At 68.5% G+C, this 198,616-nt stretch carries 179 protein-coding genes, 2 tRNA genes and 3 pseudogenes; 98 read left to right on the top strand and 86 right to left on the bottom strand.

Going from position 1 to position 198,616, the window contains the following annotated elements; translation table 11 throughout:
* Positions 1-643: 643 nt before the first annotated feature.
* Positions 644-910 (bottom strand): 30S ribosomal protein S20, encoded by a 267-nt coding sequence (rpsT, locus tag MPPM_RS26535; protein ID WP_096487638.1) that lies wholly within the window; start codon positions 908-910, stop codon positions 644-646.
* Positions 911-1,193: 283 nt separating this feature from the next.
* Here rpsT and MPPM_RS26530 point away from each other — a divergent pair.
* Positions 1,194-1,268: transfer RNA gene (locus tag MPPM_RS26530), tRNA-Thr, on the top strand.
* A gap of 356 nt (positions 1,269-1,624) precedes the next feature.
* Positions 1,625-2,527: a response regulator transcription factor gene (locus MPPM_RS26525; protein WP_096487637.1), complete on the top strand. Its 903-nt coding sequence runs from the start codon at positions 1,625-1,627 to the stop codon at positions 2,525-2,527.
* Here MPPM_RS26525 and MPPM_RS26520 read toward each other — a convergent pair.
* Positions 2,504-3,295 carry a Crp/Fnr family transcriptional regulator gene (locus MPPM_RS26520; RefSeq protein ID WP_096487636.1) on the bottom strand — a complete coding sequence of 264 codons (792 nt, stop codon included), beginning with the start codon at positions 3,293-3,295 and terminating at the stop codon, positions 2,504-2,506. The genes MPPM_RS26525 and MPPM_RS26520 overlap by 24 nt on opposite strands.
* Before the next feature lie 421 nt (positions 3,296-3,716).
* Between MPPM_RS26520 and MPPM_RS26515 the strand changes: the two genes are divergently transcribed.
* From MPPM_RS26515 to MPPM_RS26505, 3 genes are read left to right on the top strand one after another with little or no spacing between them, the layout of a single operon-like run.
* Positions 3,717-5,612: a sensor histidine kinase gene (locus MPPM_RS26515; protein ID WP_096487635.1), complete on the top strand. Its 1,896-nt coding sequence runs from the start codon at positions 3,717-3,719 to the stop codon at positions 5,610-5,612.
* Positions 5,613-5,614: 2 nt separating this feature from the next.
* The gene (locus MPPM_RS26510; RefSeq protein WP_096487634.1) at positions 5,615-6,061 is read left to right on the top strand and encodes a response regulator; all 447 of its coding nucleotides are present in this window, start codon (positions 5,615-5,617) and stop codon (positions 6,059-6,061) included.
* Positions 6,058-7,104 carry a response regulator gene (locus MPPM_RS26505; RefSeq protein ID WP_096487633.1) on the top strand — a complete coding sequence of 349 codons (1,047 nt, stop codon included), beginning with the start codon at positions 6,058-6,060 and terminating at the stop codon, positions 7,102-7,104. The genes MPPM_RS26510 and MPPM_RS26505 overlap by 4 nt, the downstream gene beginning before the upstream one ends.
* 395 nt (positions 7,105-7,499) lie before the next feature.
* On the opposite strand, the gene MPPM_RS26500 is transcribed toward MPPM_RS26505, so the two are convergent.
* Both MPPM_RS26500 and MPPM_RS26495 read right to left on the bottom strand, forming a co-directional pair.
* A complete protein-coding gene (locus tag MPPM_RS26500) occupies positions 7,500-7,766 on the bottom strand; it encodes a hypothetical protein (RefSeq protein WP_096487632.1) in 267 nt (88 codons plus the stop codon).
* 131 nt (positions 7,767-7,897) lie between these two features.
* The gene (locus MPPM_RS26495) at positions 7,898-9,859 is read right to left on the bottom strand and encodes a cytochrome C oxidase Cbb3 (protein ID WP_096487631.1); all 1,962 of its coding nucleotides are present in this window, start codon (positions 9,857-9,859) and stop codon (positions 7,898-7,900) included.
* Positions 9,860-10,145: 286 nt separating this feature from the next.
* On the opposite strand from MPPM_RS26495, the gene MPPM_RS26490 reads away from it, so the two are divergent.
* Complete coding sequence (locus MPPM_RS26490; protein WP_096487630.1) at positions 10,146-10,892, top strand: sigma-70 family RNA polymerase sigma factor; 747 nt, start codon at positions 10,146-10,148, stop codon at positions 10,890-10,892.
* A gap of 48 nt (positions 10,893-10,940) precedes the next feature.
* Here MPPM_RS26490 and MPPM_RS26485 read toward each other — a convergent pair whose 3' ends face one another.
* The 4 genes from MPPM_RS26485 to ilvN form a co-directional block, all read right to left on the bottom strand.
* Complete coding sequence (locus MPPM_RS26485; protein ID WP_096487629.1) at positions 10,941-11,780, bottom strand: class II glutamine amidotransferase; 840 nt, start codon at positions 11,778-11,780, stop codon at positions 10,941-10,943.
* A gap of 144 nt (positions 11,781-11,924) precedes the next feature.
* Positions 11,925-13,694: an N-acetylglutaminylglutamine amidotransferase gene (locus MPPM_RS26480; protein WP_096487628.1), complete on the bottom strand. Its 1,770-nt coding sequence runs from the start codon at positions 13,692-13,694 to the stop codon at positions 11,925-11,927.
* A gap of 214 nt (positions 13,695-13,908) precedes the next feature.
* Positions 13,909-14,553 (bottom strand): glutathione S-transferase family protein, encoded by a 645-nt coding sequence (locus MPPM_RS26475; RefSeq protein ID WP_096487627.1) that lies wholly within the window; start codon positions 14,551-14,553, stop codon positions 13,909-13,911.
* A 63-nt stretch (positions 14,554-14,616) separates the two neighbouring features.
* Positions 14,617-15,159 (bottom strand): acetolactate synthase small subunit, encoded by a 543-nt coding sequence (gene ilvN, locus MPPM_RS26470; protein ID WP_096487626.1) that lies wholly within the window; start codon positions 15,157-15,159, stop codon positions 14,617-14,619.
* A 106-nt stretch (positions 15,160-15,265) separates the two neighbouring features.
* Here ilvN and MPPM_RS26465 point away from each other — a divergent pair, with 106 nt between their 5' ends.
* Positions 15,266-16,171, top strand: coding sequence for a methyltransferase domain-containing protein (locus MPPM_RS26465; RefSeq protein WP_096487625.1), 906 nt, complete (start codon positions 15,266-15,268; stop codon positions 16,169-16,171).
* Positions 16,172-16,237: 66 nt separating this feature from the next.
* Here the strand turns inward: MPPM_RS26465 and MPPM_RS26460 are convergent, their stop codons facing one another.
* The 4 genes from MPPM_RS26460 to MPPM_RS26445 all read right to left on the bottom strand — a co-directional run bounded on the left by MPPM_RS26460 (position 16,238) and on the right by MPPM_RS26445 (position 22,635).
* Positions 16,238-18,013 (bottom strand): acetolactate synthase 3 large subunit, encoded by a 1,776-nt coding sequence (locus MPPM_RS26460; RefSeq protein ID WP_096488048.1) that lies wholly within the window; start codon positions 18,011-18,013, stop codon positions 16,238-16,240.
* A 334-nt stretch (positions 18,014-18,347) separates the two neighbouring features.
* The gene (locus MPPM_RS26455) at positions 18,348-20,003 is read right to left on the bottom strand and encodes a methyl-accepting chemotaxis protein (protein ID WP_244573425.1); all 1,656 of its coding nucleotides are present in this window, start codon (positions 20,001-20,003) and stop codon (positions 18,348-18,350) included.
* Positions 20,004-20,182: 179 nt separating this feature from the next.
* Positions 20,183-21,679 (bottom strand): protein adenylyltransferase SelO, encoded by a 1,497-nt coding sequence (locus MPPM_RS26450; protein WP_096487624.1) that lies wholly within the window; start codon positions 21,677-21,679, stop codon positions 20,183-20,185.
* A 452-nt stretch (positions 21,680-22,131) separates the two neighbouring features.
* Entirely contained in the window at positions 22,132-22,635 is a 504-nt protein-coding gene (locus MPPM_RS26445; protein ID WP_096487623.1) for a YciE/YciF ferroxidase family protein, read from the bottom strand.
* A gap of 302 nt (positions 22,636-22,937) precedes the next feature.
* Here MPPM_RS26445 and MPPM_RS26440 point away from each other — a divergent pair, with 302 nt between their 5' ends.
* Positions 22,938-24,200, top strand: coding sequence for an MFS transporter (locus tag MPPM_RS26440; protein WP_096487622.1), 1,263 nt, complete (start codon positions 22,938-22,940; stop codon positions 24,198-24,200).
* A 171-nt stretch (positions 24,201-24,371) separates the two neighbouring features.
* Here MPPM_RS26440 and MPPM_RS26435 read toward each other — a convergent pair whose 3' ends face one another.
* Positions 24,372-24,794 (bottom strand): hypothetical protein, encoded by a 423-nt coding sequence (locus MPPM_RS26435; protein WP_244573424.1) that lies wholly within the window; start codon positions 24,792-24,794, stop codon positions 24,372-24,374.
* Positions 24,795-25,725: 931 nt separating this feature from the next.
* Here MPPM_RS26435 and MPPM_RS26425 point away from each other — a divergent pair.
* From MPPM_RS26425 to MPPM_RS26410, 5 genes are all read left to right on the top strand, one after another.
* Entirely contained in the window at positions 25,726-26,100 is a 375-nt protein-coding gene (locus MPPM_RS26425) for a hypothetical protein (RefSeq protein WP_244573423.1), read from the top strand.
* On the top strand, positions 26,100-26,324 hold the full coding sequence (locus MPPM_RS28435) for a hypothetical protein (protein WP_162296239.1): 225 nt from the start codon (positions 26,100-26,102) through the stop codon (positions 26,322-26,324). The genes MPPM_RS26425 and MPPM_RS28435 overlap by 1 nt, the downstream gene beginning before the upstream one ends.
* Positions 26,325-26,338: 14 nt before the next feature.
* Complete coding sequence (locus MPPM_RS28430) at positions 26,339-26,671, top strand: hypothetical protein (RefSeq protein ID WP_244573422.1); 333 nt, start codon at positions 26,339-26,341, stop codon at positions 26,669-26,671.
* Positions 26,672-26,753: 82 nt separating this feature from the next.
* Complete coding sequence (locus MPPM_RS26415) at positions 26,754-28,487, top strand: efflux RND transporter periplasmic adaptor subunit (protein ID WP_096487618.1); 1,734 nt, start codon at positions 26,754-26,756, stop codon at positions 28,485-28,487.
* Between the two features lie 12 nt (positions 28,488-28,499).
* Positions 28,500-31,718 carry an efflux RND transporter permease subunit gene (locus MPPM_RS26410; protein WP_096487617.1) on the top strand — a complete coding sequence of 1,073 codons (3,219 nt, stop codon included), beginning with the start codon at positions 28,500-28,502 and terminating at the stop codon, positions 31,716-31,718.
* A 951-nt stretch (positions 31,719-32,669) separates the two neighbouring features.
* Here the strand turns inward: MPPM_RS26410 and MPPM_RS28305 are convergent.
* Complete coding sequence (locus tag MPPM_RS28305) at positions 32,670-32,975, bottom strand: hypothetical protein (RefSeq protein ID WP_157914302.1); 306 nt, start codon at positions 32,973-32,975, stop codon at positions 32,670-32,672.
* Positions 32,976-33,276: 301 nt separating this feature from the next.
* Between MPPM_RS28305 and MPPM_RS28300 the strand changes: the two genes are divergently transcribed.
* Positions 33,277-33,414, top strand: coding sequence for a hypothetical protein (locus MPPM_RS28300; protein WP_157914300.1), 138 nt, complete (start codon positions 33,277-33,279; stop codon positions 33,412-33,414).
* 430 nt (positions 33,415-33,844) lie between these two features.
* On the opposite strand, the gene MPPM_RS26405 is transcribed toward MPPM_RS28300, so the two are convergent.
* Positions 33,845-33,920: transfer RNA gene (locus MPPM_RS26405), tRNA-Lys, on the bottom strand.
* A gap of 232 nt (positions 33,921-34,152) precedes the next feature.
* Here MPPM_RS26405 and hemC point away from each other — a divergent pair.
* Positions 34,153-35,082 carry a hydroxymethylbilane synthase gene (hemC, locus tag MPPM_RS26400; RefSeq protein WP_096487616.1) on the top strand — a complete coding sequence of 310 codons (930 nt, stop codon included), beginning with the start codon at positions 34,153-34,155 and terminating at the stop codon, positions 35,080-35,082.
* Between the two features lie 55 nt (positions 35,083-35,137).
* Here the strand turns inward: hemC and MPPM_RS26395 are convergent, their stop codons facing one another.
* Positions 35,138-36,199, bottom strand: coding sequence for a GSCFA domain-containing protein (locus MPPM_RS26395; RefSeq protein WP_096487615.1), 1,062 nt, complete (start codon positions 36,197-36,199; stop codon positions 35,138-35,140).
* A gap of 47 nt (positions 36,200-36,246) precedes the next feature.
* On the opposite strand from MPPM_RS26395, the gene MPPM_RS26390 reads away from it, so the two are divergent.
* Entirely contained in the window at positions 36,247-37,272 is a 1,026-nt protein-coding gene (locus MPPM_RS26390; RefSeq protein ID WP_096487614.1) for a WcbI family polysaccharide biosynthesis putative acetyltransferase, read from the top strand.
* A 21-nt stretch (positions 37,273-37,293) separates the two neighbouring features.
* On the opposite strand, the gene MPPM_RS26385 is transcribed toward MPPM_RS26390, so the two are convergent.
* Positions 37,294-37,689, bottom strand: a complete 396-nt coding sequence (locus MPPM_RS26385; protein WP_096487613.1) for a response regulator — start codon at positions 37,687-37,689, stop codon at positions 37,294-37,296.
* A 103-nt stretch (positions 37,690-37,792) separates the two neighbouring features.
* Here MPPM_RS26385 and MPPM_RS26380 point away from each other — a divergent pair, with 103 nt between their 5' ends.
* The 11 genes from MPPM_RS26380 (at position 37,793) to MPPM_RS26330 (ending at position 49,398) form a co-directional block, all read left to right on the top strand.
* Positions 37,793-38,152, top strand: coding sequence for a hypothetical protein (locus tag MPPM_RS26380; protein WP_096487612.1), 360 nt, complete (start codon positions 37,793-37,795; stop codon positions 38,150-38,152).
* A 397-nt stretch (positions 38,153-38,549) separates the two neighbouring features.
* Positions 38,550-39,062 carry a peptidoglycan-associated lipoprotein Pal gene (gene pal, locus MPPM_RS26375; protein WP_096487611.1) on the top strand — a complete coding sequence of 171 codons (513 nt, stop codon included), beginning with the start codon at positions 38,550-38,552 and terminating at the stop codon, positions 39,060-39,062.
* Between the two features lie 171 nt (positions 39,063-39,233).
* Positions 39,234-40,259 (top strand): tol-pal system protein YbgF, encoded by a 1,026-nt coding sequence (ybgF, locus tag MPPM_RS26370; RefSeq protein ID WP_096487610.1) that lies wholly within the window; start codon positions 39,234-39,236, stop codon positions 40,257-40,259.
* Positions 40,256-41,281 (top strand): tRNA lysidine(34) synthetase TilS, encoded by a 1,026-nt coding sequence (tilS, locus tag MPPM_RS26365; RefSeq protein ID WP_096487609.1) that lies wholly within the window; start codon positions 40,256-40,258, stop codon positions 41,279-41,281. Before ybgF ends, tilS begins: the two co-directional genes overlap by 4 nt.
* Before the next feature lie 137 nt (positions 41,282-41,418).
* Positions 41,419-43,347 carry an ATP-dependent zinc metalloprotease FtsH gene (gene ftsH / locus MPPM_RS26360; RefSeq protein WP_096487608.1) on the top strand — a complete coding sequence of 643 codons (1,929 nt, stop codon included), beginning with the start codon at positions 41,419-41,421 and terminating at the stop codon, positions 43,345-43,347.
* Between the two features lie 118 nt (positions 43,348-43,465).
* Positions 43,466-44,215: a sulfite exporter TauE/SafE family protein gene (locus MPPM_RS26355; protein ID WP_096488045.1), complete on the top strand. Its 750-nt coding sequence runs from the start codon at positions 43,466-43,468 to the stop codon at positions 44,213-44,215.
* 143 nt (positions 44,216-44,358) lie between these two features.
* Positions 44,359-45,699 carry a phosphoglucosamine mutase gene (gene glmM / locus MPPM_RS26350; RefSeq protein ID WP_096487607.1) on the top strand — a complete coding sequence of 447 codons (1,341 nt, stop codon included), beginning with the start codon at positions 44,359-44,361 and terminating at the stop codon, positions 45,697-45,699.
* 323 nt (positions 45,700-46,022) lie between these two features.
* A complete protein-coding gene (locus MPPM_RS26345) occupies positions 46,023-46,889 on the top strand; it encodes an outer membrane protein (RefSeq protein WP_096487606.1) in 867 nt (288 codons plus the stop codon).
* A 176-nt stretch (positions 46,890-47,065) separates the two neighbouring features.
* Positions 47,066-47,929, top strand: a complete 864-nt coding sequence (locus MPPM_RS26340) for an outer membrane protein (RefSeq protein ID WP_096487605.1) — start codon at positions 47,066-47,068, stop codon at positions 47,927-47,929.
* A 292-nt stretch (positions 47,930-48,221) separates the two neighbouring features.
* A complete protein-coding gene (locus MPPM_RS26335) occupies positions 48,222-49,121 on the top strand; it encodes an outer membrane protein (protein WP_096487604.1) in 900 nt (299 codons plus the stop codon).
* Positions 49,122-49,143: 22 nt separating this feature from the next.
* Positions 49,144-49,398, top strand: coding sequence for a hypothetical protein (locus tag MPPM_RS26330; RefSeq protein WP_096487603.1), 255 nt, complete (start codon positions 49,144-49,146; stop codon positions 49,396-49,398).
* A gap of 7 nt (positions 49,399-49,405) precedes the next feature.
* On the opposite strand, the gene MPPM_RS26325 is transcribed toward MPPM_RS26330, so the two are convergent.
* On the bottom strand, positions 49,406-49,954 hold the full coding sequence (locus MPPM_RS26325; RefSeq protein WP_012457067.1) for an HNH endonuclease: 549 nt from the start codon (positions 49,952-49,954) through the stop codon (positions 49,406-49,408).
* Between the two features lie 709 nt (positions 49,955-50,663).
* On the opposite strand from MPPM_RS26325, the gene MPPM_RS26320 reads away from it, so the two are divergent.
* Positions 50,664-53,375, top strand: coding sequence for a DUF3772 domain-containing protein (locus tag MPPM_RS26320; RefSeq protein ID WP_096487602.1), 2,712 nt, complete (start codon positions 50,664-50,666; stop codon positions 53,373-53,375).
* 123 nt (positions 53,376-53,498) lie between these two features.
* On the top strand, positions 53,499-54,005 hold the full coding sequence (locus MPPM_RS26315; RefSeq protein WP_096487601.1) for a CAP domain-containing protein: 507 nt from the start codon (positions 53,499-53,501) through the stop codon (positions 54,003-54,005).
* Positions 54,006-54,060: 55 nt separating this feature from the next.
* On the opposite strand, the gene MPPM_RS26310 is transcribed toward MPPM_RS26315, so the two are convergent.
* Together MPPM_RS26310 and MPPM_RS26305 are read right to left on the bottom strand one after the other, a co-directional pair.
* The gene (locus tag MPPM_RS26310; RefSeq protein WP_096487600.1) at positions 54,061-54,894 is read right to left on the bottom strand and encodes an OmpA/MotB family protein; all 834 of its coding nucleotides are present in this window, start codon (positions 54,892-54,894) and stop codon (positions 54,061-54,063) included.
* A 14-nt stretch (positions 54,895-54,908) separates the two neighbouring features.
* Entirely contained in the window at positions 54,909-55,682 is a 774-nt protein-coding gene (locus tag MPPM_RS26305; RefSeq protein WP_026105343.1) for a motility protein A, read from the bottom strand.
* 270 nt (positions 55,683-55,952) lie between these two features.
* On the opposite strand from MPPM_RS26305, the gene MPPM_RS26300 reads away from it, so the two are divergent.
* Positions 55,953-57,725 carry a glucan ABC transporter ATP-binding protein/ permease gene (locus tag MPPM_RS26300; RefSeq protein ID WP_096487599.1) on the top strand — a complete coding sequence of 591 codons (1,773 nt, stop codon included), beginning with the start codon at positions 55,953-55,955 and terminating at the stop codon, positions 57,723-57,725.
* Positions 57,726-58,605: 880 nt separating this feature from the next.
* Here MPPM_RS26300 and pgl read toward each other — a convergent pair.
* The 10 genes from pgl to MPPM_RS26245 all read right to left on the bottom strand — a co-directional run bounded on the left by pgl (position 58,606) and on the right by MPPM_RS26245 (position 68,907).
* The gene (pgl, locus tag MPPM_RS26290) at positions 58,606-59,337 is read right to left on the bottom strand and encodes a 6-phosphogluconolactonase (RefSeq protein WP_096487597.1); all 732 of its coding nucleotides are present in this window, start codon (positions 59,335-59,337) and stop codon (positions 58,606-58,608) included.
* Positions 59,334-60,326, bottom strand: a complete 993-nt coding sequence (gnd, locus tag MPPM_RS26285) for a phosphogluconate dehydrogenase (NAD(+)-dependent, decarboxylating) (RefSeq protein ID WP_096487596.1) — start codon at positions 60,324-60,326, stop codon at positions 59,334-59,336. The genes pgl and gnd overlap by 4 nt, the downstream gene beginning before the upstream one ends.
* 115 nt (positions 60,327-60,441) lie before the next feature.
* Complete coding sequence (locus MPPM_RS26280) at positions 60,442-62,037, bottom strand: c-type cytochrome (protein ID WP_096487595.1); 1,596 nt, start codon at positions 62,035-62,037, stop codon at positions 60,442-60,444.
* Positions 62,038-62,079: 42 nt separating this feature from the next.
* Entirely contained in the window at positions 62,080-62,445 is a 366-nt protein-coding gene (locus MPPM_RS26275) for a hypothetical protein (RefSeq protein ID WP_096487594.1), read from the bottom strand.
* A 3-nt stretch (positions 62,446-62,448) separates the two neighbouring features.
* Entirely contained in the window at positions 62,449-62,958 is a 510-nt protein-coding gene (locus tag MPPM_RS26270; RefSeq protein WP_096488044.1) for a TspO/MBR family protein, read from the bottom strand.
* A complete protein-coding gene (locus MPPM_RS26265; protein WP_096487593.1) occupies positions 62,955-64,148 on the bottom strand; it encodes a geranylgeranyl diphosphate reductase in 1,194 nt (397 codons plus the stop codon). Before MPPM_RS26265 ends, MPPM_RS26270 begins: the two co-directional genes overlap by 4 nt.
* Positions 64,149-64,152: 4 nt before the next feature.
* Positions 64,153-65,520, bottom strand: a complete 1,368-nt coding sequence (locus MPPM_RS26260) for a BCD family MFS transporter (protein WP_096487592.1) — start codon at positions 65,518-65,520, stop codon at positions 64,153-64,155.
* On the bottom strand, positions 65,517-66,404 hold the full coding sequence (gene chlG, locus MPPM_RS26255) for a chlorophyll synthase ChlG (RefSeq protein WP_096487591.1): 888 nt from the start codon (positions 66,402-66,404) through the stop codon (positions 65,517-65,519). Before chlG ends, MPPM_RS26260 begins: the two co-directional genes overlap by 4 nt.
* A 124-nt stretch (positions 66,405-66,528) precedes the next feature.
* The gene (gene ppsR / locus MPPM_RS26250) at positions 66,529-67,974 is read right to left on the bottom strand and encodes a transcriptional regulator PpsR (RefSeq protein ID WP_096488043.1); all 1,446 of its coding nucleotides are present in this window, start codon (positions 67,972-67,974) and stop codon (positions 66,529-66,531) included.
* Positions 67,975-68,019: 45 nt separating this feature from the next.
* Entirely contained in the window at positions 68,020-68,907 is an 888-nt protein-coding gene (locus MPPM_RS26245) for a cobalamin B12-binding domain-containing protein (RefSeq protein WP_096488042.1), read from the bottom strand.
* A gap of 259 nt (positions 68,908-69,166) precedes the next feature.
* Between MPPM_RS26245 and bchF the strand changes: the two genes are divergently transcribed.
* From bchF to hemA, 17 genes and pseudogenes are all read left to right on the top strand, one after another.
* Positions 69,167-69,670 (top strand): 2-vinyl bacteriochlorophyllide hydratase, encoded by a 504-nt coding sequence (gene bchF, locus MPPM_RS26240; protein WP_096487590.1) that lies wholly within the window; start codon positions 69,167-69,169, stop codon positions 69,668-69,670.
* Positions 69,667-70,239, top strand: a pseudogene (locus MPPM_RS26235) (nitrogenase component 1); the annotation flags it as partial. The gene bchF and the pseudogene MPPM_RS26235, both read left to right, overlap by 4 nt.
* Before the next feature lie 64 nt (positions 70,240-70,303).
* The gene (locus MPPM_RS28730; protein WP_083461089.1) at positions 70,304-70,732 is read left to right on the top strand and encodes an IS1/IS1595 family N-terminal zinc-binding domain-containing protein; all 429 of its coding nucleotides are present in this window, start codon (positions 70,304-70,306) and stop codon (positions 70,730-70,732) included.
* Positions 70,684-71,007, top strand: coding sequence for an IS1 family transposase (locus MPPM_RS28725; RefSeq protein ID WP_053622179.1), 324 nt, complete (start codon positions 70,684-70,686; stop codon positions 71,005-71,007). The genes MPPM_RS28730 and MPPM_RS28725 overlap by 49 nt, the downstream gene beginning before the upstream one ends.
* Before the next feature lie 7 nt (positions 71,008-71,014).
* Positions 71,015-71,719, top strand: a pseudogene (locus MPPM_RS26225) (nitrogenase component 1); the annotation flags it as partial.
* Between the two features lie 5 nt (positions 71,720-71,724).
* Complete coding sequence (gene bchB, locus MPPM_RS26220) at positions 71,725-73,317, top strand: ferredoxin:protochlorophyllide reductase (ATP-dependent) subunit B (protein WP_096487589.1); 1,593 nt, start codon at positions 71,725-71,727, stop codon at positions 73,315-73,317.
* Positions 73,292-77,008, top strand: coding sequence for a magnesium chelatase subunit H (locus MPPM_RS26215; protein ID WP_096487588.1), 3,717 nt, complete (start codon positions 73,292-73,294; stop codon positions 77,006-77,008). Before bchB ends, MPPM_RS26215 begins: the two co-directional genes overlap by 26 nt.
* A complete protein-coding gene (bchL, locus tag MPPM_RS26210; RefSeq protein WP_096487587.1) occupies positions 77,005-77,898 on the top strand; it encodes a ferredoxin:protochlorophyllide reductase (ATP-dependent) iron-sulfur ATP-binding protein in 894 nt (297 codons plus the stop codon). The genes MPPM_RS26215 and bchL overlap by 4 nt, the downstream gene beginning before the upstream one ends.
* A 14-nt stretch (positions 77,899-77,912) precedes the next feature.
* Complete coding sequence (bchM, locus tag MPPM_RS26205) at positions 77,913-78,761, top strand: magnesium protoporphyrin IX methyltransferase (protein WP_096487586.1); 849 nt, start codon at positions 77,913-77,915, stop codon at positions 78,759-78,761.
* Complete coding sequence (locus tag MPPM_RS26200) at positions 78,758-80,203, top strand: BCD family MFS transporter (protein ID WP_096487585.1); 1,446 nt, start codon at positions 78,758-78,760, stop codon at positions 80,201-80,203. Before bchM ends, MPPM_RS26200 begins: the two co-directional genes overlap by 4 nt.
* A 14-nt stretch (positions 80,204-80,217) precedes the next feature.
* Positions 80,218-80,991, top strand: a complete 774-nt coding sequence (puhA, locus tag MPPM_RS26195; RefSeq protein WP_096487584.1) for a photosynthetic reaction center subunit H — start codon at positions 80,218-80,220, stop codon at positions 80,989-80,991.
* Between the two features lie 10 nt (positions 80,992-81,001).
* Positions 81,002-81,673 carry a photosynthetic complex putative assembly protein PuhB gene (gene puhB / locus MPPM_RS26190; protein ID WP_096487583.1) on the top strand — a complete coding sequence of 224 codons (672 nt, stop codon included), beginning with the start codon at positions 81,002-81,004 and terminating at the stop codon, positions 81,671-81,673.
* A 15-nt stretch (positions 81,674-81,688) separates the two neighbouring features.
* Positions 81,689-82,159: a photosynthetic complex assembly protein PuhC gene (puhC, locus tag MPPM_RS26185; protein WP_096487582.1), complete on the top strand. Its 471-nt coding sequence runs from the start codon at positions 81,689-81,691 to the stop codon at positions 82,157-82,159.
* Between the two features lie 17 nt (positions 82,160-82,176).
* Complete coding sequence (locus MPPM_RS26180; RefSeq protein WP_041929137.1) at positions 82,177-82,473, top strand: O2-dependent cyclase accessory protein; 297 nt, start codon at positions 82,177-82,179, stop codon at positions 82,471-82,473.
* The gene (gene acsF, locus MPPM_RS26175; protein ID WP_096487581.1) at positions 82,470-83,570 is read left to right on the top strand and encodes a magnesium-protoporphyrin IX monomethyl ester (oxidative) cyclase; all 1,101 of its coding nucleotides are present in this window, start codon (positions 82,470-82,472) and stop codon (positions 83,568-83,570) included. Before MPPM_RS26180 ends, acsF begins: the two co-directional genes overlap by 4 nt.
* Before the next feature lies 1 nt (position 83,571).
* Positions 83,572-84,381, top strand: a complete 810-nt coding sequence (gene puhE / locus MPPM_RS26170; protein WP_096487580.1) for a putative photosynthetic complex assembly protein PuhE — start codon at positions 83,572-83,574, stop codon at positions 84,379-84,381.
* A 56-nt stretch (positions 84,382-84,437) separates the two neighbouring features.
* A complete protein-coding gene (hemA, locus tag MPPM_RS26165; RefSeq protein WP_096487579.1) occupies positions 84,438-85,655 on the top strand; it encodes a 5-aminolevulinate synthase in 1,218 nt (405 codons plus the stop codon).
* Positions 85,656-85,670: 15 nt separating this feature from the next.
* Here the strand turns inward: hemA and MPPM_RS26160 are convergent, their stop codons facing one another.
* From MPPM_RS26160 to clpS, 3 genes are all read right to left on the bottom strand, one after another.
* Positions 85,671-85,943 (bottom strand): hypothetical protein, encoded by a 273-nt coding sequence (locus tag MPPM_RS26160; protein WP_096487578.1) that lies wholly within the window; start codon positions 85,941-85,943, stop codon positions 85,671-85,673.
* A gap of 135 nt (positions 85,944-86,078) precedes the next feature.
* Positions 86,079-88,577, bottom strand: coding sequence for an ATP-dependent Clp protease ATP-binding subunit ClpA (gene clpA, locus MPPM_RS26155; protein ID WP_096487577.1), 2,499 nt, complete (start codon positions 88,575-88,577; stop codon positions 86,079-86,081).
* A gap of 22 nt (positions 88,578-88,599) precedes the next feature.
* Complete coding sequence (gene clpS, locus MPPM_RS26150; RefSeq protein ID WP_096488041.1) at positions 88,600-88,995, bottom strand: ATP-dependent Clp protease adapter ClpS; 396 nt, start codon at positions 88,993-88,995, stop codon at positions 88,600-88,602.
* 423 nt (positions 88,996-89,418) lie between these two features.
* Between clpS and MPPM_RS26145 the strand changes: the two genes are divergently transcribed.
* Complete coding sequence (locus MPPM_RS26145) at positions 89,419-90,903, top strand: serine hydrolase (RefSeq protein ID WP_096487576.1); 1,485 nt, start codon at positions 89,419-89,421, stop codon at positions 90,901-90,903.
* 126 nt (positions 90,904-91,029) lie between these two features.
* On the opposite strand, the gene MPPM_RS26140 is transcribed toward MPPM_RS26145, so the two are convergent.
* Together MPPM_RS26140 and MPPM_RS26135 are read right to left on the bottom strand one after the other, a co-directional pair.
* Positions 91,030-91,725, bottom strand: a complete 696-nt coding sequence (locus MPPM_RS26140; RefSeq protein WP_096487575.1) for a J domain-containing protein — start codon at positions 91,723-91,725, stop codon at positions 91,030-91,032.
* Positions 91,726-91,794: 69 nt separating this feature from the next.
* Entirely contained in the window at positions 91,795-92,940 is a 1,146-nt protein-coding gene (locus tag MPPM_RS26135; RefSeq protein WP_096488040.1) for a S1C family serine protease, read from the bottom strand.
* Between the two features lie 195 nt (positions 92,941-93,135).
* Between MPPM_RS26135 and MPPM_RS26130 the strand changes: the two genes are divergently transcribed.
* Together MPPM_RS26130 and MPPM_RS26125 are read left to right on the top strand one after the other, a co-directional pair.
* Positions 93,136-94,575, top strand: a complete 1,440-nt coding sequence (locus MPPM_RS26130; RefSeq protein WP_096486419.1) for an IS1182 family transposase — start codon at positions 93,136-93,138, stop codon at positions 94,573-94,575.
* A 600-nt stretch (positions 94,576-95,175) separates the two neighbouring features.
* On the top strand, positions 95,176-95,391 hold the full coding sequence (locus MPPM_RS26125; protein ID WP_009862952.1) for a hypothetical protein: 216 nt from the start codon (positions 95,176-95,178) through the stop codon (positions 95,389-95,391).
* An 8-nt stretch (positions 95,392-95,399) separates the two neighbouring features.
* On the opposite strand, the gene MPPM_RS26120 is transcribed toward MPPM_RS26125, so the two are convergent.
* A complete protein-coding gene (locus tag MPPM_RS26120; protein ID WP_096487574.1) occupies positions 95,400-96,335 on the bottom strand; it encodes a DUF817 domain-containing protein in 936 nt (311 codons plus the stop codon).
* A gap of 174 nt (positions 96,336-96,509) precedes the next feature.
* Here MPPM_RS26120 and MPPM_RS26115 point away from each other — a divergent pair, with 174 nt between their 5' ends.
* The 3 genes from MPPM_RS26115 (at position 96,510) to MPPM_RS26105 (ending at position 100,842) form a co-directional block, all read left to right on the top strand.
* Positions 96,510-96,953: a hypothetical protein gene (locus MPPM_RS26115; protein ID WP_244573421.1), complete on the top strand. Its 444-nt coding sequence runs from the start codon at positions 96,510-96,512 to the stop codon at positions 96,951-96,953.
* Positions 96,954-97,059: 106 nt separating this feature from the next.
* The gene (gene scpA / locus MPPM_RS26110; RefSeq protein ID WP_096487572.1) at positions 97,060-99,225 is read left to right on the top strand and encodes a methylmalonyl-CoA mutase; all 2,166 of its coding nucleotides are present in this window, start codon (positions 97,060-97,062) and stop codon (positions 99,223-99,225) included.
* A gap of 183 nt (positions 99,226-99,408) precedes the next feature.
* Positions 99,409-100,842, top strand: coding sequence for a mannose-1-phosphate guanylyltransferase/mannose-6-phosphate isomerase (locus tag MPPM_RS26105; RefSeq protein ID WP_096487571.1), 1,434 nt, complete (start codon positions 99,409-99,411; stop codon positions 100,840-100,842).
* On the opposite strand, the gene glpD is transcribed toward MPPM_RS26105, so the two are convergent.
* The 4 genes from glpD to MPPM_RS26085 form a co-directional block, all read right to left on the bottom strand.
* Positions 100,830-102,344, bottom strand: coding sequence for a glycerol-3-phosphate dehydrogenase (gene glpD, locus MPPM_RS26100; RefSeq protein WP_096487570.1), 1,515 nt, complete (start codon positions 102,342-102,344; stop codon positions 100,830-100,832). The two genes, MPPM_RS26105 and glpD, sit on opposite strands and share 13 nt — an antisense overlap.
* Positions 102,341-102,649 carry a hypothetical protein gene (locus MPPM_RS26095; protein WP_096487569.1) on the bottom strand — a complete coding sequence of 103 codons (309 nt, stop codon included), beginning with the start codon at positions 102,647-102,649 and terminating at the stop codon, positions 102,341-102,343. Before MPPM_RS26095 ends, glpD begins: the two co-directional genes overlap by 4 nt.
* An 8-nt stretch (positions 102,650-102,657) precedes the next feature.
* The gene (locus tag MPPM_RS26090; protein ID WP_096487568.1) at positions 102,658-102,843 is read right to left on the bottom strand and encodes a hypothetical protein; all 186 of its coding nucleotides are present in this window, start codon (positions 102,841-102,843) and stop codon (positions 102,658-102,660) included.
* Between the two features lie 101 nt (positions 102,844-102,944).
* Positions 102,945-103,157 carry a hypothetical protein gene (locus MPPM_RS26085; protein ID WP_096487567.1) on the bottom strand — a complete coding sequence of 71 codons (213 nt, stop codon included), beginning with the start codon at positions 103,155-103,157 and terminating at the stop codon, positions 102,945-102,947.
* Positions 103,158-103,491: 334 nt separating this feature from the next.
* Here MPPM_RS26085 and MPPM_RS26080 point away from each other — a divergent pair, with 334 nt between their 5' ends.
* Positions 103,492-105,135: an inorganic phosphate transporter gene (locus MPPM_RS26080; RefSeq protein ID WP_096487566.1), complete on the top strand. Its 1,644-nt coding sequence runs from the start codon at positions 103,492-103,494 to the stop codon at positions 105,133-105,135.
* A 12-nt stretch (positions 105,136-105,147) separates the two neighbouring features.
* On the opposite strand, the gene glcE is transcribed toward MPPM_RS26080, so the two are convergent.
* A complete protein-coding gene (glcE, locus tag MPPM_RS26075; RefSeq protein ID WP_096487565.1) occupies positions 105,148-106,338 on the bottom strand; it encodes a glycolate oxidase subunit GlcE in 1,191 nt (396 codons plus the stop codon).
* 98 nt (positions 106,339-106,436) lie between these two features.
* Positions 106,437-107,897: a lipopolysaccharide biosynthesis protein gene (locus tag MPPM_RS26070; RefSeq protein WP_096487564.1), complete on the bottom strand. Its 1,461-nt coding sequence runs from the start codon at positions 107,895-107,897 to the stop codon at positions 106,437-106,439.
* Positions 107,898-108,109: 212 nt separating this feature from the next.
* Here MPPM_RS26070 and MPPM_RS26065 point away from each other — a divergent pair, with 212 nt between their 5' ends.
* Positions 108,110-108,751, top strand: a complete 642-nt coding sequence (locus MPPM_RS26065; RefSeq protein WP_096487563.1) for a MarC family protein — start codon at positions 108,110-108,112, stop codon at positions 108,749-108,751.
* Positions 108,752-108,794: 43 nt separating this feature from the next.
* On the opposite strand, the gene MPPM_RS26060 is transcribed toward MPPM_RS26065, so the two are convergent.
* Positions 108,795-109,799 carry a magnesium transporter CorA family protein gene (locus MPPM_RS26060; protein WP_096487562.1) on the bottom strand — a complete coding sequence of 335 codons (1,005 nt, stop codon included), beginning with the start codon at positions 109,797-109,799 and terminating at the stop codon, positions 108,795-108,797.
* A gap of 214 nt (positions 109,800-110,013) precedes the next feature.
* Here MPPM_RS26060 and groES point away from each other — a divergent pair, with 214 nt between their 5' ends.
* Together groES and groL are read left to right on the top strand one after the other, a co-directional pair.
* Positions 110,014-110,304 (top strand): co-chaperone GroES, encoded by a 291-nt coding sequence (gene groES / locus MPPM_RS26055; RefSeq protein WP_012457015.1) that lies wholly within the window; start codon positions 110,014-110,016, stop codon positions 110,302-110,304.
* A gap of 87 nt (positions 110,305-110,391) precedes the next feature.
* Positions 110,392-112,032, top strand: coding sequence for a chaperonin GroEL (gene groL / locus MPPM_RS26050; protein WP_012457014.1), 1,641 nt, complete (start codon positions 110,392-110,394; stop codon positions 112,030-112,032).
* A 599-nt stretch (positions 112,033-112,631) separates the two neighbouring features.
* On the opposite strand, the gene MPPM_RS26040 is transcribed toward groL, so the two are convergent.
* Both MPPM_RS26040 and MPPM_RS26035 read right to left on the bottom strand, forming a co-directional pair.
* Positions 112,632-113,165 carry a hypothetical protein gene (locus MPPM_RS26040; RefSeq protein WP_096487561.1) on the bottom strand — a complete coding sequence of 178 codons (534 nt, stop codon included), beginning with the start codon at positions 113,163-113,165 and terminating at the stop codon, positions 112,632-112,634.
* Positions 113,155-114,054 (bottom strand): AAA family ATPase, encoded by a 900-nt coding sequence (locus MPPM_RS26035; RefSeq protein WP_096487560.1) that lies wholly within the window; start codon positions 114,052-114,054, stop codon positions 113,155-113,157. Before MPPM_RS26035 ends, MPPM_RS26040 begins: the two co-directional genes overlap by 11 nt.
* 305 nt (positions 114,055-114,359) lie before the next feature.
* Here MPPM_RS26035 and MPPM_RS26030 point away from each other — a divergent pair, with 305 nt between their 5' ends.
* A complete protein-coding gene (locus tag MPPM_RS26030) occupies positions 114,360-114,758 on the top strand; it encodes an MAPEG family protein (RefSeq protein ID WP_096487559.1) in 399 nt (132 codons plus the stop codon).
* A gap of 6 nt (positions 114,759-114,764) precedes the next feature.
* Here the strand turns inward: MPPM_RS26030 and MPPM_RS26025 are convergent, their stop codons facing one another.
* Together MPPM_RS26025 and MPPM_RS26020 are read right to left on the bottom strand one after the other, a co-directional pair.
* The gene (locus MPPM_RS26025; protein ID WP_096487558.1) at positions 114,765-115,832 is read right to left on the bottom strand and encodes an adenylate/guanylate cyclase domain-containing protein; all 1,068 of its coding nucleotides are present in this window, start codon (positions 115,830-115,832) and stop codon (positions 114,765-114,767) included.
* Between the two features lie 287 nt (positions 115,833-116,119).
* Complete coding sequence (locus tag MPPM_RS26020) at positions 116,120-118,300, bottom strand: transglycosylase domain-containing protein (RefSeq protein WP_096488038.1); 2,181 nt, start codon at positions 118,298-118,300, stop codon at positions 116,120-116,122.
* Between the two features lie 472 nt (positions 118,301-118,772).
* On the opposite strand from MPPM_RS26020, the gene MPPM_RS26015 reads away from it, so the two are divergent.
* A complete protein-coding gene (locus MPPM_RS26015) occupies positions 118,773-120,065 on the top strand; it encodes a PepSY-associated TM helix domain-containing protein (protein ID WP_096487557.1) in 1,293 nt (430 codons plus the stop codon).
* 2 nt (positions 120,066-120,067) lie between these two features.
* Here the strand turns inward: MPPM_RS26015 and MPPM_RS26010 are convergent, their stop codons facing one another.
* The 3 genes from MPPM_RS26010 to MPPM_RS26000 all read right to left on the bottom strand — a co-directional run bounded on the left by MPPM_RS26010 (position 120,068) and on the right by MPPM_RS26000 (position 122,941).
* Positions 120,068-120,850: a restriction endonuclease gene (locus MPPM_RS26010; protein WP_096487556.1), complete on the bottom strand. Its 783-nt coding sequence runs from the start codon at positions 120,848-120,850 to the stop codon at positions 120,068-120,070.
* A gap of 203 nt (positions 120,851-121,053) precedes the next feature.
* Positions 121,054-121,569 (bottom strand): Ros/MucR family transcriptional regulator, encoded by a 516-nt coding sequence (locus MPPM_RS26005; protein ID WP_096487555.1) that lies wholly within the window; start codon positions 121,567-121,569, stop codon positions 121,054-121,056.
* Between the two features lie 721 nt (positions 121,570-122,290).
* Positions 122,291-122,941: a class II aldolase/adducin family protein gene (locus tag MPPM_RS26000; RefSeq protein ID WP_096487554.1), complete on the bottom strand. Its 651-nt coding sequence runs from the start codon at positions 122,939-122,941 to the stop codon at positions 122,291-122,293.
* A 350-nt stretch (positions 122,942-123,291) separates the two neighbouring features.
* Here MPPM_RS26000 and MPPM_RS25995 point away from each other — a divergent pair, with 350 nt between their 5' ends.
* Complete coding sequence (locus MPPM_RS25995; RefSeq protein WP_096487553.1) at positions 123,292-125,994, top strand: bifunctional acetate--CoA ligase family protein/GNAT family N-acetyltransferase; 2,703 nt, start codon at positions 123,292-123,294, stop codon at positions 125,992-125,994.
* A 161-nt stretch (positions 125,995-126,155) separates the two neighbouring features.
* Here the strand turns inward: MPPM_RS25995 and MPPM_RS25990 are convergent, their stop codons facing one another.
* Together MPPM_RS25990 and MPPM_RS25985 are read right to left on the bottom strand one after the other, a co-directional pair.
* Positions 126,156-126,683: a Dps family protein gene (locus MPPM_RS25990; protein WP_096487552.1), complete on the bottom strand. Its 528-nt coding sequence runs from the start codon at positions 126,681-126,683 to the stop codon at positions 126,156-126,158.
* Positions 126,684-126,829: 146 nt separating this feature from the next.
* Positions 126,830-128,623 (bottom strand): L,D-transpeptidase family protein, encoded by a 1,794-nt coding sequence (locus MPPM_RS25985; protein WP_096487551.1) that lies wholly within the window; start codon positions 128,621-128,623, stop codon positions 126,830-126,832.
* Positions 128,624-128,805: 182 nt separating this feature from the next.
* On the opposite strand from MPPM_RS25985, the gene ruvB reads away from it, so the two are divergent.
* From ruvB to ybgC, 4 genes are all read left to right on the top strand, one after another.
* Positions 128,806-129,876 carry a Holliday junction branch migration DNA helicase RuvB gene (gene ruvB, locus MPPM_RS25980; protein ID WP_096487550.1) on the top strand — a complete coding sequence of 357 codons (1,071 nt, stop codon included), beginning with the start codon at positions 128,806-128,808 and terminating at the stop codon, positions 129,874-129,876.
* Positions 129,869-130,837, top strand: coding sequence for a metallophosphoesterase (locus MPPM_RS25975; protein WP_096487549.1), 969 nt, complete (start codon positions 129,869-129,871; stop codon positions 130,835-130,837). The genes ruvB and MPPM_RS25975 overlap by 8 nt, the downstream gene beginning before the upstream one ends.
* A gap of 305 nt (positions 130,838-131,142) precedes the next feature.
* The gene (locus tag MPPM_RS25970) at positions 131,143-131,856 is read left to right on the top strand and encodes a DUF4142 domain-containing protein (RefSeq protein ID WP_096487548.1); all 714 of its coding nucleotides are present in this window, start codon (positions 131,143-131,145) and stop codon (positions 131,854-131,856) included.
* A gap of 159 nt (positions 131,857-132,015) precedes the next feature.
* A complete protein-coding gene (ybgC, locus tag MPPM_RS25965; protein ID WP_096487547.1) occupies positions 132,016-132,447 on the top strand; it encodes a tol-pal system-associated acyl-CoA thioesterase in 432 nt (143 codons plus the stop codon).
* On the opposite strand, the gene MPPM_RS25960 is transcribed toward ybgC, so the two are convergent.
* Positions 132,434-133,690 (bottom strand): methyl-accepting chemotaxis protein, encoded by a 1,257-nt coding sequence (locus tag MPPM_RS25960; RefSeq protein WP_096487546.1) that lies wholly within the window; start codon positions 133,688-133,690, stop codon positions 132,434-132,436. The genes ybgC and MPPM_RS25960 overlap by 14 nt on opposite strands.
* 423 nt (positions 133,691-134,113) lie before the next feature.
* On the opposite strand from MPPM_RS25960, the gene tolQ reads away from it, so the two are divergent.
* The 4 genes from tolQ (at position 134,114) to tolB (ending at position 138,127) form a co-directional block, all read left to right on the top strand.
* On the top strand, positions 134,114-134,830 hold the full coding sequence (gene tolQ / locus MPPM_RS25955) for a protein TolQ (RefSeq protein ID WP_096487545.1): 717 nt from the start codon (positions 134,114-134,116) through the stop codon (positions 134,828-134,830).
* A gap of 38 nt (positions 134,831-134,868) precedes the next feature.
* Entirely contained in the window at positions 134,869-135,318 is a 450-nt protein-coding gene (locus MPPM_RS25950; protein WP_012456993.1) for an ExbD/TolR family protein, read from the top strand.
* Positions 135,319-135,331: 13 nt separating this feature from the next.
* A complete protein-coding gene (tolA, locus tag MPPM_RS25945; RefSeq protein ID WP_096487544.1) occupies positions 135,332-136,708 on the top strand; it encodes a cell envelope integrity protein TolA in 1,377 nt (458 codons plus the stop codon).
* 78 nt (positions 136,709-136,786) lie between these two features.
* A complete protein-coding gene (gene tolB, locus MPPM_RS25940; protein WP_096487543.1) occupies positions 136,787-138,127 on the top strand; it encodes a Tol-Pal system beta propeller repeat protein TolB in 1,341 nt (446 codons plus the stop codon).
* Positions 138,128-138,878: 751 nt separating this feature from the next.
* Here the strand turns inward: tolB and MPPM_RS25935 are convergent.
* Positions 138,879-139,388 (bottom strand): DUF3280 domain-containing protein, encoded by a 510-nt coding sequence (locus MPPM_RS25935; RefSeq protein ID WP_157914315.1) that lies wholly within the window; start codon positions 139,386-139,388, stop codon positions 138,879-138,881.
* A gap of 312 nt (positions 139,389-139,700) precedes the next feature.
* Positions 139,701-140,336, bottom strand: a pseudogene (locus MPPM_RS25930) (glutathione S-transferase N-terminal domain-containing protein).
* A 301-nt stretch (positions 140,337-140,637) separates the two neighbouring features.
* Here MPPM_RS25930 and MPPM_RS25925 point away from each other — a divergent pair.
* The 6 genes from MPPM_RS25925 to gltX all read left to right on the top strand — a co-directional run bounded on the left by MPPM_RS25925 (position 140,638) and on the right by gltX (position 146,216).
* On the top strand, positions 140,638-140,904 hold the full coding sequence (locus MPPM_RS25925) for a hypothetical protein (protein ID WP_096487542.1): 267 nt from the start codon (positions 140,638-140,640) through the stop codon (positions 140,902-140,904).
* A gap of 165 nt (positions 140,905-141,069) precedes the next feature.
* Entirely contained in the window at positions 141,070-141,504 is a 435-nt protein-coding gene (locus tag MPPM_RS25920; protein WP_096487541.1) for a DUF4345 domain-containing protein, read from the top strand.
* Positions 141,501-143,537, top strand: coding sequence for an FUSC family protein (locus MPPM_RS25915; RefSeq protein ID WP_096487540.1), 2,037 nt, complete (start codon positions 141,501-141,503; stop codon positions 143,535-143,537). Before MPPM_RS25920 ends, MPPM_RS25915 begins: the two co-directional genes overlap by 4 nt.
* An 8-nt stretch (positions 143,538-143,545) precedes the next feature.
* Positions 143,546-143,740 (top strand): DUF1656 domain-containing protein, encoded by a 195-nt coding sequence (locus MPPM_RS25910; RefSeq protein ID WP_096487539.1) that lies wholly within the window; start codon positions 143,546-143,548, stop codon positions 143,738-143,740.
* Complete coding sequence (locus tag MPPM_RS25905; RefSeq protein WP_096487538.1) at positions 143,737-144,810, top strand: efflux RND transporter periplasmic adaptor subunit; 1,074 nt, start codon at positions 143,737-143,739, stop codon at positions 144,808-144,810. The genes MPPM_RS25910 and MPPM_RS25905 overlap by 4 nt, the downstream gene beginning before the upstream one ends.
* 56 nt (positions 144,811-144,866) lie before the next feature.
* Positions 144,867-146,216: a glutamate--tRNA ligase gene (gltX, locus tag MPPM_RS25900; protein WP_096487537.1), complete on the top strand. Its 1,350-nt coding sequence runs from the start codon at positions 144,867-144,869 to the stop codon at positions 146,214-146,216.
* Here the strand turns inward: gltX and MPPM_RS25895 are convergent.
* The 5 genes from MPPM_RS25895 to MPPM_RS25875 form a co-directional block, all read right to left on the bottom strand.
* A complete protein-coding gene (locus tag MPPM_RS25895) occupies positions 146,213-146,992 on the bottom strand; it encodes a class I SAM-dependent methyltransferase (RefSeq protein ID WP_096487536.1) in 780 nt (259 codons plus the stop codon). The two genes, gltX and MPPM_RS25895, sit on opposite strands and share 4 nt — an antisense overlap.
* Positions 146,989-147,477 carry a VOC family protein gene (locus MPPM_RS25890; RefSeq protein ID WP_096487535.1) on the bottom strand — a complete coding sequence of 163 codons (489 nt, stop codon included), beginning with the start codon at positions 147,475-147,477 and terminating at the stop codon, positions 146,989-146,991. Before MPPM_RS25890 ends, MPPM_RS25895 begins: the two co-directional genes overlap by 4 nt.
* Before the next feature lie 85 nt (positions 147,478-147,562).
* Positions 147,563-148,777 (bottom strand): MFS transporter, encoded by a 1,215-nt coding sequence (locus MPPM_RS25885; protein ID WP_096487534.1) that lies wholly within the window; start codon positions 148,775-148,777, stop codon positions 147,563-147,565.
* Positions 148,778-148,853: 76 nt separating this feature from the next.
* Complete coding sequence (locus MPPM_RS25880; protein WP_096487533.1) at positions 148,854-151,013, bottom strand: OmpA family protein; 2,160 nt, start codon at positions 151,011-151,013, stop codon at positions 148,854-148,856.
* A gap of 159 nt (positions 151,014-151,172) precedes the next feature.
* Positions 151,173-152,177: a DUF2865 domain-containing protein gene (locus tag MPPM_RS25875; RefSeq protein WP_096487532.1), complete on the bottom strand. Its 1,005-nt coding sequence runs from the start codon at positions 152,175-152,177 to the stop codon at positions 151,173-151,175.
* A 164-nt stretch (positions 152,178-152,341) separates the two neighbouring features.
* Here MPPM_RS25875 and MPPM_RS25870 point away from each other — a divergent pair, with 164 nt between their 5' ends.
* Positions 152,342-152,887 (top strand): CreA family protein, encoded by a 546-nt coding sequence (locus MPPM_RS25870; RefSeq protein ID WP_096487531.1) that lies wholly within the window; start codon positions 152,342-152,344, stop codon positions 152,885-152,887.
* A 27-nt stretch (positions 152,888-152,914) separates the two neighbouring features.
* Here MPPM_RS25870 and MPPM_RS25865 read toward each other — a convergent pair whose 3' ends face one another.
* Entirely contained in the window at positions 152,915-153,241 is a 327-nt protein-coding gene (locus MPPM_RS25865; RefSeq protein ID WP_096487530.1) for a hypothetical protein, read from the bottom strand.
* 329 nt (positions 153,242-153,570) lie between these two features.
* On the opposite strand from MPPM_RS25865, the gene cysS reads away from it, so the two are divergent.
* Positions 153,571-154,959, top strand: a complete 1,389-nt coding sequence (cysS, locus tag MPPM_RS25860) for a cysteine--tRNA ligase (protein ID WP_096487529.1) — start codon at positions 153,571-153,573, stop codon at positions 154,957-154,959.
* Positions 154,960-154,963: 4 nt separating this feature from the next.
* Here the strand turns inward: cysS and MPPM_RS25855 are convergent, their stop codons facing one another.
* Both MPPM_RS25855 and MPPM_RS25850 read right to left on the bottom strand, forming a co-directional pair.
* Positions 154,964-155,755, bottom strand: coding sequence for a class I SAM-dependent methyltransferase (locus MPPM_RS25855; RefSeq protein ID WP_096487528.1), 792 nt, complete (start codon positions 155,753-155,755; stop codon positions 154,964-154,966).
* Entirely contained in the window at positions 155,755-156,357 is a 603-nt protein-coding gene (locus MPPM_RS25850; protein ID WP_096487527.1) for an LOG family protein, read from the bottom strand. Before MPPM_RS25850 ends, MPPM_RS25855 begins: the two co-directional genes overlap by 1 nt.
* A 228-nt stretch (positions 156,358-156,585) precedes the next feature.
* Here MPPM_RS25850 and MPPM_RS25845 point away from each other — a divergent pair, with 228 nt between their 5' ends.
* The 5 genes from MPPM_RS25845 (at position 156,586) to MPPM_RS25825 (ending at position 163,260) form a co-directional block, all read left to right on the top strand.
* Positions 156,586-158,214 (top strand): LysM peptidoglycan-binding domain-containing protein, encoded by a 1,629-nt coding sequence (locus MPPM_RS25845; RefSeq protein ID WP_096487526.1) that lies wholly within the window; start codon positions 156,586-156,588, stop codon positions 158,212-158,214.
* Between the two features lie 265 nt (positions 158,215-158,479).
* Complete coding sequence (locus MPPM_RS25840; protein ID WP_096488037.1) at positions 158,480-160,402, top strand: ABCB family ABC transporter ATP-binding protein/permease; 1,923 nt, start codon at positions 158,480-158,482, stop codon at positions 160,400-160,402.
* A gap of 76 nt (positions 160,403-160,478) precedes the next feature.
* Entirely contained in the window at positions 160,479-161,189 is a 711-nt protein-coding gene (locus MPPM_RS25835; RefSeq protein ID WP_096487525.1) for a phosphatidylserine decarboxylase, read from the top strand.
* A 74-nt stretch (positions 161,190-161,263) separates the two neighbouring features.
* Complete coding sequence (locus tag MPPM_RS25830) at positions 161,264-162,106, top strand: CDP-alcohol phosphatidyltransferase family protein (protein ID WP_096487524.1); 843 nt, start codon at positions 161,264-161,266, stop codon at positions 162,104-162,106.
* 101 nt (positions 162,107-162,207) lie between these two features.
* Positions 162,208-163,260: an NAD(P)H-dependent flavin oxidoreductase gene (locus tag MPPM_RS25825; RefSeq protein WP_096487523.1), complete on the top strand. Its 1,053-nt coding sequence runs from the start codon at positions 162,208-162,210 to the stop codon at positions 163,258-163,260.
* Between the two features lie 66 nt (positions 163,261-163,326).
* On the opposite strand, the gene rpsD is transcribed toward MPPM_RS25825, so the two are convergent.
* Positions 163,327-163,944, bottom strand: a complete 618-nt coding sequence (gene rpsD, locus MPPM_RS25820; protein WP_017483343.1) for a 30S ribosomal protein S4 — start codon at positions 163,942-163,944, stop codon at positions 163,327-163,329.
* A 286-nt stretch (positions 163,945-164,230) separates the two neighbouring features.
* On the opposite strand from rpsD, the gene MPPM_RS25815 reads away from it, so the two are divergent.
* Entirely contained in the window at positions 164,231-165,427 is a 1,197-nt protein-coding gene (locus MPPM_RS25815; RefSeq protein ID WP_096487522.1) for a lytic murein transglycosylase, read from the top strand.
* A 254-nt stretch (positions 165,428-165,681) separates the two neighbouring features.
* On the opposite strand, the gene rplS is transcribed toward MPPM_RS25815, so the two are convergent.
* From rplS to MPPM_RS25790, 5 genes are all read right to left on the bottom strand, one after another.
* Complete coding sequence (gene rplS, locus MPPM_RS25810; RefSeq protein ID WP_096487521.1) at positions 165,682-166,074, bottom strand: 50S ribosomal protein L19; 393 nt, start codon at positions 166,072-166,074, stop codon at positions 165,682-165,684.
* Between the two features lie 142 nt (positions 166,075-166,216).
* Positions 166,217-167,107 (bottom strand): polyphosphate kinase 2, encoded by an 891-nt coding sequence (gene ppk2 / locus MPPM_RS25805; RefSeq protein WP_096487520.1) that lies wholly within the window; start codon positions 167,105-167,107, stop codon positions 166,217-166,219.
* A 153-nt stretch (positions 167,108-167,260) separates the two neighbouring features.
* A complete protein-coding gene (locus tag MPPM_RS25800) occupies positions 167,261-168,679 on the bottom strand; it encodes a L,D-transpeptidase family protein (protein ID WP_096487519.1) in 1,419 nt (472 codons plus the stop codon).
* Positions 168,680-168,827: 148 nt separating this feature from the next.
* The gene (locus tag MPPM_RS25795; protein WP_096487518.1) at positions 168,828-169,547 is read right to left on the bottom strand and encodes a DUF1796 family putative cysteine peptidase; all 720 of its coding nucleotides are present in this window, start codon (positions 169,545-169,547) and stop codon (positions 168,828-168,830) included.
* Entirely contained in the window at positions 169,544-170,497 is a 954-nt protein-coding gene (locus MPPM_RS25790; protein WP_173808022.1) for an acetyl-CoA carboxylase carboxyltransferase subunit alpha, read from the bottom strand. The genes MPPM_RS25795 and MPPM_RS25790 overlap by 4 nt, the downstream gene beginning before the upstream one ends.
* Positions 170,498-170,689: 192 nt before the next feature.
* On the opposite strand from MPPM_RS25790, the gene MPPM_RS25785 reads away from it, so the two are divergent.
* The 3 genes from MPPM_RS25785 (at position 170,690) to MPPM_RS25775 (ending at position 173,448) form a co-directional block, all read left to right on the top strand.
* The gene (locus tag MPPM_RS25785) at positions 170,690-171,814 is read left to right on the top strand and encodes a patatin-like phospholipase family protein (protein ID WP_244573417.1); all 1,125 of its coding nucleotides are present in this window, start codon (positions 170,690-170,692) and stop codon (positions 171,812-171,814) included.
* 76 nt (positions 171,815-171,890) lie between these two features.
* Entirely contained in the window at positions 171,891-172,634 is a 744-nt protein-coding gene (locus MPPM_RS25780; RefSeq protein WP_096487515.1) for an acetoacetate decarboxylase, read from the top strand.
* Between the two features lie 28 nt (positions 172,635-172,662).
* Positions 172,663-173,448, top strand: coding sequence for a 3-hydroxybutyrate dehydrogenase (locus tag MPPM_RS25775; RefSeq protein ID WP_096487514.1), 786 nt, complete (start codon positions 172,663-172,665; stop codon positions 173,446-173,448).
* A gap of 48 nt (positions 173,449-173,496) precedes the next feature.
* Here the strand turns inward: MPPM_RS25775 and MPPM_RS25770 are convergent, their stop codons facing one another.
* The 3 genes from MPPM_RS25770 to MPPM_RS25760 all read right to left on the bottom strand — a co-directional run bounded on the left by MPPM_RS25770 (position 173,497) and on the right by MPPM_RS25760 (position 175,788).
* Positions 173,497-173,853 carry a CsbD family protein gene (locus tag MPPM_RS25770; RefSeq protein WP_096487513.1) on the bottom strand — a complete coding sequence of 119 codons (357 nt, stop codon included), beginning with the start codon at positions 173,851-173,853 and terminating at the stop codon, positions 173,497-173,499.
* 136 nt (positions 173,854-173,989) lie between these two features.
* Complete coding sequence (locus tag MPPM_RS25765) at positions 173,990-175,399, bottom strand: malonyl-CoA decarboxylase (RefSeq protein ID WP_096487512.1); 1,410 nt, start codon at positions 175,397-175,399, stop codon at positions 173,990-173,992.
* Positions 175,400-175,584: 185 nt separating this feature from the next.
* Positions 175,585-175,788, bottom strand: coding sequence for a hypothetical protein (locus MPPM_RS25760; protein WP_096487511.1), 204 nt, complete (start codon positions 175,786-175,788; stop codon positions 175,585-175,587).
* Positions 175,789-176,116: 328 nt separating this feature from the next.
* On the opposite strand from MPPM_RS25760, the gene MPPM_RS25755 reads away from it, so the two are divergent.
* The gene (locus tag MPPM_RS25755; protein WP_096487510.1) at positions 176,117-177,301 is read left to right on the top strand and encodes an MFS transporter; all 1,185 of its coding nucleotides are present in this window, start codon (positions 176,117-176,119) and stop codon (positions 177,299-177,301) included.
* Here MPPM_RS25755 and cobD read toward each other — a convergent pair.
* A complete protein-coding gene (cobD, locus tag MPPM_RS25750; protein ID WP_096487509.1) occupies positions 177,294-178,283 on the bottom strand; it encodes a threonine-phosphate decarboxylase CobD in 990 nt (329 codons plus the stop codon). The two genes, MPPM_RS25755 and cobD, sit on opposite strands and share 8 nt — an antisense overlap.
* Before the next feature lie 26 nt (positions 178,284-178,309).
* Between cobD and cbiB the strand changes: the two genes are divergently transcribed.
* Positions 178,310-179,308 carry an adenosylcobinamide-phosphate synthase CbiB gene (gene cbiB, locus MPPM_RS25745; protein WP_096487508.1) on the top strand — a complete coding sequence of 333 codons (999 nt, stop codon included), beginning with the start codon at positions 178,310-178,312 and terminating at the stop codon, positions 179,306-179,308.
* A 75-nt stretch (positions 179,309-179,383) separates the two neighbouring features.
* Complete coding sequence (locus MPPM_RS25740; RefSeq protein WP_096487507.1) at positions 179,384-180,490, top strand: DUF3616 domain-containing protein; 1,107 nt, start codon at positions 179,384-179,386, stop codon at positions 180,488-180,490.
* A 22-nt stretch (positions 180,491-180,512) separates the two neighbouring features.
* On the opposite strand, the gene MPPM_RS25735 is transcribed toward MPPM_RS25740, so the two are convergent.
* Positions 180,513-181,970, bottom strand: coding sequence for a cobyric acid synthase (locus tag MPPM_RS25735; RefSeq protein WP_096487506.1), 1,458 nt, complete (start codon positions 181,968-181,970; stop codon positions 180,513-180,515).
* Positions 181,971-182,144: 174 nt separating this feature from the next.
* Complete coding sequence (locus MPPM_RS25730) at positions 182,145-182,966, bottom strand: cobalt-precorrin-6A reductase (protein ID WP_096487505.1); 822 nt, start codon at positions 182,964-182,966, stop codon at positions 182,145-182,147.
* 54 nt (positions 182,967-183,020) lie between these two features.
* Here MPPM_RS25730 and MPPM_RS25725 point away from each other — a divergent pair, with 54 nt between their 5' ends.
* Entirely contained in the window at positions 183,021-184,301 is a 1,281-nt protein-coding gene (locus MPPM_RS25725) for a DNA polymerase IV (protein WP_096487504.1), read from the top strand.
* A gap of 157 nt (positions 184,302-184,458) precedes the next feature.
* Here MPPM_RS25725 and MPPM_RS25720 read toward each other — a convergent pair whose 3' ends face one another.
* Positions 184,459-185,325 (bottom strand): cell envelope integrity EipB family protein, encoded by an 867-nt coding sequence (locus MPPM_RS25720; RefSeq protein WP_096487503.1) that lies wholly within the window; start codon positions 185,323-185,325, stop codon positions 184,459-184,461.
* Between the two features lie 513 nt (positions 185,326-185,838).
* Here MPPM_RS25720 and MPPM_RS25715 point away from each other — a divergent pair.
* Positions 185,839-186,381 carry a GcrA family cell cycle regulator gene (locus MPPM_RS25715; protein ID WP_096487502.1) on the top strand — a complete coding sequence of 181 codons (543 nt, stop codon included), beginning with the start codon at positions 185,839-185,841 and terminating at the stop codon, positions 186,379-186,381.
* A gap of 249 nt (positions 186,382-186,630) precedes the next feature.
* Here the strand turns inward: MPPM_RS25715 and phoB are convergent, their stop codons facing one another.
* The 6 genes from phoB to pstS form a co-directional block, all read right to left on the bottom strand.
* Positions 186,631-187,335, bottom strand: a complete 705-nt coding sequence (phoB, locus tag MPPM_RS25710; RefSeq protein WP_096487501.1) for a phosphate regulon transcriptional regulator PhoB — start codon at positions 187,333-187,335, stop codon at positions 186,631-186,633.
* Positions 187,336-187,431: 96 nt separating this feature from the next.
* Positions 187,432-188,145 carry a phosphate signaling complex protein PhoU gene (gene phoU, locus MPPM_RS25705; RefSeq protein WP_096487500.1) on the bottom strand — a complete coding sequence of 238 codons (714 nt, stop codon included), beginning with the start codon at positions 188,143-188,145 and terminating at the stop codon, positions 187,432-187,434.
* Positions 188,146-188,277: 132 nt separating this feature from the next.
* Positions 188,278-189,093, bottom strand: a complete 816-nt coding sequence (gene pstB, locus MPPM_RS25700) for a phosphate ABC transporter ATP-binding protein PstB (protein ID WP_096487499.1) — start codon at positions 189,091-189,093, stop codon at positions 188,278-188,280.
* 37 nt (positions 189,094-189,130) lie between these two features.
* Positions 189,131-190,024 carry a phosphate ABC transporter permease PstA gene (gene pstA, locus MPPM_RS25695; protein ID WP_096487498.1) on the bottom strand — a complete coding sequence of 298 codons (894 nt, stop codon included), beginning with the start codon at positions 190,022-190,024 and terminating at the stop codon, positions 189,131-189,133.
* 56 nt (positions 190,025-190,080) lie between these two features.
* On the bottom strand, positions 190,081-191,055 hold the full coding sequence (gene pstC / locus MPPM_RS25690) for a phosphate ABC transporter permease subunit PstC (RefSeq protein WP_017483370.1): 975 nt from the start codon (positions 191,053-191,055) through the stop codon (positions 190,081-190,083).
* A gap of 109 nt (positions 191,056-191,164) precedes the next feature.
* Positions 191,165-192,205: a phosphate ABC transporter substrate-binding protein PstS gene (gene pstS / locus MPPM_RS25685; protein ID WP_096488036.1), complete on the bottom strand. Its 1,041-nt coding sequence runs from the start codon at positions 192,203-192,205 to the stop codon at positions 191,165-191,167.
* Positions 192,206-192,517: 312 nt separating this feature from the next.
* Here pstS and MPPM_RS25680 point away from each other — a divergent pair, with 312 nt between their 5' ends.
* Entirely contained in the window at positions 192,518-192,793 is a 276-nt protein-coding gene (locus tag MPPM_RS25680; protein ID WP_096488035.1) for a hypothetical protein, read from the top strand.
* Positions 192,794-192,840: 47 nt separating this feature from the next.
* On the opposite strand, the gene MPPM_RS25675 is transcribed toward MPPM_RS25680, so the two are convergent.
* The 4 genes from MPPM_RS25675 to MPPM_RS25660 all read right to left on the bottom strand — a co-directional run bounded on the left by MPPM_RS25675 (position 192,841) and on the right by MPPM_RS25660 (position 195,073).
* On the bottom strand, positions 192,841-193,047 hold the full coding sequence (locus MPPM_RS25675) for a hypothetical protein (protein ID WP_096487497.1): 207 nt from the start codon (positions 193,045-193,047) through the stop codon (positions 192,841-192,843).
* 522 nt (positions 193,048-193,569) lie between these two features.
* Positions 193,570-193,743, bottom strand: coding sequence for a hypothetical protein (locus MPPM_RS28630; protein ID WP_173807963.1), 174 nt, complete (start codon positions 193,741-193,743; stop codon positions 193,570-193,572).
* 581 nt (positions 193,744-194,324) lie between these two features.
* Positions 194,325-194,687, bottom strand: a complete 363-nt coding sequence (locus MPPM_RS25665) for a hypothetical protein (RefSeq protein WP_096487496.1) — start codon at positions 194,685-194,687, stop codon at positions 194,325-194,327.
* 95 nt (positions 194,688-194,782) lie between these two features.
* Positions 194,783-195,073 (bottom strand): hypothetical protein, encoded by a 291-nt coding sequence (locus MPPM_RS25660; protein ID WP_096487495.1) that lies wholly within the window; start codon positions 195,071-195,073, stop codon positions 194,783-194,785.
* An 80-nt stretch (positions 195,074-195,153) separates the two neighbouring features.
* Here MPPM_RS25660 and MPPM_RS28295 point away from each other — a divergent pair, with 80 nt between their 5' ends.
* The 7 genes from MPPM_RS28295 (at position 195,154) to MPPM_RS25635 (ending at position 198,258) form a co-directional block, all read left to right on the top strand.
* The gene (locus MPPM_RS28295; RefSeq protein WP_157914298.1) at positions 195,154-195,318 is read left to right on the top strand and encodes a hypothetical protein; all 165 of its coding nucleotides are present in this window, start codon (positions 195,154-195,156) and stop codon (positions 195,316-195,318) included.
* Positions 195,315-196,193: an NAD(P)H-hydrate dehydratase gene (locus tag MPPM_RS25655; RefSeq protein WP_096487494.1), complete on the top strand. Its 879-nt coding sequence runs from the start codon at positions 195,315-195,317 to the stop codon at positions 196,191-196,193. Before MPPM_RS28295 ends, MPPM_RS25655 begins: the two co-directional genes overlap by 4 nt.
* 97 nt (positions 196,194-196,290) lie before the next feature.
* Positions 196,291-196,458 carry a hypothetical protein gene (locus MPPM_RS28625; protein WP_173807961.1) on the top strand — a complete coding sequence of 56 codons (168 nt, stop codon included), beginning with the start codon at positions 196,291-196,293 and terminating at the stop codon, positions 196,456-196,458.
* 490 nt (positions 196,459-196,948) lie between these two features.
* Complete coding sequence (locus tag MPPM_RS25650; protein WP_026105362.1) at positions 196,949-197,203, top strand: hypothetical protein; 255 nt, start codon at positions 196,949-196,951, stop codon at positions 197,201-197,203.
* Positions 197,204-197,230: 27 nt separating this feature from the next.
* The gene (locus MPPM_RS25645; RefSeq protein ID WP_096487493.1) at positions 197,231-197,506 is read left to right on the top strand and encodes an adenylosuccinate synthase; all 276 of its coding nucleotides are present in this window, start codon (positions 197,231-197,233) and stop codon (positions 197,504-197,506) included.
* Positions 197,507-197,533: 27 nt separating this feature from the next.
* On the top strand, positions 197,534-197,776 hold the full coding sequence (locus MPPM_RS25640; RefSeq protein WP_096487492.1) for a hypothetical protein: 243 nt from the start codon (positions 197,534-197,536) through the stop codon (positions 197,774-197,776).
* 107 nt (positions 197,777-197,883) lie between these two features.
* The gene (locus MPPM_RS25635; protein ID WP_096487491.1) at positions 197,884-198,258 is read left to right on the top strand and encodes a DUF4440 domain-containing protein; all 375 of its coding nucleotides are present in this window, start codon (positions 197,884-197,886) and stop codon (positions 198,256-198,258) included.
* The last annotated feature ends 358 nt before the right edge of the window (positions 198,259-198,616 follow it).

Below are 198,616 nucleotides of genomic sequence, written 5' to 3'. Positions count from 1 at the left end.
GCCGCGACGTTGTCAAGACCGACGCCGCGTGCCACCGCTAAAGATGGCTGTGTATCAACAATCCTCTATCGTTCTCCTAACAGCGGGACGATCGGGGAAAACATCTGCGCATCGACCGAGTCGTCGGCAGGGGGTCGAAGAGTCGAAGGCCTGCCCGCAACTTGGGGACGACTCCGGACCGGCCGGCACTCATCTTGCCGGACGTCCCTGCCGGCAACGTTTTGTTAAGCTACACGGTCGGCTCGGCCGTGCGCAACGAAGACCATTTCGCGCATGGTTAACGAGCCCCTGCCGGACCGCTCGCGGGCGCGATGCAAGAGACGATTCGGGAAAACGTGGCGTGATCTGTGGAGAAGGGCTGCGCGCCGGTGCACAACCGGGAACAGACAGATCGGCCGACGGGCGCTCCGTTCGCCTCAAGCTTCGATCGAGCCAGCCTTGTGGCGGGCGATCGGAAGCGCGATGGAGAGCGCCATCGGGCGCATCGGCGATTGCTGAGTGATTTGTGACGCCCCCTCGATCCTGAGGCGCGGGCAAACACGAAAAAGCCCGGTCCGAAGAGACCGGGCTCAATCTGTTACTCTATCGATCGGCTCCCCTGACTTCCCTCTTTGAGCAGGGGCGGGGAGCCATCAGGAACCGCTCAGGCGGCGATCGCCTTCACGCGGGCGGCGAGACGAGAGACCTTCCGCGAGGCGTTGTTCTTGTGAACGATGCCGTGCTGGGCAGCGCGCATGATCTCCGGCTCGGCGGAGCGGAGGGCGGCAAGGGCCTGGCTCTGATCACCAGTGGCGATCGCCTCCTCGACCTTGCGGACGAAGGTGCGCATCCGGGAACGGCGCGAGCGGTTGATCGCCGTACGCTTGGCGATCTTTCGGGTCATCTTCTTGGCCGACACGGTGTTGGCCATGGGCATCCTCGTCTGGTCGTGGCGGCAGCGACCCAGCCCGGGAGCATCCGGTGTCGGTCAGCGCAGCCTGATGATAAGCAAAGGCGAAACGACCGGGCGCAGTGCTGCGGCCGGACGTGGAGGCTGCTCTATAGCGATGCCCCCATGATCCGTCAACAAATCGTCACGCCACGCGTCGCTCTTGCCCTTCCTGCATTTTGTTCGAAGGAAGAGCGTTGCCAAGCGGAATTCGATCGGCTAATGCCGCGTCCAGTTCGGCGGCGGCACCGCCCCCCGACACCGCGCTGCGGTAGCTCAGTGGTAGAGCACCTCATTGGTAATGAGGAGGTCGAGAGTTCAATCCTCTCTCGCAGCACCATTCTTCCCCTAACGATATCAGCAGGTTAGGGCGAACGACACGCTGAGAACGACCGCACTCCCACACGGCGGTCTCACACATTGTCACTCAGAATAGCGCGACCGTGGAAGAACCCCAGGACGGGCGTTTTCCATCTACCGCAGCGAACGCCCCTCGATCTTGCCGGACGCTGGCGAGGACGGCCCGTCCCCTTCCCTTTAGCCATATGTGAGCGTTCATCGCTATCGATCCTATCGCTCAAGCGGTATTGCGGACCGAAGAACAGAGGGTTAGCCCATCATCATTCGATTGTGGATGATAATCTCGGGCGAGACTGACAGGATAACGCGTCGGCTTTTATTTGAAATCCGACAGCGATGACGATCACGTCGCTGGAACCGAGCATGATCGGAGGGCGCAGCCATAACCGATCGTCCCATGTGGCGAACACGAGCCAATCTCGAAAGTATTTGCTTCATGCGCAAACCTCTCGGGCGGCTTCGGCATCACGGGCCGACACGGTTAAGATCGTCTGGCACAACGTCTGCCGCAGACAGCAAGCGGTCGCCCTCCTCGTTCGTCACTGGCCGCTTGCTGCGCCGATCAAGCTGTTCAGAGGATGGGTCGGTTTGGCTCTCACCCTCGATATCGTCCGACCATGCTGTTGTGTGATCGAGTCGACATACGAGGGCTTGCCCAATGCCGCAGGCTTACCCGTCATCCTCGACATTGAGGCAGCGGGTCCGGAGAGCCTGACGGTGGTGAAGGCAATCAAAGCCGATGGGCTCGCCCTGCCGGTGCTGGCGATCGGGCACAGTTACGGCGATGTCGGCTACAGTGTGCGCGCCATGAAGGCCGGCGCCGTCGATTACATCGAGAAGCCGTGGCAACCCGATGCCCTGCTGACCGCCGTGTCATCGGCCCTCGCCGAACTGCGCCACGACGCCGATCGAAGCCGGGCGCGCACCGATGAGAAGCTTCGCATCGGCGTCCTCTCGAACCGGGAGAGGGAGGTGCTGGAGGGCCTCCTGGCGGGTGGCACCAAAAAGTCGATCGGCCGGGCGCTCGGCCTCAGTCCGCGCACTGTCGAGATCCACCGGGCCCATGTCATGGAAGCGCTCGGGGTCCGGACCCTCCCGGAAGCCGTGCTGATGGCGGCGAGAGTCGGTGTTCAGCCGACTGACGGTCTCGGACCGCTCAGCGCCGGCGCAAGGCCCATCCCGACAACGCCATCGGACGTCTCTCGAATTGTGATGCTACGCCGCGGGCCGAGCGCTTGAGTTGGGTCGCAGCGGCGTCGCATCGACCTTCAGATAGGAAGCATCGAATTCGGCCAGGGACTTGAGCCCGTCCGGTTTGAGGATCGTGAGCTTGCGGCCGGACAACTCGATCAGCCCGTCACGACGCAGCTTCTGCAGGACGCGATTGACGTGGACGCACGACATCCCGAGCGTGTCGGCCAAATCCGCCTGCGTGATGGGGAAGCTGAACTGGTTCTCGGAAGCGAAACCGGTTGCGCGCAAGCGAAACAGGATCTCGCACAGGAAGTGCGCCAGCCGCTCGGGGCCGGATCGGGAACCCAGATTGGTGATCCACTCGCGCAGGGTCGCAGCCTCCGTCAGCCGCGCCATCTGGAGGGCCAGGGCGATCCGAGGACGTCGGCGGATCAGATCCTCGTAGTCGGACCGTGGAATGAGCGTGAGCCGACAGGCCGTGAGCGTTCCGAGCGCGCAATCGAGGGGCAGCCGGAAATCGAGTTCGGGCTCGAAGATGTCGCCGGGCAGAAGATAAGCCGTGATCTGGCGGCGCCCATTCGTCAGGAATTTGTAGCGGCAGGCAAAGCCATCGAGAACAAGGACGGCGCTCTCGGGAACGTCGGATTGATGGAGAAGGGGCGTTTGCGCCGGGAAACGACGACCGTTCGTCGTCAGACTTTCGAGCTCGCGGATATCGCTCGAACTCAGTTCCACGTAGGCGCCGAGCCTTCGCCGGAGAGGATCACCCACCTCGTGATCGGCGGATCCCGCACATGGCACGATCTTCTGCAAATCCTGAGGATTCTCAGCCTGTTGAGCCCCAACCTGCGCCTCACCGGACGGGGATCCAAGGTGCGAGGGGACGGGGCGTTCGGGTTGAACCTGCCGCATGCGCATTCGATACTCGTCCGCCCAGGTTGAGGGAACATGAAGTTACACCCCTAGCACCGCATCCGGCACTTACCTAAGGTAGTCGCGCATCGCGAGAGAGTTGTAAACGATTTCCGGCCTGCGCCTGCGTAATACGCAAAGAAATAAGCGGTCCATGCTCACGCTTAGTTCGGCCTGCCATGGTGTCGGACGTACAAGCGATGTAACTTATGCCAATCTCGGGCGGTCGTGCCACGCCCGGCCCGCATTGACTCGGATCGCCGCCTCGATCTGGCGATGCCCGCGGGGCGCGGTCCGACGGGTTTCGAGGCGCGACACGACGATGATGACCACCGGCTACAACCCGGCTCTCGTGGCGCTGTCCCTCGCCATCGCGGTGCTCGCCTCCTACACGGCCCTCGACCTCGGCGCACGGGTGCGCAGCGCCGGCTCCCGCCTGGGGTGGGCCTGGCTCCTCGGCGCCGCCCTCGCGATGGGCGGCGGCATCTGGTCGATGCACTTCGTCGGGATGCTGGCCTTCGAGATGGGTCTGCCCGCGGCCTACGACCTTGGCAGCACGCTGCTGTCGCTGCTGATCGCCGTCGTTGTGACCGGCGCGGCTTTAGCCTGGGTCGGACGCCGGCAGGCCGCGCGCTGGGATGTCCTCGTCGCCGGCCCCGTCATGGGGATCGGCGTGGCGGCGATGCATTACACCGGGATGGCCGCGATGCGGATGCCCGGCAATCTCGCCTACAGCCTGCCGATCGTGGCGTTGTCCGTCGCGATCGCCGTCCTGGCCGCGACCGTCGCCCTTTGGCTGACCTTCCGGCCGACGGGCATCTGGCAGCGGTTCATCGCGGCGCTGGTGATGGGCGTGGCGGTCGCAGGGATGCACTACACGGGCATGGCGGCGGCGACGATCACCGCGGAGGAGGGGGGCGCCCATGCGGCGCATCTCGCGGCGACGAGCGTCGATCAGCAGAATCTCGCCCTCTACGTCGCGGGTGTCACCTTCGTCATCCTGTTCCTCGCGATGCTCGCCTCCGCATTCGACCAGCAGCGGATTCAGGGCGAGTTGCGGGCGAGCGAGGAGCGGTTCCGCGCCGCCGTGCAGGCCGTGCGCGGCGTGCTGTGGACCAACGATCCGCAGGGCCGGATGACCGGCGAGCAGCCCGGATGGGCCGCACTGACCGGGCAAACGCGCGCCGAATACGAGGGGTTCGGCTGGGCCGAAGCCGTTCATCCGGACGATCGGCAGCCGAGCGTCGAGGCTTGGAACGTCACGGTCGCCACCCGCAGCACCTTCGTCCACGAGCATCGGGTGCGCGCCCGCGACGGGTTGTGGCGACACTTCTCCATCCGCGCGGTGCCGGTGTTGGACGGGCATGGCGCCATCCGCGAATGGGTCGGCGTTCACACCGATATCACGGAGCAGCGCGAGGCCGAGGCCGAACTGCGGGAATCGAATGAGGAGATTCAGCGCTACGCCTACATCGTCAGCCACGACCTGCGGGCGCCGCTCGTCAACGTGATGGGCTTCACGAGCGAGTTGGAGGCGGTGCGCGAGGAATTGCACGCCCTTCTGCGCGACCATCCGCAGGGTGCGCGGATCAACGACGACATTGCCGAGTCGCTGGGGTTCATCCAGGCGGCGATCATCAAGATGGAACGGTTGATCGCCGCGATCCTGAAGCTGTCGCGCGAAGGACGGCGCCGGTTCCATCCCGAGCCGCTCGCGATGACACAGCTCGTGCGTGGCATCGCCGATGCCCAGCGCCATCAGGCGGACCGCAAGGGCGCGACGGTGACGGTCGCGGACGATCTCCCCGAGATCGTGGCCGACCGCCTCGCCGTCGAGCAGGTGTTCGGCAATCTCATCGACAACGCCCTCAAATATCTCGATCCGGCCCGGCCCGGGACGATCGCGGTCAGGGCCAGTTCCGCGCCCGGCAACCGGATCCGTTTTGCCGTGTCGGATAACGGCCGGGGCATCGCGCCCCAGGATCACGGCCGAATCTTCGAGCTGTTCCGGCGCTCAGGTGCGCAGGATCAACCGGGGGAGGGCATCGGCCTCGCCAGCGTGAAGGCCCTCGTGCGCGCGCTCGGCGGACGCGTCGAGGTTTCCTCGCAGCCGGGCAGCGGCACAACCTTTATCGTGACGCTGCCCCGCGGGCCGGCTACAGGCCGAAGCGCGGCGATATCGAATTCGTCCGACACGATGTCCCTGGCCGCGGAGTGACCATGCAGCCGCCCTTCCATGCCGTCAGCATCGTGATGATCGAGGATGACGAGGGTCACGCCCGGCTGATCGAGCGCAACATCCGTCGCGCTGGCGTGAACAACGAGATCGTCCCCTTCCGCGACGGAACCTCAGCGCTCGAATTCCTGTTCGGTGCCGACGGCAGCGGGGAGGTGAGCGGCCGACGCCATCTTCTCATCCTGCTCGACCTCAACCTGCCGGACATGACGGGCATCGACATCCTGGAGCGGATCAAGGCCAATCCGCACACCAAGCGCTCCCCGGTCGTCGTCCTGACGACCACCGACGACAGCCGCGAGATCCAGCGCTGCTACGACCTCGGGGCGAACGTCTACATCACCAAGCCGGTCAACTACGAAGGCTTCTCGAACGCGATTCGTCAGCTCGGGCTGTTCTTCTCGGTCATCCAGGTTCCCGAGAACTCATGAGCGACGCGAGCGCGGCCCCGGCCCTCATCCTCTACATCGACGACGATCCCGGCCTCGGACGCCTCGTTCAGCGATCGCTCCAGGCGCGGGGATATCACGTCGAGCTCGCCGCGAGTGGCGAGGAGGGGCTGGCGCGGGCGCGGAGCGGCGGCGTCAATCTGATCGCTCTCGACCACCACATGCCCGATCGGACGGGGCTCGATCTGCTGCCGCTACTCCGCGCTCTGCCGGACGCACCGCCAGTCATTTACGTCACCGGCTCCGAGGACAGCCGGGTCGCGGTGGCGGCCCTCAAGGCGGGAGCGGTCGACTATGTCTGGAAGGACCTCCAAGGACAGTTCCGCGAGCTGCTCGGGGAATCGGTCGATACCGCCCTGCGCCAGGAGGCGATGCGGCGCGACAAGGAGCGGGCCGAGGCCGCCGTGCGCGAGGCGCGGGACCGGGCGGAACTCCTGTTGCGCGAAGTGAACCATCGGGTTGCGAACTCGCTGACGCTGGTCGCCGCGCTCGCCCGGATGCAGACCAACGCAGTGGCGGACCCGGCCGCGAAGCAGGCTTTGGAGGAGATGCAGGCCCGCATCTCGGCCATCGCCGGCATCCATCGCCGCCTTTACACCTCGCAGGACGTGGAGGCGGTGGAACTCGACGCCTATCTGGCGGGGCTCGTCGAAGAATTGCAGTTGGCGATGAAGGCGTCCGGCCGCGATCATGCCATTCGCCTCCAGGCGGAGCCGATCCGGCTGGCGACCGACAAGGCGGTCTCCCTCGGCGTGGTCGTCACCGAACTGGTCACCAACGCCTACAAATACGCATACCCATCCGAGACGCAGGGCGAGATTCGTGTGCGCGTCATGCGCGAGGGGCCCGATATGCTCTCGCTCGCCGTGGAGGATGACGGCATCGGCTGGACGGGGGAGGGCGAAGCGAGGGGGACCGGCCTCGGTTCGCGCATCATCAGGGCGATGGCCTCTAACCTGCGCTCGGCGCTGACTTACGCCCCTGGCCGGATCGGAACGCGGGCCGTGCTGTCATTCCAGACGTGACGCATGACGAGTCCTTTGGCGGACGGCTGCCGGCCCTGAACGAATCGTAGCTCGCGCCGAGTTGAAACGATCCCGTCGGAAAATCGAGTGCGAACATCGCTCGCTTGCGGCGCGGATGTCTCACGACAGTCTCCGCTACGATCAGGCTGACATTTTTCGATCCGGATATGCCTGCGGGCTGGGTCAATTCCAGGGCTTTTACTCCCGACGAAATGTTCAGTGCGAAGCTTTGGCCGAGATTTTCTCGATCGAGGCGATGAACCGGGCCAGCCGGGGCCGGTTATCGAGACGGCAGGTCAGCTGCCTGTTTCTCCCAAGACTTCGACCCGCCCGACCCTGTCGGCGCGGGCTTCTTTTCGTCGGGTGGGTGGATTCGAAGACTGAAGGACAACCCATCAGAAGCGGCGGCAGCGAACCGCCTCGTCGGCGAGCGAAGCGTGGACAACCTGTCCGCCCGCCGCCTCGCAGGTCGAGCGGAACGACCGTTCGGACCGGTGAAACCCCCAAATTGCGATCATCGGCGCGACCATGATGAACACGGTCATGCCCATGATGAAGGCGGGAAACCATTCCGGCATCGGCCGGGAGGAGGGCGGCTCCGGGCGGATTGGCGGCATGGGTGCCAGGAAGGCCAGGAGCGGGAGCAGGTGCAGGACGCTCAAGGTTCGGGCTCTCCCGCGAGGGCGGCGCAGGCCGCCGAGACAGGTCGATTGGAGAATAACGCATCGCAGCGGCCTCCGGTCACCCGAGGGACGGAAGGCGATGCGTCGCAGGAGTCGCTCACCTGCCGGCGTCAGGGTACCGGGACCTGCTCGGTCAGGGCATTGATCGACAGCAGATAGGCGACAAGATCCGTCTGCTCACCAGCGCTCACCCCGGCGGCCGGATCTGCCCAGTAGGCATGGCCCTCACCCGTGACGCGGGCCGTGCGCGCCTTCTGCGAGGCGGCATTGGCCGCGACAACCTTTGCGCGCAGGCCGCGATCGACCAGGGCTCGCAGACTGTTGGCCGGATCGGGCGCAATGCCCGCGTCGAGCGTGCCCGGAACGCCGAGCTGTTTCTCGGCGTCAGGTCCGACGGCGACACCGGAATCGTGGAGGTAGGGTGCGCTCCAGGCGAGACCGACGAGGTTCTGCACCTTGTACCCCCCGGCCGTTCCGGCATGGGCCCAGGCAAGCTGCACCTGCTTGAGAACCTCTCCCTCCAGCGGGATCGGCACGAGCTTAGGATCCGGCGGCAGCGGAAACGGCGTATCCGTGGCGAAAATCTCCGGCGGCGCGAGGCGCGCCTCCATTCGCATGGTCGAGTGCGCGCGGCTCGGCTGCGTGCCGATCTCTGCGATCGGAATGACCCGGTTGTTGCTCAGCGCCGGCCCGGAATGGCAACCGGCGCAGCCCACGCGCTCGAATACCGCGCGGCCGCGCCTCATCTGCTCGGTATCCGCGGGGGCGTCGGGCGCCCGCAGCAGGTTCTGAAAGGCCGACATCGCGTTGTTGGCATAGTTTGCGGGCTCTCCCGGCACCGAGGCCAGGAGGCCGTTATCGGTCATATAGTTGGTGGCGGGGAAACTCGGCAGGACGGCGTAGCTGTTGAGGCCGGGCGTTCCCGGCGTCGGGTCGGCCGCCTCCAACATCTCGGTCGGGCGCCTGCCTGAGGCTGGATCGTAGCGAAGGGGCCCGGCCGCCGCGCCCTGCAGGACCGTACCGAGATAGACCTGCGGATCGAGCCCGAACAGGGTCTTCGCTGCCCGCGTCTGCTGGGTCGTATCGGAATTGGCGGCATGGACGTTGTTGTTGAGCGCCGACAATCCCTTGAACGGTCCAATCCCGGCGCGGCCGCTCCAACTATAGGGTTCGGCATAGGCCGAAAAGCTCGACGGGATCGAGGTCGGGTTGGTCTCGCGATCGGCGGAGGAATCGAAGCTGCCGGCGGGCCAGCTTGCGACTTCCACCTTGGCCGCAGCCTCGAAACGGTCGCGGTCCGGGAGCGCCGCCCGCGCCCCGCTCTCGGTAATGACCTGGCGGGCCGGATCGCCCGGATGGGCGGAGGGGTCGGCGCTGCCATGCATGAAGTAGGCGCTCGCGTTGCTCGCGAGCGCCATCAGCAGGCCGGCATTGAGGTCGGTGTTGGGCGCGCCCTCCACGACCTTGCCCGAGGCCGGATCGACCGCAGCGTGGCAGAGCGCACAGGTGATCCCCATGCGCAGGCGCCCGCGGTCGTAGAATGTGCGGATACCGAGGATGAAGGCCGAGTTTCGCGGCACGTCGAGTCCCGTCGGAACCAGCTCGCCCGTCCTCCAGATCCTGTCGCCCACGCTCACGTCGCGGGCCATGCGAACTTGAAGATTGGTCGTGCCTTTGCCTCCGAGCAGGACGATGGCGCGGGCGACCTCATAGGGCGTCAGCCCGCCGTCGAGCATCCCCATCACATCGGACAGGAACACCTCGTTGCCGAAGGTCTCGCGGTAGAAGGCTTCCCGGCCGCGGCGCAGCAGCGCCTCGTCGATCGCGACCGCACCGCTCTCAGCGGTCAGGGCGCCACGCCCTTCCGACGTGGCTCTCAAGCGCTCGGCCTCAGCCCGTGCAACCCGTCGGCCGAGGACGTCATAGGCGGTGCTCACCGGGTAGCGCCCCGGATTCAGGAGATCGCCCTCGTCCGGCATCGGCGCATAGCTGAAACGGGCCACTGAACCCGCGGCGATCACAGTGCCGACTGCGACAAACGAGACCATGAAGACACGAAGTGGCCGAGCCATTAGGGCGAATTTTCCTTGCGACAATGGGGAGGAAAGACGCGATCAGGCAACCTCTTGCGGCAGACATCGTTTGCCGCAACTGAAAATAACGTAGGCTAGGTTGTTTTCGATCCGGCACATACGTTGCGCAGCGGCCGCATTTTCGATCCATACACAGGCTAATAACGGCGATACGCTCTTTCGCGCTCTGATAATCTATGTTGGCGCGAGGAACGGCAAATCGCGGGACAAGTCCGGCGCGGGGGCACGAGCCCCAGCCCAAGTCCGTGATCTGCCACAGGACCTGATGCCAGAGACTGCCCTAGACGAACTTGCCTCGCCCCTCGATGACGAGGTGCCGACGCTGCCCCCTGAGGTCCAGCAACGCCTCGGAGCCCTTCTCGCCGAAGCCTACGCGCGAATGCCGGGCAGTCCGAGCACGGAGGTTGGCCGCTTCGATGCCCTGCTGGCCCGGTTGGAGACGGTTCTCGTCGCCCAGGAAGGCAAGGACGAGGAGTCGTTTCGAGCCGCCATCATTGAGATGACGCCCCGTCTCTACAACTTCGCCATGTCGCTGACGAAGAATCCGTCGGCCGCCGACGATCTCGTGCAGGACACCTTCCTGCGAGCTTGGCGCAGCCGGTCGCGCTTCACCGTCGGCACCAATCTCGGCGCGTGGCTGTTCACGATCATGCGGAACGCCTTCTACTCGCGCCATCGCAAGGAGGTGCGCGAGGTCGCCGACAGTGACGGCGATTACGCCGAGCGCCTCGCCGCAGCGCCCGAGCAATCGGGCCATGTCGATCTGATGGATGCGCAGACGGCGCTTGCCAAGCTGCCCCTGCCGATGCGGCAGGCGCTGATCCTCGTGGCGATCGAGAACCTCAGCTACGAGGAGGCGGCGACCGTGATGAACTGCCGCATCGGCACGGTGAAGAGCCGTGTCTGGCGCGCGCGCGAACAGCTCGCGCAAATTCTCGGCTACAGCGCCGCCGATGTCGGCTCCGACGGCATGACGCTCTCGGCCGTCGGCGGCTCGACCTGGATGGCGTGACAGCGCTCGGGTGAGGCGGCGGCGGGCCCGGACCGGCGCCGCGCCCCTTCACGCGCTCATCTGCAATTGCAGCTGCGGCAGGCGGGATGTCCGGGCGAGGCCGAACTCCTTCAACGACACGACCTCCACCAACTCGTCCTTGCGCGCGATCACGACGCTGTTGTCCGGCACCGGCGTCCAGGTCGCGTGCTCCTTGTCGAGCGGCTCCGAGACCACGACGACACCGTCGGCCGACTGGCGGTAATACATGCTGTTGGCCGCGTCGTTGGCCGCGTAGCGGAAGGCGTAGAGGTCGCGGCCATCCGCGAGGGCCGCGGTGAAGCGGAACGGGTGCCCGCCCTCGATGCCGCCGACCAGCTCCGTCACCTTGGCGAGCGCCAGGGCGGTGGCGGTGATCGGGTCACGCTTCACCTCCGAAGCCATCAGACCCTGACCGAGGATGGCCAAAAACAGCGCCTCCGAATCCGTGGTGCCGTTGCGCGAGGGATAGAGTTCGTCCGGGATCAGCGCCTCGATCGGCCGGCGCAGGCGCGCCCAGTCGCCGACATAGCCGTTATGCATGAACAGCCACGGTCCGCAGGCGAAAGGATGGCAGTTCGGGCGGGTGATCGGCGTCCCCGTCGCCGCCCGCACATGGGCGAAGAACAGGTGCGAGTGCAGGTGGCGGCAGATGTAGCGCAGGTTCTCGTCGGACCAAGCCGGCTGGACCTCGCGGAAACGGCCGGGCTCGGGATGGTCGCCGTACCAGCCGAGGCCGAAGCCGTCGCCGTTGGTGCTCGCGGTCGATTCAAGCGCCTTGATGCTCTGTGAGACCAGCGAGTGCGCCGGTTCGGTCACATAATGTTCGAGCGGGATCGTGCGGCCTCGATAGGCGATCCAACGACACATCGTTTCGGGTCTCCCGCAGCGTTCCAGCGCATCGCGCATCGGGGATGATCGTGGAGAATCCGCGTCACCTTGAGCGCAGCCGGCCGCGCCGGTCCGGCGCGTCGGGTCATGCAGGCAACGCGGGAGCGGCCGATCAGATGCGGATCAGATGCCGTGCGATTGCAGCCACCCTTCGAGCAGGGCGACCTGCCAGAGCTTGGAATTGCCCTTCGGCGTCAGCGTCCCGTCGGGATCGGCGAGCAGGTGATCGACGTAAGCCCGGTTGAAGATTCCGCGCTCGCGGGCGGCCGGGCGATCGAGCACGTCGCGCACGAAGTCCATGAACGGCCCGCGGATATGCTTGAGCGCCGGGACCGGGAAGTAGCCCTTCGGCCGGTCGATCACCTCGGCCGGTACCACCGCGCGGGCGGCCTCCTTGAGGATGAACTTGCCGCCGTCGCGCACCTTCAACTCGGCGGGGATGCGGGCGGCGAGTTCCACGAGCTCGTGATCGAGGAAGGGCACGCGCGCCTCGAGCCCGCAGGCCATGGTCATGTTGTCGACGCGCTTGACCGGATCGTCGACGAGCATGATCCGCTGATCGAGGTCGAGGGTCTTGTCGATGGCGCTCTTGCTCCTCGAGTCGGCGAAGAAGCGCGCGATGAAGTCGCGGCTGTAATCCTCGTCGACAAAGTCCGGGGTCAGCGCCTCCCGCATCTCGGCGTGATCTCGATCGAAATAGGCCTTGGCGTAATCGGCGGTCGGGTCGGTCGAGCCCATCAGCTTCGGATACCAGTGGTAGCCGCCGAACACCTCGTCGGCGCCCTGGCCGCTCTGGATCACCTTCACGTGCTTGGCGACCTCCTGCGACAGCAGAAGGAAGGCGACCGCGTCGTGGCTCATCTGCGGCTCGGCCATGGCGTGGATCGCGGCCGGTAGCGCCTCCAGCGTGCGCGAGCCGTCCACGACGATCTTGGCGTGGTCGGTCTCGAACCGATCGGCGATGATATCGGAATACTTGAACTCGTCGCCCTCGACGCCATTCACCGCATCGAAGCCGACCGAGAAGGTCTTCAAGCCGCTCTGACCGTTCCTCGCGAGAAGCGCGACGATGACCGACGAATCGAGACCGCCCGAGAGCAGGACACCGGTCGGTACGTCGGCAATCTGGCGGCGTGCGACCGCGAGACCGAGCGAATCCAGCACCGCCGCGCGCCAATCCGCCTCTGTCATGTGGCGGTCCTCGTCGCGCGGACCGACGGTCAGCGTCCAGTAGGTTTCCTCCCGGCGAGAGCCGTCGGGCTCGAAGGTCAGGGTCGTTGCGGGATGAACCTTCCTCACACCCTTGAGGATGGTCAGCGGCGCCGGCACGCCCGCGTGCCAGCTCATGTAGTGGTGAAGCGCCACCTTATCGATCGAAGTGTCGACGTCGCCTGCTGCGAGCAGAGCCGGCAGGGAGGAAGCGAAGCGGAAGCGTCGGCCTGTCTCGGCATAGTAGAGCGGCTTGATGCCGAGTCGGTCGCGGGCGAGCGTCACGCGGCCGGAATCGCGCTCGTGAACCGCGAAGACGAACATGCCGAGGAAGCGCTTCACGCAATCCCGCCCCCAGGCGTGGAAGGCCTTGAGCACGACTTCGGTGTCGCTCGTGGAAAAGAAGCGGTAGCCCCTGGCGACAAGCTCCTCGCGCAGGTCCTTGTAATTGTAGATGCAGCCGTTGAAGACGATCGAGAGGCCGAGATCGGCATCGACCATCGGCTGCTGGCCGGCTTCCGACAGGTCGATGATCTTCAGCCGGCAATGACCGAACAGCACCCCGCCCTGGCCGTGAAGCCCGCCGGCGTCCGGACCGCGGGGACGCAGGACCGCCATCATCGCCCGCACGGCGCTCGGATCGGCCTCCCCGCCGAAATTGATCTCTCCGCAGATCCCGCACATCGCCGCTGGCCGTCCTCGTCTCGTCCTCGATGTTCGAACTTGAGCGTCAGAACCGGGCGGCGCCCGACACGTTCCCTTCCGCCCGCGAAACCCTGACCTTCGTTCGATACCGCACGGCGAGGCCGCCCGGCTCACTCCGGCCAAGCGATTTCCGAGCCATCATGGGATGCATCGGCACGGGCGGGTCAACGAAGGAGCGAGATCGGACGGACCCTCAGGCCGGCGGGGTCAGCCCCTCGCGGGCAAGGACCGCGCGGACGGCGGGGCGCTCGGCCATGCGACGGGCATGGTCGGTCCAGGCCGGGAACTGCGCCGGCATGTCGAAACCGATGACGGGACCGCGGGCCCAGATCCAGAACACCATCAGGTAGGGATCGACGACGCTGTAGCACTCGCCCAGCGTCCAGCCGCCGTTCGAGAGACGCACCTCGGTCATGGTGCAGAGATCACCGAAGGTGTCGGCCCCCTTGGCGCGGATCTCGGGAAAAGCGGCTTCATCGGCGCTGTAACGCTCGGGCCGCCGGACATGGGCGTAGGCGACGTGGTGCCCGGTCGAGAGCCACGCCATCCACTCGTCGGCCACCGCCTGCCCGCGCAGGTCCGCGGGAAGCAGGCCGGCCTCCGGATGCGAGCGGGCGAGATGGCGCAGGATCGCCGCGTTCTCGGTCAGCACCCAGCCATCCTCGTAGAGCGCCGGCACGCGCCCGCGCTCGTTGACGGCGAGGTATTCCGGCGCGCGCTGGTCGCCCTTGGCGAGATCGAGACGGACCGTCTCGTAGGGCGCACCGATCTCCTCCAGCACGATGTGGGAGGCGAGCGAGCAGGCGCCGGGAGCGTAGTAGAGGGTGCGGGCGGTCATGGGCCTTCGTATCGCTGCGGACGACGCGTTCCGAAGAATAGCGTCGTCCGCGGGGATGCCCAGTTACAGCGGCTCCGCGCCGCGCCCCATGGCGGCGATGCCCGTGCGGGAGATCTCCACGAGGCCGATCACCGTGAGCAGACGGATGAAGCGGTCGATCTCCTCGGTGGAGCCGGTGAGCTCGAACACGAAGGAGTTCAGCGTGGCATCGAGGGTGCGGGCGCCGAAGGCGGCGGCGAGGCGCAGGGCCTCGCTCCGGTGCTCGCCGGTCCCGGCCACCTTCACAAGGCAGAGCTCCCGCTCCAGCGCCTGCCCCTGAAGCGTCAGATCGACGACGCGGTGAACGGGCACGAGGCGGTCGAGCTGCGCCTTGATCTGATCGATGACCGCGTTGGTACCGGTGGTGACGATGGTGATGCGCGAGAGGTGACGCGCCTCTTCCGTCTCCGACACGGTCAGGCTCTCGATGTTGTAGCCGCGGCCGGAGAACAGGCCGGCGATGCGAGCGAGCGCACCGGGCTCGTTGTCCACGATCACCGCCAGGGTGTGACGGTTGACGCTCTCGACCCGCGTCGGCTCAGGGTAGTGGGTGTTCATCGCGTTCATCGTCTGGCGTTCCTCAACTTGAACCCTGTTCGATCTTGCTTCCGCCACCTCAGGTCAGCACCGCGATGCTGGACCCGCCTGCCGGTGGCGTGATACCGGCCGCGCCATGGATCGGCGCCAGCGTGTCTTGAATCTCGTCCTGCCGCAGGGCCGAACCGGCGTCGAGATCGGCCCGCTCACGAACCCACTCATCCGCAAGGACGAGGGGGATGTGCTCTACGCCGACCATCTGCCGACGGACGAACTGCGCCGCCAGTACCAGGGCCATCCGACGCTCGGCCCCGCGGGTACCGACGGCATCCATCCCGTCGATATCGTGCTGGGGGAGGGCGGCTTGGCGGAGGCGCTCGGTCCCCGTGGGCCGGTCGATTACATCGTGGCCTCGCACGTCGTCGAGCACGTACCCGATTCCATCGGCTGGCTGCGGGAGGCGGGCGACGCCCTGCGCGAGGGCGGCGTGTTCTGCCTCATCGTGCCCGACAAGCGCTTCACCTTCGACCACTTCCGCGCACCGACGACCGCCGGCGCACTGATCGCCGCCCATCTCGCCGGCCTGCGCAGGCCACCGCTCGCCACCGTCTACGAGCATTTCGCCCGGACGACCCCGGTCGATGCCGGTGCAGTCTGGGACGGCCGGCCCGTGCCCCTCCAGCCGATCAGCGGGGGACCCGTCGAAGCGCTCTCCATTACCGCCGGCCTCGCCGAGACCGGCGCGTCCGTCGATGTGCATTGCGCGGTGTTCACGCCCTTCAGCTTCGCCGAACTCCTGGCGGAGCTGATCGGCCTCGACCTGCTGCCGTTCGAGTGCGCGGCCCTGGAGCCGACCCGCCCGCGGGAGAGCGAGTTCTTCGTGCTCCTGCGCAAGCGCACCGACCGGCCGGCGGAAGAGCGCGCCGCGACCGTGCCGCGCCTCGACCCGGACCGCCACGGCGCGTTGCCGCGGCCGACTTGGCCGCAGCGGATCGGTCAGCAGCTTCCGAAGCGCTGGCGGCGGGCCTTCCTCGGAAGGTAGGCCCGACCCCGCCGTTCGAAGTGTCCGATCCATGGCTCCGCGCCGCGAGACAGAGGGCCGGCCTGGTCAGACCAGCATTTTGCCCTCGGCCGAGATGACGTCGCCGAGCTCCACCCCGGTCTCGCCGAGGTAGTCGGACAGCAGCATCTCGTTATGCGCCTTGCCCGACGGGATCATCGGGAAGCAGTTCTCGGTCTTGTCGACGACGCAGTCGAAGATCACCGGCCCGTCATAGGCCAGCATCTCCTGGATTGCGGCGTCGAGCTCGCCCGGCTTCTCGCAGCGGATGCCCTTGGCACCGTAGGCCTCGGCGAGCTTCACGAAGTCGGGCAGGCTCTCCGAGTAGCTTTGCGAGTAGCGCGAGCCGTGCAACAGCTCCTGCCACTGGCGCACCATGCCCATGTACTCGTTGTTCAGGATGAAGATCTTGACCGGCAGCCGGTACTGAACCGCCGTCGAGAGCTCCTGCATGTTCATCAGGATCGAGGCTTCGCCCGCGATGTCGATGACGAGGCCGTCCGGGTTGGCGAGCTGCGTGCCGATCGCCGCCGGCAGGCCGTAGCCCATGGTGCCGAGGCCGCCCGAGGTCATCCAGCGGTTCGGCTCGTCGAACTTGAAATACTGCGCCGCCCACATCTGATGCTGGCCGACCTCCGTGGTGACGAAGGTCTTGCGGTCCTTGCACGCCTCGTAGAGGCGCTGGACCGCGTATTGCGGCTTGATGATCGTGCCCGACGGCCAGTAGGCGAGGCAGTCGCGCGACTTCCAGCGGCTGATCTTGTTGAACCAGTCCTCCATCCGCGCCTTGTCGGGCTGCTTCGGCAGGGCACGCCACTGGGCGAGCATCTCGTCCAGCACCGCGGCGCAATCGCCGAGGATGCCGATATCGACCTTCACGACCTTGTTGATCGACGAGGCGTCGACATCGACGTGGATCTTCTTTGAGTACGGCGAGAAGGCGTCGAGGCGACCGGTGATGCGGTCGTCGAACCGCGCACCGATGTTGATCATCACGTCGCAATCATGCATCGCGAGGTTGGCCTCGTAGGTGCCGTGCATGCCGAGCATCCCGAGGAACTTGTCGTCGGAGGCCGGGAAGGCACCGAGGCCCATCAGCGTGGACGTCACCGGGAAGCCGGTCTCGGCCACGAGTTCGCGCAGCAGCCGCGAGGCTTCCGGTCCGGAATTGATGACGCCGCCGCCGGTGTAGAAGATCGGACGGCGCGCGCCCGCCATCAGCTCGACCGCGGCGCGGATCTTCTCGGAATCGCCCTGGACCGGCGGGTTGTAGGTCTTGTGACCGTTGCGGCTCGGGCGCTCGTAGACGCCGGTGGCGAACTGCACGTCCTTCGGCAGGTCGATGACGACCGGGCCGGGGCGGCCGTGGCTCGCGACGTAGAACGCCTCGTGCAGGATGCGCGGCAGATCCTCGATCGATTTGACGAGGTAATTGTGCTTCGTGCAGTGGCGCGTGATGCCGACGGTGTCGCATTCCTGGAACGCGTCCGAGCCGATCAGATGCGTCGGCACCTGGCCGGTGACGGCGACGAGCGGGATCGAGTCGAGCATCGCGTCGGTCAAGCCGGTGACGATGTTGGTGGCACCCGGGCCGGAGGTGACGAGGACGACGCCGACCTTGCCCGACGAGCGCGCATAACCCTCGGCGGCGTGGACCGCGCCCTGCTCGTGGCGCACCAGCACGTGCTTGATCGTGGTCTCGTCGAACAGCGCGTCGTAGATCGGAAGCACGGCACCGCCCGGATAGCCGAACAGGGTGTCCACGCCCTGATCCTGGAACGCCCGGATGACCATCTGGGCCCCGGTCATGACCTCGCCGCTCATCGACTCCTCCATCAATCCGTTCTTCGTGTTCCGATCCGCATGCCGGCCCGTTGGATTTCGCGCAATAAAAAAGGGCCCCTAGGGGACCCTGCATGCGCCACCGACCGGGCCTGTCGGGCTTGAGATCAAGCCCGCCCCGTCCGTGGCGCTTCCACTACGATAAGAACCGTGCGCATCGTCGATCCGTTCGCCGCTTCCTCGCCGACTTCTGGCGAGTGACTCTCAGCAAGTGAGGGGCGCGGATTAAGCGATACGTACCCGTCCGTCAATCCGCGCCGCTCGTATTTGCGGCGGCAAAGCTCGCATTCGAACGCCACTGCGCCGCCGCCCCGCCTCAGGCCGCCCGCACCGTCAGCAGGAAGCGGTCCACTTCCGCACTGAGATGCTCCGATTGCCGCGACAATTCGGAGGCGGAGGACAGCACCTGGGCCGCCGCAGCCCCGGTCTCCTCGGAAGCCCGCGCCACGCCGGCGATGTTCGACGTGACAGCGCCGGTGCCGCTGGCCGCCTGGGCGACGTTGCGCACGATCTCCTGCGTTGCCGCGCCCTGCTGCTCGACCGCGGCCGCGATCCCGTTGGCGACGTCGCTGATCTCGCGGATACGCGCGGTGATGCCGCCGATCGCCGCAACGGCCTGCCCCGTCGCGCCTTGAACACGCCCGATCTGTCCGGAAATCTCCTCGGTCGCGCGGGCGGTCTGGTTGGCAAGCTCCTTCACCTCGGCCGCGACCACGGCGAAGCCGCGGCCGGCCTCACCCGCCCGCGCCGCCTCGATCGTGGCGTTGAGTGCGAGCAGGTTGGTCTGCCCCGCGATGGTCGCGATCAGGCCGACGACGTCGCCGATCCGGCTGACGACGGCGTCGAGTTCATGGACCAGGATCGCGGTGCGATCGGCCTCGGAAACCGCGCTCGCGGCGAGGTCCGACGAGTTCGACACCTGCCGGCCGATCTCCTGCACCGATGCACCGAGCTGTTCGGCCGCCGCCGCCACGGTGCCGACATTCGAGGCAGCTTCCTCCGCCGCGCCGGCGACCTGTCCGGACCGGCCGGCGGTCTGCCGCGCCGTCGCCGCCATGGTCTCGGCCGTCACCTGCAACTCCGTGGCGGAGGACGCGACCATATCGACGATGCCGCCGACGGCCTGCTCGAAGCCTTCGGCGATGGCGCCGAGGGCGCGCTTGCGCTCGTCCTCGGAGGCGGCGCGGGCGAGCGCGCCCTCCCGTTCGAGTTCGCGGGTGCGGATCAAACTCTCCTTGAACACCTGCACCGCGGCGGCCATGGCGCCGATCTCGTCGCGCCGGCTCAGGCCCGGCACCTCTGCCGCGACATCGCCCTCGGCCAGACGGGTCATCGTGCGCCCCAATCCGTCGAGCGGGCGCAGCGTCCTGCGGATGCCGAGCCAGAGCAGGGTCAACGCCGCCGCGATCATGCCGCCCCCGACCAGAATCGCTTGGCGGGTCATGCGATCGAACCCGGCCAGAACGTCCGCTCGCTTCAGGCCGACGTAGAGAATGCCGGTCACGTGACCATCCGCACCGAGAATCGGCTCGTAGAGGGTCAGGTAGGGCGTGCCGAGGATGTCCGCCTCACCCCGATAGGTCTTACCGCGACCGAGCACGGTGTCGTGGACGGGGCCCGGCGCCAGCCGCGTGCCGACCGCGCGGCTGCCGTCGGCCTTGCGCACCGTGGTGGCGGAACGGACCTCGCCCGTGAAGACGGTTGCGGTGCCGCCGGTAACGTTCGCGACGCGGTCCACGGCGGCGTTGAGATCGGCGTTCGCTCCGGCCGCGGGTTCCATCCCTGCCCGGAGCAGACGCATGGAGCTGTCCAGCGAATCGCCGGCCCGGGCATGCATCACGGCGCGCGCCTCGAGCAGCAGGTTGCCGCCGACCGCGAGGGTTGCGACCAAGACGAAGAGGCTGCCCAGCAGAGCAACCCGGGCCGCAAGGGACAATCGGACCGACTGAGGCGAGCGGTCGGCTTTCGCCATAAGGAATTCCCCGAGCACATCGTAGAAGATGATAGATCGAGGACGGAAGTAAGGATGTAATGTTACCGAATTGTTGAGCGAAAATAAACCTATTCAAGACTCAAAACAAACATATGCTGTGGAATTTATATTCATCATTTCTTGTAGATGACAGGATAGTGCAAGGAAATGATTCTCCCTCAGGTTCCGCAGAAGGTCCGATAGCCGCGCCCGCCACCTTCGGGAGCCTCCGCGTACCGCGCGAAGTCAGGCTGATCGTCGTAGGGACGGGCAAGAACTGTCAGCAGCGTCTCGAACGGTGCGAAATCCTGTCGCTCGACCGCGGCCTCGATCATGGCCTCCACCTGATGGTTACGCGGAATGAAGGCCGGATTGGTCGTCCGCATCAGCAAGCGCCGTGATGCGGCGTCGCCCGGCTCCTCGGCGAGCCTGCGGTTCCAGCGCTCGGCCCAGCGGTCATACGCGGTCGGATCGATGAAGAGGCTCCGCACCGCCTCGACCGCCGCCGGTTCGGGATCCCTTCCAGCCTCCGGCACGACGTCGCCGAGGCGCCGGAAGGTGAGGGTAAAATCGGCCTCGTTTTCGGACATCGTCTTCAGGAGATCGCCGGCGAGGACGGTGTCGCCGTCCCGGCTGGTGGCGAGCCCGAGCTTGCGATTCAGCCCGCCGTGATAGGCGGCCTCGAACAATCCCGCGAAGCCCGTCAGTGCGGCTTCGGCCTCCGCGACCGCCTGGGTCTCGTCATCGGACAGGAGCGGCAGCAGCGCTTCCGCGAGCCGGGTGAGGTTCCAGAGGGCGATGCGCGGCTGGTTGCCGTAGGCATAGCGCCCATGTCGATCGATAGAGCTGAAGGCGGTCGCCGGGTCGTAGGTATCAAGGAAGGCGCAAGGACCGTAGTCGATGGTCTCGCCGGCAATCGACATGTTGTCCGTATTCATCACGCCGTGGATGAAGCCGACGGTGAGCCAGCGGGCGACCAGTTCGGCTTGGCGGCGGATGACGCCTTCGAGGAAAGCGCGGTAGGGGTTCCCGGCATCGGCGGCCGCCGGATCGTGGCGCGCGATGGCGTGGTCCGCCAGCAGACGCAGCCCCTCGACGTCGCCGCGGGCGGCGAAGAACTGGAACGAGCCGACCCGGATATGGCTCGACGCGACGCGGGTCAGGACGGCACCGGGCAGCACCGTTTCGCGGATTACCCGCTCCCCGGTGGTGACCGCGGCGAGCGCGCGCGTGGTCGGGATACCGAGCGCGTGCATCGCCTCGCTGACGAGGTACTCGCGCAGCACGGGCCCGAGGGCGGCGCGCCCGTCGCCCCGGCGCGAAAACGGCGTCGGCCCCGAACCCTTGAGCTGGATGTCGCGGCGGCGCCCGTCGCGATCGACGACCTCCCCGAGGAGAATGGCACGCCCGTCGCCGAGTTGCGGTACGAACTGCCCGAACTGGTGCCCGGCATAGGCCGCCGCGAGCGGTTCCGCCCCCTCCGGAACATGCTGCCCCGCCAGAACGGCGACGCCCTCGGCACCTTCGAGTCGCTCGGGGTCGAGACCGAGATCGATGGCGAGCGCCCGATTCAGCCGCACCAGTCTCGGCGTCTCGACCGGCGTCGGCGCGACGCGCGCGAAGAAGCGGTCCGGCAGGCGCGCGTAGCTGTTGTCGAAGGGAAAGAGGACAGTCATCGGCGTACCGGCGCGGGATGGGGCTCGAAACGGATCGAAGAAAAGCGTGAGGACGGGTGCAAGGCTTACGCCCATCGCTCGGCGGGATCAGGCGAGTTGGCCTTTGGAGCGGATTGTGGCTCGAGGCTGGAGCGGGTCTCCGGGTGATCCCTATCCCTTATTCGAGGGCAATCGGGATCCCATCGACAGGACCGTATCTGATAGACCGGGGGAGGGCTCTGTCGACGATCGGCCGCCCTCGACTCACCGAGAACGGCCGACCGGACGCACCCGAAGAACGGCTCAGCCGCGCCCGGCCTGTTTCGGAGTCCGCACCTCGTCCTTCGTGGGCGGAGGCGGGGAATGCGGACCGGGCTGCGGATCGGAGTGCGGTCGCTCCATCCCCGGGACCGGCCCCTGCGCGGGAGGCTCGGGACGGTCCTCGGGAGCGGGACGCTCCCTCTCGGCCATGATCAAGCCGCCTTCTGGTTCACGCGGCTCTCGGCCAGCGCCGTGAGCTTCTGGTCGGTCGCCTTCTCCTCGTCGAGCGTCTGCTGGAGCACGGCGGCGCAGTCGTCGCGGCCGAGCCTCTTGGCCCAGGCGACGAGAGTGCCGTAGCGGGCGATCTCGTAATGCTCCACGGCCTGCGCCGCCGCGAGCAATGCCGCATCGAGTACCTCCTTGTCGGCGACTTCGCCGGCGGTCTCGTTGGCCTCCTTGATGATCCCGTCGATGGCCGGGCAATTGACCGCCTTCGGCTTGTGGCCGTGCATCCCGAACACCTGCTCGAGGCGCTTGATCTGCCCCTCGGTCTCACGCAGATGCGTCTCGAAGCCCTGGCGAAGCTGCGCGTTCGTCGCCTTCCCGATCATCGTCGGGAGAGCCTTGGTGATCTGGTTCTCGGCGTAATAGACGTCCTGCAACGTGTGCACGAAGAGGTCGTCCAGCGACTTGATGTCCTTCGTGAACAGACCCATGGCGTCCTCCTGTCACGTCTTCGAGGGCCATGCGGGAACAGGGCCCGTGACGGGAAAAGCCGAGCCGCGCGGAGCCGGTTCCGAAGAACGGCGGATGACGTCGCATTCGTCACCGACCGCCCCCACCCTCAGAATCATTCGCTTCGATCGGATTCCGCCGCGGGTGGCCATCGGAGGCTCTCCGAACCGGGAGGTCGTCTATCCCGCCGCCGGCAAGTTCGTTACGACGACCAAGCGTAGGGATGGCGCGCGGCGCTCGAGGAGCCGAGAAGGCCGGGCGAACCAAGGGACGGATCGACGGGATGGCGGATGCGCTCACGGGCAGGGTGGCGCGGCGCCTGCTGCCCTTCCTGATGCTGTGCTACTTCTTCGCCTATCTCGACCGGGTGAATGTCGGCTTCGCCGCCCTCACCATGAATCGCGACATCGGCCTGTCAGCCACGGCCTATGGACTGGGGGCGGGGCTGTTCTTCCTCGGCTACGTCGCCTTCGAAGTTCCGAGCAACCTCATTCTCGAACGGGTCGGCGCGCGGATCTGGATCGCGCGGATCATGGTGACGTGGTCGCTGATCTCCGCCTCGACCGCCTTCGTGACGGGCGAATGGTCGTTCTACCTCGTCCGCGTCCTCCTCGGACTTGCAGAGGCCGGCTTCTTTCCCGGCATCATCCTCTATCTGACCTATTGGTTCCCCGCCGCGCAGCGCGCGGGCATCGTCGGCACCTTCATGATGGCGGTGCCGCTCTCGGCCGCCATCGGCGCGCCATTGTCCGGCCTCGTCATGAGCTTCGCCGACGGCCGGCTCGGCTTGGCAGGGTGGCAGTGGCTCTACCTCCTTGAGGCGGCGCCGAGCCTGGTCCTCGGCCTCGCGACCCTGTTCGTCCTCACCGACCGGCCCGAACAGGCCACCTGGCTGACCGCGGACGAGCGAGCGAGCCTCGTCGCGCGGATGGCGGAGGATCACCGTCGGCAGCCCAACCGGACGGCGCATTTCCGCAGCGCGCTCCTCGATCCGCGGGTGCTGGGGCTCGGCCTCGTCTATTTCGGCCTCAGCACCGGCCTCTACGCCGTCGGCCTCTGGCTGCCGCAGATCATCAGCAGTTTCGGCTTCACGACGACAGCGACGGGCTTCGTCACCGCCGTGCCTTACATCGTCTCGGCGGCGGGGATGGTCGCCTGGACGCGGCGCTCCGATCGCAAGGGGGAGCGCGTCCGCCACGTCGCCATCCCCACCGTGGCCGCCGGCCTCGCCCTGCTCGCCGCGAGTCTGGCCGGAACGCCGCTTCTGACCATCATCGCACTGAGCGCGGCGGCATTGGGCGTGTTCGCGGCGCTGCCGACCTTCTGGACCCTGCCGACGCGGTTGCTCACCGGCACCGCGGCAGCGGGCGGGATCGCGCTGATCAACGCGCTCGGCAGCCTCGGCGGCTTCGCCGGACCAGCCCTCATGGGCTGGATCCGCGACGCGACCGGGCGCTTCGGCGACGGATTGGCCGCCGTCGCCGTGGTGCTCGTGCTCGCGGGCGCATCGGTGCTGCGCATTGGCCGCGCCGCCGAGCGGACGTGAGGTTCAGGTCGCCGCAGATGCGTGACCCGGTGGCGGCAAAGTCCCATCTCTCACGAGGGCTGGACCAATCACGATCGACCCGTCGGGGTTCGGCGTCTGATCGAAGCGAATCCCGGAGCCGCCCTATCGTGGGGGATCAACCGGCTTCGGTGTGTGCTGTCGCGGCGCGCGTCAGCCGGTCGAGGGTGATCGCGATGCGCGGGAGCGCGGGAGAACCGACGATACAATCATCGGATTGCCCGGGCGCTGGACACGCACCGTCCGCTGCAGCACGGCATGGACATCGCCTGCTTTCGCGGTTGCTGGATCGCCGCGTTTGTCGCCCGCCGCCACATCCACGGCGGTCGGCGTCGCCACCGGCGCCATCTCCAGCACAGGCTTCGGCCGAGGACGCGGCATCAGCCGGGAGAGTCCGAAAAGGAAGAGGCCCAGGCATCCCCAACCGAGTGATGCGACCGAAGGTTCGCCTGCGAGCATCACCACCACCAGGCCACCGATCGCCGCGGCCACGCCCACCAGTCGGAATTCGGAGTCGGGTAGATTCATGCTCTCGTTGTACGACGCCTCGGTTGCCGAGCGGTGCACGCGACCCATCCAATTCGAGAAATCGGCGCGTTCCGGCCCGGATCGGAACGCGTGAAAGGGCTGGTTCCGGCGAGACGCGGATCGCACGGGCGTCGTCCCCTGTCCGGCAGCGTCGCGCACTCACCGGCCCCGTGACACGAAGCGGTCGGGCGAACCCGAACCGGATCACGAATTGGTCAGAGGCGGCAGTGGAAGCTTGACGCTTGAGGATTTCGTCATGCCAATGCGGTCGCTGCGCTGATCATGTCGGGCCAGCGGATGGTGGGTCGGCCCGTTCGACGGGCCGACCCACTCTTCCCCTCGATCCCGCCCGAAACCGTGGTCGGGACTGCCGTCGCTCACGGGATCGGATCAAGTCGGGACGCTCTGCGCGGAAGGGCAGAGGTGCGCCTCCGCCTGAGGAATCCGTCGATTGAACCGCCCATCGTATCGGTGACCGGTGCGCCGGCCGCGTTCGAAGCGGCGGCCCGTGGGCAAATCGCGTGTAAAATTCATCGGGGACGACGAGGCGCGCAGTCGCTGCGGCGCTCGATCCATCTCGGATAGACCGTGACGGCAGCGTCGTTGCGTCGGACGACGACATCCAACAGAAGCCACCGTCGCGAGGGTTCGTCCCTTCCTTCACTTTGGCCGTTTGGATGGCAAGCGGCTTTCGGTATCCGAAGGCGATCGCTTCCGCGCCGATCGAGATCGGGCGGCAAGCGATCGAAAGAACACTGCCGAAGCTCTCATCGCGCTGCGAGCCCGGCATCTCGGACGATCTCCTCGCGTTTACTTGCAGCGACCCGCCGGATGTCACGAATCGAACGCCCCGGTAATCGCGACTAACGAGAGACTTCGTCGGCTGACGAGAGGGAGGGCGAACCGGATGCATGGACGACGGCCCGCAATTGCTTCCGAAACGCCCCGCGACGCCCTGGCGGCCCGCCTCTCGCGCGAGATGACGGAGGCCGAGCGCCACGGCTTCGGAACGTCCACGGTCTGGCTGACGCGCGAGGAGACCGACCTGATCTGTAAAGCCCTGCAGATGTCTGCGGGAAGCGATGCGACCAGACTGGACTTTCTCGACCGGTGCGCCGCCGCCATGACCGCCCGCGACGGGACCGTCCGGCGCTGGCACATGTCCATCGACCAGGACGGATTGAGGCTCAACGCGTCGTCGGATGGCCGCGACGCCTCTGCGACCGGAGGACACGCCTCCTGCCGCGCGGCCATCGACGAACGGATCGACGAGTTGGAATCCGCGCGGGCCGACCCCACCGAGGATCGGGACTTGCACGAACGGCGCTCAAACGATGCGCCGAAGCGAGCCTGATGGCACTGTCCACCCTGATCCGAGCTGAGCGCGTCGATGTGGGCCTGTTCAATCTCGGACGGGCCCTCGTGAGAGGCGCCGGCGGTGCCGGAGCGCGGCTGATTCAGGCCGCGATGAAGTCGGTCAGGCCGGTTGCCGAAAAAAAGCTCATGCTCAACGCGACAGGAAATGTTATGTACGCCGCATCATGTCGGCCCCCCGATCCCATTGGCGCTCGCTGCTGACGGTCCTTCAGATCGTGGCGCTCGTCGTCTTCGCGGTGGCGGATGCCGGGCACTCGCATGCGGGCGCCTCGCATATCGGCCATGCTTCTGTCGCCGCTTTCGAGCATTCGGACGCCTCCGGATCTGACTCCGTCGGCGAGATCGCAGATCAGGCAGAGCCGGGTGGCGACAAGCCAAGTGCCGGTCCGTGCGGTCTGTGCTGCTGCCACACGTCGTTCGTCCGCCAGGACTTCGCTGCCGTGACGCTCGCCCCGCAGCCCGGCCGAACCTTGATCGGCATTCCGACGGTTGCGTTCGATAGCGTGGCACCCAAAACCCCGTCAGAGCCCCCTCGAACCCTCGCCTGAGATTCGCGCTTCGACGCGCGCTCTGAGCGGCGGCCCATGATGGCTGCCGCCAGCCTCTCTCTCGCGAAGGCTCGGTTTTCCCATGCGTGTTCTCTCCGCCTCCGCCCTGCGGATGGCTGTTCTTGCGCTCGGCCTGTCGGTCGTGACGCCGACGATATCTGCCGCCCATGAGGGCCACGACCACGCCAACGAGGCGCAAGCCTCGCCGACGACGGCCGCGCCGCGCGGCTCGTCGCGAACCGAGGCGCTCGAACTCGTCGCCATCGCCCGCAGCGGTAGGCTGGTCGTGTTCCTCGATCGAGCAGGCTCCAACGAACCGGTGACGGACGCCGTCGTCGAGGCGGAGACACCGGAAGGGCCCGCCAGAGCGCTGCCGCTTCCGGACGGAAGCTACGGGCTAAATGCCGATTGGAGTCAGCATCCAGGCGAGCACGACGTACTGTTCACCGTGACGGTGAACGGCAACGCCGACCTGTTCCCGGTCACGCTGTCCGTCCCGGAGGCGCCGCCGGCACCGCTCGCGGCGGGCGCCTCCACCTGGGCAGCCGGCCTCGCGGCGGCCCACGACTTCCAGCGCCACCTCAAGGAGGCCGACCCGCTGCCGATTGCCATCGGCGGCGGCGGCTTCGTTCTCGGCGTCGCGGTCACGCTGCTGATGCGCCGGCGACGCTACCTGCCCGCTACGGCACTGGTCGTCTTCGTTGTGGGCCTCGCTCTTGCTCCTCGCGCTTTCGCGGACGAAGGGCACGACAACGGTGGCAAGGGTCGCGCCTCGCCCCAGGGCCTGCCGATGGCCGCGCCGTCCGCCGGCGGACAGGACTTGGCACGACGCCAACCCGACGGGTCGATCTTCGTGCCGAAACCAACCCAGCGGGTGCTCGCGGTCCGAACCGTCGTGACCGCCTCGGATACGCTTCGCCGCACCGTCGAGCTGCCGGGGCGCATCGTGCCCGACCCGAGCGCCAGCGGCGTCGTCCAATCCTCCGTCGGCGGCCGGCTCTCGCCTCCGGAATCCGGCATCTTTCCGCGCCTGGGGACGCGAGTGCGCAAGGGCGAGGTGCTGGCCTACGTGACGCCGCCGGTGCAGGCGGTGGACGCCTCCGACATGCGCCAGCGCCAGGGGGAGCTCGACCAGCAGATCGCCATCATGGAACGTCGGGTCGAGCGCTACCGCAAGCTCGCGCCGGGCGGCTCCGTCTCGCAGGTGCAGCTCGAGGACGCTCAGGCCGAGCTCAAGGGGCTGCTCGACCGCCGCGCCGCCCTCGACAATATCCGTCAGCAGCCGGAGGCTCTGATGGCGCCCGTCGACGGAGTCATCGCCGAGGCGACCGCGGTCGCGGGCCAGATGGCGAGCCCGGGGGTACAGGTCTTCCAGATCGTCGATCCGGCCCGCCTCTGGGTGGAGGCCCTGAGCTTCGACGCGCTGGCCGGGGGGCAGGACGCCACGGCCCGGATGGCCGACGGGCGGGTGCTCCGGCTCGCCTATATGGGGGCGGGCTTGGCCGACCGCAGCCAGGCGGTGCCGATGCACTTCGCCGTGGTCGGTGCGCCGCATGAGCTTCGCACCGGACAGTTCATCACCGTGCTGGCCTCCACCGACGGGCAGCAGGAGGGGCTGGCCCTGCCGCGCACCAGCGTCGTCCGTGGCGGCAACGGGCAGAGCATCGTCTACGAGCACACCGCGCCCGAGCGCTTCGAGCCGCGCGAGGTGCGGGTCGAACCGCTCGATGCGGGGCGGGTGCTGGTGGTGTCGGGAGTGGCTCCGGGTCAACGGATCGTCACCCAGGGCGCCGAGCTCCTCAATCAGGTCCGCTGAGGAGGCACGCCGATGTTCACGCTCCTCGTCACGCAGTCCCTGCGCAACCGCCTGCTCGTGCTGGCGCTCGCCGCCGTGCTCGTCGTCTACGGCGCTTTCACCGTCACCAAGCTCCCGGTCGACGTCTTCCCAGACCTCAACCGTCCGACCGTCACGATCATGACGGAGGCCGAGGGACTTGCGCCCCAGGAGGTGGAGCAACTCGTCACCTTCCCGATCGAGACGCAGATGAACGGCCTGCCGGGCGTTACGCGGGTGCGCTCGGTCTCGGGCGTCGGCCTCTCGGTCATCTACGTCGAATTCGACTGGGGCACCGATATCTACCGCAACCGCCAGCAGGTCTCGGAACGCTTGGCGATGGTGCGGCCGCAGCTGCCGCCCACGGTGAACCCGATGATGGGCCCGGTCTCCTCGATCATGGGCCAGATCGTCATGGTCGCCCTCAGCGGCGGCTCGGTCTCGCCGATGCAGTTGCGGGAGCTGGCCGACTTCACCATCCGCCCGCGCCTGCTCTCCATTCCCGGCGTCGCCCAGGTAATTCCGATGGGCGGGGAGGTGCGCCAGTTCCGCGTCGCGCCGCAACCCACGGCCCTTCGGGCGCTCGGCGTCACCCATGCCCAGCTGGAAACCGCGCTCGCGCAGTTCGGCACCAACACCGGCGGCGGGTTCACCGACCAGTACGCCCGCGAGTACCTGATCCGGAATCTCGGACGGACCATGAACCTCGATGACCTGCGCAACATGGTCGTCGCGACGGTCAACAACAGGCCGGTCTACCTGCGGCAGGTCGCCGACGTATCGTTCGCGGCCCGGGTGAAGCGGGGCGACAGCGGCTACATGGGCGCACCCGCCGTCGTGATCTCGGTGGAGAAGCAGCCGGGCGTCGATACGGTGCGCCTCACCCGCGAGGTCGAGGCGGCGCTCGCCGAGATCACGGCGAGCCTCAACGCCTGCGGGCCGGATGCCGACAAGCGCGGTCCGGGCCAGCTCGGCACCGAACCGCCCGGCGAGGCCTGTGCCTTCAAGGGGGTGCGCGCCGACCAGCTCATCTTCCGCCAAGCCAACTTCATCGAGACGTCGATCCGCAACGTCGAAACGGTGCTGATCGAGGCGATCATGGTGGTCGCCGTCGTCCTTTTCGCCTTCCTGCTGAACGTCCGCACGACCGCGATCTCGCTCACGGCGATCCCGGTCTCGATCCTGGCGACCGCGGTGGTGTTCCACCTGTTCGGGCTCTCCATCAACACGATGACGCTCGGCGGCCTCGCCATCGCCATCGGCGAACTCGTCGACGACGCGGTGGTCGATGTGGAGAACATCTTCCGGCGCCTCGGTGAGAATCGACGGGCCGGCAATCCGCGGAGCGTCTTCGAGGTCGTGATCGCGGCCTCGAACGAGGTGCGCTCGGGCATCGTCTACGCCACAATGGTGATCGTGCTGGTCTTCGTGCCGCTCTTCGCGCTGTCCGGCATCGAGGGCCGGCTCTTCGCGCCGCTCGGCCAAGCCTACATCATCTCGATCCTGGCGAGCCTCCTCGTCTCGATCACCCTGACTCCGGTGCTCGCCTACTATCTGCTGCCCGGGCTCAAGCGCCTGGAGGAGCACGACAGCCGCTTCCTCGTGCTGCTCAAGCGCGGCAACGCCGCCCTTCTGCGGAGCCTGCTCGGGCATGCCCGGCCGATCATCGCGGTGGCGGCTCTGGCGGTGGCGGCGGCGGGGCTCGCGGCCACCTTCCTGCCGCGCGCCTTCCTGCCGCCGTTCAACGAGGGCTCCTTCACGGTCAACATGACCTTCAACCCCGGCATCTCTCTGGCCGAGAGCAACCGCATCGGCCTCGTGGCCGAGCGCCTGCTTCTCGACATGCCGGACGTGAAATCCATCGGTCGCCGCACCGGCCGGGCCGAGCTCGACGAGCACGCGGAGGGCGTGCACTCCTCCGACCTGGAGATCGATCTCAAGCCGGGGGCCCGGCCGAAGCCCGATCTCGTCGCCGACATCCGCGGGCGCCTCGCCGTGCTCCCGGTCAACGTCAATGTCGGCCAGCCCATCTCACACCGCCTCGACCACATGCTCTCGGGCGTGCGTGCCGAGATCGCGCTCAAGATCTTCGGAGAGGATCTCGACACCCTGCGGGCTCTCGCCGAGGACCTGCGGCAACGCCTCGCGGACATCCCCGGCCTCGCCGACCTGCAGGTTGAGAAGCAGGTGCTGATCCCGCAGCTCGAAATTCGCGTCGACTACAACCGCGCGGCGCTCTACGGCGTACAGCCCGCCGCACTGGTCGAGCAGTTGAGCCGCCTCTCGAACGGCCAGGTCGTCTCGCGGGTGGTGGACGGCTACCGACGTTTCGACGTCGTGATGCGCCTGTCCGATGCGATGCGAACCACGCAGCGCCTCGGAGACCTTCTGATCGAGACGCCGTCCGGCTGGGTCCCGGCCCGCCAGATCGCCGACATCCGGGAGACCGACGGGCCGAATCAGATCCTGCGCGAGAATGCCCGCCGCCGCATCGTCGTGCAGGCCAACACGCAGCCCGGCGCCGACATCGGCAAGATCGTTCGAGCCATCGAGGAGAACGTCGCCGCGGCAAGCCTGCCCAACGGATACACCACACGGCTGGAGGGCTCGTTCCAGGCCCAGGCCGAGGCCAGCCGCACCATCGGTCTTCTCTCGCTGCTGTCGCTCGCCCTGGTGTTCGCGCTGCTCTACAGCCGCTACCGATCGGTGGTGTTCACGCTGATCATCCTGGGCAGCATTCCGCTTGCCCTGATCGGCTCTGTGGCCGCGCTCTGGCTGGCTGGGCAGCCCCTGTCGGTGGCGTCGATGATCGGCTTCATCACGCTGACCGGCATCGCCACCCGCAACGGCATCCTGAAGATCAGCCACTACCTGAACCTCGCCATCCACGAGGGCATGCCATTCGGGCGTGAGTTGGTGATCCGGGGCAGCCTGGAGCGGCTCGCGCCGGTCCTGATGACGGCGCTCTCCGCCGGCGTCGCGCTGGTGCCGTTGCTGATCGGCGCCGACGCCCCGGGCAAGGAGATCCTGCACCCCGTGGCGGTCACGATCTTCGGCGGCCTGATCAGCGCCACGCTGCTCGACACGGTGCTGACGCCGATCCTGTTCCTGACCTTCGGGCGGAAGCCACTGGAGCGGTTGCGGAACGATGCCGGTCGACGCTCCGAGGCGGCCGCAGGAACGCCGCAAAGCGCCCCGCTTGAGGCGTTCTGATGCGAGATCCGGCTCTCCGTCGAGGAGGGTCGGATCCCATCAACCGTATCGGCCGATCCGCGCGAGCGTGTCGTGACCGCAATCGGACGGAAGGGAGAGCCACGCTAGAACACGGCAGTCGGTTCCGAGATCGGTCCGGAGCGGGGCCAGCAGCTCGACGGTGCCGGTACGGTGAAGGGGCGTGAGCACGAGGACGCTCGCTTGGGCTGCCTCTTGACCGACTGGTTCGAGGTGGGCCGTCCGGCGAGAATTCCGATCAGATTGGGGTTGGCAGCTTGCGGCGATCCAGGCGCAACGAGCCGGATCGATCATATGGTCGACGTTCAGTTGATGCCCTGAACCGGCAGAGTAGTGACATGCTGTGATCCTATTCGATAAGATCGAGAACCATCTGCCAGCGGAATGCTTGGTAAGATTAGCGCACGCACAAAATTGAGCACACCTAAGCTCACCGAGAGGATGCAGGCGGCGATCGCGACTGGGACCAGATCGGTTCTGGTGGAGCGAGCACAGCGCAATGCGACGCCATTTCTCGATGTCGCCGAATATTCGCTCAACCCGGTTACGCCGTCGGCAGGCGATCCGGCGTCGAGTGGGGACAAACGCCTGCAACAGAGGAGCGCCCTGTTGATATCGGCGATGTTGCCCGGTCTTAGGGAGAACGCAGCCGGTCGACTACGACCATCAGCGAAGCCATAGGTTTTGCTGATGGAGCCGCCGCGCGAGCGGCCGACCGCGCACGTCCTGGCACTATTTCGCGGTTCGCCGCAGACCAGCAAAGCGGCCGGCGAGCGCCGGCGGGGGCCGGACGCGATCAGCGCAGTCCATCGGCTCGCACTCTCCTCGCCTGCACCCGAGCCGCCCTCACAGTTTCCCTGCACCGAGACGGAGGGAAGGCCCGATGCGCCCACTCCCCATCGATAGCGTCGCAGGCGTCCTCATCAGCTTGCCTCAGTTCATAGCTGCAGATGCAAGCGCCCGCGCCCGCTCGGCATCTCCGAATGCCGGGGCCGGCCGCAGGCGGACGGACATGGTCCACGCCTCCATGCGCACAGTCTCAGCCAAGAAGCGCTCGCCGGTATCGACGATCACAAGCGTGAAGCGCTGCGGGATGCCGAGGACGCTGATGACAGATAACTCAGCGCCAACCGCGGTCCGCCCCGCAACACAACACCAAATTGAATTTCCCACATGTGGAAATATGCGACCGATCTCATCTGCCTTTGGGAAGCCTTGTCTTTTGTTGCTCATCGTCATTACCAGAAATACCTAAGTTGATATATAAGTTGGTAAGGCGATTCATAACGATCATATATTGAGATTGATAAAAATTTAGCAAAACAACACCAGATTTGATCTCAGAATGCAGCCGTGCGAGCCAAAACAATTTTCCATTGCTTTGGTGCGACCAGCAGCCGGACGCTCCGTATGTCCACCGCCGGCAGGCCTGCTGTGAGCGTAGCTGATCATCGGCGGCCACAAGGATATCGAGAACAGGGATTGGTGCTACGACCGCCGGGGTCGAGTCAGATCCACGCGGGCAAGCGGATCGCCGGCGATGTCATGGATGAACTGCACGCGGCCCCCGGTGACGGACCAGCCCTCGAGCCTCGACTTGCCCAAGGCGTTCGAGACCGGCGGCATCATCAGCACGCCCATCATCGCGGGCTGCGTCGAGCACTCCAAGAGCGTGTAATTCGTCGGCTATATCGGCATCGTTCTGCGCGAGGCCGACTCTGCACCGACTTTGAAATCCGATCACCGCTTGGCCCGTCAATAGAACCAATACGCGGAGACTGCGGATCGAAATATCTCTCAGGCAAATACGAAATTAATAATGATGTTGAACGTAAAAATTTGCAAGCCAATGGGTTATCATACGGCGCATGCGCTCCAGACTCGCGCAAGATGTGTAATGAGATAGGATGGTTATTGAAATCTGGACCAGCTCAGCGGATCGAAGTTCAGCATTTCACCGTGACGTGTTGCGCCAGGGGCAAAGCGAACGAGAAAGCGCCATACTTGCACGGAAATGCCGGAATTGCTGAAGCGCTCAGCGCGCCAACCATCTGCTTACTCCGTCTCCGGTTCAGTAAGCAGCCTGTCGGCTAAAGGATTAGGGTGATTGGTGGGCGCACTAGGGTTCGAACCTAGGACCCGCTGATTAAGAGTCAGCTGCTCTACCAACTGAGCTATGCGCCCGAAGCCTCTTTGGGGAGGCCGGACCGCCGGGCCACCAGTCCCGTGCGGTGGCGGCGAATTAGCAACGGGCGGACGGCCTGTCCAGCCCCCATCGAAAAGTTTTCCGACAAAGCGTCGCGCAAGGCCCTTCGGCTGCCCTTGAGCACAACCTTTCGGCAGACGCTTCGACGAACCGCCCGCACGGATGTGCGCCCATCGTGACGGGCGGTGCCGTCTCGGCTAAAGCGCGAGGATGACTCTCTCACGACCCCTGAGAATCGGAACCCGCGGCAGCCCGATGGCGCTGGCACAGACCGGCATGGTCCGCGATCGGATCGTGGCCGCCAATCCCGGCCTCGAGACCGAGATCGTCGTCGTTTCGACCGTCGCCGACCGGGTGCTCGACCGGCCGCTCTCCGAGATCGGCGGCAAGGGGCTGTTCACCAAGGAGCTGGAGCAGGCGCTCTTTTCCGACGCGATCGACGTTGCCGTCCACTCCATGAAGGATGTGGAGACGTGGCTGCCGGACGGGCTCACGATCGCCTGCATCGTGGAGAGGGACGACCCGCGCGACGCCTTCCTGAGCGCGGGCTCGGCCAATGGGCTTGCCGACCTGCCGTCCGGCGCCCGCGTCGGCACGTCGTCGCTGCGGCGGGGGGCCCAGGTGCTGATGCACCGCCCCGATCTCACCATCGTGCCGCTGCGGGGCAACGCCAATACCCGGATGCGCAAGCTCGAAGCAGGGGAATGCGACGCCACCTTGCTGGCCCTCGCCGGTCTGCAGCGGCTCGGAATGACGGACGTCGCGCGCAGCGTTCTCTCCGTGGAGGAGATGCTTCCGGCCGTGGCACAGGGCGCGCTCGGGATCGAGTGTCGAGCCGGAGACGGCGCGATCCGCGCGTTGCTGGCGCCGGTCGCCTGCGCCACCACCACGACGGCGCTCGATGCCGAGCGCGGCCTCCTCGCCGAACTCGACGGCTCCTGCCGCACGCCCATCGCCGCGCTCGCGCAAGTGGCGGGTGACCGCATCACCCTCGACGGCCTCCTCTTCCTGCCGGATGGCAGCCGCCACTGGGCAGTTCACCGCGAAGGCTTGGCTGCGGACGCCGATGCGATCGGCCGCGATGCCGGGGCCGAGCTGAAGCGGGCGGCGGGCGACGTCTACTTCGCCCACCTCAAGTAGCGTCGTCACGAACGCCGGCCGGTCAACTCGTTGGGGATGACGGTCCGGGTCCTACTCAGACGAGGCTGCGCTCGATCGTCTCCTCGTCGCAGACGACACCCGCCGTGCCGGCGAACTCCGCCTCGCTGGCATGGGACGGCGGCAGGTCCCGCTTCTCCCCTAATCCGGGCGAGAAGCTGGCCATGAAGGTGCGCATCACGTGGGCGACCCCGGCCTCGGCAATGCTGCGCTGGTCCTCCTCGTAGTAGCGTCCGCCATTGGTGTGGCTCGTGATGATCTCGTAGGAGGGGAAGTAGACGAGGCGCGGATCGCCGCGCTCGCACACCTCGCCGGCTGCGGCGCGCAGCACCGCCTTCGAGTGCGCGTTCGCAACGAGGACGTGCCCGTCGCGATAGGTCGCGATCAGCGGAACCGGCGAGACCGTGAGGATGACCCGTGCTGCCGCGTTCACGCTCCAGAGGCGATCAAGGAATCCGGACACGTCCGCAGTCACCTCTGCCGTGCTGGCATTGACGAAGGTCACCTCGTCCGGGTCGAACCGTCCGCCGGCGACGCCTGGGGCGAGGGAGAGCGCCGCCCCATCGGCGCGGCAGCGCCAGCCCTCGGTCAGGCCGAGCGTCACGACCAGCACGTCGAGGCTTTCGAAGAGCTCGCGCACGCGGGCGAGATGGAGGTCGCGCGCTTCGATCACCGCCGCCTCGTCGGCAAAGCCGTTGGGCTCGATGGTCGGGCGGAAGGGATCGACGAAGCGTCCGTCCTCCCGCCGCCACGCCTTAAGGTCCGGATCGAACGCGCCGAAGGCGCGGTCGAAGAGCTGCACGAACTGGCGGGGACCGTAGAGATTGCCGTAGCGGGCGGAGAAGGTGCCGTACTGGCGCGACGACGCGTCGGCCGCACTCATTCCGTCCGGTGCGGTTTCCGTGACGTGATAGTGGAAACCACCGCGTGCGAGCGCCTGCGAGACGCGCTGCGCGAAACAGGAGCCGGCGGTCGCGACCCTGTCGGTTCGACCGATGCGGAAGACGTTGCGGGGACCCGGATCGATGGCGAAGGGCGGCACGCCCGCCACCGCCTTGCGCCAGAACCGCTCGGCCGGTAGATCGCGGTAAGGGTTCATCGCCTGATCCGATCCTGCACGCCCGCCCACAAGAGGCCGCGCGCCGCTTGGCCCCGCTCCCCGCCCTTTTCAAGCCGATCGTCCCGGCCGTCCAAGCTGCTGCGGCGCGCCGGTTCTCCTCGCGATCCTGGGCGAGACCATGGCGACGGTCGCCGGGCCGCCCGCGCATCGCAGTGATCGGCAATTGCCAAGCCACCGGCCTCGCCCAGTCCCTGCGCCTGTTGCTGCCGGGCGTCGAGGTCGAGGCGATCCTCGTTGCCGGGCTTGCCCCACGGTTCGGGCATATCGATCGGCTCGCGCTTCATCTGAGAGAGGCCGACCATGTCTTCTCGCAGTTCTTTCCCGTGGGCTTCGTCGCGGGCGGCAACGTCCACGGGCTGGCCGAGCGCGTGCCCGGTCTCCGGCTGTTTCCGACCGTCCTGTTTTCCGGCTTCCATCCCGATCTCGTTCATGTCGGCGACGAGGCGAGCCTGCGGCTGTCGCGGCTGATCGCCTCGCCGATCGGACCGTATCACTCGGCGATCGCGCTCCAGGGCTACCGCCTCGGTCTCAGCGTCGAGGCGACCTTGCGGCTCTACACCGGGCCCGTCTTCGAGCGCCTCGGCTATTTCGACCTTTGGAAGCTGAGCGCGGAGTATCTGCTGCGCACGGCGCGCGACGTCGGGTTCGGCCTGGATCGGGAATTCGCGGTCTGGAGCCGTGGCGGCGTGTTCATGCACGTCATCAACCATCCCCGCCTTCACGTCCTCGGCGACATGGCACGGCGCCTCGCCCGTGAATCAGGCTGCGTTCCGCTCGACATTCCCGTTGAGGCCTACGCCCCGGATACGCTGACGACCGAACCGGTCTGGCCGGTCCTGCCTGCAATCGCCGAGCGATACGGCGTGCCGGGCTCCACTCTGTTCAAGGGTGATGGCCGCCGCGCGCCGCCGCGCCTGCTCGATCTGCCCGAATTCGTCGCCGAGAGTTTCGCTCTCTATGCCCGGCACCGGCCGCAGGATCTCACCTGCGCGCGTCTCGACGCGTGGGACACGGAGCCCGGCATCCGCGCGCTCTTCGACGCGGCAGGGTAGGGCACCCCGCCTCGCGCCCGTTCAACCGGCGGCGCGGCGCCTGCCGTCACCGGGGTGCGCGGCCATCACGCTGGCGAGCTCCTGAATCTCGCGCGCTTCGAACGGCTTGCGGAGATAGATGCTGCCGGGGACCGTCCGGCCCTCGACCTGCGCCGCCGTCGACGCATAAACGATTGGCCGCTGCGGATGTCGCTCGCGATAGGCGCCGGCGACGGTCCAGCCGTCGATCAAGCCCGGCAGAACGATGTCGGTGAACAGCCAGTCGATCGACTCGCCTCCGTCTCGCAACACCGTCAACGCGGCCTCGCCGCTGGAGGCGGCCAGAACGCGCATGCCCTCCCGCTCGCACAGCCGCGTCAGCATCTCCAACAACAGGAAATTGTCCTCGACGATGAGCACGGTCGTGGCTGACCACATGGCCCTTATCCGGTTTCGGGGTGTGCTCATCACACGGTTGAACAGTTAATGCTTCGTTAACTCGCCGGCTGCATAGCAATCTTTCGCAAAGCTGAGCAATCGAATGAATCCGCCCGCTCCGCCTCAGCCCGACTTGCCCCGGGGGGCCGCCTTCGATACCGACACGCTCGCCGAGCTGGAGGACCTCTTCGGCCGCTCGCATCTCATGGAGCTGCTCGACGTCCTCGACCGCGAGATCGCGGCACGCCTCGACCCGCCGGCGCTGGAACCGTCGCAGCTCGCGCAGGACGCTCACATCCTGGTCTCATCGAGCGGTGGGCTCTCCTTCCACGATCTGTCGGGAGCCTGCGCGGCCCTGGAGCGGGCCTGCCTCAGCGGCGCCGAGATCGCGGTGCCGCTCGGCGTCGCCGTTCACGCCGCCCGCCATGCCCGGGACGCGATCGCCACCTTGCGCGCGGCCTGACACCCGATTTGCTGACCAACCTGTTGCTGCGTCGCAACATCGACGGGCAAAGCAACGCTGAATCGGCCCGCGCCCCCAGGACGCCGCAATTCTTGGCTGAACACTGACCTCGCGCTGCGGTCGAGCTTGAACCGGTCTCGGATCTCGCCGTCCCGGCCGTTTCACCCGCCGGGCGACCCGTCTCACGGGCAGACAGCGGCCTCAGCACATCCGTGAGAGACACTTAACCAACCGCGGCTACACCACCTGGAACGAGAACGTCCTCGGCCGAAGCGCAACCGCGTGCGGCCATCGAGGTCTCATCCCAGCATCAATTCGGGGTTGGTCTCGGTCGCCGTGCGATCGTGGCGAGCACCGGAAGGACAACCGACACGGCTTGGCCGTGAGGAGACAGACGATGTCGACACCCGCGCGCTTTCGTGGGCTTTCCCTGACGCTGGCACTCTGCGCCGCCCTCGGGCTCGGCGCCTGCAGCAAGGACAGCGATCTCGCCGACGCCTCCGGCTTCGGGGCAGGGGGCGCCGGCGGCGTCGCACGTCCCGGCAGCGCCCAGGATTTCGTCGTGAACATCGGCGACCGGGTGTTCTTCGAGTCCGACTCGACGGATCTCACGCCGACCGCCACCGCGACCCTCGACAAGCAGGCGTCCTGGCTCCAGCGATATCCGCGCTACAGCTTCCTCATCGAGGGTCACGCCGACGAGCGCGGCACGCGCGAGTACAATTACTCGCTGGGTGCCCGCCGCGCGCAGACGGTTCAGGATTATCTCGCCTCCCGCGGCATTGCTGCCTCGCGGATGCGAACCGTCTCCTACGGCAAGGAGCGTCCGGTGGCGGTGTGCAACGACATCTCCTGCTGGTCGCAGAACCGCCGCGCCGTCAGCGTCCTCGACGGCGGCGCCGGCTCCTGACACGGGCCGAGGCCCGGTTTTGCGGCCGACCGGGCCTTCTGCTAACGGGTGAGCGTGGCTCGTCATAAGTCCGGTGATTCACCTTATCCGCTCTGGCCGCGATGGCGAGGCGGAGGATTGGCGAGACACGAAGACGGCCGCGAGCCAGATGACTGATCGGTGCCAGCCGCCATGTTCCGCCGCCTCCTCCTGACCCTCGGACTCGGCCTCTCGATCTCGTCGGCGGCCTTGTGCGCCGCGCAGGCGCAGGACGCATCCGAACTCGTGGTGCGCCTGAACCGCCTTGAGAACGTCTCGCGGCAATTGTCGGGACAGATCGAAACGCTCCAGTACGAGAACCGGCAGCTCAAGGAACAGCTTCGGAAGTTCCAGGAGGACGTCGAATTCCGCTTCCAGGAAGGAAAGGGGAGCGCTGCCGCACCCGCCCGCAAGGCACCAGCGCCCGCCGCATCGCCCCCCTCGGCCGCCCCCTACGGCACCAATCCCGGCGAGGGACGACCGGGCAAGCGCAGTGACGCCTTCGACCCCACCCAGAACCCGAACGCCCCGGGCGCTCCGAAGCCGCTCGGCACGACTCAGCCCTCGCTCCCGCTGCCGACCGGCGCCATTGCCGAGGCCGAGGCGCCCCTGCGCCGCTCCGTCCCGCCGACGGTGGCGGATGCGGAGGTGGGTACGGCCGATGACACGGATCTGCCGCCCCCAGGTTTCGGCGGGCCGGTCGATCTCTCGCCGCCGCCCGTGCGCACCGGGTCGATCAATCCGGTCGAGGCGCCGGCGGGCGGCGCGAGCATCGCCGCCACCGGCAGCGGCGACGCGCAGGCTGATTTCGAGGCGGCCTACAGCCTCATCCGCGAGCGGCAATACGAGCAGGCCGAGATGAGCCTGCGCCAATTTATCCAATCGCATCCCCGCGACCGGCTGGTCCCGAAGGCGACCTACTGGCTCGGCGAGAGCTACCTGCAGCGCAATCGCTCCCGCGAGGCCGCCGAGCAGTTCCTGAAGGTCTCGACCGATTACGCGAACTCGCCCGTCGCTCCCGAAGCCATGCTGAAGCTCGGCGCATCCCTGCACGCCCTGGGCGCCAAGGCGCAGGCCTGCGCCACTCTGGCCGAGGTCGAGCGGAAGTTTCCGGGTGCGGGCGCCGGCGTGCGCCAGGGCGTCGAGCGGGAGCAGAAGCGCGCCCGCTGCGCCGCTTGAACGAGGCGCCCGACGCCCTCGACGAACGGCTCGCCCGCGCCCTCGCCCCGCTTCTCGACAGGGCCCGGTCACCGCTCCTCCTCGCCGTCTCCGGCGGGCCCGATTCGACGGCGCTGATGCATGCGGCCCGCTCGGGAGGCGCCCGCGTCCAGGTCGCCACCGTCGATCACGGCCTGCGTGCGGGTTCGGCCGAGGAGGCGGCCGGGGTCGGTCGCCTCGCATCCGAGCTCAACCTCGTCCACACGATTCTCACCTGGAACGCGCCGCGCCGCGACAGCGGCATCCAGGCCGCCGCGCGCCGGGCGCGCTACAGGCTTCTCACCGATCATGCCGCCCGGATCGGCGCCGGCCTCGTTCTCACCGCCCACACCCTCGACGATCAGGCGGAGACGGTGCTGATGCGGCTTATCGCGGGCAGCGGCCCCTCCGGTCTCGCCGGCATGCGCGGCGAGCGCCCGCTGTCACCGGCGATCCGATTGGCAAGGCCCTTTCTCGGCATCCTGAAATCGGATCTCGTCGCTTACTGCGAGGCCCACCACCTTCCCTTCCTGCGTGATCCTTCGAACACCGACGATCGCTTCACCCGAGCCCGCCTGCGCAACCTTCTGCCATTGCTGGCCGGAGAGGGCCTGAACGCGGCCCGCTTCGGCCGGCTCGCCATTCGCGCTGCGCGGGACGATGCGGCGCTGAGGCAGCGCGCCGACGCGGTTCTGTCGCAGATCGCAGGCAGCGAGGCCGAAGAGCTTCGCCTCGACGGCCTTCGCCTGTCCCGCGAGCCGGAAGCGATCGTGATACGCGTCCTCGATGCCGCCCTCGACAGAATCGCGCCGGAGCACGAACCCCCTGTTCCGAAGCGCTTGGAGCGGCTTGAGACCCTCGTCCTCGAAGGGCTGCTGCCGGCTTTACATGAGGGGAGGGCGCTTCGCCGGACCCTGCGCGGGGTGCTGATCGGGACCGATCGACAGGGGACGATCCGCCTTTCCGCCGCGCCGCCGCGCAGGGCAGCCGGAGAGCGCCGCTAACGCTGCGTGGTGACCCTCGCCGCAGGCGCATCCGATTTACTTGGCAACCGAAGGGGCGCCGCCTACATTGGCTGCGAGCGCGTGGAGTATGCCGCGACCTTGCGGGACGACGCTCGCACGCCTCCCAGGACCGATCGATGAACCCGAATTTCCGCAATTTCGCCCTGTGGGTCGTCATCTTCCTGCTGGTGCTCGCCCTCGTGACCCTGTTTCAGAACCCGGGTCACCGCGGCGGCGGCAGCGAGATCGCCTACAGCCAGCTTCTGAACGACGCCGATGCCGGCAAGATCCAGTCCGTCACGATTTCGGGTCAGGATGTCAGCGGCACTTATGTGGGCGGCGGCAATTTCTCGAGCTATCTGCCGAACGACCCGAGCCTCGTTTCGAAGCTTCAGGCCAAGGGCGTGCAGATCACCGCTCGCCCGCCCTCCGACAACACGCCCTGGTTCATCCAGCTTCTCGTGAGCTGGCTGCCGATTCTCGTGTTCATCGGCGCCTGGATCTTCCTCTCGCGCCAGATGCAGTCCGGTGCGGGCCGCGCCATGGGCTTCGGCAAGTCGAAGGCCAAGCTCCTGAACGAGGCGCACGGGCGCGTCTCCTTCGAGGACGTCGCCGGCGTCGAGGAGGCCAAGGAAGATCTCCAGGAGATCGTCGAATTCCTGCGCGATCCCCAGAAGTTCCAGCGCCTCGGCGGCCGCATCCCCCGCGGCGTGCTCCTCGTCGGCCCGCCCGGCACGGGTAAGACCCTGATCGCCCGCGCGGTCGCGGGTGAGGCCAACGTGCCGTTCTTCACGATCTCGGGCTCGGACTTCGTCGAGATGTTCGTCGGCGTCGGCGCCAGCCGCGTGCGCGACATGTTCGAGCAGGCCAAGAAGAACGCGCCCTGCATCATCTTCATCGACGAGATCGACGCGGTCGGCCGCCATCGCGGCGCAGGTCTCGGCGGCGGCAACGACGAGCGCGAGCAGACCCTCAATCAGCTTCTCGTGGAAATGGACGGCTTCGAGGCCAACGAGGGCGTGATCATCATCGCGGCGACCAACCGCCCCGACGTGCTCGACCCGGCGCTACTGCGTCCCGGCCGCTTCGACCGCCAGATCATGGTGCCGAACCCGGACGTCACCGGCCGCGAGCGCATCCTGCGCGTCCACGTTCGCAAGGTGCCGCTGGCGCCAGATGTCGACCTCAAGACCATCGCCCGCGGCACTCCGGGCTTCTCCGGCGCCGACCTGATGAACCTCGTCAACGAGTCGGCGCTGCTCGCCGCGCGTCGCGGAAAGCGCATCGTCACGATGCACGAGTTCGAGGACGCGAAGGACAAGGTGATGATGGGGGCGGAGCGCCGTACCCTCGTCATGACCGAGGACGAGAAACGGCTCACGGCCTATCACGAGGGCGGCCACGCCATCGTCGCGCTGAACGTCCCCGCGACCGATCCGGTCCACAAGGCGACGATCATCCCCCGCGGCCGTGCCCTCGGCATGGTCATGCAGCTGCCCGAGCGCGACAAGCTGTCGATGTCGTTCGAGCAGATGACCTCGCGGTTGGCGATCATGATGGGCGGGCGCATCGCCGAGGAGATGATCTTCGGACCCGAGAAGGTGACCTCGGGCGCGCAGTCCGACATCGAGCAGGCCACGCGGCTGGCGAAGATGATGGTGACCCGCTGGGGCTTCTCGCCCGAACTCGGCACCGTGGCTTACGGCGACAACAACGACGAGGTCTTTCTCGGCATGTCGATGGGCCGTCAGCAGACGGTGTCGGAGGCGACCGCTCAGAAGATCGACGCCGAGGTGCGCCGCCTCGTCGAATCCGGCCTGGAGGAAGCGCGCCGAATCCTCGGAGAGCACAAGGACGACCTCGAGGCCCTGGCGCAGGGTCTGCTCGAGTACGAGACGCTCTCGGGCGAGGAGATCCGCAAGCTGCTTCAGGGCGAGCCGCCGGTGCGCGACTCGGGCGACGTGCCGCCGACTCCGGCGCGCGGTTCCCCGGTCCCCTCGACCGGACGCGGCCGCCCCCGTGGCAGCGACGGCGGCCTGGAGCCGAGCCCGCAACCGCAGGGCTGACACCCTGATCGTCCGAACGCGAAGGGGCGCCGCGAGGCGCCCCTTTTTTCATGCAAGCGGGCTCTGCGGCGTCGTCCCGGTCCCTGTCCTCCTGAACCTACGGATGGAACGGCCGATCATGACAGGTTCGGTCTACGTGATCGTCGGCCTCGGCGCGGCCGTGGCCGGCTTCGTTCAGGGATTGTCGGGCTTCGCCTTCGGCCTCGTCGCCATGTCGATCTGGGCCTGGGTGATCGATCCGCAGCTTGCCGCGGCACTCGCGGTCACCGGCGCCCTGGCCGGGCAGATCATCGCCGCCGTCACCGTGCGCCGGGGCTTCGACGCGGACCTCCTCGCGCCGTTCGTGCTCGGCGGCCTCGCCGGCGTGCCGCTCGGAGCCCTGCTTCTGCCGCATCTCGACATCCACTGGTTCAAGGCGATCCTCGGTGGCGTCCTCGTCCTGTGGTGTCCGGCGATGCTGCTGTCGAAGGATCTGCCGCGGGTCGCCGTCGGCGGCCGCCTCGCCGATGCCGCCATCGGCCTCGGTGGCGGCGTGCTCGGTGGCCTCGGCGGTTTCACGGGGACGCTCCCCACGCTGTGGTGCACCCTGCGGGGCTACGAGCGGGACGTCCAGCGCGCCGTCATCCAGAACTTCAATCTGTCGATGCTCACCGTCACCCTGATCGTCTACATCGCCTCCGGCCTCGTCACCCGGAGCATGGTGCCGATGATCCTCGTGGTGCTGCCGGCCATGCTGCTCCCCGCCATCCTCGGCAGCCGCGTCTATGTCGGGCTGAGCGAGGCCGGGTTCCGCAGACTCGTGCTCGGGCTTCTCACCGCATCCGGCGTCGCCCTGCTGGTCTCGGCCGTGCCCGAACTGCTCCGATAGCCGCCAGGCCGGCGAGGCCGCCCCATTTCGACCGCCTTTGTCGCGGAGCAACCGATTCACGATACCCGAGATCCGCTCCGCCGGCAGGGTCTCGATCTGGTACGATGGCCCCTGCGAGCCACGCCGAGCGCGGAGAAGCGACGTTGCGCAAACACTTCGGAACCGATGGCATCCGTGGACGGGCCAACGGCGTCATCACGCCGGAACTCGCCCTGAAGGTCGGGCAGGCGGCGGGCGTGATTTTCCAGCGCGGCGACCATCGCCATCGCGTCGTGATCGGCAAGGACACCCGGCTCTCGGGCTACATGATCGAGACCGCGCTGGTGGCCGGCTTCACCTCCGTCGGCATGGACGTGCTGCTGCTGGGCCCGATGCCGACCCCCGCCGTCGCCATGCTGACCCGCTCGATGCGTGCCGATATCGGCGTGATGATCTCGGCCTCGCACAACCCGTTCGAGGATAACGGCATCAAACTGTTCGGACCTGACGGGTTCAAGCTCAACGACGAGCTGGAACTGGAGATCGAGAGCCTGATCGACGGTGACATGCGCCGCCGCCTCGCCGGGTCGCGCGATCTCGGCCGCGCCAAGCGGATCGAGAGCGTGCATGCCCGCTACATCGAATTCGCCAAGCGCACCCTGCCGCGTCACGTGACTCTGGACGGCCTGCGCGTCGTCGTGGACTGCGCCAACGGCGCCGCCTACCGCGTCGCCCCGGAAACCCTCTGGGAACTCGGCGCCGAAGTGATCGCCATCGGCGTCGAGCCCGACGGCTTCAACATCAACCAGGATGTCGGCTCGACCGCGCCGGACGCCCTCGTGCAGAAGGTGCGGGAGCTGCGCGCCGATGTCGGCATCGCCCTCGACGGTGACGCCGACCGCGTGCTGATCGTGGACGAGAAGGGTCAGAAGGTCGACGGCGACCAGCTCATGGCGGCCGTCGCCCGCTCGTGGAAAGAGGACGAGCGCCTCACCCAGCCGGGCCTCGTCGCGACGATCATGTCGAATCTCGGCCTGGAGCGCTTCATCAACGGGCTCGGCCTTACGCTCGCCCGTACCGCCGTCGGCGACCGCTACGTGCTCGAACACATGCGCGAGCACGGCTACAATCTCGGCGGCGAGCAATCCGGCCACATCATCATGTCGGACTACGCGACCACCGGCGACGGACTGGTGGCCGCCCTGCAACTCCTCAGCGTCGTGAAGCGCCGCAACCTGCCGGTCAGCGAAGTCTGCCACTGCTTCGAACCGCTGCCGCAGATCCTCAAGAACGTGCGCTTCCGGTCCGGCGAGCCGCTGCGGGCGGACTCGGTGGTCACGGCCATCGCGCATGCGAAGGACCGGCTCGGCCAGTCGGGCCGCCTCGTGATCCGTCCGTCCGGCACCGAACCCGTCATCCGTGTGATGGCCGAGGGCGACGACCCTGACCTCGTCGCAGAAGTGGTGGACGAGGTCGTGGACGCCGTGACCCGCGCGGCGGCCTGAAGCGCTACTCTCCGTCACACCAGACCCTCGCCCTCCCTTGAGGGCGAGCCCTCGAACGGGCCGCGCCGCCAGATCCGATCTCGGGTCGGTGACCCGCAGGGCGTGTGCGCGCAGAGGGCAAAGCCCGATCGAAAGGAAATTTCCAGCCACGCCGTGCAATCGGCGATGGTACTGACTTTCTCGTGATATTATCGATCCGAGAAACGAATCAACAAGACTAAATTTTTACGTTAAGCCAGACTTAACCTTCGTAGACGATCCTTCTGCTCGCATCTCGGGCCGGCCTGATCTTTCGGCGCGCTCGACGGGTGAAGGATATCTTAATGCGCCGCCGCTCCAAAATTCCCGCACTGGCGCGCGCCCTCACGCTCCTCGCGGGCGTCGGGGTGCCCGGCCTTGCACAGGCCGCCGACCTGTTGCCGCCTCCCCCCCCCATGCCGGCACCGCTGCCCGAACCGGAGGTGTTCGCCGGTGGATGGTATCTGCGCGTCGACGGCGGCTACGGCGCGCTCGACCTGCGCAAGAGCATCGCCGAGGACGTGTCGCATCCGCCCAAGCCCTACGACTACGCCGTCATACAGGACAAGGTTTCGAACCAGTACTTTGTCGGCGCCGGCGTCGGCTACCAGATCAATCCGTGGCTTCGCGTCGACGCCACCGGAGAGTACCGCTTCCGCAGCAAGTGGAGCTTCGCCGCCGAGGATAAGACCTACGGCGATACCGGCGGCTACAACGTCACCAGTGGCAAGTTCGATTCGATCGTCGGCCTCGCCAACGGCTACATCGATCTCGGCACGTGGTACGGCGTGACCCCGTTCGTCGGCGCCGGCGTCGGCGTCGCTCATCACAGCTTCGGCGGTGTGACCGACAAGGGCTACGGGGCCTATGAGGGCGGCTACGGCATCGGCCGTCACAACGAGCGGACCAATTTCGCCTGGGCGCTCCATGCGGGTCTCGGCTACGCCGTTTCGCAGAACGTCCGCTTCGAGGCTGCTTACCGCTACCTCAACATGGGCGAGGCCACGACCGGCGTCGTCACCTGCGCTCCGGACTGCCCGAAGACGGTCTATCGGGTGAAAGACCTCGAATCACACGACGTCAAGGTCGGCCTGCGCTACCTGTTCGGCGCTCCCGTCGCGGTCGCCGCCGTCGATTACGCGCCGCCCCCGCCGCTGGTCCGCAAGTACTGATTGCCGTCTTGTTGAGATGCACTCTGCACGGCGCGGACATCGTCCGCGCCGTTGCTGTCTGCGATTGAGTGCATCACAAACCGGTTAAGGTTAAGCGGATCATAACTTTTATCGAAAAGACTACAGGTCAATCGAGTCGCGGCCATGTCCCGCCGCCATCTCCGACGAGGCTTCCCATGATCGCATCGCATCGTCTGGCGCTGGCGGCCACGCTCGCGACCGGCACGCTTATCGGGACCCTGACCGGGTCCTTCGCGCTTCCCGGAAGCGCCACCGCCGCCGATCTGCTTCCGCCGCCCCCGCCGCCCCCGGTTCGGGCCGAACCGGTGGCTATCGGCAGCGGCTGGTATCTCCGGGGTGACTTCACCCAGTCCTGGTACGACCACCCCCGCGACGACGCCATTCCCGATCCGAGCGATCCTGGAATGCCGCCCCTGGTCGGATTGCGGCTGAGCTCGGAGGGCGGCTATGGCGGTGGCATCGGCTATCAGATCAATCCCTGGCTGCGCGTCGATGCCACGATCGACCAGCGCGGCACCTCCTCCTTCCGCGGCTACTCCTCGCGCTCGGTGTTCCAGACCGGCTACAACCTCGAGGCCGGCAAAGTCGATGTGCTGACGGGCCTCGTCAACGTCTACGCCGACATCGGCACTTGGTACGGCTTCACGCCCTATGTCGGTGCCGGCGTCGGCTTCGCCGACAAGAGCATGCGCCGCAACTACACGCAGACGACCTGCCTCATCGACGGCTGCGACGGAGCCGCCGGCACGGGCCCCCGCGATCCCGCCTTCCGCGCCAATCATTCGGTCACGACCTTCGCCTGGGCGCTGACCGCCGGTGTCTCCTACGATATCGGCGCCGGCTTCAGCCTGGATGCGGCCTACCGCTACATCAACCTCGGCCGGCTTCGCAGCGGGCTGGACGAGTATGGCGGACTTACCCGTGTGAAGGATCTGGCCGCCAACGAGTTCCGGGTCGGCCTGCGCTACCGCTTCGCCGACGGCCTGCTTCCGTCTGCCGCCCAAAACTTCGGCAACTGAGCCGATCAGACCCATCTCGCTTCGACATGCGGCGTCCGGGTGAAACCCGGGCGCCGTTTCCATTTCGGGCGCCCTCGGTCAGCCGGGCACGAAGACATGAATCGGCTGCGGGCACGTCACGATATTCGATCATGATTATCGCCGATCCCGCTCGATCTGATGTTCGAAGCGACGCGCCCGTCATCGCGGGACGTCATCCAATGTTGGTCCAGCACAAAAAATTAAGGTTACCGAGTTAGTACGAATGGGTCAGCCCGGCGCCGCGACGGCCCGGTGCGTGAGGACGACGACGATGCGTATCGCGACCCTGGCTCTTCTGACTTCCGTTCTGGTATCGCCTGCTCTCGCCGCCGACCTCGATTACGGCGTCCTGCGCGGTGCGGACGACGACTATGTGGCTCCGGCTCCTTTGGTGGACTGGAGCGGCTTCTATGTCGGCGGGCATGGTGGCTACTCATCGGCCGCACTCGGCTTCAATAATGCCTTCCAGTCGATCGTCGCCAACGCGCTGCGATATACGGCTGCAGAGAACGAGATGAATGCCTCGCGGTTTCTTACGGCGCGGGGTACGCATTCCAACGGAGCAAGCTATGGCGTCTTTGCCGGCGTCAATTATCAGTTCGAAGATGTCGTCGTCGGCCTCGAAGCCGACTATACCTATTTCGGCAAGAGCGGCTCCACGTTCGATGAGATTGGCCGCGTGTCAACCACGAAGGACGGTTTCCTCAACACAGTATACTTAGCTGGTGAAGCAAGCACCAAGATTCAGGATTATGGCACCGTTCGAGGGCGCCTCGGCTACGCCTTCGATAACATTCTTCCCTTCATCACTGGCGGCATGGCGCTCGGCCGAGCAACGGTAAGCGACACGGTTGCCGTACAGAATTATGGATATGATAACGCGGCTTATACGGCCAATCAAACGGGATCGACAAAGTCTTTCATCAATCACTTTGGATACTCGAATTTCCTTCAGAGCGACCCTCCAGGCAGCACCCCGGCTCCTCCGATTGTCTACGGGGCAACAAAGAAGGTCACCGTTGTCGGACTCGCGGTGGGTGGCGGCATCGAATATGCCATCACGTCGAACTTCCTGCTTCGCGGTGAATATCAATACGTCTTGTTCAACGATTTTCAGGGTCACAAGGCCGAGCTGAATACAGTGCGCGGCGGCGCCGCCATCAAGTTCTGACGCGATCGAACGCGAGGCTTCCATGCGCCACCTGCTTCCGCTCGCAGCCGCAGCACTCACCGGTTTCGTGTCGCTTCCGCAGGCGGAGGCCGGTGACGCCGACCGGCGCTTTGTGCCCCGCTCGGCGGTGAGGGCTCTCCCTCCGGAGATCCCCTACCGCGATCCGCGTCCGCGTTTCCGCGCACGGCCGCCGGTCGACAGGTTTGCCGTCCAGGCCTACGTCCCGCGACCGACCAACCAGCCGATGTTCAACGAGCCGCCGCAGCCGCTGCGCTGACGCCGGCTCAGCTGTCGAGCTCGCTGTCCCAGTAGAGATAGTCGAGCCAGGTGTGGTGGTACTGGCGGTGGTCGAATTCCGGCTGGCGGCGGTGCAGCTCGTGACGTGTGGGCCGGTGCGGCTCGTTCAGCAGCGGCATCTCCGCCTCGTCCGGCGTGCGGTTGGCCTTGCGCAGGTTGCAGGGCGAGCAGGCCGCAACGACGTTCTCCCAGGTGGAGAGGCCACCGCGGGAGCGGGGCACGACGTGATCGAAGGTCAGGCCGCCCGAGGGAAGGCGGAGACCGCAATACTGGCAGGTGAAGGTGTCGCGCAGATAGATGTTGTAGCGCGTGAAGGCCGGGCTGCGGGCAAGCGCAACATAGCTCTTGAGGGCGACCACGCTCGGCACTTTCAGGGACCGGCTCGGGCTGTGCGCCTCGATGTCGTAATTCGCGACCAGGGTGACACGGTCGAGAAACAGGGCCGTGAATGCGTCCTTCCAGGACCACAACGAGAGCGGATTGTAGGAAAGCGGCCGGTAATCCGCGTTGAGCACCAGGGTCTGCAGATCGATCATCGACGCCACTCACTGCTCGTGACGGCGCCCCGAGGGCGCCTCGGCCTTGGACGCTGGAGGTCCGGCGGCCCATGCCGTGCCCGCGACGGCCGGAAGCCAGGAGGATCCTTGGAACCGTGACCCTGGGCGTTTCGCCCCAGCACGGCCCCGAGTCTCCGACCCGTCGCGCGCTCTCCCGCCGCAGCCGAAGCGCAACGCACTTCGACGGGACGGCGGATGTGAATGAAACCGGGGGGAACTTGACGCCGACAGCTCCCCCGACCGGCGAATCTTGCCGGTTCGAGCCGAAGCGTGGCAGGGCGGACGATCAGCGCCGCCTCCTCGCTGCGTGAGGATATGGCCAAGTCCATCGCGGCTTAGTGTAATATCAGCGTGACAAGCTTGTGAAGGTGAGGCGGTGGTCCGAGACGTCGCGGCGACCGATTTTCCTTGCAAATCGGACTTCCACCGCCCGCCCCGCACGCTTTTGCCCCATTGCGCGGGCAGAGACCGCGAAACGGGGCCGCGCGACGCGCAATTGTGCGTCGCAAAAAGTTTCTCGTCCGCCTCTCGGAAAGCCGGGCCAGGGCCCTAGCTCGAAGGCGGAACGGCAGAAACTCTTGCTTCGGCTCGCCTGAGGCGGCCGTCGCGCGGGCATCGCACCCGAGGCAACGCGGCTGCCCCGGCGCAGCCAACCCGACGCGAAACGTTCCTCCCGCGAAGGATGACAATGCTACGACGCTCCCTTCTCACCCGCTTCCGCCATCGGATTGTCGGCACGGCCCTGATCGCGACGCTGACCGCGACATCCGTCCTTCCGAATTCGGCGGCGGGGCAGGGGAGCCCGCCGCCCGCGCAGGCGCCGGCAGCGACCAGCCAGCCGGCTCCCGCCAACGGGCAAGCCGCACCGGCCGCCAAGCCCGCCGCGCCGAAGGCCCCCGTCTCTGAGGCGCTGCAGACGCTCCGCGATCGGCTCGATACCATCAAGGCGGATCTCGAAGCGCGGGAGAAGGCCATCACCGGGCCGAATGTGGGCGCGGGCGATCTCACCCGTGCCCGCGACGGTCTCGATCCGCTCGCCGACCGTCTGCGGTCGGTGATCGACCTGCTCGGTCCCCGGCTCGAGGCCGCCCGCGAACGCCTGACGCAGATCGGCCCCAAGCCGAAGGAAGGCGAGGAGAGCGAGGAAGTCGCCCGCGAACGCGCAGAGCGTGAGCAGGCCGTCAACGACATCGACGGCACCCAGCGCCTGGCCAAATCGCTGCTGGTGCAGAGCGACCAGATCGTCGATCAGATCTCCAATCGCCGCCGCGCCGCTTTCACCCGCGGCCTGTTCGAGCGCAGCACCTCGCTGCTGACCCCCGATCTCTGGATGCGGGTCGGCGCGGATATCCCGCGGGACATCAGCTCGCTGAAGAGCGGTTTCGACGACACCGTGTCCCTGTTCCGCCGGAACGGCAGCCTCTGGAACCTGCTGATCCTCGGCCTCGCCCTCGGCCTGTCCTTCGCCCTGTATTTCGGACGTCGCAACATCGCGCCGGCCCTGGGGCGCCGGGATATCAACGTCACCAATCCCTCGCGGCGCGCCAAGCTACTCGGTGCGTGGCGGGTTCTCCTGCTCGGGACCTTGCCGGCCCTGGCGGGGAGCTACGCCGTCTACTACGCCCTCGACGTGACCGAACTGCTGCCGGCGCGTTTCCTGCCGGTCGCCAGCACCATTCTCGGCGGTATCGCCTTCATCGCCTTCGTCGAGGCGACGGCCGACGCCCTGCTCGCGGTGAACAAGCCCGCTTGGCGTCCGGCACCGGTCTCGGATGCCGCCGCGTGGCGTATCACCGCGCTGGCCGTCAGCATCGCCGTGGTCATCACGGTGTCGAAATCGACGGAAGCCCTCAACTCCGCGATCTACGCCGCGCTGCCGATCTCGATCGCCACCCGCGGCATCGGTGCCATCACGGCGGCGCTGCTCCTGGCCATCGGTCTCCATCGCTTCGCCGATACGGCGGAGAAGGAGGAGGAGTGCTTCGGCCCCTATGTCGGCACCGAGACCTCGTCGAATATCGGCGGACCCCTGCGGCTGCTCGGCTGGGTCGCGGTCGCCGTGATCGCGGCCGCGCCGCTCGTCGGCTACGTCGCGTTCTCGGCCTTCCTCGTCGATCAGCTGATCTGGACCGCCAGCATCCTCGTGCTGCTCTGGCTTCTGATCGTCAGCGCCGACGTGCTGATCGGCGGCTCGCTGTGCGAGGACACCCGCATCGCCACGACGCTTCAGGCCAATACCGGCCTGCGAAAGCGCTCGCTGAACCAGATCGCGGTGCTGACGACGGGCTTCGCCCGCGTCCTGCTGATCGCCGTGGCCGCGCTCCTCGCGCTGGCGCCCTGGGGCCTCGATTCGACGGACGTGTTCTCGTCGGTCCGCACGGCCTTCTTCGGGTTCAAGGTTGGCGACGTCACGATCTCGCTCTCGGCGATCGCCTTCGGCGTCAGCATTCTCGTGGTCGGCGTGTTCATCACCCGAGGCGTGCAGCGCTGGCTCGAGAACACCTACCTGCCGGCGACGGATCTCGACGCGGGCCTGCGCAACTCGATCTCGACCGTGGCCGGCTATGTCGGGTTCCTGCTCGCCCTGGCCCTGGCCTTCTCGTATCTGGGCCTCAGCCTCGAGAAGCTGACCATCGTCGCCGGCGCGCTCTCCGTCGGTATCGGTTTCGGCCTGCAGTCGATCGTCAACAACTTCGTCTCGGGCCTGCTGCTTCTCTGGGAGCGGCCGATCCGCGTCGGCGATCAGGTGCTGATCGGCGACAGCGAGGGTATCGTGCGGCGGATCTCGGTGCGCTCCACCGAGATCCAGACCTTCGACCGCTCGGCGGTCATCGTGCCGAACTCGAACCTGATCTCGGGCATCGTGAAGAACCGCGTTCGCGGCGACCGGACCGGCCGGGTCATCATCTCGGTCAGCGTTCTGCGCAGCAAGGATCCGGTCGAGGCCGCGGAAATGATGGTCTCCTGCGCCAAGGCACATCCGGACGTGCTCAAGGAGCCGGCGCCGCGTGTGGTGTTCAAGAAGATCGGCGATCCGTTCCTCGAATTCGAGCTGATCGCCATGGTGGTCGACGTCAACCTGAGCCAGAAGGTGCAGAGCGACCTGAACTTCTCGGTGTTCAAGACCCTGGCCGATGCCGAGTTCATCCCGCCGATGGGCCCGGCGTCGAGCTTCATCACGGTGCAGGGACTGGAGCCGGTACGCGACGCGCTCGGGCAGATCGCGCACGCGGTCGGCAGCCCCGCGGCACACGTCATCGCGCCTCCGCCGGCGGCCCGGCCGGAGAGTGAGGAGAAGGTCCCGGCCAAAGCGGACGAGGCGCCGACTTCCGACCCGCGCGAGGCGGCGCGTCGATCGGCAGAGGCGTCTCAGGACGTAAGTCTGCGACGCCACGGCTAGGCCGGGGCTGATCACGCGACCCTGCACCCGTCCTTGGGGATAGCGGGGCGGGAATCACCGATACACTTGAGTTTCCCGCGAGCAGGACCCACCTGAACCGTTCGCTCACGGGAAACCGCTTTCGTGCTCGGACGTCAGACCTTTCTTGCCGCTCCTGCGTTGCTCGCCCTCGTGACCCTGCTCCAGGGATGCGCGGGACAGATCGCACCTGAAGCGACCGGCATGCCGAGCATGTATCTTCCGCTCACCACCGGCAGCACCGCCGTCGATACCGGCGCGGCCCGGGACATGATCTCGGCCTACCGCCGCAACAACGGGTTCGCGCCGCTCGTCGTCGACCCGAAATTGCAGCGCCTGGCCGAGACCGAGGCCGCCGCCATGGCCGCCTCCGATCGGCCGAGCAAGAGCCAGACGGTGCGCGCCGCGGTGACCCGCCTCGGCTACGACGGGGCCGATGCCAACCTCTCGGCCGGCTACCACACGCTCGCGGAAGCGTTTTCCGGATGGCGCGACAGTCCTCCGCACCGGGCGGTCATGCTCGCACCGGAGGCGAAGCGCATGGGCATCGCCACGGCTTATGCGCCGGGCTCGAAGTACAAGGTGTACTGGGCGCTGCTGGTGGCCAAATAGGGCATCGTCTCTTGCCGAAGGCCGGAGGGCAGCCTTCGGGACGATGCGTCGGCCCTCAGGGCACCACCTTGCCGTTGGGCGTCGGCGGTGGCTCAGAGAGAAGCGTCACCGTCACCCGGCGGTTGGCCGCGAGATAGGGATTGTCGGGGAACATCGGCTCCGTATCCGCCTTGCCCGTCACCGAGGCGAAACGGTCGTCGGGCAGCCCGGCATTGGCCAGGACATCGCGTACGCTCAGCGCGCGGTTCGCCGAAAGCTCCCAGGGTGGGGCGGTGTCGCGGGTGCCGGGGCGCGTGGTCGCGGTGAAGCCGGTCACGGCGATGCGGTTCGGCAGCTTCATCAGCGTCGGCGCGAGGCGCTCCAGCAGCCGCCGGGTGCGATCGTTGGGACGGCTCGAACCCTCCGGGAACATCGAGCGTCCGTCCTGATCGACGATCGACACGTCGAGACCCTTGCGGCTCGGCGCGATGATCACGTTCTTCGACAGTTCCGCCACCTCCGGCATGTCCTGCATCGCCTGCCGCAGGGAGGCTGCCGCTTGGCCGAACGCATCGGGATAGCCGCGGTCGGGGATGCCGTCGTCGAGGCCGCTATCGATCTGCGGCGGCGTCGTGCGGTCGGTGGCACGCTCGGGCGGCACGTCGCGCAGGTGCTTGAACTTGTCGGCGGTCGGGATGCCTTCGCTCTCCAGGATGCCGGCGAACTTCGATTCCTTGTTCACGCCGAAGGCGTCGCGCATCGAGCCGGCGACGACCTGCAGCTTCTTCTGATCCTGGGTCGAGTAGGCGGCGATCATGACGAAGAAGCTCATCAGGAGCGCCATCAGGTCGGCGAAGGTCACGAACCAGCCGTGACCGCCATGGGCGCCGCCGCGCTTCTTCTTGGCCACCGCCTACGCTCCCGTCACGCCGCTTCCGCGGCGAGATCCTCGCGGTGGTTGGCCGGCAGGTAGGCGATCAGCATCTCGCGCACCAGCGAGGGGCTCTTCTGATCGCGGATCAGCAGGATGCCGTCGATGATGAGGGAGCGCGAGACGTCCTCCTCCTCGAGCTTCACGTGCAGCTTGTCGGCGATCGGAAGGGTGACCATGTTGGCGATCAGCGCGCCGTAGAGCGTCGCGAGGAGCGCGGTGGCCATGGCGGGCCCGAGCTTCGAGGGATCGGACATGTTGGCGAACATCGTCACCATGCCGAGGATGGTGCCGATCATGCCCCAGGCCGGGGCGCAGTCGCCGAAGGCGCGGTAGATCTTCGAGCCCTCGTCGAGATGCATCAGGAAGTTGTCGCGATCGCGCTCCATCGTGTCGCGGATGAAGTCGCGGTCGTAGCCGTCGGCGATGTAGCGCGCGCCCTGGGCCAGGAACGGATCGGAGATCTCCATGTTCTCCAGGGCGATCGGGCCGGACTTGCGCACCACGTCGGCAATCTTGGTGATTTCTTCGATCAGTTCATGCGGCTTCACCGAGCGCATGGTGAAGGCGTAGCGCAGGCCCATCGGCAGGCCGTGCAGCATGGTCGAGAAGGGGAAGCGGATCATCGTCGCGGCGATGGCGCCGCCGAAGATCACGATCACGGCGTGCTTGTCGAAATAGGCGGCGAAGTTGCCGCCATCGATCATGATCAGCGTGAACACCACGCCGACGCCGCCGAGCAGCCCGATACCGGTTGCGAGATCCATGACGCCGACGCCCGAAGCCCGGCCGATCCTGCCGGCCGTCCCCGAGATGTAAAAAAACAGGCTGAAGGAACCGTAAAGGGACTTGGAGGAAGCGACGGTTCGTCGTCATGTGCCGTTCAGGGGCGGGACGCCATAAGTCCCCGTGCCGATTGCCCGAGTGGCGTTCCGCGGAACTTCCGCAGCCTCACGGTCGGCCGGCGCCGGATCGAACCGGTTCCAACGACGGGATCCCCACGGCCGCGGCCGGACGGGGCGGGGAGCGTAAGCACGATGTCGATGATTCGACTCTATGCGCGGGTGCTGAGCCTGCTCGGAGCGGAGAAGCGGCTGGCCATCGGTCTGATCGTGGCCAATGTCGCACTCGCGGTGGCGGCGTTTGCCGAACCCCTGATCATGGGCCGCATCATCGACGGCCTGACCCATCTCTCCAAGGATACGCCGGCGACGACCCTGGTACCCTGGATCGTCGCCTGGGTGGTGTTCGGCCTGTTCACCATCGGCGCGGGCGTGGCGATCGCCCTGCATTCGGATCGGCTCGCCCACCGCAACCGCCTCTCGACCATGGCGAATTTCTTCGAGCACGTGCTCGAACTGCCGATCGCCTTCCACTCGTCCAACCATTCCGGCCGTGTGCTGAAGGCGATGCTCGAAGGCACCAACGCCATGGCCTGGGTCTGGCTCAACTTCTTCCGCGAGCACTTCGCCGCCCTGCTGTCCGTCGGCGTGCTGCTGCCGATGACGCTGTTCGTGAACTGGCGGCTCGGCGCGATCCTCGTCGTGCTGGTCCTCGTCTTCACGGCGCTGGCGAGCTACGTCCTGCGCCGGACCGAGACGCTCCAGGGCGAGGTCGAGCAGTTCCAATCGGGACTGGCCGCCCACGCCTCCGACGCCCTCGGCAACGTCGCGGTGATCCAGTCCTTCACTCGCGCCCGCGCCGAGAAGGAGGCGATGCGCGACATCATCCACGACCTGCTCCGGGTCCAGATTCCGGTCCTGTCGTGGTGGGCGCTGGCCAATGTCGCCACCCGCGCCTCCGGCACGCTGACCATGACCGCGATCTTCATCACCGGCATCGCCCTGCACCAGAAGGGTGCGGCGACCGTCGGCGAGATCGTCGCCTTCATGAGCCTCGCCACCATGCTCGTGACCAAGCTCGACCACGTCGTGACCTTCGTGAACGGCGTGTTCATGCAGGCCCCGAAGATGCGCGAGTTCTTCGAGGTGGTCGACACCGTACCGACCGTCCGCGACCGGCCGCAGGCCAAGCAGGTCGCCCGGTTCGAGGGGGAGGTGAGTTTCGAGGACGTCGCCTTCTCCTACGACGGCCGCCGCAACGCGCTCGACGGCGTGTCCTTCACGGCCCGTCCCGGCGAGACCGTGGCGCTGGTCGGCACCACGGGCTCGGGCAAGTCCACGACGCTCGGCCTGCTGCACCGGACCTTCGACCCGGACGCCGGCGCCATCCGCATCGACGGCCTCGACATTCGCGACATCGGCCTCTCGTCGCTGCGCCACAACATCGGCGTCGTGTTCCAGGAGCCGATGCTGTTCAACCGCTCGATCCGCGAGAATCTCCAGGTCGGCCGCCCCGACGCGACCGATGCCGAGATGCTCGACGCGCTGGAGCGCGCCCAGGCGAGCGAGTTCATGGCCCGTCAGCCCGACGGACTCGACACGATCATCGGCGAGCGCGGCCGGTCGCTCTCCGGCGGCGAGCGCCAGCGACTCTCGATCGCCCGGGCGCTCCTGAAGAACCCGCCGATGCTGATCCTCGACGAGGCCACCAGCGCCCTCGACGCCGCCACCGAGCGCAAGCTGCAGCAGGCGCTCGAGACGGTGATGGAGGGGCGCACCACCTTCGTGATCGCCCACCGCCTCGCGACGATCCGCAACGCCGACCGCATCCTCGTGTTCGAGAACGGCAAGATCGTCGAGGCCGGCGATTTCGATGAGCTGGTCGCTCTCAACCAGCGCTTCGCAGCCCTCGCCCGGGCCCAGTTCATGGCGGCCGAGGCGGAAGACAGCCTACCGCTCGCCGCCTGATACGGCCGGTCGCTTGATCGGAGCGACCGTGTCGTAAGACCGCGTGCCGCTCGAGCGGAGACCGATCCACCATCCCGAAAGGATCGTGCGGATCGGGGCTCGGGCGAAACAGGAGCGAACCTGCTTCCGTCAGCAGGCCAGGCTACGAGGGCATTGTTTCAGCGGACAGATCCGGCTCGACGAGCTTCAGACGCGGCATCCAGCATCGCTCCTGAAGGCGGCTACGTTACGGTCTGACCCGCGCCCGTGCGGCGGCTTGGGGCGGGTGTTCGGGAAGCGGCGCCGATATGGCATCGAATGCGCTCTCATCGAGCGTCAAAACCGGCAGGGCTCCGAGATCCATCGTGCGCGCGGGAACCGGCTTCGAGGCCGGAATGACGGGCGCGTCCGGGACTGACACGGTCGGCTGCGGCTCGGGAGCCGGCATGGCCGCTAATGGCGGTTCGAGGGCGGTCGGCGGTTCGCGGGCCGGTGCTGCCTGCACAGGAGCAGCGGCGCGATTCGGTCGAGCGGCTTCTTGAACGGGCCCGGCCACTGCCCCGAGGGCGGCCTGCTCCGGAACGGAGCCACCGGAACGGATCTGTGAGGCAACCGCCCAGGTCGCGACGAGAGAGAGACCCAGCAATCCGGCAGCGATGCTCCGGACGGGTCGGCGGTCTCGCCGATCGAGGGGCTTCAGCGGGCCGGGCTGCAGGCGTCCGCGCCGCAGAGCGAAACGCGGCTGGCGAACCCGCGGCCAAGCATCCAGCGCGGCGGCAGCTTCGGCTGCTCCCATCGGGGTACTCCGGTTTCGTCGAGGATCGGCCGTTCATACACGGGTAGGATCCACGTCGAAAATGAGGCAGACGCCGCAGCCTGCGGCGAGGAGGCGCGCTCGGGGTCAGGCCTCAGCCGCCTCGCGGTCGACATACCATGTCAGCCGCCCCGCACTCTCGAAATGGCGCGCCGGCAAATCCTCGCCCGCCGCGAGCCGCCGAAGCGCGTCGCGCTTGCCCGCGCCGTTGACGAGAAACAGCACGGATCGCGACGAGGCCAAGGCGGGAAAGGTCAGGGTGATGCGCGGCACGAAAGGCTCCATCCCGGCTTCCGGCACCGGCGCCACCCAGGCCGAGCGCTCGGCCAGAGCCGGCTTGCCCGGAAACAGCGATGCGGTGTGACCGTCGCTGCCGAGGCCGAGGAGCACGAGATCGAAGAGCGGACGGTCCGGGTCGAGCCGCTCGCCGCCGTAGAATGCCTGCAAAGTCCGCTCGTAGGCGCCGGCGCCCGCCTCAACGCCTTCGTCCGAGGGGATGAAGTGCAGGTGCGTCGCCGGCACCGGTGCGGCATGGCCGAAGGCCTCGCGCACCATCCGCACGTTGCTCAGGGGATCATCCCACGGCACGACGCGGTCGTCACCGAAGAACCAGTGGATGCGCGTCCACGGCACCCGCTCGACGAAGCCCGGCGAGGCCAGCAGCGCGTAGAGCCGCTTCGGCGTCGAGCCGCCTGACAGGCAGATCGCGACGCGCTCGCCCGGCGCGCTTTCAGCTATCGCGAGAAGATGCTCGGCCGCCGCCCGGGCCGTTGCCTCGGCATCGGCCATCAACTCGGTGTTCGGAGGAAGCGGAATCACGGCGCCGGCCCCCGGCGCGGCGGCTCCTTGTGGCCGCCAAAGCCCTGGCGCATGGCCGAGAGCAGCTTGTCGGCGTAGCTCTCGTCCTCGCGGGAGCGGAAGCGGCGATAGAGGGCGCTGGAGAGGACGGTGGCCGGCACGGCCTCTTCGATCGCCGCGTTGATGGTCCAGCGGCCCTCGCCGGAATCCTCGACATAGCCCGAAAACCCTTCGAGGCGCTCGTCGCCGGCCAGCGCGGCGGCGGTGAGATCGAGGAGCCAAGAGGAGACGACGCTACCCCGCCGCCAGACTTCGGCGATGTCCCCGAGATTGAGATCGAAGCGGCGCTCCTCCGGGATGTCGGGAGCGTTGGCGTGGCGCAGAATGTCGAAGCCCTCGGCATAGGCCTGCATCAGGCCGTACTCGATGCCGTTGTGGATCATCTTCACGAAATGGCCGGCGCCGCTCGGGCCGGCATGGATGTAGCCCTGCTCGGCCCGCGGGTCGCGGTCTTCACGGCCGGGCGTGCGCGGGATTTCGCCGATGCCCGGCGCGAGTGTGCGGAAGATCGGGTCGAGCCGATCGACGGCCTCCTTGTGGCCGCCGATCATCATGCAGTAGCCGCGCTCCAGCCCCCAGACACCGCCGGAGGTACCGACATCGAGGTAGTGGATCCCCTTCGCGTCGAGATCCCGAGCCCGTCGCACGTCGTCCTGATAGAACGAGTTGCCGCCGTCGATGATGCAGTCGTCGGCGCTGAGGAGGCCGCCGAGGGTCTTCACCGTCTCCTCGGTGATCTGGCCGGCCGGAAGCATCACCCAAGCGGTGCGGGGCGCCTCCAACTTGGCGACGAGATCATCCAGACTCGAGGCGGCGGTCGCTCCTTCGGCGGCCAAGGCTTCCACCACCTTCGGATCGCGGTCGTAGACCACGGCCGTGTGGCCGTCGCGCAGCAGACGGCGAACGATGTTGCCGCCCATCCGGCCGAGGCCGATCATGCCGAGTTGCATCCGGTCGCACTCCCATCGGGGCCGTCAGGATCCTCTGCGCGATCCTTCCGGTTCACGGAACCGGCAGGTTCGAGCGACGACGACCCCCGGCAATGGTAGGGCGTAAAACCCGGAATCAAGGCTTGGGCGGCGTCGCCCCCGAGGCCGGAGGCTGGCCGGGCGCGGCGTCCACCCGCTTCTCCGGGTTCTTGACCTGGCTGTAGGCGACATTGCCGAACGAGCCGATCGTCGCGGACCAGGGCAGCGGCTCGGCCGTCCGATCGGTGCGGTTGGCCTTGCAGAAGGCGGCGAGCAGCCCGTTGACCACCGCATCGTCGCCGGCTTCGGGGGCGGCCGCCTTCACCTGCGGCGCGACCCGGGAGAGGACGGGAACGAAGTCGTTCGGCTTCAGACCCTTCAGCGCATCGCCGCCCACGGCCTGCTCGATGCCGGCCTTCAGCTTGTCGTCCTCGATGGTCGAGCACGGGGCGTTGCCGGCCATCATCGTCCGGATCTTCTGCCGCGCGTTCGCGACGACTCCGGTCTCCGACACGACCGGGGCGTTGTTGCCCCAGGAATTGCGGATGTAGTCGGTGACGTTCTTGATCTGCTCGTCGGTCATCTCTTGGCCTATGGCCGGCATCGGCGCGTAGCCGCTCTGGGCGGCGAGGCCGCCGACGATCACGTTGATGACCGTCTCCGGGCCTGCGGATTGAACCGAGGTATTCCCGGCGAGCGCCGGGATCGCGCCCTCGACGCCCTTGCCGTCAGGCCTGTGGCAAGAGGAGCAATAGGTCAGGTAGGTGTCCGCCCCCGGTGCGCCCGGCTGGTTGAAGGCCTGGAGATCCTTCTCCTTGTAGGTCTGCTTGGCCGGAACCGTGCGCAGATAGGCGACCATCGCCTGCAGGTCGGCGTCGGTCATCTTGGAGAGCGATTCCTCGATGGTCTGGCGCATCGGGCCCGCGGCCACGCCCGGCCGGTTGCCCGGGGCTGTACCGGTCTTGAGATAGGTGACGACTTCCGCGTCGCTCCAGGCACCGATCCCCTGGTGCCCGTCCGGCGTGATGTTGGGCGCGTACCAGCCGTCGATCACACCGCCGCCGAACCGGCCGGAGAGGCTGGAATTACCGACGAGCTTGCGCTCGTTGTGGCACATACCGCAATGGCCGAGACCTTCCACGAGGTATCCGCCGCGGTTGACCTCCGCACTCGCGTTCGGATCGGGCTTGAACCGTTCGGCGGTGAAGAACGCCGTGCGCCACGTGATCAGGGCGGTGCGCACGTTGAAGGGGAACGGAATCTCGTTCTCCTCCCGCTTCTCCTTCACCGCCGGCAGCGACTTCAGATAGGCGAAGATCGCCTTCGTATCCTCGTCGGAGACCTTGGTGTACCAGCCGAACGGGAAGGCCGGGTAGAGATACTCACCCTCGTCGCCGATGCCGTGACGGAACGCCTTCTCGAAGGTCTCGTAGTTCCACTTGCCGATGCCGGTTTCGTCATCCGGCGTAAGATTGGGTGTCTTGATCGCACCGATCGGTGTGTCGAGCCTGTAGTTGCCGGCCATGAACTTGCCGCCGGCCTTGGTATGGCAGGCCGTGCAGTCGCCCGCCGTCACCAGGTACTCACCGCGCTTCACGAGATCGGCGTCGGGCTCCTGCGCGCGGACCGTGCCGACCGAGAGAAGTGCGGCGACGGCGAGCCAACCGGAGCCCAGGGCGGTGAAGCGTGTCATGAACCCGATCTCCGACGTTGAAGAGCCCCGGCGAGAATCGTTCTAAGTCATTGGCGGACGCGCACCGAACGTTCGCCACTTTCGGTTGTTCCAGGCCGCATTGTCACAGTTCGGCGCGGGGGCCGAGGCGCTCCGGCGAAAGCGGACCGCCAGCTCGGCGAGGTGCGCAACGAGCGCAACGACCAGCCATGCCGCGAGGTTTGGCCACGGGGCGCCAGTGAGTGCTGCCCGCAGGGCCAGCATCAGCGCGGCCCCGGAGGCGAGATTGCTCAGGAGCGCCAGCGGCGCGGGGCCTCGCCCCCAGCGCAGGCGCACGCCGAGCAGCACAAGTGCCTCGACGGCGACCAGCACGAGGATGACGTCGATGATGCGGCCTGACTCGAACAGGGATGCGAGCATGTCGGCCATCGCTCATACAGTCCCGAAGCGCGGCCCGAAGGGCGGGTTGAGCCGGACGATGGTCAGGTTCAGGCAGGCGGCCACGCTGACCCAAACGAGATAGGGAAGATTCAGCAGCGCCGCGGTTGTTGAGGCCCCGCCGACGACGAACATCACGGCCAGGATCGAAAGCCATAACACCAGCACCTCGGCAAAGGCCCAGTCGGGCCGGCGAAGGCGGAAGAAGATCACGCTCCAGGCGATGTTGAGGGCACCGTTGACGGCGAGGACGAAGATGAGCCGCGTGCGCGCCGCCGGGTCGGGGGTGACGTTCCAGGCGATGACCGCCGAGGCGGTGGTGAGGGCGAAGATCACCGCCCAGACCGGACCGAAGGCCCAGTCCGGCGGCTTCCAGCCGGGAACACGCAGGCGGCGGTACCACGCATCGGTCCGGGTCGCGATCCCGCCCGCCACGGCGACGGCGAGGGCCACGAGGCCGGCAACCGCGGGCGGGCCCCAGCCGCCGGCAAGCAGACCCGTCACGGCGAGACCCATCGGAACAGGTGGGCGAGATCCTTGAAGAAGATCCGCGCATGGGCGGCGGGCTTCGCGCGAACCAGCTCCTTGTTCATGTAGGCGTCCCAGGTGAGCTGCTGGACGTCCCGATCCTTGCAGATCGCGACGAAGCGCTCGCGCAGGGCGTCACTGCGGTACCAGACCCACTGCATCATCCCGAGGATCCAGAAGACGCGCCCGTGCAGCCGCATGAAGCGCTTGCGCGCGTCGGCCAGAGCGCGGGCCTCCCCGGTGGCGAGGAACGCCGCGGCCGCCTCGGCCGCGAGGCGACCGCCGAGCATGGCGTAGTAGATGCCCTCGCCGGAAGCCGGTGCGACGACGCCCGCCGCATCGCCTGCGAGGAGCACGTCGCGTCCGTTGTCCCACCGCCGCAGCGGCTTGAGCGGGATCGGCGCGCCCTCCCGGCGGATCGTCTCGCAGGCGTCGAGGCCGGTGCCGGCGCGCAGATCGCGGATCGCACCGCGCAGGGAGAAGCCCTTGCGGGCGCTGCCGGTGCCGACGCTGACCGTCTCGCCGTGCGGGAAGATCCAGGCGTAGAAATCCGGCGACAGACGGCCCTGATAGTAGACGTCGCAGCGCGCCCCGTCATGCGCGGCATCGGCGGGGCGCCGGATGATCTCGTGATAGGCGAAGACCTGCCGCATCCGGGCATGCCCCGGCATCTCGGCGCGTCCCACGGCGGAGGTCGCCCCGTCGGCGCCGATGACGAGGCGGGCCTGGGCGCGCTGCTCCTCGCCGACCTTGCCGGAGCGGTAATGCACGGTCGCGAGGCCCATCTGATCGCGGGAGATGCGTTCGAACAGGCCGTCGCGAAGCTCGGCCCCGGCGAGCACCGCCCGTTCGCGCAGGTAGGGATCGAAATGCTCGCGGTCGACCATGCCGACGAAGCCGTCGCCGACCGGCATGTCGACGTGGCGCGCGCTCGGCGCCACCATCCGGGCGCTGCGAATGCGGGCAACGAGAAGCGCGTCGGGGATCGCGAAATCGCGGATCAGCCGCGGCGGAATCGCGCCGCCGCAGGGCTTGATCCGCCCGGCCTTGTCGAGGAGCAGCACTCGGTGTCCGGCAGCAGCGAGGTCCGCGGCCGCGGTCGCACCGGCCGGGCCACCGCCCACCACCACGACGTCGAAGATCTCGCAAGCGTCGTGGTGGGCCATGGCACTACCTCGCCTCGAAACCGGGATTCAGCTGGAAGGAAGCCGTTTCGGTCAGTGGGTTCTGCCGGCGGCCGACGGTGACGTGCTCGACACTCAGGCTGATCAGCAGGGCGACGAGGAACAGAACGCCTTCGAGCGCGAAGACCGCGGCGTAGGCGTAGACCGGCTCCGACGCGACGAGGCGGGCGAGATCGACCGCCAGCGTGCCGAGGAAGCCGCCCGCCCCGAAGGCGACGCCCTGAGCCGCGCCCCAGACGCCCATGCGGGTGCCGCGCTCGGCTTCACCGCCGCGCCCGGCCAGGGCCATCATCGAGCCGATCGCCGCCACGGCGTAGACGCCGTTGCCGAAGCCGAGCCCCGCCACCGCCGCCCGCAGCGGGAAGTCCGGCCCGACCGGCCCGCCAGCAGCGATGGCCCCGAGCGCCAGCGCCGAGAGCGCGCAGCCGATCGCCGTCCAGAGCTTGAGCGAGCCCAGCACCGGCCCGCCGATGAACACGGTGACGCCGGCCACGAACAGCATGCCGGCGAGCACGCCGCCGTGCTGGAGCCCGGCGAGCTTGGTCGTCGCCCCCGGCGTCATCGCGAAGACGAGACCGGCATAGGGTTCGAGGATCAATTCCTGCGCGCTATAGGCGAGCATCGAGACGAAGATGAATAGGGTGAAGCGCCGCGCCGCGGGCTCGGCCAGCACCTGCGCCAGCACGGCGCGGAACGGCGGCTTCGCCTCCGCCCGGGCGGCCGGCGAGGCCTGCCGTCTCGGCTCGATGCCGGCGACCGCGAGCAGGGCCACGGCGAGGGCGACCAACGACACGGTGCCCGAGACGGCCATGAGGCGCGCGCCCGAGAACGGATCGAGGAAATGACCGGCGAGCGGGGCGGTCACGGCGAAACCCGCAATCATCATCACCCAGACGATGGTCGCCGCCGCGCCCCGTCGCCCCGCTTCCACCCCGGTCGCGAGCAGGACGAGGAGCGAGGTGCCCGCCGCGCCCGCGCCCATCCCGACGAGGAGGAAGGACAGGACGGCGAGCGCCAGCCCGGCGGCGACGTGCGTCGCGGCGAGGGCGGTCGCCGCCGCAGCGCCGAAGCCGCCGAGGCAGAGCGCAGCCATGCCGCCGACGATCCACGGCGTGCGCCGCCCGCCGACATCCGAGCCGTAGCCCCAGCGGGGCCGCAGCACCTGCGTCGCGTAGTGCAGGGCGACGAGGCCGCCGGGCACCACGGCAGGCAAGGCCAGTTCCACAACCATGACCCGGTTGATGGTGGAGGTCATGAGAACCACCACCGCGCCGAGCGCGGTCTGGACGAGGCCGAGCCGGACGATCTGGATCCACGAGAAGGATGGCGGGAAGGCGGGCATGGCTCGGGTCATGAGGCCAGCCCTTGCACGAGCGGGCGCAGGGCGAAAGCCGAGGCCAGCATGCCGAGGACGTAGAGCGTCGTGCCGGTACCGTTGTACCAGGCGGCCCGGGCCCGGGGCGCCTTCAGGAAATGCAGCATCAGCGCGAGCTGCCCGGCGAGCAGGGCGCCGACCAGGGCGGCGTGCCAAGTCCGCTCCCAATGGAAGAGGAGCAGCAGCACCGCCACCTGCGGCAGGGCCATGACGAGGCAGGCGAAGCGCGCCGCACGATCGGAGCCAAGCTGCACCGGCAGCGAGCGCAGGCCCATGGCCCGGTCCCCCTCGACAGACTTGAAGTCGTTGAGGGTCATGATGCCGTGCGCGCCGATCGAGTAGAGCAGGGCGACGAGGAGCACCCGCCGGTCGGGCATCGATGCGGCCATCACGGCCGCCCCGGTGAACCACGGAAGCCCCTCGTAACAGAGGGCCACCGCCGAGTTGCCCCACCAGCCGTTGCGCTTCAGCCGGAGCGGCGGCGCGGAGTAGATCCAGGCCAGCACGAGGCCGAACAGGGCGGCGCCGAGGATCCAGGGACCGAGCATCGCGGCAACGGCCAGCGACAGGATCGTCCAGCCGGCGGCGAGATAGAGCCCCCACCGGCCGGGAATGCGCCCCGACGGGATCGGGCGGTTCGGCTCGTTGATGGCATCGACATGGCGATCGAACCAGTCGTTGGCGGCCTGGCTCGTGGCACAGACCAGAGGCCCGGCCAGGACCACGCCGGCGCCGATGACGAGCCATTGCCCGGACGGTGCCTGACCGGAGGAGATCACTCCGCAGCCGAATGCCCACATCGGAGCGAACCATGTGATCGGCTTGAGAAGCTCGACGACGGCGCTTGGTGCGGGCGTTGCCATACCGGGAAGCTACCGACGTCGCGGGCCGAGTGTCAACTCGACTTTACACTCGTGCCAGACAAAATCGATTTCGATGCAGACATCAGGAGAGCAGCACTATAATGCATAATTTTGGTGCATCGCGCTAAGGCGTCAACTCAGGGTCGTTCGCATCGAGGTCGCCGACGCCGTAGCGGCGCATCTTGGCGTAGAGGCCCTGGCGGCTCAGGCCCAGCATCTCCGCGGCGGAAGCGCGGTTGTCGCGGGTGATTCGCAGCGCCGCCTCGATGCACAGCTTCTCGATCAGATCGGTCGTCTCGCGCACGAGAGCCTTCATCGAGACGCGTCCGACCAGCTCCGTCATCTGCTCGACCGAGCGGGGCAGGTCGTGCACGCCGCCCCCCGCATGGACCGGGGCCGCCCGGCGCGGCGTCGCGCGGACGGTGAAGCCGAAACAGGGCTGCTCGGCGTGAGAGGTGGCGACAGCGGCAACCTCCACTTCCTCGAGCGAGCCGTACTGGCCGCGCATCGAGGTCGGGAAGTGACGTACCGAGCCGTAATCGCGCAGCATCGCGAACAGCGAGAGCGCTTCGGTCTCCTCACGGCCGAGCCAGTTGTCTAACGTCCGCCCTCGCACCTGCTCCTCGGTCGCGTGCTGCGTGAGGTCGAGGAAGGCGGTGTTAGCGGTCAGAATTCGGCGCGCGGCGTCGGTGACGACAAAGCCCTCCGGCATCCGCTGGATGATGTCGAGCGCACCACCGTTGAATTCGACACGCTCGGGCGTGACCGGCGCCAGCGGGGCGAGGCGCATCAGCACGGAGGTCGTGCCCTCGCCGCGGAACAGGGACGCGGAAACGCGGACATCACCCCGGCCGCCGTTCAACGGCACGACGAGATCGGTTGCCTGCCCCGTGACGCGCAGGCCCGCGAACAGGGTTTCGAGCTCGCGCAGACTTCCCGCGTCAAACAGGTCGGCGGCATCTCCGCCGACGACGCGCTTCAGCGAACGGCCGAGCAGCCGCATCGCGGCCGGATTGATCTCCGTCACGCGCCGCGTGCCCGCATCGATCACCAGCACGGGTTCGCCGGAGAGCTGGAACAAGAGCTTGTAGCGTGTCTCGGCCGTGCGCAGGCGGTCGTAGTCACGCTCCAGCGCCTGCTGAGCCTCAGCCAGACGTCGCTGCAGCGCGGCGACCGACCGAAGATCCTGGCCGACCACGATGATCGGTCCGTCCTTCTGCGGCCGGAGCGTGGCGTAGCGGATCGGAAGATCGGTCCCGGTGGGGGAGGGATGGTTGACCTGCCGCCAGCGGGTGATGGTGCCGGGTGCCGCATCGCGCAGCAACGCATCGATCTTCGGCCGGCTCTCGACCGTCACGGTGTCGATCCACGGCCGGCCGAGCCAGGATTCGATGCCCTGGCCCTCGAAATCGGAGCGGCCCGCGCTCGTGTCGCGGATGATGCCGCGCTCATCGACAACGAGGGACAGATCGGACGTCGCCGCAATCAGCAGCCCGGCCTGCTCGCTGTCGAGAAGGCCGGCCGCCTGTTGCAGCGCCGGGGAAGGGCGCCGGGGAGAGGGGCTCGCCAAGCTGCTCAAGGTCAATACTTCGTGATGGCGCGGGAAGCGCCCTTATCAACAGGCTCGCGATCGCATTTCAAGCAAGCTTTCCGCAATGAGCGGTGCAAGCCGCCCATCTTCCGCGGTGCCGTCCGCACCCACGAGGCGCACATGGCCCGGATTCCTGGCGAAGTAGGGCCCTCCGACCAGGACCTTGAGCCTCGGGTTGCGCGAGGCGATGCGCAAGTTGCGGATCAGATCCGGAAGGGCCGGGAGGAAGACGTCGCAGGAAAGGGTCAGACCGGCGACGTCGAACCAGTCCGAGCGAACGAGCTCTTCGGGGCCGCAACCCGACCCGGCACCCGTCGTGGTCACATCCCATCCCGCCTCGCGGAAGATGCTCGCCAGGAGCGACAGGCAGAACACGTGCGTCTCACCGGCGCACGGCATCAGGAGGATGCTGCGCCCCGACGGGTCGACGGCATCGTCCTCCAGTCTCGCGCATAAATCCCGCGTCGCCGCCTGGAGCCGTCCGAGGGCGACGGTGACATCCACGAAGTCACACGAATCGTCTTCCCAGAGCTGTCCGAGATGTCGGGCCACGGGTGCGAGCAACTCGACCAGCACGCCTTCGAGCGTCAGCCCCGCATCAAGGAAATTCAGGAGGACGGCGGCGAGGTCGGTGTCAGTGCGGGCGAGCAGCAATTCGCAGAGGCGCTGAACCTCTTCAGGGGTCGGCTGGCGGCTCGATACCGGACTGCGCGAGGGGGGCCGGTCGCGGTGAGCGAGCATGAGCCGTGGCAGAATCTCCGCCTCGACGACGCTTGCGAGCTGACCGCGCATTCGGGCTTCACCGGGCTGATCCCCGAGGACTGAGCCTGCCAGCGATTCTCCCAGGGCGGCGCAATCCGGCGCGACCGCAGGGAACTCGAATCGCTCGCCGAAATGCCTCCACTCACCCATGGGCGCCTCCCCGAGGATGCGGCTCGGTGGGAAAGAGCGCATTTTAATGCGCACAACCTCGCCGAAAGCAACGGACGCGTGTAGCGCCAACGATACGCTTCCGCTCAGGATTGGCAATCCCAGGCGCCCTGCCTCCATCGGCTAATTGTCATTCTGGAAGAACGTCAACTTGGATTGACAGTTTCCGCTGGCCGGGCCTAGGCTCCGCCATAACGAGGTTCCGCCGGACGGAGCCGGGAAATGAGCGAGGGCCGACGCCATGCGTCAGCGCCAGGGCCGGCACACACCGCTCTACACGAGCGCCGAGCGCCAACGGCGCGACGCCTCGCCTTGGACACTCGTGCAGGGAGTGCTGGCTCCTCTGCAGTTCCTCGTCTTCCTCGCGAGTCTCGGCCTCGTCCTGCGCACGCTCGCGACCGGGGAAGGTGCGGCGATCGCCAGCGCCTCCGTCGTCGCCAAGACCCTCGTCCTCTACGCGATCATGGTGACGGGCTCGATCTGGGAAAAGGCCGTGTTCGGCCGCTACCTGTTCGCGCCGGCCTTCTTCTGGGAGGACGTGTTCAGCATCCTCGTGCTGGCGCTGCACACGGCCTATCTCGCCGCACTCGGTCTCGGCTGGCTCGACACGCCCGGATTGATGGTCCTCGCGCTCGCCGCCTATGCCGCCTACCTCATCAATGCCGTTCAGTTCCTCCTGAAGCTCCGGGCGGCACGGCTCGAGGCGCCGGCCTCCCTCGCCCTCGCAGCGGGAGCCGCGCGGTGAACGCCCACGCGCCCATCGCCGCAACCGGATGCGACGTCGCCATCCGCGCCGAGCGTGGTCAGCGGGCCGTGTTCTGCGGCCTGACCGGCATCGTCTGGCTTCACCGGAAGATCCAGGACGCCTTCTTCCTCGTCGTCGGCTCCCGCACCTGCGCCCACCTGATCCAGTCGGCGGCGGGCGTGATGATCTTCGCCGAGCCGCGCTTCGCCACCGCCATCATCGATGAGCGCGATCTCGCCGGCCTTGCCGACATGAACGAGGAGCTCGACCGGGTCGTGACGCGGCTGATCGAGCGGCGGCCGGAGATCCGGCTGCTGTTCCTCGTCGGCTCGTGTCCCTCCGAGGTGATCAAGCTCGACCTGTCGCGGGCGGCCCTGCGGCTGTCGCAGCGGCTGGCTCCCGCCGTGCGCGTGCTCAATTACTCGGGCTCGGGCATCGAGACGACCTTCACTCAGGGAGAGGATGCCTGCCTCGCGGCTTTGGTGCCGGACCTGCCGGCGGCGACCGCGACGGACGATCTGCTCGTCGTCGGCGCGCTCGCCGACGTGGTCGAGGACCAGTTCACGCGGAGGGTTTTAGGGCTGCATAGATGACCTATCTTCCTCGCCGAGCGCATTCGGCGGGAGGTGGGTCATGGGTCTGCAGTGCAAGCGTTGTGGCAGTGAGGAGCACGTCAAAAATGGGCTGATGCGCTCCAAGCAGCGGTATCGGTGCAAGGCCTGTGGCCTGAACTTCACCGACACGCCCGCCCGCGGCAAGCCGCTGGCCATGAAGGCCACCGCGGTCCTGCTGTATGTCAGCGGCTTGTCGATGAACCGCACCGCCAAGCTGCTCGGTGTCTCGACACCGACGATCCAGGCTTGGCTGGAGCAGTTCGCCGCCGCCTACGCGCACAAGCCCGAGCCGGAAGGCCGGGCGGTGGTGATCGAGCTTGATGAGATGTGGCACTATGTGAAAAAAAGTCCGAGCCGCTCTGGATCTGGAAAGCTTGGGATCGTGCTTCAGGGCAGTTGGTGGACTGGGAATGCGGCGGTCGTGACAAGGCCACCTGCGAGCGCCTGATCCAACGGCTGCAGCGCTGGCGCACCCGGCTCTACTGCACGGACGCCTACGCTGCCTACACCGCGCTGTTGCCGATCGGGCAGCACTATACGGGCAAGGACGAGACCCACAGCATCGAGCGGGACAACGCCCGGCAGCGGCATTGGCTCGCCCGCTTTCGACGCCGCTCAATCGTGGTCTCGAAAGCCAAGCGCATGGTGGACGTCAGCCTCGCCCTCTTCGCCCGTTTCGCCGGAAACTGCAGGATCAGCGACCTGCTCTCTATGCTAACCTAAAACCCTCTTCACGCGACTGTTCTCCGATCTCGGCATCGCCGCACGGTTCCTGCCGGCGCGGCGAGCCGATCAGATGCCGGCGGTCGGGCGCGGCACGCGCTTCCTCCTCGCCCAGCCCTTCCTCGCCGACACCGCCCGGGCCCTGGAGGAACGCGGCGCCCGCCGGATCGCCGCTCCGTTTCCCCTCGGTGCCGAGGGGACGACCGCGTGGCTTCGCGCGGCGGCCGAAGCGTTCGGCGTCGAAACGGGACGCTTCGAGGCGGTGACGGCGCCGGGCGTGCGGCGAGCGCGCCAGGCGCTGACGGCCTACGCCGAGACGCTCGCGCGCAGGCGGGTGTTCTTCTTTCCCGATTCGCAGCTCGAAGTGCCGCTCGCCCGCTTCCTGTCGCGGGAGATGGGCGCGGAGCTGATCGAGGTCGGCACGCCCTACCTCCATCGCGCCCACCTCGCCGCGGAGATCGACTGGCTTCCCGGCGGGACGCCCGTGGTGGAGGGCCAGAGCCTGGATGACGGGCTCGACCGCTGCCGGGCGGCGCGGCCGGACCTGACGGTGTGCGGCCTCGGTCTCGCCAACCCGCTGGAGGCGGAGGGGCTGACGACGAAGTGGTCGATCGAACTGCTGTTCACGCCGATTCAGGGCTACGAACAGGCGGGCGACCTCGCCGAGCTCTTCGCGCGCCCGCTCGTGCGGCGCGCCCGGCTGGAGGTGTAGCGGCGATGCAGCTCACCGTCTGGACCTACGAGGGACCACCGCATATCGGCGCCATGCGGGTCGCCACCGCGATGGAGGGCCTGCACTACGTGCTGCACGCGCCTCAAGGCGACACCTACGCCGACCTTCTGTTCACGATGATCGATCGGCGCGCCAAGCGTCCGCCCGTGACCTACACGACCTTCCAGGCCCAGGATCTGGGTCGCGACACCGCCGCGATCTTCAAGGAAGCGGTCGCCGCCGCCTACGCGCGCTTCCGTCCGCAGGCGATGATCGTCGGCGCCTCCTGCACGGCGGAACTGATCCAGGACGATCCGGGCGGCCTGGCCAGAGCGCTCGACCTGCCGATCCCCGTCATTCCTCTGGAACTGCCCGCCTATCAGAAGAAGGAGAACTGGGGCGCGTCCGAGACCTTCTACCGCTTGGTGCGCGCGCTCGCTGGCAGCCCGGCCGAGCGCCGCTCGCGCACGGGACGGCGCCCCTGCTGCAACCTCCTCGGGCCCACCGCGCTCGGCTTCCGCAACCGCGATGACCTGATCGAGGTCCGGCTCATTCTCGATGCGCTCGGGATCGCGGTGAATGTCGTCGCGCCGCTCGGTGCCAGTCCCGGCGATCTCGCCCGGCTGGGGGAGGCCGACTTCAACGTCGTGCTCTATCCCGAGGTGGCGCGCTCCGCCGCGCAGTACCTCGAAAAGACGTTCGGGCAGCCCTTCGTCGACACAGTGCCGATCGGCGTCGGGGCGACACGGCGTTTCGTGGAGGCCGTTGCGGCGCTCGCCGGCGCCGATCCCGCCCCCGTCCTCGCCGACGCGTCGTCGCGGCTGCCCTGGTACAGCCGCTCCGTCGACTCGACCTATCTCACGGGAAAGCGCGTCTTCGTCTTCGGAGATGCCACCCACGCCCTGGCCATCGCCCGGGTCGCCGCGCACGAACTCGGCTTCAGGCTCGTCGGACTCGGCAGCTACAGCCGCGAATTCGCCCGCGAAGTCCGGGCGGAGGCCGCCCTGCACGGGATCGAGGCGACGATCACCGACGACTACCTCGACGTCGAGGCGGCGATCCAGGCAGCCATGCCGGAACTGGTGCTCGGCACGCAGATGGAGCGCCATGTTGCCAAGCGGCTCGGCATCCCCTGCGCGGTGATCTCGGCGCCGATCCATGTCCAGGACTTTCCGGCCCGCCACTCGCCGCAGATGGGCTTCGAAGGCGCGAACGTCCTGTTCGACACCCTCGTGCATCCCCTGATGATGGGGCTGGAGGAGCATCTCCTCGGGATGTTCCGTGAAGATCCCGAATTCCACGATGGCGCCGCCCCGTCCCATCTCGGTCGCACGCCGAGCCGGATCGCGGACGCCGCGGAGCGGGCGCCGATGAATCCTCCCCTCGCGTCGGCGCCCGTTCCATCCCTCCCCATCCCCGACGCCGATGCGATCCGAACCGCGCCGTGGGCGCCCGATGCCGAGAAGGAGCTGAAGAAGATCCCGTTCTTCGTGCGCGGGAAGGCCCGCGCCAACACCGAGCGCTTCGCCCGCGAGCGGCACCTACCGCTCATCACCCTCGAGACCCTCTACGATGCCAAGGCGCATTTCGGCCGATAGGCCCACTATCCGCGTCGCCATCGTCACGCTCGACAATCATCTGGCGAGCGCGGTGGAGCGGGCGCGTCTGCGGCTCGCCGCGCAGATGCCGGGCCTGGTGCTGAGCTTCCACGCCGCCGCCGAATGGGAGACCGACAAGGCCGCTCTCCAGGCCTGCGAGGCGGACATTGCCCGCGCCGACATCGTCGTCTCGGCGATGCTGTTCCTCGACGAGCACGTTCGGGCGATCCTGCCGGCGCTGCTGGCTCGCCGCGATGCCTGCGACGCGATGATCGGCTGCCTCTCGGCCGCCGAGATCGTGCGCACGACGCGGCTCCACCGCTTCGACATGAGCGGCGCCAAGCGCTCGGCGCTCGACTTCCTCAAGCGTCTGCGGGGCAAGCCGGGCGCGGAGGGCAACGCCGCCCGGCAGATGGCGCTGGTGCGCAAGCTTCCGAAGATCCTACGCTTCATCCCCGGCTCGGCGCAGGACGTGCGGGCCTATTTCCTGACCCTGCAATACTGGCTCGCGGGCTCGGACGAGAACGTAGCGAGCCTCGTGCGCTTCCTCGTGCAGCGTTACGCCGCCGGTCCCCGCTGCGGATGGCGGGAGATCGCAGCCGCGCCGGCCCCACAGCACTATCCCGAGACCGGCCTCTACCATCCGCGCATGTCGGGCCGGGTCGGCGAGAACCTCTCGGCGATGCCGGCCGTGCCGGGGGCGCGCGGGCGCGTTGGCCTGCTGCTGATGCGCTCCTACGTGTTGGCCGGCAACACGGCGCATTACGACGGCGTCATCGCCGCGTTCGAGGCGCGCGGCCTTTCGGTGGTGCCGGCCTTCGCCGCCGGGCTCGACAACCGCCCGGCGGTCGACGCCTTCTTCACGGCGGACGGACAGCCGACGATCGACGCGCTGGTCTCACTCACCGGCTTCTCGCTGGTCGGCGGCCCGGCCTACAACGACTCGGCGGCGGCCGAGGCGACCCTGGCACGGCTCGACGTGCCGTATCTCGCCGCCCACGCGCTCGAGTTCCAGACGCTCGAACAGTGGGAGGCGGGCGCGCGCGGCCTCTCGCCGGTCGAGGCGACCATGATGGTCGCGATTCCGGAACTGGACGGCGCGACCGCGCCGATGGTGTTCGGCGGCCGCTCGTCGGGGTCCGGCCCCGGCAATGCCCGCGACATGCGCGTGCATCCCGAGCGCGCAGAGCGTCTCGCCGCCCGCATCGAGCGGCTCGTCTCCCTGCGGAACCGTCCGAAGCACGAGCGGCGGCTCGCCGTCGTGCTGTTCAACTTCCCGCCGAATGCCGGCGCCACGGGCTCCGCCGCCTTCCTCTCGGTCTACGCCTCGCTGCTGAACACCCTGCGCGGCCTGAAGGCCGACGGCTACGATGTCGAGGTCCCCGCAAGCGTCGACGCCCTGCGAGAAACGATTCTCGGCGGCAACGCCGCGCGTTACGGCACCCCCGCCAATGTCCATGCCCGCGTCTCGGCGGAGGAACACGTCCGCCGCGAGACCTTTCTGCCCGAGATCGAGGCGCAATGGGGTCCGGCGCCCGGCCGCCACCAGAGCAACGGCGCCGACATCCTCGTTCTCGGCGCCCGGTTCGGAAACGTCTTCGTCGGAGTGCAGCCCGCCTTCGGCTACGAGGGCGACCCGATGCGGCTGCTGTTCGAGGAGGGCTTCGCGCCGACCCACGCCTTCTGCGCCTTCTACCGCTGGCTGCACGAGGACTTTTCCGCCGACGCGGTACTGCACTTCGGCACGCACGGTGCGCTCGAATTCATGCCCGGCAAGCAGTCCGGGCTGTCGGGGGCCTGCTGGCCCGAGCGGCTGATCGGCGACCTTCCGAACATCTATCTCTACGCCGCCAATAATCCGTCCGAGGGCACGCTCGCCAAGCGGCGGTCCGCCGCGACGCTGGTGAGCTACCTCACACCGAGCCTCGCCACGGCGGGGCTCTACCGCGGTCTGAGCGACCTCAAGGTCTCGATCGAGCGCTGGCGCGGCCTGGAACCCGAAGCGTTCTCGGAGCGGACGGCGCTGGCCGCCATCATCCAGGCACAGGGCGCAGCCGTCGATCTCGTGCCGGCCGAACCGGCCTGGGAAGGCGACACGGGCCCGCGCGTCGCCGCGCTCGCCGCCGCGCTGAGCGAGCTCGAACAGACCTTGATCCCGCACGGCCTTCACGTGGTCGGCGAGGGCATGGCCGGCGAGGAGCGCGTCGATCTTCTGCTCGCGCTGGCGGACGCCTCGCACGGATTGAAACCGGCGCGCGCCGGGATCGAGCGGCTGACCGAGGGTGCGGCGCTCAACGAAGCGTTGGCCGAGGCAGGTCTGCCCCTCAGCGAAGCGAACCGAACCGCTTTCGCCAATCTCGCCCGGATCGATCGTGACCTGACCCGCGACAGCGAGATGCCCTCCCTGCTGCGGGCACTCGACGGGCGCTTCATTGCCCCCGTGGCGGGCGGCGACCTGTTGCGCAATCCCGCGATCCTGCCAACGGGGCGCAACCTGCACGGCTTCGACCCCTACCGTCTGCCCTCGGCCTTCGCGCTGGCCGATGGAGCGAAGCAAGTGGCGCGGGTGCTGGAGCGCCACATCGCCGAAGGCCGGGCATTGCCGGAAAGCGTTGCTCTCGTCTTGTGGGGCACCGACAACCTGAAGAGCGAGGGCGGCCCGATTGCCCAGGCGCTGGCGCTGATCGGCGCGGCGCCCCGATTCGACGGCTACGGCCGGCTCGCCGGAGCCGAACTGATCCCGCTTGAGCGACTCGGCCGGCCGCGCATCGACGCGGTGGTCACGCTTTCGGGCATCTTCCGCGATCTCCTGCCGCTTCAAACGAGGCTTCTGGCGGAAGCAAGCTTTCTGGCGGCCTCGGCCGACGAGCCGATCGACCGGAACTTCGTGCGCAAGCACGCCCTGGCGATCCAGGCCGAGCAGGCTTGCGACTTCGAGACGGCAGCCCTGCGGGTCTTCTCGAACGCGGAGGGGGCCTACGGCGCCAACGTCAACCATCTCGTCGAGTCCGGCCGCTGGGACGACGAGGGTGAGCTCTGCGAGACGTTCTCCCGCCGCAAGAGCTTCGCCTACGGCCGCACCGGGCGTCCCGAACCCCGGCGCGACCTGATGAAGGCGGTGCTCGCCCGGGTCGATCTCGCCTACCAGAACCTCGATTCGGTCGAACTCGGTGTCACATCCGTCGATCACTACTTCGACGGGCTCGGCGGCATGAGCCGTGCGGTCGCCCGCGCGAAGGGCGCCAGCGTGCCGATCTACATCAGCGACCAGACCCGCGGGGAGGGGCGCGTGCGCTCCCTCGATGAGCAGGTGGCGCTGGAGACCCGCACCCGCATGCTCAACCCGAAATGGTACGAGGGCCTGCTCGGCCACGGCTACGAGGGCGTGCGCCAGATCGAGGCGACGCTGACCAACACGGTCGGCTGGTCGGCCACCGCCGGCGCGGTGCAGCCCTGGATCTACGAGCGCATCACCGAGACCTTCGTGCTCGACGATCAGATGCGCGACCGGATGGCGTCGCTCAACCCGACCGCCTGCGCCAAGGTCGCGAGCCGTCTCATCGAGGCCCATCGCCGCGGCTTCTGGACCCCCGACCCGGCGATGCGCGACGCGCTCGACCGCGCCGAGGAGGAGCTGGAAGACCGGCTCGAGGGCGTCACGCCCGGAATCACCGCAGGAGTCGCGGCATGAACATCGCCATCCGCAATCCGGTCGCCATGCGCCGCGAGGAGGGCAGCCTCCAGGTCGCGCTCGATCCCGCCGACCGGATCGAGACCGCCAAGGTCTTCGCGGTCTACGGCAAGGGCGGCATCGGCAAGTCCACCACCTCCTCGAACCTTTCGGTGGCCTTCTCGAAGCTCGGAAAGCGCGTCCTGCAGATCGGCTGCGACCCGAAGCACGACTCGACCTTCACCCTGACCAAACGCCTTGCACCGACCGTCATCGACGCGCTCGAATCGGTGAACTTCCACTCGGAGGAGCTGCGGCCGGATGATTTCGTCGTCGAGGGCTTCAACGGTGTGAAATGCGTCGAGGCCGGTGGCCCGCCGGCCGGCACCGGCTGCGGCGGCTACGTCGTCGGGCAGACGGTGAAGCTCCTCAAGGAGCACCACCTGCTCGAAGACACCGACGTGGTGGTATTCGACGTGCTCGGCGACGTGGTCTGCGGCGGCTTCGCCTCGCCGCTGCAGCACGCCGACCGGGCGCTGATCGTCACCGCCAACGACTTCGATTCGATCTTCGCCATGAACCGGATCGTCGCGGCGATCCACTCCAAGGCCAAGAATTACGGGGTGCGCCTCGGCGGCGTCATCGCCAACCGCTCGGCCAAGACGGACGAGATCGACCGCTTCAACGCCGCGGTGGGCCTGCGCCGACTGGCGCATTTCCCCGATCTCGACGTGGTGCGCCGCTCCCGGCTGAAGAAGTCGACGCTGTTCGAGATGGACGCCTCGCCGGAGCTGAAGGCCGTCACCGACGAGTACATGCGGCTGGCCGAAGCGCTCTGGGCCGGCGCCGACCCGTGCGAGGCGGCGCCGATGAAGGACCGCGACCTGTTCGAATTTCTTGGTTTCGACTGATCGGGCTTCGATTGATGAGCACGCCCTACCTCACCCGCCGCTCGCAGCTCGAGACCTATTTCGACCGCACCGCCGTCGAGGCGTGGTCGCGCCTGACCTCCGACGCGCCGGTCTCGAAGATCCGCGCCACGGTGCGGGCCGGGCGCGACACCATGCGGGCGACCCTGCTCGGCTGGCTGCCGCAGGATCTGACCGGCCGACGCCTGCTGGATGCCGGCTGCGGCACCGGCGCGCTCGCGGTCGAGGCGGCCCGCCGGGGGGCGGAGGTTGTCGCCATCGACGTCTCGCCGACGCTGATCGGGCTCGCCCGCGAACGTCTGCCGGCGATCGCCGGGCCGGGCTCCGTCGATTTCCGTGTCGGCGACATGCTCGATCCCTGGCTCGGACGCTTCGACCATGTCATCGCGATGGATTCGCTGATCCACTATCAGGCGCCCGACATCGTGCGGGCGCTCGCCGAACTGTCCCTGCGCACCGACGGAAGCCTGCTGTTCACGGTCGCGCCGCGCACGGCTTTGCTGACGCTGATGCATACGGCCGGCAAGCTGTTTCCCAAGGCCGACCGGGCGCCCGCCATCGTGCCGGTGACGGAGGGCGGGCTGCGGCGGCGCATCGCGCGGGAGCAGGCGCTGGTCCGCTTCGCCGTCGACCGCACGCAGAGGGTGAACAGCGGGTTCTATCTCTCGAACGCCATCGAGCTGCGCAGACAAAAAAACCCTCCCCCCTCTGCGGGGGAGGGTGCCCGCGGAGCGGGCGGGAGAGGGGCCGGCTCAGGTTCGTCCGGAAGCGGCGCTCCCCTCTCACGAACCCTGCTGACGCAGGGGCCACCCTCCCCCGCAGTGGGGGGAGGGCAATCTCGATGAAGTCCGGCCTCGCCATCACCCAGGCGCTGTTGCGTCTCGGCCCGGCGATCCTTCCCTTCGCCGACGCGGCGACGAAGGAGCTGCCGCTCGGGCGGCTGATGCGGCTGTCGCTGTTTCAGGTCACCGTCGGTATGGCCGCAGTGCTCCTGATCGGCACGCTCAACCGCGTCATGATCGTCGAACTGGCGGTGCCGGCCTGGATCGTCGCGGTGATGCTGTCGCTGCCGCTCCTGTTCGCGCCCCTGCGGGCGCTGGTCGGCTTCCGCTCGGACACGCACCGGTCGGTGCTCGGCTGGCGGCGGGTGCCCTACATCTGGTTCGGCACGCTGCTGCAATTCGGCGGGCTGGCGATCATGCCGTTCGCCCTTCTGATTCTGTCGGGTGACACCACCGGCCCGCTCTGGGTCGGCCATGCGGCCGCGGCGCTCGCCTTCCTGCTCGTCGGCGCGGGACTTCACACGACGCAGACCGTCGGCCTGGCGCTCGCCACCGATCTTGCCCCGGCCCACGCCCGCCCGAAGGTGGTGGCGCTCCTCTGCGCCATGCTGCTCGCCGGCATGATGGGCAGCGCCGTTCTGTTCGGGCTGGCACTCGCCAATTTCTCGGCGATCCGCCTGATCCAGGTGATCCAGGGCGCGGCGCTGATCACCATCGTGCTCAACGGCGTCGCGTTGTGGAAGCAGGAGGCGCGCGATCCCGGCCGCACGGACCGGACCAAGCCGCGGCCGAGTTTTTCGCAGTCCTGGCGCGGTTATGCCGGCGAGGGCACCGCGCGGCGGCGTCTCGCGGCGATCGCTCTCGGGACCGCGGCCTTCTCGATGCAGGATATTCTGCTCGAACCCTACGGCGGCCAGATCCTCGGCCTCACCGTGGCGCAGACGACGGCGCTGACGGCGATGCTCGCGGCGGGCGGCGGGCTCGGCCTGATCGCGGCGGCGCGCTGGCTCAACCGCGGGGGCGATCCCTACCGGGTCGCGGCCACCGGCACGGTGATCGGCATCGCCGCCTTCTCGGCGGTGATCTTTGCCGCACCGCTCGCGTCCGCCCGGCTCTTCGCCGCCGGCGTCACCCTGATCGGCATCGGCGGGGGGCTGTTCGCCCACGGAACGCTCACCGCCTCCATGGCCAAGGCCGGGCCGGAGGATACCGGCCTCGCCCTCGGCGCCTGGGGCGCGGCGCAGGCGACCGCGGCCGGCACCGCGATCGCCGCGAGCGGCATCCTGCGCGATCTCGGCGCGGCGATCGCTCAGTCGGGGGCGCTCGGCGAAGGCATGAACGAGCCGGCGATCGGCTACCTCATCGTCTACCACGTCGAGATCGCGCTGCTCTTCGCCACCCTGGTCGCCATCGGTCCGCTCGTGCGCGCGGCCGAGCCCGAGGCCGACTGCCCGGACGAGGGGCAGGCTGGCCGGTTCGATCCCCTCGTCAACCGTCTTACCTGATCGGGAGGCCTGCCATGCCCAGAGGCGAGATCACCGGTTACATCGACGTCGCGCAGGTCACGCTATACGCGTTCTGGATCTTCTTCGCGGGCCTCGTCTTCTATCTCCGGCGCGAGGACCGGCGCGAGGGCTATCCGCTGGAGAACGAGGCCGCCGGCCGTCTCAAGAGCCCGGATCCGATCCTGATCCCGACACCGAAGGCGTTCCACCTGTCGAGCGGTCACACGATGTACGCGCCGCAGACCAACATCGCCTACGACACCGACGTGCCGAGCACCCGCCGCGAGGTCTTCCCCGGCGCACCCTACTTCCGCACCGACACCTCGCTTCAGGCCGGCGTCGGTCCGGGCTCGTGGGTGCCGCGCCACGACGAGCACGACCGGACCTGGGACGCGCAGTACCGCATCGTTCCGTTGCGCGTCGCCGACGCCTTCGTCGTCCACGAGGACGGACCGAACCCGATCGGGATGCCGGTCTTCGGCGCCGACCGGCAGGTCGCCGGCACCGTCGTCGATCTCTGGGTCGATCGCGGCGAATCCTTCGTGCGCTACTACGAGGTCGAACTCGGTGCGGGCGGGCGCCGGGTGCTGATGCCGGCGACCTTCTGCACCACCGGCCGCTTCTCGCGCACCGTGAAGACCGAGGCGCTGCTGGCGGCGCAGTTCGCCGACATCCCCGGAACCAAGGATCCCGACTCCGTCACCCTTCGGGAGGAGGAGCGGATCATGGCCTATTTCGGCGCTGGCACGCTCTACGCCTCGCCGGCCCGCCAAGAACCGATTCTCTGAGGCCGATCCTATGAGCGAGTCGGATTTCCTGCCCGAAGGGACTCTGCGGGGGCTGCCCGGTCCGCTGCCTGCGGGCGAGCGCATCCTGTGGCGCGGCGCCCCGACCTTGCACGGCGTGCTGCTGCGCGCCTTTCACGCCCGGCTCGTCATGCTCTGGTTCGCCGGCGCCGCCACGGTGCTCGCCATCGGTGCTGCCGCCAGCGGCGGGCCGGCGCGGGCACTCGCCGTCGCGGGTCCGACCCTGCTGATCGGTCTCGGCGCTCTGGGGCTGCTGACCTTCCTCGCTTGGCTCGTCCAGCGCACGACGGTCTACACCCTGACCGACCGGCGGGTGGTGATGCATGTCGGCATCGCCCTGCCGATCACCCTCAACCTGCCGCTCACCCGGATCGAGTCGGCGGATCTGCGCCTGTTCGCCGATGGCAGCGGCGACCTTCCCCTGCGGCTGCCGCCGGGCGAGCGTGTCGCTTACCTGCACCTGTGGCCCCATGCCCGCCCCTGGCGGGTGAGCCGGCCGGAACCGATGCTGCGCTCCGTGCCGGAGGCCCGGAGCGTGGCGGCCCTGCTCGCCCCGGCGCTGGCGGCCCATGCCGACGGCCCCACCCGCATCGAGGAGCCGGCCGCCATCGGCGCGCGCGGGGGTGCCGCACCGGGCCGTCTCGCGACGGCCGCGGCGCGATAGCCGGGAATTAGACCGATGCCCGTGGAACTGAACTTCCGCCGACCGCCGCAGAAGCCGCCGTCCCAGCGGCCGGCTCTTCTGGCCGTGGCCTCTCTGCTGGCGGTGTCCCTGCTCGCGGTCGCCCTCGGCCGCGGCCAGGAGAAGGAGCCGGAGGAGCAGCCGTCCCGGCCGGTCCAGACTCTGGCCTTCCACGCCGAGGATCTGCCGGACGGCGGCATTGATCTGCGCGCGGCCGGGGACGGACGCTTGGTCGCCCGGATCGAGCCGGGTCAGGACGGCTTCATCCGCGGGACGCTGCGCGGCCTCGCCCAGGCGCGGCAGCGCGAGGGCCTGGGCCGCGAGCCGCCCTTCACCCTCACGCGATTCGACAACGGCACGTTGTCGTTGGAGGATGGAGCGACCGGGCGCCACGTGGCGCTGCTGGCCTTCGGCCCGTCGAACGCGAAGGCCTTCGCTCGCCTGCTGCCCGGCACGGAGCTGCGCTGATGGGAGGAGCGGCTGACATGGCCTGGATCGGCAAGACGGTCGTCGAGGTGCCCTGCACCGTCGAGATCGAGCAGACACCCGAGAGCCTGCACGCGCACGTGACGCTCGATGCCGGGTTCGAGATCGAACCCGGCGACGAGGTTCAGGTCCACGACGCCCCGACCGAGGTGCCCTACGGCGAGCGCCTCACCGTGCGCCGCACGGCCACCGTGACCCGCGCCGGCCGGCTGGAGCGGGCCTGGACCAAGCTGATCGCCCATCTCGAGCTGACCGAACTCTACGAGGTGAGCTTTTCCGAACGGAGGAAGCTGTGAACGCCACCGTCCAGCCCCAGCACCCGTCCTCGGCCGGAGCTCCGCCGCCGCGCCATCCGGTCAATGAATCGACCAAGAGCGCGCAGCAGACGACTTTCCTGAGCCCGCGCTTCTACACCACCGATTTCGCCGAACTCGACCGCACCGACGTCGAGCCGGTGCGCCGCGAGTGGGACATCCTGATCGACGAGTTGCGCTCGGACCCGAACAAGCGCCACTTCGTGCGCAACGAGGAGTTCGACTGCGACCTCGCGGACCTGGATCCGGAGCTGCGCAAGGAGTTCCTCGACTTCCTCGTCTCCTCGATCACCGCAGAGTTCTCGGGCTGCGTGCTCTACGCGGAGATGCGCAAGCGCGCCAAGAACAAGGACATCAAGGAGTTGTTCGGCTTCATGAGCCGCGACGAGGCCCGGCATGCCGGCTTCATCAACGACACGCTGAAGGATTTCGGCGTCGGCGTCGATCTCGGCTTCCTGACGAAGACCAAGAAGTACACCTTCTTCAAGCCGAAGTTCATCTTCTACGCGACCTATCTTTCGGAGAAGATCGGCTACGCTCGCTACATCACCATCTACCGCGAGCTGGAGCGGCATCCCGAGCGGCGCATCCACCCGATCTTCAAGTGGTTCGAGAAGTGGTGCAACGACGAGTTCCGGCACGGGGAGGCCTTCGCGCTGCTGATGCGCGCCAACCCGCGGCTGACGGAAGGGGTGAACCGCTACTGGATCCGCTTCTTCCTGCTCGCCGTGTTCGCGACGATGTATGTCCGCGACCATTGCCGTCCCGCCTTCCACAAGGCGCTCGGGGTCGATCCGACCGATTACGACTTCAAGGTCTTCCGGATCACCTCCGAGATCTCAAAACAGACCTTCCCGATCACCCTCGACCTCGACGACCCGCGCTTCAAGGCGGGTCTCGACCGGCTGCTGATCTGCGCCGAGAAGATCGCCGCCGCCAAGGCGGAGGGCGGCCTTTCGGGCAAGCTCAAACACGGCGCCCAGGCTCTGACCGCGGCGGCGATCTTCGCACGGCTTTACTGTCTGCCGGTCAAGCAGAACGCGATGCCGGCCGACATCCGCCTCCGGCCGGTCTGGTAGCATGGGCGCCTACGCCGCCCCGGCGCTCTACGCCGTCCTGCTGTGGTGGTCGGCCACCGGTCTGGTGCTGGTTCTCCAGCATCTGCCGCGGCGGACGCATCCCCGCAGCATGGTCGCGGCGAGCGCCGTGCTGGCCGGGGCGCTCTGGGCGATCGGCGCTGTCGCGGACGACGACACCGAGACGGGAGCCTATATCGGCTTCACCGCCGCGGTGGTCGTCTGGGGCTGGCAGGAGATGAGCTACTACATGGGCTTCGTCTCCGGCCCGAAGCCCATGGCCTGCGCGCCGAACCTGCGCGGGCTCGACCGCTTCTTCGCGGCACTCGCCACCAGCCTCTGGCACGACTTCGCGATCCTGCTCGGCGGGCTCGCCATTCTCTGCCTGACCTGGGGGGAGGGGAACAGGGTGGCTTTGTGGACCTACGCCCTGCTCGCGCTGATGAACGCCTCGGCCCGGCTCAACCTGTTCCTCGGTGTGCGCAACCTCCACGCCGAGTTCCTGCCCTCGCATCTCGGCTATCTCGCCTGCTACCTGAGCCGGCGGCCGATGAACCCGCTGTTTCCGGTCTCGGTGACGCTGGGCACGGCGGCGACGGTGCTGCTCGCCCGCGGCGCCCTCTCGGCGGAGGCCGCTCCGCAGGCGGTCACGGGCCTGAGCCTTCTCGCGGCGCTCGCGGCCCTGGCCACCCTCGAACACTGGTTCCTGATGCTGCCTCTGCCCTCGGCGGCGCTGTGGAACTGGAGCCTGCCGGGCCGCACGGCCCCGGCGTCCGCGGAGGTGCAGGACACGGCCGCGGTGCCACGCGAATGAGGTGAGGCGGACGCGAGATCCACCCGCCGCCGGGATTTTCATCGGGGAGGACGGTTATGGACTACGAGGCGTTCTTCGGCAGCGCGATCACCGGTCTCCACCGGGAGGGACGCTACCGCGTCTTCACCGATCTGGAACGTCAGGCCGGGCGCTTTCCCTACGCGACACATCACAGCCCGGGGGGCGAGCGCGAGGTCACCGTCTGGTGCTCCAACGACTATCTCGGCATGGGCCAGCACGCTTCCGTGCTGCGAGTGATGCACGAGGCGATCGACCGCTGCGGCGCGGGGGCAGGCGGCACCCGCAACATCTCCGGCACCAACCACTACCACGTGCTGCTGGAACAGGAGCTGGCCGACCTCCACGGCAAGGAGGCGGCGCTAATCTTCTCCTCCGGCTACGTCTCGAACTGGGCGGCGCTGGGTACCCTCGCCTCCAAGCTTCCGGGCTGCGTCGTGTTCTCCGACGAGGGCAATCACGCCTCGATGATCGAGGGCATCCGTTCGAGCCGGGCCGAGCGCCAGATCTTCCGCCACAACGATCCGGAGGATCTGGACCGCAAGCTCGCCCTGATCGAGCCCGGCCGGGCCAAGCTCGTGGCCTTCGAGTCGGTCTACTCCATGGACGGCGACATCGCTCCCATCGACGAGATCTGCGATGTCGCCGAGGCGCACGGCGCGCTGACCTATCTCGACGAGGTGCACGCGGTCGGCCTCTACGGGGCGCGGGGCGGCGGCATCTCGGAGCGGATGGGGCTCGCCCACCGGCTCGACGTGATCGAGGGAACGCTCGGCAAGGCGTTCGCCGTGCATGGCGGCTACATCACCGGCTCGGCCCAGCTGTGCGACTTCGTGCGCAGCTTCGCCTCGGGCTTCATCTTCACGACCTCCCTGCCACCGGCGGTCGCGGCGGGCGCCGCCGCCAGCATCCGCCATCTCAAGGCGAGCGGCGTCGAGCGCGCCCGCCATCAGGAGCGGGTGGCGCGGGTGCGGCAGGCGCTGGACGCGGCGGGCATCCCGACGCTCGCCAACCAGAGCCACATCGTTCCGGTGATGGTGTGCGACCCCGTGCTGTGCAAGGCGATCAGCGATTCCCTGCTCGACGAGTTCGGAATCTACGTCCAGCCGATCAACTATCCCACCGTACCCCGGGGGACCGAGCGCCTGCGCATCACGCCCTCGCCGCTCCACTCCAACGCCGACATCGACCACCTCGTGGACGCGCTGAGCACGATCTGGCGGCGGATCGGCCTGAGCAAGGCGGCGGCGGAGTAGGGAACGGCGCTCGGGCTACATCTTCTTCTCGAGCGCGGCCTTCACCTGCATGAGCTGATCCCACACCACGCCGGGGCTGGTGCCCATCGCTTCCAGCACGGCGTTCGCGCCCCAGAACAGACCGAACAGAATCACCGGCACCAGAATCCAGCCGAGGATCTCCTCGCCGCGGTGGCGAGCCTTGCGGCGACGGCGTCGTCTCTCGCGGGACGTCAGCGGCTTCGGCCGGGGCGAAACCGGCTGTGGCGCGACAGGCGTGAGGGGCTCCTCCTGCGCGTCGCTCGTCATGCTACCCCCATTGCTGGCCGATGCCGCGACCTCTCACAGAGCGCGGCGCCGTCCATATCCGGGAGGCGGCACGGGAACGCAACCCGCACCGGCCTCGAAGGCCGCTCACTCTTGCGCGTGAGCGGCCTCGTTCCGTCAGACCTTGAGCGGGACCTTCGGCACGGTGCGGACCGAGCCGCCGCCCGATGAGCCCCCACCGGACGGGCCGCCGTCACGCTTGGTCGCCTTCTTGCGCGGCGCCGAGCGTGGTTTGGAGCGCTTGCGCTTGGTGGCGTTGGTAACGTCCTTCTCCGGCTTCGGCGTGACCGGGCCGGCGGGGAACTCGAAGCCGAGCTCGCCCTTGCCCTTTCCGGTTTCACCCTTGCCGTCCTCACCCTCCGGCTTCTTCAGCACGACCTTGACCGCGCCGCCGTCCTTGAGACGGCCGAACAGCACCTCGTCGGCGAGCGGCGTCTTGATCGTGGACTGGATCAGACGGGCCATGGGCCGGGCGCCCATCGCATCGTCGTAGCCGTTCTCCACGAGCCAGTCGCGGGCCTCGTCCGAGAGCTCGATCGTGACGTTGCGGTCGGCCAGCTGCGCCTCGAGCTGGAGCACGAACTTGTCGACGACCTTGGCCACGACCTCTTTCGGCAGGTGGCCGAACGAGATGATCGCGTCGAGACGGTTGCGGAATTCCGGCGCGAACAGGCGGTTGATCGCCTCCACGTCGTCACCCGTGCGCTTCGACTGCGTGAAGCCGTAGGCCGACTTCGCCAGATCGGAGGCACCCGCGTTCGAGGTCATGATGATGATGACGTTGCGGAAATCGACCTGCTTGCCGTTGTGGTCGGTCAGCTTGCCGTGGTCCATGACCTGCAACAGGATGTTGAACAGGTCCGGATGCGCCTTCTCGATTTCGTCGAGCAGGAGCACGCAGTGCGGGTGCTGGTCGATCCCGTCGGTGAGCAGACCGCCCTGATCGAAGCCGACATAGCCGGGCGGCGCGCCGATGAGCCGCGAGACCGTGTGGCGCTCCATGTATTCCGACATGTCGAACCGCAGCATCTCGACGCCGAGCGAGGCGGCCAGCTGCTTGGCGGCCTCGGTCTTGCCGACGCCGGTCGGGCCGGCGAACAGGTAGGAGCCGATCGGCTTGTCGGGATCGCGCAGGCCGGCGCGGGCCAGCTTGATCGCCGAGGTCAGCGCCTCGATGGCGTTGGTCTGGCCGTAGACGACCCGCTTCAGGTTCTCGGTCAGGTTCTTGAGCACCACCGCGTCGTCCTTCGACACGGTCTTGGGCGGGATGCGCGCCATCGTGGCGATGGTGGTCTCGATTTCCTTGACGCCGATGGTGCGCTTGCGGCGCGCCTCCGGCACCAGCATCTGCGAGGCGCCGGTTTCGTCGATCACGTCGATCGCCTTGTCGGGCAGCTTGCGGTCGTTGATGTAGCGGGCTGACAGCTCCACCGCCGCCTTCACGGCATCGGTGGTGTATTTCAGCTTGTGGAACTCCTCGAAATAGGGCTTGAGGCCCTTGAGGATCTCGATCGTGTCCGGGATCGACGGCTCGTTGACGTCGATCTTCTGGAACCGGCGCACCAGGGCGCGATCCTTCTCGAAGTACTGGCGGTACTCCTTGTAGGTGGTCGAGCCGATGCAGCGCAGGGCGCCCGACGCCAGCGCGGGCTTCAGCAGGTTCGAGGCGTCCATCGCGCCGCCCGACGTGGCGCCCGCACCGATCACGGTGTGGATCTCGTCGATGAACATGATGGCGTTGGGATGCGCCTCGATCTCCTTCATCACCTGCTTGAGGCGCTCCTCGAAGTCGCCGCGGTAGCGGGTGCCGGCGAGCAGCGTGCCCATGTCGAGGGAGAAGACCGTCGCGTCGGCCAGTACCTCCGGCACCTCGTGCTGGATGATTTTCCGCGCGAGGCCCTCGGCGATCGCCGTCTTGCCGACGCCGGGGTCGCCCACCAGCAGCGGGTTGTTCTTCTGGCGGCGGCAGAGCACCTGGATCGTGCGCTCGACCTCGGAATGGCGGCCGATCAGCGGATCGATCTTGCCGTCGCGCGCCTTCTTGTTGAGGTTGACGCAGTAGGCCTCCAGCGCGTCGCCCTTCTTCTTCGGCCGCGCCTCGTTGTCCTCTCCGCCGGGGCGCTCTGAGGCACTCTCCTCCTCGGCACCGCGCACGGGCTTGGCCTCGGAGGCGCCCGGCCGCTTGGCGATGCCGTGGCTGATGTAGTTCACCGCGTCGTAGCGGGTCATGTCCTGCTCTTGCAGGAAGTAGGCGGCGTGGCTCTCGCGCTCGGCGAAGATCGCGACGAGCACGTTGGCGCCGGTGACCTCCTCGCGGCCCGACGACTGCACGTGGATTACCGCGCGCTGGATGACGCGCTGGAAGCCGGCGGTCGGCTTGGCGTCCTGGCGCCCGTCGCCCGTCAGGTTCGAGAGTTCGGTGTCGACATACTCGACGAGATTGCGGCGCAGCACGTCGATCTCGACGTTGCAGGCCCGCATCACGGCGGCGGCATCCTGGTCATCGACGAGCGCGAGCAGGAGATGTTCGAGGGTCGCGTATTCGTGGCGGCGCTCTCCGGCCAGGGCCAGGGCGCGGTGGAGGGCTTGCTCGAGGCTGCGTGAGAAGCTTGGCAATGCTCTGGCCTTCGCTGGATGCCTATTTCTTTTCCATAACGCACTGAAGCGGATGTTGGTGCTTGCGGGCGAAATCCATCACCTGCGTCACTTTCGTTTCCGCGACTTCGTAGGTGAACACGCCGCACTCCCCCACGCCATTGTGGTGGACGTGCATCATGATCTGGTAGGCGTCTTCGTGACTTTTGTTAAAGAAGCGCTCGACGACATGCACGACGAACTCCATCGGCGTGTAATCGTCGTTGAGCAGCAGCACGCGATACAGGCTCGGCCGTTTCGCCCGCGGCTTGGTGCGGGTGATGATCGCGGTGCCCGAACGATCGTCGTCGCCCGGATTGCGCGGGGTCGAAGCCGCACGCACCGGAACCCGCCCCCGATCCGCCTCCTGCACGTCGTTCTGGATCAGCTTGGAAGACATCTGAATCGAAGCGACCCTGGTCTGGCAGCCCTTCGGCACCGGCGCCCCGGCGAGGGGTGCGGTGCTCAAGAGGCAATCTATAGGCCGATCGGCGGCTGCGCCAGTGAGGTGCGTGAAACTGTCCGGTCCCGCTCGTCCTCACTTTGCCGCCGCATGATCGTGACAGACCGTCCCGCAGAGCGGGCCGGCACGGCGTCCGACGCGCTCTGCGGGACGGTGCGGACCGGAGACGGGCCGGTTTCGTCAAGATCGGCTTAACCCCTGTGGCGAAAGGACGATCTCGAACGTCCCTGGGGCCGCATTAACGGGCGCGTAACCGCGTTCGTCCTACCGTCCTCGCCAGAGATTGCGGAGCCGGTGGCGGCGTCCGTGAAGGGTGCCAGCCGGGCTCGAGGGTCCGACTGTCGAGGCGAAGGTTTCGAGATGCGTCGCGTAGAAGGCCGGCCCGCCACGGGGTCCCGCGCTGTCGCCGTGCTGCTCCTGGCGACGAGTTTTCTCGTCGCGGTGGCCGATCCCGCCGAGGCCAAGCGCCGAGGCCACGCACGCAAGGCGGTGAGCGGCTACAACCCGCCCTACGCCGCCATGGTCGTCGACGTGAAGTCGGGCCGGACCCTGCACGCGGTGAACGAGGACGCGCTGCGCCATCCGGCCTCGATCACCAAGGTGATGACGCTCTACATGCTGTTCGAGCAGCTGGAGAAGGGCCGCTACGACCTCGACTCGCCGCTGACCATCTCGGCCAATGCCGCCGCCCAGGCCCCCTCGAAGCTCGGCCTGCGGCCCGGTTCGACCGTCACCGTCGAGGAAGCGATCAAGGCGCTGGTGACGAAATCGGCCAACGACGTGGCCTGTGCCATCGGCGAGAACATCGCCGGCTCCGAGCCGCGGTTCGCCGAGATGATGACTCGCAAGGCCAAGGCGCTCGGCATGAGCCGCACCCACTACGCCAACGCCTCCGGCCTGCCCGATCCGGACCAGATCACCACCGCCCAGGATCTGACCATCCTGGCCCGCGCGATCCAGGACCGGTTCCCGCGCTACTACCGCTACTTCCAGACCCGCTCCTTCGCCTTCCGCGGCCGGACCATCGGCAATCACAACCGCCTGCTCGGCAATGTCGAGGGCGTGGACGGCATCAAGACCGGCTACACCCGCGATTCCGGCTTCAACCTGATGACGGCGGCCAAACTCGGTGACCGGCAGATCGTGGCGATCGTTCTCGGCGGAAAGTCCGGCGCGAGCCGCGACCGGATCATGGCCGACCTCGTGCGCGCCAACCTGCCGCGCGCCTATGCCGGCGCCCGCCAGACGTCACCGGTCGTCGAAGTGGCCGAGCGCGGCCGTCCGGCGGTCATCGCCGAGGCGGAGTCCCGTACCCGCACCGTGCTTGCCTCGGCGGACGACGACGCGGTCGAGACTACGAGTTCCACCAGCAACGCTCCGCTCGACATCCGTCCGGCCACGACCACGCCGGGGTCGCGCCGCGCCGGCCTCCAGGCGCTGCCGAACGCCGCCCAGGCCTATGCCGGGTCGGCGAGCCAGGCACCGTTCCCGAGCACGGGCGGCAAATCGACCGCCCGCCTGCCCGCCGTCGAGGGCGTCGCGTCCCGCGCCGAGGGACCGCCGAAGGATGCCCGCAGCGACGGCGCCAAGGCGGTCACGCCGACGCCGTGGGTGATCCAGCTCGGCGCCATGGATGACGAGGACAAGGCGAAGTCGATCCTCGCCGACGCCCGCAGCCGCACCGGCATGCTGTCCAAGGCCGCGCCCTACACGGTGCGCGTGTCTCACGGCGGTACCACGCTCTTCCGCGCCCGCTTCTCGGGCTTCGCCGAGCAGGGCGCCGCGCAGGATGCCTGCACCGCGCTCAAGAAGAACGGCTTCAACTGCTTCGCCACCCGCAGCTGATCGCCTCGATCCGATCTCGCGGTGCGGCTGCCGGCGCGTTCGGCCGGCGGCGGACCGACGACAAGAGCCGCAGCCAGCGGCCGCGACCTCATTCGACCCATCGACCCTGACAACGCGCGTGGAGTTCTAGCGATGTCGGTTCACCAGCCTGTCACGCGCCGCGTTCACGCGCGCCGCCCGCTCGACGCTGCCGCCCTGGTCGGGATGCAGCCGCTTCATCAGCGTCCGATGAGCCGTGCGGACCTCCTCCAGGGACGCCCCGCGCTCAAGCCCCAGGACCTGATAAGCCTCCTCCTCCGTCATCGTCCCTGGCTTCGCCGCGCCGCCCGGCCGCGGGTATCCATCGCTATCAGCGTCTACACGCCAGCCGGACTGCCGGCGGTCGAGATACGCCTCTAACAGGCGCGTGCCCTCGGGATCGTGGGGGCGCAGAAGGATCGTCAATTCAATCAGCGCCTCCGTCGGCACCGCCGACAGGGGGCGCCCGGCAAAGGGCCCGACGAAGAGGGTCCCGTCGAGCGGGGCGCCGTCGGAGCGCAGCGCAAGCTCGAGGGAGGCGGTGCGCACCAGCTGCGGCTCCGGATGCCCGCGCCACGCGCGGACGCGGCGGATCACGCCCGCCTCGCCCTCCGTGAGCCAGATCCCTCCGGCGCCGAGCAGCAGGGCCGGGATGAAGCTGCCGCGCAGCGACAGCACGAAGGCCGTCGCCAGAAGCGCGTAGCCGGCGAGCAGCCGGGGTGTCAGGCCGAAGGGCAGGCGCCCGTTGCGGCGGCCGAGCCACCAGAATCCGATGAGCGCCAGAAGGCCGAGGGCGAGAAGCATCCCGCGGTCATCGGCCGGTTCGGCGCGCGGGTAAAGCGCTCATCCGGTGCATGGCCCTGGTGAGAAACGTCATAACCGAGTCTGCGCCACATCCGCCGTATTCAGCCGGACGGTCCGCACTCGGCCATCGCGCTCCACCAGCAGGGTGATCGGGCGATCGAGCCCAGCCTCCTCGACCACGGCCGTGAGGTCCGACAGCCGGTGGACCGGGCGGCCGCCCGCGCCGACGATGACGTCGCCGATGTCGCCGGTGCGGGGATCGACGCCGCGCAAACCCGCCTGGGCCGCGGGCGAGCCGGGCAGCACCCGCAGCACGACGACGCCGTCGATGCCGAGCCGGGCAGCGGTCGCTTCCTGGCCGGCGATAATGCCGATGCCGGGATTGCGCACCCGGCCGTTCTTGATGAGGTCGGGCACCACCCGGTTCACCACGTCGACCGGCACCGCGAAGCCGATGCCGGCGCTGGCGCCGGAGGGAGAGAAGATCGCCGTGTTGACGCCGATCAGGCGTCCCGCGGAATCGAGCAGGGGCCCGCCGGAATTGCCGGGATTGATCGCCGCGTCGGTCTGGATGACGCCGGACAATTCGCGGCCCTCCTGCGTCGGCAGGCGCCGCTGGAGCGCGCTGATGACGCCGGTCGTCAGGGTGTGGTCGAGGCCGAACGGGTTGCCGATGGCGAAGGCCGATTGCCCCACCTTGAGGTCGGCCGAGGTGCCGACGGCGAGCGGTGGGGGCATCTTGGCCACGCGGCCGAGTTGGAGCACGGCGAGATCGTAGCTCGGCGCGGTGCCGACGACCCGCGCGCCGACGACCTCCCCGGAGGCGAGCCGAACGGAGATTGAACCGCCGCCTTTGGTCGCGGCCTCGACCACGTGGTTGTTGGTCACGACATGGCCGGCCGCGTCCCAAACGAAGCCGGTGCCGGTCTGCGTGCCGGAGCCCTGCTGCTGCTCCCCTTGTCCGAACTCGTCGTCCGGCTCCATCAGGCCACGGCCCTGCGCGGCGGCCTGGGCGAAGACGTGGACGACGGAGGGGGAGGCGCGGGCGAACAGATCGACGGTCGTCTTCTCCGCCGCCGAGAGGTCGCCGCGGGCGGTCACGGAGCGCGGTGCGTCCGCCGAGTAGAGGAAGGCGAGGATGTAGGGCTGCGCCACGAAGGCGATCAGCAATCCGAGGGTCACGCCCAAGGCAATCCGCACAAAACGATCCGGCACCGACAACCCCAACCGTTGACTCATCCCGCGTCCGAACCGCTGCCCAGGCCTTTGCCTCGTCCGCCCCCGGCGCGTCCATCGCCCGCACCGACCGTACGGGTCGCGTTCAGACAGGCCCTGCCAGGTTCCCCAACGTCCCTGGCTGTGTCAAAACTCCCATGATGGTATCTTTCTCCGGGTCGACCGGAGGCTGGCATGGGACGGTTTGTTGTCGGTGCCGAGCGTGATCAGACGACGCTGTTTCCGCCGTGTCTTGAAGACTGGATCGCCGAGGACAATCCGGTCCGCGTGGTCGATGCCTTCGTGGATGCGCTGGATCTTGGGGCGCTCGGCTTCGCGGGCGTCGATGCGGCACGGACGGGGCGACCGGGCTACCATCCGGCCGCTCTCCTGAAGCTCTACGTCTACGGATACCTCAACCGGGTCCCGTCGAGCCGGCGTCTGGAGCGTGAAGCGGGCCGCAACGTCGAGGTCATGTGGCTGACGGGTCAGCTGTCGCCCGATCACAAGACCATTGCTGAGTTCCGCCGTCAGAACGGACCGGCCATCGGGCGCGTCTGTGCCCGCTTCGTCGGTTTGTGCCGCGAGATGGGCCTGCTGACCGGCACACGCGTCGCGATCGACGGCTCGAAGTTCAAGGCGGTCAACAACCGCGACCGCAACTTCACGCAAGGCAAGCTCGACCGGCGCCGCCAGCAGATCGAGGAGAGCGTGTCGCGCTACCTCTCGCAGCTCGACACGGCCGATCGTCAGGATCCCACACCCGAACTGGCCGCCAAGGTGGTGCGGCTGAAGGAGAAGATCGCCCGCCTCGGGCAGGAGATGGAGCGGTTGGCCGGCCTGGAGGAGCAGATGAAGGCGGCGCCCGACCGGCAGATCTCGCTGACCGATCCCGACGCGCGATCGATGGCAACCAGCGGGCGCGGGTCGGGCGTGGTGGGCTACAACGTCCAGGTGGCGGTCGAGACCGAGCATCATCTGATCGTGGCGCACGCGGTGACCAATGCCGGCTCGGACCGGGCGCAGCTCCGTGGTATGGCAGTACGGGCCAAGCAGGCTCTGGAGACGGACACGCTCGATGCGGTGGCCGACCGGGGCTATTATTCCGGTGAACAGATTCTGGCTTGCGAACGCGCCGGCATCTCGGTCACGCTGCCCCGGCCGATGACCTCGGGCGCCAAGGCCGCCGGCCGCTTCGGCAAGGAGGATTTTCTCTATCGCCCTCAGGAGAATGCCTACCTGTGCCCGGCGGGCGAGACGCTGCCCCACCGATGCACCACGGTGGAGAACGGCCTGACGCTGCATCGGTACTGGACGAACGTGTGCTCGGCCTGCCCGATGAAGGCGGAATGCACGACGGGCAAGGAGCGCCGGGTGACACGTTGGGAGCACGAGGATGTGCTGGAGACGGTGCAGCGCCGATTGGACGCCGATCCGCTGGCCATGCGGGTCCGGCGTGAGACGGTCGAGCATCCTTTCGGTACGCTGAAGGCGCGGATGGGGGCCACGCACTTCCTCACCAAGACCCTGCCGCGCGTCTCGACCGAGATGGCGCTCCATGTCCTCGCCTACAATCTGACGCGGGTTCTCAACATCCTGGGAAGCCGGAAGCTCCTGGCGGCGATCCCCACCTGAGCGGGAGCATGGATCGCTCGCCGAAGAGGCCGGGAAACCGTCCAGGAGGCGCTTTCAATCAAAAACTGGTCGTCTCCCGACCGCAAAAACCCGTTCGACGCGATGAACAGCCCATTCTCAAGAGACCGGGACGTCACCCGACCGCAAAGTCCCAATCCCAGAGTTTTGACACGGCCTGGTCCGGTCGGTGACGCAGACGATCGCGGGACCTTGAGGAATGAGACTTAGCTGTGTCCGGTGTGGCCTCCGGTCAACAAATCCCCGCTTTTCCGCACAGGCAGGCTGGGTGCGGCATCGCACGGTCAAGCCTGCTTACCGAGAGTAACCAATTGCATACTGTTTCGTACGCAGTGTCATCCGACTGATGAGAAGGCATCCGTGGGTGGGCCTGGACCAATCCTGGCGAAACCAAGGCAAAGGTTCAGGCGAGGAACTGCGACGAAACAGTGACCGATTGGCCGTCGAGCACTCGAATTGATCGCAAAGCCGCCCCAGAGATGCTTCGATCGCCCTTGAATCTTTGAACATACCGTCCCGACGGCGTCAGTCGTCGCGGTGTCCTTTCGCGGACGAATACGGTTCGAACAGGAAGAACCAGAGATGGAAACCGAAGCTCTCGAACGTCCTGCCGATCTCACCATCTGGCGCACGCTGCCGGCCTCCTCCCCGCTGGCCCAGCCCGAGCGTTACGACACCCTGCGCGAGGCGCTCGCCGCCGCGAAGGGCGCGCTGGGCGATCCCTCGCAGCAGCCCTGGATCATCACGGAAGAGGGCGAGATCCTCTCCCCGAACTGGATCCGCACCTACGTCAACTGATCGCCTCCTCAGGCTGCGGGCCGCGCTGCACCGGAACCGGCGGGCCGCTCGGGTGCCGCGACGGCCCCGGGCGCCGGCTGCGGCCGGTTCACCAGCGTGACCAGCACGTAGGACACGATCATCAGCAGGAACCACGAGCCGAGCTTGGCCGCCGAGACCGGCGACCAACCCGCCGCCTGGTTCGGGTAGAGCCAGACGCGGGACGCCGTCCCGATATTCTCGGCGAGCCAGATGAAGAGCGATACAAGAACGAAGCCGAGCAGCAACGGCATCCGGCGATGCACCCGCCAGACCTTGAAGTGCACGATCGTGCCGCCGAACAGCACGCTGGTTGCGATGAACAGCAGGACCCGCAGATCGGCCACGTAATGGTGGCTGAAGAAGTTAAGATAAATCGCAGCTGCCAGCGGTAGCGTGAAGATCAGCGGCGGATGACGCGTGAAGCGGAAGTCGAACAGGCGCCAGACGCGGGCGATGTAGGAGCCGATGCTGGCATACATGAAGCCGGTGAAGAGCGGCACGCCCATGATCCGCAGCAGGCTCGCCTCCGGGTAGATCCACGAGCCGACGCTGGTCTTGAAGATCTCCATCACCGTTCCGACGATGTGATAGAGCGCGATGATCTTGGCCTCCTCCCAGGTCTCCATGCCGAGGGCCAGCAGCGCGACCTGGATCAGAACCGCCGCCAGCGTGAGAAAATCATAGCGCGAGAGCGGTGCGTCGGCCGGATAGAACAGGTGCGTTGCGATCAGCAGGGCGCAGATCAGGCCGCCGAATAGGCAGGCCCAGCCCTGCTTCACCCCGAACCGCAGGAACTCGTAGACGAAGGCGGGCACCCGGCCCGCGGCGCGGGCACGCTCGCCGAGCCGTCGCTCGGCCGCGATGAAGCCCGCCAGGAAGGGCCAAGTCCGTGCCGCACTCGGCGCCGCTCGCCCCGTCGTCATCCCAACCTCCGTCGCGCTCGCCGCTTCCCGCGACACGGGGGTCGGAAAACGGCGGTTTGACGGTCGCGCTTGCCATGTCCCACACTTCGACCGGTCGAACGCGGGCGGGGAGGGGGCGTGCAGGCGGCAGCGGTAGAGGATCGGGTTTGCGCCCGACGACGGCTGGAACGCGAGTTGCGCCGGCTCGAAGCGCTGGCGGCGCGCAAGCGCTTCCGCAGGCGCAGCTTACGAGCCCTGCGCGGATCGGCCGGCGCCGCGGCGACCTTCACCGCTCTCCTAAAGGTGAAGCTGGTCGGAACCCTGGCGGGCAAGGCCGCCATCGCCGTCCTCGTCGGCCTCGGCCTCGCGTGGCCGGCCCTGGTCATCGGCGTGGTCGGCCTGATCGGGATCGTGCTGGCCTTCGTCAGCCTGTTTTCCGGCGAGGGCGGCTCGCACCATTTCGATTGCGACTGGCCTTGCGACTGCGCCGGCCGGGAGAAGCGGGCCGAGCGGCTCAAAGCTCTGATCGCCCAGCGCCGGGCGTGGCTCGCGGCGCCTTCGGGGCCGGCTCCAAGCGTGCGCTGGGATGCGCGCGGGCGCCACCACGTGACAGGAAGCCGGCGCAAGCGCGGCCGGTGAGCCCCGCCTTATGGACAGTAGCCGCGTTTGGTGGCTTGCCTATAATGCTCAAAAAAAATCCATCGTCTCGGCTGATGCCGAGACTGACGCCAGGAACAGCTGCACGATGAGCTCCCGGATCCCCGATTTCGCCTCCGTCGCCTACGCGGCCGACGGCTTCAAGGCGCCGCCTCCGCCGGCCGGGGAGCCGTGGATGACGCCCGAGGGCATTCCGGTGAAGGGCTTCTACGGCCCCGAGGATCGGGAGGGGTGCGAGGGGATCGACTCGTTCCCCGGCCTGCCGCCCTATCTTCGTGGCCCCTATCCGGCGATGTACGTCACCCAGCCCTGGACGATCCGGCAATATGCCGGCTTCTCCACCGCCGAGGATTCGAATGCCTTCTACCGGCGCAATCTCGCGGCGGGCCAGAAGGGCCTCTCGGTCGCCTTCGACCTCGCCACCCACCGCGGCTACGATTCGGACCACCCGCGCGTCTCGGGCGATGTCGGCATGGCGGGCGTCGCGATCGACTCGATCTACGACATGCGCACGCTGTTCTCCGGCATCCCGCTGGACGAGATGACCGTGTCGATGACGATGAACGGCGCGGTGCTGCCCGTCCTCGCCCTCTACATCGTCGCGGCCGAGGAGCAGGGCGTGCCGCCCGAAAAGCTCGCCGGCACGATCCAGAACGACATCCTGAAAGAGTTCATGGTCCGCAACACCTACATCTATCCCCCCAAGGGATCGATGCGGATCATCTCCGATATCTTCGGCTACACCTCGAAGAACATGCCGAAGTTCAACTCGATCTCGATCTCCGGCTACCATATGCAGGAGGCCGGGGCGACGCAGGACCTCGAACTCGCCTACACGCTCGCCGACGGCGTCGAGTACATCAAGGCGGGGCTCGCCGCGGGCCTGACCATCGACCAGTTCGCACCGCGCCTGTCGTTCTTCTGGGCGATCGGGATGAACTTCTTCATGGAGATCGCCAAGATGCGGGCCGCGCGCCTGATCTGGGCGAAGCTCGTCAAGGAGTTCGAGCCCAAGAGCGACAAGTCTCTGCCGCTGCGCACGCATTCGCAGACCAGCGGATGGTCGCTGACCGCGCAGGACGTGTTCAACAACGTCACCCGCACCTGCATCGAGGCGATGGCGGCGACGCAGGGCGGCACCCAGTCGCTCCACACCAACGCGCTCGACGAGGCTCTGGCACTGCCCACTGACTTTTCGGCCCGCATCGCCCGCAACACCCAGCTCTTCCTGCAACAGGAGAGCGGCACGACGCGGATCATCGATCCGTGGGGCGGCTCCTACTATGTCGAGCGGCTGACCCGGGACATCGCTGCGCGGGCCTGGGAGCATATCCGCGAGGTCGAGGCGCTCGGCGGCATGGCCAAGGCGATCGAGGCCGGCATCCCGAAGCTGCGCATCGAGGAGGCGGCCGCCCGCGCCCAGGCGCGGATCGATTCCGGCCGCCAGACCATCGTCGGCATCAACAAGTACAAACCCGATGACGAGATGAAGATCGACTTGCTTCGCGTCGACAATGCCGACGTGCGCGCCAAGCAGATCGACAAGCTCAAGCGCCTGCGCGCCGAGCGCAACCAGGCCGATGTCGATGCGGCGCTGGCCGCGCTGACGAAGGCCGCGGACGGCGAGGGCAACCTGCTCGAACTGGCGGTGAACGCCGCGCGGGCCAAGGCCACGGTCGGCGAGATCTCGGAGGCGCTGGAGAAGGCGTGGGGCCGTCACCGCGCCGAGATCCGCTCGATCTCGGGCGTGTACAAGCGGGAGGTGGGCGGCATGTCGCCGGTGGTGGAGAAGGTCCGCGGCCTCGTCGAGGCCTTCGAGGAGAATGACGGGCGGCGCCCGCGCATCCTGGTCGCCAAGATGGGCCAGGATGGGCACGACCGCGGCCAGAAGGTGATCGCCTCGGCGTTTGCCGATCTCGGCTTCGACGTCGATATCGGGCCACTCTTCGCCACCCCCGACGAGGCGGCGCGGCAGGCGGTGGAGAACGACGTGCACATCGTCGGCGTCTCCTCGCTCGCGGCGGGCCACCTGACCCTCGTGCCGGAACTGAAGGCCGCCCTGAAGGCGGAAGGGCGCGACGACGTGATGATCGTGGTCGGCGGCGTCATCCCGCCGGGCGATTACGACGCGCTCTACGCCGCGGGCGCCTCGGCCATCTTCCCGCCGGGCACGGTGATCGCGGAGGCGGCGGTGAAGCTGCTAGGCGAACTCAACGATCGCCTCGGCTACGGCGAGCGTCAGGCGGCGGAGTAACCGACCTCACCTCGACCGGCGGGGACGATGCCCCCGCCTTTCGTTCGAATTTACCTGAATTCCAGGCGGCGCCGCACCTCGTGTGGTGCCGCCTCGGTGGATCGGCTAAAACGGCAGGGCATGTTCGCGCCCGCCGTCCGCTTGGCTCTCGGCAGCGCTCCCGTTCTTCGAAGGTGTTGGGCGATGGCCGAGGCGGACCGGGAAAAGATCCTGCCCGTGATCCTGTGCGGCGGCTCGGGCACGCGGCTGTGGCCGGCCTCGCGCGAGAGCATGCCCAAGCAGTTCACGCCGCTCGTGGATCCCGCGACCTCGACCTTCCAGGCGACCGTCCGCCGCGTCGCCGACGGGAGCGTGTTCGCCAAGCCGACCGTGATCGCTTCGGCCGAATCCCGCTTCATCGTCGCCGAGCAACTCGCGCAGAGCGGGATCGGTGCCGACATCCTGCTCGAACCCGAGCGGCGCGACTCCGCCGCCGCCGTGGCGGTGGCCGCCCTTTACGGCGCGCGCCGGGGGCCAGGGACGGTGGTGCTGGTGATGGCCGCCGATCACGTGATCGAGGATGCCGCCGCCTTCGCGCGCGCCGCGCAGGAGGCGGCGCTGGGCGCCCGGCTCGGCCAGATCATGACGCTCGGCATCACCCCGACCCGGCCGGCGACCGAGTACGGCTATATCCGCCGAGGCGCCGCCATCCCGGACGCACCCGATCTCCACCGGGTCGAACGCTTCGTGGAAAAACCCGACTCGGACGGCGCGGAGCGGCTGATCGGGGAGGGCGCCCTGTGGAACTCGGGCTACTTCGTGTTCCGGGCCGACGTCATGATCGCCGAGTTGGAGGCCTACGCGCCGGAGGTGCTGGAAGCCGCCCGCGGGGCGCTCGCGAACGCCGCGACCGATCTCGACTTCGTGCGGCTCCAGGCCGAGGCCTTCGCGCGCGCGCCAAAGACATCGATCGACTACGCGGTGATGGAGCGCACGACCCGGGCCGGCGTGCTCGCGGTCTCCTTCGCTTGGTCGGATGTCGGCACCTGGGACGCGGTCTGGCAGGTGCTGGAGCGCGACGCGCAGGGCAACGCCGTGCGCGGCCGCGTCGAGCTGGTGGAGACGACGGGCAGCCTCGTCCACAGCGAGGGCGACGGGCTCACCACCGTCGTCGGGCTCGACGACGTCGTGGTGGTCGCGACCCCGGACGCGGTGCTGGTCGCCTCGAAAGCGCGGTCGGGCAAGGTCAAGGATCTCGTCGGCGTGCTGCGCGAGAAGGCGCATCCGGAGGCCGATGCCCATCGCCGGATGTACCGGCCCTGGGGCTGGTATCAGCGCATCGATATCGGCGAGCGCTTCCAGGTGAAGCGGATCATGGTGACGCCGGGCGGGCGGCTCTCGCTGCAGAAGCACTTCCACCGGGCCGAGCACTGGGTGGTGGTGAAGGGCACGGCGGAGGTGACGCTCAACGACCGGATCATCCTCGTGCACGAGAACGAGGCGGTCTACCTGCCGATCGGCTCGATGCACCGGCTGACCAACCCCGGAAAGATCCCGCTCGAACTGATCGAGGTGCAGGTCGGCTCCTATACCGGCGAGGACGACATCATCCGCTTGGAGGATGTCTACGGGCGCTGAGCGCCGGACGCGACCGGAACGGCGGCGAGATAGCGCCCGAGCCGCGCGACGCCCTCGCGATCCATGTGGAGGCCGAGCTTCGAGCGGCGCCAGAGGATGTCGTCGGGCAGGCGGGCCCACTCGTGTCGCACGAGGTAGTCGACCTCGCGGGCGCTGAGATCGCCCCCGAAGATTTCGCCGAGATCGGACGGAGCGCGCGCCTCGCCGAGCAGGTGGCCGGCGCGGGTGCCGTAGGCGCGGGCAAGGCGCCGCACGGTCGCCTCCGGCAGGAAGGGATAGCGAGCCGCAAGCGTCTTCACGAACAGATCGAAATCGGCGTTCGCCATGTCGCCGCCGGGAAGGGGTGCCCCGCCCGTCCAAGCGGGCTTCATGTCCGGAATATGGGGCTTCAACTTATCCAGAGCATGTTCGGCGAGCCGCCGGTAGGTCGTGATCTTGCCCCCGAACACGGAGAGGACCGGCGGCCCGTCGTGATCGAGTTCCAGCACGTAGTCGCGGGTGACCGTCGAAGCGTTCGCGGCCGCGTCGTCGTAGAGCGGGCGCAGCCCCGAAAAACTCCAGACCACGTCGTCCGGACCGATCTGCCGTTGGAACGAGCGGTTGATGCAGGCGCAGAGGTAGCGCGTCTCCTCGCCCGAGATCTGGACGGGACCGGGGCCGCCCTCGTGCGCGACGTCGGTGGTGCCGATCAGGGTGAAGTCGCGCTCGTAGGGGATGGCGAAGACGATGCGCCGATCGGGTTGCTGCAGGATGTAGGCCTGATCCCCGTCGTAGAGCCGCCGCACGACGATGTGGCTTCCCTTGATGAGGCGCACCTTCGGGCGGGCCTCGACGGAAAGCGTGCGCAGCAGCGTCTCGCCGACCCAGGGACCGGCCGCGTTGACGACGATCCGGGCCCGCACGCTCTCCCGTTGCCGGCGCTCGGCATCGTAGAGGGTGACGGTCCAGGCGCCGCCCTCGCGTCGGGCGGATTCCACCGTGGTGCGGGTGCGGATCCGCGCGCCGCGCTCGGCCGCATCGAGCGCGTTCAGAACGACGAGGCGGCTGTCCTCGACCCAGCAATCGGAATAGGCGAAGCCCCGCGTCAGCCGCGGCTGGAGCGGTGCGCCGACGCCGGTTCGGTCGAAGCGCAGCGTCTCCGAGCGGGGCAGCGCCTTGAGGCGCGCGAGATGGTCGTAGAGGAACAGTCCCAGCCGCAGCATCCAGGCCGGGCGCAGGCCCGCATCGTGCGGCAGGACGAAGCGCAGCGGCCAGATGATGTGCGGCGCGAGCCGCATCAGCCGCTCGCGCTCCGCCAGCGCCTCGCGCACGAGCCGGAACTCGTACTGCTCGAGGTATCGCAGGCCGCCATGGATCAGCTTAGTCGAGGCCGAAGAGGTGTGCTCGGCCAGATCGCCTCGCTCGCACAGCAGCACGCGCAGGCCCCGGCCCGAAGCGTCGCGGGCGATGCCGACGCCGTTGATGCCGCCACCGATGACCAAGAGGTCGAAAAGATTGCTCACAGGCGGACCGATCCGCTGAGACCGAGGCTGACGATGATCCCGATCAGCACGACAGCCCCAAGACAGCGCCGCCAGGGATTGACGCCACGGAGGATCTCATCGAGCGCCCAGATCGTGAGGCTGAGCAGCGCGACGACGCGAAGGCCCGCGAAGATCGCGGCCGGCAGGCCGGGCATCGTCGCTTCGAGCAGCCATTCCAGGGCCGATGCCGCGGCGAAGACCCATAGCGGCAGGTTCGGCCATTGACCGATCACGACGGCGCCGCTGCGCCGGTCGCGGAAGAACCAATCGAAGGCCCTGCGCAAGCGGCGCCTCAGATCGCGTCCGTGCCCCGCGCGGCACGGATCGGTTCGCAGATTTTCGGACTGATCTGGTCGAGATGCGGGCAAGCATTGGTCTCGTACCAGCCGCGCAACTCGGGCTGCTTCGGCGCCACGTACATGGCGGTCAGGACGAACCCGCCGGCGAGGATGATTAATAACAAAAGAAGGTTTCGCAAGGGATATCTCCAATCCGGCGGGCCTCGGCGGGACGCCAGCATCATCGCGGCAGACGCGCGAAGGCCGGGAGAGTTCCCGGGCCGAGCCGCGCACCGCGGCCTCATCGACCGCGCAGATCGTCGACGGTCTGGGGCCTGGTGTGGGTCAGCGGACCCTGTGACCCGGGCAAAAGTCCGAGATCCTGAAGCCAGAGCATCGCCAGCAGCGCCGCGATCAGGCTGCCCACGCTCATCAGGATCGTGAGATGCCGCCGGCGGACGACGATGAGAACCAGCACGACGAGCAGGGCGAGCGAGAGCGAGAGCGTCAACATGGCGGACCTTGTACGCCGATCCGACCGGCGGCGCTCCGTCGGCCGCGCACCTTCGCAAACGGGACGGGACGCCGCTCACTTCCAGGCTGAATCCGATCGAGAGGGGCACAATACACCGAAAAGCCGATTTGATCTGAGCCCAAGCTCTTCTTCGCGCCTGTCATCAAAAATTCACGGAACCGCGTGCTCCAGCGACATTTGTAAGCTCGGCGGTGGATTGGTCCAGTCGCAGGCCTTGTTCTGGGCCGGACCTCGGCCGGCGCGCAACCGGAGACCGGCGCGTTCCGATACCAAATCGTATCGATCGCAGCGGTCGCAGCTCTTCGGGGTTCACATGTCGGACGCTCTCAGCCTGACGGGGGTCGGTTCGACGCCCGCGCGCGCCGAACCATCGGCCCGCGGCCCCAACCTGAACGGGCGCACCCACCCTGCGGGGATCGGCCTCTTCTTCCTCGTGCTCGCCGGCGGCATCGGCTACGCGCTCTTCAACCTGATCACCGACATGCAGGCGGCCGGCCAGCCGCCCCTCGCCATCGGCGCCTTCGTGCTGCTCGGGCTCGCCCTGCTCATCGCCCTCGCGTTCGAGTTCGTGAACGGATTCCACGACACCGCCAATGCCGTCGCGACCGTGATCTACACGCACAGCCTGCCGCCCGTCGTCGCGGTGGTCTATTCGGGTGTCCTGAATTTCCTCGGTGTCGTCGTCTCGACCGGCGCGGTCGCCTACAGCGTGGTGACGCTGCTTCCAGTCGAATTGGTGCTCAAGGCCGGATCGTCGGCGGGCTACGCGATGATCTTCGCGCTCCTGATCGCGGCCATCATCTGGAACCTGGGCACCTGGGCGCTCGGCCTGCCGAACTCGTCCTCTCACGCGCTGATCGGTTCGGTCCTCGGCGTCGGCCTCGCCAACCAGCTCCTCGCCCCCGCGGGCTCGGACGCGTCCGGCGTGCAGTGGGATCAGGCGTGGAGCGTGTTGCGCGCCCTGCTGTTCAGCCCGATCGTCGGCTTCGTCATGGCGGGCTTGCTGCTGCTGGCGATGCGGCTCATGATCCGCAACCGCGCCCTCTACCGCGAGCCGGAGGCCGATGCGCCGCCCCCGCTCTGGATCCGCGCCCTGCTGATCCTGACCTGCGGCGGCGTGTCCTTCGCCCATGGCGGCAATGACGGGCAGAAGGGCATGGGCCTGATCATGCTGATCCTGATCGGTGCCGCGCCCACCGCCTACGCGCTCAACCGCACGATGTCGGAAGCCTCGACGCCGGGCTTCGTTCAGCTCTCCGAGCGCGCCCGGACGGTTTTCCAGAAGCGGGCGGAGACGGCCGCGCTGCCGAGCCCGGCCGCGGCCCGCACACAGATCACCGAGGCCGCGGGCAAGAAGGACCTCGACCATCCGGAGGTCTATGCGGCCCTGGCCGCCCTTTCGAACGACATCGCCACGCAGGTGAAGGCGTACGGGGCGATCCGTCATGTCCCGGCTGAGGCGACGCCGAACCTGCGCAACGACATGTACCTTGCCTCCGACGCCATCCACAGCCTGACGAAGCGCGAGGGCCTCTTCGCTGGTGCCGAGGCGGAGACGCTGAAGGCCTACGAGGCAAGCCTGAACGACGGCACCCGCTACATCCCGACCTGGGTGAAGGTGTCGGTCGCCCTCGCGCTCGGTCTCGGCACCATGGTCGGCTGGAAGCGCATCGTCGTCACCGTCGGCAGCCGCATCGGCAAGAAGCACCTGACCTACGCGCAGGGCGCGTCCGCCGAGATCACCGCGGCCGGCACCATCGGCTTGGCGGAGGCCTACGGCCTGCCCGTGTCGACCACCCACATCCTGTCGAGCGGCGTCGCCGGCACCATGGCCGCCAACGGTTCTGGCCTGCAATGGGCCACCGTGCGCAACCTCGCCGCCGCGTGGCTCTTGACCCTGCCGGCGGCGATTGCCCTGGCCGGGCTCCTCTATGCCGGATTGCGGTTCGTGTTCTGACGCGGCCTCCGGTCAGACACCCGCATACATCCGGCCGGGGTTGAAGATGCCGGCCGGATCGTGCGCGGCCTTGATACCGGCGGTGATCCGCATCAGCGGCTCGGGCAGCGGATCGAAAACGGGCACGGCCGCCCGCAGCGTCTCCGGCGCCCGCACCAGCGTCGCGTGGCCGCTGCCGGCCGCCTTCACCGCACCTCGGATCGCCGCGGCGCCGGCATCGTCGACAGGGTCGGTGGCGAGCCAGATCAGGCCGCCGCCCCAATCGTAGAACCAGCGAGCGGCGCGCGCGGCCCCGATCGCCGCGGCGACCGCCGGCCCGCGCATCGGGGCGGTGGAGATGCGCCAGATCGCGGCCTCCCGCGGCTCGGCGAGCGGAGTCGCGTCGCGCACGGCCCGCCAGAGCGCGGCGCTGTCCTCGCCCTCGACGACGCGTGCATCGCCGAAGCGGCGCAGGAGGCGGCGCAGCTCGCCGAGACGGTAGCTCACCGACTTCGCGAAGCCCTCGACGCGCATCAAGGTGCGCGGCTCGGGACCGCCGACACCTCCGGGCAGATGGGCGGCGCCGGTCAGCTCGAACGGCGAGCCGAGGGCGGCGGCGAGCGCCTCGACGGCCGCCGCGTCGGCGAGGCCCGGCAGGATCAGGGTCGCGACCTGCTCCTGCACCGGCAGCACCTTGAAGGTCACCTCCGTCAGCAGGCCGAGCGTGCCCCACGACCCGGCCATCAGCTTCACGAGGTCGAGACCGGTGACGTTCTTCATCACCCGTCCGCCGGACTTGATCGGCTGGCCGCGGCCGTTGACGAAGCGCACGCCGATCAGGCTGTCGCGGGCCGCACCCGCATTGATGCGGCGGGGCCCGGAATTGTTGGCCGCCGCCACCGCGCCGAAGGTCGGCTCGCCAGTCGAGCCGAGGAGCGGGCGGTGATCCATCGGCTCGAAGGGCAGCATCTGCCCACGCTCGGCCAGCAGCGCCTCCACCTCGGCGAGCGGCGTGCCGGCGCGGGCGGCGACCACCATCTCGGCCGGCTCGTAGAGGGTGATGCCGGTGAGCCCGGTCGCGGAGAGCGTCGCCTCGTCTTGGGGCGGACGGCCGAACGTCGCCTTGGTGCCGCCGCCGACGAGCCGCAGCGGTTCCGAGCGGCCCGCAGCCTGCGCGACGATGGCGGCCGCCTCCTGCTCGCTGGCCGGCGCGTATGAGGTCATCGTTTCCGTCCCGTGGGGTTTCTTATGGTCGTTTCGCAAGAATGTCCGGACTCAAACCCCGATCGGACGAGCCTGGCAAGACGGGCTTCATACACGCCTCAACGGGCCGGCGCGGGGAGCCGTTTCGGAAAACGCTCCCGCGCCACCGTGCGCAGCCCCGCAATGTCGAGAAACCAGACGAGCGGGCCGTAGACCAACACCCCGACCACGACGCAGACCGGCAGCGCCAGCGCCGGCTCCAGGCCTCGGAACGGCAGGATGCCCAGGACCATCGCGAGGCAGGCGGCCGCGGTCAGGGCGATGTCGCGAGTGGGCAGGCGCAGGCGCTCGGTCCCGGTCAGCGCCCGCAGGCCGAGCACCACGACCGCTGCGGCGAGACCCAGGGTCTGCGCGACGGCGACGCCCTGCGGTCCGATCCATCGCGGCAGGAGGACGAGACCGAGACCGTTGACGGCCAGGCCGGCCATGGCGGCGGAGACGACCGGGCCGGTCCGGCGCCGGATCTGGAAAACGGGGTTGAGCGCGAAGTTCATGATCGAGAGGCACAACAGCCCCGGGATCAGCAGGTCGGTATAGTCGGCGAACGGACCGCGGAACTCCTCCGGCACGATCAGCGCCTGCAGGGCCGGCGTCACCGCCCAGTAGCCGGCGGCGCAGGGCAGGAGAAGAGCCACCACGATGGCGATGTTGCGCGAGACCTGGGTCTCGGCGGCTTCGCGGCCGTGATGCTCCTCCGCCTGCACGGCGATCTGGAACAGCAGCAGGTCGAGCGCCGCGCCGAGCGTCGAGAAGGCCCGCGAGCCGAGATCGGCGGCGAGGGCGAAGTAGCCGGCCTCGGCAAAGCCCGCGGTCCCGGCGATGGCGGCGCGGTTGAGGAAGGGCATGAGCTGGTAGACCGCATTGGCGGCGATCAGGGGCAGGGCATAGGCCGCGAACAGGCGCAGGGTCTCCCGTATCCGTTCGCGGGGCAGGGCGGAGGCCTGGCCGAGCGCCTTGTCGCCGAGGACCTTGCGCATCGGGATCACTGCCAGGAACTGGCTCGTTCCGCCCGCGATCAGCACCCAGACCGGCTGCGGAAACAGCCACGCCGTGCCCGCCATCAGCACGAAGGCCAGGACGTTCTTCCACACCACGAGCCGGAGATAGGCGCCGCCGATGAAGCGGGCGCGGGCAAGCGCCGCGTGGTAGTCGAACAACCCGATGCCGATCGCCGCGACCATGGTGCCGGCCGTCATCACCAGCCGGCCCTGGGGGGTCGGATCGACAGCGATCCCGAGGCCGGCGCAGAGAGCGGCGGCGGCGAACAGCGCGAGCGCGACGGCGCCGTAGCCCCGGTCGAGCCCGCGCCGGATCCACGGCTCGGCCTCGCGCACCCGCGCCGAGTAGAACCGCGTCGCTGAGAGCCGCAGCCACTCGAACAGGAGCGTGTTGAGCACGACCGCACCGGCCGTGGCCAGGGCGAAGCGGCCGAAATCGGCCGGCCCCAGCATCCGGGCGATAGCGATGCCGAGGACGAAGTTGAGCCCGGCATTGAGGACGAAGGCGGCGATGACGGCCATGGGACGGGATACGCTGCTCGCTCAGCCTGGAGCCTGTCGGCGAAATTCGCAGCTAGCCGCCAACAAAGCCTGAATTGTGGGGCGATCGCGCCACCACCGTTCCGGTCCGCATGCGGACCGAGGCTTGCCGCGCCCCGCCGCGGCGTGCGCGGCGGCAACGGGTCGAAGCCCGAACCATGCTATGAGCCCGCGGCCCGAAGCCGAGACTCGCGATGTCTGTCGATCTGCCCTTCATCACGAAGGTGTTCGCCGCGCTGTTCGCCATCATGAACCCGATCGCGAACGTGCCGGTCTTCCTCTCCCTCACCGAGGGCGCCTCCGATGCGGTGCGGCGGCGGGTTGCCGTCACCGCATCGGTCGGGACCACGATCGGCTGCTTCGTCTCGCTGGTGGGCGGGCAGGCCGTCCTGGATGCCTTCGGGCTCAGCGTCGACGATTTCCGCTTGGCGGGCGGGCTGATCGTCCTGACGATCGCGCTCTCCATGCTGCAGGGCTCGTCGAGCCGAACGCATGAGCGCGATCCCAAGGAGAAGCAGGAGGCGATCGATGCGCAGAGCGTCGCCATCTATCCTCTGACAATCCCCCTGCTCGTCGGTCCGGGGACGATCGCCACGCTCATCGTGTTCGGGCACACCGCCGAGACCCAGGGGAAGTGGCTGGACGTCGCGATCGGCCTCGGCGGCTTTCTCGTCCTCCTGGCCGTCGCGCTGCTCTCCGCCCCCTGGCTCGGCCGCCACCTGTCGGCGACGGCAACGGCGATCACGCGCCGCCTGATGGGCATGATCCTGGCCGCCGTCGCGATGGAGATGATCGTGACGAGCCTGCGAAACCTGTTCCCCGGCCTCAGCCAATGAGGCGCAGGATGCCTCCCCGACGCGGGCGTCCCATGACGGGGTGCTACAGCCAGCCCCGCCTGCGGAAGTACAGCAGCGGCGCGATCGCCGAGATCACGATCAGCGCGAGACCGTAGGGGTAGCCGTAAACCCAATCGAGTTCAGGCATGTGCTTGAAGTTCATGCCGTAGATCGAGGCGACCAGCGTCGGCGGCACGCCGACCACCGACACGACGGTGAGGACGCGGAAGGCGTTGTTCTGCTCGATGTTGATGAGCCCGAGCGTGGCGTCGAGCAGGAACTGGACGGTCTCGGAGAGCCGTGTCTCGAACTCGTCGATCGAGGCGATGTCGCCCGCCAGGGTGTCGAAGCGGGGCAGGTCGCCCTCGCCGAGCCCCTGTTGGCACTCGCTCTTGGCGAAGGCGATGATGCGCCCGAGCCCGAGCAGGCTGGCACGGACCTTGGCCAGCGACTTGCCGTGACGCCCGACCGAGCGCAGCAGGCGGCGCAACGCCAGGTCGCGGCGCTTGGGAGCGGTGGTATCGCCCTTCCGCGCACCGGGGCGCGCACCGGCATCGAAGTCGAAGATGCGGGTGGACAGGCTGTCGAGGTCGGCCGACATCTCCTCCAGCAGGTCGGCGAGGTTGTCGACCAGTTCCTCGACGACGAGCAGGAACATCCGCGTGCTGGTGCTGCCGTCGCCATCCCCGTCATCCACACGCTTGCGCACTGCCGCGAAGGCCCGCATCTCGTGGAAGCGCACCGTGACGAGGTGATCGGCGGTCAGCAGGAAGCCCAGCGGCTTCAGGCTGAAATCCGAGCGGTCGAAGGTCACCATCGGCGTCGAGAGCGAGAGGCCGTCGCGGTTGCGGCGCAGGCGGCTCGACGATTCCACCTCGCTGAGCGCGGCGCGCGACGGGATGCGGATGCCGGTTTTCCGCTCCACCTGCGCCGCCTCTTCCGCGGTCGGATCGTTCAGATCGATCCAGAGAGCGTGATCGGGCAGGCTCGCGCCGCCCGCCGCGCCGCCGTGCTCGACCGCACCGTTGGCCCCGTGCAGGCTCATCATGGGGAGAGATCGTCCCTCTCGCGCGGGATGCGCGGATAAATTCCTGCAGAAACGCCGCAGCGGCGAAGAAGCTGCGCCTTGACTCGAAATCGGCCGGCGCCTATCTCGCGACCGTCGTTAGCACTCACGTGTTTAGAGTGCTAACAATCAGGTGGAGCGCGGTCGCCCCGGCCGCATCAAGACCAACCGCCATTTCGAAGCAAGAGGGCAGCTCATGAAGTTCCGTCCGCTGCACGACCGCGTCGTCGTCCGTCGCATCGAGAGCGAAGAGAAGACGAAGGGCGGCATCATCATCCCGGATACCGCCAAGGAGAAGCCGCAGGAGGGCGAGATCGTCGCCGTCGGCCCCGGCGCCCGCGACGAGCAGGGCCGCGTCAACGCCCTCGACGTGAAGGTCGGTGACCGCGTGCTGTTCGGCAAGTGGTCCGGCACCGAGGTCAAGATCGACGGCCAGGATCTCCTCATCATGAAGGAATCCGACATCATGGGCGTCGTCGCCGCCTAAGGCAGCCGCCCTTATCCACCGCCCTTCGAGGCCGCGTCTCGCAGGCTTCAGGGCTTTCCGACACTCTCATCTGAGGCAGGTACTCACATGGCAGCGAAAGACGTTCGTTTCTCCGCCGACGCTCGCGACAAGATGCTGCGCGGCGTCGACATCCTCGCGGATGCCGTCAAGGTCACCCTCGGCCCCAAGGGCCGCAACGTCGTCATCGAGAAGAGCTTCGGCGCGCCCCGTATCACCAAGGACGGTGTGACGGTCGCCAAGGAGATCGAGCTCGCCGACAAGTTCGAGAACATGGGCGCCCAGATGGTGCGCGAAGTGGCCTCGAAGACCAACGACATCGCCGGTGACGGCACCACCACCGCCACCGTGCTGGCCCAGGCGATCGTCCGCGAGGGCGCCAAGTTCGTCGCCGCCGGCATCAACCCGATGGACCTGAAGCGCGGCATCGACCTCGCGACCCAGGCCGCCGTGAAGGACATCACCGCCCGCGCCAAGAAGGTCGCCTCCTCCGAAGAGGTCGCCCAGGTCGGCACGATCTCCGCCAACGGCGACAAGGAGATCGGCGAGATGATCGCCCACGCCATGCAGAAGGTGGGCAACGAGGGCGTCATCACCGTCGAGGAGGCCAAGACGGCCGAGACCGAGCTCGACGTCGTCGAGGGCATGCAGTTCGACCGCGGCTACCTCTCCCCGTACTTCGTCACGAACGCGGAGAAGATGGTCGCCGAGCTCGAGGATCCCTACATCCTCATCCACGAGAAGAAGCTCTCCTCGCTGCAGCCGATGCTGCCGGTGCTCGAGGCCGTGGTGCAGACCGGCAAGCCGCTGCTCATCATCGCCGAGGACATCGAGGGCGAGGCGCTCGCCACGCTCGTCGTGAACAAGCTGCGCGGCGGCCTGAAGGTCGCGGCGGTGAAGGCTCCGGGCTTCGGCGATCGCCGCAAGGCGATGCTCGAGGACATCGCGATCCTCACCAAGGGCCAGACCATTTCCGAGGATCTCGGCATCAAGCTCGAGAACGTCGCCCTGCCGATGCTCGGCCGCGCCAAGCGCGTCCGCATCGAGAAGGAGAACACCACGATCATCGACGGTCTCGGCGAGAAGGCCGACATCGAGGCCCGCGTCGGCCAGATCAAGGCGCAGATCGAGGAGACCACCTCGGACTACGACCGTGAGAAGCTCCAGGAGCGTCTCGCCAAGCTCGCGGGCGGCGTCGCGGTGATCCGCGTCGGCGGCGCGACCGAGGTCGAGGTCAAGGAGAAGAAGGACCGCGTGGACGACGCGCTCAACGCCACCCGCGCCGCGGTGGAAGAGGGCATCGTCCCCGGCGGCGGCACGGCTCTGCTCCGCGCCAAGAAGGCGGTCGCCGAGCTGAAGTCCGACGTTCCGGATGTCCAGGCCGGCATCAAGATCGTGCTCAAGGCGCTTGAGGCCCCGATCCGTCAGATCGCCCAGAACGCGGGCGTCGAGGGTTCGATCGTCGTCGGCAAGATCACCGACAACACGGGCTCCGAGACCTACGGCTTCAACGCCCAGACCGAAGAGTACGTCGACATGATCCAGTCGGGCATCGTCGACCCGGCCAAGGTCGTGCGCACCGCCCTCCAGGACGCGGCCTCCGTCGCCGGCCTGCTGGTGACCACGGAAGCCATGGTCGCCGACGCGCCGAAGAAGGACAGCCCGGCCCCGGCGATGCCCGGCGGTGGCATGGGCGGCATGGACTTCTAAGTCCACGCACCCGATCGAAGACGGAGAAGGGGTCGCCGCGAGGCGGCCCCTTTCTCTTTGACTTGCCCTAAGATTACGGAGCGGCCTGCCGGCTGTGAGCGGCCCCTCCCCAAGAAATGCAGACGAACTGTATCCTATGCGATAGCCGCCGACCCCGTGTCTGGGCAGCCTCGCCTCATCAAGGGTCTGATGTCTGCAAACGCCGTGACGGATCGTACACCTGCCCCATCCCCTCCCTACATTCATATCCGCGAGGAAATGCTCGGCCTGATGCGGGCACTGACGGAGGGAATGCGGATCGATAGCCTGATGGCCGATCAACTCTCTCAGATTTCCGATCGGGCCCGGCTCTGCGGAGAGCTGGAAATGGCCGACGGACTCCTCGACGTGACGCGCCAGCACCGGGTGGCGGTGCTGGAGGGACAGGGCCGGCTCGCCGCCCTCGAAGCCCGTTACGCGGTCTTGTTCCCCGACGAGTCGTAGAGCGCCGCGGGCATCGGTTCGACAGGAGGCAACGGCCGTCGGAAAAGCCATCCAGGAACGAAGCGCGACAGCCGGGCGGCGGCGACGGTGCGCACCCCGATCACGCGGAAACCCTCTCAGCCCTTCTTTTTCTTGCCCTTCCGCTCCTTCGAATCCTTGTCCTTGCCCTTCTTCTCGCGGCCTTCCTTGGCGGCCGGCGCGTCGTGGTCCTTGCCGTCCCACACCGCAGCGAAGGGGCGGCTGGCCAGCGCGCGCTCCGGAAGCGGCTCGGCGGCGCGGGCCTTCGCCGCCGCGTCCTCGACCCGGGTCTCGCCCTTTCGGAACGGTGCGTCACCGGCGGCGAGGGCGGAGAGGCGGTGGCGATGCCAACCCGGTGTCGCAGTCTTCAGCGAGGGGTGGTGTGGGTCGAGACGGGTCACAAGTCCCTTCACCTCCGCCTCGGACATGCCGTCGGCGATCAGGGCGAAGCTCTCGTTGCCCAGGATCTCACGGATCATGCGCAGCGATGCCACCCGCAGACCCCGCGCCTTGAGCTGCTTCACGACGAGGGTGCGGGCGGCCCTGGGAATCTCGGAGCGGATGTCGGGAAACGCTTCCGGGGCGGAGGCCATCGCCTGCAACACCGCGTAGCCATCGACATCAAGGGCCATGGAGGATTTCCTTCACTTCCGCGACGAGCGGAATCAGCACGTTGGGGACATGGGCGCCGTACTTGGCGGAGAAGGTCGGCGGCGCACCGTCGGCGGGAACCAGCGCGTCGGCCAGTGCAGCCGCCTGGGGAATGCGGGTCTCCAGCAGATGGAAGCCGGCATCCTCGGCCCGCGCTTCCGTCTGGAGCCGGGCCAGGGTGCGCTGATGCTGTCGGACCTGAGCCTGGAAGCGGGTGACGAGAACGTAAGGTGCGCTCCTCGGGGCGATGTGGCTCGCCTGCCGGCCGGAGCGCCGCCAGATCGTCTCGACGAAGGCGTTCAGACCGTAGGTCGAGAGGAAATCGGGGATCGAGGTGACGAGCACGAGGTCGGCGGCCCGCACCGCCACCTCGGTCATCGGCGAGATCCCCGGCGCGCAATCGAAGAAGATGTAGTCGTACTTCTCGGCAAGCGGCGCGAAATCCTCCTGGAAGATCGACCACAGCTTCTCGTCGATGGCGTGCATCGAGAACTTCCGCTCGGTCAGCTCGTAGAGGATCTCCCGTTCGACGAGGCGCAGGTGCGGGCCCGAGGGCAGCAGGGAGAGTGAGAGCGGCGCGTTCTTGTGGACGGTCAGGCTGACGCCGGGCTGGATCCGGGCGGAGAGATCCGGCCTATGGCGGGTGATGAGCTTGAGCGCGAGATAAGCCTCCAGGGTGCGCCCGCGGACGATCATCTCGCCGAGCAGCCTGTCGCCCGCGAGGCAGACCGATACGCTCGCCTGCGGATCGAGATCGACCACGAGCACCCGCGCCCCGTCGGCCGCCAGCGCCTCGGCAAGCATGACCACGGTGGTGGTCTTGCCGACCCCGCCCTTCATGTTCGCCACCGCGATCAGCTTGCCGCCCACCGAGATCCCCTCACAAACGATCCCCACCTCCGGACCCGCTCCGTCCGCAAGCCGAGCCGTTCGACGGCACTCTAGCGCATCGAACCTTGTCGGTGGCCGACTGCGCCTTTCGGCAGAGTGCTGACTGTCACCCGGCGGCTGGCCCGCCAGCGGCGGAGCGCGAGGGCCGATCCGCGACCGCCGCGGACCGGATACGCTATCGTGATCGCGGACATGGGCGGAACACGGCGCGCATAATCCTATTTTGCGAAGCGCCCACGACATCCGCCCTCCGGCGGAGCCCCTTCGACCCGAGGTTCTTCGCTGTGATTTTCCCGACCACCACGGCCTTCTACGGCGCGATCCTGGGCCTGATCTATGCCGGCCTGTCCGGCTGGGTGATCGGCGGCCGGCTCACCGGCAGCGTCCTGTTCGGCAACGGCGGGCAGGACACCCTGCAGCGCCGCATCCGCTCGCACGGCAACTTTCAGGAATACGTGCCGCTCACCGTGCTGCTGATTGCGCTCTACGAGGCGGGCGGCGGCTCCCATGCCTGGGTCAAGGGCCTGCTGATCGTGCTCGTGATCGCGCGCATCCTGCACCCAATCGGAATGTTCGCGCCGACCAACTCGCCCCGGCAGTTCGCCTGCCGCGGCGGCGGCATCCTCGCGACCATCGCCGTCATGACGATCGCCGCGATCCTGCTGCTCCTGCGCGCCGGCTGATCGCCGCTACGGCGCGGCGGCGATGCGCGGTGCCGGGTCTCGCGCGAGCGGCGTCGCCCCCTTGCGTTCGAGCGTCGCGACGGAGAGCGGCTGACCGCGCCCGCGTAGGGAATGCGTGCCGAGCGGCCTGACGATGACCCCCTCGGGCAGCCGCGGCAGCCGCTTCAGAAGATCCTCGGAGATCAGGGTATCGACGCCGAGCGGGCGGCACAGGGCCTCGACGCGGGCCACCACGTTCACGGCATCGCCGAAATAGGCGATCTTGTGCCGGTCCACTCCGACTTCCGCGGTGATCACCCGGCCGCCATGCAGGCCTGCACGCAGCCGCGGAACCGTGCCGAAACGCGCCTCCCACGCTTCGGCCTCCGCCTCGATCCGCTCGCGCACGGCGAACAGGCACTCGACGCAGCGCGCATCCTTCAGACCGCGCTCCATCGGCCAGGTGATCATGGCGAGGTCGCCGATATAGTCGTCGGTCGAGCCGTAGAACCGGCGCACGGGCTCGGCGAGGGTGGCGAAGACGGCGCTGAGATATTCCTGCGCCCGCAGATCGCCATGGGTTTCGGCGAAGGCGGTGGACCCGACGACGTCGAGGAACAGGAAGATGCGCTCCTCCTCAACCGGACGGTGGTAGCGCCCGACGAGGAAGTTGATGAAGACCTCGCCGCCGATCAGATCACGCATGCGGATGACGAAGACGAGCAGCGCCGAGACGGCGAGCGCGTAGGCCAGCACCCGCGGCGTGGTGCGCACCGCCTCCTCCAGACTGTCGCCGGTCAGACCGAGCAGCCAGACGACGAAGCCGCCGAGGGCGTTCCCGACGACGATCATCGCAACGTAGGAGAGTTCTGCCGCCACGACGTACAGCCCGGCGGGCAGGCGGCGGATGCGCGACTGGACGCCGGCCAGCAGCACGCCCCGGTCGAAGGCCAGCGCCGAGATACCGACGCACAGGCCGTAGGTGAAGCCCGCCAGGGGGGTCGCGCCACCGGCGAAGATGACGTTGTAGAGCAGCCCCGCCCCGCCCGAGGCGAGGAGGATGAGGAGCCAGAACCAGCGATGGTGCGGCAGCATCAGTTCGGGCTCCGGCAGCCGTCGGAGGAAGTGCCCGGCCCGTCCACGGCGGCCCAGAGGCCATGCGTGACACGGTCGAGCAGGCGGGTCGACACGGGGGCTCCTTCCGTCGCCGATCAGGAGGTAGGGGAAAACCTCTGATCCTCTTCGGGCTGCCGAAGGCTCATGCCTGCAACGTGGCGCGAATGTGGCGCATGGCCGCGTATAGCGCCTCGGCTGGGCCAGAATTTTTTCGAGCCCGTGACGCGACGCAAGGGATTAGGCGCCCTCCGGGAAGGCGAGAAAGCCTATTCGCCGACCCCGAACAACTTTTCGAGAAAGTTCCGGTCGTCCCGGCTCGGCCCCCGCTCCCGGCCGACGGGGCGCGGGGGAAGGGCGGAGGCGGTCTGCTCCGGTTCGCCGAGCAATGCGCCGATCAGGCCGCCGGGGCCGGAGTCGCGCTCGGGCGGCGCCTCGGGCCGCGGCGCGCGCCAGCGGTTGAGGCCCGGCAGGCCCACGGGCTTCTCGCCCTTGAGCGCCGTGGTCATGTAGGCCTTCCAGATGTCGACCGGCAGGCTGCCGCCCGAGGCCCGCTTCGTCGGCTCGCCGTCGTCGTTGCCGAGCCAGACTCCCGTCACCAGCGTAGCCGAGTAGCCGACGAACCACGCGTCGCGGAATTCCTGGCTGGTGCCGGTCTTGCCGGCCAGTTCCCAGCCGGCAATGTCGGCCTTCTTCGCCGTGCCCATGGTGAAGACGTCGTGCATCATGGCGTTCATCATGCCGACGGCGTTGGGATCGATCACGCGGCCGAGCCCGCCCTCACCGCGCTTGTAGAGCACCTTGCCGGCGGCGCTCTTGATGCTGGCGATGACGTAGGGGATCACGCCGGTGCCGCCGTTGGCGAAGGCGCAGTAGGCGCCCACGAGTTCGAGCGGCGTCACCTCGGAGGTGCCGAGCGCGATCGAGCCGTTGGCCTGGAGCGGAGACGAGATGCCGAGCCGCTGGGCAGTCTGCACCACCGCCTTCGGACCAACCTCCTGGCCGAGCTTCACCGCCACCGTGTTGAGCGAGAGCGCCAGCGCCTCGCGCAGGGAAACCGGGCCGCGGTAATTGTGCGAGTAGTTCTCCGGCGCCCAGTTACCGATGCGCACGGGGGCGTCGTCGCGGATCGTGTCGGGGGTCAGGCCGCGATCGACCGCGGCGAGGTAGACGAAGGGCTTGAAGGCCGAGCCCGGCTGGCGCTTGGCGGTGGTGGCGCGGTTGAACTGGCTCTGCGCGTAGTCGCGCCCGCCGACGAGGGCGCGGATCGCCCCGTCCGGCCGCATCGAGACGAGCGCGCCCTGGGCGACGTTGTAGCGGGTGCCCTTGCCGTTGAGTTCGTCGGTGAGCGCCTTCTCGCCGGCCGCCTGCATGCCTGCATCCACGGTTGTGGCGACGACGATGTCCTCGTCGAATTTTGGCAGGAAGTCGTCGAGCACGTCCATCACGAGGTCGGCGACGTAGTTCTGCGAGCCGCCGCCGCGAGTCGAGGCCGGCCGCGCGGGCTGTGCCAGCGCTACCTTCACGTCCGGGCTCTTGGCAAAGCCCAACTCCTCCATAGCCGCGAGCACCTGGGCCGCGCGGGCCTGGGCCGCCTTCAGGTTGCGGTTGGGCGCGAGCCGCGAGGGCGCCTGCACGAGGCCGCCGAGCATGGCGGCCTCCGCCAGGGTCACGTTCTTGGCGGGCTTGCCGAAGTAGCGCTGTGCCGCCGCCTCGACGCCGTAGGCGCCGGCGCCGAAATAGACCCGGTTCAGGTAGAGTTCGAGGATCTCGTCCTTGGTGTATTTGTGCTCCAGCCACAGCGCCAGGATCGCCTCCTGGATCTTTCGCGAGGCGGAGCGCTCGGGCGTCAGGAACAGGTTCTTGGCGAGCTGCTGCGTCAGGGTCGAGCCGCCCTGCGCCACGCCGCGCCGGGTCAGGTTCTGCGCGATCGCCCGGGCGACGCCGATCGGATCGATGCCGAAATGATCGTAGAAGCGGCGGTCCTCGATGGCGACGAAGGCGCGGGGCAGGTAGGGCGGCAATTCCTTGATCGAGACCACACGCCCGCCGGTCTCGCCGCGATTGGCGAGCAGGCTGCCGTCGCTGGCGAGGATCGCGATGTTGGGCGGTCGCTTCGGCACGGCAAGCTGATCGATCGGCGGCAGCTGCGACGCGTGGTAGGCGATGAGGCCGGCGAGCCCGATCACCGCCCAGATCCCGAGCACGACGCCGGCATAGACCAAACGGCCGAGCCAGGAGCGCCGCCGCGGCGGGCGCCGGCCACCGCCGCCGGACGCCTTGCGGGCGCGCCCCTTCGGGGCCGGCGCAGAGCGGCCGGCCGAACTGCGCTGTCCGCCCGCCGACCGGTCGTTGCGCGACAGGCGCACGTCGAGGCGGCCCGGCTCGCTCCCTTCGGGAATGTCGAAAGTGGGTTCGCTGCGTGGTTTGCGTCCGCGAGACTGCGCCATGCGTTCCATGCGTCCCGGGCTGCCGCTCGGTCCCCGAAGGATCATCCTCCGAGGATTGGGCGCCTCCCGCGACCGTGCTCCCCTTGTCGAACTTCCGGCACAGGCCGTCTTCGCCGGGCCGATCCCCTCGGACGGGGCCGCCGGTCCGTCCTGCGGCACGGCGGTTCGTCCCCTTGCGTCAGAGAGAGTAAATGCGGCGGGTTTAAGGGTTGTTAAGCCACCTGGAGCCCGCTGGGCCCGGCTTTACCGGATCTTCACGCGTGATCGTCTCGCGCGCGATCCAAGGGCCGGCGAAGAGCCGGCGAAGGGCTGGCGCGTCGCGGCAAGTGCCTTTATCGAAGGTCCCGCTCTCGCGGCGCCTGTGCCGGGAGCCGGACTGAACTGGACCGGGACAGCGGGCCCGAAGCGCGGAGGCGTCGGCGTCTCCGACGGCGCCCGGCTGAGCCGTCCCGGATCGAGGCTCGAGGGTTTGATGGTGCGCTCTGCTTTCGTTCTGCTGCACCGGTGGGCAGGTCTGACGGTCGCCGCCTTCCTGCTCGTGGCGGGGCTCACCGGCGCGGTGATCTCCTGGGACCACGAACTCGACGATTGGCTGAACCCACACCTCCACACGGTCGAGAGCCGCGGCGCGGCGATGCCCGCCCTCGACCTCGCGCGCCAGTTCGAGGCCCGGGAGCCGCATGCCCGCGTCGCCTATGTCCCTCTGGCGGCCGAGTCCGGCGAATCGCTGACCCTGTTCGTGGTGCCTCGGGTCGATGCCGCGACGGGCAAGCTGTACGCGCTCGGCTACAATCAGGTCTTCCTCGACCCGGTGACGGGCGCCGAACTCGGCCGGCGGGAATGGGGCCAGGTGTGGCCGATCACCCGCGAGACGCTGATCTCGTTCCTGTACAAGCTGCACTTCTCCCTGCATCTGCCGGAGATGTGGGGCGAGGAGCGCTGGGGCATCTGGCTCCTCGGCATCGTCGCCGTGGTCTGGATGCTCGATTCCTTCGTCGGCTTCTACCTGACGCTTCCCGCGCGAAAGGCTGCCAACCCGGCGGGTCCCGCGGCGGTCGAGCGGCAACTCGGCCGGGGATGGTGGTCGCGCTGGAAGCCGGCCTGGAAGGTGAAGACCTCGGGCAGCGGCTACCGGGTGACCTTCGATCTGCACCGCGCCTTCAGCCTCTGGACCTTCGCGCTGCTGTTCCTGCTCGCCTTCACGGCGTTCTCGCTCAACCTCTACCGCGAGGTGTTCCTACCGCTGATGTCGAGCGTCTCGCAGGTGACGCCCGAGCCGTCGAATACCCGCCCCTTCGTCTCGCCGCTCAAGCCGATCGAGCCGGGGGTGAGTTACGCGCAAGTTCTGGAGGCGGCGCAGGCCGAAGGGCAGCGCCGCGGCTGGAAGGAGCCCGTCGGCGCGCTGGCCTACACGCCGATGCAGGGGTTCTACACGGCACGCTACTTCGAGCCCGGCGACGATCACGGCGCCGCGGGCGTGGGTCCGGCGGCGATCTACTTCGACGGGCAGGACGGCCGGGTGATCGGGGATCGCCAGCCCTGGGTCGGCACCGCTGCCGACATCTTCGTGCAGGCACAGTTCCCGGTCCATTCGGGCCGCATCCTCGGCCTGCCCGGCCGGATCCTGATCTCGATCATGGGTCTCGTCGTGGCGATGCTCTCGGTCACCGGCGTGGTGATCTGGTGGCGCAAGCGCGCGGCGCGGCTCTCCGTGCGCCGCAAGGCCGTCGCGCTGCCCTCCGGCCGGCCCGTACCGGCGGAGTAGCCTCAGCGACCGGCCGTCAGCACCCGACGGCCGGCCCGGCGCATCGGCGCCAAGTCCGAGAGATCGTCGTGATGCAGGAGCAGGACGCCGGTCGTGCCGGCGAGCTTGCGGGCGGCGGACGTGAAGCCGGCATTCGAGACCACGGCCGCCATGTCGCCGGACCAGTGCAGGGCCGCCGCCGCGACCTCCTGCACCGCCGCATTGCCGACCGGACGTCCGTAGCGCTTGCATTGGACCACGAGGCGAATGCCCGATTTCTCGGCGATCACGTCGCAGCCCTGGTCGCCGCTCGCCCCCGTCGGCCGGGCATCCCAGCCCGCTTCGCCGAGCAGCTCGGCACAGTATCGCTCGTAGGCGACCCCGTCCTCCGGCGTGTCGATCACGTCGGGCAGTTCGTGCGCGCAGGCAATACGGTCGACGATCTCGACCATCTCGTCGAAACGCGGCTCGACGTAGTCGGAGAAGCCGCGCTCTTCGATCAACGGCAGAACCGTGCGCTCCACGAAATACGCGCGCTCGCGCAGCCAGCCGTCCTCGATGGTGTTGCCGTAAGCATCGACGAAGCATTCCTGCCGCCGTCTCAGCGCGAGCGTGGCAGCGTGACGCCGGGCGATCCGGCGCACGAGGGAGCGGAACCGGCGCGGTCGGTCGAGGCGGTGGAGGAGGACCGCGAGGCAGGCTGCCACCGTGGCGGCGAAGGCCGGAGCCCCGTAGCGAAGGCTGGCGCCTCCGCCGATGACGGCGACCCAGAATAGGCGCGTGGCGGTGGGCGACCGGCCGGACATCACATCTCCCGCGAGAGGCCGGCTTCGAGCCCGGCACTCGGGGAAGCTGTCCCTTCGAGGGGTTGCCCGACCTCTAACGCCGCCGCCTCACCGCGCCGCCTCTCAGGGGAGACGGCGCATCGCGTGTGGATAAGCATCGGCGGCGAGTCTCGCCCATGCGAGTGCGGCCAGACCAGGTTCGCGCAGGGTAGAGGCGGCTGCCCTCAGGCCGCATCACCGGAACGAGCACGGCCGCGGCGGCGCTGCGGCGACGCATCGCCTTCCTGAGCCGCCTCCGGGGCCGCCTCCGGAGCGGTCTTCGACGGCCATTTCCGACGCTGCTGGCCGAGGCCCATGGTCCGAGCGAGCTGCGACCGGGTCGCGGCGTAGCTCGGTGCGACCATCGGATAGTCGTCGGGCAGGTTCCAGCGCGCGCGATACTCGTCCGGGGAAAGATTGTAACGCGTCCGCAGGTGCCGCTTGAGTGACTTGAATTTCTTGCCGTCCTCGAGACAAACGAGGAAGTCCTGCTGAATCGAACGCCGGATCGGCACGGCCGGAGTCAGGGCCGGCTCCTCGGGCTCGGCCGGCTTATTGGACAATTGTGCGAGTGCCCCGTGGACCGCCGTGATCAGGCCGGGCACTTCTCCGACGGCCAGAGAGTTGTTCCCCACGTAGGCCGATATGATATCCACGGCCAGGGTGACGTAATCGTCAGTGGAGCGATCCTCAACCGACATGCTCAATATCCCTTCTGATATGTGCAAGCGACGAACATCAATACGCGTCGAGCAGGCGACGCTTTCATTGCCGAGCACGAAGCGACTGCGGTGAATGACGCAGGACTTAACCTTTGATGCAACCGCCTGCAAGATGAATTTTATGTTTCAAAAAAATTCAACTGAACTTTCGGCCGTGTGATTGATCGAATTTCGCTTAAACTCGCATATCAAAGTCCAGATATACGCGGGGTTTTTCGGTACAATCCGGCGTATCAAGCTGGGAAGATTGCGTAGATCGACCGGACACGTTCGTGCTGCGATGCAACAACGGTCTGGTCAGAACGACAGGTGAGCGGTTCACAAGGCCTGCTGCGGAGTTCACGCATCACGAAATCCATCCAATTTAATAATATTCACGCCAGATATCTATTCGCAAAAACTTCCACAAAGGTGATTTTTGAATGATTATACGTGCAAATCAGAAATCTTTGTCCGATAATATTTACGGATACATATAGCCCAGGAACAGAGTTGATTGATCAATCCCAAATCTTAAATTGTTGCAATGAACGCTGCATGGCGACGGCACAGCCTCATTTTCATAGATTACAAAGTAGAGGCATCGTCAGCCGTAAGTCACCGGACGTAGGCGGATCAAGTTCAAACGCAGCGCAGAATCAGCCCTTTTTCCACGGGCAGTCCGGAACGAGTGCGGATTCCGGTCGCCGCTTGTCCAACGTCAGTGACCGGATTTCTCGCGCGGGCCGTACGATCTGAATCGCTCGACCGTCTCGGCAACCTCGGTGTCCGACAGGACCACGGGCGTGCCGACCTGAAGGGCGATGGCGTACTGCCGACACAGCGCCTCGACTTCGACCGCGAGCCACATTGCCTTCGACAGGTTCGGACCCGTGGCGATCATGCCGTGATTGGCGAGCAGGCAAGCGCTGCGGCCTTCGAGAGCGTCGAGGGCGAAATCGGAGAGCTGCTGCGTGCCGTAGGGCGCGTAGGGAGCGCAACGGATCGTCGCCCCCCCGGCCATGGCGATCATGTAATGCACGGCCGGGATCTCACGCCCACAGATCGCGAAACCGGTGGCGTAGGGCGGATGGGCATGGACCACGGCGCCGATCTCGGGCCGTGCCGCCAGGATATCGCGGTGAAACCGCCACTCGGAGGAAGGCGCGAGCGGGTGGTCCCATTGCCCATCGAAATCCATAGGCACGAGGTCGTCGGGGCTGAGTTGCTCGGCCGGGATTCCGGACGGTGTGACGAGAAAGCCAGACCCGGATCGAACCGACAGATTGCCCGAGGTGCCCTGGCTGAGGCCGAGATCGAGCATCCGGCGCATCGCCTCGACCATCGCCTGACGGGTCGCGAAAGACGGCACGGGCACCTCCTCGGATAAAGACGATCCTGCGGCGCGGGCGCAAACGGGCTCGGTCGGGCGCGGCTGGCCCAGCAGGTCGGGAAAAAGTCGTCCCGCGACACTAACCCCGGGCGCCTGCCGGTGAAACAGGGACGGCTCGCCCTCGCCGCGCTGCCCGGATGCGGCACCCGACCTCGCCCCCCCGTCCGCTTGCGGACGGCGAGCACGGGCCGATGGTATGCGAGCAGAACCAGACGGTCGTGCCGCCACCGCCCACGGATTCTTCACCATCCTCCGTTCGGAGAACCTGTTGAGGCGAGTGGATGCGGTTTGACGCTCGGCCTTCCGGCCCGGAATGTTATAGGCGGCCCATGAGCACCTATCGATTCGAGGCTCTGCTCGCGCCGAGCCGCATCGCCGTGGTGGGAGCTGGCGACCGGCCCGGCTCGGTTGGCCGGGCGATCATCGACGGCCTGCGCGCCGGCGGATTCACCGGCGACATCGTGCCGGTGCATCCGCGCGAGGTCAGTGTCGACGGGCTGGCCTGCACGCCGCGCCTCGCCGACATGTCTCAGCCACCCGATCTCGTCATGGTCGCGACGCCCCCGGAGGCGGTGCCGGCCATCGTGGAGGAGGCGGGCCGGATCGGTGCCGCCGCGGCGGTGATCCTGTCCGCCCATCTCGGGCACGGCGAGGCGGCGCCCGTCGGCGCGGCCCAGGCGGCGGCACGGCAGCACGGCCTGCGGCTGATCGGCCCCGACAGCATCGGGCTGAGCGTGCCGGCGCGCGGCCTGAACGCGACCCTGCTCGCGCGGCCGCCGAAGCCGGGAGATCTCGCCCTCATCTCGCAATCGGGCACCGTCGCCTCGGCGATCGCCGAATGGGGATGGCGGCACGGTGTCGGCTTCTCGGCGGTGATGACGCTCGGCCGCTCCGCCGACGTCGATATCGCCGACTGCCTCGACTACTTCGCCGAGGATTATCACACCCGCGCGATCGTCCTCTCCCTTCATCATGTCGCGGATGCGCGGAAATTTCTCACGGCGGCGCGGGCGGCGGCCCGCGCCAAACCGGTGGTCGTGCTGCGCACCGGCCGCCACGAGGCGCCGGGCCGCCAGCCGGAGACCCATACCGGCGCGCTGGCCCGACCGGGCGCCGTGTACGAGTCCGCCTTCCGCCGGGCCGGCCTCCTCGCGGTGGACGGGCTCGACGCCATGTTCTCCGCCGTGGAGACCCTGGGGCGGCAGCGGCCCTTCCCCGGCAACAGGCTGATGATCGTGTCCAACGGGCGCGGCATCGGAGCGCTGGCCGCCGACCATCTCACCGACCGCGGCGGCACCCTTGCGGCGCCGGCGGAGGCGACGCTGGAGAGCCTCGCCTCCGTTCGGCACGGACGGCACGCCAACCCCCTCGATCTCGGGATCGACGCCGTTCCGGGCGACTATGTCCGCGCGCTCGAACCGTTGCTGGCGGGCCGCGACAGCGACGCCATCGTCGCGGTCCACGTGCCGACCGCGCGGGCGGGCAGCCGCGACGTGGCCGAGACCGTGACCGGCACCGTCGCCAAGGCCCGTTCCGCCGGGCGCCGCAAGCCGGTCTTCGCCGTGTCGATCGGCGAGGACGAGACGATCCGGTCGATCTACGCGGACGCCAAGATTCCGCTCTTTGCCACCGATGCCGACGCGGTCGAGGGGTTCCTGCACCTCGTGCGCTATCGCGAGGCGCAGAACGACCTGATGCGCACGCCGGACGCTCTGCCGCGTGATTTCTCGCCGGACGTCGCCGCCGCCCGCCGGATCGTGGATCAGGCGTTGGCGGAGGGGCGCACATGGCTCGACCCCCACGCCGTGACCGAACTCCTGACCGCCTACAGGATCGTCTCGGTGCCCGTGACGCTGGCTCCCGATCCCGATGGCGCCGCGGCGGCGGCGTGGCCTCTAATCGCCGGCGGCGGCACGGTGGTGCTCAAGCTCGTCTCGCCGGACGTGGTGCACAAGTCTGAGGTCGGCGGGGTGCGCCTCGGCCTCACCTCGGAGGCCGATGTGCGCGACGCGGCGCACGCGATGATCGCGCGGGTGAGGGAACTGCGCCCCGACGCGCGGGTGGCGGGCTTTGCCGTTCAGCCGATGGTGCGCCGGCCGCAGGGGCGGGAGCTGATCGCCGGCCTTGCCGAAGATCCCGTCTTCGGACCGGTCGTCGTGTTCGGCCGGGGCGGGACCGCGGTGGAGGTGATCGACGACCGCGCGCTCGCACTGCCGCCCCTCGACCTTGCGCTCGCCAGCGAACTGATCCGCCGCACCCGCGTCGCCCGGCGGCTCGAAGCCTATCGCGATGTGCCCGCGGCGGACCTTCCGGCCATCGCCCTGCTGCTGGTGAAGCTCGCCCAGCTCGCCGCCGACCTGCCGGAGGTGCGCGAGCTCGATATCAACCCCCTGCTCGCCGACGCCGATGGCGCGATCGCGCTCGACGCCCGCGTGCGTATCGCGCCCGAGCCGGCCCGGTCCGAACGCCGGCGCGGGAACTGGCACCCGCGCTTCGCGATCCGCCCCTATCCGTCCGACTGGGAGCGGCGCCTCGATGTGGGAGAGCGCTGCGTGCAGGTCCGGCCGGTGCGGCCCGATGACGAGGAGATGTTCCGCACCTTCTTCGCACAGGTGGATCCGGAGGACGTGCGCCTTCGCTTCTTCGCACCGGTGCGCGACTTCAATCACGCCTTCCTCGCGCGGCTGACGCAGCTCGACTATTCCCGCGCCATCGCCTTTGTCGCCATCGACGAGGCGGCGGAGGAGAGCCGGCGCATGCTCGGTGCCGTGCGCCTGCACGCCAACGCCAATCACGACACCGGCGAGTTCGCGATCCTCGTGCGCTCCGACATCAAGGGAACGGGGCTCGGCGTCGCCCTGATGCGCATGATGATCGATTGGGCGCGGGCCGAAGGTATCGGCTGTGTCGAGGGGAGTGTCCTCGCGGAGAACCGGCCGATGCGCGCGGTCTGCCGCCATCTCGGCTTCGCCGAGAAACCGATGCCGGACGATCCGAGCCTCGTGAAGGCAACCCTGAGAGTCGCGAGTTAGGCAGCCGCGGCCCTCCGCCCCGCTATCGGCATCGCCCGACGAAGGACGGGTCCGGCCGGATCCGCTCGGTCAGACAACAAAGGGCCGGTGGTCCGAGACGAGAAAGGCCACCGACCCTTTCGGATCGGCGGCCCTTCGGCGTTCGAGTGTCTTCAGACGGCTCAGTGGCCGCTCTCGGTGGCCTCGCGGGTCGACTCGTAGAGGAACCACGTGCGCTCCTCAGACTGGTCGATCCACTCTTCCAGCAGGCTCGTGGTCGAGACGTCGTTGGCCTCGTCGGTGACGGCGTGCAGCTCGCGCATGTTGGCGGTCAGCGCCTTGTTGTCGTCGCGCAGCTCCTTGAGCATCTCCAGCGGGCTGACGTAATCCGCGTTGTTGTCCGGGACCCGCTTGAGCTGCTCGGCCTGGCCCAGCGAGCGCAGGGTGGTGCCGCCGATCTTGCGGGCGCGCTCGCCGACCGCGTCGATGATGCCGAAGATCTGCTCGGACTGCTCGTCGAGCAGCAGATGGTAGTCGCGGAAGTTCGGCCCGCTGACATGCCAGTGGAAGTTCTTGGTCTTGATGTAGAGCGCGAACAGGTCCGACAGGAGGACGGTCAGACCCTCGGAGATCTTCTTGACGTCGTTCGGATCGAGATCGGTCGGGGTGTTGAGCCGATCGCTGGCGACGCGCAGCTTAGCCTTGGCCATGGGGGACATTCCTAACAATCTGCAACCGGATTTCAGCCGGCGACAACCGCGCCGGCACTCGATCGGCAGAATGAGAATACGGGAGGCTTTGTTCCGCTCCGCATGGCAGCGCTGCTGTGGATGGGATGCCGCAGATCGAGGCGCCCTCAGCCGCGCCCACCGACGAGACCGGGCGGCAGAAGGACCGGCTCGCCCTCCTCACGGCGTTGAGGCGGCGCGGCCTTCCGGGCCTGCGGCTTCGGCGGAGCGGGGAGGGCGGCAGGCGGCGCCGCGGCGGGGGTCGCTCCGACTGGTGCCGGCTTGCCCGCGGCAGGCTTGTTCGCGGCGGGGTAGGCGGAAACGGGATCGGCAGAAGCTGGCTTGGCGGGCATGCCCTGAGTGGCGAGAGGCGAGGGGCGCGGCGCGGGGCTCGGTGCGGCCGGGCGGGGTGGCACCGCACGGGGCGTGATCGCGCCCGTCGTCGTCACATCGGGCGTGTTCGGCGTGGCGGCCGCCGGGGCCGGGGGCGTGTCGAGACCGTAGATGTCGTCGCGGAAATGCACCCGACCGTCCGAGGTCGCATAGCCGGTGAGATAGACGAAGGCGACCGGCGTCGGCTTCACCAGCTTCACGTCGCGCCGCTCGCCCGCGGCGATGGCGGTCTCGATCTCGATCGGCCCCCAGGTCGAGCCGGCGCCGTTCGGCCCCTCGGTGCCCTGGAGCAGCCATGCGGCGAATTCCTTCACCTGCCCGACGCGCACGCAGCCGTGCGAGTGGAACCGCACCGAGCCCGCGAACAGCGACTTCGAGGGGGTGTCGTGCATGTAGATCGCGTGGCGGTTCGGCATGTCGATGCGGATCTGCCCGAGCGAATTGTCGAGGCCGGAATCCTGGCGGAGCGTGTAGTTGACCGCCTTCTGCGTGTTCCAGTCGATCGTGGTCGGATCGACCTCGACCCCGCCCGGGCCGAGGATGCGGATGCGGTTCTTGGCCAGATAGCCGGGGTTCTTGCGCATCGTCGGGATGATCTCGTTCCTGATCACCGAAACGGGCACGGTCCAGGTCGGGTTGAGATTCACGTCGGTGATGCGGGTCTCGACCCCGGGCGTCTGCTTGTCGGGCGAGCCGACCACCGCGACGTAGCGTCGGGTGACGGTGCCGTTCTCCACCGCCTCCACGGTGGCCGAGGGGATGTTCACGGTGACGTAGCGCTCGCCGAAGCCGAAATTCGAACCCATCAGCCGCTGCGCGGAGGCGCGCAGCTGCCGCTGGCGCACATCGGCCGGCACGTTGAGCGCGTTCAGCGTCAGGCGACCGAGGATGCCGGCATCCGGCAGGCCGTGCCGGGCCTGGAACGATTTCACCGCGGCCACAAGGGGCGGATCGTAGCGGTCGGAAGGCGGCGCGTCGGCGGGAAGGTCGCCGGTGAGCGTCAGGTGATGGCGCAGGGAGGGGATCGCCGGGTGGCTGTCGCCGGGCTTCGGCGCGAAATCGGCGGGCAGGGTCTTCCAGCCGCCGGCCTCGGCATAGACCTGATAGCGCTCGGCGGCGCGCATCGTGTCCATGAAGGTCTGCGCCGTGTAGGTCGGCAGCGGATCCTCCGAGACGCGGGCGTAGACCACCGGCGGCAGCTCGCGCGAGGCCTTTTTCGCCGGCGGCGTCTCGGTCGGGACGGCTACCGTGTCGGCGGTCGGGCGCTCCAGTCTCGGCTCGGGCTTGGCGTCGGCCTTCTCCGAACGCGGCTCCTGCTTAGGGTCGGCCCTGAGCTCGCGCCGCGGTTCGGCCGCCTTCTCCGCCTTCGGCTCGATCCGCAGGTTGATGCGGGAATCGGGCTGCGGCTCGGGGGCGGGCGAAGGCTCGGCCCGGAGCGGGGTGGCGAGCAGAAGGGCCAAGGCCGCCCCGGTCCCGCCGAGGAGCCGGGCGCGGCGGGGCCGGCGCGGGGCGAAGGAAACGTTCGGCATCGCGGATCTCGTCGGGAGCACGAGCCGATCATCGGTGGTGTTGGTTACCAACTCGCTGACCACTTCCCGCGCGGCGTGTGCCGCGGCACGTCGCCCCTCCGTCCGGGAGCGAGGGCGCCGCGGTGGCCCCGGCGCCCCGGATGTGCAAAACGCGAGGTCAGCCGACGCCCCGCGAGACCCCCGTGAGCGAAGACAAGACCCCCAAGCCCGGCAAGACCCTGTTGAATCCCGAGCGCAGAGCGGACGACGTCGATCAGTCGATCCGCCCGCTGAGCCTCGCCGAGTTCATCGGGCAGCGGGCGGCGCGCGCCAACATGCAGATCTTCATCGAGGCGGCCAAGAAGACGGGCCAAGCCCTCGACCACGTCCTGTTCGTCGGGCCGCCCGGCCTCGGAAAGACGACGCTGGCGCAGATCGTCGCCCGCGAACTCGGCGTGAACTTCCGCTCGACCTCCGGCCCGGTCATCGCCAAGGCCGGCGATTTGGCCGCGCAGCTCACCAATCTGGAGGAGCGCGACGTCCTGTTTATCGACGAGATCCACCGCCTAAACCCGGCGGTGGAGGAAATCCTCTACCCGGCGATGGAGGATTACCAGCTCGACCTGATCATCGGTGAGGGCCCGGCCGCCCGCTCCGTCAAGATCGAGCTGCCGAAATTCACTCTCGTCGGCGCCACGACCCGCGCGGGCCTGCTCACCACGCCGCTGCGCGACCGGTTCGGCATCCCGATCCGGCTCGAATTCTACGAGATCGACGAACTTGAACTGATCGTCCGGCGCGGCGCGCGGGTGCTCGGCCTCGGCATGTCGGAGGAGGGCGCCAATGAAATCGCCAAGCGCGCCCGCGGCACGCCGCGCATCGCCGGGCGCCTTCTGCGCCGGGTGCGCGACTTCGCCATCGTTGAGGACGCGCAGACGGTGGGCCGCGCCATCGCCGACCGGGCGCTGCAGATGCTCGACGTCGATCCGGTCGGCCTCGACGTGATGGACCGCAAGTACCTCACCCTGATCGCCACCTCCTTCGGCGGAGGTCCCGTCGGCATCGAGACCATCGCCGCCGCGCTCTCCGAGCCGCGCGACGCGATCGAGGACATCATCGAGCCCTACCTGATCCAGAAGGGCTTCGTGCAGCGTACGCCGCGCGGACGCGTGCTGACGCCGCACGCCTTCCGCCACATGGGCTTCGCCGAGCCCCGTCGCGATCCGAGCACCCAGTTCGGTCTCTTCGGCGGCAGCGACGACCCGGATGCGTGAGACGGACGCGAGCGATCCTGCGCGCGGAATATCGCCGGTCTCCGTCACCCGCCGCACGGTGCTGATCGGCCTCGGCGCGACGACGCTGGCCGGCGCCGGCACGGGCGCCTACGCGCTCGGCATCGAGCCGATGCGCCTTGCCGTGACCCGCTACCGGCTTCGGCCGCTGGGCCCCTGGCCGGAGGGCCTGAGACTGCGGATCGTGGCACTGTCCGACATCCATGCCTGCGAGCCGTGGATGTCGGCCGGGCGCATCGAGGGCATCGTGGCGGCCGCGAACGCCCTGAAGGGCGACCTGACGGTGCTGCTCGGCGACTACGTCTCGGGCATGAACCTCGTCACCCGCTACGTCGATGCCGCCGAGTGGGGGCCGGTGCTCGGACGGCTGCAAGCGCCGCTCGGCACCTACGCGATCCTCGGCAACCACGATTGGTGGGAGGACCGGTCGGCGCAGGCGCGCGGCGGAGGCCCGACGATCGCGGGCGAGGCCCTGCGGCGCAACGGCATCCGCGTGCTGCAGAACGAGGCGCTTCCGCTCCCGGTGCGAGGCCACGAGGTGTGGCTCGCCGGCCTCGGCGACCAGATCGCCTTCGTGCCGAGCGCGCGCAAGCGTGCCCGACCCCGGATCGGCGTCGACGACCTACCCGGCACCCTCGCCCAGATTCCCGAGGGCGCGCCCGCGATCCTGCTGGCGCACGAGCCCGACATCTTTCCTCAGGTGCCGCCGCGGATCACCCTCACGCTCTCGGGACACACCCATGGCGGACAGGTGCGCCTGTTCGGCTACGCGCCGGTCGTGCCCTCCCGCTACAGGAACCGCTTCGCCTACGGCCATGTGCGCGAGCAGGCCGACCTGATCGTCTCCGGCGGTCTCGGCATGAGCATCGCCCCGGTGCGGCTCGGCATACCGCCCGAGATCGTCGTGATCGATCTCGGAGATGCAGGGATCGCGACCCACTAAGCATGCACCGAACGCATATCAGATCGTTCGGTATTCCAGTCAGTACAGACTGACGAAGGTGAGCGCTCCCGCCTCATGCGCCGACGGCCGCTGCCGAGCACGGACTTAAGTCTCTGAAAAATCTCCCATCCTTGTGAGAGCCCGTTGCCGCCGCGGCTTCGCTCAGCGGTCGTCTGATCCTGTGATCACAGACTTGCGCACCCGTGGAACATGCGTGCACCGCACAAGTTGAGGCTGCGACCCCGCTCAGCGGGCGCGCCGGCAACGGCACACCTCTCTGCAAGACGTCCAAGGAAGCAACCGCCATGAAATCGCCCGTCCTGGCCGCCCTCGGCCTGTCCGTCGCGCTGACCGTGCCCGCTCTGGCCCAGGACGCGCTGCCGCTGCGCATCGGGGCCGACGCCCCGATCGGCGCGGCCGCTACCGACACGCGGGAGTTCCGCGCCGAGGCGCTGCGCTCGGACGCGGCCAGCATCGAGGCGAGCCGGATCGCCCTCGAGCGTTCTCGCAACCCGCGCGTGCGCAACTATGCCAACCGCGTGCTGGTCGAGCGTGAGGCCACCACCAAGGCGCTGCTGCCGGAAGGCACCTCGCTCAGCGCCAGCGGCCGGGTCGTCTCCGATCAGCAGGGGATTCCCACCCGCCTCGACAACCCGGTCGGCGTCGTGCTCGCCCCGGTGACGCTCGCCGCCAATATCGGCACCGGCATCGTCGGTGGCGTGCTCGGCGGCGTCGGCCTCGTCGACAACAGCCCCGGCGAGCCCGGTCGCCGCGTCGCACTCGGCCCGAACGGGCAACAGCGCCTCGAGCGCCTGCGCTCGGCCCGCTCGGCCCGCGAGTTCGACCGCGCCTACATCGACGGACAGGCCCGCTCGGACGCCCGGACGCTGGCGCTCTACAGCAGCTACGCCCGCAACGGCGACAGCGCCGCCGGCCGCACCTTCGCCACCCAGGCGCTGCCCTACATCGCCGACGAGCATGCCCATTCGGCCAGCCTCGCCGGCCGCATCGGCGGCTGATCGCCCGACGGCCGATCCGACCAGAGGGCCGCTCCCGAGAGGGGGCGGCCCTCGTCGTACCCGCTGTTCGATCGCGGCGCGCCAGGACGCCGATCGCGCCCCCTCGCCACGAAAGCCGTGAGCGGCTACACACCGGCGCTCTCACCAACCCGGATTTCCATGAATTCCGCGTCACGCGCCGAAGCGCACCGCCTCCCGGTGCGGGTCTACTACGAGGACACCGATTTTTCGGGCTTCGTCTATCACGCGAGCTACCTGCGCTTCATGGAACGCGGGCGCACCGAATTGCTGCGCGGACTTGCCGGCGATCAATCGGATCTGCACGCCGACGGCGCTGGTCTCGTCTTCGTCGTGCGCAAGATGGCCCTCGACTATCTCAGGCCCGCCCGGATGGACGACTGGATCGAGGTTCTGACTTGGTCGAGCGATCTGCGCGGCGCATCCATGCATCTCGCCCAGGAGGTGTGCCGGGGCGAGGAGGTGCTGGTGCGCGCCGAGGTCGTGGTGGCCTGCGTCCGGAACGGCCGGGCCATCCGCCTGCCCGAGAGCCTGCGCCGGGCGCTGTCCGGGCCGGGGATCAGATCCGCCTGACTTCGACGAGGAACGCCTCGACCGCCCGCGTGACCTGCTCCATCTGCTGATCGAACGTCCCGGTCGCGGAGAGGACCGAGCGCGCGGAGCCGGCGGAGGTCTCGGCATTGTCGGCGACCTCGGCGATGCTGCCGCCGACGTGATCGGTCCGCTCCGCCGCCTCGCGGGCGCTTCGGCTGATCTCGCCGGCCGTGGCCGCCTGCTCCTCCACCGCCGCGGCGATGGTATTGGCACCCTCGTCGAGACCGTGGATCATGGTCGAGATCCGCTCGATCGCGGCCACGGACCGCGCCGTCGCCGTCTGGATCTGGCTGATGTGCTGCGCGATCTCGCCCGTGGCCTTGGCGGTCTGCCCGGCGAGCGCCTTCACCTCCGTCGCCACCACGGCGAAGCCCCGGCCGGCGGCACCCGCGCGGGCCGCCTCGATGGTGGCGTTCAGCGCCAGCAGGTTGGTCTGATTGGCGATGGAGTTGATCAACCCGACGACCTCGCCGATCCGCTGCGAGGTCTCCGCGAGCATGCGCACGCTGTCCAGGGCCGCACCGGCCTCGGTCACTGCCTGACCCGTCGCCTCGCTGGAGCGGTTCACCTGGCGGGTGATCTCGCCGTTGGAGGCGGTCAGTTCCTCCACCGCTGCGGCGACGGACTGGACATTGGCCGTCGTCTCGGTCGCGCCGGTCGCGGCACTTCCCGCCGAGCGGGCGGTCGCATCGGTCGCCGAGAGGACGCGCTCGGCCGCGTCCCGCATCACCGTCGTGGCGTCCGACGCGGCCCGCAGGGCCGTGCCGACGAGACTGTCGAAGCTCGCGATGGAATCCGTGAGCGGGGTGACGTCGGACCATGTCAGCGCCGCGGCGACGTAGCGGCCGGCGGCGTCGCGGACGGGGGAGACGTGGAGGTCGAGCGTCTTGGGGCCGAGCCGGATCTTGGTACGCCAGGGGAGGCGGGACGGATCGCCGACGATGGCGCGCTGGTGGGCCGGATTCTTATGGAAGACGTCCATCGAGAGTCCGAGCATGGCATCCGGATCGACGGAGGCCGGCAGATAGGTTCGCAGGCTGTGGAGCGTCTCGACGCTGCGGCGGTTGGCGAAGGTGATCGTTGCCTCCACCGGGTGGAGGACGAGTACGTTGACCGGCAGAGCGTCCATCAGCGCCGTGAAATCGGAGAAGGGAAAGTCCGGACCCTGTGACTTCCGCAGCTCCGATGCGGCGGTGGCTGCGATGGTCCTGCGGAACGGCATGGTCGGCACTCTCAGATCGACGGATGGATCGCTCGGTTGGTGGCGCATGCCATCATATGTTGGCTGACAAGCGGTTAACGCAGATCGCATTTAGTTGGAATTTTACTGAATTCTCACCTTACTTCCTTCGCGTTACTGTCTTCATTGATATGAAATTCACCAAAATCAATCTCAAGTCGGGATTCGACCAGCAATCGGCGCGGCCAGTCGCCAGAGGTCGGTCTCAACGATTCCTTAACCCTACCGGGCGCTTAGACTCGTCCGCCTGCAGGTCCGCACGGCAGAGCCGCGCGGGTCGGACAGGCATCGCCGGCGACCCATACTTTCGACAGATTCGCGAGTGATTTCAGGTCGCATCGCTCAAAGGATCAGTCGGCAGTCCGGCGCGCATCGGCGCGGCCCTGACGACGCGAGGATCGTTCGATGACCCCAGCCGATGCCATGCAGGCCGCGCCCGTCGCAGACATGAGCCTGTTCGGCCTGTTCTGGCAGGCCCACTTCGTCGTGAAGATCGTGATGGTCGGCCTGCTCGGCGCTTCGGTCTGGTGCTGGTCGATCATCGTCGACAAGACGCTGCTGTTTCGCCGCACGGAGGCCGAGATGGATGCCTTCGAGGAGGCGTTCTGGTCGGGCCGCTCGCTGGAGGAACTCTACCGCTCCTTCAACGACCGGCAGCCCACCGGCCTCGGCGCCCTGTTCGTGGCCGCCATGCGGGAGTGGAAGCGCTCCTTCGAGGGCTCGGGCCGGCAGATCCACTCGCTGTCGCAGCGCATCGACAAGGTGCTCGACGTCACCATCCAGCGCGAGGTGGAGCGGCTCGATTCCCGCCTGCTGTTCCTTGCCTCAATCGGCTCGGCCGGCCCGTATATCGGCCTCTTCGGCACGGTCTGGGGCATCATGACCGCCTTCACCTCGATCGCGGCCTCCAAGAACACCTCGCTCGCCGTCGTGGCTCCGGGCATCGCCGAGGCGCTGTTCGCCACCGCCATCGGCCTGTTCGCGGCGATTCCCGCCGTGCTCGCCTACAACAAGCTCCAGGCCTCCGTCGCCAAGTCGCAGTCGCGGCTCGAAGGCTTCGCCGACGAGTTCTCGGCGATTCTCTCGCGCCAGATCGACGAGCGCCTCTCGGTCGCCGCCTGATCATCCATCGCAGCTGAACGGAAGCGGGAGCCGGATCGATGGGCATGACGCACGGCGCGGCGCAGGGCGGCGGCAAGCGCCGCCGCCGCGGACGGCGCGGACACGGCGCCATCAACGAGATCAACATGACGCCGTTCATCGACGTCGTGCTGGTGCTGCTGATCGTGTTCATGGTCGCCGCGCCGATGATGACGGTGGGCGTGCCCCTCGATCTGCCGCAATCCAAGGCGAGTCCGCTCAATTCCGACGTCAAGCCGATCACGCTCTCGATCCGCCGCACCGGCGAGGTCTATCTCGGCGAGGTCGAGCTGAAGGACGACGACATCGTGCCCCAGCTCATGCAGACGGCGAAGACCGGCACCGAGGAGCGCGTGTTCGTGCGTGGCGACAAGCGCGTCGATTACGGGCGCGTGGCCCAGGTGATGGCGATCGTGACCGGCGGCGGCTTCAAGAAGGTCGCCCTCGTGACCGAGCCGGAATCGAATTAGCGGAGCGGACACAGTGGCTCTGCGCTGGCCCGAGTCTATCAGAAACCGTGAACCGGGCGTCTGGATCTCCGCCGGCGCGCACGCCGCCGTGCTCGGCCTCGCGCTGTTCGCGGTCGCCGCCCCGGCGCTGCCCGACGCGCAGGAGGGCGTGCCGGTCGAGGTTCTGACCGAGCAGCAATTCTCGGAGCTGACCCGCGGCGAGCGCAACGCGGAGAAGCCGGAGAACAATCCGAACCGCGCCGAGCGCGTCTCCGAGAAGATGGAGCAGCGCGAGCCGGAGAACGCCAAGACCGACGCGCCCGCCGCCCCGACGCGCACCGCCGACACCAAGCTCGCATCCGTCGATGCGATGCCGCTGCGCGCCGACACCGCCGATCCCGTGAAGGAGGAGGCCGAGGCCGCCGCGGCCAAGGCGGAGGCCGCGAAGGCCGAGGCCGAGAAGGCGGCCGCCGCCAAGGCCGCCGAGGCGAAGGCCAAAGCGGAAGCCAAGGCGAAGGCGGATGCCGCCGCCAAGGCGGAAGCCGCGAAGGCCGAAGCGGCCAAGGCTGCGGAAGCCAAGGCTGCCGCCGCGAAGGCGGAAGCCGAGAAGCGCGAGGAACTTCAGAAGCTGATCGAGCACGAGCAGGCGGAGGCCGAGGCCGCAGCAAAAGCGGCGGAGGCCAAGGCCAAGGCGCGCGCCGAGGCGAAAGCCAAGGCCGACGCCAAGGCGAAGGCGGAAGCCGAAGCCCGCGCCAAGGCGGAGGCCGAGGCGAAGGCCAAGGCCGAGGCGGCCGCGAAAGCCGAGGCCGAGGCCGAGCACCGCAAGCAGGTCGCCGAAGCCAAGGCCAAGGCGGAAGCCGAGGCCAAGGCCAAGGCCGAGGCCGCCGCGAAAGCCAAGGCGAAGGCGATGGCCGAGGCCAAAGCGAAGGCCGATGCCGAAGCCAAGGCGCGCCAGCAGGCGGAACTCGCCAACAAGTTCAGCCCCGGCGACATCCGCCAGACGCTCGCCTCGAAGGCTCCCTCGCAATCGACCGGTTCGACCGGCCGCGAGGTCCAGCGCACGGCCTCCCTCGGCACGGCGACGGGCAACGCCCAGCGCCTCTCGCCCTCCCTGCGCGACGCCCTCGTCGGCATGCTGCAGCAGCAGATCGAGCGGTGCTACTCGGCCCCGCCCGGCGCGACGCAGGGTGTGGTGCTGCCGATGCTCGATATCCGCCTCAATCCGGACGGATCCCTCACCGCCGAGCCGCGGGTGATGCGCGCCGGAAACAACTCGGTCGACCAATCGATCGCCCAGGCGGCGCTGCGGGCGGTGCGGCGCTGCGCGCCCTACAAGATCCCGGCCCAGTACGCGCCGTATTACAACGACTGGAAGGCCATCAACGCCGAGTTCGAGTTCTCGCCCGTGTGATCCGCCGGCTCGACCGGCCGATCCTCCGCCTCATCGGCCTTTCCCTTTCGCACCCCCTGACCGACCTGGACTTGTCCCATGCCTGGAACAGCCTTCACCCGGCGCACACTCCTGCCGGCGCTCACGGCCGCGCTCGGCGTTCTCGCCCTGGCGCTCCCCGCCGCGACGCCGGCGCGGGCGCAGCTCCAGCTCCGCATCGGCAGCGGCGCCTTCCAGCCGATGCCGATCGCGGTCGCCGACTTCGCCGGTGACGCCAGCCTCGGCACGCTGGTCTCCAGCGTCATCACCAACAACCTGCGCCGCTCCGGCTACTTCACGCCTCTGGAGAAGGGGCGATTCCCCGAGAATCCGAGCTTCGACGCGGCGCCGAACTTCGAGGCCTGGAAGGGCGCGGGCGTGCAGGCGCTGGTGACAGGCCGGGTCGGGCGCGACGCCTCGGGCCGGCTCACCGTGGCCTTCCGCCTGTGGGACGTGGCCTCGGGCCAGCAGATCACGGGCCAGCAATACGGCACCGACGTCGCCAACGCGCGCCGCACCGGGCACCTCGTGTCGGACGCGGTCTACACCAAGGTCACCGGTCTCGGGCCGTGGTTCGACAGCCGCGTCGCCTATGTCGACGAATCCGGCCCGAAGGAGAACCGCCGCAAGCGCCTGATGGTGATGGATCAGGACGGCGCCAATGTCCGCGCTCTCACCGGCGGCGGCGACGTCTCGGTGGTGGCGCCGCGCTACTCGCCGGCGGGGCAGGACATCGCCTTCATGACCCAGGCGCCGGGCCAGCAGCCCAAGGTGCAGATGATCGATCTGGAGACCGGCAAGCGTCAGACGGTGGGCAACTTCGCCTCGATGAGCGCGAGCCCGCGCTTCTCGCCGGACGGGCGCCGCCTCGTGATGAGCGTGCAGCAGGGCGGCAATGCCGACATCGTCACCGTCGATCTCGCATCCAAGGCGCAGACGCCGGTGACGCAGGGTCTCGCGATCGACACCTCGCCGAGCTACTCGCCCGACGGCAGCCAGATCGTGTTCGAATCCGACCGCGGCGGCTCGCAGCAGATCTACGTCATGGGCGCCGACGGCTCGAACCCGCGCCGCCTCTCCTTCGGCGAAGGCTCCGCCTCGCAGCCGGCCTGGTCGCCGCGCGGCGATCTCATCGCCTTCACCCGGCAGCGGAAGGGCGGCTTCGCCATCTGCGTGATGAAGCCCGACGGCTCGGGCGAGCGGGTGCTGACCGAGGGCTTCCACAACGAGAGCCCGACCTTCGCGCCGAACGGCCAGTACGTGATGTTCTTCCGCGATCCCGGCGGGCAGGGCGGCGGCAAGCTCTACATGGTCGATATCACCGGCAAGGTGGAGCAGCCGGTGCCGACTCCGTCCTTCGCCTCCGATCCGACCTGGTCGCCGCTGCTGTCGGGCAAGTAGGCCGCGCATCGCGCGGTCGCCGCCGGGCCGCGCGCTCATCACCCCGCGTGCCGAGGTGTCGGCGCGCGCTCTGCTTCGAGGCGGGCCGGAACGGTCGATCCCACGCCCCACTCGCTCCGGAGCCGTTGCGGCGTGCAGCGAGGCTGCTGGCGCGGCACCTCAGCCCGAGGATCGTCATGGATGCCGGTAGAGGTCTGCCAGACACGCACTCTCGCTCGCGCCCCGACCACGCATCAACGACGAAATCCGCGCGGGCCTCGAAGGCCGGCACGGTGGAAACCCTCTTGCTTGCAATAGAAACCGCGGCGGAAGCGGTCCGCAGGTGGGGCTGATGCGTGTTCGAAGTCGCGCCGTGTCGGCCGCTTCTGCGCCCCTAGGGATCCGCTTCCGTCCGGTGTTCGTGGCGGGCCGCTAAGTCCGAGACCGAACGGGTTCTCAGCCTATCGTTGCGGCTTCATGCTGCGGTGGAGTCATCCCTGTCTCCTCCAGCTTTCGCCAACAAACCGTGCGCGGACCACGCGGCTTCTTGGCCGATGTGCTTGCGGCTGCGAAGCACTGAGAGAGACTGCGTCCGTATTGGCAGGTCGTCAAGCAGAAATCTGCTGCCAAGCCGACTGTTTTTTGCTTTCACGAATGCTTGCAGTGCAAAATCGTTCGCGGGCAACGGCTTACGGCCGCTGGGAAGAACAGTGCCGTGCGCCGCGCCGGGGGACAGGCCGTGCCTCCGCCCGGCCGCCGAGGTGCCGCCGTCTCAGCGCGCCTCGAGGAGACGGTTCTTGACGAGGTAGCGGATACCCCTGTCGAAGGACTCGTCGGTGTTGCCCCGCAGATCGACGCTGTAGGCCCGCTCGGGCACACCGTCCGCGAGAGGCTTCACGTAGACGTTGATGTTGAGGATCAGGTTCGAGACCTTCTGGACCTCGCCGGTCACGGCCGTCTGCGCGCCGAGGCGGCGGGCGAAATCCTCCGCACAGCCGTTGCAGGCGCGCAGGTCGGCACTCTTGGCCACCTCGTCCCGGACCGGCTCCGTCGAGACCAGCGTGTAGCGGCCACTGTCGGCCATCAGCGCGCGCAGGGTCTCGCTGGTGCGCTTCAACCGCTCGTGCTCGGCCTGCGACGGCTCGGTCGGCGCCCCTTTGGCGAACTGAAAATCGAAGACCGCGACCTTTTCGGGCTCCGCCTGCGCGCCGCCGCCGAAGAGGCCGAGGCCGCCGACGAAAGCGAAAGCCGCGAGCAGGCAACGAGGTCCGAGGCAATTCATGTCCATCCACTTCTCCGGCCGGCGCGGGCAGGCCCGCGCGTCGACATCACATGAGGCGGGTGCAGAGTTCCGTCGCCGCGTGCGCCGGGTTCGGCGAAGCCGTAGATCGGGTTCAGCGGATCGCTGCGGGTCGTGGACACAAAGTGGAATCAAACCGCTGCGAAGATGGGATTCCTGTCGCCGCCGCTTCCCCCCTCCGGCGGCGGGACGGTTTCGCGGGCCGGCACGACGCTCCCCAGCAGATGTGCCGGCCCGTGGAACGCCCGAGCTGCGCGGTCGGGACGGCGCGCGGTGTCGGTCGAGCGTTTCCGGTCAGATCGCGGCGAGGCCGCGTTGGACCGCCGGACGGGCGAGGAGCGCCTCGAGCCAGCGGCGCACGTTCGGGAGGCCCTCGACCTCGATGCCCTGCTTGCCGTGGAACTTCGCTCAGGTCAGCGCGGCGATGTCGGCGATCGAGTAGGCATCGGCGAGATATTCATGCGTGGCGAGCCGCCGGTCGAGGACGCCGTAGAGACGCTTGGCCTCCTCCGTGAAGCGCTCGATGGCGTAGGGGATCTTGTCCTGCGCGTAGATGCGGAAATGATGCGCTTGCCCCAGCATCGGGCCGAGACCGCCGACCTGCCAGAACAGCCACTCGTCGACCGCCGTTCGTGCGCGCTCGTCGCTCGGGTAGAGGCAGCCGGTCTTGCGACCGAGATATTGCAAGATGGCACCCGACTCGAACACCGAGATCGGCGCGCCGCCCGGGCCGTCCGGATCGACAATGGCCGGGATCTTGTTGTTGGGCGAGATGGCGAGGAAATCGGGTGCCATCTGCTCGCCCTTGCCGATATTCACCGGCACGACCCGATAGGGCAGGCCGCACTCTTCGAGCATGATCGGGATCTTCCACCCGTTCGGCGTGCTCCAGGTGTAGAGTTCGATCGGCTGCGCCGTCGTGACCGCCATGCTGGCATCCCGGGAAAGCGGGCCCGCGCCCATCCTCGACCCATGAGGTAGCGCGGAACGGCTCGATGGCTCAAGCCAAAGGCCAAGCTCTCCCCGCGCGCGGGATCGCGACCGGAAGCGCCGGGCGCAGCCGAAGCGTGAGCCGAAGCCCGAACCCCCGGGGCGGATGCCGGCGATCGGGCCGATACAAAACCGGGGCAATCGTGCGCAAGTTGCAGAGGACGCTTGCTCTTTGTCCGCCGATGCGGCTGTGATGCGGCCTACGGCGACGCTGCCGAATCCGTCCCACCGGAGTTGCCCGATGCTCTCTCGTCTCCTCGCCGCGGCCGCGTTGGCTGCGCCGCTATTCCTGGCTCAGGCCGTCACGGCCAAGGAGGCCTGGAGCGCGCCGGCCGCCAAGGAGACGGCAAAAGAGCCGAGCGTGGCCCAGTCCGCCGCCCGCGATCGGCAGAAGAAGTGCGGCGCCGAATGGCGCGCGCTCTCGGCAACCGAGAAGGCGTCCCAGGGGCCGAAATGGCCGCAATACTACAGCAAGTGCGTCAAGCGCCTGAAGGAGCAGAAGGCCTGACGGGGCGACGATGATCGCTCGCGCCGCTACCGGGACAGTCCGCCGGTGAACCGAATGGCGGCGGGCGTGTTGCCCCGCCGATGCGTTCTGACACGCGCCGCGCCGAAGCCGTGACCCGGCTCCGGCCGGGCGCGAAACGAAGCGACGACGGAAAGTCTCACAGACATGGAGCGTGAACGCCGCATCCTGCAGCGCACGGTGGCGGTCGCCGCGATCGTGCCGGTCCTCGCGGGACTCTACGGCGTGTTGTTCGGTATCGACGGCCTCGGCGGCGGCACACCGGTCAACGTCTCGGCCGACAGCCACTTCCGCTACCTGTCCGGCCTGCTGACCGGCATCGGCATCCTGTTCTTCACCTGCGTGCCGGGGATCGAGGACAAGTCGAGGCTGTTCCGCTTCCTCACCCTCGTCGTGGTGCTCGGCGGGCTGGCGCGGCTGCTCGGCCTCTACCTCACAGGGGTGCCGTCGCTGACCATGCTCGCCGCGCTCGCCCTCGAACTCGTGGTCACGCCGCTGCTGTGCCTGTGGCAGTTGCGGGTCGCGCGCCTCGCCCGGGATGCGGGGCAGGCTCTGCAGCCGGGGATCGGGGCGGCGAGGTGAGCGGGGCGGCGCGGCGGGCCGGCGGAGCGGGTCCGGGCGAGCGCCTGCTCGACAGCCTCGACTGCTGGGTCCCCAAGCCCGCCGCCTGGGCCTTCGCCCTCCGGATCTGGCTCGCCATGATGCTGGCGCTCTACGCCGCGTTCTGGCTCCAGCTCGACAGCGCCTCCTCCGCCGCCGTCTGCGTGGCGATCCTGGCCCAGCCGAAGCGCGGCCAAGCCCTCTCGAAGGCCGGCTACCGCTTCCTCGGCACCGTCATCGGCGGCATCGTCGGCATCGCCCTGATGGAGCTGTTCGGGCAGGATCGCGTGCTCCTGCTCCTCAGCTTCGCCTGCTGGCTGGGCCTGTGCGTCTTCGTCGCGCAGTTCCTGCAGGACACCCGCGCCTACGGGGCGATGCTGTCCGGCTACACCGTGGCGATCGTCGCGATCGCGCATATCGACGCGCCGCAGACGGTCTTCGACGCCGCCATCGGCCGGGTCGCCGCGATTGCCGTCGGCATCGTCGCGATCACCTTCATCAACGATGCGCTCGCCTCGCCGAGCACGTGGCAATCCCTGCTCCCCCGCCTCGCCGCGGCCCATGCGGCGGCCCGGGCCTTCGCCCGCGAGAGCCTGACACGGGGCGACCTCGGCCCGGAGCGCAGCGCCGCGCTGATCCGGCAGGTCGCGCCGATGCGGGCGGATGCGAGCGCCATCGCCGGCGAACTCGATGACGGCATCCACCGGGCCGCGGGCGCCCGCAGCGCCATCGCCGCGCTCTACGTCCTTGCCGCGGCCAGCCGGGCGCTGGCGGCAGCGATGGCGCGGATCGACGGACCCGGATCGCGGGCGCGGGAGGCACAGGCGCTCGCCCTGGGCTCGGTCGCGGAAGGCGACGGGCCCCGCGCCGAGGCGCTCGCCCGCGACGGTGACAGGCTGCGTGACCGCTTAGACGAGGCGATGCGCGATCCGGGCGCCTCCCTGGACGAGATCGTGGTGGTCCAACGCGCGCTCGATGTCGTCAATGCCGCGACCTTCGCCGAGGACGGCGTGCGCGCTCTCGCGGACGGCCACCAGCCGCTGCGCGACATCGCCCTGCCGACTCATCGCGACTTCCAAGTCGCGCTGCGGGCGGCGCTGCGCGTGATGATCGCTTTTGGCCTCGCGGCAGGGCTCTTCATCCTGCTCGGGCTGCCGCAATCCTCCTTCGCCCTGGTACAAGTGGCGGCGACCTGTTCCCTGTCCTCGGTGACGCCCGACCCGCGCAAATTCGCGCAAGGGGTGCTGATCGGGATGCCGCTCGCCGCACTCTGCGCCGGGTTCGTCCTGTTCGTGATGCTCAACGGAAACCAGGGCTTCCCGCTCCTCGCGATCGCCATGGCGCCCGTGGTCTTCTTCGGCTGTCTCGTCTCGCTCCACCCGCCGAGCTTCACCATCGGCTTCATCACCCTCGTGTTCACGCCGGCGCTGATGGCGCCGGAGAACCCGCAATCCTACGATCCGCAGACCTTCCTCCTGAACGCGCTGCTGGTCGTTGCCGCCGCCGTGATCCTGTTCCTGACGATTCGCCTCGTCCTGCCGATTTCGGCCTCGCAGCACCGCGCCTTTGCCCTCGAGGAAGCCCGCCGCGACCTGGCCGAGGCATTGGCGGGGGAGGGGGGCGACGCCACCACCCGTACCAGCCTCAATGCCGACCGACTGTTCCAGTTCTCGGCCTGGAATTCGGGCAGCGGCGCGGTACGCCGGACGAGCCTGCACCACGCCTTCGCCGTGGCGCAGTTGGAAGCCGCCGCCGCGCGCGCCCACGCCCAACTGCGCGACCTGAGCGCGATCCGCCGCCTCGCTCCTCTGATCGGTGAGGCGCGGGCGGCGCTCGCCTCCGCCTGCTCCGCGGAGCTCGACCGCGCGGCGATCGCCCTGATCGGCGAGGCAAGGCAACAGGATCGTCCGGTGCGCCTGCGGCTCGCCCGCGCCGTGACAGACCTTGCCACCGCCTCGCGCGTTATCAGGCGGCACGGACGCTTCTTCCGGCGCCTTTCCCTCCCCAGTTCCTGACGACGCAGATGCAGCACGACCTCACCATCGGCGGGATTTTGGTCTCGCCCTTCATCGCCTACGCGCTGATCGCCTTCACGCTGCTCGTGGGGCTGCGGGTCGTGTTCCGCAAGATTCGGTTCGGACGCTACGTCGCCAACGCGCCGCTGGCGGAAGCCGGCATCTATGTCTGCCTGCTGGCGCTCGTGGTGGTGCTGCTGTGAAGCGCGACGACGACGCACCGGCCGACGACCGGCACCTGACGACGTCCAACGAGGCCGCCTCCGACGAGCCGCGTTCCGGACGGCAGGCGGGTACGAAGCCGGCATCCGGACGGCGTCGGCGCTGGAGCCGCCTGCTGCGGCTCGCCGCCACCGGCCTCGTCCTCGCCTTCGCCGCCGGGGCCGCATACGTGGTCTGGCAGTTTTACGTGACCGCCCCCTGGACCCGCGACGGACGGGTGCGCGTGCAGGTGGTCAACATCGCGCCGCAGGTGGCCGGCACCATCGTCGAGCTGCGGGTCGCCGACAATCAAGAGGTGAAGAAGGGGGACGTCCTCTACGTCATCGATCCGTTCGACTACCAGGAGGCGGTGGTCTCGGCCGAGGCCGCGATCAAGAACCGCGAGGCCGACCTCTCGGTGAAGGAGGCACAATCGGCCCGGCGCGCCGCGCTCTCCACCGTCTCGACCTCGGTCGAGGAGAAGCAGCAATATGCCGGCACCGCCAAGATCGCCGAGGCGGCGCTGGAGACCGCCAGGTCGCAGCTCTCGCAGGCCCGGAAGAATCTGGAGCGCACGCAGGTGCGATCGACCGTCAATGGGCGGGTCACCAACCTGCTGCTGAGGGTCGGTGACTACGCCCAGACCGGCACGGCCAACATCCGGGTCATCGACACCGATTCCTTCTGGATCGACGGCTACTTCGAAGAGACGAAGATGGCCCATATCCGCGTCGGCGCACCCGCCGAGATGGCACTGATGGGGTACGGCGAGCCCCTGCGCGGCACGGTGGAGAGCCTGACGCTGGGCATCTCGACCGCCAATGCCGCCACGAGCACGCAAGGGCTGCCGAACGTCGATCCGGTCTATACCTGGGTGCGGCTCGCCCAACGGGTGCCCGTGCGCATCCGCATCGACCACGTGCCGCCGGAGGTGACCCTGGTGGCGGGCATGACGGCGACCGTCGTCGTCGGCGATGGTCGCGAGGGCCAGCCACTCTGGGTCGCGTCGCTGCGCGAGCGGATCTTCGGCAGTTCCGACCGGACGGGGCCCGGCGCCGAGGGGAGGAACTGAGCCCGCGACGGCGCGCGGACAGTGCGAGACCCACGAAAATTGGGTAAGGCGGCGTCATGGCCACCGCTCCCCTCGTCCGCTTCGCTCCCTCGCCGACCGGCTTCCTGCATATCGGCAATGCCCGGCCGGCGCTGCTGAATGCCCTGTTCGCGCGTCGCGAGGCCGGTCGCTTCCTGCTGCGTCTCGACGACACCGACCGGGAGCGCTCGACGGAGGAGTTCGCGACCGCCGTGGCCGAGGATCTCGGCTGGCTCGGCATCGAGCCGGACCTGTTCTTCCGTCAGAGCGATCGCACCGCCCTCTACGACACGGCGGCCGAGCGGCTGAAGGCGGCGGGGCGGCTCTATCCCTGCTACGAGACGCCGGAGGAGCTGGAGCGGCGGCGCAAGCGCCAGCTCGGCCGCGGCCTCCCGCCGATCTACGACCGCGCGGCGCTCGCCCTGACCGATGCGGACCGCACCGCCCTCGAGGCCGAAGGCCGCCGCCCGCACTGGCGATTCAAGCTCGATCACCGCGTCGTCGCCTGGAATGACCTCGTCCGCGGCGAGAGCCACGTCGATTGCGCCTCGCTCTCCGACCCCGTTCTGGTGCGCGCCGACGGCAGCTACCTCTACACGCTGCCCTCGGTGGTGGACGACGCGGAGGTCGGCGTCACCCATGTGATCCGCGGCGAGGATCACGTCACGAATACCGGCGTGCAGGTGCAGCTCTTCGAGGCGCTCGGCGCCGCCGTGCCCGTCTTCGGCCACCACAACCTGCTGACGACGGCGGATGGGGAGGGGCTGTCGAAGCGCCTCGGACACCTGTCCCTGCGCTCCCTGCGCGCGGCCGGCTACGAGCCCGCGGCGGTGCGCTCGCTCGCGGTGCTGACCGGCTCGGCCGAGGCCGTGCGCCCGATCGCTTCCCTCGACGAGTTGGCGGGCCTCGTCGATCTCGCCCACCTGTCGCGGGCGCCGGCCCGGTTCGACCCGGCCGAACTCGACGGGATGAATGCGCGCCTCGTCCACGAGATGCCGCTCGACGCGGTGCGCGAGCGGCTTACCGCCCTGGGCGTGCCGGTGGAGCAGGCCGAGGCTTTCTGGCCGGCGGTGCGCGCCAATCTCGGCCGCGTCTCCGAGGCCGGCGATTGGTGGCGCGTGGTGGCGGGTCCGGTCACGCCGGTGATCGCCGAGCCCGATTTCATCGCCAAAGCCGCCCGCCTGCTGCCGGACGCCCCGTTCGACGCCGGCACGTGGAAGGCCTGGACCGACGCGGTGAAGGCCGAGACCGGCGCCAAGGGCCGCGCCCTGTTCATGCCGCTTCGCCTCGCCCTGACCGGTCTCGATCACGGACCGGACCTCTCGACGCTTCTCCCGCTCATCGGACGGGAGCGGGCGCTGCGACGGCTCGGTGGGGACCCGGCCTAATCGAGAACCCCGTCGGGCTCGGCTTCGATCATCATCACGTCGAGGGTGAAGCTGCCGTCGTCCTCGATGGCGAAATGCGACCGGACTGGCTCGGGCGCCTCCGCCTGGAGCGCCCGGATCATCGCGACGCTCGGCTCCGGCGTGCCCATGCGCGCGACCCACGATGGAAAATCCATGCGCACGCGCCAGCGCTGGACGGCGCCCGGCACGAACCCGGCCTCCGCCAGCATCCGGCGCCACTCCGCCTCGCCGTAATCGCGCACGTGGGACGGGTCGCGCAGCAACTCCCAGACCTGAAGATGGGTGTCGAGGAGGGCCGAGCCCGGATGCACGACATCGACGATACCGAGGCGCCCGCCCGGCGCGAGCACCCGGTGCGCCTCCCGCAGGGCGGCGGGCACATCGCCCCAATGATGGGCGCTGTAGCGCGAGAGGACGCACTCGAAACTCGCATCCGCGAAGGGCAACGCCTCGACACTGGCCTGGCGGGTGACGACATTCGTCAATCCGCGCCGCTGGGCCTCTCCCGAGACGGCGTCGAGCATGGCCTGCGACAGGTCGAGGGCGGTCACGGCGCGGACATGGGGGGCCACCGCGTAGGTGACGTGGCCGCCGCCGCAGCCGAGATCGAGCACGGCCGCGTGGGGGAGGGAACCGAAGCGGGCCAGGGCCGCGAGATCCTCTCCGGCAGCGTGGACGGCGCTCGCGACGTAGTCGGCGGCGCGTCGGCCGAACTGGCTCTCCGTGTGGGCGTCGTGGCTCGGCGCTGCGGTCATGGCGACGCTCCTGCCTCGGCGGCGCGTTCGAGCGCCGCGATATCGAGCTTCACCATGCCCTGCATGGCGGTGAAGACGCGCCCGGCCACGCCCGGATCGGGATCGGCGAGGAGGCGCGGGAGCATCTCCGGCACGATCTGCCAGGGTACGCCCCATCGGTCCCGCAGCCAGCCGCAGGCGATCTCCGCGCCGCCCTCGGCGGTCAGCGCCGACCACAGGCGGTCGACCTCGGCCTGATCCCGGCAGGTGACCGAGATCGACGCGGCGGTACCGTAATCGGCCGGCGTGCCGCCGTTCAGGGCCTGGAAGGTCTGCCCTCCCAGGGTGAAGACGATCAGGATCGGCTCGCCGGCCTCGCCGCCCGGCCAGGAACCCGGCGCGCGCTGGACGTGGTCGATGCGCGAATCGGGCACGAGCGAGACGTAGAGGCGGACGGCCGCCTCCGCGTCCTTGCCGAACCAGAGGCAGGTGCTGACGTTGGGCATGCCGGGCTCTCCCTCGCTGTCGGCAGGATAGCGAGCACACCGCCCGCACTTCAACCGCGGTGGGCCGGCAGGTTCACCGCACCCTTCAGCCGCCGGCGGGCGGAAGCGGCGCGAGACGCGTCAGCCGCAGGGCGATGAGGAGCGCCGCCACGTAGAGGCTGCCGAAGAAGCCCGCCACTCCCGGCCAGCCGAAATGCAGGAAGAACCAGCCGCCCGCCGTGCCGAGCAGGGACGAGCCGAGATAGTACATGCAGAGATAGACCGCCGAGGCCTGCGCGCGGTCGGTCGAGGCCCGACGCCCGACCCAGCTCGACGCGACCGAGTGCGCGCCGAAGAAGCTGACCGTGACGACGACGATGCCGGCGATGATGAGGACGAGATTGTCGGCGAGCGTCAGGGCGATACCGCCGATCCCGAGCAGGATCGCCAGCCACAGGACCTTGCGCCGCCCCAGCACCCCGGCGACGTGGCCGGTGATGGCCGAGCTCGCGGTGCCCGCGAGATAGACGATGAAGATCAGGCCGATCGCCGTCTGGCTCAACGAGAAGGGCGGATCGAGCAGGCGGAAGCCGATGTAGTTGTAGACGCAGACGAAGCCGCCCATCAGCAGGAACGGTTCGAGAAACAGCCAGGGCAGCCCGGCGTCGCGGAAATGGTGACTGAAGGTGCCGGGCACCTCGCGCCAGCGCATCCGGTGGGCCAGGAAGTGGCGCGAGGCCGGCAACGCGAACTGGAAGGCCAGCGCCGCGAACAGCGCCAGCACGCCGATCACGCCGAGGCCCCAGCGCCAGGAGGCGTGGTCGGCGATGACGCCCGCGAGCAGCCGCCCGACCATGCCGCCGAGCGCGTTGCCGCCGATGAGGAGCCCCATCGACAGGCCGATGGCGCGCCCGTGCATCTCCTCGCTGAGATAGGCCATGGCGACGGCGGGCAGGCCGCTCGCGGCGATACCCGTCAGCGCCCGCAGCACGAGGAAACCGTGCCAGCTCGGCATCAGCACGGCGCCGATGGTGAGCAGGGCCGAGGCGAAGAGCGAGGCCGCCATCACCCGCTTGCGCCCCCAGACCTCGGAGAGCGGGCTGACGATCAGCAGCGAGACCGCCAGCGTGGCGCAGGGCAGCGACAGCGCGAGGCTGCTCTCGGCCGGCGAGACCGCGAAGGTGTCGTGGAAGACCGGCAACAGCGGCTGGACGCCATAGAGCACGGCGAAGGTGGAGAAGCCCGCCGCGAACAGGGCGAGCGTCGCCCGGCGGAAGGTCGGCGTCCCGGCCTCGATGAACCGGTCGCTGTCGTCCGCCATCGCCGTCCCGTGCTCTCAAGCCCACGCGTAACGTCCCCCCACTGCGCCGCAGCGGGGGGAGGGTCAAGGGCTTCGGTTAACGCGGCGCCGGGGGCTGTTGCCCTTCAGCCTGCTGCTGGAGCAGCGGGGTGATCCGGCGGACGGTGACGCGACGGTTCTCGCGGTTGGCCTCCTGCGTGTTCACCTTCAGGTACTGCTCGCCGTAGCCCTGCGTGGTGAGGTTCTCCGGCGGCACCTGGAAGTTCTGCGTCAGCACCGCGGCGACCGACTGCGCCCGGCGGTCGGAGAGCGAGAGGTTGTCGATGTCCGACCCGACGGCATCGGTGTAGCCCTCGATCAGGAAGACCTCCTGCGGATTGTCCTTGATCGTCCGGTTGATCGCCTCGGCGATGGTCGACAGGCGCTTGGCCTGATCCGGCGTGACCGTGAAGGAGCCGGTGTCGAAGGTGATCGTATTGATATCCACCGAAGGCATGCGCGCCCGCAGCTGCGGGCTGTAGCGCACCTGATCCAGGGTGTAGCGCCGATCGAGCTTCTGCACCGGCGGGGCGGAGAGCGCCTCGTAGACGGTGCGCTCGTCGGCCTGATCGTAATCGACGACGTAGCGGTCGCGCGGGATGCGGATATCCGGCGGCGGCAGTTCAACCACGTCCTCGTAGATCGGCCGCGGCGCGCCGCCGTAGACATTGTTGATGAGGACAACCTCGCGCCCGTCGCGGTAGCGGCGGGACCGGCGCAGCAGCCGGCCGTCGTCGTCCACGACGGTGATGATCTGGCCGCCTGCCGGGCTGTCGACATAGCTGTAGATCTCGCCGCCGCGGCGCTCGCTGCGGTAGCCGCGCTCGCCGTAGAGGGTACGGAAACGCTCGTTCTCGTCGTGGCGGATGAAGGTGGTGTCGCGGTCGCGCACGATGATGCGGCCGGGCTCGCGGTAATAGGTGCGGCCATCCACGTCGTACTCGCGGCGATCGCGGCGGATCGTGTCGTAGTCGCGCACGCGATAATCATCGTCGCGGAAGCCGCCGGGGATATAGGCGGGCGTCCCGGGCACGTTGAAGCGGTCGCGACGCTCGAAGCGCTCGCCGCGCCGATCGTCGTAACGCCGGTCATCATCGCGGCGATCGTCCCGCCGGTCGCCGTCACGACGATCGAAACGGTCACCACGCCGATCGCCATCGCGACGATCATCGAGGCTGCGCTGATCCGAGCGGCTGTCCGGCTGGTTCGGCGCCGCGGCGTCGGGCGGCGTGCCCGGAGGCTGGACCGGGCGGCCGGGAATGCCGGGCTGCTGGTTCGGAGCGACCGGTCGGCCGGGAACGCCCGGCTGCTGGTTCGGCGGCGTGTGCCCGCCGGGCGCCTCGCGGGCGCCGTCGGGCTGGGCTGCCGTCGGCGGGGTCGGCTGGTCCGGACGGGTGGGCTGCTGCGCGTTAGGCGTCACCGGGCGCCCTGGAACGCCGGGCCGCTGGTTCGGCGGGGTCTCGGGCTGAGACGGGCTCGGTGCGGCCGGCGGCGTCGGACGCGTCGGGCGCTCCGAAGCGGGCGGCGTCGGCGCGTCCGGGGCCCGGCGCTGGTTCGGGGCGGCATCGGGGCGCTCGGTGTCACGATCGCGGCCGGCCGGGCGCGCCGGACGATCAGCGCCGTCGCGATCCGGCCGATCCGGCGCGTCGCGACGGGCGGGTGCCTCGCGCTCGGGGGCTTCGCGGCGCGCGGGTGCCTCGCGATCCGGGGTCCGCTCGCGGGATGCCGGCGGGGTCGGGCGCTCCTCGGACCGATCCGGTCTCTGAGCGGGGGCCGGAGCACGCTCGGGACGCTCCTGGCGCTCGGGACGCTCTTGGCGCTCGGGACGCTCTTGGCGCTCGGGACGATCCGGGCGCTCCTGTCGTTCCTGGGGTGGCGGCCGCTCGGGACGGGCCGGCCGTTCGGCGGGCTCTGGCCGCTCGCGGGCCGCGGGCGCCTGGCGCGGCTCGGGCCGCTCCGGCCGCTCGGATCGATCCGGCCGCTCCCGCGCCGGCGGTCCGCCGCGCTCCACGCCGCCGCGCTCGGCCGGACCGGCGCCCCCCGGTCCACCCGGCCCGCCGGGTCCGCGTTTGCCGCCGCGCGGACCCTCGCCGGCATCCTCGCGCTGTGCGAGTTCGATCCGCCCACTGTCGCCGAGAGACCGCGCCAGGGAGAGATCGGACAGGACGAGCGCCGGCAACATCGTGCCGGCCAGGAGCAGCGAGCGGGTCATCCGCATGAAGACAGCCTCGTGAAATGCAATCGGCGGTTCCGAACACAGTCGGACCGGATTGGTTCCCCGTTCTCCCAGTCCGATGGGCAACGAAGATTGGTCGAGGCGAAGGGATCTTCTGTGGTCTTCCCGTCGATGGGCCCGCCCGAGATTGGTGGTCGCGGACTACGGAGCGGGCGTCAGCGACGGAGGCGGAAGGAGGCTCGGGACGATGATGCGGATGCCGTTGCGGCTCTCGCCGGTCGAGCCGGTCTGCTCGGCGGCCTCCTTCGCCGACGGCGTCACCGACGCGCCCTCTCGGCTGGCCGCGTCGGCGGCGAGGCTGGCCGCCGTCCGGTCGGCACGTCCGACGAGGGTCAGGCGCACCTTCGGGGCTCGGGAAAGCTTCTCCGCCGTCATCGGCGTGACGAAGATATCGCCCTTGTGCCGCACCAGCATGCTCTCGGCCTTGGCGAGCGACTGCGCCCAACTCTGGCCCTCCTGCTTGCAGGAGCAGTCCGGAGTGAAGCTCTTACGGAACTTGAAGGCCGCCGGCAGGGCGGTGTAGGCGCGGCTGCCCTTGATGGTGGCAGCGTATTTCAGAGCCTCGTCGCCGTGCGGCATCGAATAGGCCACCGCTTCCGTGCCGGGGCAGAGCGCCTGGCACATCTCGTCGGCCCCGCCGCGCCCGTCGGGCAGGTTGGCCATCGGGAAGTAGGACCCGTCGCAGGTCTTCACGCAGATCACCTGCGCGCCGCCGCGGGCGGTCTGATTGCCGGCCGTCTGTCCCTCCTGCCCCTCACCGGGGATCAGGCCGGTGCAGGCGCTCGACACGGCCGCGACGAGCTGCCGGCGGCGGGCGGCGACCACCTCGCCGTCGCCCCCGCCATAGGTCGCGTTGAGCGAACGGATCCGGGCTTCGACGGCACCGCATTGCGGGGGGCGCGTGTCGAAGAACAGGAACTTGCCGCCCTCGCAATTGAGGCTGCGGTAGTAGGTCTCGAGGCGCGCGACCTCGCTCTGCAGCGCGGAGGCGGTCGAGGCGCTCGCGTTGAGGTTGGCGAGTTCCGTGCGGTAGCGCTGGCAGGCCCACACATCGGGTGCGGCCGCGGCCGGCGACGCCCCGCCGAGGGTGAGTACGGCGAGCGCGAGGGCGAGCACGCGGCGAAACTGCGGTCCGATCATCGGCATGGTGCGGATGCTGGGGATCTCGGGCAGGAGGTCGCGGGGGTCACGGAGAGGATGCCGGGCCGCGCACGGCGGCCCAAGCGATCTTCGACATGTGTTAAAGCCCCTCGCCCTTTCGGGACAGAGACACCATGTCTCTGCGGCCAAGCTTTGAGGGGATTGCGTCGATGATGTGGCTCACGGGCACCAATGGGGATCGCGGCCGGCAAGCGGCGGCCTGCCTTGCCGCATGCGTCGTCTCTTGCTTCGCCCTGGCTGTGCCGGCCCGGGCGCAGGAGCCCGATCGGATCTTCGACAAGTCGACGGTCTGGCGCCCGCTGACGCCCAACGACAAGCTCGTGGTCTACGGCATCGACGACCCGTCGGTGGCCGGCGTCGCCTGCTGGTACACGCAGCCCGAAAAGGGGGGCATCAAGGGCACGCTCGGCTTGGCGGAGGATGTCTCGGACATCTCGCTCGCCTGCCGGCAGGTCGGACCGGTCCAGTTCAAGGACAAGTTCAAGCAGGGCGAGGTGGTGTTCAGCGAGCGGCGTTCGCTGATCTTCAAGTCGATGCAGATCGTCCGCGGCTGCGACGTCCGGCGCAACACGCTGATCTACATGGTCTATTCCGACAGGGTGATCCAGGGTTCGCCCAAGAACTCCACCTCCGCCGTGCCGCTCGCCCCGTGGGGAACTGAGCCGCCGCCGAAATGCGCAGATTTCGTGAAGTAGAGCGGCCGTGGCTGAATCCGGCCGGCCTCAGTCCTGGCAGGTGATGCGCAGCGGTCGCGGCGCGCTCTTCACCGGAGCGGCGTCGCCGATGGCACCGGTATACTCGTCCTGCGCGGCGACACCGTAATTGGCAGCACTGGCAAAGCCTTGCGACTCGCACCACGCGTTGGCGACGACCTGCCCGCACTCGCTCGGGCCGCCGCTCAGGCACTCGCCGACGCCGTAACCGTCCTCGGCAGGGATCAGGAAAGTCTTTTCGACGGGCTTGCGCGCGGCCGGTTCCGTGCCGGCGCTCGCCGGAAGGGCGGCGGTGGCGAGAACGAGGGCGAGCAGAGCGGCGGCCGGACGGCGCATGGTGAAAACCTTGTGAACGGGTTCGTTCGAGTTCGGAGTGTTCGGACGGCGCGGTAAACAAATCCTTGCCGGATCCGGTCACGGCCGCTTGAGAAGCAGCGAGGCAGCCGCCCTTCTCGAATTCATCACCGTTTTGGGGTAGCCCAACCGCGGGGCGGCGACCGTCGCGGCGGCGCAACAGCGGCCGGCGGCGGCTCGGGCGACATCGTGGCGGCGACGTGCACGGACTCCGCCGGGCGGCCCGCCGAAGGTGCTGCGCCGCAACGACAAACGACGAGGGCGGCAAGCGCCGCAGGGGAGGCCGGGCGAGCCCGGCAGGAACGCAGTCGATGACGCCGATGTTGCGCCTCTACAACACGCTGACCCGCGAGAAGGCGGCCTTCGCTCCGATCGATCCGGCGCGGGTGCGGATGTATGCCTGCGGACCGACGGTCTACGATGCGGCGCATATCGGCAACGCCCGGCCGATCATCGTCTTCGACCTGCTGTTCCGGCTCCTGCGCCACCTCTACGGGCCGGCGCACGTCACCTACGCCCGCAACGTCACGGACGTGGACGACAAGATCAACGCCCGCGCGCTGGAGCGCGGCATCACCATCCGCGAACTCACCGACGGGACGCTGGCGCAGTTTCACCGTGACATCCGCGACCTCGGTGTGCTGATGGCCGACGACGTGAACCGGGCCGGCGAGCCGGCGCGATTCATCGAGCCGCGGGCGACCGACCACATCGCCGAAATGCACCGGCTGATCGAGGGTCTGGTTACGGCCGGCCACGCCTACGTAGCGGAAGGGCACGTGCTGTTCGACGTGCCCTCCATGCCCGATTACGGCGCGCTCTCGAAGCGCCCGCTCGACGAGATGGAGGCCGGCGCCCGAGTCGAGGTGGCGCCCTACAAGCGCTCACCGCTCGACTTCGTGCTGTGGAAGCCCTCGAAGGCGGGCGAGCCCTCCTGGCCGTCCCCCTGCAGGATCGATGCGCCCGGCCGGCCCGGCTGGCACATCGAGTGCTCCGCGATGTCGTGGAAGCATCTGGGCGAGACCTTCGACATTCACGCCGGCGGCATCGACCTGATCTTTCCCCACCACGAGAACGAGGTCGCGCAGTCGCGCTGCTGCTTCGGCACCGACGTGATGGCCAATGTCTGGCTCCACAACGGCTTCCTGCAGGTCGAGGGGGAGAAGATGTCGAAATCGCTCGGCAACTTCATCACCATCCGCCAGGTGCTGGACGATTGGCCGGGCGAAGTCGTGCGCCTCAACATGCTCAAGACCCACTACCGCCAGCCGATCGACTGGACCCTGCGTGGCCTGGGGGAATCGAGCCGGATGCTCGACCGCTGGTACGAGGCGGCCGGCGAGGCGGCGCCCGACGCGGCGGTGCCCGAAGGCGTGGTCGAGGCGCTGGGCGACGACCTGAACACGCCGGCCGCCATCGGCGAGCTGCACCGGCTCGCCGGCGCCGAACCGGGGGCACTCAAGGCCGGCGCGGGGCTGATGGGCTTCCTTCCGACGACGAAGGCGCAGCGGGAGGCGGAAAGGGTCGGCGCGGCGGGGATCGACGTGGCAAGGGTCGAGGCGCTGATCGCCGAGCGCAAGGCGGCCCGCGCCGCCAAGGACTGGGCCGCCTCCGACCGGGTGCGCGACGCGCTCACCGCGATGGGCGTGAGCGTGAAGGACAACAAGGACGGCACCACCACCTGGACGGTGGCGGGCTGAAGCGTCAGCCCGTCAATCGCTGCAGCCACCCGCCGCCATGGGCGTAGGACCGCCCACCGAGGCGGCGCAAGGCCTCCTCCGTCGAGGTGAGCGGATACTCGGCATAGATCTGCGCGATCTCTTCCGCCGTGTTGGGCAAGCGCGAAAATTCCTCGACGATCGCGTCGTAGTTGGTCTTGAGTGTGCGCGAGGAAGGGTCGAGCCCGGTGACGATGACGAGGCCGGTGGGCGGGGCGTCGACCAGCATCACGTCGAGATCGGGCCGGTAGCGCTTCAGGATCGGCACCACCTTCCAGACGTCGCCGGTCCACCAGCCCTCGAAAGGCGTGCCGCGCGCGCGGATATCGGCCTGCATCGGGTCGCGATCGGCCATCGGCTCGGCCACCGGCAGACAGTCGTGCATCACGATGATCGAGTCGCGTCGGCAGATCGCTTCGGTGTTGAAGAAATCCCGCAGCAGGAACTCGAACAGGTGCATGCCGTCGAGAAAGGCGAGGTCGATCCGGCCGCCGATGTCGCGCCGCAGGTCGAGGTGGGCGAAGAACACGTCGCTCATCACCTGAAACAGCGAGACCTTGGTCTTGTTGGCCGCGATGTTGGTCTTGAGCCGGAATTCCGGATCGACGGCGATGCCGTGCCGGCAGGCGATGCCGGAGAAGATGTCGCCGAAGGCGACGCCGATCTCGAGGTACCGCCGCACGGCGGCATTGCGGGAGAGCCTGGCCAGCACGCTCGCGTAGTGCTCGCCCCGGTGCTCGCCGGCGATGGTCGGTCCGGGCTCGGTCACGGCGGTCATCAGAATCGCTTCTCGATCAGTTCGTCCGCCAGCGGCGCCGGCTCCAACCGGGCTAGGACCTCGCTCAGCGTCTCCACCACGCGGTCGGGATCCTCGCCGACGAGGTAGTTCAGGTCGAGGCCCTCGCGGATGAAGCCGTGGGTGCGCATGTGGTCGATCAGGGTGATCAGCGGGTCCCAGAAGCCGTTCACCGAAAGCAGCAGGATCGGCTTGCGGTGCTGGCCGAGCTGGGCCCAGGTGAGCTGCTCGACCAGTTCCTCCAGCGTGCCGATGCCGCCGGGCAGGGCGACGAAGGCGTCGGCCCGGTCGAACATCAGCCGCTTGCGGGTGTGCATGTCGGAGACGACGATGGTCTCCTGCACCGCGTCGAGCATGCGCTCGCGCGATTTCAGGAAGTCCGGAATGATGCCGGTGACGTAGCCGCCCGCATCGAGTGTCGCGCCGGCGACGGTGCCCATGAGGCCGACATTGCCGCCGCCATAGACGAGCTTGACCCCCGCACGGGCGAGGGATGTGCCGAGCCGGCGCGCCGCGTCGGCAAAGGCCGGATCGCCGCCGAAGCCGGAGCCGCAATAGACGCAGACGGAGGTGAGCTGCGCCATCACGCGTCTCCCCGGCGGCAACGGCGGGACGGGGTCAGGCCGAGCTTCATGCACCCGTCCAAGCGAAAGAATGCTGAGTTGACGCGGGAAAAATGGGTACCCGCCCGTTCGAGCTTTGGTGTTCTTCTCATGTTCGTTAATATGTCACCGGATTTAGACGGGTTGTCGACAATCGGCGGCGCATCGTGCTGGCCCGCGGCAACCCGAGGCGTACGGGAGTGAGCGGCGATGACGGCTGAGGTGCGGCGAAGCATCGTCCTCGCGGTAGCGGGGCTGCTCGGCGGCTTCGCCATGGTGGTCGCGCTGTTCGGGACGGGGGAGCTTCTCAAGCGCAACGCGGCGGTCAATCCTTCTGCCGAAACACCGGCGACGCCGGGAGAACCTTCGGCCGGAGCGGAGACCGGCGACCGTGCGGGCGAGGCACCCAGGACGGACTCCCCTCATGCCGCCCTCGGCGCCCTATCGCAAGGGGGCGTCGGGCAGGGGCCGTCCCCGGCCGGTGACGCGAAGCCGCGCGCGGATGATGGAGCGCCGAGCTTCGACATCGTTCGGGTCGAGCCGGATGGGGCGAGCGTCGTCGCCGGGCGCGCAGCGCCCAACAGCCGCATCGAGCTTCTGCGCGATGGAAAACCCTTCGCCACCGCTCAGGCCGACGCCGCGGGTCAGTTCGCGCTGACCCCGCCGGACCTGCCGCCGGGCACGAGCGAGATCACCCTGACCGCCACCGGCCCCGACGGCAAGCCGCTGCCGGGCCGCGAGAACGTGACGATCGTGGTGGCGGAAAAGCGCGATGCCAAGCCTCTGATCGCCCTGAGCGCGCCCGACGCGCCGACGCGGGTGCTGTCGCAGCCCGACGCGCCCGAGGCCGGTGGCAAGCCGCCCGCGACCGCGCTTGCCGGAACGCCCGGCCAAGCCGCGCCCGCGCCGGGCGGGGCCGCGAACAAGCCGGCGCGCGAGGCGGAGAAGCCGTCCGGCAAGGCCGCGGTGCCGGGCGCCGTGCGCATCGTCAGCGTGGATGCGCAGGAGGGCGGGCGCCTTCACGTCACCGGTCAGACGACGGCGTGGAGCAGCCTGCGCCTTTATCTCAACGACACCATGGTGGCCTCCGGTCAGTCGGGTGCCGACGGGCGGGTCGCCTTCACGATCGGGCGGGGCGTGAAGCCGGGGGCCTACCGCATCCGCGTCGATTCCGTCGATCCGGCCGGTGGCAAGGTGAAGGCGCGCGCCGAAGTCGCCTTCGCCTATCCCGACAGCGTGCCGCCGACACGGTATGCGGATACGGGTTCGCCCGAGATGACGAAGCCGGGCAGGGCACCGTCGGCTCCGGACCGGGAGCGGGCGGCGGCCGAACCGCAATCCCTGCCACCGGAGCAAGCCGGAGCGAACCGCCCGGCGCCGAAGGCCAGAACGGCGGAGGTTGCCCCCGCGCCGAGCCTTGCGGCTGCCCCGTCCGTTTCTGCGGGGACCGCGCGCAGCGAGCCGGATCGTCCCGCAACAGCCGGCACGCCGTCGCTCGCCGCGTCCTCGGGGGCCACGGCGCCGTCGCCGGGTGCGGATCGCAGAGCGGCCACCGCACTCGCGCCGAGCCTTCCCGGCGGTGCCGCGGCTCCGGCCGAGGCGGGTGCCGTGTTCGTGCCGGAGATCAACACCGCCCGGATCACCCGCGGCGACAGCCTGTGGCAGATCAGCCGGCGCACCTATGGCCGCGGCAACCGCTACACCGTGATCTACGACGCCAATCAGGATCAGATCCGCGACCCGAATCGGATCTATCCGGGCCAGATGTTCGTGCTGCCGAAGGACGCACCCGCGCGGGAGACGCCGTCGGCGCGAAGCGTTTCCGATCGCCGGACCTGACGGGGGGACCGGATGCGCCCGAGGCGGTCAGCAGGGCGTCCCGGGGCGTCATCCTGAGGCGGAGCCGAAGCGGTCGAACGCAGCGTAAGCCAAGGAGCCGAGACTTTCGCGAAGGCGAGCGCTGGCGACCGAGACCGGCCGGAAGCCGGTGTGATCGCTTCCACGCGACGGCCGAACGGCGGGGGAGGGTGCGCGAACGTGCGCGAGCGCCTATATGCGCCACGCGACGGCCGCCCCGCGCCGAGAGATCCTTCCGAACCTCACGATGGCAAAAGCACCCGCGCCGGCGGGGGAGGGCGCGTCCGCGCCCCTCGAACGTCCTGGCCTCCTGACCACCTATCGCCGGCTCTGGCCCTATCTCTGGCCCCACGGCCGCGCCGATCTCCAGCGCCGGGTGTTCATCGCCTTCGGGCTGCTCTTCGTCGCCAAGGCCGCGACGATGGTGATGCCCTTCACCTTCAAATGGGCCACCGACGCGCTGGTCGCGGCGATCGGCGAGAAGGGGGCCGCTGCCGCCGTGCCGGCGGGGCTCGTCTCGGCGCCCTTCCTGCTGATCGCCCTCTACGGCCTGTCGCGCATCGCCATGGCCGGGCTGACGCAGGTGCGCGACGGGCTCTTCGCCAAGGTGGCGATGCACGCCGTGCGCAAGCTCGCGCTCCAGACCTTCGAACACATGCACCGGCTCTCCCTGCGCTTCCATCTGGAGCGCAAGACCGGCGGCCTGACCCGCGTGCTGGAGCGCGGCCGCTCCGGCATCGAGGAATTGTCGCGCCTGATGGTGCTGACCCTGGTGCCGACCATCGTCGAGCTGGTGCTCGTGCTCGGCATCCTCGCCTACGAGTTCGACTGGCTCTACTCCGTGGTCGTGGCGAGCATGATCGCCGCCTATCTCGGCTTCACCTGGAAGGCGACCGAGTGGCGCATCGGCATCCGCCGCCGGATGAACAACTCGGACACCGAGGCCAACACCAAGGCGGTCGATTCGCTGCTCAACTTCGAGACGGTGAAGTATTTCGGCGCCGAGGCCCGCGAGACCGCCCGCTACGACGCCTCGATGGAGCGCTACGAGAAGGCCTCCACCCAGACCTACGTCTCGCTGGCGGTGCTCAACGCCGGCCAGGCGGTGATCTTCACCCTCGGCATGACCGCGGTGATGTGGCTCGCCGCCCGCGACATCATGGCCGGGCGCACCACGATCGGCGGCTTCGTGCTCGTCAACACCATGCTGGTCCAGCTCTCGATCCCGCTCAACTTCATGGGGATGATCTACCGCGAGATCAAACAGGCGCTGATCGACATCGACGACATGTTCCTGATCCTGCAGCGCGATCCCGAGATCGCCGATCGCCCCGGCGCGCCCGCGCTCAAGGTGGAGGCGGGCACCGTGCGCTTCGAGGACGTGCGCTTCGCCTACAACCCGGACCGGCCGATCCTGCGCGGTGTCTCCTTCGAGGTGCCGGCGGGCCGCACCGTCGCCATCGTCGGCCCCTCGGGGGCGGGCAAGTCGACGCTCTCGCGCCTCCTGTTCCGCTTCTACGAGCCGAATGCCGGGCGCATCACCATCGACGGCCAGGACATCGCGAGCGTCCGCCAGGATTCCCTGCGCGCGGCCATCGGCATGGTCCCGCAGGACACGGTGCTGTTCAACGACACCATCGGCTACAACATCCGCTACGGCCGCTGGGACGCCAGCGAGGCGGAGGTGCGCGAGGCCGCCCGCCTCGCCCAGATCGACCGCTTCATCGAGAGCCTGCCGGAGGGCTACGACACGCCGGTGGGCGAGCGCGGCCTGAAGCTCTCGGGCGGCGAGAAGCAGCGGGTGGCGATCGCCCGCACCATCCTGAAGGGTCCGCCGATCCTCGTCCTCGACGAGGCGACCTCGGCGCTCGATTCCTTCACCGAGCGCGAGATCCAGGCGGCTCTCGACCGGGTCAGCCAGGGCCGTACCACGCTGGTCATCGCCCACCGACTCTCGACGGTGATCAACGCCGACGAGATCCTCGTGCTCGACCAGGGCCGGGTCGTCGAGCGGGGCGACCATGCGGGCCTGCTCGCCCGCGGCGGGGTCTACGCCGCGCTGTGGAACCGCCAGCGCGAGGCGGACGCGGCCCGCGAGGCGCTCAAGCGCGCCGAGGACGAGCGCTCCCTGGTCGAGGCCGTCCGGCCGGAGCCGGAGACGGTGACCTGACCACCGGTTGACGGAACCGCGCCCCCCTGCCATCCGGCGGGGACAGATTCGCCCCGCCGGAGTCCAACGGGAGCCCATGACCGACCTCATCGAGACGATCCGCCGGACGCTCGTGCCGATCCACAAGGAGGGCTACCCCTTCATCCTGATCGGCATCGTGCTGACCGTGGTGCTCGGCTACTTCTCGCAGTTCTTCGGCTGGATCTTCCTGATCCTCACCCTCTGGGTCTGCTACTTTTTCCGCGATCCCGAGCGCGTGGTGCCGGTGGGCGACGGCCTCGTCGTCTCGCCCGCCGACGGGCGCGTGAACCTGATCTCGACCGTGCTGCCGCCGCCGGAGCTCGACCTCTCGCACGAGCCGATGCTGCGGATCTCGGTCTTCATGAACGTGTTCGACTGCCACGTGAACCGCGTGCCGGTCTCCGGCAAGATCGGCCAGATCCACTACACGCCGGGCCTGTTCCTCAACGCCGAGCTCGACAAGGCGAGCGAGGACAACGAGCGCAACGGCCTCGTCATGGAGACGACCCATCGCGGCCAGCCGGTGCGCATCGGCGTGGTGCAGATCGCCGGGCTGGTGGCGCGCCGCATCGTCGGCTTCGTCTCGGCGGGCGACACCAAGCAGGTCGGCGAGCGCTTCGGCCTGATCCGCTTCGGCTCGCGGGTCGATGTCTACCTGCCGGTGGGCACCCGCGTGATGGTCGGGCTCGGCCAGAAGGCCGTGGCCGGCGAGACCGTGCTGGCCGATCTCGGCGGCGGGCCTGAGCGGGCTTTCCGCCGCATCTGATCTCTTTGCAGAAGGGCGACATGCCGAGAAGCGACGAGCCGAAAGACACGTCGAGAGACGAGTCGAGGGACGACATGGACGATCTGTTCCCGCCCTTCGCGCCGGACGCGAACGATCGGCCGCGCCGGTTCCGGCCGGTGCCGTTCCGGATGATCGCGCCCAACATGATCACCCTGCTCGCGCTCTGCCTCGGGCTGACCGCGATCCGGCTCGCCTTCGAGGGCCGGTTCGAGCCGGCGGTGATCGCGGTGATCGTCGCGGCCGGGCTCGACGGGATCGACGGGCGCGTGGCCCGCCTGCTCAAGGGCACCTCGCGCTTCGGGGCCGAACTCGATTCGCTGGCCGACTTCGTCAATTTCGGCTGCGCCCCGGCGCTGATCCTCTACAGCTTCACCCTGCACAACCTGAAATCCGTCGGCTGGATCGTGGCGCTCGTCTTCGCCATCGCCATGTGCCTGCGGCTTGCGCGCTTCAACGCGATGCTCGACGACCCGAACCGCCCGGAGTGGAAGAAGGACTACTTCGTCGGCATGCCGGCGCCGGCCGGCGCCCTCACCGGGATGCTGCCGCTCTACCTCCACTTCCTCGGCCTGGATTTCAGCGCCTGGGGTCGGCCGGTGATCCTCGTCTACGTCCTGGCCATCGCGCTCCTCGTCGTCTCCACGGTGCCGACCTTCTCCGGCAAGACCTGGGGCAAGCGCGTGCCGCGCGACCTCGTGGTGCCGATCTTCCTCGTCGTCGTGGTCGGCTTCGGCCTCGTCATCAGCTTCCCGTTCGAGGCGATGGCGGCGGTGAGCGTGGCCTATCTCGCGGGCATTCCCTTCGGCGCGGCGCAGTACCGCAAGCGCCTGAAGCAGGAGGCCGCGCGCGCGCCCGCTTCGGCGACGGTGGAGCATCCGGCGGCGCCGGGAGCGTAACGTACCGCCCCCGCGACGATCCCTCCGCTGACCGGGATCTGGCCCCGCGCCCCGTCCGGCCTGCTCCCGTCACCCGCATCGGGGCGCGTGAGGAGACGGCCATGACAGGTGAGGCGGATTTCGTCCGGCGGATCGGGATCGCGCATCCGATCATCCAGGCTCCGATGGTCGGGCCGAAGGCGCCGCTCGCGGCCGCCGTCAGCGCGGCCGGCGGGCTCGGCTCCCTCGGCTGCGCCGCGCTGACACCCGATCAGATCCGCGCCGAGGTGGCCGCGATCCGGGCGGTGACGGATGGGCCGTTCAACCTGAACTTCTTCTGCCACGCGCCGCCCGCCCCCGATCCGGCGCGCGAGGCCGCGTGGCGGGCCGCCCTCGCGCCATATTACGCGGCGTTCGGACTTGACCCGACGGCGCCGGTGGCGATGGCCAACCGCGCACCCTTCGATGCTGCGATGGCCGAGGTGGTGGAAGAGCTGCGCCCAGCCGTCGTCAGCTTCCATTTCGGCCTGCCGGCGGAGCCGCTGCTGCGGCGGGTGCGGGAGGCGGGCTGCCTGATCCTGTCCTCGGCCACGACCGTGCGCGAGGCGCGCTGGCTCGCCGAGCGCGGCGTCGATGCGGTCATCGCGCAGGGGGCGGAGGCCGGCGGCCATCGCGGCATGTTCCTCACCGACGCGGCGGCCTCGCAGGTCGGCACCATCGCCCTGGTGCCGCAGATCGCCGACGCGGTGAACGTGCCGGTGATCGCGGCGGGCGGCATCAGTGATCCCCGCGGCGTGGCGGCGGCCTTCGCCCTGGGCGCCAGCGCGGTGCAGGTCGGCACCGCCTATCTGCGCTGCCCCGAGGCCGGCCTCTCCGCGCCCTACCGCGCCGCCCTGAGCACAGCCCGGGACGAGGACACGGCCCTCACCAACGTGCTCACCGGCCGCCCCGCCCGCGGCCTGCTCACCCGCGCAGTGCGGGAACTCGGGCCGATCAGTGCGGTCGCGCCGGCCTTCCCCGGTGCCGCGGTCGCGCTCCAGCCCCTGCGCACGGCCGCCGAGGCGCAAGGCTCGGGCGATTTCTCGCCGCTCTGGTCGGGGCAGGCGGTCGGCCTCTCGCGGGAGCGGCCGGCGGCCGACCTGACCCTCCTGCTGGCCAGCGGCGTTCCGGGCTGAACCACCAACGAGAAAGGGCCGCCCCGAGGGGCGGCCCTTCCACAGTCCGAGACGGATCTCGAAAAATCAGCGCGAGTAGAACTCGATGACGAGGTTCGGCTCCATCTGCACCGGGTAGGGCACCTCGGAGAGGCCCGGGATCCGGGTGACGCGGGCGGTCATCTTCTGATGATCGACCTCAATGTAGTCCGGCACGTCGCGCTCGGCGAGCTGCGAGGCCACGACCACGATCTCGAGCTGACGGGAAGCTTCCTTCACCTCGATCACGTCGCCGGCCTTGACCTGGTAGCTCGGGATGTTGACCCGGCGGCCGTTGACCTTGATGTGCCCGTGGTTGACGAACTGGCGCGCGGCGAACGGGGTCGCGACGAACTTCGAACGGTACACCACGGCGTCGAGGCGGCGCTCGAGCAGGCCGATCAGGTTCTCGCCGGAGTCACCGCGCAGGCGGATCGCCTCGGCGTAGTAGCGGCGGAACTGCTTCTCGGTGATGTTGCCGTAGTAGCCCTTGAGCTTCTGCTTGGCGCGCAGCTGCGTGCCGAAGTCGCTCATCTTGCCCTTGCGGCGCTGGCCGTGCTGGCCGGGGCCGTATTCGCGGCGGTTCACGGGGCTCTTCGGGCGGCCCCAGATGTTCTGGCCCATGCGGCGATCGAGCTTGTGCTTCGCCTGGACGCGTTTTGACATCGCTGTTCCTCTGGAACAAATTTTTGAGGAACGCGCCCTCCTCTCCCTCTTCGCCGGAGCGGCGAGGGCGACAGGGCGGCTGTTACCGCCCACGGGTGCGCATGAAATGCGACGGGGCCCCAAACCGGAGCCCCGTACACGAGCGGGTGCCTAGACGAGAACACCGGCAGCGTCAATGCCGCGGCCGACGCCGCCCTCGGCCGCACCCCGATCCTCATCCTTCATTAACCCTCGTGTCGCCTGAATCACACGCGAGAATCCCCGAACTCTGACGGAGCGCCGACCCATGCCGACGCCAACCACCCGCGCCAGCCTCATCGGCCTCGCGCTGACCGGCAGCCTCATCGCCGGCCCGGCCCGTGCCGACTTCCAATCCTGCCTCGCCGGCATCCAGGCGCAGGCCGCAGGCGCTGGCGTCTCGGCCCAGACCTTCCGGGCGGCGACGGCCAACATCGCCTACGACGACAAGGTGATCGAGCTGTCCCAGGCCCAGCCCGAGTTCAAGACGCCGATCTGGGACTACATGTCGGCGCTGGTGGACGACGAGCGGGTCGAGGACGGGCGCGCGGCCATGCGCCAGCACGCCCAGGCGCTCGCCAACGCCGAGGCCCGCTACGGCGTCGACCGCTACACCATCGCCGCCGTGTGGGGCGTCGAGTCGAACTTCGGCAAGAACCTCGGCAAGATGCCGCTGGTGCAGTCGCTGGCGACGCTCGCCTGCTCCGGCCACCGCCGCCGCGAGTTCTTCCGCACCGAGCTGATCGCGACGCTCAAGATCATCGAGCGCGGGGACATCGAGGCCTCGCGGCTCACCGGCTCCTGGGCCGGCGCCTTCGGCCAGACGCAGTTCATGCCGACCACCTATCAGCGCCTCGCGGTCGACGGCGACGGGGACGGGCGGCGCGACATCGTCGATTCAGTGGCCGACGCCGTCGCCTCCACCGCCAACTTCCTGCGCGTCGCCAAGTGGTCGAATGCCCAGCCCTGGGGCTACGAGGTGCGGCTGCCGCGCGGCTTCAACACCGCCGCCGCCGGCCGCAAGAACAAGCATGCCGTCGGCCATTGGGCCTCGCTCGGCGTCACCCGGGTCGACGGCAAGCCGCTCACGGGGGAGGGGCCCGCCGGCATCCTGGCGCCGGCCGGCATCAACGGCCCGGCCTTCCTCGTGACGAAGAACTTCGACGCGATCTACTCCTACAACGCCGCCGAATCCTACGGGCTCGCCATCGCCGTGCTGTCGGACCGCCTGCGCGGACGCCCCGGCGTCCAGGCCGACTGGCCGACGGACGACCCGCCGCTGTCGCGCGCCGAGCGCCGCGACCTCCAGAGCCGCCTGATCGCCCGCGGCTACGATGTCGGCGAGCCCGACGGCAAGGTCGGCTCCAAGACCCGCGAGGCGATCAAGGACGTCGAGCGCCAGCTCGGCATGCCCGCCACCGGCCGTCCGGGCGGGAAGGTGCTGGAGGCGCTGCGGCGGGGCTAAAGTCATCCCAGACCGCTCCTCTGCGGGCTGCGTGGTGTCCGTGCGCTCCATCGCACGGGTCGCCCGCGGCCTTTTTCATTCCGCGAGCGCATCACCGTCAGCGTCCGTACCCGGCAGGCAGCGGGCCGCAAAGAGCCGCCTCGGCCGCCCCGCTGCCGATGACGGTCAGTGCAGGCAACAAAAAAGCCCGCCCCGAGCATCTCGGGACGGGCATATTGGCGGAAGCGGCTCCCCGGAGCCACTCCACGAAAGGATCACTCGGCAGCGGCGGGCGCCTTCTCGGCCTTGGCCGGACGGTCGTTGCGCTCGACGATACGGGCCGACTTACCGCGACGGTCGCGCAGGTAGTACAGCTTGGCGCGACGGACCTTACCGCGGCGGGCCACCTTGATCGAATCGATCATCGGGGAGTGCACGGGGAAGACGCGCTCCACGCCCTCGCCGTAGGAGATCTTGCGGACGGTGAAGCTCTCGTTGAGGCCGCCGCCGTTGCGGGCGATGCAGACGCCCTCGTAGGCCTGGACGCGGGTACGCTCGCCTTCCTTCACGCGGACGTTGACGATGACCGTGTCGCCCGGCTCGAAATCCGGAATGGTCTTGGCGAGGCGGGCAATCTCTTCCCGCTCGAGCTGCTCGATGATGTTCATTGGAAACGCTCCGGCCGTTAGCGCCCGTCCGGTGAGGTCCGGGCGTCAGGATTTCGGCATCCTGTTGTGAGTTGGCCGGGCCTGTACCCGATGCACGCGGCTTTGTCGATGGGCTCGATCGTCCGGCGCGCTCGGGAGCGGATCAGTAGCGTGACGGAACGATCATCGAGGGCGCGATCGGCGCACGGATGTAGTCGGCATGCCGCACGCGGTCTGGCAGCATCACCGGCGGGTGTTCGACGGCACCGTAGGGGATCTGCTCCAGCAGATGGCTGATGCAGTTGAGGCGGGCACGGCGCTTATTATCCGCCTCGACCACCCACCAGGGCGCCTCGGGGATGTGAGTGCGCGCCAGCATATCCTCCTTGGCGCGGGTGTAATCCTCCCAGCGGCGGCGCGATTCGACGTCCATCGGCGAGAGCTTCCACTGCTTCAGCGGATCGGCGATGCGCATCCGGAAGCGCAGGGCCTGCTCGGCGTCGGTGATCGAGAACCAGTACTTCACGAGCCGGATGCCGGAACGCACCAGCATGCGCTCGAATTCCGGCACGGAGCGGAAGAATTCCTCGACTTCGGCCTCGGTGCAGAAGCCCATCACCCGCTCGACACCGGCACGGTTGTACCAGGAGCGGTCGAACAACAGGATCTCGCCCGCGGCCGGCAGGTGGGCGACGTAGCGCTGGAAATACCATTGCGAGCGCTCGCGCTCGTTCGGAGCGGGCAGCGCCGCCACGCGGCAGATGCGGGGATTGAGGCGCTGCGTGATGCGCTTGATGACGCCGCCCTTGCCGGCCGAATCGCGGCCCTCGAAGATCACGACGACCCGCAGGCCCTCGGTCTTCACCCAATCCTGCAGGCGGATCAGTTCGTGCTGGAGCCGGAGCAACTCGCGGAAATAGGTGCGTCGGGACGGCGCGTCGCCATCATCATGGTCCTCGTCGAAGCTGAGCTCCAGCTCCTCGTCGTAGCTGTCGGCCAGTTCGCGCCGGATCGCCTCGAAATCGCTGGGTTGGAGGCGGCTGTCGTCGCGCATGGGGCTCTGTCCGATCGTCGGCTCGTACCCGACGCCTTAGAGCACCCTCGTGTGACAGACCGGCGAAGGCGGCCGACCACTTCCGGCTCCCATGTCCCTCCGAACCCGCTCGGACGCGCCGGTCCGGTCTCCGCTTCGATCCAGCACGGACGATCAGTTGCGGACGGAGCCGGTCGTGGTCACGGCGGCGTGGGATTTGGTGGAGGCAGCCTCCTTCACCGTCTCCTTCGACACGGGCTTCGCCTTGGACGCCTCGGCGGCCTTCTCGCCCGTGCCCGGCTTCTCGATCGTTCCCGGCTTCTTGGCGAGCACCTTGCTGAAGGCGCTCACATCGCCGTCGGCATCGGCAACCGCGATGCGGTTCGATTTGGCGGAGCCCGTCTTGGCATCACCCACCTTGGCCTCACCCGCCTTGGCCGGCTCCTGCACCGCCACCACCGTCGTCGGCTTCTCATGCGCCTTGCGGGCAGCCGCAGCCTTGGTCGGTCCGGGCGCATCGGCGGGGGCCGCCGCGACGAGGACGGGCTTGCCCTTGGCATCGACCTCGAACTCGTTCGGTCCGAGTGCGAGGCTCTCCGGGCGGCTGACCTCGCCGAGGTGATAGCGGCCGTACTCCTTGGCGGTGTAGGCGAGCTCCTTCTCCTTGTCCTTCTCGTTCTCGATCAGGCTGGCGAAGGTCGGCCCTTCGGGCTTCTGCGGACGGAAGACCGGGTTCTGGCCGCCGTCGTCGTAGACGACGCGGGTGGCAGGCGTGCCCTTGGCAATCAGCTCGGCCACCTCGTGGCTGTCGCGATCGCGCTTCTCGGCCACCAGCGGATCGACCCGCGGCGTACAATTGCCCGCCGCGACGTCGGCGCCGCCGAACACATATTTGGTGCCGCAGGCCGCGACCCGCGGCTCCTCCTTGAGGGTCTCGAAATAGTCCGAGCCCTCCTTGAGGTTCTTCCAGAAGGGCGCGTTGGGGTCGTTGCGGAACTTGGCGATGTTCGCCGGCGTCATCCGGAACGGGTAGGACTGGAACTGGAAGGCGCGCTGGCCGCCGCTGAAGGCCTCGCGGGCGATCGCGTAGATCTCCGACATCGACGCGTCGGTCATCGCGAAGCAGCCCGAGGACGAGCAGGTGCCGTGCACCATGATATAGTTGCCGGTGCCGCCCTTGGCCCGGTCGATGGCGTTGGGGTAGCCGACGTCGAAGGACAGGTAGTAGCTGGAGTTCGGGTTCATCTGACCCGGCGTGATCGTGTAGAAGCCCTCCGGCGCCTGCCGGTCGCCCTGCTTCAGCTTGGGGCCGAGCTGGCCCGACCAACGGCAGATCGGGAAGGTCTTCAGCAGCGCGTACTGGCCGTTCGAGCCGCGCTTCCACACCTCCATCTCCGCCTCCTTCTTGAAGGCGCGGATCAGGATCGGGTCAGACTGGCTCATGCCCTTGGTCTGCATGAGCGCGAGCGTCTGGGGCGGGATCGGGGTCAGGCTACGGGTCGAGGCGCCTCCGAGCATGGCGCTGTCCTGGCAGGCACCAAGGGTCATCGCCAGGGCAACGGCAGCAGCCGCCACAAACGGACGCACAGCCATGGGGAACCCGTCCTTACGTGTCCTTGCCCGCAGGGCACCTTGCGGCCCTTTTGCGGACGTCACTCCCCGAACCCAATAGCCTCGCTAAGCTTACCCGGAGCTTACCGCAATGCGTTCATCCACTTTGTGGACAGGCGTTGCAGGACGGTCACGGTTCCGCGGAAACGCGCGCGCTCTCCCGTACCAACGCCTTCACGAAGGCGTCATCGGCGGGATCGGCGAAGCGAAGGCCGACGGAGGCCGAGCGGACCTCGACACTGAGCCAGTCGAGTTGCGACGCCCGTTCGACCGGGCTCGCGGCCCGCTGCTCACCCTGGTGAAGCTGAATCACCGTTAGGTGGTTCTCCGCGCCCCGCGCCCGCGTCGCCAGCGCGTCGCGGATGGAATGGACCGTCGCCGCGTCGGTCGGAAGAGCGGTCATCAGGTAGAAGCGGTTGCGGGCGCCGGGCCGGTCCAGCGCCGCGCGAAGCCGCCGCACGCCGGCCTGCAGGAAGCGGTAATCCTCGTCGCTGGCCGCCGGATCGTGGTGGTTGAACACGAAGGGAATCGCGTGCCGCTCGCGGTAGAGCAGATGGCGGCAGCGGGTCTCATGGGGCGCACGGCGCTCGGAAAGCGGCGTGGTCTCGTAGTGGCGCCGGTCGAGCAGGTCGGTGAAATCGTCGGCGAGACAGTCGCGCACCATGCCCGGCGAGGAGAAGATCCAGTCGAACGGGGCCGACCAGGTCCGCAGACCGAGTCCCTTCAGGATCTGGGCGGTGTGGCAGTGGCTGCCGAGCGAGATGTGATTGACGGGGCCCGGCTCGCGGGTATCGCGCCGGCCGAGGCGGCGCAGGCCGTCGAGCAGGCCCGCGCCGAGGCCGCGCGTCACAGCTTGCGGCCGATCTCGAGGAATTTCTGGGCGCGCCGGTCACGGATCTCGTCGCGGCTGAGGCCCTCGAACTCCGACAGTGAGCGGGCAATCGCCTCGCCGGTGGCGTCGAGTGCGGCCTGACGGTCGCGGTGGGCGCCGCCGGTGGCCTCCGGAACGATCGCATCGATGATGCCGAGCCGCAGCAGATCCTGCGCGGTAATCTTCATGGCGGTGGCGGCGTCGTGGGCGCGGCCCTGATCGCGCCACAGGATCGAGGCGGCGCCCTCCGGCGAGATCACGCTGTAGATGGCGTGTTCCAGCATCAGCACCGTGTTGGCGGTGGCGATGGCAATGGCGCCGCCCGAGCCGCCCTCGCCGATGACGACGGCGACGTTCGGGACACCGAGGGCGAGGCAGGCCTCGGTCGAGCGGGCGATGGCCTCGGCCTGTCCGCGCTCCTCCGCCTCGATGCCGGGGAAGGCACCCGCGGTGTCGACGAAGGCGAGAACCGGAAGGCCGAAGCGGTCGGCGGTCTCCATCAGGCGGACCGCCTTGCGGTAGCCCTCGGGCCGGGCCATGCCGAAATTGTGCCGCAGGCGCGCCTCGGTGGTCGCGCCCTTCTCCTGGCCGAGCACGCAGACCGGGCGGCCGCGGAAGCGCCCGAAGCCGCCGAGGATCGCCTCGTCCTCGCCGAAGCTGCGGTCGCCGGCCAGCGGCGTGAACTCCTCGATCAGCCCGGCGCAGTAATCGACGAAATGCGGGCGCTGCGGATGACGGGCGACCTGCGTCTTCTGCCAGGGCGTCAGGGCTGCGTAGATCTCGGCCAGCGCCTGGGCCGCCTTTCCCTCGAGCCGCCCGACCTCCTCACTGATCGAGACCGCGCCGTCGCGCTGCCCCAGGGCCTTGAGTTCCTCGAGCTTCGCTTCGAGTTCCGCCACGGGCTTCTCGAAGTCGAGATAGGAGCGCATCACCGCCATCGATCGTGGGTCCAGAACCTTTTGGAGCGGTGAGCGGGTCAACCGGTCGCCGCAGGCCGGGCGGTGTTGGGGAAGTGCGCGGGCGGTGTCAACTGACAGGCGTAACGCAACCGTCACGGCACCGCCTTCCACGCGTCATCCGGCCAGGGCAGGCTTACGGCCGAGCTGGAGAGCGAGTCCTCCGTGAACGCCAATCTCTACCCGTCCGGTGAAACCTCGGTGCTGGTGCTCCAGGGCGGGGGAGCCCTGGGCTCCTATCAGGCTGGCGTCTACGAGGCGCTGGCCGAGGGTGGCCTCGGGATCGATTGGGTGGCCGGGATCTCGATCGGAGCCATCAACGCCGCGCTGATTGCCGGAAATCCGCCCGAGCATCGGGTCGAGCGGCTGCGCAGCTTCTGGGATCAGGTGACGTCCGGTGTGAGCGGGTCGCCCTGGATGCCGGGGGATCAGGCTCGAACCGCCTTCAACGAGTTCTCCGCCAACTGGGCCGCGGCCTTCGGCGTGCCGGGCTTTTTCACGCCGCGCACGCCGCCGGCGGCGTTCTACCCGGCGGGCGCCCGCGAAGCGCTGAGCCTCTACGACACCGCCGCACTGAAGGGCACGCTCGAGCGACTCGTCGATTTCGACCGGCTGAACCACGGCCCGGTCCGGTTCAGCGTCGGCGCGGTCAACGTGCGGACCGGGAACTTCGTCTATTTCGACAACCGCCGCGAACAGATCGTCCCCGAGCATATCATGGCCTCCGGCGCCCTGCCGCCGGGCTTCCCGCCGGTGGAGATCGACGGCGAATTCTACTGGGACGGCGGCCTCGTCTCGAACACGCCGCTCGACTACGTCCTCGACACAGAGCGCCAGCGCGACCTGATGATCTTCCAAGTCGATCTGTTCGCCGCCTCGGGACCGATGCCGCGCACGCTGATCGAGGCCGCCGAACGGGAGAAGGACATCCGCTACTCGAGCCGGACCCGACTCAACACCGACAAGAACATCGAGATCCGCCGGGCCAAGCTCGCCCTGCGCAACCTGATGCAGAAGCTGCCGCCGGATCTCGCCGACGACGAAAACGTCAGCTTCCTGCGCCGGCTCGCGCACGAGAACTTCCTGACCGTGGTTCAGCTCGTGCATCGCCGCAGGAGCTACGAGGGGAACTCGAAGGATTACGAGTTCTCCCGCGCGACGATGCTGGAGCACTGGGCGGCGGGCCGCCACGACGTGCGCCGCTCGCTGCGCCACCGCGCCTGGCTCGAGCGGACCCATACGGATGCGGGCGTGGCCGTCTTCGATCTGACCCGCGACGCCCGCGATTGAGGGCGGTCCGCCCCCGAGCGCGCAGGGCCGGCGGCCGGCCCGACTTCACCCAGGGAACCCAGGGGAGAGCGAGACCATGACGCGCGACGACATCCTCCAGGCTTCGTCGATGCCGCCCTTCAGCCCGAGCTACCCGCGCGGGCCCTACCGCTTCGTGCGCCGCGAATACCTGATCATCACCTACCAGACCGACCCGCAGGCCCTGCGCCGGGCGCTTCCCGAGCCGCTCGAACCGCACCCGGACAATCTCGTCTTCTACGAATGGATGAAGATGCCCGATTCCTCGGGCTTCGGCGATTACCAGGAGAGCGGCACAGGGGCGCTCGCCACCTATCTCGGGGAGCCCTGCAACTTCTCGATCCAGATGTATCTCGACGACGAGCCGCCGATCACCGCCGGCCGCGAAATCTGGGGCTTTCCCAAGAAGTGGGGTCAGCCCCGGCTCGAATTGCGCAAGGATACCCTGACCGGCACGCTCTACTACGACGAGGAGCGGGTCGCGATGGGCACCATGACGTACAAGCACCAGAGCCTGAACGGCGAGCTTCCACGGGTGAAGGAAGGTCTGGCCAAGCTCAACGTCAATCTCAAGCTGATCCCCGACGTGGACGGCCGACCCAAGATCGCACAACTTGTCGGCTACCGCCTAGAGGACATCACCGTCCACGGTGCCTGGGACGGGGAGGGGCGGCTCGACCTGATCCCGCACGTCAATTGCCGCGTCGCGGACCTTCCGGTGCGCCGCATCATCGGGGCGCGGCACATGATCGTCGACTTCACGCTGCCCTTCGGGCAAGTGCTCCACGACTACCTCGCCTGAGCGCAGGCACCCATCAGGAGGACCGACCATGACCCTGAAAGGCAGGAGCGCCGTCGTCACCGGCTCCACCAGCGGCATCGGACTCGCCGTCGCCCGCGCCTTCGCGAAGGAGGGGGCGAATATCGTTCTCAACGGATTCGGCCAGCCCGACGAGATCGAGGCGGCGCGCTCGAAGATCGAGGGGGATTTCGGCGTCCGCGCGGTCTACTCTCCCGCCGATCTGACGAAGCCCAATGAGATCGCCGGTCTGATCACGCTGTCCGTCGACAGCTTCGGCAGCATCGACATCCTCGTGAACAATGCGGGCGTGCAGTACGTCGCACCGATCGAGGAATTTCCGGTCGAGAAGTGGGACCAGATCATCGCGCTCAACCTGTCCTCCGCGTTCCATACCCTGCGCGCCGCCGTGCCGCACATGAAGGCGAAGGGCTGGGGCCGGGTCATCAACACGGCCTCGGCGCACTCGATGGTCGCCTCGCCCTACAAATCGGCCTATGTCGCGGCCAAGCACGGCATCGTCGGTCTCACCAAGACCGCCGCCCTCGAACTCGCCACCCATGGCATCACCGTCAACTGCATCTCGCCGGGCTATGTCTGGACCCCGCTGGTCGAGAGCCAGATCCCGGACACGATGAAGGCACGCGGGCTGACCAAGGAGCAGGTGATCGAGGATGTGCTGCTGAAGGCGCAGCCGACCAAGGAATTCGTCACCGTCGATCAGGTCGCGGCGCTCGCCGTGTTCCTGTGCTCGGACGGCGCCAGCCAGATCACCGGCGCCAACCTCGCGATGGATGGCGGCTGGACGGCGCAGTAGCGCCGCCGGATCACGGAGCGCGGCGGGCTGCCGCGCTCCGATGCTCGCTCAGCGGCGCGAATGCAGCAGCAGGGCGAGGCCGTAGCCCACCGCGCCGGCGATCAGCAGGGCGAGGAACGGGTTCTCGCCGACCTGGGTCTCGACCCGCTCACGCCCGTCACGCAGATAAGTGCCGCCGTGGCGGCTGACGCGGTCGTAGGCGTCCTCGGCATAGCCGCCGACATCATCGGCGATGTCGCGCACCGTATCCTTCGCCTGACCGTAGAGGCGCTGCGCCCGGCCCTCGGCCTCCCGATAGCGGCCCTCCAGCGAGTCCCGGTCGGAGCCCAGTGCGTCGCCCACCGCGCCCTGCGCCCGGCCGCCGAAATCCTTCGCAGCTCCGACGACGCGATCCGTATCAACCATGGCGGAACTCCTGTTCTTCCCTTGCCCGCCACCTTGGGAGTTTCGGGCGGGCGTCGGTCAGGAGAACGTGCGAGGACGGAATCGGTCCCGCGCCGCAGCGAAAAAGCGGTGCCGGACGCGCGGTTCGCGGCGCCGACTAACCCGCTTCGGCCAGCACGACCGCCCGCGGCGGCGGCAGGTTGGAGCGCAGTTCTCGGCTGACCGCCGAGGAGGCCGCAACCGTGCCGAGATTGACGTAGGTCTCGTGGTTCTTCTCGATGGCCGAGAGATCGTAGAGGTAGTTCACCATCAGCCCGTAGGACTGCTTCAGGCCCTTCTTCGAAGTGTCGCCCAAGAAGTTCATCCGCTCGAGACGTGCGCCGTTGCCGAGATGGAAGCGGGCGACCGGATCGAGCGGGCGGCCCTTCTCGTTCTTGGCGCGCAGGAAATAGGCGGCCGCCGCCGGCAGCATGGCGCGCCGCACGGCCTCGCACGTCGCCTTGTCGCTGCGCCAATCGTCGGTGTCGAGCAGGCGAAGCGTCTCCACGTCCTCCCGCGTCAGTCCCTGCGGCGCATCGGCGCCGCGCTCGCGGTCGAGCCAGGTGCGGAAACCGGGCACCGGCGAGAGTGTGACGAAGGTCTTCAGCGAGGGGATCTCACGGGCCAGATCCTCGACCACCTGCTTGATCAGGAAGTTGCCGAAGGTGACGCCGGCCAGGCCCTTCTGGCAGTTCGAAATCGAGTAGAAGATCGCGGTCGTGGCGGCGCGCGCCGGAACCGGCTCGCGACCGTCGGCGAGGATCGGCTGGATCGCCGGCGCGATCGCGTTGGTGAGCGCCACTTCGACGAAGATCAGCGGCTCGTCGAGCAGGGCCGGGTGGAAGAAGGCGAAGCAGCGCCGGTCCGTCGGCTGAATGCGGCGGCGCAACTCCTCCCAATCGGCGATCTCATGGACCGCCTCGTAGCGGATGATCTTCTCGAGGATATGGGCCGGCGTCGACCAATCGATCGGGCGCAGCACCAGGAAGCCCCGGTTGAACCACGACGCGAACAGGTGCTCGAAATCGCTGTCGAGGCTCACCGCCGCGTCGATCGTGTCGGGCGCGGCGTCGCGATCCTTCAGGCGCTTGCGCAGGGCGAACAGATCTTCGCGCATGCGTACCAGCGCCAGCGTCCCGCCGCGGGCGAGGTTGAGCCGCCGGATCAGCTCCTGGGAGCGGGGTTCGGCGGCCTCGTGCAGAAGGCCGAGGCGCGCCCGGGTCGGGTCGGCCCGGTAGGCGGCGATGGCCGCATCGACGGCCTCGTGGTCGGCCCCGAATTCGGTGGCGATGAGTTCGAGGAAGGCGAGCCGTTCGTCGAGGGGAAAGGCCGCGTAACGATCGAGGATCAGGCGGGCGAGCGCCACCCCGGAGGCCTCGCCCCGGCGGGAGATCAGATCCTCGCACAGCCGCGCGAGGTCGGCCGGACTCGCCGTCCGAGCCAAGTCGGTGCGGGCTAAGCCGATGAGATCGCGACCCCGGTCGCTGATGGTCTGGATGAGATCACCGAGGAACGAGATCGCCGCCATGACCGAACAAGCCCTTGGATCTGTCGAGCCGACCTGTGGCAGGCTCGGCTGTTGCCGGAACCTAAGGCCTAGGCCGCGTCGGCGCCAGACATGCGCGGCATGACAATCCCGTTTCGAGCCCGTCCGGCGATGCCAGCCCGCCGCGGGTCAGGCGTCGGGACGCGCCCCTGGCGGCCGGCAGGCGCTCAGAGGTCCGCCTCCGCATGCGGTGCGAGATCCGCCGTATCGGCCCGCTCGCGCCAATCCGTCACGCCGCGCGCGCGGGCGAAGCGGATCTCCGCCGCCCTGAGGGCACGCTCCGGATCGCGGGCCCGGGAGATCTCCACGAAACCGACCGTGAAGGGCACTCCGAGGATCTGCTTCGCGAATTGGACGCGGTAGTTCGGCATACACGACTCCTTGTGTTGAAGCGGTCGCCAGGCGCTTGGAGAAGATGTGCGCCATCGCGCGTCCATCCGCAACCGCCGGCCCGGCCAAGCCGCTGCAAAGGCTGTGCCTTTTTCCGTACAGACCACCATATGGGTGTAGCAGGGAGGGGATGCTACCACCGCGCGCCTGAACGGAAACGGACACTCTGCCGCGCGGCAATCGCAGGGTCGGTCTTCCGGCAGGGGCTGGCTTTCCGGCTCCGGCCTGCCGTATGGGGCGGTCCATGCAGACTGCTCCGCCCTTCAGCGCCCCGCCGGTCCGTTCCCCCGCGCGCCCGGCACCGCAGCGATGAGCCGCGACGCGGGCGGAGGACGCGCCATCCCGCGGACGACGCGAATCGGACTGACGCTGATCGCGGGCGGCGCGGTCGCCAACATCTACTACAATCAGCCGCTGCTCGCGGTCCTCGTCGCCGAGTTCGGCGACCGGGCGGCCCTGCTCGTGCCGACCGCCAGCCTTGTCGGCTATGGCCTCGGCATCCTGTTTCTCGTGCCACTCGGCGACGCGCTGCCGCGGCGCGACCTCATCGTGTGGCAATTGCTCGGTCTCGCGGTCGCGCTGGTCGCCGCCGCGCTCAGCCCCAATCTCGCGGTGCTGTCGGTGGCGAGCCTCGTCATCGGCGTGCTCGCCTGCGCCGCGCAGCAGGCGGTGCCCTTCGCCGCGGAACTCGCGCCCGATGCCAGCCGGGGGCGGATCGTCGGCGGCGTAATGACGGGTCTGCTCTCCGGCATCCTGCTCGCCCGCACCGCGAGCGGCTTCGTCGGCGCGCAGTTCGGCTGGCGCGCGGTGTTCTTCGCCGCGGCCGGCCTCGCGCTGGGGATGGCGGGTGTGGCGCTGCGCACCCTTCCGCGCAGCGCACCGGCGGGGCGCCTGCGTTATCGCGCGCTGATGCTGTCGTTGCTGCATCTGGTTCGCAGCCAGCCGGTGCTGCGAAACGCCAGCCTGTCCCAGGCGCTGCTGTTTGCAAGCTTCAACGCCTTCTGGGCCACGCTCGCACTTCTCGTCGAGGCGCCGCCCTTCGATCTGACGGCGGCGGGCGCGGGCCTGTTCGGCGTGATCGGCGTCGCCGGAGCGCTGATCGCCCCGTATTCGGGCCGGTACAGCGACCGGCGCGGCGCCCGGCCGGTGGTGATCGTCGGCAGCATCCTGGTCGCGGCGGCCTTCGTCGTGCTGGCTCTGGCCGGACAGGTGTCACTCGTCGCCATCGCCGCGGGCGTGCTGCTCCTCGATATCGGCATCAACGGCGCGCTGATCGCCAATCAGACCCGCGCCTACGCCCTCGCGCCGGGGGCGCGCGGACGGATCAACACCGTGCTGTTCACCGCGGTCTTCATCGGCGGGGCGAGCGGCGCCTTCCTCGGCTCGCGGGCCTTCCTCCTCGCCGGCTGGCCCGGTGTCTGCGCCGTCGGTGGCGCCTTCGCCCTCGCGGCCCTGGCGGTGTCCTGGCTCGGCGGCCGGTCCCGGCCTATTTGAGCACCCGCGAGAGGCGGCACCACGCCGCCTTGTCGGGGGGCAGGCCGAAGCGCAGCCGCTGCGGCGCTCCTGAGAAGCGCCGCACGTAGATCCCCGCTTCGCCCAGAGCGCGGAACAGGCCGGGCCCGTCGGGAAAATCCGCCGTGCGGAACAGCGCCGTACCGCCGACGACGCGCCCGCCGGCGCGCGCGATCATGCGATCGAGACGGGCCGCATCCTTCGCCCGCGCCGCGGCGGCCTCGCGGCGCCACGCGGCGTCCGGCAGCGCGGAGAGGCCCGCGGCGATCGCCGGACCCGAGACGGCCCAGGGACCGAGCGCGGCTTCGATGCGCCGCGCCAACGCCGCGTCGGCGAGCGCGAAACCGAGCCGAAGACCGGCGAGCCCGTAGGTCTTGCCGAAGGAGCGCAGGACCACGAGGCCGGGCCGCGGCGATGCCGTCTCCACGGTCTCGAGGTCGGCGAAAGCCTGATCGAGCACGACGAGGCCGCCGGTGCGCAGGAGCGTTTCGGCAGCGAAGACCCGCCCGTCGGGATTGTTGGGGCTCACCGCGACCAGAACCTCGGCGTCCTCGGCCTCGGCCGGATCGTCCACCATCCGTACCGCGTGGCCGCAGCGGGTCCAGGCGGCGGCGTGCTCGGCATAGGTCGGCCCGACCACCGCGACGCGGGAGGGCGGGCAGAGCCGCGGCAGGGTCTCGATCAGGATCTGCGTGCCGGGCGCGGCGACGACATGGTCCGGCCCCGGCGCGCCGTAGGCCGCCGCCGCCGCGGCCTTGAGCCGCGCGAGGTCGCCGGGGGAGGGCAAGCGGTGAAGGACACTGGCTTCAAAGGGCGGCAGCGGATAGGGCACCGGGTTGATGCCGGTCGAGAGGTCGAGCCACGGCTCGGGTGCGGCCGGAAACAGTTTCCGGGCCGCGTCGAGATCGCCGCCATGCGCGATGGCGTCCGTCGAACCGTCCTCCAGCACCTCGCGTCCGTCCATCCCGCCCTGCACCGACCCTGCCAACGATGCCCTGGATCGCCCTGACCCACCCGCCCGACACCCTCGGCGTCCTGGCGCTGGCCCTGCTGCTCGAGGCCTTGGCGGGCTATCCCGACCGCCTCTACAGGGCGCTCGGCCACCCTGTCACCTGGATCGGCCGGCTGATCGCCGCGCTGGAGCGCGGGCTGAACCGGGGCGGCGGCGCCGCGCGCCGGCTCGGCGGCATCCTGGCGCTCGCGCTTCTGCTGACGGTCACGGCCGCTTTCTCTCTCACCCTGACCGCGCTCGCCGCACTCGCCGGCCACGGCTTCGGCATGGTGCTGCTGGCCTTGCTCGCCGCGAGCCTGCCGGCGCAGCGCAGCCTGTTCGTTCATGTCCGGCGCGTCTCCGCCGCCCTACGGACGGAGGGGCTTCCCGGCGGTCGCGCGGCCGTCTCGATGATCGTCGGGCGCAATCCCGACAGTCTCGACGAGGCGGCGGTGTGCCGCGCCGCGATCGAGAGCCTTGCCGAGAATTTCTCCGACGGCATCGTCGCGCCGGCCTTCTGGATCGGCGCCGGTGGCCTCACCGGCGGCGCACTCTACAAGGCCATCAACACCGCCGACAGCATGATCGGCCACCGCACGCCGCGCTACGAGGCGTTCGGCTGGGCCTCCGCCCGCCTCGATGACCTCGTCAACCTGCCGGCCTCGCGGCTGACGGCCCTGCTGCTGGTCGTGTCCGCTGCCCTGAGCCGGGACGTGTCCGCGGCGGGCGCGTGGCGGGCGATCCGCCGCGACGCCGGCCGCCACCGCTCGCCCAATGCCGGCTGGCCCGAGGCGGCGATGGCGGGGGCGTTGGGCCTGCGGCTCGCCGGTCCGCGCATCTACGGCGCCACCCGCGTCGAGGATGCCTGGATGGGCGACGGGCGGGCGGAGGCCGACCCCGACGACATCGTGCGGGCGCTGAAACTCTACCGGACAGCCTGCGCGCTGCAATTCACCCTCGTCGTTGCCGGAACCGGAATTTGGCTCTACGTTTTCTAAAAAAAATCAGCTCGCAGACTGATTACCTCAAAATATCGACCCCGGATCATCTGATATAGACAGGAGATTGCGGTCATGCGCCTCGCCAGCAGCATCTGTCTTGCTCTACTCGTTGGATTTGGCCCGACCGCAACGCGAGCCAAGGACATGATCCTGGAGCCCGAGGGCAAACCCTATACTTTCAAGGAAGACCTGAGGGGTTCGGGCAAGAAGGAGGACGCAGCGGCGGCCTACGACGTCAGCGGCATCGCTTGCATCCTGCGCGCTTCGGGCAAGCGGCGGTGCCTCGTCGTCAACGACGAGGGGCGCAAGGCCCAGTTCCTGACGATCGACGACCGCAGCATCGATCCCAAAAAGACGATCGATCTGATCGGCAAGGCACCGGACCCTGCGACGCGCGGAACGGTGTTCGCCGGCAAGCAATGCCCGGACAAGGGCCCCGCCAAGTTCAAGGAGTTCGACGGCGAGGGTGTCGCCTACGCCAAACCGTATTTCTACGCCGTCGGCTCGCATGGCTGCGGCCGCAGGAAGGACACGCTCAACACCTCGTCGATGATCCTTGCCCGCATCCGCGTCGATGACGAGGGCAAGCCCGATGTGGAGGACGACGACCGACCTGAGGCCGCCGTCGAGACCACCTATCGCCTCGGCGAAGTGCTGGCGGGGGCGGACCGGGTCGGCGCATCCTTCCTCGAGAGCCTGAGCGAGGCGAACGGCCTCAACATCGAGGGGATCGCTGTGGTGAAGGACCGGCTCTATGCCGGCCTTCGCGCGCCCTCGATCGCGGGGGAGGCCTTCCTCGTCGAGGCCGACCTCGATGCCCTGTTCGCCGAGGGGCACGGCCCCTATCAGGGAAAGCGGCGAACGATCCCGATCAAGGTCGGCAAGGACGCCGGGATCCGCGACCTTGCCGTCCTCGAAGACGGGCGCCTGCTGGTGCTCACCGGGCCGGCCCAGGAGCAGCCGAAGGTCGCCTACAAGCTCTTCCTGTTCGACCCGGCAAGGGGCGGCGATCCGCAGCTTCTCGGAGAGCTGGACGAGCTCGACGATGCCGAGCGCGCCGGCAAGCCGGAAGCCGTGACGGCGATCGGCCCGGACCGGGTGCTCGTCCTGTTCGACAGCCTCCGGAACGGTGGGCCGCGCGCCTACAAGCTGCCGGTCAAGCTCATGCCCGGGGAGTGACAGGCTCCAGGATGGGCGGCCTTCAGCGCAGGCGCAGCAGCCCGTCGCAGTCGAGATGCGCTTCGAGGTGATCGGCGAACCGGTCGAGCACCTCTTCGATGCCGGCCTCGTAGCGCGTCAGGCCCGGCGCGGCGCCGAGCCGGGCGAGCCAGGCGGCGCGCTGGCGGTCGTCGGCGAACAGGCCGTGGACATAGGTCCCGGCGACGAGCCCGTCGCGCGAGACCGCCCCGTCGACCCGGCCGTCGGCAAAGCGCAACAGGGGCCGGGCGGTGTCCGGTCCGTGCGTGTCGCCGACATGCATTTCATAGCCGGAGAACGGTTCGCTATCGGCGAGCGTCGTGCCGGTGACGGCGACGAGGCGCTTGGCGTCCGTCATCACCGTCTCGACGTCGAGCAGTCCGAGGCCCGGTCGCTCGCACGGCGCGCCCTCGATGCCCTGCGGGTCGGCGATGATGCGCCCGAGCATCTGGTAACCGCCGCAGAGCCCGAGCACCCGCCGGCCGCGGCGCAGATGCGCCCGGATGTCGATGTCCCAACCCTGCGCGCGGAGGCAGTCGAGATCGTCGATCGTGGTCTTCGAGCCCGGCAGCACGACGAGATCCGCCTCCGTTGGGACCGGCGTGCCCGGAGGCACGAAGACGACGCGGATGCCCGGCTCCTGCCGCAGGGGGTCGAGGTCGTCGAAATTGGCGATGTGGGGAAATCGCAGGACCGCGATCAGCGGTCCGCCGCCATCGCGTCGGGCCTGCGCGGAATCGAGCGCGACCGCGTCCTCCGGCGGCAAGCGGGCGGCGTCGGGAAAGAACGGCACGAGGCCGAACGGGGACCAGCCGGTGCGCGCGGCGATCAGCGCCATGCCGTCCGAGAACAGTGTCGGGTCGCCACGGAACCGGTTGACGATGAAGCCGCGGATCATCGCGGCATCCTCGGGCTCCAGCACTGCCTGGGTGCCGACGAGGCTGGCGATGACGCCGCCCCGGTCGATGTCGCCGACGAGCACCACCGGCGTCCCTGTCGCGCGGGCGAAGCCCATATTGGCGATGTCGCCCTTGCGAAGGTTCACCTCGGCCGGCGAGCCCGCGCCCTCCACGAGTACGATGTCGGCCTCCGAACGCAACCGCTCGAAGCTGTCGAGCACGGATGCCATCAGGCGCGGCTTCCACGCCTGATACTCGCGCGCCTTGGCGGTGCCGATCATGCGCCCCTGCACCACCACCTGCGCGCCGACATCGCTCTGGGGCTTGAGCAGCACCGGGTTCATGTGGACGGACGGCGCGACCCGCGCGGCGCGGGCCTGCAACGCCTGGGCCCGGCCGATCTCGCCGCCATCAGCAGTGACGGCGGCGTTGTTCGACATGTTCTGCGGCTTGAACGGGCGCACCGTCAGGCCGCGCCGGGTGAAGGCGCGGGCAAGGCCGGCCACCAGCAGCGACTTGCCGACATCGGACCCGGTCCCCTGGATCATCAGGGCGCGGGTCATCGGCGGTTCCTCGTGTCAGGCGCGGGCATGACGCTGCCATGGCACCGGCGCCGGGCCGCGTCGAGCCGGATCTAGAGCGCATTCCGACGAAGTGGTCACCGGTTCGTCGAAAGAAGGCGCGCCAAAACAATGAGCGAGAGACGCCGGCCTGATGCAATCAGGTCGGATACGGCTCTAGTCGAGGCGTTGTCCGAGTAGACTGGACTTGAGCCAGAGCAGCGCCCCCGCGGCATCGGGAACGGCGGCAACCTCCGGCAGGGCAGGGCGGGCGACGATCACGACGGGTAGACCGAGCCGCCGCGCGGCCTCGATCTTCGGATAGGTCGCCCCACCGCCGGAATTCTTGGTCACCAAAACCTCGATATCCGCCTCGCGCATGAGGCGGATCTCGTCCTCCAGCGTGAAGGGGCCGCGGGCACTGACCGCGACGAGGTTGGGCACCGGCAGCGCGTCACCGACCGGCTCGATGGTGCGCACGATGTAGGCGTGCTGCGGCGCGCGCGCGAAGGCGGACACTTCCTGCCGGCCGATGGTGAGGAACACCCGTCTCGGCGCGGGCCCGAGCGCCGCGACGCAGGCCGGGACGTCTTGAACCTCGCTCCAATCGTCACCGGGCTGCCGCTCCCAGGCCGGCCGGCGTACCGCGAGCAGCGGCACGCCGCCGGCCCGGCAGGCCGCGGCCGCATTGGCCGAGATCCGAGCGGCGAAAGGATGGGTCGCGTCGATCACCGCCCGGATGCCATTTTCGGCGATCCATCGGGCCAGCCCGTCGGCACCACCGAAACCGCCGACACGCATCGGCACCGGCTCGGGCCGCGGCGCGGCGGTGCGGCCGGCGAGCGAGAGCGTCACCGCGAAATCCGTCTCGCCGGCGAGCCGAGTGACGAGCGTGCTGGCCTCGGTCGTGCCGCCGAGCACGAGGACGCGGACCGCAGACCGATCGTGATTCGGCTTGGGATGGCGCGCGGGAGAACCCTGGTCGGCGGCCCCGGACATTCGTACAACCTGTCTCGCCCGCGAAAGCCCGGAAGGCCGGGCAAGGTTTTCGATGTGAGACCCTTCTGCCGCGATTGCCTGACGATGCAAGCCGAGGGCGCCCTGCGCTGCCGCGGCTGCGGCTCGCCGCGCCTGCTCGCCCACCCGGCCCGCGACGCCCTCAGCATCGCCCATGTCGATTGCGACGCCTTCTACGCGGCGATCGAGAAGCGTGACGACCCTTCCCTGGGGGACAGGCCGCTCATCATCGGCGGGGGCCGCCGCGGCGTCGTCTCCACCGCCTGCTACCTCGCGCGAATCTCCGGCGTGCGCTCGGCCATGCCGATGTTCGAGGCGCTCAAGCGCTGCCCCGATGCCACCGTGCTGCGCCCCGACATGGAGAAGTACGCCCGCGTCGGGCGCGAGGTGCGGGCGATGATGCTGGCGCTGACGCCGCTGGTCGAACCCGTCTCCATCGACGAGGCCTTCCTCGACCTCGCCGGCACCGAGCGGCTGCACGGCACGAGCCCGGCGCTGACGCTGGCCCGCTTCGCCGCGCGGGTCGAAGCGGAGATCGGCATCACCGTGTCGGTCGGGCTGTCCGCCAACAAGTTCCTGGCCAAGATCGCCTCCGACCTCGACAAGCCCCGCGGCTTCTCGATCATCGCCGGCGAGGAGGCCGCCGCCTTCCTCGCCGACAAGCCCGTCGGCATCCTGCCCGGCATCGGCGAGAGCGCCCGCAATCGCCTCGCCTCGCTCAACATCTATCGCGTCGGCGACGTGTTGCGGGCCGACCCGGCCCGGCTCCAGACCGCGCTCGGCCGCGAGGCGTCACGCCTGATCGACCTCGCGGCCGGCCGGGATCGGCGGCCAGTGCGTCCGAGCCGCGAGGCCAAGAGTGTCTCGGCTGAGACGACCTTCGCGACCGATCTCGCCCGGTTCGAGGATCTGCGGCCGATCCTGTGGCGATTGTGCGAGAAGGTCTCGGCGCGGCTGAAGCGGTCGGAGCTCGCCGCCGGCAGCGTCACGCTGAAGCTCAAGGATGCCCGGTTCCGGCTGCGCACCCGCACCCGCGGCGGCCTCAAGCCGACGCAGCTCGCGGACCGGCTGTTCCACGCGGGCGAGCCGATGCTACGGGCGGCCTGCGACGGCACCGCCTTCCGGCTGATCGGCATCGGCGGCAGCGATCTGTGCGGCGCGATCCACGCCGACCGCGGCGACCTCGCCGACCAGGGCATCGAGCGTGTCGCCCGCCGGGAGGCGGCGCTCGACCGGCTGCGCGAAAAATTCGGCAGCACCGCGATCCAGCGCGGTCTCGCCTTCACCGGAGAACCGGAACGGCGGCGGTCGTCGTAGGCAGGCGCCGCAGCCTCCGCCTCAGGTCTGCCCTGTCTCGACATGCGTCCGTCGCCGCTCGGGACTGAGGGAGCAAGAACGTCCGTCGATGACGGCTCGATCCAGTCGATCGAGTGGTCGGCCGCGTCCGCCGGCGCGCCTACCGCGCGGCCGGGTGCTACTTCCGGCAGGCCGCCTCGGCCTTCGCATCGGCCTTGGCGAGGTCGAGCCTCGTCAGGTTGCCGTCGATGGCGAAGTCCCCGTAATCGAGGTGCAGCCGTCCGCTCACCCCGTCCTCGTAGAGGTCGAAGGTGAGGGTGTAGATCGGCGTGCGCTCGCCCTCGCCGGGGGTGAAGTAGCTCAGTGTGACCGGCCAGCGCCGCATGCCGGCGTGGTCGCTCTCGCGCAGCGGCTTATCGCGCTCCGTGTCGGCGGCGGGTGACGCATTGGGGCGACCAATGATCGCCAGCGTGTCGTAGACCTTGCGCCCGTCGTCGGAGCCGTCGAACACCTTGGCCGCGACGGTGGTCTCGCCCGCCTTGGCCGCCTCGATCAGGCGCATCATGTGGTGGATCGGGAACAGCACCGTTCCCTCTGTCTGGAACTGGTCGCGCTTGGGCTCCTTCAGCTTCACCTTGAGGGCGTCGGCCGCCTCGGCCGTTCCGTCCACCGCCGGCGACGGTGCGTTGTTGAGGATGGTCGTGGTGCGGAAGCGGAAATTCCTGCCGTCGCCGTTCTCGAAGGTCGTGCTGCGCAGATCGGAGGTTCGGTCACCGGACTCGCCGGATTCGATCATCGTCACTTGGCGCGTCTGCATGGTGTAGCCGCGGCAGGCATCGCCCGAGAAATCGATGACGATGCGCCCGCGGACGCCCTCGACCGCCCGCGTGCCCGTCGAGCGCGCCAGCGACAGATCGTAGACCGCCCGATGATTGGTCAGCCGGATCGCGGACATATCCGGGACCGGAGCGGTCGGCCCCGCGGCGAGCGCGGAGCCGGGCAGGGCGGCGAGAAGGAACAGGGCCGGCGCGAGGCGCAGTCGCATGCGATCTCCCAAATCCGCTCAAGAGTGCTTGTCCACAGGCGTCGGGCCCGCAGATGACGATCGACACATAGTGATCACCCCGGCCCCGACAATCTTTTTCGGCGGCTGCCCAGGGAGGCACCGGCGCGCTCTCACGGCCTCTGCGGCCGCTCGAAAGGCCCGCCGCCGCAGCGCTCGGACGATCGAAGCATCCGGAAAAGAGCAATTTTACGCAATGCGTTGACGGATTTCTGCCGGCTGGATCGCGACGGCGCCGAAGCGGGTCCGGACCATCGATGCGAAAGTCGGATTGGCGGTGGAAACCGGCCTTTGAAACACGGTGACCCTTGCTCCGCGGCCGAGCTGTCTTGTAGTCTCCACAGCGTCGCCAACCGGAGTTTTGGCGTCTGTTAACCGACATGTGCAGGGCCGGATTGCGGGTCCTGGCGAGGTTTGCTGTCGCTCCGCGCGGCTATGGTGCCGCGCGGTCGGTCGGTTTTGCGTACAAAAGGACGTTTCGACGTGGAGGGGGCAATGACGGAAGCGGTCCCGAGCTGGACGGATGAACGCGTCGAGCTGCTTCGTCGCTTGTGGGATGATGGCTTGAGCGCCAGCCAGATCGCCCTCCAGATCGGCGGCGTCTCCCGTAACGCCGTCATCGGCAAGGTCCACCGTTTGGGTCTTGCCGGCCGCGTCAAACCGATCGGCCCGGCCTCGGCCCAGGGGCGGCGCAAGGATGATCTGGCCGCCGAAGTCGAGATCGCGTCGGTGGTGGTCGAGGAGCCGACGCTTCCCGAGCCGCCCGCAATCGTGGCGCACCGTCCCGCACCGGACTTTCCGCTGCCGCCCGCGCCCGCACCGGAGCCGGTGGCGCTCGCCGTCTCAGAGCGGGTCACCATCATGGACCTGCGCGACTCCATGTGCCGCTGGCCGATGGGCGATCCGACCTCACCGGAATTCCGCTTCTGCGGCGCCCGGGCAATCACGGGTCTGCCCTACTGCACCCAGCATGCGCAAGTCGCCTATCAGCCGGCGGCGGAGCGCAAGCGCGACCGCCGCGTCGCCGGCTTCCGCTGAGATCGCGTAGGTCGGCGCGGCTTCTGCGAGGACCGCGCCACTGTTTATCGGCCCGCGCGGGGAGACGGATCGACGGCCTTGAGGCCGTCGTCGCGCCGTGCTGGCCCGCCTGCAGGCGTTGCCGTCTTCAGGCGCGACGCGCCGCGATGGCGTCGGATGCCCTCATCGGTCATCGCCGGCCACATTATCCGGGTGAGCCGCCCGCGCGGGGCGAAATAAGGGTGCCCGTTCCGAGCGAGCGGACGCAGATCACTCCGCTCCCGCAAACATCTCGTCGAATGAATAGCCCGAGCCGCGCACGGTGCGGATCGGGTCGCTCTGGCGTGGGCGGTTGATCGCCTTGCGCAGGCGACCGACATGGACGTCGACCGTGCGCTCGTCGATGTAGACGTCGTGGCCCCAGACGCCGTCGAGCAATTGCTCCCGGGAGAAAACCCGGCCAGGGCTCTGCATCAGATATTCGAGCAGCTTGAATTCGGTCGGCCCGAGATGGATCTCGCGGCCCTGGCGGCGGATGCGATGGCTGACGCGGTCGAGCTCGATATCTCCGGCCACCAGCATGTCGGCGACGTGGGCGGGCTTAGCGCGGCGCAGCAGGGCGCGCACGCGCGCGAGCAGTTCCGGCACGGAGAATGGCTTGACGACATAGTCGTCGGCCCCCGTCGACAGGCCACGGACGCGGTCGGCTTCCTCGCCCCGTGCGGTCAGCATGATGACCGGCAGCCGCTCGGTCTCGCGCCGCGCCCGGATGCGCCGGCACAGCTCGATCCCCGAGAGCCCCGGCACCATCCAGTCGAGCAGGACGAGATCGGGCGTCATCTCGTGCAGGCGCAGATCCGCCTCGTCGCCGCGGACCGCGACATCGACCGCGAAGCCTTCCGCCTCGAGGTTGTAGCGCAGCAGCGTCGTCAGCGATTCCTCGTCCTCGACGATCAGGATGCGCGCACTCGTCATCGTCCGTCTTTCCATACTCGCGCCCGGCCGAGTCCCTCAAGTGACCCGCCGGAAGCGTCTGTCGGACGCCTCTCGCGTCCCGAGCGCCTTTCGGCGTCAGGCGCCGGGCGTCACCGTCGCATAGTTCGAAGCGTCGTTCTTGGGCCGCTCGCCGGCCGGCGTCTCACCGGTCACGAGGTACTCGATCGTCTCGGCGACGTTGGTGGTGTGGTCGCCGATGCGCTCCACATTCTTGGCGCAGAACAGGAGGTGCGTGCAGAACGAGATGTTGCGCGGATCCTCCATCATGTAAGTCAGGAGTTCGCGGAACAGCGAATTGTAAAGCGCGTCGATGGCGCTGTCGCGCTCCCACACCTCGCGAGCGGCGGTCACGTCGCGGCTGGCATAGGCGTCGAGCACGTCCTTGAGCTGTTCCTGCACGAGGTCGCTCATGTGCTGGACGCCGAGCACGATCTTCTGCGGCTGCGCCTGATCGCTGATCGCGACGACGCGCTTGGCGATGTTCTTCGCGAGATCGCCGATCCGCTCCAAGTCACCCGAGACGCGGATACCGGAGATGGTCTCGCGCAGGTCGATGGCGAGCGGCTGGCGCCGGGCGATGAGGAGCACGGAGCGCTCCTCGATCTCGCGCTGAAGCGTGTCGAGGCGCTTGTCGGCGACGATCACGGCCTGGGCCAGGGTCGTATCTCGGCGCACCAGCGCCTCCGTGGCGTCCGTCATCATCTTCTCGGCCACGCCACCCATCTCGGCGATCGAGCGGCGCAGGTTCTCGAGGTCGGTGTCGTAGGAGGAGACGATGTGCTCGGCCATGTCGCGAATTTCCCGATCAGGCAGTCGGACGAGAGCGCTCTCCCGTCGAGGTGGACACCGGTACGGCGCCAGAGAGAGCGTCGAAACGAGGACGCGGGGTGGGTCGCGACGGCTATGCAGTCGCGACCGGGCTTAACCGAAGCGGCCGGTGATGTAGTCCTGGGTCTGCCGCTTGGCCGGGTTCATGAAGATCTTCGTGGTCGCGTCGAACTCGATCAGCTCGCCGAGATACATGAACGCCGTAAACTGCGAGATGCGCGCGGCCTGCTGCATGTTGTGGGTCACGATAACGATCGTGAACTCGGTACGCAGCTGCTCGATCAGTTCCTCGATGCGGCCGGTGGAGATCGGATCGAGGGCCGAGGTCGGCTCGTCGAACAGGATCACCTCCGGGCGCTGCGCCACGGTGCGGGCGATGCAGAGACGCTGCTGCTGGCCGCCGGAGAGGCCGGTGCCCGGCTGCTTCATCTTGTCCTTGACCTCGTCCCAGAGCGCCGCCTTGCGCAGCGACTCCTCGACGCGCCCGTCCAGCTCGGACTTGGGCAGCTTCTCGTAGAGGCGCAGACCGAAGGCGACGTTGTCGTAGATCGACATCGGGAAGGGCGTCGGCTTCTGGAACACCATGCCGACCCGCGAGCGCAGCTCGTTGAGGTCGACCTTGGAGTCGAGGACATTCTGCCCGTCGAGTAGGATCTCGCCCTCGGCGCGCTGCTCCGGATAGAGGCTGTAGATGCGGTTGAAGGTGCGCAGCAGCGTCGACTTCCCGCAGCCGGACGGCCCGATCAGCGCCGTGACCTGCCGGTCGCGGAAATCGAGGTTGATGTCCTTCAGGCCGTGGAAGCTGCCGTAGTAGAAGTTGAGGTCCTTGACGGCGATGCGCACAGGCGCCTTGACGTCGGCCGGGCTGCGGCCCTCGAACTGGCTTCGGATCGCGGGGGAGGCGCTCATCGGATCTCTCGTCGGTAGGAGGTCTGTCCCAGCAGGCTCAGCGCGGCCGCTGGTCCTTGATCACGAAGCGGGCCACCACCGACAGGGCGAGGATGGTGACGGTGATGAGAAGCGCGCCCGACCAGGCGAGGCTCTGCCAGTTCGGATAGGGCGAGAGGGCGAACTGGTAGATCATCACCGGCAGGTTCGGCACGCCTCCGAGCAGGTTCGCGTTGAACCAGCTGTTGTTGTTGAGGGCCGTGAACAGGAGCGGCGCGGTCTCGCCGGCGATGCGGGCCAGAGCCAGGATGATGCCGGTGACGATGCCCGCACTCGCCGCGCGCCAGGTCACCGCGCGGATGACCAGGGAGCGGGGGGCGCCGAGCGCCGCTCCGGCCTCGCGCATCGGCCCGGGGACGAGGCGCAGCATGTCCTCGGTGGTGCGCACGATGACGGGGGTGGCGATGATGGCGAGCGCCACCGCGCCGGCCCAGCCGGAATAGGTGCCCATCGGCCGGACCATCAGCGTGTAGACGAAGAGGCCGATCAGGATCGACGGCGCCGAGAGCAGCACGTCGTTGAGGAAGCGGATGATGTCGGCGAGCTTCGAGGTCCGGCCGTACTCGGCCAGGAAGGTGCCGGCCATCAGCCCGATCGGGGTGGCGATGAGGATGCCGAGGAACGTCATCACGAGGCTGCCGAGGATGGCGTTGGCGATGCCGCCGCCCTCGGATCCCGGGCCCGGCGTCGGCGCCGTGAACAGGGAGGGCGAGAAGCCCTTCACGCCCTCGACGATCAGCATGAGCAGGATCGAGCCGAGAACGACGATACCGAGCAGAGTGGCGATCGTGCTGGCAAGGATCAGCACGCGGTCGGCGATCCGCCGGCCGGGGCGCACGCGGCTGGCCGTCGGCGCGCGTCCGGCCGTCGCGATCGGGTTGCTGGCGTCCATGTTCGGCGTCCCTTGGGCTCGGGCAATCTCGTACGGTGTCGCTCGGGCCGCTCGGCTCAGGCGACCTTGGCGCGCCGCACCAGCAGGCGGGCGATGATCAGCACGAAGAAGGTGATGATGAAGAGCAGGCAGCCGAGCGCCATCAGCGAAGAGAGCTGGAGCCCATCCGCCTCATTGAACTCGTTGGCGATGCGCGAGGCGATGGTCGAGCCCGGATCGAAGATCGAGGCGGAAAGGCGGTTGGCATTGCCGATCACGAAGGTGACCGCCATGGTCTCGCCCAGCGCCCGGCCGAGGCCGAGCATGATCGCGCCGATGATCGACACCGAGGCCTGCGGCACGAGCACGTGGCGCACGACCTCCCAGGTGGTGCAACCGATGCCGTAGGCGCTCTCGCGCAGGACGGTCGGGATCTGGTCGAGCATGTCGCGGGTGATCGAGGCCACGAAGGGCACGATCATGATGGCGAGGATGATGCCGGCGGTGAGCACGCCGACGCCGGAGGGGATGCGGGCATAGAGGATCGTGCCGAGGATCGGCATGCCCTCGACGAGGTTCGAGACCGGCACCTGCACGAAGCGGGCGAAGAGCGGGGCGAAGACGAACAGGCCCCACATGCCGTAGATGATGCTGGGCACCGAGGCGAGCAGCTCGATGGTCATGGCGACCGGCTTGCGCGCCCAGCCCGGGCAGAGTTGTGTGAGGTAGACCGCGATGCCGAGCGAGATCGGCACGCCGATGATCAGCGCCAGCATCGCCGCCGCGACCGTACCGATGACGGCGGGCAGGGCGCCGAACTGCTCGGTGCCGATGTTCCAGGCGCTGGAGGTGAGGAAGCCGAAGCCGAATTCCGAGAAGGCCGGCCACGCTCCGTAGATGATCGAACCGAGGATTCCGGCCAGCACGAAGAGCACGAGCAGGGCAGAGGCATAGGCGGCCCCCTGGAAGAGACGGTCGGCGCCCTTGCTCGGAGCGATACGGGCCACCGCGGTCTGGCGGTCGACGGCGAGGGTCTGGGTCAAGGCGGTCATCCGCGGAGGCTCTTCGGCTGGGGAGCGTGTAGCGCGCCGTCGCGCGCGAGGCGAGCGGATCACTTCAAGAAGAGCCCCCTCCCGAGCGGGAGAGGGCTCTTCTCGACACTCAGTTTCCGGCGAAGACGGGCTTGCCGTCCTTCTTCACGGTCTTCCACTCTTCGTGGATCAGGCCGACGACGTTGTCGGGCAGCGGCACGTAATCGAGCTCGGACGCGAGCTTGTCGCCGTTCTTGTAGGCCCAATCAAAGAACTTGAGCACGTCGGCGGCCTTGGCCGCGTCCGCAGGCTCCTTGTAGACCAGGATGAAGGTGGCGGCCGTGATCGGCCACGCGTCGTCACCGGCCTGGTTGGTCAGGGCGATGCCGAAACCGGGGGTCGACTTCCAGTCGGCGCTGGCGGCGGCGGCCTGGAAGGCCTTGTCGTCGGGCTGCGGGAACTTGCCGGCCTTGTTCTCGATCAGGGCGTAGGCAAGCTTGTTCTGCTTGGCATAGGCCGACTCGACGTAGCCGATGGAATTCGGAACCTGCTTGACGGTGGCGGTGACGCCCTCGTTGCCCTTTCCGCCCTGACCCACCGGCCAGCTCACGGTCGTGGCGGCGCCGAACTCCTTCTTCCAAGGCTCGGAGACCGAGGAGAGATAGGTGGTGAAGATGTTGGTCGTGCCGGAGGCGTCCGAACGGTAGACCGGGGTGATGTTCGCCTCGGGCAGCTTGAGACCGTCGTTGAGCTTGGCGATCTTCGGATCGGACCACTTCAGGATCTTGCCGGCGTAGATCTCGGCAATGATCTCGCCCGTCAACTTGAGCTTGCCCGGCTCGAGGCCGGCGATGTTGACGACTGGAACCACGCCGCCCATCACGGTGGGGAACTGGATGAGGCCGTCCTTCTCGAGCTGGGCCGGCTTGAGGGGCGCGTCGGTGGCGCCGAAGTCAACGGTCTTGGCCTGGATCTGCTTGATGCCGCCGCCCGAGCCGATCGACTGATAGTTGAGACCGGTGCCGGTCTCCTTGCGGTAGGCTTCGGCCCACTTCGAATAGACGGGGAAGGGGAAGGTGGCACCGGCGCCGGTGATGTCGGCGGCTACAGCCGAGGTCGCGAGCTGAGCGGCGGCGAGGCCGACCGCCAAGGCGTAAGCGAAGGGTTTCACAAGCATCTCCGTAGGGTGTCGGGCGCATCGTCGGGGCCGATCCTGAGGTTTGGGACCGACCTCGCTGCGACACTGCTGCCATCTAGTGCGCCGACGCGCCGCCTCTATGACGGCCACATGACGCTGACATGACAGCCTCGGCCGAGACGGAATTTCACTGAGGACGGGACCGCTTGCGGCTCTTGAGCGTTAGGCCAGCAGATCCTTGTCGGCGTTAACACGGGCTCGGCCCGGATTCTGCCTCAGGGACTCGACCCCCGCGTGATCCGGAACGGCAGCGGGTACATCAGAGAGTTCGAGGAGACCGTCGGCGTGACGGAGCCGCACACATCGCGCGAGGAGGACCCGCTACCGGATCCCGCCGATCCTCAGGAGGCGGCGTATCGGGCGCTCCACGCGGAGCGGGCTGCCCTCGAAGAGGAATTGACGCTACAGCAGCAGCGTCAGCGGTTCGGCAGCACCGAGCAGGAAATCGCGTCCGCGCGTGCGACGGAATGTTCTCTGCTCAAGGATCTCGATCGGGTGCTGACCATGATTCGTGCCGCCGAGGTTCGGCGTCAGCAGCCAACGGCGCGGCGCTGGCAGTAGCGCCCGTATTTCGACATCGGTGCGCAGGCCGAACAGGGCAAGGCGGCTCACGGGCTGCGACGGCGGTCGCGCTCCTTCTGCCGCAGACGCAGCAGCATCTCGACCTGCTCGGCCGTGATTGGCTGAGCGTCGCAGCGCTCGACATAGGCTTCGCGCAAGCCCTGTCCGATACGGTCGCGGCTCTCCCCGTTCAGGGCCGGCATGGCGCCTTCAACGATCGATCCGCCGGGGTAGTCCGTCGCGAGATGTGCCATGGCTCGATCGGGCCAACTGTTCAGGATCCGTATCGCAACCGGCAAGCGGCAGCGATGGTGGCCAGAATTGCAGAAAGTTGGTTAACGGAGACTTACTGCGAATGGCCTAATTCGTCCCGCTGAGGGCGGCGGCCGCCTAGCAGGTGGGCGGAATCGCGGCGCCACGACAGGTTCTTCCGCCTCAGGGCCGCACCAAATCGCAAAAAGAGAGGCTGACCCGACTTCGTCGCAGGTTCTTCTGCCGAGGCCGACCACGAACCAATCTTGTGTGCTAACGCACATGCGCGAGAAATTTTCGTCTGGCCGGCATCGGCCATCTGACGAAAATTTTCTCGTTTCAGCAGAAGCTTAGTGCCCGAGGCGCGACTTTTGCACCTCTCGGTGCCTGGGATGAGTCGTCCCATCCCCTCCGTTTGCTTCATTGTCGTTGGGCTGCCCGCCCCCATGCGGAACGCAGGCGACAGGCGGGTTGGCTCGCTCCAGACGAGCCGACCCGCCACGCCGCTCCGGCCGGTCCGGGTCTCAGCGATCCGACTCGCGCCGCTCTCCCTCCGGCTTGTCGCCCTGGCCCTGCTTCACGCCGCCCTGCGGGTCGGTTTCATCCTCTCCCGAGGCCGTCCCGCTGCTATGACCCTGCGGCGTGAGTCGGGGTCGATCCGGCGCCTCGACGGCGTCCGGCTTTCTCGTCTCTGCCATGGGATACCTCCACGATGGCAAACTCGATCTTCGCGATGAAGTTCGGCGATCACGGACCGGCGCCGGTGTCGGGCAGGGGTCGGGGCCCTCGCGCACAGACCCGATTCGGTCGGATTCGTTCCGACTCCTGGCCGCCGACGGACCGGCGTTAGCCCTAGCGCGATCGTGCCCCGATCATCTCGTCCGTCCGCCAGACGGTCCGGCAGACCTTAAGCAGCTCGCGGGCCGGGGATGTCAGCATGAACACGTCGGGGATGCACGATGTGTCCAGAACAGTAATCTCGATATCCGACCCTGAGAGTCCGCTGACCCAGCATCCGACCGACGTGTGCTCATCGACGGCGATCAATCCAGCCTCGCCGGTCGGAACGTTTACGTCATGATCGATTGCGATTTGCCTGGACATCGACGTCCTCTTGTGCCGGCTCAAGCCTGGCAGTCATCGCGTAAGATGCCGTTGCGTGAAATCTTAAAATTGGAATGATCGCGCGCCGTCCGCCTTCGAATCACTTGAATTCAGGCGCTGGCCCGATCGATCTGGTACCGCGGCAGCCTGCCGCTCCCCGACCCAAGCGGCCAATTCACCGTAGGAACCAGATCAGGAGTCCGAAGGCGAGTGCGGCCGCTGCGATGGCACCGTAGTAGGCGGACATGACCCATCGGTTGGAGCCATGGCCCGTCCGCATCCGGCCGGCCGCCACGCGGCGAGGCCGAGTCTCCTCGTCCCGCGCCAGCGCGATGCGGGAAGGAGAGGAGGGTTTGCCGGCCGCCTCGTCGTCCGTGCCGAGCGGTGACAGTCCGGGATCGTGGGCGGGGATCTTGTCGCCGGTGCGCCCGGCATCGATCTCGGCCTTCAACTGCGCGCTGGTCGGCCGCGCCGAGGGAGCGGGCGCTTCCGGTACCCGGTCGGCGGGCGGCGGCGGTGTTTCGGATCGGAGGGCCATCGGTCGAACGTCTCCTTCGCATCGCGCGCTTTCCGTGGTCGCGGCGGGGATTGGTCCCTTCGCCGTGCGACCGTGCGGCCGTCACCGCAGGAACGTCACTGAGCCCCTGCACCGCCGCTTCCACCGCCGCCGCTGCCCTGCGGGACCGCCCGCTCTGGCTGATTGGCGTTGCCGCCGGCCGCGGAGTTTCTGTTGACGGTACTGGCGCCGGTCGCGCCGCGGGAGATCGTTCGGTCCCGACCGCGTCCGCCGGTCACGCTGCCGTCGTTTGAGACGATGCCGCGGCTCTTGTGGCGCGAGCGGGCATCGGCGGAACCCGACGTGAGCGGAACCAGCGCCGCGGCGGCAAACCCGACGGCGCTGGCAAAAGTCAGAAAGGTCTTCATGGCTCGTCCCAGGGATCTGTTACCGAGGAACCAACCGACGCGGCTTTGTATCCAATCGCGAGGTATCCGACGCGTGAGCGATGCTGCTGTCCGCAGAGAGTGACGCATCACTGCTACGCCGCCATATGGATACGGTCGTGCCGTCGCAGACTTTACGCTCCAGCGCCGCCCGCAATCGCGGCGAGCGCCGGATGACGTCGGCCGACCAGGCCGCGAGCAACGCCGCGAACGCGCCCGCGCCATGATCGAAAATCACCTGACACTTGATCGCCTTCGGCAATCGCCTCTGCCGGTGCCGGAGGAGGGCAGCAAGGAGCAACGCGGCACGGTTCTCGTCGTCGGCGGCTCCGCCGAAGTTCCGGGCGCCCCCCTCCTTGCCGGCACCGCCGCGCTGCGGAGCGGGGCGGGACGTCTCCGGATCGCAACGGTCGGCTCCGTCGCCGCGGCCCTGGCCGTCGCGGTGCCCGAAGCGCGCGTCATCGGCCTCGCCGAAACGGGCGAAGGCGCGATCGACCCGGCGGACGCACAAGCGCGCCTGCCGGCCGTCGCGGGGCGTTGCGACGCGCTGCTGGTCGGTCCGGGCCTGAGCGCCGACGCGGTCGCGGCGGCCCTTTCGCGCATGCTCTTGGCAGCCCACCCGAAGGCGGCGCTGGTGCTCGATGCGGGAGTGATCGCTGGTCTCGGCGCGCAGGCCGAGGGGGTTCGATCCTGCGGCGGCCGCGCGGTGATCACACCGCATACCGGCGAGATGGCCCGGCTTCTTGACATCGATCGCGGGGCGGTCGAGGCGGATCCTCTGGCGGCCGCCCTGCGAGCCGCCGGCCTTCTGGGATGCGTCGTGATCATGAAGGGAGCCAAGAGCTGGATCGTCGATCCCCGCGGCACGGCGTGGCTCTACGAGGGCGGTGGCGTCGGGCTCGCCACCTCCGGCTCCGGCGATGTTCTCGCGGGCGTCGTCGCGGGCCTCCTCGCGCGGGGTGCCGAGCCGGCGACCGCGGCGGCCTGGGGAGTTTACCTGCACGGTCAGGCGGGGCGGCGCCTGGCCGAGCGGGTGGGACCGGTCGGCTTCCTGGCGCGAGAGATCGCCGACGAGATCCCCGCAATCCTTCGCGAGGCTTAGAGCGGGCTTCGTGTCCTCGACACCCGGCCGGCTGCGAGGCCGGGAACACGGCCCGAAGCGCGAAGGTTTTGCCCTACCTCAGACAGGGAGGGCGATCATGACGCAATCGGAGCCAGCGAAACCCGGCGATGATGCACCGCCCGGAACCCCTGGCACGGGCGAGAATCTGTGCCCTCGATGTGCGGGCAGCGGCCGCGTCGAAGCCGAGAGCTGCCCGGACTGCAACGGCACCGGCAAGGTCATCTCCGGCATCGGCGGCGGCTGACGCCCCTCTCCGCCGAGGTCGGCACGCTGGTCGGCCATCAGATCGCACCTGCAGACGGTGTCCCGCCTCCGCGGTCGAGGCGGGCGCGCGAGCGACCGCGGCGTGATCTGCCTCCTGCGCGATTCGACCGGTCTCTTCTCGGCCGGTCTTTTCGGATCCGGACCACGTCCAGGCGCCGCGCGGGCTCGCTGGAACGGCATCCGCCTCGATCGATCGAGAAGCGCCTCGGTCACCGACCGGCACGGCCGCGAGACTGTCGGGATCAGCGGAGATCGCGCCTGCCTATGGGCATGCGGTCCGCGCCGAATCATCCCTCCGAAATCGGCTCACCCGCCGCCTTCTTCTGTGCTAGAACGAAGACAGAACGAACGGGCTCTCGGTCTTCGGCCGGGACGATCGTGACGGCGCACCCTGTCCGGGCCCCTGTCGCGCTCGTGGATGTCGCGCTCTTGGATGATGGCCGATTCGATTTTGGTGAGGGAGAACGCGGGTGACGATGCGGACGACCTATCTCGTGCAGACCTTCGTGCTGAAGCGCAAACGGCTCTGTCCGGGCGATCAGCAGGTATCGCCGACGGTGAGCGGTGCGCTGAAGCGCGCCGAAGCGATGGCGGCGCGGCTGCCGGGCACGGCTGCCATCCAGATCGTGGCCGACGACGAAACGGGCGAGCTCGAAAGCGCGACGATTCTCGGCCGGTTCGGCGATGTGCCGGATGATTTCGCCGACACGCTGCAGGCCGCCTGACGCAAGGATCGAGAAGAGAGCACTCACATGGCCTTCAAGCCGAAATCGGCCGCAGAGACGAAAGCGCGCGATCTGGGGTTGGCGCTGGCACGGATTGCTGAGAGCGAGGGCTTGCCCGCCCATGTCGGCGTGGATGCTCTGCGTCGCACGAGTCCGCGCCTGACGCCGCTGGCGATCGGACAGATGGTGCGCAAGCACCGCGACATCGTCGAAGAGACGCTGACCGAGCGCGGGCTCACGCTCGTCGACTATGCCGACGAGGGGCCGGGACGCGGCATGGAATTCACGGTCGCCGACGCCTGAGACCGCTCCGGCTCGGAGAAACCGGCCATGGAAGCCGTGCGCCGCGTGGGCGCCTACCTGCAGGTTCAGGACGGCGACGGCTGCCGCCATCTGCTGCGCGTCTCCAGCGTGCAGGCGGTCAGCGACACCGATCTGATGCGGAACGAAACCTTCATCACCGCGGCGGGCCGCACGATCCGCGTCCCGCAGCCCCTCGACGAGATCGTGCCGCTGATCTCGCCGGGCGAGCGTCTGCCCGTCGAGGAGGACGCGGAGCCCTGGCCGTTCTGACGCACGCGCCCGGGAAGTGCCCACTGCCGTGACGGAAAAGACCGCCTCAGGAACGATCGGCGTGGGCCGGTCTTGTCTCGGAACGTCGAGAGCCTGAGGAGAGCCGCGTGGACGATGATCGTGTCTGGTCGTTCGAAAAAAGCCTCTGGACCGGAGGGTCTGACCATTATCGCGAATTGGTTGATGACGAGTGCCTGATGGCACTCCCGCAGCCACCTTACGTCTTCAGCGGCGCGCAAGCGATCGAAGCGGTCTCCGACACGCCGCGCTGGTCGGATGTCGAGATCGATGACGGCCGGATCGCGCGTCCTCAGGAGGGCCTCATCGTCATCGCCTATACAGTGAAAGCCAAACGCGGCGACGAGACCTACGAGGCGCACTGCACCTCGACCTATCGCCGCCTCTCACACGAAGAATGGCGGGTCGTGCAGCATCAGCAGACGCCACGCATCCTCGCGCCGGCTGTGGACGAGGCGCGTTGACGGACATGTCACGTCCCGCGCGACAGTGGTCGTCGGACGGGTGAAGGGTCAGGCCGCCCTCCCGGAATAGTGGACCGGCACCCTACAGGATGCCGGCTCGCGACCAAGCACGGATTTTTGGTAGCGCCAATCGATATCGCCTGCGGGCGCGAACCGCGGCACCGGACAGCGACTGGGCGATCAAATGGCAAAATGAGCGTGCAACGTCCCGCCTCGCTCAATGGCGGCCGGCGGTCGGATGAGGCGCGGATCTCGCGCCGTTTTCATCATGGTAGGAGATTTGGCTCCCCGAGCAGATCACAAATAAATCAATTGCGCCAGTTACTTGTGCCCCGCACCTGCCTCTACAACCCTCGTT

The organism is Methylorubrum populi (assembly GCF_002355515.1).
GTDB lineage: Bacteria > Pseudomonadota > Alphaproteobacteria > Rhizobiales > Beijerinckiaceae > Methylobacterium > Methylobacterium populi_A.
The sequence above is the reverse complement of the archived record's forward strand: the minus strand, read 5'-3'. Positions and strand labels throughout refer to the sequence as shown.

Coding starts and splice junctions, on each gene's coding strand:
- MPPM_RS25655 (WP_096487494.1), top strand. CDS start 195,315: ATGATCGAAAATCACCTGACACTTGATCGCCTTCGGCAATCGCCTCTG.
- rpsD (WP_017483343.1), bottom strand. CDS start 163,944: ATGTCAAAACGCGTCCAGGCGAAGCACAAGCTCGATCGCCGCATGGGC.
- MPPM_RS26475 (WP_096487627.1), bottom strand. CDS start 14,553: ATGACCGCCCGCACCCTCTACTACGCTCCCGGCGCCTGCTCGCTCGCC.
- MPPM_RS26140 (WP_096487575.1), bottom strand. CDS start 91,725: ATGCTTCTCGCCCTCGGCCTTCTGGCGCTCATCGGATTCTGGTGGCTC.
- MPPM_RS25870 (WP_096487531.1), top strand. CDS start 152,342: ATGATGTGGCTCACGGGCACCAATGGGGATCGCGGCCGGCAAGCGGCG.
- MPPM_RS25845 (WP_096487526.1), top strand. CDS start 156,586: ATGACGGCTGAGGTGCGGCGAAGCATCGTCCTCGCGGTAGCGGGGCTG.
- MPPM_RS26060 (WP_096487562.1), bottom strand. CDS start 109,799: ATGATGAGCCTGCACGGGGCCAACGGTGCGGTCGAGCACGGCGGCGCG.
- MPPM_RS26005 (WP_096487555.1), bottom strand. CDS start 121,569: ATGTCGGTTGAGGATCGCTCCACTGACGATTACGTCACCCTGGCCGTG.
- MPPM_RS26410 (WP_096487617.1), top strand. CDS start 28,500: ATGTTCACGCTCCTCGTCACGCAGTCCCTGCGCAACCGCCTGCTCGTG.
- MPPM_RS25765 (WP_096487512.1), bottom strand. CDS start 175,399: ATGGCGGCGATCTCGTTCCTCGGTGATCTCATCCAGACCATCAGCGAC.
- MPPM_RS26015 (WP_096487557.1), top strand. CDS start 118,773: ATGGTGCGCTCTGCTTTCGTTCTGCTGCACCGGTGGGCAGGTCTGACG.
- MPPM_RS25875 (WP_096487532.1), bottom strand. CDS start 152,177: ATGCCGATGATCGGACCGCAGTTTCGCCGCGTGCTCGCCCTCGCGCTC.
- MPPM_RS26485 (WP_096487629.1), bottom strand. CDS start 11,780: ATGTGTCGTTGGATCGCCTATCGAGGCCGCACGATCCCGCTCGAACAT.
- phoU (WP_096487500.1), bottom strand. CDS start 188,145: ATGGCCGAGCACATCGTCTCCTCCTACGACACCGACCTCGAGAACCTG.
- MPPM_RS25660 (WP_096487495.1), bottom strand. CDS start 195,073: ATGAAGACCTTTCTGACTTTTGCCAGCGCCGTCGGGTTTGCCGCCGCG.
- puhE (WP_096487580.1), top strand. CDS start 83,572: ATGGGCGCCTACGCCGCCCCGGCGCTCTACGCCGTCCTGCTGTGGTGG.
- MPPM_RS26450 (WP_096487624.1), bottom strand. CDS start 21,679: ATGACTGTCCTCTTTCCCTTCGACAACAGCTACGCGCGCCTGCCGGAC.
- MPPM_RS26495 (WP_096487631.1), bottom strand. CDS start 9,859: ATGGCTCGGCCACTTCGTGTCTTCATGGTCTCGTTTGTCGCAGTCGGC.
- bchM (WP_096487586.1), top strand. CDS start 77,913: ATGAGCACGCCCTACCTCACCCGCCGCTCGCAGCTCGAGACCTATTTC.
- MPPM_RS26345 (WP_096487606.1), top strand. CDS start 46,023: ATGCGCCGCCGCTCCAAAATTCCCGCACTGGCGCGCGCCCTCACGCTC.
- MPPM_RS28435 (WP_162296239.1), top strand. CDS start 26,100: ATGGCACTGTCCACCCTGATCCGAGCTGAGCGCGTCGATGTGGGCCTG.
- MPPM_RS26320 (WP_096487602.1), top strand. CDS start 50,664: ATGCTACGACGCTCCCTTCTCACCCGCTTCCGCCATCGGATTGTCGGC.
- MPPM_RS26490 (WP_096487630.1), top strand. CDS start 10,146: ATGCCAGAGACTGCCCTAGACGAACTTGCCTCGCCCCTCGATGACGAG.
- MPPM_RS26275 (WP_096487594.1), bottom strand. CDS start 62,445: ATGGCCGACATGCTCGCATCCCTGTTCGAGTCAGGCCGCATCATCGAC.
- clpS (WP_096488041.1), bottom strand. CDS start 88,995: ATGTCTTCCAAGCTGATCCAGAACGACGTGCAGGAGGCGGATCGGGGG.
- MPPM_RS25885 (WP_096487534.1), bottom strand. CDS start 148,777: ATGGCGGACGACAGCGACCGGTTCATCGAGGCCGGGACGCCGACCTTC.
- ilvN (WP_096487626.1), bottom strand. CDS start 15,159: ATGAACGCGATGAACACCCACTACCCTGAGCCGACGCGGGTCGAGAGC.
- MPPM_RS25920 (WP_096487541.1), top strand. CDS start 141,070: ATGGAGCGTGAACGCCGCATCCTGCAGCGCACGGTGGCGGTCGCCGCG.
- MPPM_RS25935 (WP_157914315.1), bottom strand. CDS start 139,388: ATGAATTGCCTCGGACCTCGTTGCCTGCTCGCGGCTTTCGCTTTCGTC.
- MPPM_RS26380 (WP_096487612.1), top strand. CDS start 37,793: ATGAATCCGCCCGCTCCGCCTCAGCCCGACTTGCCCCGGGGGGCCGCC.
- puhB (WP_096487583.1), top strand. CDS start 81,002: ATGAGCGAGTCGGATTTCCTGCCCGAAGGGACTCTGCGGGGGCTGCCC.
- MPPM_RS26010 (WP_096487556.1), bottom strand. CDS start 120,850: ATGTCCGGCCGGTCGCCCACCGCCACGCGCCTATTCTGGGTCGCCGTC.
- MPPM_RS25865 (WP_096487530.1), bottom strand. CDS start 153,241: ATGCGCCGTCCGGCCGCCGCTCTGCTCGCCCTCGTTCTCGCCACCGCC.
- MPPM_RS25975 (WP_096487549.1), top strand. CDS start 129,869: ATGCGTGAGACGGACGCGAGCGATCCTGCGCGCGGAATATCGCCGGTC.
- MPPM_RS28625 (WP_173807961.1), top strand. CDS start 196,291: ATGACGCAATCGGAGCCAGCGAAACCCGGCGATGATGCACCGCCCGGA.
- MPPM_RS26200 (WP_096487585.1), top strand. CDS start 78,758: ATGAAGTCCGGCCTCGCCATCACCCAGGCGCTGTTGCGTCTCGGCCCG.
- gnd (WP_096487596.1), bottom strand. CDS start 60,326: ATGCAACTCGGCATGATCGGCCTCGGCCGGATGGGCGGCAACATCGTT.
- MPPM_RS25790 (WP_173808022.1), bottom strand. CDS start 170,497: ATGCGCTCCTATCTCGACTTCGAGAAGCCCGTGGCGGAACTCGAAGCG.
- MPPM_RS26510 (WP_096487634.1), top strand. CDS start 5,615: ATGCAGCCGCCCTTCCATGCCGTCAGCATCGTGATGATCGAGGATGAC.
- MPPM_RS25780 (WP_096487515.1), top strand. CDS start 171,891: ATGACGCGCGACGACATCCTCCAGGCTTCGTCGATGCCGCCCTTCAGC.
- MPPM_RS26085 (WP_096487567.1), bottom strand. CDS start 103,157: ATGTTGACGCTCTCGCTCTCGCTCGCCCTGCTCGTCGTGCTGGTTCTC.
- MPPM_RS28300 (WP_157914300.1), top strand. CDS start 33,277: ATGTCATGGATGAACTGCACGCGGCCCCCGGTGACGGACCAGCCCTCG.
- MPPM_RS25890 (WP_096487535.1), bottom strand. CDS start 147,477: ATGCCCAACGTCAGCACCTGCCTCTGGTTCGGCAAGGACGCGGAGGCG.
- ybgF (WP_096487610.1), top strand. CDS start 39,234: ATGTTCCGCCGCCTCCTCCTGACCCTCGGACTCGGCCTCTCGATCTCG.
- MPPM_RS25910 (WP_096487539.1), top strand. CDS start 143,546: ATGCAGCACGACCTCACCATCGGCGGGATTTTGGTCTCGCCCTTCATC.
- MPPM_RS26505 (WP_096487633.1), top strand. CDS start 6,058: ATGAGCGACGCGAGCGCGGCCCCGGCCCTCATCCTCTACATCGACGAC.
- MPPM_RS28305 (WP_157914302.1), bottom strand. CDS start 32,975: ATGACGATGAGCAACAAAAGACAAGGCTTCCCAAAGGCAGATGAGATC.
- tolB (WP_096487543.1), top strand. CDS start 136,787: ATGCCTGGAACAGCCTTCACCCGGCGCACACTCCTGCCGGCGCTCACG.
- MPPM_RS26385 (WP_096487613.1), bottom strand. CDS start 37,689: ATGTGGTCAGCCACGACCGTGCTCATCGTCGAGGACAATTTCCTGTTG.
- bchL (WP_096487587.1), top strand. CDS start 77,005: ATGAACATCGCCATCCGCAATCCGGTCGCCATGCGCCGCGAGGAGGGC.
- MPPM_RS25665 (WP_096487496.1), bottom strand. CDS start 194,687: ATGGCCCTCCGATCCGAAACACCGCCGCCGCCCGCCGACCGGGTACCG.
- pstB (WP_096487499.1), bottom strand. CDS start 189,093: ATGAGCGCCTCCCCCGCGATCCGAAGCCAGTTCGAGGGCCGCAGCCCG.
- MPPM_RS25755 (WP_096487510.1), top strand. CDS start 176,117: ATGAGCCGCGACGCGGGCGGAGGACGCGCCATCCCGCGGACGACGCGA.
- puhA (WP_096487584.1), top strand. CDS start 80,218: ATGCCCAGAGGCGAGATCACCGGTTACATCGACGTCGCGCAGGTCACG.
- MPPM_RS25995 (WP_096487553.1), top strand. CDS start 123,292: ATGAGCACCTATCGATTCGAGGCTCTGCTCGCGCCGAGCCGCATCGCC.
- MPPM_RS26065 (WP_096487563.1), top strand. CDS start 108,110: ATGTCTGTCGATCTGCCCTTCATCACGAAGGTGTTCGCCGCGCTGTTC.
- MPPM_RS28730 (WP_083461089.1), top strand. CDS start 70,304: ATGGGTCTGCAGTGCAAGCGTTGTGGCAGTGAGGAGCACGTCAAAAAT.
- MPPM_RS26245 (WP_096488042.1), bottom strand. CDS start 68,907: ATGGGTGAGTGGAGGCATTTCGGCGAGCGATTCGAGTTCCCTGCGGTC.
- MPPM_RS25715 (WP_096487502.1), top strand. CDS start 185,839: ATGACGGAAGCGGTCCCGAGCTGGACGGATGAACGCGTCGAGCTGCTT.
- MPPM_RS25735 (WP_096487506.1), bottom strand. CDS start 181,970: ATGACCCGCGCCCTGATGATCCAGGGGACCGGGTCCGATGTCGGCAAG.
- MPPM_RS25880 (WP_096487533.1), bottom strand. CDS start 151,013: ATGCGGATGACCCGCTCGCTGCTCCTGGCCGGCACGATGTTGCCGGCG.
- MPPM_RS26455 (WP_244573425.1), bottom strand. CDS start 20,003: ATGGCGAAAGCCGACCGCTCGCCTCAGTCGGTCCGATTGTCCCTTGCG.
- MPPM_RS26525 (WP_096487637.1), top strand. CDS start 1,625: ATGACGATCACGTCGCTGGAACCGAGCATGATCGGAGGGCGCAGCCAT.
- MPPM_RS26325 (WP_012457067.1), bottom strand. CDS start 49,954: ATGATCGATCTGCAGACCCTGGTGCTCAACGCGGATTACCGGCCGCTT.
- MPPM_RS25960 (WP_096487546.1), bottom strand. CDS start 133,690: ATGCCGTTCCGCAGGACCATCGCAGCCACCGCCGCATCGGAGCTGCGG.
- hemC (WP_096487616.1), top strand. CDS start 34,153: ATGACTCTCTCACGACCCCTGAGAATCGGAACCCGCGGCAGCCCGATG.
- MPPM_RS25840 (WP_096488037.1), top strand. CDS start 158,480: ATGGCAAAAGCACCCGCGCCGGCGGGGGAGGGCGCGTCCGCGCCCCTC.
- scpA (WP_096487572.1), top strand. CDS start 97,060: ATGAGCTCCCGGATCCCCGATTTCGCCTCCGTCGCCTACGCGGCCGAC.
- MPPM_RS26300 (WP_096487599.1), top strand. CDS start 55,953: ATGTCGATGATTCGACTCTATGCGCGGGTGCTGAGCCTGCTCGGAGCG.
- MPPM_RS26305 (WP_026105343.1), bottom strand. CDS start 55,682: ATGGATCTCGCAACCGGTATCGGGCTGCTCGGCGGCGTCGGCGTGGTG.
- gltX (WP_096487537.1), top strand. CDS start 144,867: ATGGCCACCGCTCCCCTCGTCCGCTTCGCTCCCTCGCCGACCGGCTTC.
- MPPM_RS25925 (WP_096487542.1), top strand. CDS start 140,638: ATGCTCTCTCGTCTCCTCGCCGCGGCCGCGTTGGCTGCGCCGCTATTC.
- MPPM_RS26145 (WP_096487576.1), top strand. CDS start 89,419: ATGCGTCGCGTAGAAGGCCGGCCCGCCACGGGGTCCCGCGCTGTCGCC.
- ybgC (WP_096487547.1), top strand. CDS start 132,016: ATGAATTCCGCGTCACGCGCCGAAGCGCACCGCCTCCCGGTGCGGGTC.
- MPPM_RS26105 (WP_096487571.1), top strand. CDS start 99,409: ATGGCCGAGGCGGACCGGGAAAAGATCCTGCCCGTGATCCTGTGCGGC.
- hemA (WP_096487579.1), top strand. CDS start 84,438: ATGGACTACGAGGCGTTCTTCGGCAGCGCGATCACCGGTCTCCACCGG.
- bchB (WP_096487589.1), top strand. CDS start 71,725: ATGCAGCTCACCGTCTGGACCTACGAGGGACCACCGCATATCGGCGCC.
- puhC (WP_096487582.1), top strand. CDS start 81,689: ATGCCCGTGGAACTGAACTTCCGCCGACCGCCGCAGAAGCCGCCGTCC.
- MPPM_RS26020 (WP_096488038.1), bottom strand. CDS start 118,300: ATGGCGCAGTCTCGCGGACGCAAACCACGCAGCGAACCCACTTTCGAC.
- MPPM_RS26480 (WP_096487628.1), bottom strand. CDS start 13,694: ATGTGCGGGATCTGCGGAGAGATCAATTTCGGCGGGGAGGCCGATCCG.
- MPPM_RS26355 (WP_096488045.1), top strand. CDS start 43,466: ATGACAGGTTCGGTCTACGTGATCGTCGGCCTCGGCGCGGCCGTGGCC.
- MPPM_RS25835 (WP_096487525.1), top strand. CDS start 160,479: ATGACCGACCTCATCGAGACGATCCGCCGGACGCTCGTGCCGATCCAC.
- MPPM_RS26070 (WP_096487564.1), bottom strand. CDS start 107,897: ATGGCCGTCATCGCCGCCTTCGTCCTCAATGCCGGGCTCAACTTCGTC.
- MPPM_RS26160 (WP_096487578.1), bottom strand. CDS start 85,943: ATGACGAGCGACGCGCAGGAGGAGCCCCTCACGCCTGTCGCGCCACAG.
- MPPM_RS26445 (WP_096487623.1), bottom strand. CDS start 22,635: ATGGGTCTGTTCACGAAGGACATCAAGTCGCTGGACGACCTCTTCGTG.
- MPPM_RS25770 (WP_096487513.1), bottom strand. CDS start 173,853: ATGGTTGATACGGATCGCGTCGTCGGAGCTGCGAAGGATTTCGGCGGC.
- MPPM_RS26440 (WP_096487622.1), top strand. CDS start 22,938: ATGGCGGATGCGCTCACGGGCAGGGTGGCGCGGCGCCTGCTGCCCTTC.
- MPPM_RS25985 (WP_096487551.1), bottom strand. CDS start 128,623: ATGCCGAACGTTTCCTTCGCCCCGCGCCGGCCCCGCCGCGCCCGGCTC.
- rpsT (WP_096487638.1), bottom strand. CDS start 910: ATGGCCAACACCGTGTCGGCCAAGAAGATGACCCGAAAGATCGCCAAG.
- MPPM_RS25775 (WP_096487514.1), top strand. CDS start 172,663: ATGACCCTGAAAGGCAGGAGCGCCGTCGTCACCGGCTCCACCAGCGGC.
- MPPM_RS25950 (WP_012456993.1), top strand. CDS start 134,869: ATGGGCATGACGCACGGCGCGGCGCAGGGCGGCGGCAAGCGCCGCCGC.
- MPPM_RS25720 (WP_096487503.1), bottom strand. CDS start 185,325: ATGCGACTGCGCCTCGCGCCGGCCCTGTTCCTTCTCGCCGCCCTGCCC.
- MPPM_RS26125 (WP_009862952.1), top strand. CDS start 95,176: ATGGAAACCGAAGCTCTCGAACGTCCTGCCGATCTCACCATCTGGCGC.
- cbiB (WP_096487508.1), top strand. CDS start 178,310: ATGCCCTGGATCGCCCTGACCCACCCGCCCGACACCCTCGGCGTCCTG.
- MPPM_RS25815 (WP_096487522.1), top strand. CDS start 164,231: ATGCCGACGCCAACCACCCGCGCCAGCCTCATCGGCCTCGCGCTGACC.
- MPPM_RS26260 (WP_096487592.1), bottom strand. CDS start 65,520: ATGACCCGAGCCATGCCCGCCTTCCCGCCATCCTTCTCGTGGATCCAG.
- MPPM_RS25895 (WP_096487536.1), bottom strand. CDS start 146,992: ATGACCGCAGCGCCGAGCCACGACGCCCACACGGAGAGCCAGTTCGGC.
- MPPM_RS25970 (WP_096487548.1), top strand. CDS start 131,143: ATGAAATCGCCCGTCCTGGCCGCCCTCGGCCTGTCCGTCGCGCTGACC.
- cobD (WP_096487509.1), bottom strand. CDS start 178,283: ATGGACGGACGCGAGGTGCTGGAGGACGGTTCGACGGACGCCATCGCG.
- MPPM_RS26080 (WP_096487566.1), top strand. CDS start 103,492: ATGTCGGACGCTCTCAGCCTGACGGGGGTCGGTTCGACGCCCGCGCGC.
- groL (WP_012457014.1), top strand. CDS start 110,392: ATGGCAGCGAAAGACGTTCGTTTCTCCGCCGACGCTCGCGACAAGATG.
- rplS (WP_096487521.1), bottom strand. CDS start 166,074: ATGAACATCATCGAGCAGCTCGAGCGGGAAGAGATTGCCCGCCTCGCC.
- MPPM_RS26340 (WP_096487605.1), top strand. CDS start 47,066: ATGATCGCATCGCATCGTCTGGCGCTGGCGGCCACGCTCGCGACCGGC.
- MPPM_RS26335 (WP_096487604.1), top strand. CDS start 48,222: ATGCGTATCGCGACCCTGGCTCTTCTGACTTCCGTTCTGGTATCGCCT.
- pstC (WP_017483370.1), bottom strand. CDS start 191,055: ATGACCGCCTTGACCCAGACCCTCGCCGTCGACCGCCAGACCGCGGTG.
- MPPM_RS25850 (WP_096487527.1), bottom strand. CDS start 156,357: ATGGCGCAGCTCACCTCCGTCTGCGTCTATTGCGGCTCCGGCTTCGGC.
- MPPM_RS25675 (WP_096487497.1), bottom strand. CDS start 193,047: ATGGCACATCTCGCGACGGACTACCCCGGCGGATCGATCGTTGAAGGC.
- MPPM_RS28630 (WP_173807963.1), bottom strand. CDS start 193,743: ATGGCAGAGACGAGAAAGCCGGACGCCGTCGAGGCGCCGGATCGACCC.
- MPPM_RS26130 (WP_096486419.1), top strand. CDS start 93,136: ATGGGACGGTTTGTTGTCGGTGCCGAGCGTGATCAGACGACGCTGTTT.
- MPPM_RS26465 (WP_096487625.1), top strand. CDS start 15,266: ATGGATCGGCGCCAGCGTGTCTTGAATCTCGTCCTGCCGCAGGGCCGA.
- MPPM_RS25800 (WP_096487519.1), bottom strand. CDS start 168,679: ATGGCTGTGCGTCCGTTTGTGGCGGCTGCTGCCGTTGCCCTGGCGATG.
- MPPM_RS25740 (WP_096487507.1), top strand. CDS start 179,384: ATGCGCCTCGCCAGCAGCATCTGTCTTGCTCTACTCGTTGGATTTGGC.
- tolQ (WP_096487545.1), top strand. CDS start 134,114: ATGACCCCAGCCGATGCCATGCAGGCCGCGCCCGTCGCAGACATGAGC.
- MPPM_RS25825 (WP_096487523.1), top strand. CDS start 162,208: ATGACAGGTGAGGCGGATTTCGTCCGGCGGATCGGGATCGCGCATCCG.
- MPPM_RS26330 (WP_096487603.1), top strand. CDS start 49,144: ATGCGCCACCTGCTTCCGCTCGCAGCCGCAGCACTCACCGGTTTCGTG.
- MPPM_RS26515 (WP_096487635.1), top strand. CDS start 3,717: ATGATGACCACCGGCTACAACCCGGCTCTCGTGGCGCTGTCCCTCGCC.
- cysS (WP_096487529.1), top strand. CDS start 153,571: ATGACGCCGATGTTGCGCCTCTACAACACGCTGACCCGCGAGAAGGCG.
- MPPM_RS26460 (WP_096488048.1), bottom strand. CDS start 18,013: ATGAGCGGCGAGGTCATGACCGGGGCCCAGATGGTCATCCGGGCGTTC.
- ftsH (WP_096487608.1), top strand. CDS start 41,419: ATGAACCCGAATTTCCGCAATTTCGCCCTGTGGGTCGTCATCTTCCTG.
- MPPM_RS26025 (WP_096487558.1), bottom strand. CDS start 115,832: ATGCTGCCGCACCATCGCTGGTTCTGGCTCCTCATCCTCCTCGCCTCG.
- MPPM_RS26415 (WP_096487618.1), top strand. CDS start 26,754: ATGCGTGTTCTCTCCGCCTCCGCCCTGCGGATGGCTGTTCTTGCGCTC.
- groES (WP_012457015.1), top strand. CDS start 110,014: ATGAAGTTCCGTCCGCTGCACGACCGCGTCGTCGTCCGTCGCATCGAG.
- MPPM_RS26280 (WP_096487595.1), bottom strand. CDS start 62,037: ATGACACGCTTCACCGCCCTGGGCTCCGGTTGGCTCGCCGTCGCCGCA.
- MPPM_RS25730 (WP_096487505.1), bottom strand. CDS start 182,966: ATGTCCGGGGCCGCCGACCAGGGTTCTCCCGCGCGCCATCCCAAGCCG.
- MPPM_RS26395 (WP_096487615.1), bottom strand. CDS start 36,199: ATGAACCCTTACCGCGATCTACCGGCCGAGCGGTTCTGGCGCAAGGCG.
- phoB (WP_096487501.1), bottom strand. CDS start 187,335: ATGACGAGTGCGCGCATCCTGATCGTCGAGGACGAGGAATCGCTGACG.
- MPPM_RS25640 (WP_096487492.1), top strand. CDS start 197,534: ATGGAAGCCGTGCGCCGCGTGGGCGCCTACCTGCAGGTTCAGGACGGC.
- MPPM_RS26435 (WP_244573424.1), bottom strand. CDS start 24,794: ATGGGTCGCGTGCACCGCTCGGCAACCGAGGCGTCGTACAACGAGAGC.
- MPPM_RS26265 (WP_096487593.1), bottom strand. CDS start 64,148: ATGGCCCACCACGACGCTTGCGAGATCTTCGACGTCGTGGTGGTGGGC.
- MPPM_RS28295 (WP_157914298.1), top strand. CDS start 195,154: ATGCTGCTGTCCGCAGAGAGTGACGCATCACTGCTACGCCGCCATATG.
- MPPM_RS25645 (WP_096487493.1), top strand. CDS start 197,231: ATGGCCTTCAAGCCGAAATCGGCCGCAGAGACGAAAGCGCGCGATCTG.
- chlG (WP_096487591.1), bottom strand. CDS start 66,404: ATGGCAACGCCCGCACCAAGCGCCGTCGTCGAGCTTCTCAAGCCGATC.
- ppk2 (WP_096487520.1), bottom strand. CDS start 167,107: ATGCGCGACGACAGCCGCCTCCAACCCAGCGATTTCGAGGCGATCCGG.
- MPPM_RS26120 (WP_096487574.1), bottom strand. CDS start 96,335: ATGACGACGGGGCGAGCGGCGCCGAGTGCGGCACGGACTTGGCCCTTC.
- pstA (WP_096487498.1), bottom strand. CDS start 190,024: ATGGACGCCAGCAACCCGATCGCGACGGCCGGACGCGCGCCGACGGCC.
- MPPM_RS25990 (WP_096487552.1), bottom strand. CDS start 126,683: ATGGCCAAGGCTAAGCTGCGCGTCGCCAGCGATCGGCTCAACACCCCG.
- MPPM_RS25830 (WP_096487524.1), top strand. CDS start 161,264: ATGGACGATCTGTTCCCGCCCTTCGCGCCGGACGCGAACGATCGGCCG.
- bchF (WP_096487590.1), top strand. CDS start 69,167: ATGCGTCAGCGCCAGGGCCGGCACACACCGCTCTACACGAGCGCCGAG.
- MPPM_RS26040 (WP_096487561.1), bottom strand. CDS start 113,165: ATGGCCCTTGATGTCGATGGCTACGCGGTGTTGCAGGCGATGGCCTCC.
- MPPM_RS26425 (WP_244573423.1), top strand. CDS start 25,726: ATGACGGAGGCCGAGCGCCACGGCTTCGGAACGTCCACGGTCTGGCTG.
- MPPM_RS25855 (WP_096487528.1), bottom strand. CDS start 155,755: ATGACCGCCGTGACCGAGCCCGGACCGACCATCGCCGGCGAGCACCGG.
- pal (WP_096487611.1), top strand. CDS start 38,550: ATGTCGACACCCGCGCGCTTTCGTGGGCTTTCCCTGACGCTGGCACTC.
- MPPM_RS26215 (WP_096487588.1), top strand. CDS start 73,292: ATGCCAAGGCGCATTTCGGCCGATAGGCCCACTATCCGCGTCGCCATC.
- glcE (WP_096487565.1), bottom strand. CDS start 106,338: ATGACCTCATACGCGCCGGCCAGCGAGCAGGAGGCGGCCGCCATCGTC.
- MPPM_RS25760 (WP_096487511.1), bottom strand. CDS start 175,788: ATGCCGAACTACCGCGTCCAATTCGCGAAGCAGATCCTCGGAGTGCCC.
- MPPM_RS26180 (WP_041929137.1), top strand. CDS start 82,177: ATGGCCTGGATCGGCAAGACGGTCGTCGAGGTGCCCTGCACCGTCGAG.